This is a genomic window from Rhizobium sp. SVR5-9E (assembly GCF_056755095.1).
Window position 1 is genome coordinate 1 of sequence record NZ_JBNDHS010000001.1, and the last position, 227,139, is coordinate 227,139.

Here is a 227,139-nt window from a genome sequence, read left to right on the forward strand (position 1 = left end):
CGGCGTGTGATCGAAGCCGGCGATCAGGATTGCCGCGGGCTTCCATGACAGCAAGCCTCGGACGATCGTTTCCTCCAAGTCGATGTCATAATCGGTGATGCTGATGACAGGCTGGTAGTCGCTGCCGCGAAGCGCGGCGTGGACGCCCTGCAGAACCTCCGGGAAGACGATGTTCGAAAGTGACGGCACGACCACCCCGACCAGACGGGAATCAAGCGAGGCAAGTGACCCGGCGATCCGGTTGGGCACGTAGCCAATCGCACGCACGGCCTCCATCACCCGCTCACGCGTTTCCTCAGCCACAGGCCCCTTGTTGCGCATGATGCGCGAAACCGTCGATTCGCCGACCCCTGCGCGTAAGGCTACGTCCTTGACGGTCACCTTGCTCTTCCTGGCCGGCAGACGCTGCTTCTGCTGCATCGCTTTTTCGTTCCCCCTGCCCCTTGCAACTCAAAGCCCCAACGTGACGCCAACTGCGGCTTATATCAAGACGCTCAGTTCGACGAGCATGCGTTGAGCTGTCCGTGCGTGGACGGATAGTCTTCATTGAGCGGGGGCACTTTCCAAAGAATGGAGAGCGGTTTGCCGCTCTCCATCTGTCGGGGGGGTCAGTTGATCACGCGGATGACCTTCCGGGAGGAAGGCTCGACGATGACACGCTCGTGGTTGACGACAGCGTAGGCGTATTTCGGGTTCTCCGGGACGGGCGTGACCACCACAGTCTCAGGCAGCGGCTGGCCGACAACGACCTTCTCCCTGACGACGACAGACTCGCTCGGGATCGGCTGCTGCTGGACATAGGTCACAACCTGTTGTGGAGGGGGATCGATCATGGTTCCGACGATGGCGCCCGTGACGCCGCCAACAGCAGCCCCGACCGGCCCACCAACGATGGCGCCGGTGACAGCGCCGCCGGCAGCCCCGTTGACAGTCGACGATTGTGCGTAGGCAGTGCCTGTGAGCAGGCCAAGCGAGGCTGCGGCGAGGGCAATCATTTTGATTTTCATGACATTCTCCTTGTCTTCGTTCTGCCCTGGCCGGCCTCCTTGCGAGGAGCAAGCGGCAGAGCTAGTTCGAAAACGCGAGTTGCATCAAGCTGTTCCGGGATTGGACTTCGGTCCGGCGAGACGTCTGACCTTGGTCCTACGCGAACAAGATCAACGTCTGTTTGGTCCTTGATCTCACCTGTCGACTGCATCGCGCAGGGCCATCGCTGCCTCGGTGCGGTTGGAGGCCTTGAGCTTCGCCAGGACCTGCGTCATGTGATGCTTGATAGTCTTCTCATGAAGGCCAAGGTTCAAAGCGATCTGCTTGTTGGTAAGGCCCTGAGCGACAAACTCAAGCACCTCCCGCTCGCGGCCCGTAAGAAGATCCAGCGCTTTCCGTTTGGGAGCCGAGGATCCGAACTGCCCCAAGATCAGGCGGGCCGACAGCGTCGGTGCAACATAGCACTTTCCGCGCGCCACGCCGCGAACGATGTCAGCCAGTGCTTTCGAGCCGACGCCCTTGAGCGCGTAACCCTTGGCGCCACTGCTGAGCGCCTTTGACACGTCATCGCTTGCTTCGGACACGGTCAGCATGACGATTTTCTGGTTCGGCACGCGATCCAGGATCAAAGGGATCGCATCGATGCCGCCGCCCGGCATGGAGATGTCCATCAGGATCACATCGGGGCGAAGCTCTTCGGAGATCCGGATGGCGTCGTCTTTGCTACCCCCTTCGCCGACGATAATGAAGCCCATCTCCCCAAGGCTTCTGGCTACTCCCGCCCTGAATAGAGGGTGGTCATCGATCACCGCTAGGCTCGTATCTTCCATCGGGCTTTCTCCAGCTCCCATCCGCGGGGCGACGTTTTGGCCGTTGTACCTCTTGCGCATGTCTCCACCTCAACGAGCCCGCAGGCTCCCAATGCGATTTTCCCGACCCGCTAAACCGAGGCGGGTCGGCGACGTTCCTGACATCGAAGCCATCTCCCGAACCCTGCCGCCTGTGATGCGCCTTGTTGAGCGTCTCCTGGACAAAAAAGCACCAACGAGCAGCATCGTGGGGTAGACACGAAGCCGCCTGCGAGCAGAACTGCCTGGCGAGGGAGTGCGATAAGAAGTTCATCGACAATCACATGCTTATTAAAATGTCATCGCAATCCATCAGGCGGCCAGCCATAGAGCCGCATTCGGTTGCGCGACTTACGGCGACGACGGAAGCCTGAATTGTCCTCCCACGGAAAGCTGCATTACAACGCCATGTGGCTTTGATTGTTCCAGACTTTGGACCCTATCTTTCCGGATCAGTTGGAATTTCTTCAGAGGCCGAAGATTATCACGACGCAGTCGTACTGTATGCCCGTGGATTTTGTTGGTCTGTAGTCGTTCAATTGCCGAACGTTACTGCTTGGAATCTTGATATGCGTTCCGGTATCGCCAGTTGCCATTCAACATACAGGCGCCTCGGCTCGTGAAGAGACTAAGCGCCGGACGAATGACAAAAATGGGCTGCGGTTTCATAAGCCGTCGTGACGGCGCCGCCATGAGGCGCCCGGAGGCGGCAGTCTCCAGCTTAATGACGGCCGATGCGACATGCGGCTCAAGTTATTGCTAGTTGCCCGGCTTATCGAGCCCGTTTTGCCGCGCGACGAAATCTGCGAGGTGTGGCACATAGTCTTCCGGTCCGCCACCGCCGCCGGCCACTGCTGCGGCATAGGAATTTTTCACCGCACTCGCGAGCGGCGTGACGATGGTCGCGTTATTCGCCATCGATTCCAGATACTTTAGATCCTTGTAGGCGTTCGACAGCGTGAAGCGATGGGCATTCCGGTTGCCTTCGAGAGCGTAGCCCATGAAGGTCTGGTAAAATCCGCTATCCATGCGGCCGCCTCGAATGACGCTATCGAAGCGCTCGACGGAGATTCCAACCTTTTCGGAAAGGGCGAGCGCCTCGGCGAAGAGAGCGCCCATGCCAAGGGAGATAAAGTTGTTAAGAAGTTTCATACGGTGGCCGTCGGCAATGCCGCCGATGTGCACGATCTTCGCCGCCCAGGTGGAGATAACTGGCTGTATCCGCTGAAAAACCTCATCCCGCGCACCCACCATGCAGTCCAGCGTTCCCTCCCATGCCTCCTTCGGCGTGCGGCTCAGCGGCGCGTCTGCAAAGTGGACATTCTGCGCGGCGAGCATTTCTGCTAGGCGAACGGTGACCGTCGGATCTCCCGTCGAGCAGTCGACAATAGCCGTTTCCGCGACGAGCGCCGGCTTCATCTCCTCGATGACAGCGGAAACTTCCTTCGAGCTTGTGAGGCAGAGAAAGATAATCGTCGAATTCGCCGCCAGCTCTGTCAGCGATTTCGCCTCGGTCGCGCCTCGGGCAATCAAGTCCTCCACCGGTTTGCGATTGCGGTGAGCGATGGCTGTGAGCGGATAGCCCTTTTCGACGATGTTCTTGGCAATGCCGTGCCCCATCAGACCGACGCCGACAAAGCCGATCTTCTCCTGCATTTCAGCCATAGTGCTCTCCCGTAGTTGTGAAGTTCTGCCCGCCCGCAGGGTCCTAGGGAAGGTTGAAGCGCTTCCGCAGGTCATCCACCTGCTCCGGCGTCAGCATCCTTTTGGCGTGATGCTGCAGCATGAGAAAAAGCTTTGCCGTCTCTTCCAGCTCTTCTGCAGCGAACTGCGCACTTGCAAGCGTCGTCCCCGCAACAACCGGCCCGTGATTGGCAAGCAGCATGGCGTGATGGCGCCCGGCCAGCGACTTGACGGCATCCGCGAGCGCCATATCCCCGGGCGCGAAATAGGGAACAAGCGGCAAGCGCCCGACGCGCATGACGTAATAGGCCGTAAGCGGCGGCAGGACATCTTGCGGATCGATGTCGCGCAGAATGCTGACCGCAGTCGCATGGCTCGAATGGAGGTGGACAACCGCACCCGCATCGCCGCGCTCGCCATACATGGAAAAATGCAAGAACGATTCCTTGGTCGGCGCGTCACCGGATACAAGCCGGCCGGAAGCATCGAACAGCGAGAGCCGCGCCGGATCAAGCGACCCCATCGAAGCGTTCGTCGGCGTCATCAGCCATCCGCCATCAGGCAGACGCACTGAAATGTTGCCGGTCGAGCCGGAGGTCAGCCCGCGGTCGAAAAGCGATTGCCCCGTGCGGCATATCTCCTCGCGCAGACGATTGATCTCATGCATCGGAGGTCTCCGTTTCAAGCAGCGTCCAGGCCTTCAGGAAGAAGTCCGGGGCACCGAAATTGCCGGATTTCAGGGCAAGTGCAATGTCCGGACCGCCGATGCTGCGGGTCCATGGCACGCCCGGATCGATTTCAGGGCCGATCGACAGCGCCTTGACCCCGAGCGCATTGATCACGGCACCCGATGTCTCTCCGCCGGCGACGAGGAAGCGGGCAAAGCCATTCCCCAGAAGCCGCTGGGCAACCTCGGCAAGCGTCTGCTCGACAAGCGCCCCGGATTCATGGCGTCCCATGGCTCCCTGGATCCCAAGAAGCTCCTCTGGGCTGGCGCTGGAATAAATGAGCGGCGGCCGGTCGGCGGGCTGCGAAATCGCCCAGTCGGCGATCTTGGCAGCACTCTGGCTCCCGTCCGCAACCGCCGAAATATCGAGCCGGAGAGCCGCAATACCGGCATTGCGGGCCGCCTCTATCTGGCCACGGGTTGCGAGCGAACAGGATCCGGCAAGGATAACCGCTCGCCCGGCCGGCGCGGTCATGCGGGTCACTGCCTGCCTTGCCGGCAGTTTGCCGCTCTTTCTGAAATTCTCGGGCAATCCCATCGCGATGCCGGAGCCACCCGTGACAAGCTTCATGCCGTCGCAGGCAGCGCCGATCATACGCAGATCGGCATCCGACAACGTGTCGACGATAAGGATCCGGTTCCCCTTGGCCCGATGCTGCGCAAACGCCGCCTTGATGGCCGCTTCTCCCTTGGCGATCACCGGCCAATCCACGAGACCGACCGACCGTTTCGTCTGCCGCTGCAGCACGCGGACGAGATCGGGATCACGCATCGGTGTCAGAGGGTGGTCCTTCAGCGGGCTTTCCGACAGAAGACGATCGCCGACGAAAAGATGCCCCTTGTAGACCGTGCGTCCGGTTGCTGGAAAGGAGGGGCAGGCGATCGTCAATTCACCGCCGGTCAGATCCTGAAGAGCCTCTGCGACCGGCCCGATATTGCCTTGATCGGTGGAATCGAATGTCGAGCAATATTTGAAGAGCAACTGCTCGGCACCGGCGGCGAGCAGTTTGCGGGCTGCCGCTACCGAATCCCTGACAGCATCTTCGGCAGGGGCCGTTCTGGATTTCAGCGCGACGACCACCGCGTCGGCGGCCTGAAAATCACTCCCCTCCTCCGGCACGCCGATCAATTGCACGGTTCTCATCCCTTCGCGGGACAGCATGAGGCAAAGATCGGTGGCCCCAGTAATATCGTCGGCTACTGCACCGATGAGCAAATTATTTCTCCTCCTGTCAAGCCGGGTCGGCTGCGCCTTCCCAACGCGGATAAACCTTCCGACCTCGACCAAAATAGGTCTTGCAAACCGTTTTCGGGATAAGCTAACCATAGAGTGGCAGCGCTGTCATTACTTTTCCGCGCGCCGCAGGTCAAGCAATTGCCAGCTGCGCGGCAGTGAACGGAACAAGGGTCTGGAACATGAGCGAACGAGCAAGCTTGAAGGTCTGCGTCATAGGTCTGGGATCGATGGGCTTCGGTGTGGCCTCGTCGCTGCTGAGAAGCAGTTTCGAAACGAGCGGCTACGACATCAGCGCCGAGACGCTGGCGCGCTTTTCCGAGGCAGGCGGGCGGGCGGCCGCAAGCCCCGCCGAAGCAGCCGACGGCGCCGACGTCGTCGTGACGGTCGTGGTCAACGGCGCCCAAACCGAAGCGGTCCTGTTCGGCGATGATGGTGCGGCGGGTAGAATGACGAAGGGCGGCACGATCCTTTCCTTTGCAACGATGCCGCCGCAGACTGCCGAAGATCTGGCGCGACGCGCAGCCGAACTCGGTCTCAGCTATATCGACGGACCGATCAGCGGCGGTGCGAAACGTGCGGCAGCCGGAGAGCTCACGGTGATGGCTTCCGGGCCTGCCGAGGCTTTCAACCATGCACGGCCGGTGCTCGATGCAATCGCTTCAAAGGTTTATGAACTTGGAGATCGGGCCGGGATCGGATCGTCTTTCAAGATCGTGAACCAGCTCCTTGTCGGCGTTCACATTGCCGCGGCCTGCGAGGCGATCACTTTCGCCAAGGCGCTGGGCCTCGATATTGACAAGGTCTATGAGGTGATTACTGCGTCTGCAGGCAATTCCTGGATGTTCGAGAACCGGGTCCCCCACATCCTTGAGGGCAACTACACTCCTCATAGCGCGGTGGATATCTTCACGAAGGATCTCGGAATCGTTTCGGACCTCGGGCGCGGGCTGAAATTTCCGCTGCCGATCACCTCCACGGCGCTTCAGATGTTTGTCATGACGGCTGCGGCCGGCATGGGGAGGGACGACGATGCCTCGGTCGCGAGGCTCATCGCGAAGGTGACCGGCATCGAGCTTCCCGGCGAGCCTAAGGGGAACTGATGCCGAAATTTGCTGCAAATCTCACGATGATGTTCAACGAGGTGGCGTTTCTCGACCGGTTTGCCGCAGCTGCCAAGGCTGGCTTTACGGCTGTCGAATTCCTGTTTCCCTACGACCATCCGCCAGAGGTGGTCGGCTCGCAGCTAAAGGAGAACGGCCTGACGCCAGCGCTTTTCAATCTGCCGCCCGGCAATTGGCAGGCGGGCGAACGCGGCTTGGCGTCGCTTCATGACCGGCGGAGCGAGTTCCGCGCATCGGTGGATATCGCTCTAACGTATGCGCGAAGCACCGGGGTTCGCAGGCTGCATGTCATGGGCGGTCTGGCTTCGCGCAAGGACCCGGCTGTGGTGGAGGCTTATCGCGATGCTGTGGCATTTGCCTGCGACCGGGCCGGACAGGAAGGCATCGATATCGTCATCGAGCCGATCAACCCGCGGGACATGCCGGGATACTTTCTTGACGACTTCGACTTTGCGGCCGATCTGATCGATGCATTGAACAAGCCCAACCTCAAGCTTCAATTCGACATCTACCATCGCCAGATCATTCACGGCGACGTGCTGACAGGACTTCGGCAGCTCATGCCGATCATCGGCCATGTGCAGATCGCCTCCGTGCCGCTGCGCAATGAGCCGGGAACGGGCGAGCTTAACGATTTGCGTGTCCTGAGGGAGCTGGATCTCCTCGGCTATAAAGGCTTTGTCGGATGCGAATACCGCCCCGCAGGCGATACGCCCGCCGGCCTCGGCTGGCGTGACGCATTTCAAAAATAGGCGGGAAGTCGCCCATAAAGGCCTTTGAGCGCTGGCGACCGGAATCCTCTCGCGTATTGATACAATCTCGAAAGCTTCGCGCAGCTTTTAAGCAACAAGCGAAATATACGAGATGCGCTCCTCATCGGCCGCGCGTATGAGCGCCGCTCTGACAGATTCCGGCGGGATTTCATTGTGCAAGGCCCGGAGGCAAGCCCTGACTGCCGTAACATATTCTTCACCATCATCGCTCGGCCAATCGATGATGAGGATCTCTGCCGCGTCTCTAACGGTCCTTACAATCTTGTACTTTGCTCTGCCCCTCATGACGAGCGTCAGAGCTGGAAACTGATCCGATGCGTGCAGTTTCATTACACTTGGCCCCCGTAGCGTAAGCATATTAGTAATTATGCAAATCCCGTTCCAATTGAGGCGACATCATGAATTCCGGCTCTCATCGCCCTTCTTCCACTCCTTTTCCAATCGGCAAAATTTAGCGCTATGGACTGCCTTGCGTATCAAGTTGCACCGGAGCGCGAGGGACGCTCGATCGCAGAGACATCGAGGAAAGAGCTGCTCTTTGGCTGCGGGATTCTGCCAAATATGAGTATTACATACGAAAGATTGCGTATTTCAGCCCCACCGCAATTATAGTAATGCTTCAAAATTGTTGATTTATTATTACAAATGGATAAATCTGAAATTGAACATGATCTTCTCATCTTTCATATCAATTTCGTGCTTACATGATAATCCGCGGACGTACCAATCAGTCTTACAGCTAGGTATCGTGGATCCGCCTCAGCCCGCCATGTCAGGCGGGCTTCTTCTTGATGGGAGATGCGGCGCGTGATGCGCACGGACTTCGATCTGGTCTAATCAATGGGAGCACGGACGGGATGCTTGTTCCCAAACCCATCCCTGCCGCTGCGATGGCTATCTGAACCTGCAAGGGGTGAGAGATGAGAAAGCGAATTAGGAAGTCATCACTCCGGCACAAGAAGACAACCGTCAGACGTCGACCGCGCACACCTATTTCAAAACGCGGCCGAAAACGGCTCGTTCGCCCGAAATGACGAGAGCATCCATCCGACCCTGCCGCGTTCTGGCGACGATTGCATTGCCCGCAAAAATATCCTTGAGAGTCCTGAAACGTACTAATCCTTTTGGGCTAGTTTGCCCGAACTAAGCCTTCTGGCAATGTGGCCTCGGAACAGGGCATAGGTCTGGGGTAATTCCAGTTCCACGCTGAAGGGTTTAGAAGGCAACCCCTGAGGTGCAGCTCGGGCTCGCTTTACTTTGTAAGGCGAGCCCTTGTTGTGTTCCGCCGGTGAAAGCGTTGCGCGATTCAAAGGAATGGCGAACCGAGCGGGAATTGCCATGCGGACGGTGCCCTATCACCCTCGGCCGCAATATTGGCGCGGTACCGACCCGTCGCATTTCCCTTGGAACTTTGACGCCGCCGGAGGGTTGAACCTTGGTCGATAACAGAAGCAAAAAGGAGAATTCGATGCTTCTCAAGATCATAGCAACCACGGCTCTCGCGGTCGGTCTAGCGACCTCGGCTATGGCACAATCGGCGAGCGGCTCCGGCAGTGCCGGAGCTAGCGGCAGCGTTGGGGGCACATCCGGCTCAGCTGGCGCATCTGGCTCAGCAACCGGCGGAGTTGGAACTGGCTCGACCAACAGCGGCTCGATGAACAATAACACCGGCAACCCGGCAGTTATTGATCCCAACATGACCAACAGCACGACCAACAACCCAACCAGGTCGCCCAATTCTTCCGACTGCACCCAAGCCGCAAACCCGAATGCTAACACAAACAGCGGCACCGCTCGGACTATGGACAACCCAAATTGCCCATAAGCTGCCCAGGCTCACGCCACATGAAAGGACCGGTTCTATCCGGTCCTTTTCATAGGGGTACACGGTCCCGACTTTGAAACTCCGCCCACCTGAGCCGACGGAAAAGCTACGGTCGGCTCGCCTGCGGCAATAACGTCACTTACGCTTCACTCTTTGTACGATCGTTGGCCGCCTGCGCAATACGCGCGGCGCGTAGTCGCGCGGTTTTCTCCTCGCGCCTGCGCCGTTCTTCTTCAGCGGCTTCAACAGCGATTTTGTTGGTGTGCTCGAACGCCTCGATACGCTGCTGGACGGTTGGCGTTCTCCTGATTCTACTTACCATGATGCTCACATTCCACGCTTGGACATAGCTCCTACGACCCGGCGCAAAGAGACGGAGCGGCGAAGGTCGCAAAGCTTGGGCGATGGCCGCTAAATGAGGACTGAATTCCTATATTTCAAGGTGTCCAGGCGCATTGTCGTGTGGGCTGAGATCGAAAATCTCCGGCAAACCGTATCTTGCACCGCCGGCCCGTTGTACCCGGTGACTGGCTCGGCTCAATTAGCGCCTTTGCGACTATCCAGAATATCGAGCCCGCGTTGGTATTTGCTGGCGTCGCGACCGATCTGCTCGCACTGCCACCGATTATCTTCAAGATCGGCGCGCTTGACCGGTCTCGCCAATGGGTTGGAAATCGCTCGCCGGACAAAATCCTCGTAGTCCTCATCTGGCCGCCGGGTCAGGGCGTCAACGGCGGAGAGGATTGCGCCGGGAAAGCCATCCTGCTTGAGGCGGTCAAGTGTCCAGCCGCGACCCTTCTCAACAACATCATGAAGGTAAGCGACGGTCTTTTCGTCGTCTCCGCTTACGGTCTCCGCTACACGGCGGGTATGGTCGAAAAACGGATTGCCGATCTTGTCGCTCTGCCCGTCGTGCGCTTCGGCGGCGATCGCAATAGCCTGGTCAAGATGGCGCATTTTGACCGTTGCCCTTTCCGCGCTTCATCGGCGTTTTTCGCGGCTCTTTGGCGTTGGTGGCCGTGTCCGAACGCTGCTTGGATGCCGTGGTTGCCGGGCGGGTGGCGCCGCTCGCGCGAGCGCTCTTTGCTCGTCCGCCAGATTTGCTCGCTTGCTTCTCAGCCTTTACCGTTGTGCGTTCGATCTCCTCGAGCGCCTTTATCCAGTGGGACAAATCCTTTCCGTGCGGGCGCCCCTCCTGCTCCCAGATCTCGTAAGCGCGTTTACGTATCTGTGCCTCTCGCTCATTACCCATAGTTTCCTCCTGCCGCTCTCGTCTGATCGAGGTAGCGTGATTTGGCCGGAAGAAAAGCCGCAGCCCGTAGATTTTATTGTGCCGGCGCCGCGGCCATTTTGCGGCGCTGATCTCAGTAGGTAACGACGAAGTCGAGACTACTGCGGAAGAACCTTTATGAAGACTTCGCCCGCGTTCGGCGTCGTCGTCGCTTTAAAACCGGCGGCTGACCTGCCTCGACGCTCGGCGGTGCGCTGTCTTCGATGGCTGCCGTTGTCTCGTTGTCCGCTATTTCTGGAAGTGCCGACTCCGAAGGCCTTCCCCTTTCGTGCTGAGCGCGATCTTTGAGGAGGGCGAGATAGCGCTCGCGGGCCTCCGGCATTGTCATTTCTCCATTGATCCAGGATTGGATCAATGCCGCAAAGGCGGGGTCGGGGTCGATTTCAAGCCCCAGTCTCCGCGCACGCTCAAAGGCCTTCACTGCAGCCGCCCGGCGCCTTTCAATGGTCATGTGGAGCTCCAATTCTTATCGAACTGAAGATGCCATGATCCGGCGCAACCGCCTATATGCCTAGTTTCGAATATAGGGAAAAAATGGAAGAATGGACGGCCGCGCCCCCCAATTCGATCATCATGCCTGGAAGCCGCGGGCTATTTATCGTGCGGCTGAGTGAGGCCTTTCCCGGCTCGATCAGCTTGCCGGAGTGCTGCGCCAGAACCGCTGCCTTCAGTGTTCGCGCCGCGTTACGCACCTCCTCCTGCACGGCCAAATCGGCATCCAGCTCATCATGCGAGGTCGCGTATGGCTTCCAGTATCCGATGTAGCGGTCAAGCTCGGCGAGCGGTCCGGCGGAGAGCAGGACGCGATGAGCCGATTCCGCCATAAGCTCTGCTAGCGCATCGCCCCGATGAGCCGCTTGAATTCGCGCTCCGGAGCGCCATAGGCGTCACCGGCAAACGCCTCCAGACCGGCCCGGTCGCGGACTGTAACCAGCCCTCTTTCAGCGACGATGAAGCGGTAACCCTCCAGCATGTGGAGTGCTGTCGTAACGCTCGGGCGCCGGACATTGAGCACCTCCGCCAGAAAATCATGCGTAAGCAGAAGACGATCCCCCACCGTGCGGTCATGCACCATCAGTATCCATCGCGCGAGGCGCTCGTCGATCCGATGCGTCGCGTTCGAAAGAGCGGTGTAGGCGGTTTGCACGAACAAGGTTTGCGCATAGCGGCTCAAAAGCTTGCGCATGGAATGGCTCTGTTTAAGCGCCTCGAACAGGTCATCATTTCTGATCCTATGGCCATATCCTGCGATTTGCATGAATACCTTGAAGGGTGCCTGGTTATCCTCAAAAAGGCTATTGGGCGGTGACATTCCCTCGGCTCCGAAAATCCCGACTTCGGCGGTTTGCCCGGAAGGAGACATACTGATGATTGAGCCTATGCCCGCCTCCAGAAAGAAGCTGTATTCTTGAGGTTGGTTGGGCTCGGAGAGGATGAAAAGGCGTGGCAGATCGACGGGCTCCAGCTTTGCCAGCAATGGTTCGCGGTCCTTCTTCTCGAGAAGACTGAGGATCCTGTTGAACATCGCCTTCCCCTCCCTGAGACTGAACAGTAAACAACTCCCTCCCGCAGGATTGAACTGCAGGAAAACCGGAAAGTTCCGCCTTCGCCGACCTGTCGATGGTACCAAAGGTTCGACAGTCCTTTCTGAGGCAGGGCCGTTCCCAGCAACAACCGCGTGAGCCGCCCCACATAAACTCGAGTAAATCCTATCGCTCCGACTACAGATGTCGTATTACTATAGTCTTTTTCACTATAAGAAAGAACGTTCGATGCGTTAAAGGCATTTGTTTCGATCGATCTCTGTGCAAAAATCGAAAACCGGGTAAAGATGCGTCGCATCTCCTTGTCCAAATATTTCTAGGATTAAGAGCGGACGATGAAAATCGGCGTGTTGATTCCGGAGTTTCCGGCGCAGACACATATCTTCTTCCGGCGCGAACTCGACGCGCTGCGCGAATTTGGGATCGATACCGAAACCATCTCCACCCGCCTGCCGCCGGCGGTCCTCATGTCGCATAGCTGGGCGAAAGAGACCGCGGAGCGTACGACATACCTCACGCCGCGCGGCATTCCGGACATCGCATCGGCCATTGCCGAGCTCGCTGCAGCCGGGCCCGTCGGGCTTGCCCGCGCCGCCGCTTCCATCGCGCGCGCGGATGGGCTCGGGCTCATGGGCAAGGCCCGCCTGATGGCGCTCGCGGCCATGGGGGCGCGGCTCAAGCGCGTCGCACACGACCGCGGCATTTCGCACGTACATGTCCACTCCTGTGCCGACTCGGCGCACCTCGCGATGTTCGCGCACCTCCTGGGCGGACCTTCGTACAGCATCACACTGCACGGCTCGCTTAGCGACTACGGTCCCAACCAGCGCGAAAAGTGGCGCCACGCTGCCTTTGCCGTGGTCATCACCGAGCGCCTTCTTGGGGAAGTTCGGCAAGAGCTCGCAGGTAGCCTGCCGCCTACCATCGAGATCGCACCGATGGGTGTAGAAACGGAACGATTCGTACGCTCCACCCCCTATCGCGCATTTTCGGGAGACAGTCCGTTGCGCGTGTTCTCATGCGGCCGGCTCAATCCGTGCAAGGGCCACAGCGATCTTATCCGCGCGATCGCTGAACTGCGCGCGCGCGGTTTCGACGCCCGTCTCGATATCGCGGGCGAAGACGAGCTTGGTGGAGGAGGCTATCACCAGGAACTCGCCGCCGAGATAAAGCGGGCGGGACTGGACCACGCCGTCACGCTGCTTGGCGCCGTGTCGGAGCAGCGCGTGCTGAAGGGGCTTGAGGAGGCGCATGTTTTCGCGCTCGCAAGCCTGGCCGAACCCTTGGGCGTCGCTATCATGGAAGCGATGGCCCTTGGCACACCCGTCGCCGTTACCGGCGCAGGCGGCGTGCCCGAGCTCGTGCGCGACGGTCAAGATGGGCTGCTCGTGCCGCCTGCTGACGCCACAGCCATGGCCGACGCCATCGAACGGATTGCACGGGACGTGAATTTGGCCTCAAGGCTTGCAAACTCGGCGAGAGCGCGCGTCGTTGGCAGCTTCGACAGCAAGCGCAGCGCGTCCCTGATCGCGACGTACGTTCACCGGCGGCCGTCCGCGAATTCTGTTTAAGCCGCTCGATGCCGACATTTGCCGCGAGCCTTATGGCGCCCAGTCCTCTGCCAGAGGTTCAGCGCGTCCTCTGTTGCGGGAGCGCCCTCCCCATCAGCCGCGCCAGCCGCTCGGCAAAAGCGCGAGGATCGATCGGCTTATCGCCGTCCAGTACGCGTGCCTGGTCGAGCAGGAGAAAGGCCGCATCTTCGCGAAGAGATGAATCGATCGTGTTCGCCGCGAGAGCTTTGATCATTGGATGATCAGGATTGATTTCCAGGATCGGCTTCGCAGCGGACTGCAATCGGCCAGCGCCCTGGAGGATTTTCTCAAGCTGGCGGTCGTAACCCTGCTCGGAGGCGACCAGACAGACAGCACTTTCCGTCAAACGATCCGATGCGCGAACATCGGAAATCTCCTGCCCCAGCTTATCCTTGGCAAAAGCGATGAAGTCCCTGATGTCGGACGGCGTTTCCTCGCTCGCAGCTGCTTCTCCATCGACCTTTTTGAATTGGGAGAGATCGGCAGAGCCTTGAGTGATCGACTTGAAGGCCTTCCCCTCGAACTCCGGCGCGTTTGTAACCCAAAAGCTGTCGACGGAGTCCGTCAGGAGCAAAACTTCGATGCCACGAGCCCTGAAGCCTTCGAGCTGCGGCGATGCCTTCAGCTGCTCAGGGCTGCTGCCCGTCCAATAATAGATAACGGTCTGGCCTTCCTTGGCATTCTTCACATAATCCGCAAGCGACCGATAACCCTCGCCGGATGCGGTGGTGCGGAAGCGAGAGAGCGCCATCAGCTGCGTACGCCGTTCGTAATCCTCGTAGATGCCTTCCTTGATAACACTGCCAAAGGCTTCCCAGAGCTTGATGAACGCGTCGCCATTGCTTTCGGCAAGCTTTTCCATGGCGGTGATGACCCGGCTGGTCACGCCCTTTCGGATGGCCGACAGGATCGGGCTTTCCTGGATCATCTCGCGAGAGACGTTGAGCGGCAAATCGGCGCTATCAACCAAGCCGCGGACGAAGCGGAGATATCGTGGCAGAAGCTCGGCCTCATCGGTGATAAAGACGCGCTTGACGTAGAGCTTCATCCGGCCCTTGCGGTCGGGATCGAAGAGATCGAAGGGTGGGGAGCCGGGAACGAAGGCAAGTGCAGTATATTCGTGCCTGCCTTCGGCACGAAAATGCACGTTAAGCGCTGGTTCATCGTATTGACCGGAGATGCCGCGATAGAAGTCCGTATACTCCTCGGGCGTGATATCGGTTTTTGACTTTGCCCAGAGGGCTGTCCCGTCGGTCAGTTGCGCCGGCTCGTCACCCGGCTTCACGACGATGCCGATGGGCACCGGCACATGACCGGACTGCTCCTTGACGATGCGCTCGACGCTCCAGCGGGACGTATAGCTCTTGGCCTCCTCCATCAGATGCAGGGTGATGCGTGTCCCCCGGGCGGGAGCATCGCCCGCATCCACGGGAGCGATCCGATAATTCCCCTTGCCTTCCGACGACCAGAGCCAGGCCTCGTCTGCGCCAGCGCGACGGGAGACGACGTCGACGTGATCAGCCACCATGAAGCAGGAATAAAAACCCACGCCGAACTGCCCGATCAGCTGAGCCCCTTCGCCAGCCCTGTCAGCTTCGATGCGCTCCATGAAGGCACGGGTCCCGGACCGAGCGATGGTGCCGAGTGCTTCGATCAGCTCGTCGCGGCTCATGCCGATGCCGTTGTCTTCGACAGTGAACTTACGGCCTTCCTCATCGAGCGAGATCGTAATCCTGCTGTCGGTATCACCGGCAAGAAGTGCCGGATTTGCAATCGCCTCGTAACGCAGCTTCTCGCAGGCATCGGCGGCGTTTGAGATCAGTTCGCGCAGAAAGACGTCCTTATCCGAATAAACGGAATGAACCATCATGTGCAGAAGGCGAGCGACGTCGGCCTCAAAGATGTGGCTCTCAGCTGGCTTTTCTGCGGTAGTCGTCATGTTTCGGAGCTCTCCTGAAGAGTGTGAAATCGCACGAAAAATGGCAAACGACGGCCCGAAATTCAAGACGACCGTCCCGGCCCTCAACAATCGTGCCCTTCACGATCTTCTGCGGCGAGCGAATGCGCCCTCTCTTCGCTACGAGGCAGAGAGATCCCCAGCGACCTAGACGGTGATGATCGCGACAGACCGCTCCATCTATCGAAGCATACGCAGATCGGCCAATCTCTCCGGCAGTTCATCGACCAAACGGCGATAGCGGCTGCGGCGAGGTACGGCTGTTGCCCGACTAACGAGAAGGGCCACTACCGAGGCGGCTGCGGCCGCAATCAGAAGCGCCGGTACCGGACGGAGTCTAACCGTTGCTTCAGTTTGCTGTGGAATTTCGGCCGCCCGCCTTGTCACCTTCTTTGCAATTTCGACAACCTTAGCCTTCAAGCTGTCGATTTCCTTGCGAAGAGCGCCTATGTCCCCCTCCGAGTCGCTTTCAGGCTGCGGAGCGCTGACAACCTTCTTGTGCTTGTCGATGATCCGCGCTCCCATCGCAGCGGTCTCGCCGGTTTTCCCCTTGCGCACTGGCATGAATTTCTCTCCTTCGCATATCTATCTGCTTCTGCGTTGGGATGCGATCAGGGCAACTGCAGCGGTGGCTATCCCGCTCAGCGAAGCATGGCGAAGCATCCGGGCAACGATCGACGTCACCGCCATCGCGCCAAAGAGCTTCAGCCAAGGATATTGGCCTAGCTGCGCATGTGCACTGTCATCGATCCATTTGGCTTCTGCCCGGACGGCGTTTTGGGACGCTTGAGCCGCCGCAGTGGCGTGCCGCCGCAGGTCTGCTACCCGCTGTCGCAGAAGCGCGACTTCCACCCTCAGATGCTTCCGCGATTGAGCAGCCGCACGACGAGCGGTCTCGAAGTCGTTTGCGCCCGTTTCCTCGACTCCGAAGACAGCCTCCCCGACCAGACCGGAGCTTGCTGCTTCCTCCGCCGACGAACGCTGCGTCCACGATTCAGGTCCGTGTCCCATTTCGTCCTCCCCTTGTATTCCTGCAAGTGTCGCGGTTCTGGCGCGACACACTTCAATTCAAACCGCGATGCCGAAACCACTCACACGGACGAAATCACCCGGCATCGCGTTGGTTGAAACCCCTTTGAAAGATAGTTGTTCCCTGTCTCGGGAAGAGCGAAATGCGATGCAGGTTACGCCAAAACTCTCGTTGTCAGCCCGCTCTGATGCTGAATTCCGACGGCGCCTCGTCAATCGCGATCGGCTGCACCTCGACGTTGGACACTGCGGCGCCGCGGGGGCCTTTCCGAAACTCGCCCAGCATGGCGGAAACCGCAGGGGTCTCGCCCGCAATCAAGGCTCTGACGGAGCCATCAGCCTCGTTGCGAACCCAACCTGTCAATCCGAGACGCCGAGCCTGGTCGCGCGCCCAGAGGCGGAAGCCTACGCCTTGTACCCTTCCGGTTATTCGCACCAACGCTGCCTGGCGATCATCCGTCATAGCCCTCTCCCTCGGCTCGTGTCCGCGTGAGTGCGGAAAGGTCGCTTCCGCCGTCCAAGCTTACGCTATTTTGGGTGGCGGATCAGCCGCCGATGAGCGCTGGCCGCGACGCACGGGCTGCCCTTCGTTGTCAGCAGTGCTCGTTGCTCAGCTCGAAGGCGGCCGAGAGCCGCGTGCCGCTTGAATTGCAGCATGGCCGCAATAGGTGTTGCTTGAGGAGGGATGTTCATGAACATCGTGACATCGGCGCTGCCATCTCGGATGAAGGCTGCGGTGGTTACGGGCGCTGGCCAGATGAGAGTCGACACCCTGCCGCTTCCCGAACCGGCCGCCGGCCAGGTGCGCGTCGCACTCGAAGGCTGCGGTGTCTGCGCTTCGAGCCTCACACCGTGGGCCGGGGCCGAATGGATGAAGTTTCCGACAGAACCTGGCGGCCTGGGACACGAAGGCTGGGGCGTCATCGACGCCGTCGGGGCAGAGGTCGAAGATCTTTTCGTCGGGGATCGCGTTGCAGCGCTGAGCGATCACGCCTATGCGACCCACGACATTGCCGATAAGAATGCCGTCATCCGACTGCCAGACCAACTGGCCGGCCAACCCTTTCCGGGAAAGCCGCTTGGCCGCTCGATGAACATCTTCAAACGCAGCCTGATCCGAACCGGCCACACCGTCGCGGTCGTCGGCATCGGCTTCCTCGGCGCACTGCTGATGCAGCTTGCGGTCTCGGCCGGGGCACGGGTGATCGCCATTTCCCCTCACCAGTTCTCGCTGGCACTGGCAAGGCGCGCGGGTGCATCCGAAACCATCCCCATGCATGACCACTCCCGGATCATCGACGAGGTCAAAGCGCTCACCGATGGCCGCTTCTGCGACTGCGTTATCGAGGCCGACGGCGGGCAGTGGCCGCTCGATCTCGCCGGCGAACTTACGAAAGAACGCGGACAGCTCATTGTTGCCGGCTATCATCAGGGCGATGCACGGCAGGGTAACATGCGGCTTTGGAACCAGCGGGGATTCGATGTCATCAATGCCCATGAACGCGACCCTGCCGTTGGTGTGCAGGACGTTCGCGATGCCGTCGAAGCCGTTCAGGAAGGGCAGCTCGATCCCTCAGGTCTTTATACGCACCACTTTCCACTGGAGCGGCTCGACGAGGCGCTCGACATGACGCGTGACCGGCCTCACGGATTTCTCAAGGCATTGATGATCTACCTCTGAGTGAGGGTTTCAAGCGCGAGAGGCCTAGTAGCCGTATTCCGGCCGCTGCAGATCAGGATCAAGCCGTCAGCTCTTCCACGCGCTTCAGGTTGAGAACCGCCTTGATGGGCAGGTGGTCGGAGGCAACGCGGGCGAGCGGAGTATCGTGTGCCTCGACCGCGGTGAGCACGCCTTTGCGATTTGACATGATGCGATCGAGTGCCAATACAGGCAGGCGTGCCGGAAAACTCGGAACGGCAGCGGGTTGCGAGTGGAAAGCGGATTGAAGCGTGTTCAGCGACGAGCGGTCGCCCAGCCGCCATTCGTTGAGGTCACCGAGCAGAACCGTCGTCACCTCCGTACGATCCGCCATCAGCTCGACCAGCATTTGCGCCTGTCGTGCACGCGAATGGTGCAAAAGCCCGAAGTGCGCGGCAATGATGCGAAGCTCTCCGCCGTTCTCCAAAACCAGTTCCGCGACCAACGCACCACGAGGCTCAAGACCGGGCAGTTTGATCTGGTGCACGTCGCGCACCAAACCTTTCTTGAAAAGCACGACATTTCCGTGCCAGCCGTGCGCCTTTGACATGCCAGAAATCGGAACCGGAATAAGCCCTGTCTCGCGCTCAAGCCGCGCCAGGTCAAGGATACCGGTGCGTTCGCCGAAACGTGTATCGGCCTCCTGGAGAGCGATCACATCCGCGCCGATCTCGTGGATTACGCGGCTTGTCCTCTCAGGATCGCGGCGCCTGTCGGCGCCTACGCATTTATGAACGTTGTACGAGGCGATCAGTGTGCCCTCGGATCGAGGCTTTGCCTCTGCAAGCACGGCATCAAGCCGCTTTTTCCGATTGCGGATCGACGTCAGAATGCTGGCGGGGAGATTGTCTTTTCGGGCATGCATCGGAGATTGCGTGTGCTCCGTTGATCCAAAATGGCTAAGCCGGGGAGTATAGGCCGAACAGAGAAACTTGCCACGGTTTAGGCTGACAAAAAATCAGAGGTAAGGCGATCCCAGCCACAGAATCTTTTCAACAAGGCGCACCGGGAAAGGCCGCGCCCGCAGGCCTTTCAAGGTGACCGGCACCGCCGATTTGAGCATCTCGTCTATATGCTCGTCGATTTCCGTCGCAAAGCCTTCGTTCAGCACTTCGAGATCCACTTCGAAATTCAGCCGAAGCGAGCGAGGGTCGAGATTGGACGAACCGACATAGGCCCAGACGCCGTCAACCGTCAAAAGCTTCGAATGGTTGAAGCTGCCGGTAGCGCGCCAAATGCGGCAGTAATTCTTGAGGATCTGGTCGAATTGCGCCGTCATCGCCCGATCGACCAGCAGGAGATTGTTGACCGCCGGCACGACGATATCGACCTCGACGCCGCGTCTGGCGGCCGTCGTCAGCGCGCTGATCAGTTCGCGGTCCGGCAGGAAATAGGGCGACATGACGCGGATCGATTTCCGCGCAACGGAAAACGCACCCATGAGCATCTTATGGTTGGTCTCCAGGCTGCGGTCCGGTCCGGACGCCACGACGCGCATGAAGACGGGATCACCCGGCCGGCGTTCCGGCGTCTCGACTCGCCACGCCTCCTCGTTCAGAACCTCGCCCGTGGTAAACCGCCAGTCTTCAGCCGCGACGTCGAAGAGATCGGCAACCGCAGAACCCGTAACCGCGAAATGCGTGTCGTGCGCAAAATCGTCACCGACAAACGCCTGAGAGAATCCTTCGCGGATATTCATGCCGCCCGTAAGCGCCAGGCGTCCATCGACGATCAGAATTTTGCGGTGGGTCCGGAGATTCGCATAGGGCAGCCGCAAGCCCATGATGACATTGCCATTGAAGACGGAAACTCTCACGCCGCCGTCGCCGAGATAGCCGAGAATGCTCGGCACGGAATATCGCGCACCGACCGCATCAATCAGCACGCGCACCTCCACTCCCCGTTTCACCGCCGTAATCAGCGCGTCGGCGATTTCGATGCCGACTTTGTCACGGTCGAAGATATAGGTCTCGAGCAGAATGCTGCGCTCGGCTGTGTCGATCGCGGCCTTCATTGCCGCGTAGGCATCGTCCCCGGTTTCCAGGACGTCGATCGTATTGCCAGTCGTCAGCGGATTGTTGGTGATGCGATCGCCGAGCGTTTGCAAGGCCGCAAAGCGCCGCCCGTAGCCGCTGATGACGGTCTCCGGCTCGGCATCGAAACTCTCAAGCTCATCGAGAGTCTCTGAAGGTAGGAGAGCATCGCGGCGCAGGCTGAGCGATTTCCGGCGAATGCGGTTGATACCGGCGATGGCGTAAAGCACCGCTCCAACAATGGGAGACAGGATGATGACGCCGACCCAGCCGATGGCCGCGCGCACCTCCTCCTTCGTCATGGCGGCATGGATCGCCGCGGCGGCGCCCATAGCAAGCGATATGACGAATAGAATATGCGGCCAGTAGGTCGATATGAGATAAAACATTGGAAGAAGATATAACGGCAAAGCGGTGGCGTTCAAATCGCCACGGCTCGACTGAAACGCGAAATTTTTTGCATCGTTATTTCCAGCAGATCAGGATCCAGGTGCCGGCTTGTTCCTGTGCCGGAACAAACCTCTTCCGGATTGGTTCAGGCCAAAGACAAAAGGAGGAAGCCTGATGAATGTCGCGCCGAAGCTCGGGCCGGCTTTCGCACTGGAGAACGCAGACGCCAAAGACCTCGACGAGCTGAAGGCCCAGGCCAAGCACTGTACTCGCTGCGACCTCTACAAGTACGCGACCCAACTCGTCTTCGGCGAAGGTCCGGCCACAGCAGAGATCGTGCTGGTGGGGGAGCAGCCCGGTGACAAGGAAGACCTCGCCGGCAAGCCTTTCGTCGGGCCAGCCGGACTTCTGCTCGACAGGTGCCTCGACGAGGCGGGGGTCGATCGGTCCCGCTGTTACGTCACCAATGCCGTCAAGCACTTCAAGTTCGAGCAGCGCGGCAAGCGGCGCCTGCATTCCAAGCCCAATGCCGGGGAGATCCAGCGATGCGCCTGGTGGCTCGGCGCAGAACTCGAGATCCTGCAGCCAAAACTTGTCGTCGCGTTGGGCGCCACGGCGCTTTATTCGCTCCTCGGTCCCAAAGTGAAGCTCACCCCCGAGCGGGGGCATGTTCTTCGGCTGGCGAACCATCCACCGGTTCTTGTGACCATCCACCCGTCCTATCTCTTGCGTATCCGCGATGAGGACGATGCCCTCGCCAACCGGAAGAAATTCGTGCTCGATTTAGAGCAGGCTGCCGCATTTCAGAGCACCTGACTGCCTATTTATGCTGCAGCGCAAAAATATACCATGCAGCGTGTCAAATTCCTCTTGAATATCACCCTTTCCTCTGGAACCATCGCAACCAGTCTAGCGTTTGATGGCAGGATGGGACTGGAGATCAGCGATGACCGAAACTCGAGAAGAGTGGATTAAAAAGCGCGCATATTCCCTCTGGGAAGAAGAGGGACATCCTACCGGGCGCGATTCAATACATTGGGAAAAAGCGAGGAAAGAGCGTGAAACGCTCGAACGCTCTGCCGCGTCCAAGGATGGGTCAGAAGTCAAGAGCAAGGCAAAGCGCAATCCGACAGCTGGCGCAAAGAACAGCGCGACAGCAGCCGCAAAGGCCAAGAGCGTTGCCACCAAGAGCGGCGAAAAGCCGGCTCCAAAACGGGCCGTCAGCCCTAAATCGGCCTGAACACATTCGATGCTGAATTCTACCCGCGCGGACGCTGCGAAGGCGGCGTCCGAGAGAGTGTCATACATTTGAATTACTTGTACTTTATGGTCGTACAACAGATGACTCAGGGGGATTGGTCAGCTGAATGAAGACGACTGCGTGGGACCTCCCGAAAAATATCGGTACATGGCGGCAAATCGTGGAACCAATTTTTGCCTCGGCGGTTGATGGCAAAAATGGGAGGCATGCCGTGAACAGAGGCTATTTCAACGCCATTCTCCTGTCCCTGATCGTAGCGGGTTGCTACATGTTTATAGCGCCGGTTTAAGAGATGCTGATCCTGTCCTTCGCTGCCTTTCTTTATCTGGCTCTCGCGCTGGGTCTCGTGCTGGCAATCGACAATCTGGTCGGCTTCGTATTTCCTGAAAACTCTGCCAAGCCAGGCCGGCTCGTTGATCTCAGCAAGTCATTCGCTATCCTGCATCGGCGCTCTGGCCGCTAGCCTCTAAGGCAACCCTCCAACGTCTCAAACTCCCTTTTCGGCATACCCGGCATTTGCGGCTGCTTCTGTTCGCCGGAACTTTTCCCGGTTTTGCAGGGTTGATCCTCTTGGCAGCCAAGAGGAGTGAGATCATGCCAAGAGGTGACAAATCAGCCTATTCGGACAAGCAGAAGCGTAAGGCCGAACACATAGAGGAAGGTTACGAGTCGCGCGGAGTTTCCGAAAAGGAAGCGGAGCGTCGAGCCTGGGCCACGGTGAACAAGGAAAGTGGCGGCGGGAACAAGTCCGGTTCGGGCCGCGGCAAGAAGGATACACACGAATCCTCTGAAAAAGGCGGCCGCAAGGGCGGCGCTGCATCCGCGTCCCGCTCGGCAACGGAACGGTCCGCATCCGCGAAAAAGGCTGCGGCAACGCGCAAGCGCCACGAGCAGCATACCCATCACTGAAACGGCATGCCGTTCTTCGATCAAGGAGTTTTTTCCATGACCAAGGCGACGAAAAAGAAATGGTCGCAAGATGTGACCGAACACAGCAACGCCATGGACCTCAAGGAAGGCGTCTTCAAGTCTAGCGATCCCAAGAAGATCGCTCACTCCGTCAAGCAATCGGCGGAAGAGAGCCACCGCCGCAAGTCGAGCCCCTTTCGCTCCGCCATGTCGATGCTGAGTTTCTACATCAATCGCGCCGGCGACCAGTTGACGAAGAAACAAAAGGGCACACTTGAAAAGGCAAAGGACGAATTGCGGAAGGATTTCGGCCGCGAGCCCAGACACTGAGGGGATGGATGGCATTCGAGCTTTATTATTGGAACGGCATCCAGGGCCGCGGCGAATTCGTCCGCCTGGCACTGGAGGAGGTCGGCGCAGCCTATATCGACGTCACGCGCGAATCCGGCCCCGGCCGCGGAACCGGCGCGATGATGCGGCTGATGCGCAGCAGCAGCGAGTCCCACATTCCATTTGCTCCGCCGTTCCTGAAGGACGGCGAGCTGATCATCTCGCATGTCGCCAATATCCTCTTCTATCTCGGCCCGAAGCTGAACCTCGCGCCGAAGGACGAGGGGCTCCGCTACGTGCTGAATGGTTTGCAGCTGACGATCACGGACTTCGTCGCCGAAGTGCATGATACGCACCACCCGATCGCCACCTCGCTCTACTACGAGGATCAGAAAGAGGAGGCAAAAGCCCGTTCTGCCGAGTTCATCAAGGAGCGCATCCCGAAATTCCTCGGCTACTTTGAACGCGTGCTGCAACAGAATCCGAAGGGCGCGAAACACGTCCTCGGTGACGCCCTCACCTATGCCGATCTCTCCCTCTTTCAGATCATCGAAGGCCTGAACTACGCCTTCCCGAAGGCGATGGACGGCTATCAGGAGAAATATCCGGTGCTGTCTGCCTTGCATGATGCCGTGGCCGCGCGCCCGAACATCGCCGCCTATCTGAAATCCGAGCGCCGCATTCCCTTTAACGAAGACGGTATTTTCCGGTACTATCCCGAACTCGACAAGGCGGCTTGAGGAGACTAGTCATGGCGCGGCAAGCATTCTGGAAAGGCTATCTCAAGCTCTCGCTCGTCACCGCGTCGGTCTCGCTGACGCCGGCTACCACGGAGAGCAACAAGGTTCGCTTCCATGTTCTGAACCGCCAGACCAGGAACCGGGTCGAGAGCCGGTATGTGGACAGCGTCACCCATCGCGCAGTCTCCGACAAGGAGCAGGCCAAGGGCTATCCGAAGGGAGAGGATGATTATGTCATCCTCGAAGACAAGGAACTCGACGAGGTCGGGCTTGAAAGCACCCGCACGATCGATATCGACACCTTTGTGCCAAGCGGCTCGATCGACTGGATCTGGTACGACAAGCCGCATTTCCTGGCGCCGGAAGACAAGGTCGGCACGGAAGCCTTCTGTGTCATTCGCGAGGCGATGAAGGCCAACAATGTCGTCGGCATCGCGAGGCTGGTTCTCTACCGTCGCGAGCGAGCCGTGCTGCTTGAGCCTCAGGGCAAGGGTATCATTCTGTGGACGCTGCACTACGGCAATGAAGTCCGGGAGCCGGCTTGGAATGTCGACCTCGACACCAAGGTCGACAGCAAAGTGCTCGCCATGATGAAAAAGCTTGTGAAGGAAGAAACCAAGGAATGGAGCCCTTCCTTGGTCCAGGATCCGATCCAGAAGCAGCTCCAGATGATGATCCGCAACAAGCTGAAGGATATGAAGAAGGTTGCACCGGCGAAGAAGCAGCCCGCCATCAAGTCCACCGGCAATGTCATCAACATCATGGATGCCTTGCAGAAGAGTTTGGCCGCGGAAAACGAAAAACCAAGGTCGCCTAAATCGCACTGAGCGCGGCGGCCGTTTCCAACCCCAAACCGTCGTAAACGGAACGGCGCGCCCTTCATTCTGCACTAATCTGTTCGAGGCAGCTCGCATCGGGAGGATGCCGTGCGCGGCTGGCAACATTTTCAATGGAGGAGATGAAAATGAGCAAGAACCGAGGCGTCGTTTATTTGGGGCCTGGCAAGGTCGATGTCCGCGACATCGACGATCCGAAAATGGAGGCACCGGATGGCCGCCGCATCGAACACGGCGTCATCCTGAAGGTAGTTTCAACGAACATCTGCGGCTCCGACCAGCATATGGTCCGCGGACGCACGACTGCCATGCCGGGCCTTGTTCTCGGCCACGAAATCACCGGCGAAATCATCGAGAAGGGCGTCGACGTCGAGATGCTTGATGTCGGCGATATTGTTTCCGTGCCGTTCAACGTCGCCTGCGGCCGCTGCCGCTGCTGCAAATCGCAGGACACCGGGGTCTGCCTGACGGTCAACCCGTCGCGCGCCGGCGGCGCCTACGGTTATGTGGACATGGGCGGCTGGGTCGGCGGACAGGCGCGCTACGTCATGATCCCTTACGCCGATTTCAATCTGCTGAAACTTCCCGATCGTGACCAGGCGATGGCGAAGATCCGCGATCTCACGATGCTCTCCGATATCCTCCCGACGGGCTTCCATGGCGCGGTGCGCGCCGGCGTCGGCGTCGGCTCGACGGTCTATGTCGCAGGCGCCGGTCCGGTCGGCTTGGCCGCTGCCGCTTCAGCCCGCATCCTCGGTGCTGCTGTCGTGATGATCGGCGATTTCAACAAGGATCGCCTGGCGCATGCCGCCAAGGTGGGCTTCGAGCCCATCGACCTTTCGAAGAGCGACCGCCTCGGCGACATGATCGCCCAGGTCGTCGGCACCAATGAGGTCGACAGCGCGATTGATGCCGTCGGCTTCGAGGCCCGCGGTCATTCCGGCGGCGAGCAGCCGGCGATCGTTCTCAACCAGATGATGGAGATAACCCGCGCCGCCGGCTCGATCGGCATTCCGGGCCTTTACGTCACCGAAGACCCCGGCGCTGTCGACAATGCCGCCAAGCACGGCAACCTGTCGCTCCGTTTCGGCCTCGGCTGGGCAAAGGCGCAGTCCTTCCACACCGGCCAGACGCCTGTCCTGAAGTACAATCGCCAGCTCATGCAGGCAATCCTCCACGACCGCCTGCCGATCGCCGACATCGTCAACGCCAAGGTGATCTCGCTCGAGGATGCCCCGCAGGGTTACGAGAGCTTCGACCACGGAGCCGCCATGAAGTTCGTGCTCGACCCGCATGGCGATGTGGCGAAGGCTGCTTGATGATCGGAGGGGGCGGATCTGATCCGCCCCTCTCTCAGAAAATCACTCAATCGCCAGTTGACCCCCTGCACGTTTGCCGGTAGCTCTAGGGCATGACAATCGCGATGTTTCTCGCAGTGGTGATAGGGCGCATGGGCACGATGGCATAGCTATCTGGCGAAAGCACCCATGCGCGGTAAGCAGGCTCCTGACGGGGCCTTTTTTATTGCCCGGATTTCAGGCCGGCCCCGTTGGAACTTTCACCCTCCTGGCAAACGAGAAACGAAACGATGACCGGCGAAACCGAATCCGAACCGTCGGCTGCACGCGCAAACGAGGCAGCCACACCACCCCGACTGGGCACCCTTATACTGCTCACGGCGCTATCCGTTCTACCCGTGAATATGATTCTGCCGTCCCTGCCCGAGATTGCCTCGGCCTTTGAGGCCGACGCTGCTTTGGTCAACCTGACGGTGGCGGCCTATGCGGCCCTCACCGCGCTGGCGGAAATCGTCGGCGGTACCCTTTCCGACCGGTATGGCCGTAGGCCGGTCGTCTTGGCGGCGTTATCCGCCTTCGTCCTGGCATCGCTCGGCTGCGCCATGGCGAACGACATATACGTCTTTCTGCTTTTTCGGACGCTGCAAGCCTCGATCGCGACATGTTTCTCGATCGCACTGGTCATCATCAAGGAAACGTCCGGCGGGCACAAAGCCGCTAGCAAATTCGGATATCTCGCCATGGGCTGGGCTATTGCGCCGATGATCGGGCCCACGATTGGCGGATCGGTGGAGGAGTTATTCGGATGGCGGGCGAACTTCGTTCTCCTTGCGGTTTTCGGCATCGCGGCACTGGCATTGGCCATCAGCGAGATAAAGGAGAGCACCACCGATCCATCGAGGCGAAGGCCCGCGTATTTCTCCTCGTACCGGCAGCTCCTGAGTTCGCAGCGTTTCTGGCTCTATGCCCTGTGCATGGCGTGCTCGATGGGGACGCTTTATGTCTTTCTGGGCGGCGCGCCACTGGTCGCGGGAGAGGCGCTCGGCGGATCGAGTGCCAGGCTTGGCCTCTGCATGGGCATGGTGCCCGCCGGCTTCATACTGGGCAGCTATCTGGCCGGACGATATGCCTCCCGAATGCGAATCGGCAGCGTTCTCGTCGCCGGGCGCTTCCTGACCTGCGTGGGCCTGTTGGCCGGCGGGGCTCTGTCGGCCGTCGGCGTTACGCCGGTTGTTGCCTTCTTTGGAGCCTGCATATTCATCGGTATAGGCAACGGGCTCATAATGCCCGCCGCCAATGCCGGTGTGCTCTCGGTGCGTCCCGATCTGGCAGGCACCGCGGCAGGGTTGGTAGCGGCGATGAGCGTCGGAGGTGGTGCAGTCATCGCCGCGATTGCCGGTCCGGTTCTTGACGGTTCGGCGAGCTTCAATGTCTTGCTCGGCGTATTGCTGGTCCCCGCGTCACTCGCGCTCGCAGCAGCAATTTGTGCGGCAACGCTCGACAGGCGCGTACCAGCCGCCATCTGACGCTGGCTCAGCGGTGCTGCCTCTCATGACCGTTTCCTCTTCTCCAGCGGCTTTGCCGCATCGAAGAAACCGGCCCACGGATCCTTCGGCACGGCGTCGACACGCGCGGGCGTGTTGGCCACGGTGAAATAGGCCGGGCCTATTTCACCGGTGAGCTCGCTCCAATCCAGCGGCATGGAGACCGGCGCTCCGGGGCGGGCGCGCGTCGAATAGGCGGCAACCGCCGTGCTGCCGCGGCCATTGCGCAGGTAGTCGATGAAGATCTTGCCGTTGCGCTCGGCTTTCGTCGCCTTGGCGATGTAGCGGTCGGGATCTTCCGCCGCCATCGAGTCCGCCAGCCGTTTGGCAAGCGCCTTTACCTCCGCCCAGCCGGCCTTCGGCTTTAGCGGCGTCACCACATGCAGCCCCTTGCCGCCTGTGGTCTTGACGAAGGCGGCAAGCCCTTCGGCTTCGAGACGCGCCTTGATCTCCTGAGCCGCTGCGATGACATTCTCCCAGGGGACCTCCTCGCCTGGATCGAGGTCCATCGTCATCGTGTCCGGCTTCTCCCAGTTGTCGGTCGTCGCACCCCAGGGATGGATCTCCAGGACGGCCGATTGCACCAGCGCCGCCATTCCATCGAAATCGGTGATGCGCAGAAGCTTCTCGCCGCTTCTATCCTTCGGGTCTGTGATCTGTTCGATATTCTGGTTCATGCCCTTCCAGGCATGCTTCTGGAAGAAACGCTGGTGCCCCTCGATGCCGTCCGGCAGGCGCACGAGCGCCAGGGGACGATTGACGACGAACGGCGCGATCGAACGCCAGACCTGCGCGTAATAATCGACGAGCCCCTCTTTGGTGACACCGACGTCCGGCCAGTAGATGCGGTCCGGATGCGTGAGAGTAACGGACGATTTCGGCAGGTCTTTTGCGGCGGTTTTTTCCCCGGTGGTCTTTTCCATCTCGCGCCCTACCTCTTTCGCATGCTTGTCCTCGCGCAACCCGCGGAAAGCGGCGTGGCGCAGGTTACCATCGGCGGACCATGCACGGAACTCCACTTCGGCGACAAGCTCCGGCTTCACATAGACGAGACCGCGCCGCTCCTCTGTTGTCAGCGTATCGTCGAAGGAATTCTCCTCCTGCTCGATCTTCGAGAGCCGCTCATAAAGCTCGTGCGCCATCGCCGCCGTATAACCGGTGCCAACCCGCCCGATGTGCTTCAGTTTGCCATTGTCGTAATAACCCATCGCCAGCGAGCCGATGGCATTCTTCATCGAGGTCGAGGGCACATGGCCGCCGATGACGAATTCCTGCCGTTGCGAGCACTTTGACTTGATCCATTCGCCGCCGCGGCCGGAAGTATAGGTGCTGTCGCGCTGCTTTGAGACGACGCCCTCAAGGCTCAGCCTGCAGGCGTGCTCCAGAACCAGACCGCCTCTCTCATTGAAATGCTGGCTGTAACGCAGTTTGTCGCTTCCGCCAGGCAGCATCTTTTCGAGCAGACGCTTGCGCTCGACAACAGCCACGCCACGCAGATCGTAGCCGTCGAGATACAGCAGATCGAAGGCATAGAAGACGAAGCGGTCGTAACGCCCTTCGCTCAGATCGCTCTGAAGTGCGGAAAAATCCGAGGCGCCGTTATCGCGCTCGACCAGGAGCTCGCCATCGACGATCGCTGATTGGATGGGCAATCCCTTGAACGCCTCGACGATGTCCGTGCCGAACTTCTTCGTCCAATCGAGCCCGGTGCGAGTGAGCATCTTCACGTCGCCGTCTTCGACCCGGATCTGCAGCCGGTAGCCATCGAACTTGATTTCGTGGATCCAGTCGTCGCCGGCGGGCGGCTTTGGCTTCAGCTTGGCAAGCGTCGGTTCCACAAAATCCGGCATGGCCGCCTTCTTGGCACTTTTTGGCCAATCGTGTGCCTGGGGCTCGGCCTTTTTCGGAGCGGCTTTCACCGGCACGGCCCTTCCGCCCTTTGGCTTGGAATTCCAGGTATCCGACGGATTCTTTGCGACCTCTTCAAGCCGCCGCCCGGTCTTTGCCGATTCCGGCCGCTGCTTCAGAATGTCCTTGCGGTCATGGCGTGCCTCGGCGTCCTCCGCCTTGATCAGCAGCCAGTTTTCGCGCTTTTCACCGGGCCGCCCGTGCATCCGCACCAGATGCCAGCGGCCCTTCAGCTTTTCACCATCGAGTTCGAATTCGAGATGGCCCTTTTGATAGCCCTTCTTCGGGTCGCCGACCGGGGTCCAGGTGCCGCGGTCCCAGACGATGACCGTCCCGCCGCCATACTGGCCTCTGGGAATGGTTCCTTCGAAATCTCCGTAGGAAAGCGGATGATCCTCGACATGAACCGCAAGCCGTTTCTCTTCCGGGTTGAGGCTCGGTCCTTTGGTCACCGCCCAGCTCTTCAGGACGCCATCCATCTCCAGGCGGAAATCGTAGTGCAGCCGTGTGGCGTCGTGCTTCTGTATGACGAAGCTGTTTCCCTTGCTCCGGCCTTTGGCACCTCTGGGCTCTGGCGTGAGCTTGAAGTTGCGCTTCGCTTGGTAAGCTTCTAGCGCCATGCTCAGCTCGCCTTCTTGCGGCGGCTAGCGGAAGGAGCAGGCGGCGCCTTCTTCCTTGCCGGCTCTTTCGTTCCGCTCATCTTGGCGCTCTGGCGCAGTGCCTCCATGAGATCGACGACCTTACCTTCCGGCTTGGGTTTCTTCTTCGGCAGCTCCCTGCCCTCGATCTTGGCCTTCACCAATTCGGTCAGCGCCGCCTCGTAGCGGTCCTCGTATTCGCTCGGATTGAACTTGCCCTTCTTCGTGTCGATGATGTGACCGGCAAGCTCGAGCATTTCCTTGTCGAACTTGATGTCGGGAATGTCCTTGAAGACGGACGAGCCGGCGCGAACCTCATAGTCGAAGTGCAGCATCGTCGCGACGATGCAATCTTCCCGGGCGCGGAGCAGCAATTTACGGTTACGCCGAAAGAGCACGGCTTCGGCAAGCGCCGCGACGTTGTTCTCCTGCATGCTTCTGGCTATCAGCCGAAGCGCCTCTTCGTCATGCTCGTCGACCGGAGCGAGATAGTAAGGCTTGTCAAAAAAGAGCTTGTCGATTTCGTCGAGGGGGATGAAGCCCTCGACATCCATCACCTTGTCGCTTTCCGGCATGATGCCGGCAATCTCGTCGCCCTCGATGACGATATACTCGCCGTTTTCCGTGCGGTATCCCTTCACCTGATCGTCGCGCTCCACGGGCTTGCCCGTTTCGCTGTCGACGAACTGGCGCTCGACACGATGGCCGGTCTTGCGGTTGACGATGTTGAATGAGAGCCGGTCTGAAGCAGAGACCGCAGAATAGATGCCGACCGCGCAGCTAAGATCGGCGATCTTCAGGTGACCTTTCCAGCTTGCTCGCGCCGCCATGCTCGTCTCCTCAGGTCAAAGCCGACTGCCGCTCTTGTCTGTCGCAAGGGGCACGAACTTCCAGCCGCCACCCGGCGCCGGGAAAGCCAAGGTCGCGTCGCCACCGCCAATCTTCTGGCGGGATGCGGCACGCTTGGCGTGATCGATCGCCTCTTCCACCGTAGCATATGTTTCCGAAAGCGTGTCGCCAAGCTTGTAAGCCCAGCCTTCGTCATGCGGCACGATCTGATAGGTGATGTCGACCATAATCCACTCCTCTCTCAGTCGTCGTCGCGCGAAGCGCGCTTGCGGCGCTCGTCGAGTGCGATGATCTTTTCGACGGAGGCGAGATCGTCGCTGGTAACGGGTCTCACGGGATCGGAAGCGATCGCTTCGAGAACCTCTTCGGAGAGCCCACCGTTGCGGATGACCCATTCCAGGGTTTCGCGCGTTTCGCGCTCCGCCTTCACCTGCGCATAAAGCGCCACGATCAGCCGATCGCGCGGATCGAGCTTTTTGGCCTTTTGACCAACTTTCCGGACATACGACATTGGAGAGCGCCCTTTGAAGATTCTCCCTGATCCAAGCCCTTTAACTGATAACGGCCCGAAAAGTTCCAATATTTCAGCGCCAAAGCGCGGTCAGTCCGCCGCTGGCCCCGGTCACGGGATCGGTTTCAGGCGCCGGCAGTTCGCGTATCCGCTTCAACTGCTCCGGCGTCGGCGCTTCGCGGCAGAGATCGTAGTCGGCTCCCGGAGGATAAGCGCCGACCACCAGAAAATCGCTGCTGGCCGATATCCGGCAATGTCCCATTCCTGCAGGCAGGATCGCAGCATCGCCAGCGTGGACCTCGACCTCGATACCCGATGGTCCGCCAAGCATCAACTTTGCGCTCCCGGTAGCAAAGCCCAGCGCCTCATGTGTTTTCGAATGGTAATGATGAAACGGATAGACGCCATTCCGCCACATATTGCCCCAGCCGTTTCGTCCGAACAGCGCTTCGAAAGCGGCTGCCCCGTCACCATTCCTCAGCACGCCTCGATAGAGCAGCAGCGAAAATGTGGGATTGTTCGGGACGAATCCGCTCGGCTCAAGCAGGATCGCTTCTGGCTCCATCTACTAGCCTCCTCTTCAGCTGGAACGATAACAGCTTCTGTCCCTGCCAAGTTCCGCCTGTTCCAAAAATGTCGGAACCAACAGCGCCACGAGCGGTTCTGCTTTCTGATCCCCAATTCAACAGACGAGGGAAAGGACATCCGCAATGCCTTCCATCGATTCCGCAAAGATCCTCATTCTGGCCACGGCTACGAGCGTTCCGAGCTGCGCGTCCCGTATGAGGAACCGAAAAAGCGCGGTGCAGCGGTCAAGATCGCCTCCATCAAGGAGGGGAGCATCAGGAGTTGGGACAAGAAAGACTGGGGCGACAGCGTCGACGTCGACCTGCAGGCGAAGGACGTGAATATCGAAGATTTCGATGCCATCGTCTTGCCCGGCGGCCAGATCAATCCGGACAAGCTCAGGATCAATGACGATGCCATGCTCGTCGTCATTGAATTCGTAAGGTCCGGTAAGGTGGTCGCCGCCATATGCCACGCGCCGTGGCTGCTGATCGAAGCTGATGCGTTGCGCGGCCGGGAGGCAACCTCCTACTGGTCGATCAAGACCGATGTGAAGAATGCCGGCGCGACGTGGAAGGATGAAAAAGTCGTAACGAGCGATGGCATCATCACCTCGCGCTCGCCTGACGACTTGGAAGCATTCGTCAATAAAATCATCGAAGAGATCGAGGAAGGCCGCCACGAGAAGCGCGCCGCTTGATGGACCCTCCTGTCAGCTCAAGAGCCCGCGCACCCTCGCGGGCTTTTTTTATGAAGCCTTCCGCTCCGCCGCCTCCCAAAGTCCGGCCTCCCGCAGAAGAAAGTCACGCAACCGGTTTTCCTCGGCCCGCAATCCCCGCAGAGGTTCGCTCACCGGCGGCATCTCGCTTTCGGGCAAAGGACGGTTCTTGTCGGCGAGCGCAATGATCGACGGATGAATATAGCTCGAGCGCGAGATGGCTGGCGTGTTGTGCAACACTTCGGCCGAGGCCTCCGCCATTTCCTTCACGATCGGGCGCTCGCCCATCTCTATCGCCGCCCGTGCCGCGCCGAAGGCGGCTAGGGAACCTGCCCAGGTGCGGAAAGTCTTCGCAGTGATTTGTATGCCGGAGATTTCCGCCAAATAAGCGTTGAGGCGCCCGGATTCGACCGGCTTCAGCGCTCCCGTCTCATCCTTCCAGACGAAGAGCTGGCGGCCGGGCAGGTCGGCAATCTCTTCCAGTATTTTTTGCAGCCGCGGATGCTTGAGGCTGCGCTGCACTCGCTTTCCGCCCTTGGCGCGAAACTTGAGCTCGATCCGCCCGTCCGTCATCTTGATGTGCCGTTTCAGAAGCGTCGTTGCGCCATAGGTGCCGTTTTCCTTGACATAAGCCTGGTTGCCGACCCGAAGATGCGCTTCGTCGAGCAGCGTCGTCAGAGCCGCAAGAATGCCGCGGACATCGTCTGCGCCGGTATCAAGATCACGCAAGACCTGTCGCCGTATCTTGGGCAGCGCCTGGCCGAATTCGACGAGTTGATCGAATTTCGCAACGCTGCGGAAGGATTGCCAGTTCTTGTGATACCGATATTGCTTGCGACCGCGGGCGTCGAAGCCGGTCGCCTGCAGGTGTCCGTTTTCCTGAAGGCAGATCCAGACGTTCTCGTAGGCGGGAGGCAACCCGAGGGAGGCGATGCGGCGCCTCTGATCCTGTTCGCAGACCAGCGATCCATCCGGCAAGCGGTAGCAAAAGCCCTTGCCTTTTCTCTGTCTGCGAATACCCGGCTCGGTATCGCTTACATATATAAGGCCCAATTCGCTTATCGCTTCCGCATTCATCGCTTCGGTCGAACTCGTTACTTTTTCCTGCGGCCGAAGTTAAACCAGTGCCAGCGTTCGGCCTGGGTTGCATTCTTCGGCGGTTCCGTCGCCCCCTTAGGCGCAAAGGCGGCGATGCTTTCCCGGTAAACGATCAGCGGATTTTTCGGCTCGAGTACCTCGAACGGGTCATCGGCTCCGGTGTCCACCACACGCTGCCACTTCTTGATGCCGTTCACGCTCGGCAGCTTTACCTCGCAATCGCCGCCCGCATTGAAGATCATGAAAAGGCCGTCCATCTTTTCCGTGTCCGGCGCATCGACGCTGCGGGATATGTAGACTGTCAGCACGCGCAGTTCGGGGTCGTTCCAGGCGCCGTCGTCCATGAAATTGCCGTCCGGTTTGTACCAGGCAATTTCGATGCGCCCGTCTTCTGCGGTCTTTCCTGTCAGGAACCGCTCCTGCCGAAGCTCCGGATGCGCCTTGCGGAAGGCGACCATCCTTTGACAGAAGGTGAGGAAAGGATCGTCAAGACCGCCCCAGTCGATCCAGCCGATCTCATTATCCTGGCAATAGGCATTGTTGTTACCACCTTGGCTGTTGCCGATCTCATCGCCCGCAAGGATCATCGGCAAGCCCTGGCTGAGCATCAGCGTTGCCATCATATTGCGGCGCCGTCTCAGCCGCGCATCGTTGATGCCGGCTTCATCGGTCGCACCCTCGACTCCCATATTGTCCGAGTGATTGTCGGAATGGCCGTCAGCATTGTCCTCGCCGTTGGCCTCGTTATGCTTATCGTTGTAGGAGACCGTATCGAGCAGCGTAAAGCCGTCATGAGCCGATAGCAGGTTGACCGAGGACGTTACGCCGCGGTCCGAATGGTTGAACTGCATCGCAGAACCGGCGACGCGCTCCGCCAACTCCGAAGCCATTCCGCCGTCACCCTTCCAGAAGCGGCGGACATCATCGCGGAATTTGTCGTTCCATTCGCGGAAGGGATGCGGAAATCCGCCCACCTGATAGCCGCCTTCGCCGACATCCCAGGGTTCGGCGATCAGCTTGACGCCTGCAAGGATCGGGTCCTGCCGGATGGCGCTGAAGAAAATGCCCTGCCGGTCGAACTCCAGTTCCTGACGGCCGAGCGTGCTGGCGAGATCAAAGCGGAAGCCGTCGATATGCATGACGCCAACCCAATAGCGCAGACTGTCCAGCACCATGCGCATGACCATGGGATTGGCGACGTTCAGCGTATTGCCGGTGCCCGTCGTGTCGAAGGTGTGACGGGGATCGTCCGGCGAGAGAATGTAATAGCTGGCATTGTCAAGACCGCGGAACGAGAGCGTGGGGCCCTTTTCGCTGCCTTCGGCCGTGTGGTTGTACACCACATCCATGATGACCTCGATGCCGACCGCATGGAACTTGCGCACCATGGTCTTGATCTCGGTAATCTTGTCGGTCGACATGTAGCGCGACTGCGGCGCGAAAAAGCCAAGCGTCTGATAGCCCCAGTAGTTTGTCAGGCCCTTTTCTTCCAAATAGCGGTCATTCGGGAAAAACTGGATGGGAAGCAGTTCCACCGCCGATACGCCGAGTTTCGTCAGATGATCGATGATCGGATCGCTGCACATGCCGAGGAACGTCCCGCGCAGCCGGTCCGGTACCTTGGGGTGCGTCATGGTCATGCCACGCACATGCGCTTCATAGATGATCGTTTCCGTCCAGGGCCGGCGGATCGCCTGGTCGCCATCCCAATCGAAATCCGGATCCTGCACGACGCCCTTGATGGTGAAGGGCGCGCTATCGCGCTCGTCAAAGGAAAGATCGTCTTCGCCAATTACATAGCCGAAGAGCGCATCGTCCCATTTGAGATCGCCAACAACCTGCTTGGCATAGGGGTCGAGCAAAAGCTTGTTCGGGTTGAAGCGGTGGCCGTTCTGAGGATCATAGGGACCGCTGGCACGATAGCCGTAGACGGTGCCGGGCTTTATGCCGGCTATATAACCCGACCAGATGTCGCCCTCCCGCTTCGGCAGTGGCAGGCGATCCCGTTCCTTCTTGCCGTCCTCGGAAAAGAGGCAGAGGTCCATCTGCTCGGCATGGGCGGAGTAGACGGCGAAATGCGTGCCCGACCCGGTATATTCGGCGCCCAGTTCAGGCTTCAGGAAATCGAGTTCAGAGAAGGAATAGCTCATGTCGATTCCGTCCATCCCTTTTCCCGGTCAATTGATGAGGTCGGGCATAGCGCGAACGCGCATACCAGGCAGGGCGAGTGCGATGAGCTTGGGCTCTAACATAAAGCATCCGTTTCAGACGTTCGAAGGACAACCGGCTTTTGCCCCAAGCCTGAAACGTCAAAGGAACCCGAAGGTTCCTTTGTGCAGTGCAAAATTCCTGTAGTCGGCCGCCCGATCAGGGCATCAGCTGGCCGCCATTCACCTCGATGATCTGGCCCGTGACGTAGCCCGATAGCGTGGGCGACGCGAGGAACAGATAGGCGCCGACGCAATCTTCGGGGGTGCCGACAAAGCCCATCGGGATGGTCTTACGCTGCATCTCCATCTGTTCGTCATTGGTATAGCGCTCGTGGAATGGCGTTGCGATGACGCCGGGAGCCACGGCATTGACGCGGATGCGGTCCGCCACGAACTCCTTCGCATGGCCGTGCGTAATCGTCGAGACGAACCCCTTAGAGGCCGCATAGAGGATCGCGCCGTTGCCGCCGCCGTTTCGAGCGGCGATCGATGTCGTATTGATAATGAAGCCGCCCTGCTTCTTCAGCCAGGGATGGGCGGCGCGCGTTGCGGCGAGAACCGAGCGGGCATTCAGGTTCATCACCCGGTCATAATGCTCGTCGGTATATTCCGAAGTGGGTTTGCGACCGAGCATCCCGCCAGCATTGTTGATGAGGCCGTCCAGATGGCCGAAGGTCTTTGCCGTTTCCTCGACGACACGCTCCGTCTCGCCTTCCCTGGAAACGTCGCCCTGGATCAGATGCACGGTGGCGCCGGTTGCCCTGATCTCAACGGCAAGCTTTTCGGCGGGCTCCCGGCTCGCATTGTAGTGGATACCGACTTTCATGCCCTGCGCTGCAAAGGCGCGCGCAAGGGCCGCGCCGATGCCGGTCGACGCGCCGGTGATCAGCACCGCCTTGCCGTTCAGATCAGGTATCTTGATGGACGCCAGTGATTGAGCAAGATCCGTCATGGCAGCTAGAGCCTCCCGAAAAAGCAAATGAAATGGATAGTGAAGTTGATAGGCGAGAGCCTAGCAGGCGCGATCGCAGGTCGGCAATCCACAAAACCGGAGGAACGGTACTGTTGTGTGCACTGTCAGACTTTTTCGAGAGCGATTGGGTGCGCCAATGCATATCGTCGATCTACATTTTCACGGGGCTAAATCGGAAGCAATACGCTATGGTGCGAATGGGCCATTGGCTACAAGACAGGAAACCGGCGTGAAGATGCTTATGCTCGCAATTGTCATCGGAATGATCGGCGGGGTTCTCAGTCTCGCGTTTTTCGCCACGCCCGGATCCAAGCAAATCGCCAAGGGTCAGCCGCTCCAAACATCGCTATCGCAAGTCATGGGACCGCGCTAGTCTCCTACGCGCGGCACCTCTAAAGAACGGACATCATTTCCGCCTTCTGCGGACATCTCCGTGCACTTGTCTGCCTCAATGATGCCGCGATGTGCTATCCGAACATTTGGCAGAGTCGCAACCCTAGCATTCAATATGCGCGCAACAGGGCGGAAGGGACGTTTTATTTCCTGACATCGATCCGCCGCCAGACGGTCAATTTTCCCTTGCTTTCTAGCTGCTTGCGGACTGCCGGCGGCCGCTATGCCAGGGTCAAACAATCACAACGTGTGCCATATAAGCCAAAAGTACTAGTTCTCGGGTTGTTAAGGATGCTGCAGTGCAGTATGTCTTGGGCGGGCTGAACGTTGATGGTGGAAACATGCAGAAAACATTCGGACACGTCCTGGCGGCGCATAGAGGTCTCGGTCCAGGTTTCGATTTCCTCAGAATTGCTTTGGCTTTTTCAATCGTATTTTCACACTCGTTTTTGCTGACCGGCAACGATGATTTTTTCCGCTCGAGCCCGCTCTGGTTTGCTGAATACGCGCTGGTGCCGATGTTCTTCGCGCTCAGTGGATTTCTGATCGCCGGCAGCGCTCAGCGCCTGAGCCTGAAAAACTTTCTTCTGAACCGCGGATTGCGCATCGTCCCGGCTCTTGCCGTGGATATTGTCGTCTGCGCGTTCATTATCGGCCCGCTGGTAACAACCGTTGCCTTGCACGACTACTTTCTTGGCGCCGATTTCTACAAATACTTCCTCAACATCATGGGCTGGATTCACTACAGCCTGCCAGGCGTGTTCGAAACCAATCCGACCCATCGGGTCAACGGTGCGCTCTGGACGGTTCCCTGGGAAATCTTCTGTTACATGATCATGTCGGCGTTGATGATCACATCGATCATCAAGTCATGGCAGAAGCTGGCATTGCTGACTGTCGGCTTCATTGTTGCCGGCCTCGTCGTCCAGTTCTTCGGGCATCTGCTGCCCTATCGCGTGAACCTGGTTCTCAGCACGCTGTTCGTCAGCCGGGGCGCGCAGCTGGTTTTCGCCTTCCTGCTAGGCATACTGGCCTATCAGCTTCGAGATTTCGTCCCGCACAGCAGATCGTTGTTTGCCGCCAGCCTGGTGATTGCCGTTCTGGCGATGCTGCTGTTGAGCAGCTCTTCCATCGAGAGCGTTCCGAACAGACTGCTGGTGATCCCGGCGCTCGTCTATGTCACCACATTTATCGGCCTGACGCGCATGCCTCTGCCTTCAGTGTTTCACAAGGGGGACTACTCCTATGGCGTCTATCTCTATCACGATCCCTTCCTGCAGATTTTGATCATCCTGGCACCTGGCCTGTTCCTGATCCCCAAAACGGGAGCGATTGCGCTCTATGCCGTCGGCATCTGCGCCGCCATGGGCGTTGCCGTCATTTCCTGGCATATGATCGAGAAGCCCATCCTGGGCGTGAGAAAGAAATTCTCGTTTGTTGCGAAGGCACGCGGCGTCGACGACAATCCGGACGTCAAGATTGGGGCAGTCGAGAGGCCGGCAAAGGCATAGACGGGTAAGGAGCGCCCGCCTTGTGTGGGCGCTCACCCGTTCGTTGCGTCGAAGGCCACATCGTAGGTGACCGTGCCGGAGGGCATGTCGCCATCGAAGCTCAGAGCCTGGAAATACCGCGGCGGAACGCCCGCAAATCGCAGGCGCCCGTCCGCACTGAAGCCGAAGCGACCGTAGTAGCCGGGTTCGCCAACCAGCACGCATCCTTGAGCGCCGAGCTTGCGGATGGCGGCAAGCCCCTCGCGCACCAGCGTGCTGCCAACCCCCTGACCCTGTCTTGCCGGCCTTACTGCAATCGGACCGAGACCATACCAGCCGAAATCCTCGCCATCGATCATCACCGGTGAGAATGCGATGTGGCCGATGATCACGCTCTCCTCTTCGGCGACCAGCGACACGGAGAGCATGCCGTTCCGGCGTAGCGCATCCACGATTGCCGCCTCGGTCTGGCTGCTGTAGGCCATGCCGGCAAAAGCATCGCTCACCAGCGCCCGGATTGCCGGGATATCGGCTTCGGTTTCGTTGCGGATGTGCATGATCGTTTTCCTCGCTCGGGGCCGGAAATAGCAGATTGAAGCGGCTGGCGTCAAAGCCGTGACTTGCATTGATCCGGCAACTCCATTTCAATCGGGTTCAGCAAAGAGGAGCTCCGCTTGTCCTTTCCCCTGTTCGATCTCACCGGCCGCCGCGCGCTCGTGACCGGCTCAAGCCAAGGCATCGGCTATGCGCTGGCGCTCGGCCTTGCCGAACACGGCGCATCCGTTGTCATCAATGGCCGGAATGCCAACAAGGCCTCGGAAGCGGCGGAAACGATCAGAACAAAAGGCTTCCATGCCCTCAGTGCGGCTTTCGATGTTACCGATGCTGCAGCCGCTCGCAGCGGCATTGCCTATATCGAAAGCGAGATCGGCCCGATCGACATCCTCATCAACAATGCCGGCATGCAGTTCCGTGCGCCACTGGAATCCTTTCCGGTTGAAAAGTGGGACGAGCTTTTCAAGACCAATGTCTCGAGCATCTTCTACGTCAGCCAACCGGTGGCGCAGGCGATGATTGCGCGCGGCGCCGGCAAGATCATCAATATAGCCTCCGTGCAGGCGGAGCTCGCCCGGCCCGGCATCGCGCCCTATACGGCGACCAAAGGCGCTGTCAAAAACCTGACGCGCGGCATGGCGACGGATTGGGCAAAGCATGGGTTGCAGGTGAATGCGCTCGCGCCCGGCTATTTCAAGACGCCGCTCAATCAGGCTCTGGTGGACGATGCAAAATTCACATCCTGGCTGGAGAACCGGACGCCCGCAGGTCGCTGGGGCAATGTCGAAGAGCTGGTGGGTGCCGCCGTCTTCCTGTCATCGGACGCCTCGTCCTTCGTCAACGGCCATATGCTGATGGTCGATGGCGGCATCACGGCCAGCCTTTGATCCGCAAGCATCGACCGACGGCCATCTCCGCCGGCGCGCAAGGGACATTAAAACGCGAGGATTTGCATTTTCTGGCCGGAATTGCCACTTAATAGGAATGAAATGTCCGCCACCCTGCAAGACTGCGATACTTCCGTTTACGGAAAGCAAACCATATCCGATTGCGGACCATGCAGGTGCGAGAGCCTTAGGAAAATCTAATCGTTCTCCTCTTAGTCTTGGAAAATACACGGAACAGAGCTCCCCCAATTACGCGCTTCGCATCCGGGTCAAACTATGATTACGATAGAGCCTTGCGGGAGCCCGATTTTGAAGAACCATGAGTAACGATCTTTTCCAGGTAAAATTTTGGGGCGTACGCGGCAGCATCCCGGTTTCGGGTCCCGAATTCGATCACTACGGCGGCAATACCTCCTGCATCGAGATACGCTGCGGCGACCACCGGATGATCTTCGACGCTGGCTCCGGCCTTCGCGAGGCGGGACTCGCCATGATCAATGAAGGCGTCATGGACGTCGACCTGTTCTTTACGCATTGCCACTACGACCACATCATCGGGCTGCCGTTCTTCAAGGCGATCTACTATCCTTCGATCAATGTCGATATCTGGTCCGGCCATCTCGACGGCAAGATGAGCACCAAGGAAATGGTCAATCAGTTCATCAGCCCGCCGTGGTTCCCCGTCAAGACGGATATCTGCCAGGCAACGATGAACTTCCGCGACTTTCACGCGGGTGACGCGCTTTCCCCGCGCGACGGCATCCGGATCAAGACGTACATGCTCAACCACCCCGGTGGCGCCATCGGCTATCGCATCGAGTGGGGCGGCCGCGTCGTGGCATTGGTGTTCGATGTCGAGCACGTTCCGGGCGCTTACGACCCGGTGTGCCTGGAATTGATGAAAGACGCCGATTTCGCGATCTACGATTGCACCTACAACGAAGACGAGATGCAGCGTTTCAAGGGCTTCGGCCACTCGACCTGGCAGCATGGCACTGAACTCGCCAAAATGGCCGGGACGAAGCGTTTTGCTCTCTTCCATCACGCGCCGTCGCGCACTGACGCACAGCTCGGCCAGATGGAAAAGGACGCTCAGGCGGCATTTCCCGGGGCATTCGCTGCTCGCGACAATCAGGTCGTTGAAGTCTAAGACAGGTCCTAAGCCTTCATGAGTTCTGCTGCCGGATGCCACGCGACAGCACTGTGGCGGCTAGTCTCGGCAAGCAGCGCTTCGGTGAATTCCCAGGCCATCGTGTCATGCGCCAGATGATGCGTCAGCAATCCAATCGGCTCGGGGCGTCCTTCGAACCGGTCCTGCAGTTCCGCCACCAGTTCGCTCACAAGTTCCTCATGTGGCCGCCCGATGCGCGGTTTGGTTCGGTCCGCTCCACGTCCCATGACGTCGATATGCGTGTTGAGGACCGGGATTGACGTTTTTCCATCCACACGCCCGAAAGCGGACATGCACTCGAAACCGAGTGCCGGAAGCTTGGGGATGAAGCCTCGATCAATGCGGTTCCACGGCGGCACCAGCATGGGAATGAACCGATCCGGATGCAGGCGCTGCAGTGTCAAGAACCCGTTATAGAGCTCACCCAGCGCCACTTCCGCCAATCGGTGTCCGCCAAGCTCCTGTTTTTTCTCGCCCGGCGGAGCATGGTTCTCATGCGACCATCCATGCACAGCGACGCTGACGCCGCCCGCAGCCGACAGCCGCTCGGCAAGTGCCCCACCGGTCTTTGCCGGAACGACTGCAATCGTCAACGGTGTATCATTGGCGCTGGAAAGGGCGAGCAATCTCTCCAGAGCTGCCGTTGGCTCGATGGCATCGTCATCCCGCCACCAGAACCGAGCCACTTTACCGGCTTCCTGCCAGCGCGCCAGCTCCTCGTGGAGAGGTTGCCATACCGAATTGCCGCTCATGGTCCGACTCCTGCATACACGTTCAATATCCTGCCCAGTTCCCGGGCGGCAATCTCCAGCGATCGTTCCTCCAGCACGAAACGCCGTGCTGCCGCGCCCATCGCCAGCCGCCGCTCTTGATCCTGCAACAACCCGGCAATCGCTGCTGCAAAGCGTTCGGTATCTCCCTCAGCGGTCAAGAGGCCGGTAACGCCGTCTTCGATCACCGCCGGGACTCCTCCGGTCCGCTGCGCCACGACCGGCAGGCCGGCGGCCTGCGCTTCCAGATAGGCAAGACCGTAGGCTTCGCCACAGCCGGGCCACACATAAACGCCCGATGTCCCGAGGAGGCCTGGGACGTCGGCCGGGCTCCGCTCTCCCAGCCAGTCGATGCGGCCGGGTGCGAAATCCGAAAACAGCATCTCGACCTGCGCCCGCATCGGCCCGTCGCCGATAATGGCAAGCGTCCAAGGCTTGTCTTCGATCAGCCGCAACGAGCGGGCAAGCATTGCATAGCTGTCCATCTTGTCGCCGGGCCGCATCATAGCGACTGTCACGAGACGTTGGGAATCCGGCTGCAGCAGGACATTTCCGAAAGGCGCCGTGTCGATGAAGGGCTTGATCGAAGTAAACCGAGCTTCAGGGACAGCCTGCTCGACGCCGGCCCTGTCCCGTTCGGTCAGCGCGATGTTGACTGCTGCCTGCCGTATTGCCGCAACGACCGATGCCTGCGACGCCGCCCAGCCGGTGGCATTGCGTTTCGGGGAATAGGACGTTTCGGCCGTGACATAGGAGATGCCGAATTCCGCAGCCAGAATGGGACCGAAGGGATCCGGCGATTTATAGTAGGGATGATAACAGAACCAGAGATGCGGCCTTGGCTCTTGACGCCATTTGTCTTTCAATCGCGAAAGCTCCGCCTGCCGCTCGCCCTCAAGGGCCATAGCTGCCTCGGGCGTCGGCGCGAAGTTTCGGAAGTCGGATACGATCTCGACAGAATGACCGGAGAGTTCCAGCGCTCTTAAAAGCAGCCGTCCCATAAGGCGGTCGCCCGAGGGGATGGGATGATTGGGAGATTTCAGCGGCGCGTAAAATGCAATCCGCATCAGCGCGCTCCTTCCTGAACGCACTGTATCTGACCGGCCATCCAGCCTATTGCGAAAATTTCCCCTATTGTAGGCTCCTTAAAAGTTACTGATAAACATATAGAATGTGATCATGGATGGTGAAGGCGGCATTCCGCTTTTATCCAAACATCTCTAGAGTATGACGCCGAAAACTGTGAAGCCGTTTTCAGCTGATCGTGCTCCGGCGTTTCGATTGAGAGCGGATCTGGTTTAGGTCGAGTCGATCTAGGATCATCCGGGTTCGGCATCCAAGATTCGAACGTTCAGAACGGGAATGAATGGCGAGCATCGCAGACACAAGGTTTTTTTCGGAGCGCGACATCCGGCGCGCCCGGCTGGGCTCAGGCCTCGTCCTGTTCACTTTCGTGGCCCTCCATCTGTCGAACCACGCGCTCGGCCTCGTTTCCATTGACGCAGCCGATGATGGCCGTCGGCTGTTTCTCGCGATCTGGCGCAATCCGCTGGGCACGCTGATCTTCTACGGCGCCGTTTTCGTTCACATCTCACTCGTGCTTCGCTCGCTTTACATGCGCCGGAGCCTGGTCATGCCAGTCGGGGAGATGGCCCAGATCGTGCTCGGCCTCGCGATCCCGCTGCTCCTGATCGATCATGTCGTCGGAACGCGGATTGTTCACGAACTCTATAGATACATCGACAACTATGAGACGATCGTACGCCTCCTCTGGATCACCTCGTTTGGAACCGGCATCCGGCAGGCGGTTACCCTGGTTGTCGTCTGGGCCCACGGCTGTATCGGTCTGCGTTTCTGGCTGCGTTACCGGGCGTGGTACCCAGGGTTTGCGCCGCTGCTTTTGGCGTTCGCCATTCTCCTGCCGGTACTTGCGCTGCTTGGTTTCATCGAGATGGGCCGCACCATCGCCGAGCCGGACTACGAAGGACTGGTCGATACCGGCCGCTACCAGGAAAACCTGAACAGCCGCTACCAAACCGATCCGGAAGCGCTGCAGCAGATCGCCTTGATCCGGGCCGGGCTCTACGGCAGCTTTTCGCTGGCATTGCTTTCCGTCGTCGCAGCACGTGCGCGCCGCAAGTGGAAAGAGCGCACCGATCAGATCGCCGTGCATTATCCGGGAGGCGAGATAATCAAGGTGCCGCGCGGCTTCACCGTTCTGGAGGCAAGCCGCCTCGGCGGGCTGCCGCACTATTCCGCCTGCGGAGGCAAAGGGCAGTGCTCCACCTGCCGGGTACAGATTCTCGGCAATTACCAACGCCTGCCGCCGCCTGGCGAGTTGGAGCAGAGAACGCTCAAGCGCATCAACGCGGCGCCAGATGTGCGACTGGCCTGTCAGCTTCGGCCGGACCACGACGTCACGGTCGCACCGCTGCTGATCCCAGCGACGGAAACCGCCCTTCCCGCCAATGCGCAGGAGACAAGCCCCGGCCGGGAGCGGGAAATCGCCGTGCTCTTCTGCGATATCCGTAATTTCACGACACTGACGGAAACCCGGCTACCCTTCGACATTGTTTTTCTGCTCAACCGATACTTCGCTGTTGCCGGCAAGGCGGTGGAACAGGCCGGCGGGCGGATCGACAAATTCATCGGCGACGGCGCCATGGCGCTTTTCGGCATCAACACTTCGCCGGAGAATGCCTGCCGGCAGGCGCTGTCGGCCGCGGCAACGATTTCGTCCGAAATCGAAAAGCTGGGCGCCGAGTTCGCAGAGGAGCTGACGATCCCCCTTCAGATTGCAATCGGCATCCATTTCGGCCCAGCGGTCGTCGGGACCATGGGCTATGGCAGGGTGAGAAACCTTACCGCCGTAGGCGACACGGTAAACGTCGCGAGCCGCCTGGAGGGTGCTGCAAAGGAATTCGGCGCGGCGATCGTCATTTCCGAACCGGTCGCAGAACTTTCCGGCGCTGATATGAGCGGCATCGAAAGCCGCGAGATCAGCGTCCGTGGCCGCGCACTGCCCTTGAAAGTCTACGTGATCGGCAAGGAAAAAGCGGGCGAACCGCTCGAAGGAAAAGCCTGATGTCCGGTTTTGGATGGCGCTCAAGGAAATTCTGGCAAAAGCGCCTGCGCAAGATGCGCAATGTCATGGCAAGCCGCTTCTTCAATACCCGCTTCGGCCGCCGCCTGCTGATCGAGAATATCGGCCAGCGCGTTGTTTCCATGACCGTCGATGCCGGTGACCATCTGATGACCTTCTCGCCGTCGGATTATGTCGGCCGCAAGGTCTTCCGCAAGGGTCACTTCGAGCGCGAGAACGTCGACCGGCTGCTGGCGGTGCTTCGCGAACGGGGCTTGCTGCGGAAGGAAGGCACCCTGCTCGAACTCGGCGCCAATATCGGCACGCAAACTGTTTATTTCGCGCTGAGCGACACCTATTCGCACATCATCAGCGTCGAGCCGGATCCTCGCAATTTTCCGCTGCTGGAGATGAACATCCATCAGAACCGGCTCGAGAAGAAAGTAACGCTCGTCAATTGCGCCGCCGGCGAGATTGCAGGCGAGATCGACTTCTTCCTCAACGCGAACAATCACGGAAAGAGCAGCGCCATTCGCCAGAGTCTGTCGGATACGAAGATCAGCGTACCGGTCAGGCCGGTGGCCGATATTCTCAGTGACGCCGGCCTGGACCAAAGCGATGTCGCCCTCGTCTGGATGGATATCGAAGGCTATGAGCCTGTCGCGTGCCGCTCGATGGTGCCGCTGATGACGCGGCGCGTGCCGCTTTACATGGAGTTCACGCCTCTCTTCTATGGGCCTGAACAGACGCGCGAGTTCATAGAATCGCTTTCCGGCTTCTACGAGGATTGCATCGTTTTCTTCGAAGACGGCGAACAGGACATGAAGGTTCGCGACCTGCCGCGCGATATCGATCAATATGACGTGCTCTTTTTGCCCTGATCACGTGCGCCGGTAGAGAAAGTATCGTCCTTCCTTGATCCCCGTCGGCAGCGATAGCGGTTCCAACCCGCGCCAGTCGAGTGGCAGGCCGCTGACAGCGATGCCGTCCCTTGCTAGAACGCCGGCCACCAGCTGCGGCAACCAGGTCAGGGTCACCGCATCGATCTCATCGTGACCGGTCCCAATATCGGCATGGGCAAGTGCCGCACCGATGCCGACAAACGCCTGGCCGCTTACTCGGATATCGCCTGTCACCATGTCTTCCGCTGGCGGAGTCGAGGCGGAGTAGGAGCGCACTTCGCGGTCGAAGGCGATGATGCGACGATTCGGGAATAGCTCGCGCAAATGATCGTAGGTGCGGCCGTTCCCCAGACCGAATTCCAGAACCGGACCTTCCGTATCCTTCACCAGATCGCCGATGGCGTTGAGGATGTCGCGCTGAGCCGTCAAACGGCGGATGAAGCTGTCGAGGCGGCTCATCTATGTCCTTGTCTGTCATTCTTTTTTGCAATCCGGTGCTATCACATGAAACTGCGCGAAGTCGATCACCGTAGATCAAAATGCCGTTGCTGCGGCGATGTGGGTCTGTGATAAGGTCGAATCATGAGTGGCGTTTCAGATCGAGAATTCTTCGCGACCGTCCCGGTCTTCACCGATTTCGAGGGCGTGGCCGATACCGGTAACTATCGGCCGCTGCCGGATGGCTGGATTCTGGCGCTTGCCGATATCGTCGGCTCGACACAGGCGATTGAAGGGGGCCGCTACAAGGACGTCAACATGGCGGGTGCCTCCGTCATCTCCGCCGTGCTGAATGCGGTTGGCAAAGGTGATTATCCTTTCGTCTTCGGCGGTGACGGAGCGCTCATTGCGCTTCCGGGATCACTGGAAAAGGTGGCGCGCGAGGCGCTTGCGGCTGTCCAAGTCTGGGTCGCAGAGGATCTGGGCTTTACGCTGCGCACAGCTGTCGTGCCGCTTGCGGATATTCGCCGCGAAGGTCACGATGTGCTGATCGCCCGATATGCCGCAAGCCCTTACGTCACCTACGCGATGTTCTCGGGAGGCGGCAACAGCTGGGCTGAACGGCAGATGAAGGCCGGCAATTACACCGTTGCGCCCGCAGCGCCGGGCACCCGCCCGGACCTCGCCGGCCTCTCCTGCCGCTGGAGTCCGATCGAATCGCGTCATGGAGAGATTGTTTCGATCATTGCCGTCCCCGGCACAGCCGGCCCAGGCGCGGCGTTTCAGCAACTGGTGACGGCAATCGTCGCGATCTCTGGGGAGCAGGGTCGCAACGGCCATCCGATACCGCCCGAAGGTCCGAAGCTGTCTTTCTCGATGAGAGGCATCGATCGTGAAGCAAAAGTGAAGGCGCCAAAGGGAAAACGCCTCATGATGAAGCTCTTCATCATGCTGCAGCTCGGCCTGCTGGTCGTGCTCTACAAGCTTGGCCTGCCGTTCGGCAAGTTCGACGCCCACCGCTACAAGAAGGACCTTGCCGGAAACTCGGATTTCCGCAAATTCGACGACGGGCTGAAAATGACCATCGATGTCGATGCCGCGCGGCTGAAACGGATCGAAAATCTGCTCGAAGAAGCGCAGGCCGAGGGCATTGCCCGGTATGGCTTGCACCGCCAGCAATCGGCACTCATGACCTGTTTCGTGCCGACGCCTCTCTCACGCGACCATATGCATTTCATCGATGGCGCAAGCGGCGGTTATGCGGTTGCCGCCAGCAAGATCACAGGCAAGACGCTGTCAGCGATAGATGTCACGCCTTGACGACGTGATCCCCCGACAGGCCGAGCCGGTTGAAGACGTTGCGGGTATCGACAATCAGCGGCGCGTTCCGGGCAAGCATGGCATAGTCGATCTGGTCGTGATCGGTTGCGACCAGCACCGCATCGTAATCCGCTACAGCTTCCGGTGACAGTGCCACGGATGTCCTGCCTTTCAGCGCCTGATGTTCGCGGGTAGGCGGAATTTCGCTGACGAACGGGTCGTGATATTCCGCTTTGCCGCCGCGCTCCTCGATGATCTCGATCAGCCGCAGCGAGGGGCTCTCGCGGATATCCGCGACGTTCTTTTTGTAGGCAAGGCCGAGAACCAGAATTTTGCTGCGGCTGAGCGCTTTCCCTGACCGGACATCCAGCGCTTCGGCGAGTTTGCCGACGACATAGCGCGGCATCGCGGAGTTGATCTCACCCGCAAGTTCGATAAAGCGCGTCGGCAACTCGTATTCGCGCGATTTCCACGTCAGATAGAACGGATCGATCGGAATGCAGTGGCCGCCGAGGCCGGGACCCGGATAGAAGGGCATGTAGCCGAAAGGCTTGGTCTTGGCCGCATCGATCACCTCCCAGACGTCGATGCCCATCGCCGCATAGACGGTCTTCAATTCGTTGACGAGCGCGATATTGACCGAGCGGAATATGTTTTCGGTGAGCTTCACGGCCTCGGCCGTCGCGTTGGAAGAGACAGGTACAATGGTTTTCACCACCGCACCATAGAACGCCTTCATCAGCTCCAGCGCGTGTGCGCCGTCTCCGGCGACGATCTTCGGAATGGTTGCCGTATGATAGTGCTGGTTGCCCGGATCCTCGCGCTCCGGCGAAAAGCCGACAAAGAAATCAACGCCGGATTTCAGCCCCGTCGTTTCAAGAATCACCTTCACGACATCGTCGGTGGTGCCGGGATAGGTCGTCGATTCGAGTACGACAAGCTGTCCGGGGCGGAGATGGTCGGCGATCGAACGCGAGGTCGCCTCGACGTAAGAAAGATCCGGATCGCGATGCTTCGTGAGCGGCGTCGGCACGCAAATGACGATCACGTCACAGGCCTTGAGGCCCGCGAAGTCGGTCGTCGCAGAAAAGCGGCCGGCCTCCGCCTCCGCGGTCAACGCCTCCGTCGTGACCGCGTCGATATACGATCTGCGAGCGTCCAGGGCGACGATCTTGTTCGGATCGATATCGAAGCCACTGACAGCAAAGCCGCTCCTTGCAATTGCGATGGCCAGCGGCAGGCCGACATAGCCAAGTCCGATGACGCCAGCGCGGGCGGAGCGGCTTTCGAGTTTTGCGGAAAGCACAGAGAAGGAGGATGGGCTGGCCAAGGCAGATCTCGTGAAAGGAGGAAAGCTAGCCTGTGAGATAATGCAAGATCAAAGGGATTGAAACCCGCCGCCTCGTCCTGACGCCGATGTGAGTGAGGAGTGATCGGCAGGCCTGAGGGGCGCCGCATTCGGCAAGCACCGTCGCCAGTGTGACCGAAAGGACTCGCAACCCATTTGAGTGATCGCGCAGGAGGATAATTTATGTGAATGCCATTGTTTCGCGTTCGCAGCACGCCTATCTGAACAGGATAAGTGAATTGCAGAAAGGATAGCCCGTCCGCGGATTTTTGCGGGTTGGGTGTGTCTGCCGGGCTCCTCGGCAGATCGTTGACAAATAATTCCGCTCGTCCATCCTGAATTTCCGCCTGCGCACCGACGGTGCCGCGGGTCGGGTACTTTATCGTTTCAGGAGCGGACGTGCTTGATGAGATAATACCAGGCATGAGCACGATCGATTCCAGCGTGTCCTCGATTCTTCTGGACCGCGTCGCCGAATGGCTGACCAACTCTTCCCTCGCAGGTGATGATCTCGAAAACATCGTTCGCGGTTTCTGTGAGCGGATTGCGGCTGCCGGCCTGCCGATCGCGCGCGTGCACCTGACTTTTTCGATGCTGCATCCGCTCTATGATGCCCTGGGTTTCACCTGGCGGCGTGGCAGCGGCGTCACGATCGAAGGTTATCGCCATTCCGTGGGTGCAAAGCCGGACCGCTTTCTCCAGAGCCCCTATTACTATTTGCTCGACAACAACCTCCAGCACATCCGCCGTCGCATCTCGCACGATGGCCCGGCCGAATTCCCGATCTTCGAGGACCTGCGCGCCGAGAAGATGACCGACTACCTTGCTTTCGTACAGCCCTTCGGTGACGGCTCCGTACAGGGCATGATGGGCTCATGGTCGACGGACAATCATTCCGGTTTCTCTGACGACATGGTCGATGCGCTGCTTCGCATGCAAAATCATCTGGCGGTTGCCGCCAAGATGGCCGTGCTCGGAAAGCTCGCCAACAACATGCTGACGACCTATCTCGGTGGCGACGCAGGCAAGCGCGTGCTGAACGGCCAGATTCGCCGCGGCGATGGAGAAACGATCCGCGCCGCTTTGGTGATGGGTGACATGCGTCAATCCACTGTCTATGCCGAAAAGGAAGGCCGCCAGGCCTATATCGATACCCTGAACGAATTCTTCGACGCGATTGCGGCGCCGTTCAATCGCAACGGCGGCGAGATCCTGAGCTTCCTGGGCGATGGCTTTCTCGCCGTATATCCCTGTGGCCGCCATAAGGACCCGTCGAAGATTGCTTCGCAGGCAGCCCTTTCGGCCGTCTACCAGGCACAGGCCCGGGTTGCCAAACTCAACAACGACCGGGCTGAGAAGGGTCTCGGCGCGGTCCGTTACGGGATCGGCCTGCATATCGGCAATGTGATGTTCGGCAATGTCGGGCTTAAGGACCGGCTGACATTCTCGGCCTTCGGTTCGGCCGTCAACGAAGTCCAGCGCCTACAGTCGCTGACGAAGAAGTACAATCGCGAAGTCGTGGCCAGCCAGGCTTTTGCCGGCTATTGCGGCGGCGAATGGACGACGCTCGGCGAAGAGAAGCTGCGCGGCATCCGTCAGAAGGTGACGATCCTTCAGCCCCGTGCACCCGCCCCGGCGCTCTCCATTGAAGGCAGTTTCCGCGAGGCCGCTCAGAACCTTCTTTCCGAAGCCGAACAGGTCATCCTGCTTCATCGCGATGCGAAAAAGCAGGCGAACTCGCCGACAGTCGAAAAATTCGTCCAGTAAGGCCGAGCAAAAAGGCCCTTGTTTGCTGGTGGAACTCAGGTAACCAAGCCCAGTCTCTGATCTGTGTCATCAACTGGACACCCCGTTTGCGGTACGATAGTGTGCCTTAACGGGAACACAAAAGAGACTGGGGTATATCATTGGTATGGCGTCTACTTCCGACCTGTTGCGTATCGAGAATCTAGACGTCTCGTTCTCGGTGTTCGGGGACAAGCTACGCGTTGTAAGAAATGCCGAACTACGCATTCTCCCAGGAAAAGTAACCGCCCTTGTTGGAGAGTCCGGCTCCGGCAAATCGGTGATCAGCCAGTCGATCATGGGTATCCTGCCGAACGCAGCGCAGGCGACAGGCAGCATCCTTTTTAACGATCCGCTGAACGGCGAGACCACCGACATTCTTCAGTTCGGCCGCGACAGCGAGGAAATGCGCGATTTGCGCGGCAAGCGCATGGCGACCATCTTCCAGGAGCCGATGACGTCGCTCTCGCCGCTCCACACGGTCGGCAACCAGATCAGCGAGGTGCTGCTGATCCATACGGATATCGACAAGAAGGAGGCGCGCGCTAGAACCGAAGAGATGCTCGGCCTCGTCGGATTTGCCAATCCGAAGCGCACCTATGACATGTATCCGTTCGAGCTTTCAGGTGGCATGCGCCAGCGCGCGATGATCGCCATGGCGCTGATTTGCAAGCCGGCACTCCTGATCGCCGACGAGCCGACAACTGCGCTCGACGTGACAATCCAGGCGCAAATTCTCGAGCTGCTGCGCGACCTTCAGCACAAGCTCGGCATGGCAATGCTGCTCATTACCCACGACCTCGGCGTGGTTGCCAATATGGCGGATGAGGTGGTCGTGATCTATCACGGTGAAATCATGGAAGCTGGCCCGGTGAATGCGATTTTCCGCAACCCGCAGCACCCCTACCTCAAGGGCTTGATGGCCGCCGTGCCGCATTTCGACATGAAGCCGGGCGAACGGTTGAAGGCCGTGCGCGACGTACCGGTCAATCTGGAATCGCTCATCGGCAAAAAGCAAACGGTCGATACGAACGCGCCGAAGGTGCTGCTTTCGGTCAATAATCTGTCCAAGACCTACAAGACGCGCAACCGCGGCCTTTTCGGCAGGGGGGAAGCCGCAGTCGTGCGCGCCGTGGACGATGTCACCTTCGATATCCGGCGCGGCGAATGTCTCGGGCTGGTTGGCGAATCCGGCTGCGGCAAGACCACCGTCAGCAAGATCCTGATGCGCGCCATTACGCCCGACACCGGCTCGGTGGTCTTCAATGACGGAAACGAAGTGATCGACGTGCTTTCCGTCAAGGGCGATGACCTGCAGGAATTGCGCACCAAGATCCAGATGGTGTTCCAGGATCCGGTCTCATCGCTGTCGCCGCGCATGACGGTGCGCAATATCCTGAGTGAGCCACTGGAAATCCACGACCGCGGCGACAGTTCCGAGCGCAAGCACAAGGTCGAGGCGCTGATGGGCGCGATCGGCCTCGACCGGCGATACCTGAACCGCTACCCCCACAGTTTCTCGGGCGGGCAGCGCCAGCGCATCGGTATCGCGCGCGCCCTTGCGCTCAATCCCAAACTCATCATTCTCGATGAGCCGGTTTCGGCGCTCGATGTTTCCGTGCAGGCGCAGATTCTCAATCTGCTGAAGGACTTGCAGAAGGAGCTCGGCCTTACCTACCTGTTTATCTCGCACAACCTTGCGGTCGTCGATTACATGGCTGATCGTATCGCCGTGATGTGCAAAGGGCGCATTGTCGAGATCGCGCCGCGTGAGGTCATTTTGCGTGATCCGGTGCATCCCTATACGAAGTCTCTGCTTGCCGCGGTCCCCTTCCCCGATCTGGATCGTCCGCTCGATTTCGAAGAGCTGCGCAAGAGTGGTGCGGCCGACAAGCAGAATTGGGGCGTGACCTTCACCGCCGAACATGACGACGCATCCGAGCTCGACTACGCCGATCTCGGCAACGGCCATCTCGTGCGGGCGCGAAAGGGTGCCGACGCGAAGGAACTGCGCGCATGGTAACCCGCCGAACATTTCTGGGCGGCCTCATCGGCTCGGCCATCGGACCCTCTCTCGCAAACGCTGTCGGCGAACGCGATATCGAACCAGAATTCCTGAGCGACCTGCTGAGAGCAGATCGTATTCCGCTGATGGCCGATCGGCTGCCGAAACACCCCCGCATCGTCAACATGAAGGAGGCCGGGCTGACGCCAGGCGTCTATGGCGGATCCGTGCGCACGATCATCGGCAGCGCCCGCGACATCCGCTACATGACGGTCTATGGCTACTCGCGCCTTGTCGGCTACGACAAGCACCTGCGTTTCCAGCCGGATATCCTGGGCGGCTACACCTCGGAAAACGACAGCGTCTTCACCTTTCACCTTCGCAAAGGCCACAAGTGGTCCGACGGTCATCCGTTTACAGCCGATGATTTCCGCTACTGGTGGGAAGACGTCATCCTGAACAAGTTTCTGACGCCTGGCGGCGGCGCACTGGAGCTACGACCTCACGGCGAGCTGCCCCGTTTCGAGGTGCTGGACGAACTCGTTGTCCGCTACAGCTGGGATATACCCAATCCGAATTTCCTGCCGTCGCTCGCCGGGCCGCTGCCGCTCGTGATCTTCGGCCCGGCGCATTACCTCAAGCAGTTCCATCAGAAATATCAGGATGACTTCCGGCTTTCAGCCTTGATGCGGGAAAACCGGGTGAAGAAGTGGGCCGACCTGCACATCAAGATGTCGCGAGCCTCGCGCCCGGAAAACCCTGAACTGCCGACGCTTGATCCCTGGCGCAACACGACGGCCCCGCCGGCCGATCAGTTTGTCTTCGTGCGCAACCCGTTCTTCCATCGCGTCGATGAGAACGGCATGCAATTGCCTTATATCGATCGCTTCATCCTGAATGTCAGTTCGTCCTCGATCATCGCGGCGAAGGCCGGCGCTGGCGAGTCCGACCTGCAGGCGACCGGCATCGATTTCAACGACTACACCTTCCTGAAGGAAGCCGAGAAGCGTTTTCCGGTAAAGGTCAACCTCTGGAAGCAGGCGCGCGGTTCGCGTCTGGCGCTCTACCCGAACCTCAATTGCGCAGATGAGACCTGGCGCAACCTCTTCCGCGACGTACGTTTCCGCCGGGCACTCTCGCTTGGCGTCGACCGGCACGAGATCAACATGGTCGCCTTTTATGGCCTCGGGAGGCCTAGCGCCGATACCGTTCTGCCGGATAGCCCGCTATTCAAGCAGGAATATGCCGATGCCTTTGTGCAGTTCGATCCCGATCAGGCGAACAAGCTGCTCGACGAACTCGGTCTCGCAAACCGCGACAGCGACGACATACGCCTGCTGCCGGACGGGCGGCGGGCGGAAATCACTGTCGAGACCGCAGGCGAAAGCACGCTCGATACCGATGTGCTCGAGCTCGTGCGCGATCACTGGAAGAATATCGGGCTGGCGCTTTTCACGCGAACCTCCCAACGCGAAGTTTTCCAGAGCCGCGCCATGAGTGGCACGACCACGATGTCGATATGGTTCGGAATCGAAAATGGCGTACCCACGGCCGACATGGCGCCAAGCCAGCTGGCCCCGACTATGGACGACCAACTACAATGGCCGATCTGGGGCATGCACTTTCTTTCCGCCGGCCAGGAAGGCAGTCCGCCCGACCTACCCGAGGCCGCTGAGCTGGTCGACCTCCTCAACCAGTGGGGCTCCACGTCCAACTTCCACGAGCGCGAAGAGATCTGGCACAAGATGCTGTCGATCTACACTCAGCAGGTGTTCTCGATCGGTCTTATCAACGGCGCACTGCAGCCCATCCTGCGTTCGGCGAAGATGCAGAACGTGCCGGAGAGCGCGCTCTACGGCTTCGATCCGACCTCCTATCTCGGAATCTACATGCCGGATACGTTCTGGCTGAAGGAGGCGTGAGGTGCTGAGATATATCCTCTGGCGGATTGCCGCCATGGTGCCGACGCTGATCGTGATTTCAGCGCTCGTTTTCACGATTATCGAACTTCCGCCTGGCGATTTCTTCGAGAGCCAGATCGCCGAACTGAGGGCGCAGGGCGAGACTGCGAACCTGCAGGAAATCGAAGAGCTCCGAAAGCAATACGGTTTCGACAAGCCCGAGATCGTTCGTTACCTTTATTGGGTCGGCGGCATGCTACAGGGGGATTTTGGCTATTCGTTCGAATACCAGCTGCCTGTTTCCGAAGTCGTCGGCGAGCGCCTGTGGCTGACGATCCTCGTTTCCTTCTCGACGATCCTGGTCACCTGGCTGATCGCCTTCCCGATCGGGATCTATTCCGCTACACATCAATATAGCTGGGGCGACTACGGGCTCACTTTCCTCGGCCTGCTTGGAATTGCCATTCCGAACTTCATGCTGGCATTGATCCTGATGTATTTCGCCAACGTCTGGTTCGGGGTCTCGATCGGCCATCTGATGGATCAGAGATATCTCAATGAGCCCATGAGTTGGGAAAAGGCGCGATCTATCCTCTCGCATCTCTGGATTCCCGTCATCATTGTCGGCACGGCGGGAACGGCAGGCATGATCCGCCGCCTGCGCGCCAATCTGCTGGACGAGATGCAGAAGCAATATGTGACGACGGCGCGCGCCAAAGGTCTTCATCCTACCCGCGCCCTCATCAAATATCCGCTGCGCATGGCACTCAACTTCTTCGTCGCCGACATCGGTTCGATCCTGCCGTCGATCATCTCCGGCGCCGAGATCGTCGCCATCGTGCTGTCGCTCGAAACGACCGGCCCGATGCTCATCAAAGCGCTCCAGAGCCAGGACATGTATCTTGCCGGTTCCTTCCTGATGTTCCTTGCCTTTCTCAACGTCATCGGTGTGCTTATATCGGATATCGCACTGGGCTTCCTTGATCCGCGCATCCGTCTGCAGGGCAGGAGCACCAAATAATGTCCTCTTTGCCGCCGCCTGGCGCTCCATTGCCGCACTACGTTTCGACCGCGCCTTTCGACCCGATCGCTACGGAGACCATGACGGCAGCAAATTCGCGTATTCACCTTGCTTCCCAGAAGCAGCTGATGTGGTGGAAGTTCAAGCAGCACCGATTGGCGCTGGCGTCCGGCATCTTCCTGGTGGCCGTCTATCTGATGATCCTGGTCGTGGAATTCCTTGCGCCCTACGGTCTGCACACGCGCAATGTGGACTACATCCACTCCCCGCCCCAGCGGGTGCACTTCTTCGACAAGGGCCAGTTCGTCGGTCCGTTCGTCTATGGCCGCACGATGCAGCTCGATCTCGACACGCTGCGGCGAATCTATACCGACAACCCGAACGATGTTCAACCGATCCGCTTTTTCTGCCGCGGTGACCCATACAAGTTCTGGGGCATCATCCCGTCCAATCTCCACCTCGTCTGCCCGGCAGAAGGCGGCCAGATGTTCCTGCTCGGTACCGATCGGCTTGGACGCGACGTGCTTTCCCGCATTCTTTACGGCGCGCGGATTTCGCTGACGATCGGCCTGATCGGCATCACGATCAGCTTCGTACTCGGCATCGTCATCGGCGGTCTTGCGGGTTATTGGGGCGGCATTTTCGACCTTGTCGTCCAGCGCCTGATCGAAGTTCTACAGTCGCTGCCGAGCCTGCCACTCTGGATGGCGCTTGCGGCCATCATGCCGGTGACGTGGAGCCCGATCGTCATCTATTTCGGCATCACCGTCATTCTCGGTATCATCGACTGGACCGGACTTGCGCGTGCGGTGCGCTCGAAGCTCCTGGCATTGCGTGAAGAAGACTACGTGCAGGCCGCCCAGTTGATGGGCGCGAGCACCCCCCGCATTATCGGGCGGCACCTGGTTCCCGGCTTCATGTCGCATCTGATTGCCTCTGCGACAATCTCGATCCCGGGCATGATCCTTGGTGAAACCGCGCTGTCATTCCTCGGTCTCGGTCTTCGTCCTCCGATCACGAGCTGGGGCGTCCTGCTTACCGAGGCCAAGAGCGTCAGCGTCATCGCTTTTTATCCATGGCTGCTTTTTCCGATCATACCGGTCGTCCTCGTGATTTTAGCCTTCAACTTTCTGGGAGACGGATTGCGCGATGCGGCTGATCCCTACAAATAGTAGAACGCCCGGCGGAGACATCGCGCTCCGTTGCTTTTCAACCTCCGGTAAACGGAGGGGCTAAGATGTCGTTCACTCCAAAGGAAATATCCATGGCCAGACGCGTGGAAGATGCTCGGATCCTGATGTACAGCCACGACACGTTTGGGCTCGGCCACCTGCGCCGCTGCCGAACAATCGCCCATGCGCTGGTCGAGGATTATCGCGGGCTAAACGTGCTGATCATCTCCGGCGCGACCATCGCCGGCGCCTTCGATTACCGGGCTCGCGTCGATTTCGTGAAGATCCCGAGCGTGATCAAGCTGCACAACGGTGAATACACATCGATGGCGAGCCATATAGACCTGCACGAAACGCTGAAGATGCGGGAATCGAGCATCCGCCATACGGCCGAGACCTTTCAGCCGGACATCTTCATCGTCGACAAGGAGCCGATGGGCCTCAAGGGCGAAGTCGAGGATACGCTTGCCTATCTCAAGGCCCAGGGTACCACGCTGGTCCTCGGCCTCCGCGAAATCATGGACGCGCCGCACCTGCTCGATGCCGAGTGGAAGAGAAACGGCATCATGAAAAAGATCGAACAATACTATGACAGCGTCTGGGTTTACGGGCCGCCGGATTTTTACGATCCCTTGATCGGTCTCGACGTCCCGCAAAGTCTGCGCCGGAAGATGGATTTCGTCGGCTTTCTCCAGCGGAGCGTCTCGAAGGACAAGAAGTCGATCAACGCCCGTAAGGATGATTATATCCTCATCACCACAGGCGGCGGCGGAGATGGTTCCGATCTCGTTCACGACGTGATGAACGCCTACGAGCATGATGCGACGTTGGAGCAAAAAGCGCTGGTCGTCCTCGGACCTTACATGCCGTCAGCCGAACGGGCGAAACTTGTCGAGAAGGGCGAGAAGATTCCCTATATCGAGGTGATCGAGTTCGACAACCACATGGAAGAGCTCATCGCGGGTGCCACGGGCGTCGTCGCCATGGGCGGCTACAATACCTATTGCGAAATCCTCTCCTTCGACAAACCTGCCCTCATCGTGCCGCGGGTCAAGCCTCGCGAGGAGCAGTTGCTGCGTGCCCAGCGTGCCAGCGAACTCGGTCTTGTCGACATGCTACTTCCTGACCAATCGGCTGATCCTGCCGTCATGGCGGAGGCGCTGAAGCGTCTGCGGGAACGACAACCACCATCGAAGGGTGGATGCGATATGCAACTCGAGGGGCTGAACCATATTTCGCAAACTGTCGGGCACTGGCTCGACAATCGACGCAATCGTCTCGCCCTTGTCGGCGCAGAATAAAGAACAAACCCTTGCCAGAACGCCGGAAGATCCTTGTCGTGCTGAAAGGCTATCCACGCCTTTCGGAGACCTTCATTGCACAGGAGCTGCTTGGGCTCGAGAAAGCAGGCTTCGATCTGACGCTGATTTCAATGAGGCGTCCGACCGACAAGAAGCGCCATCCGGTGCATGACGAAATCAAGGCACGTATCGTCTACCTGCCGGAATACTTGCACGAGGAGCCGCTCCGCGTGCTGAAAGGGCTTTTTTCCGGCTTCGGAAGGCCGGGTTTTATAGCGCTGTTGAAACGCTTCCTGATGGATCTGCCGCGTGACATGTCGCGCAACCGCTTCCGCCGCCTTGGTCAGGCGCTCGTCCTGGCGCGTGAATGGCCGGACAACGGGCAGTGGCTGCACGCACATTTCATCCACACGCCCGCATCTGTCACTGAATATGCAAGCATTCTGACCGGCGTGCCCTGGACCGTCTCGGCACATGCCAAGGACATTTGGACTTCGCCCGACTGGGATCTGAGCGTGAAGCTCGACAGCGCGCGCTGGGCCGTCACATGCACCAGGACCGGTTACGAGCATATGCGCGAGCTGAGCAGCCGCCCGGATACAGTGCATCTTAGCTATCACGGACTCGATCTTGCCCGGTTCGCCCCTTTCGAAGGGCTGCGCTCAAAGCGGGATGGCACCGACCCTGCCGACCCCGTTTTTCTCTTGAGTGTCGGCCGTGCGGTCGAAAAGAAGGGCTACGACGTCCTGCTGCGCGCCCTCGCCTTGCTTCCTAAATCCCTGCAATGGCGCCTCGAGCACATCGGCGGCGGCGAGGAGCTTGCGAAACTCAAGGCGCTCGCTTCGGAACTTGGCCTCGCTGGCAAGATCACCTGGAAAGGCGCGCTGGCCCAGGAGGATGTGCTCGACCACTACCGCCGCGCCGATGTCTTCGCACTTGCCTGCCGCATTGCGGCCAACGGTGATCGCGACGGCCTGCCGAACGTCCTCGTCGAGGCATCGAGCCAGCGTCTGGTGTGTATTTCCACCGAGGTGTCAGGCGTTCCGGAACTTCTGACGAATGGCGAGGACGGTTTTACCGTTCCACCGGAGGACCCCCGGGCACTGGCCGACGCGCTTGAAACAGCGATCTGTGATCCTGCGCTCCGAAGCCGCCTCGGCGACGCAGCTGAAAAACGCGTGCGCGAGCGTTTCGACTATCAGTCGAGCATAAAGCAGCTGGCCTACCTCTTTGAAGACGAATGGCAGAAGTCCTGATGACGGCAAAGAACATTTTCTTTTATGTTCAACACCTGCTCGGCATCGGCCATATCGCCCGTGCAAGCCGCATCGCCAGCGCTCTGGCAAGGGACGGCTTCGACGTGACCGTCGTCACCGGGGGCTTGCCTGTTCCGGGTTTTCCGGGCGAAGGGGTGAAAACCCTGGCGCTGCCGCCTGTCGTCGCAAGCAATGCCGGCTTCTCAGGCCTGGCGGACGCCGAGGGCAATGTAGCCGGCGAAGAGTTTCTTTCAGCGCGTCGCGATCTGCTGCTTGCTGCTTTTGAAAAGGCAAGGCCGGATGCTGTCATCGTTGAGGCCTTCCCATTCGGCAGGCGCCAGATGCGCTTCGAACTGCTGCCTTTGCTCGATTTAATCGAAAGGAGCAATCCACGGCCGAAGCTCTTCAGTTCCGTACGCGACATCCTGCAGGAAAACCGCAAGCCAGGGCGCGACGCAGAAACCGCCGGGCTTGTGAAGCGGCACTTCGATGCCGTGCTCGTTCATGGTGATCCCGATTTCGTGCGGCTTGAAGACACCTTTCCGCTGGCGGCCGAGATCGCCGACAAGGTACGCTACACCGGCCTGGTTACGCCGCCGCCGGCCGCCGAGCCGAGCGAGACCTTTGATATTATTGCCTCTGCCGGCGGCGGAGCCGTTGGCCTCGAGCTGATCCGCGCAGCGCGCGATGCGGCCGCAATGCTTCCCGGAGGCCACCGCTGGCTGCTCGTCACCGGGCCCAATCTGCCGGAATCCGACTTCGTTTCATTGGGCCGGGAAGCCCCTGCCAACGTAACGCTTGCGCGCTTCCGAAAGGATTTCCCCTCGCTCTTGCGTGGCGCGAAAGTCTCGATTTCACAGGCGGGCTACAATACGGTCGGCGATCTCCTGCGAACGGATTGCCGCGCGATCCTCATCCCCTTTGTTGCCGGCGGCGAGACGGAACAGACCGTGCGGGCCGAGCGCCTGCTGGCGATGGGCCTTGCTGCCATCCTCCCGGAACAGGGATTGACCGCCGAGCGGGTGGCTGCGGCGGTCACGGAGGCGCTTTCGGCGCCAGCGAGAAAGGAAGCGGAACTCGATCTGACCGGCGCCGAGACAACCGCTTCGATCATTCGCTCGATGCTCGGTTGAATTGCTCGCCTATTACGAAAGTCCTATGATATAAGTGAGCTCTGGGGAGAATCGGCATTCAACAGTAATCCGCTTCGCCTTGATTTCATTTCGACATCGGGGGCCGGTTGCATGAATCTGTTTTCTGCATCTCCTCTTCCGAACGGCCCTACTCTCGGCCTCACTCCTTCCCAACTGGCTGACGGTTAGCAATGGAAAAAAGCCTCGCCCGCTACATCTGGTCGAACACGCGGCTGCAACAACTTTGGATCCTGGCTGTCGTTGCCGTTTCGATGATCCCCTACTTCTTGTCCTTCGATCTGCCGAAACAGATCGTCAACGGACCGATTCAAGGTGATGGCTTCGACAACGCAAACGCGACGCAGACCTTCATGCATATTGCCTATGACATCCCGCTGATCGGGCATGTCGAATTCTTCGAGGGTATCCAGCTCAACCGGCTGCAGATGTTGATGGCGCTCAGCCTGGTCTTCCTGGCGCTCGTGGTTCTGAACGGTCTCTTCAAATTCTATATCAACACTTACAAGGGCCGGCTGGGCGAACGGATGCTGCGGCGTATCCGATTCGAGTTGATCGACAGGGTTCTTAGATTTCCGCCCGCTCATTTCAAGCGCGTGAAATCCGCTGAAGTTGCCACGATGATCAAGGATGAGGTGGAGCCGATGGGCGGCTTCACGGGCGATGCTTTCGTCGCGCCTGCCCTTCTCGGCGGCCAGGCGCTGACGGCACTCGCGTTCATCATTGTCCAGAATTTCTGGCTGGGCATGATCGCGGCAGGGATCGTTGGCGTTCAGGCGGTCATCATTCCCCGGATGAGGAAGCGCCTGCTCGAGCTCGGCCGCCAGCGCCAGCTCACCGCCCGAGAGCTTTCCGGCCGCGTCGGCGAAATTGTCGATGGCATAGGTACGATTCACTCCAACGATACCTCGAACCTTGAACGAGCGGACATCGCCTCCCGCCTCGGCCTGATCTTCTCGATCCGCTACGATCTTTATCAGTGGAAGTTCCTGGTGAAGTTCCTGAACAACTTCCTCGCTCAGGTGACGCCCTTCCTCTTTTACGCGATCGGCGGCTATCTGGCGCTGCAGGGACGCCTCGATATCGGCCAGCTCGTCGCCGTCATCAGCGCCTATAAGGATCTTCCGGGACCACTGAAGGAACTGATCGACTGGGACCAGATGCGCCAGGACGTTCAGGTGAAATACCAGCAGGTTTATGAGCAGTTCAATGTCGAACCGCTTATCGAGAGCCGTATCCAGGAAATCCCGACGGACACGATCGTTCCGCTGACGGCGGCGCTCATCGTCAGCAATCTTGCCATCAGCGACGATAGCGGCGCGCGCCTGGTCGATCACGTCTCGGCCGAGATCAAGCCGAACGAGACGGTAGCGGTCGTCGGCCCGAATGGCAGCGGCGCGGAAGCCTTTGCAGACGCGCTTGGCCGCATCGTCTGGCCGGACGCCGGCCGGATCACCATCGACGGTCGCGACCTGCTGGAGCTGCCGGAGTCGATTACGGGCCGACGGATTTCCTATGCCTCTGCCGATACGTATTTCTTCCACGGCACGCTGCGCGACAATCTTGTCTACGGTCTAAAGCATGCGCCGCTGACCGACCCCGGATACGAGGACCAGGCCGCGCAGGAATTCAAATGGCATGCGGCCGAGGCGCTCAAGGCAGGCAACCCGGTGCTCGATCTCAATAGCGACTGGGTGGACTATAGCGCGGCCGGGGCAACCGGGCCGGAAGACCTGCTCAAGGCGATCCGTCCGGTGCTCGATGCCGTCCTGATCTCGCAGGACATCCTGGACCTTGCACTCCGCTCGACGGTCAACACCGCCGCCCATGTGGCGCTGGCCGACCGCATCGTCGATCTGCGTCGGTCGTTGCGAGAACGCATGAAAGAGGAGAGCCTCGACAACATCGTCGTGCCCTTTGACTTCGACAGCTATAATTCCCAGGCGACAGTCGGCGAGAACCTGCTTTTCGGCACGATGAAGCGGCCGATGATGACGAATCGCAGACTTGCAGCACACCCCTATTTCCAGCAGCTTTTCCGCGAAACCGGGCTCAGCAACGACCTCTATGCGATGGGTCTGGAGATCGCCGAGAACGCCGTCGAACTCTTCCACGATCTGCCGCCGGATCACCCCTTCTTCCAGCAGCTGACCTTCATGACGGCGGATGATATTCCGACCTATCAGGCATTGCTGCAAAAATTGCAGAGCCGCAGGTTCGAGGATGCGACCGCGGACGAGCGCTCGATGATTATCCGGCTGAGCTTTGCCTATATCGAGCCGCGCCACCGCTTCGGCTTGCTGACCGATGAGCTGATGGCAAAGATCGTGGGCGCCCGCAAACAGTTTCACGAGCATATTCCGGCCGATCTCGCTGCACTCATCGAGCGCTATGATCCCGAACGCTTCACGTCGTCAGCGTCGCTGATGGACAATGTGCTGTTCGGCCGCATTGCCTATCAGCAGGCAGACGCCTCCGACCGCATCCGCACCATCATGGCTGATCTCTTCGATGCGCTCGATCTTTTTGACGACGTGCTTTCGATCGGCCTTGAATTCGACGTCGGCTCCGGCGGTAAGCGATTGACGATGGTCCAGCGCCAGAAGCTCAACCTTGCCCGTGCTCTCCTGAAACGTTCGGACTACTTCATCTTCAACCGGCCGCTTCCAGCGCTCGATCAGCGTTTGCAGGACCAGATCATTCGCAATGTCATCCAGGACTTGCACGAGGAGGGCAAGCGCCCAGCGATCGTCTGGGTGCTTTCGAATGCAAGACTTGCGGAAATCTTCGACCGGATTTTTCTATTCGATCGTGGTGACCTGGTGGAGGCCGGAATCTATCCGGAACTTTCCGAGAAAAACGGTATGTTCAAGGAACTGTTATCGTAATATTCTAATGGGGCGGCATAGAACGGCATTCTTGCGAGGGAATGTCCGTAGAGTTTTTGAAAGCGCATTCTCCTACGGCAGGAGAAGCGGTAAGGGGTAAAACACTCATGCTGTTGAGAGATGAAGTCGAAATGCTGCGTCGGGTGCCGATCTTTTCAAGGATTGCCCCGGCCAAACTCAAGCTTTTGGCTTTCACCTCGGACCGGATGACCTACAAGTCCGGCCAAGATCTTTTCCAGCAAGGCGATCCCGGCGACGCCGCCTATGTCGTGCTTTCCGGCACGGCCGACATTCTGGTGCACTCGCCGGCGGGCGACATAAAGGTCGCCGATGTAGAGGTTAATTCCATCGTCGGCGAAATCGCTATTCTCTGCGACGTATCGCGCACCGCAACCGTGCGTGCGACCTCGCCGCTCGAAGTGCTGCGTATCAGCAAGGAACATTTCCTGAAGCTGCTCAGCGATTTTCCCGAGATCGCAGTCGAGATCATGCGCGTCCTTGCCGATCGGCTGAACCATACGACCGCAGAGTTGACGGCAGCCCGTGCCAAACAGCCGCAAGCGGCCTTCCAGTAAATTTCGATAGATTCCAGCCCAAAAACCCACACGGCTTTCGCCGGCAAGCGGGTGCCAGCGCCCAGCTTCTGCGCGCGATCAGCAAGGCCGGCATGAATCGCGGATCATCAGGCGTCCTGCCAGCACGATCTTCCGGCTCGGCGGCTCATTGCGCCCGGCAATTCTTTCAAGGATCAACTGTGCCGCCTGCTCCCCGATGGCATGGACCGGCTGGGCAATCACCGTCAGGTTTGGTTGGAAAACATCTGCCCAGGGGAAGTCGTCGAAGCTCGAGACCGAAATGTCGTCGGGGCAGCGCAGGCCCATGTCGCGGATCGCCCTCATAACGCCGATCACCATGAGGTTGTTGGCGGAGAAGAGCGCGCTTGGCCGCTCGGGCTGTACCAGGAGCTGCATGGCGGCATTATAAGCGTCGCGTTCCCGGAAGTTGCCGAACCGGATCAGTTCATCACTCAACGGGATGCCCGCGGCTTCGAGAGCTGCTTTGTAGCCGGCAAGACGGCTCCGACCGGTCCAGGTGTCGGGCGAGCCGGAAATATATCCGATCCGGCGGTGACCGAGGCCTATGAGATAGTTGATGGCGTCATGCACCGCACGCTGATTGTCGAGCACGACGGCATCGGCATCGATGCCGTTGCAAATCCGGTCGATGAGCACGGTCGGGATGTCGGTTTTTGCGAGCGAACGTTCGAGGGCATGGTCGTCGCCGGCCGGCGCGATTATGAGGCCATCCACCATGCGGTCGAGCAGGAGTGAAATCTGTTCGTCCTGCAAAACGGGATCCTCGTCGGTGCAGCAGAGCATGACCGCATAGCCCGACCGGTGAAGGACATCCTGGATCACCGAAGTCACATCGGTGAAGAAGGGGTTGGTGATGTCGGCGATGACGAGGCCAACCGTCTTGGTCGTGCCTATCTTCAGGCTGCGGGCGATGGCATTGCGCTTGTAGCCGATCGACTGGATTGCGTGCTCAATCCTGCCGCGCAGCTCAGTGCTGACCGGTGCCGTGCCGTTGACGAAGGCGGAGACGGTCGCAACCGAGACTCGCGCTGTCGCCGCGACGTCGAGCATCGTCGGTGCCGATTTTCTTCGCTTTGACGAAACCGGGTCCATTTTCGAAACGTTTAGAATGCCAATTTCGCTAATACTTACGATATTGGCATCTTTTGGGCAATATCGCAAAATCGCCATCCTCGGAATCGCTTGACAGAATCTAAACGTTTAGATTAGCTTTCTTTCTTCGCTTGTAGCCGCCGCGAGACAGAGATGGGGGGAGGCCGTCATTGTCATGCAGGACGACGCGAATGCTTTTCCCGGGGGCGTCGTTGCGCCTCATCTCCCTGGCGCGCCATTGCTGGCTGCTAGGGAGATTTTCAAGACATTTGGCGGCATCACGGCGCTTGGCGGCGTGAGCTTCGACCTTGTGTCCGGCGAGATACACTCGCTGATGGGGGAGAACGGCGCCGGCAAGTCGACACTGATGAAGATCCTGTCCGGCGTTTATTCCGACTATGACGGAACGATCGAGATCGACGGCAGAAGGATCCGCTTTGCCAGCGTGCGAGATGCCGAGGCGGCCGGTGTGGCAATCATCCACCAGGAGCTCAATCTCGTCCCCGAACTGACGATCGCAGAGAACATGTTCCTCGGGCGCGAGCCGCTGATCGGCGGCCTTTTCGTTGACCGCAAGACCTGCCTTCGTGAAGCGCAGACGCTGCTTGCCCGCCTCGGAATCCAACTCGACCCGGAGGCGAGGATCAGCACGCTGAGGGTTGGCGAGCAGCAACTCGTCGAGATCGCGAAAGCGCTCTCGCTCGATGCTCGCGTTCTGATCATGGACGAGCCGACGTCTGCTCTGTCGCCGGGGGAATGCGAGCGATTGTTCGCGATCATGCGGCAGCTCGCCGCCTCAGGGGTCGGCATCATTTATATATCCCACCGCATCGACGAAGTGATGCAGTTGAGCGATCGCGTGACGGTGTTCCGCGACGGCCGTCACGTTTGGACCAGGGCGATGGCTGACATTGACGAGGATCAGATCATCTCCGCCATGGTGGGTCGCAATCTCCACCGGTCCGAACACGCCCGGGACGGCGCCGATGTGGGTCGTGCGGCCGTGCTTTCGGTCCGCGACCTCACGCTCGCGATTTCGGATCGCCGCGGCTGGAAGCAGGTGCTGCGGGGCGTCACCTTCGATGTTGCAGCCGGTGAAATTCTCGGGATCGGCGGCTTGCTCGGCGCAGGCCGGACGGAAATCCTGCAGGCGATTACGGGCGCGACGGAGGGTCAGGTCGGCGGGCAGATTCTCATCGAAGATAGGCCGGTTGCCGTGACCTCGCCGGTCGATGCGCGTCGCCTCGGCATTGCCTATGTCACCGAGGATCGTAAGGTGCAGGGACTGCATCTTCATGACACGATCACCGATAATGTCGCCCTTCCGCGCGTCGGCCGGCTGGCGCGCTTCGGCATCCGCGACCTTTCGGGCGAGGAAGCGCTGGCGGCGAACGCCGTCCGCACCCTCGGCATCCGGGCGTCCGGCACGGATCAGGTGACCGGTACGCTGTCGGGCGGCAATCAGCAGAAAGTGGTGATCGGCAAATGCCTTGCCGCCAATCCTCGGATCCTGCTTCTCGACGAGCCGACCCGCGGCATCGATGTTGGCGCCAAGAGTGAGATCTACGAGCTGATCTTCCGGCTCGCAGGCGAAGGCATGGCAATCGTCGTGGTAAGTTCGGAAATGCCGGAGCTGCTGCATCTGGCGGACCGCATCCTCGTTATGTCGGAGGGCCGGCAGACCGGCATCCTCGACCGGGGCATGGCGAGTGAGGAGCGCATCATGCAGCTCGCAGCGCCGCGTGCGCTGAGAAGGCAGGGAAAGGTGACTGCATGACGGTCATGAAACTCGTTTCACGCACGAAGCTTTACTGGGGGCTGATCGCCATCTTCCTGATCGGCGTGACCTTGTCGCCCGTGACCTCGTCAGGAAGGAACATCTTCCTTTCGAGCGGCAACCTGCTCGATGTGCTTCGGCAGGTTTCCACGACCGGGCTGATCGCCACCGGCATGACGGCCGTCATCATCACCGGCGGTATCGATCTCTCGGTCGGTTCGCTGATGGCAATCTGCAGCGTCATCTGCGCCATGCTGCTTACCGTGCCGGGCGATACGCCCGCCTTCTTCGTCGGCGTTCCTGCCACGCTGCTCGCAGCCCTCGTGATCGGTGCGGCGGTGACGCGCTTCGTCTTCCTGAACATCGAGAAGAGCCGCACCGGCGTCGCCCATGGCCGCGACCTCACGCTCGATGCGACACGCGGCATCTATGTTCCGGCTTTCGTTGGTCTCGGCATCGCAGCACTTCTGCTTTTCTTCCTGCTGCCGCAGAGCGAGAGCAAGTTCGGCGTGCTCGGCGTACTCTTGGTCGTGCCGGCGGTCGGGCTGCTCTTCGGCGCTATCAACGGCGTGATCATCGTGGTGGGTCGGCTGCAGCCCTTCATCGTGACACTGGCGATGATGGTAACGGCGCTCGGCATCGCACGCCTGACGGCGGGACAAAACAATGCGGTACTACCCGTCTATACCGGCTCCAACGCGACGGCTGATTTCGATATCCTGCGCTCGCTTGTCTTCGGCATCATCCCGATGCCCGGCATCTTCTTCATAACCGCAATCGTGCTCTACGGCGTGGTGCTGAAGTTCACGCCCTTCGGCCGCTTTGTCTATGCGATCGGCGGCAACGAGGAGGCGGCGCGGCTATCGGGCATCGACAGCGGCAGGGTCAAGATCGTCACCTATGCCATGTCCGGTCTGCTCGCGGGCATCGCGGCAATCCTCTACGTCGCGCAATATCGGCAGGGAAAACCCGATGCCGGCGCGGGACTGGAACTCGATGCCATCGCCGCAGTGGTCATCGGCGGCACAAGCCTCATGGGTGGCCGCGGCAGCCTCGCCGGCACCTTCTGCGGCGTGCTGATCTTTGGCCTGCTATCCAACATCCTGCAACTCCACAACATCAACTCGAACCTTCAGCTTGTGCTGAAGGGTCTCATCATCATCGGCACAGTGCTCGTTCAGGAGCGCAATGCACGCGATATTCTTGCGCGCTTCCGGCTCACCATGCCGCGGCACGCGAGATCGGAGGCGTCCGGGGAGGAGCGTCCGCCTAAGGAGACAATGTCTCTCAACACTGGAGGAAACGGAAATGAAACGTCGTGACATGTTGAAGATGGCGGTCGTTACAGCCGCGCTTTTCGCCACCACATCGCTTGTCGCCTCGCATGACGCGATGGCGCAGGACAAGAAGTTGCGCATCGGGTTCTCGCAGGCGACCACGATCGAGCCTTGGCGCGCCCAGTTCAACAAGGACATCATCGCTGAGGCCGCCAACCATCCCGAGGTCGAGCTGATCATCACCGATGGCGAGGACAAGACGGAAAAGCAGGTGGCCGATGTCGAGAACCTGATCCGCCAGGAAGTCGATGCCATTCTGATCTCGCCGAAGGAATCCGCCGGACTGACCGGCGTCGTGTTGCAGGCGATCGACGCCAAGATCCCCGTCTTCGTGCTCGACCGCAACGTCGACACCGACAAATACATCCAGTTCGTCGGCGGCGACAACAAGCTGATCGGCCGCGCGGCGGGCGAATATGCGGTGGAACTGCTCGGCGGCAAGGGAAAGGCGACTGGCAACGTCGTGGAGATCTGGGGCGGTATGGGCACGCAGCCGGCGCATGACCGGCACGACGGTTTCCATGAGTTCACCGACAAGGAGCCGGGCATCAAGAACCTGCTTGACCAGCAGTCGGGCGACTGGAAGCAGGATCAGGCCTATAACATCATGGCGACCGCGTTGCGCAACAACGAGAAGATCGATCTCGTTTATGGGCATAACGATCCAATGGCCTATGGCGCCTATCTCGCCGCCAAGGATGCTGGCAGGGAGAAGGAAATCAAGTTCATCGGCATTGATGCGCTGCCGGGCGAAGGCGTGACCTGGGTGAAGAACGGCGAACTGACCGCCACCTTCCTCTACGCTACTCCTGGTGCGGAAGGCCTGCGTCAGGCGATCAAGCATCTTAACGGCGAAAAGGTAGAAAAGACCGTCGTCCTCGATACGATGAAGGTAACCAAGGAGAATGCCGAACAGGTGCTCAAGGAAAAGGGCATGTAAGTCCGGTGCTGGACCAAAACGGACCGGCGTGCAGCGCCGGCCCGGCGCTCTTTAGTAGGCGTGCTTCATCAAGCACCTTGGAAGCGTCTCCGTTCTGTGAAGGGGACTGGACGCCTCACGCGAGCGACCCGAACATCAGTGCTGTTTAGCGCGATGGTGGTCGCTGGCGGCCGCCGCAGGGCATCCTCAGCCGCTCTGCCGCGCCGCATCTTCGAGCTTCGAGCGCAGCCACCGATGAGCTGGGTCATGACCAAAGCGATTGTGCCATACCATTTGAACGGGCGTCGCAGGCGCCGACCAGGGCAACTCCGAGACCGCCACGGAACCCGATCTGAGAAAGACATCCGCCAGCCTGGCGGGGGCGATCGCCGCCGCTGACGTTCCGGCCAGCAGCGTGGGAAGCGCGAGGAAGTGCGGCTGGACGACCTTCAGGTTCGGTGTCGCCCCGATCTTCGCGAATTCTCCCGCAAGCGTCGCGCGATCAAACATCTCCGTCCGCCGGGTCAAGCCGCGCTCGGATATCGGCCCATCCTCAATGCCGCCCGCTGCTACCACAAAGAGAGGAAGGGCGGAAAGCTGATCGACGGTGATGGGGCGACCGGCAAGGGGGTGATCAGGGGCGACCATCGCCACGTCCCGCTCATCAAAGAGCAGCTGGGCACGAAGACGATGGGGAATGTCCGAGAAGGAACCGAGAGCCACGTCAACCCGTCCCACATCTATCTGTGCTGTCAGGTCGATCCTTGTCGCAGGCAGGATCGTCACGCCCGCATGCGGTGCAAGTGACGCCAGGGCCCGAAGGAAATGCGGGACCACCACCGCCGTCATATAATCCGTCGCCGCTATGCAGAATTGGCGAGTAGAGGTTTCAGGTTCGAAGACCGGAGAGCCTATCGCCCGCTCGGCAGCCACCAGCGCATCCCGCACCGGCGGCGCCATTTCGGTCGCGCGCGCTGTCGGCGCCATTCCCGCAGCCGTACGGACGAAAAGCTCGTCGTTCAACAGGGCGCGCAGCCGAGAGAGCGCGTGACTAACCGCCGAGGGGCTGAGCCCGATCGCCTGGCCCGCACGAAGCACGTTTCGTTCCCGCATCACCGCATCGAAAACGACAAGAAGATTAAGGTCGAGGTTGTTCATGCACTCACAAGTTCGGTTGCACAAAGGCGCGCAATAATGCATGCCATGCATTTTCATATTGTCAACATTGCACTTCCTGAAACAAGCCGGCCGGGCGATGCTCGGGGTGTCGAACTACTAACGGACGCCAGCGATGACCAGCGACCCAGATACAGTCTCCGCCGTTGACCACGTCATGCGCGGTCGGTTTGCCAACCGGTTTTACGTGGATCGCACTGTAGACTTTGTGACGGTCACCCAGATCATCGACGTAGCACGTCATGCCGCGACAGGAGGGAATGTGCAGCCCTGGCGGGTACATCTGGTGACGGGCCATGCCAAAGCGGCGCTGGTCGGAGCGATCGGAGTTGCGCATGAGACCGAGGCCGGTGCCCACTCAGCCGAATACAATTATTTCCCGGAAAATCTGCCGGAGCTTTATGCGTCGCGCCGGCGGGAGTTCGGCGCCGTCTTTTATGGGTCGATTGGCATTGACGCCAAGGATCACGTCGCGCGCGCCGCGCAGACCGCGCGCAACTACCGGTTCTTCGGTGCTCCGGTCGGCCTCATCTTCACGATCGACCGACACCTGGAAAAGGGAAGCTGGCTCGACCTTGGCATGTTCATTCAGAACGTGATGCTGGCCGCGCGGGCACGCGGTCTCGACACCTGCGCCCAACAATTCTTCGCCCGCTACCATGCCGTCATCCGCCACCATCTGCCGCTCGCACCCGAGGAGATGGTGGTCTGCGGCATGTCGATGGGATTTGCCAACCCCGAAAGGTCACAGCAACGACCGCCGATGCCGAAAGCGCCGATCGAAGACATCGCTTCATTTCACGGCTTCTAAGCCCTTCCTGGAGGAACTTTCATGACTGAACGTGACGAACTGATCGAGGCAACAATTGCTTTCATCGATGAGATAAAAGACAAGACGCCGGGCGCGGAAATGGAGCGTTGGCTGAACGACAAGCACGGTCCTGGCAGTGCGATCTACGAAGACCTCGCACGCCGTGTGAGGCGCGGCGTCGAGGACGGCTGGGCAGCCGACGTCGAGATCAGCGGGCGGCATTACCGGCGCAGCCGTCTTCTCGAGCCTTCCGCGAGAACGCATTATTTCAGTCTAACGACCGTCTACATGGACAGCCGTCAGGGCCGCCTCCCCGCCGACCAGAAGCCGGATTTGGCTCACGCTTTCCGGGGAGACTATCATCTCCATCCGTATGGCGAGTTCAACCTCGTTGTGCCATTGGAGCCGACCGCCGAACTGATGGGGCCGCTGGGATGGCGGCATGCCGGATGGACGGCGCCCGCCCCCGGCAGCCATCACTATCCCGAGGCCAGGGGCGGCGCGCTGATTGCCTTCTTCCTCCTGCCTTCCGGGCGCATCTCCTATGACATCGAGGCACCGGACAGCTGACTTGGTCAGATGAATCCATCCGCCAGCAGACCGGAACGCAAGCTTGTCGTCGATGGTTGTGTCCATGGCTGTGCGGCAGTCTTCCTTTCCAGCTAGCATTGATGAGGCATCCGTGCCGAACAGCACGGATGCCTTTACTAATGGTAAACGGGAAAGCTTGATGGGCTACCCCGATGGCTTTTCTGAAAACCACCTAAGCACCCTTTGGACGCAGGATTCTAATCGCAATGGACGAGGCTGGCGCTTCTGCTTGCCTGGCTATTCGGCTGATTAGGCCACGGAGATGGATGCGTACGCTCCCTACTCCCGACACGACGGTCAGAGACCCAGGAAACCAATTCCAGATCCGCAAAGCAGGGAGTCCCTGATTGAAAGGAGCGGCCATTCGATATATATGACATAATTGAAAATCTTTGAGGAATTCATGCAAGTCGAGCTTCCGATCGAAACCATCGCAGAAAGCAGTTACCGGCGGATACGTGGCGACATCATTTTTGGCCGTCTGCTTCCGGGCCAGAAGCTGAAACTCGATAATTTGAAGGCCTACTACGAGACCAGCGTCAGCACGTTGCGGGAGATCCTGAACCGCTTGACATCCGAAGGGCTTGTTGTGGCGGAAGGCCAGCGCGGTTTCGAAGTTGCCCCGATATCGGTTGCCGACCTTCGGGAGATTGCGGCACTTCGGCTATTGTTGGAGGAGCACGCGCTTGAGCAGTCGTTTGACCAGGGCGACGTGGAATGGGAGGCCCGGCTCGTGTCCGCCCATTACAAACTGGCGCGAATGGAAAAGATGATGGCTTCGGGCGACACCAGCAGAGCCGAAGACTGGAAACGCTACGACTGGGAATTTCATCAGGCCCTGATATCCGCCTGCGGATCCCGTCTGCTCATGGAGACACATTCCGCCGTCTTCGACAAATATTTGCGGTATCAGATGGTTGCCCTCTCTTATCGTGGAGATGTCGCGGAACAGGAGCATAGGCAGCTTCTGGGCGCCGCGTTGCAGCGTGACAGCAAGACCGCAAAGAAAGTCCTTCAGCGCCACATCCAGGCAGGGGTGGAGCACGCGCTCGGAAAAGGACTGCTATCAGCCCTTCCCTCGCAAGCAGGATAGCGTCTTGCCGCACTCGCATGCTTGCGCGAAGCAGAGGATTACATGCTCAAAAATACTGGTGAACCTTCGGAGACCGTGAGCGACGTCGTGTTCCGGCAGATCCGTCAAGATATCATCTCGGGGGCCCTGGCGCCCGGTGCGAAAATCAAACTGGAGCAAGCCAAGGAACGCTACTCGATCAGCGTTTCGTCGCTGCGCGAAATACTGAGTCGCCTGACCACGGAGAACCTGGTGCTGGCCGAGGGGCAGCGCGGCTTCGAGGTCAGCCCTGCGTCCCGCAAAGAGCTTGAAGAGCTCGCCGACCTGCGCACGGTGCTGGAAACCCATGCGATCGGCCTGTCCTTCGCGGCCGGAAATCTCGAGTGGGAGGGGCGCATCGTTGCAGCCCACCACAAGCTGGCGGCGGCGGAGAGGAAGTTGCTTGCAGGCGATGCGTCACGCACCATCGACTGGGTTCGCTATGACTGGGAATTTCACCAGGCGATCGTCTCGGCCTGCAATTCCGCGACGCTGATGGCGGCGCTTTCTTCCGTGTTCGACCGGTTTTTGCGTTACCACATGCTGGCCCAGAGCTTTCGCGGCAAGGCCGTCGTCGACGACCACAAGCTCCTGTTCGAACTCGCCCTGAGGCGCGACATCGAGGGGGCTCGAGCCGTCATCCGCCGGCACGTCCAGAGCGGCGTGGAACATGTCCTGAAAAGCGGGTGTATTGCCTGACGGCAGGCATCAACCGGCATCCTTGGGAATGCCTTCGGGACGCATCTGCTTTTTGAGGGCGGCAATGCGGAAAATGGCATTGGACGCACCGTAGCCGCGGTAGCCGCGGCGCTCGACGATCTCGAAGAAGAAGCCCTCGCCATATGTGCCGCTATAGAGCTGGAAATATTCGCCATGCTCGTCGCGGTCGTAGAGGATGTTTTCTGCTTTCAGCCGCTCGGTGAGGTCGGGATCCAGACCGAAGCGGGCCTCGACGTCGTCGTAGTAGTTTGGCGAGATATGGAGCGCCTTGAAACCTCTCTCCCGAAGAGCATGGGCGGTGGCGAATATGTCGTTGGTCGAGAAGGCCAAATGCTGGATTCCCGAGCCGAATTTCTCAGCGATGAAATGACCGGCGAGCGTGCGGCGATTTTCCGCCCCGTTCATCGTGATGCGCAGCGTACCGGACTCATTCTCGACAACCTGGCTGCGCACGACGCCGCTCGGATCGATGATATCGACCATCGGCGTCTTCCTGGTCTCGAAGATCGAGGTGTAGAAGAGCAGCCAGGTCAGCATTTCGTCATAGGCAACTGTCTGGGCGATATGATCGATCTGCTGCAGGCCGGCATCAGCAGCACGACCATTCTTCTCCGAAACGGGCTCGAAATCGATCTCCGAGAAGCGGCCGAGCGGGCTCTTGTCATCGATGAGGTAGACGAGGCCGCCGCCAACGCCGCGAATGGCGGGAAACTCCAGTTCCCCATCGGCGACAGGCTGGCGGAAGGGCTCGGCATCGAGCGCCAGCGCGCGCCGATAGGCTTCGGCAGCATCATCCATGACGAGCGCGAGCGCATAGGCAGATGTACCGTGGACCGCATAGGCCGCGTTCGCAAAGCCAGCAGTATCGACATTGACGAGAATGCGGATATCGCCCTGTTCGAACAGCGTCACCTTCTTGGAGCGATGGACAGCAGCCTTGCGGAAGCCGAGGGCCCCGAGCAGGGCGATCAGCTCGACGGCCTCATCTTCATCGGTGGCAAATTCGACGAAACCGACACCTTTGACGGCAGCGCGTTCTGGCATGGGAACGCCGATCGGCGTCTGGACGTTCCGGCGAACCTGATCGGCCAGATAGATTAGCGACCGGTGGCCGTCGGCGGCAATTGCTCGCGTGGAGCCGCCACGGAACTGGTCGTTGAAGATCTCCAGCGAGAAATAACCATCATAGCCTGTCGAGGCCACAGCCTCGGTAAAGGCCGTGACGGGCAGATCGCCTTCGCCCGGCATATTGCGGAAATGACGACTCCAATAGAGCAGATCCATATCGATCAGCGGTGCATCCGCCAATTGGACGATGAATATTTTCTCCTTTGGAATCGAACGGATCGAGTTGATGTCGATCTTTCGTGACAGGGAATGGAAGCTGTCGAGAATAAGTCCGACATTGGGATGATCGGCGCGGCGTACGATCTCCCAGGCGTCGCGATGGTCATTGACATAACGCCCCCAGGCGAGCGCCTCGTAACCTATCTTCAGGCCACGTTTGGCTGCGCGCTCGCCAAGCTCGTGAAAGTCGGCGGCCGCGCGGTCAATGCCGCCGAGGGCCGCCTGCGAGACGTTCGAGCAGACGAGAACCATGTCGGTTCCGAGTTCCTGCATGACGTCGAACTTACGTTCGGCCCGATCGAAGGTGCGGCTTCGCAACGCATCCGGCATGCCTTCGAAATCGCGGAAGGGCTGAAAAAGCGTTATTTTCAGCCCCAAATCATTCGCCATCCTGCCAACATCAGCAGGGCTCCCGTCGAAGGCCAGGAAGTCGTTCTCGAAGATCTCGACGCCATCGAAGCCCGCCTGCGCGATGGCTTCGAGTTTCTCCGGCAGTTCACCGCTCAGCGTTACCGTCGCAATCGAGGTCTTCATGATCAACAACCCTTTCCATCGGCAAGACGAGGGCCAGTTGGCTGACTTGAATACAGCCGCCAACCTCCTCCTCATGGCATTATGTCAAATGTCGTGAGCATTTCAATTCAATTGATCAAATCAAAAGTATCATATGATTTTTAAAAACTATGTTGATTTACGCCCAATCCTCTGGCAAACACGTATCATACAGTCGGGAGAGGATGGCTGTTGGGTCGAAGACGACCGCAAAAGGAGGAGGAATCAATGTTCAAGTCGATGCTGACGCGCCGAAATGCCATGCTGGGGGCCGCCGCTATCGTGGCTGCCATCGGGCTCGCAAAGCCGGCGGCCGCCATCACGCCGGAGGAGATCAAGGCCAAAGGAAAGCTCGTCGTTGGCATCCAGGGCGACAACCCGCCGTGGGGCTTCGTGACGAGCGCAGGCAAGCAGGACGGTCTCGACGCCGATATCGCATCGCTCTATGCCAAGGAACTGGGCGTGTCGGTCGAGTTCGTGCCTCTTGAAGTCAACAACCGTATCCCGGCCCTGACGACGGGTCGCGTCGACGTACTCTTCGCGACAATGGCGATGCTACCGGATCGCGCCAAGGCTGTTCAGTTCAGCAAGCCTTATGTTGCCAACGCCATCGTCCTGATCGCCCCGAAAACGATGTCGATCAAGACCAATGACGATATGGCCAATCTTTCGATCGGCGTCGCCAAGGGCGCGGCCCAGGACACGCAGGTCACCAAGAACGCACCACAAAGCGCAACGATCCGCCGCTTTGATGGTGACGCGCCCAGCGTCCAGGCTCTGGTGTCCGGGCAGGTGCAGGCGCTTGGCGGCAACATCTTCTACATGGACCGTGTCGAAAAAGCGCGTCCGGGCGAATTTGAAAACAAGCTCGAATTCCAGAAGCTCTACAACGGCGCCTGCACGCGCCTTGGCGAGAAGGAAATCAACGCCTCGATCAATGCCTTCATCGATAAGATCAAAGCGAACGGTGAGCTCAAGAAGATCTACGACAAGTGGATGAAGGTGCCGGTTCCGGAATTCCCCGCGAGCCTCGACGGCATTCCGTTCACCGTCAACTGAGCCACTCGCTCCTTCAGCAAAGGCAAAACGGGCGGGCATCGCGATGCCCGTCAACGGAATTGCCCTGCCAAAGGCTAGACCTGGCGCGTTTCGAGGAGCGCGATCATGAACAAGACGATATTTGTGCTCAACGGGCCGAACCTGAATCTTCTTGGCCAGCGGGAGCCAGCCATTTACGGCACGGCGACGCTCGCCGATATCAAGGAAAAATGCCTCGCCAAGGCGAAAACTTTGGGCTTCGACGTCGACTTTCGCCAGACAAATTTCGAGGGTGAGCTCGTGGAGAGCGTGCATCAGGCGCGCAACGAGGCCTGCGGCATCATCATCAATCCTGCCGGCTATACCTTCACATCGATCGCCCTGCTCGACGCGCTGAAGACGTTCGATCCGCCGAAAATCGAGCTGCACATATCGAACGTCCATGCCCGCGAAAGCATCTATCACAATTCGTTGGTCTCACGTGTCGCCACCGCGATCATGATCGGCTTCGGCGCAAACGGATACGAATTGGCGATCCAGGCGATGGCCGGCATGGTCAAACGCGGCTGAGGAGAGGCGATGAACTACACCCTGGATTTCACGCCAGTCATCGACGGCTTGCCTGGCCTGCTGCTTGGCTGTCTCGGCACGTTCCTGCTTGCCATTTGCGGCATGCTGCTGGCAATCGTGATCGGCATCGGCGGCGTCGCGTTGCGGGATTCGCCGTTCAAGCCGCTGCGCTGGCTGATCATCGGTTTCGTCGAACTCATCCGCAACACGCCGTTTTTGGTGCAGATCTTCTTTCTTTACTTCGCGCTGCCGCTTGCCGGTATCCGGCTCGACCCAACGCCGACGGCGATCATCGCGCTCGGCATCAATGGCGGCGCCTATGCCATCGAGATTATCCGCGGTGGCGTCCAGTCCATCCCTAGGGGGCAGATGGAGGCAGGGCTGGCGCTCGGTCTGCACAAGGCGCAGGTCTTCCGGCTGATCATCCTCAAGCCGGCGCTACGGGCGATTTATCCGTCGCTGACGAGCCAATTCGTGCTGCTGACGCTGTCGACCAGCATTGCTTCGGCGATCTCGGCCTATGAATTGACATCCGTCTCGCAACGCATCGAGTCGGAAAGCTTCAGGAGCTTCGAGGTCTATTTCACGGTCCTGATCTTCTACCTCGTCATTTCCTGGCTGATGATGCGCCTCTTTGCGCTCTTTTCGGCCCGCTATTTCACTTATCCGGTCAAGTAGGAGCTACCATCATGGGCAGCGAAGAATTCGTTTTCCTTTTGATCGGCCTGAAATGGACCGTCCTTCTGTCCGCCGTCGGGTTCGTCTGCGGTTGCATAGCTGGGCTTGGCGTCGCCTTGGCGCGCACGTCCGAGATACCGGTGCTGGAACGCGCTACGGCCGGCTACATCGCCTTATTTCAGGGCACGCCGCTGCTGATGCAGCTTTTCGTCGCCTATTACGGTCTGGCTTTAATCGGCCTGAAGCTCGACGCCTGGCTGTCTGTCGCCATAGGATTGACGTTGCACGCCAGCGCCTATCTGGGCGAGATCTGGCGAGGTTCGATTGAGGCCGTGCCGCGCGGCCAGACCGAGGCCGCAAAGGCGCTCAGCCTCAAATATGTCTGGCGGATGAAGGACGTGATCCTGCCTCAGGCGCTGCGCATCTCGCTGCCGGCAACGATTGGCTTCCTCGTGCAGCTCATCAAGGGAACCTCGCTGGCCTCGATCGTTGGCTTCACGGAACTCACCCGCGCCGGCAACATCATCTCCAACCAGATCTTTGAGCCGCTGACGGTCTTCGGGATCGTAGGCGCCTTGTACTTCCTGATGTGCTGCCCGCTGACGATCTTCGGCGCGCGCCTCGAAAAGCGATTTGCCGTGTCGGCCCGCTGATGACGCTCAAGCGAAACCACGAGAGATCGATGGAATTCAGACCATGACCAATGCTTCTGCATCGACCGTAGAGACCATGATCACCATGACTCACGTGGAGAAATGGTATGGCGCCTTCCAGGCCCTTCATGACATCAACATGTCGGTCCGCAAGAGCGAAAGGATCGTGCTGTGCGGACCTTCGGGTAGCGGAAAATCGACGCTCATCCGATGCATCAACCATCTGGAGACTTACCAGAAGGGGGAGATCCGCGTTGGCGGCATCCTGATGGGAAACCAGGCAAAGGCGATCGATGCGATCCGGCGCGAGGTCGGCATGGTCTTCCAGCAGTTCAATCTTTTCCCGCACCTGACGGTCCTTGAGAACTGCATGCTGGCACCAATGCGGGCGCTCGGCGTTGGAAAGGCGGAGGCCGAGGAACGAGCCCGGTCACTGCTCGGCAGGGTCAAGATCCTGGAGCAGGCCGGTAAATACCCTGCGCAACTCTCCGGCGGCCAGCAGCAGCGCGTGGCAATTGCGCGCGCGCTCTGCATGCGGCCGAAAATCATGCTGTTCGACGAGCCCACCTCGGCGCTGGATCCGGAAATGGTCAAGGAAGTCCTCGATACGATGATCAGTCTCGCCGAAGAAGGTATGACGATGATCTGCGTGACGCATGAAATGGGCTTTGCCCGCCAGGTCGCTGATCGGGTGATCTTCATGGCAAGCGGGGCGATTGTCGAGGAAGCGCACCCGGCCGATTTCTTCACCAATCCGCGTCATGAGCGCACGCGCAAGTTCCTTGGCGAAATCCTGCGCAACTAGGCCCTCGAGGAAACTTCCATGTCAGAACAGTCGCAGACGGCTCCTTTGAAGATCGCCGTGATGGGCGCCGGCCTCATCGGCAAGAGCCATGTCGAACGCATTTTGGCCGAGCGGCGCACCGTACTTTGCGCCGTCATCGATCCATCAGACGCCGGGCGCGACTTTGCGGCAAGCAAAGGAGCGACATGGCATACGACCTTTGCCGAAGCTGCCGCAAACGAGCGTCCGGACGGTGTCATCATTGCAACGCCGAACCAGCTTCATGTCGCAAACGCCATGGAGGTCATCAAGGCCGGCATCCCGGTCCTCGTCGAAAAGCCGATCGCGGATGATGCCGGAGCCGCCGCCATGCTCGTTGACGCTAGTGAAAGAGCCGGCGTCCCAATTCTTGTCGGCCATCATCGTCGCCACAACCCAATGATCCAGGCAGCGAAGCGCGTTTTGGAAAGCGGCCGGCTCGGCAAGCTCCTGACCGCTCACGGAAGCTTTTGGGTGGCCAAGCCAGACGACTATTTCGACGTCGCATGGCGACGCCAGGCAGGTGCCGGGCCGACCTTTATCAATCTCATTCATGACGTCGATCTCTTCCGGTATTTCTTCGGCGAAGTTGAAAGCGTCCATGCGATGGAATCGAATTCCCTCAGGAGCCACGCGGTCGAGGATACTGCCGTCGTCCTGCTTCGGTTCAGCAGCGGCGTTCTCGGCACGTTGAATGCCTCCGATGCCGTCGCATCTCCCTGGAGTTGGGAAATGACCACCGGCGAAAATCCGGCTTTTCCACGGCAGGATCAGACTTGCTACCAAATCGGCGGAACCGGCGGTTCGCTCGCAATTCCGCAACTTGCGCTTTGGACCAATGCATCGAGGCCTGATTGGCTGGAACGGTTGGTCGAAGAACACGTGCCATTCACGCCGGCTGACCCTCTGGCCGCGCAGCTCAAGCACTTCTGCGAAGTCATTCGCGGCAGCGCCGAACCGCTGGTCAGCGGCCGGGAGGGGCTTGCGACACTTCGCGTCATCGAGGCGATCAAGTCATCGGCCCGATCGGGTCAGACGATCCGCTTGAGCGACGCTGACATGCGACGAGGTCACTGACATGATCAGTGGAACCACGCAGTTGATCGCTCATCTCGGCTATCCAACGGAGTCATTCAAGGCGCCGCTGATCTACAACCCTTATTTCGAAAAGAGGGGGATCGACGCGGTCGTCGTGCCGATGGGCTGCAGGCATGAAGACTATCCTTCCTTCCTCAAGCTCGTCTTCCGGCTTTCGAATATCCGCGGCGCTCTGATCACCATGCCGCACAAGATCACGACGATGAGCCTGCTCGATGAGGTTTCGACCAACGCCAGAGTGGCAGGCTCCTGCAATGCGGTCAAACTTGGAGCCGACGGCAGACTGGTCGGGGACATGTTCGACGGCGAAGGCTTCGTTCGAGGTCTCCTGCGCAAGGGGCAACAGGTAACGGGAGCGGACGTGCTCGTCGTGGGTGCTGGCGGCGTCGGATCTGCTATCGCCGCCTCGTTGGCCGGTGCAGGCGTGCGCCGGATTGCGCTTCATGACGACAACAAGGCGACATTGAAGGGGCTTCGAAACCGTCTCAACACATACTATCCCGCAACCGACGTGGCGATCGGTTCGACAGATCCCGCCGGCTTCGACATCGTCGTCAACGCGACACCTCTCGGGATGCGGAAAGATGACCCGTTGCCACTGGATGTCGCGCGCCTGTCCTCCACCACGTTCGTGGGCGAAGTGGTCATGAAGGAAGAGATTACGCCGCTCCTTGCTGCGGCGCGCGCTCGAGGCTGCGCGTTCCAGGTTGGAACAGACATGTTGTTCGAACAAATACCAGCGTATCTGGAATTCTTTGGCTTCCCGACGACCACTGCGGACGATCTGCGCTCGATTGCTCTGTTCCCCTGAAGGGCGGTTGGCCGAAACGATCGAAAGATCCATATCTCCCTGACGGGATGTGTCCGGCGCGGGGCCGATCGGCTCGTTCAGTGTCTTGCTATTGAGTGCTTCTGACCGAGGCCATCCGCGGCGGTTGCGGGCCGACATCGGTCTTCATGGACCGAAACCCAATCGCCCCTGCCCGCAACAAGCCCCCACAGTTCCAACACACAGAGTCAGCCGGCGCCTGCCCCGCAAGCCAGCGCACTTGACGTTATATTTCTGGAAATATAACGATGCATTTGTTGCAACACAACGCCAGCCCAGTCATGGGAGAGTTTCGAAGAGAGATGCGCGATGTCCGGTCTTGGTCTGAATGTTCCACGTGCGGTTTCGCTCCGCCAGCAAGTCACCGACAGCCTGCGTGCCTCCATCATTTCGGGGACTCTTCCTCCTGGACAGAAGCTGATCGAAAGGGAAATCTGCGAAGAAATGCGGATTAGCCGGACGGTGCTGCGTGAAGCCCTCCAGCATCTGGAAGCGGAGGGAATGATCGTCAATGTGCCGCCCAGGGGCCGATCGGTGGTGGCCATTACGCCGAAAGAAATCCGTGAGATCCTGTCCGTTCGACGCGCGATCGAAGCCCTACTGATTAGCGATTTTAGAAGAAACGCCAGCGAAAGTCAGGTCGTCGAACTGCGCAGACGGCTTGACGACCTCGAAACGGCTAACGAAGACGAGACAATGGCGATCGAGGATCAGATCTCGACGCTGATCATGGACGTGAGCGGCAACCGGACGGCGTCTGATATGTTAGCGCAGCTCAACAATCGCATCGTCCTATCGCGCCGCCTGTCCCGGTCGGACCCCATGGCGGGCGCCAAGAGACAGGCCGAACTGAGAGCCTTTCTCGCTGCGGTCGACGAAAGCAAGAGTGGTGTTGGAGGTGCCAAGCGGGCATCACGATAGAGGCACTGGGCTCCGGTCCTCCGAAGCCCGTGTCTATTTCCTCAGTCGATATGGACGCCGCCGATGTTTGCCACGGCGCGGCGTGTCATAAGCTCTGCCAGGTGCGCACGATATTCGCCGGATGCATGCATGTCGCCCATCATGTCAGCAGGGTCGAGATGCAGCCCGTCCAGAACGCCCGGCTCCAGCCGCCCGCTCAGTGCCTCCTCGGCTTCGGTCCAACGAAAGACGCCGGAACTGCCAGCTCCGGTAATCGCGACGCGCACAGAACCGTCGCGAAGCTTCGAAACGAACGATGCGGCCAGCGAATAGCGTGACGCAGGATTGCGGAATTTCGCATATCCGGCGATCTCTGGAATCTTGAATTCCAGCCGCACGAGAATTTCACCTTCCTCCAACGCCGTCGTATAAAGGCCGGCAAAATAGTCGTCGGAAGATATCGCCCGGCGATCCGTATGGATTGTCGCATCGAGACTGAGAACAGCCGATGGGTAATCTGCTGCCGGGTCATTGTTGGCGACCGAGCCGCCGATCGTTCCAACATGCCGTACCTGCACGTCGCCGATCGAGCCCGCAAGTCCGCACAACGCTGGTATCGCCGCCGCTATCTCACCGGAGCCCACGACCGTCGCGTGCGTCGTTGCCGCGCCAATGACGATCCTGTCGGCCGCGACAGAGAGACCGGAGAGCTCCGGAATACGACGGACATCGATGAGGTTTGCAGGCGCGGCCAGACGCCCCTTCATGGCTGGGATGAGAGTGTGGCCGCCGGAAAGGTAGGCCGGCTCGTCACTGCTTGCGAAAATCTCCGCAGCCTCGGCCAATGTCTTCGGGCGATGATATTTGGTCTCGTACATGTACATGGAGCGCTCCGTCCTTTGGCTTACTCAGCGGCTATGGCGTGCTCATCACGATATTTTTCGGCAGCCTGCAGGACGGCTTCGACGATGTTGTGATAGCCGGTGCAGCGGCAAAGATTGCCTTCGAGTTCGTGACGGATGGTATGTTCATCAAGAACACCGGCGTGACGGTCGATCATATTGACCGACGCCATGATCATGCCCGGCGTACAGAAACCACACTGGAGGCCGTGACATTCATGAAATGCAGTTTGGACGTCGTGCAGCTTGTCACCTTTCGCAAGGCCTTCCACCGTCGTCAGTGAGCTGCCATCGGCAGCGGCAGCGAGGATGGTGCAGGACTTTACCGCGCGACCATCGAGAATGACGGTGCAGGCGCCGCACTGCGTCGTATCGCAACCTACGTGCGTCCCGGTCAGTCCGAGATGGTCGCGAATGAGGTGAACGAGCAGCGTGCGGTCTTCCACGGTCTTGGTCTGCTCGGTGCCGTTGACGGTCAGGGTAACGGTGGACATGATCTTCTACCTTATTCTTTTAGCGGAGAACGGCCGCTGCGATCACCACCACGGCAACCGCGGCAGCGACGATGATCCATAGTTTCGCCGGGTTCATGGCAGGCGATGCGGCAGCGGATGCCGGACGCGGAGACGGTGCTGCCGTAACTGACGCCACTGAAGGCGCAACCGGCGGCACGGGTGCCGGATCCGACGCGGTGCTTGCGGTTGCTCGCGGCTCGGAGATACGGTCGGCGAGGCTCTTGAAGAACTCATCGGCGAGTTTCTTTGCCGTCGAGTCGATCAGCCGCGCGCCGAGCTGTGCAAGCTTGCCGCCGACCTGGGCATTCGCCACATAGGTCAGGATCGTCTCATTGCCGTCTTCGGCAAGGTTCACATCGGCGCCGCCTTTTGCGAAGCCCGCGACGCCGCCCTTTCCTTCGCCTGAGATCGTGTAGCTTGCCGGCGCCTCGATGTTGCTAAGCTTTACCGCGCCTTCAAACGTCGCCTTGATCGGACCGATCTTCGTCGTCACCCGCGCGATGAAGCCCTCCGCCGGACTGCCCTGCAGGCTTTCGCAGCCCGGGAGGCACGCCTTCAACACCTCCGGATCGTTGATCATCTTCCACACGTTTTCGCGAGAAGCCTTGATCCTGTATTCGCCCTTCAAATCCATCAGAAACCTCCCGGTGAATGCATCGGCCGCTCAGCGGTTGCTGGTCACGGTGTTGTAGTAGGCGAGGTCCAGATACTTGGACGGGTCTGTCAGCGTCGTCCCGCCCTTTCCGAAGCGTGAACGCAGCTCCAGAACCCGCGTCATGCCATCCGCCAGGATCTTGGCATCCGGAGTCAGCCCAGAACGCGGCGAGAGCACGCTCGTCATGACCGATTGCAAGGCCGCCGGTTGAATCTCCGGCATCTTTTCCTGGAGGATACGTTCGGCCTGCGAGCGGTTCAGCGGGTCGAGCGTCCAGGCCAGACCCTTGAGGTACGCGCGGATGAAAGCCTTCACCGTCTCCGGGTTCTGCTCTGCCCAAGGGCGACGTGCGGCGACGGCACCACCCTGGTAGCTGTCGAAAATCTCCGTCGAAAGGCCAAGTACGTTGAAGCCGGACTTCCGCGCAATGCTGGTAAAAGGCTCGATGGTCAAGGTCGCGGCATGCTCGCCTGACTTCACGGACTGCCACCGCTGCGGTGTTGCGCCAACGGGAACGTAGGTGACATCGTCAGGCTTCAAACCACCCCGCGCAAACATCTCATAGAGCACGAAGGCAAAGCCGGTCGACAGCGCATCGAGCGCGATGCTGCGTCCCTTGAGATCCGAATAAGTCGTCACATCCGGAGCGGCAACGATGGCAAGCTCCAGCTGCGTCGCCCCCATGATCGTCACATAGTTGGGATTGACCGCAGCGCCTGCCGGCCCCTGCCCTTCTCCATAGGCGACGATGTTGTCGAATGCCGTGAAGATGATGTCAAACTCGCCAGCGGCAGTCCTTTCGGCCTGAGCAATGGAATTCGGCGTCAGCGTCAGCTCGATCGAAAGACCCTCCGCTTCAAAGAAGCCGTTTTCGCTTGCCGCGAAAACCGGGAGATTGGGAGCGCCGGGGAAAGCAATGACGCGAACCGTTTGCTTATGGGTCATGGACGAAGTTCTCCTGAGTTATCGTGCACCGGCCTGATGAATGGCCTTCCAGACGGTGAAGGGCGTGAGCGGCATCGGCAATTGCGTGACGCCGTAGTCTTTCAGCGCATCGATGACGGCGTTGGTTACGGTAACGAGTGCCGGCGTCGTGCCGCCTTCGCCGCCCGCTTTGACGCCGAGCGGATTTGTTGGCGAGATCACTTCGGCGATCTCGCAGTTGAAAGACGGCAGGTTGTCGAAGCGCGGCATGCCGTAGTCCATCAACGAGCCGGCAAGCGGCTGACCCGTCGTCTCGTCGATGGCGCATAGTTCCCACATGGCCTGGCCGACACCCTGCGCAATACCGCCATGGGTTTGCCCGTGAACGATGAGCGGATTGATGCAGCGCCCCACATCGTCAATGGTCGAATAGGCGGTGATCTGCACGTGCCCTGTCTCGGGATCAACCTCGACCTCGCAGATTGCAGCCCCATTCGGGAACACGGGCGTGTGCATTTCATTGTCACGCGCAACCCGCAGGGGTCCGTCGGCCTCGCGGGTGCGGAGCGAGAGCTCGAAAATATCGATCGCTTCATTGCTGCCCCGCAGCTTGAAGTAACCACTCTCGAAGTCGATCGAGTCAACATCTACGCCATACAGGGAGGCAGTGCGGCGGCGTCCTTCGGCCAGAAGATCGGCAGACGCCATCGCCATCACCGTACCGGCGTGACGCATCGAGCGTCCCGAATGCGAGCCGCCGCCGACACTCACGATGTCGGTATCTCCCAGGACGATCCAGACCTTTTCGACCGGCACCTGGAGCATGTCGGCCACAACCTGGGCAAAGCTGGTTTCATGCCCCTGCCCGCTCGGCTGCGTTCCGATCACAACTTCGATTGTTCCGTCGTCCTTGACCTCGATCTCGGCGCGTTCCTTGGGCGAACCAATCGAGGACTCGACGTAGTTGGCAAATCCGCGGCCTAGCAATTTGCCACGCGTCGCCGCATCCTGCTGACGCTTCTCGAAGCCGTTCCAATCGGCAAGCTCGAGAGCCCTATTCATGTTCTTTTCGTATTCGCCGCTGTCGTAGATGGAGCCCACCGCATTGGTGTAGGGCATCTGCTCCGGCTGAACCAGATTCCTGCGGCGCAGCTCGAGCGGATCGAAACCGAGCTCGCGAGCCGCGATTTCCACGAGACGCTCGATAGCGTAAGTGACTTCCGGGCGCCCGGAACTACGATACGCCTGCGTGCACATCGTATTGGTGAAGACTGCGCGCGCGCGCAGCGCTGCAACTGGTATGTCGTAGGAGCCGGTAATCAGGCCCGAGCCTTTGCTGAGCGGCGAAAGCGAGACGCAGCGCATACCAACATTGCTAAGGTTATCGGCCCGCAGCGCCAGGAATTTTCCTTCCTTGCTCAAAGCAAGCTCGACTTTGGTCACCAGATCGCGGCCCTGATAGTCGGTCAGGAACGCTTCCGAACGTGTTGCCGTGAACTTGACGGGCCGACCGACCTTCTTCGAGGCCCACAGAACGAGGCCGAACTCGACGTAGGCACGGTTGCGGGCGCCGAAGTTGCCGCCGACATCAAAGGACAGCACCCGGAGATTCTTGGGTTCGATGCCTAGAACCTTGGCAAGCTCCCCCTTCTGACGCACTGCTCCGCCGCTTCCGGCATAAAGGGTATAGCGACCCGTCTCGGCGTCGAAGTTGGCAACCGCGGCGCGCGGCTCGATCGTCACCGCGGTCACACGGTCGATATGGAAATCAGCGCGGATCACGTGATCTGCCTTGGCGAAGGCAGCATCGGTTCCGGCCCAGTCACCGAATTTCGACTCGATGAAGACATTGTTCGGGACTTCATCCCAGACAGCCGGAGCTCCCGGTTCAGCAGCCGCAGCCGTGTTTGTCACGTGCGGCAGTTCCTCATAATCGACAAGGACCTTTTCGGCGGCGTCGGCTGCTTGCGCCGCGGTTTCGGCCACCACCATGGCAACGGCCTCGCCGACATGACGCGCCCGGTCAGCCGGCAGTAGGTAATGCGGTCCGATAAACGGTTTGCCGCCATCTGGCGCCGTCAACTTCATATCGAATTTTGTGGACGGCACGGGGCTGTGAGGGAGCGGCTCAAGCTTGTCGTCGAGAACATCCTGCCCCGTCAGCACGGCAAGAACACCAGGACTGGACAGCGCTTCGCTCGGATCAATCGACCTGATACGCGCATGAGGATACGGTGACCGCACCATCGCCGCATAGGTCTGGCCCGGAAAGTTGAAGTCGTCGGAGAACCGGCCCTTGCCGGTGATCAGGCGTCCATCTTCCTTGCGCGGAATGGGCTTGCCCACATGCCGGAAGAAAGCTTCTTCGACAAGCTTCATTTCAGGCGAGAGAGCGGGGTAACTGATCATTTCCCGCGCGGATTGCTCCGGCGTTTCAACGCGTTTTTGAGTTGGGTTGGCCATTCAGAACTCTCATCCTCCGCGACTTGCGGCACGCCGTTGCTATCAGGCAGTACGCTGTTGCTTCTCGTCATAATGTATGACAGTATGGCGATGTTAATGCAATCGAAAAAGACGGGCGTTTTTAAACATCTTGTTTCGCGATCCGGCCTATGTGCGATTGTGAATGATCGAAAATCAGCGGGAGGCGGCCTCTCTTCGGCCGCGGAAACGCATTTGGGAGCACCATTTTTATGAGGATAAAAGAGCAGAATGCTCCGCAGGATCTCCAGGAGCACCTCGCCCGGCTTGAGGCGAATGGATTGTTGACCAAAATCCAGGTGCCGATCGACAAGGATGCGGAGCTTCATCCGCTTGCGCGCTGGCAATTCCAGGGGGGCCTGCCTGACGATCAGCGCCGCGGTTTTCTGTTTACCGATGTTCACGGAGCAAAAGGCGAGAAATACGACATCCCCGTAGCTGTCGGCGTGCTTGCGGCTTCGCCCGCCATCTACGCCGCCGGCCTTGGCGTCGAGGAGGATGAGATCGGCGATGTATGGGTTCGCGCCATGGAGAACCCGATCGACCCAGTGATGGTCAATGAGGCGCCATGCCAAGAAGTCGTCATCACCGGCGATGCATTGAAGGCTGAAGGCGGTGGCCTTGGCAGCTTGCCTGTTCCGGTTTCCACGCCGGGCTTCGACAGTGCCCCCTATTTCACGGCAACGCTCTGCGTAACCCGCGATCCCGAGAACGGCATTCGCAACATGGGAACCTACCGCGCCGCACTTAAGGCTGAAGATCGCCTTGGCGTACGCATGGCAAGCCGCCTCAGCGGCGCCGGCGGATACCAGCATTGGCTCAAATACCAGAAGCGCGGTGAGCCGATGCCCTGCGCGATCGTGATCGGCTGCGCCCCGGCGGTTCTTTTCACCGGCCCACAGAAATTGCCGATCGATCAGGACGAACTTGGCGTCGCAGGCGGATTGACCGGCAAGCCCATCAGGATCGTCAAATGCAAAACGATTGACCTTGAAGTGCCGGCCGATGCCGAGATTGTCATCGAAGGACTGGTCGATACCGAACTGCTGGAACCGGAAGGCCCGTTCGGGGAAAGCCATGGACACGTAGCCCTTGAAGACTTCAACATGTCGATGCGCGTCACGGCAATCACCCGCAAGCGCAAGCCGGTGCTTGTATCGATCGTCAGCCAGGTCACACCGAGCGAGTCGAGCGTACTCAAGCGCGTTGCCTACGAGCCTCTCTTCTACAACCATCTAAAGAAGGTCCTGAACGTCAAGGGAATCAAGCGCGTCGTCATGCACGAACCGCTGACCAATATCCGGAAGGTCATCTTCCTGGAATTCGACCGCTCGGCTCCGCAATCGGAAATCTGGCGTGGCCTCCAGGGTGCCGCGAACCTGCAGGCTCAGTGCGGAAAGATCGTCATCGCAGTTTCTGATGACATCGATGCGCGCAATGCCGACGCCGTATTCTGGTCACTCGCTTATCGCGCCAACATGATCGATGATGTGCATGTCAGTCCCTATCGTTCGGGCGGGCATGGTCCAAAATCGGGCTCGAAACGCGCCGAAGGCACCCTCTTGATCGACGCGACGCTCAAGGCGCCGATGCCGCCGCTTGCCCTGCCGGCAGAGCCCTACATGACACGTGCGCGAAAGATCTGGGAAGATCTGCAGCTCCCGCGTCTTTCGCCGCAGCCGCCATGGCATGGCTATTCGCTTGGCGACTGGAGCGATCTCTGGACCGGGTTTGCTGATTCGGCAGTCACGGGGGACTGGCGGGCGACCGGCGAGAATACGTTTTCACGCCGCCGGCCCGGCATCAAACCGGAAACTCCCGTTCGCGACATAGAGAAAAAGGACTGAGCTGCCACCGCGCAAATAGACCCCCGACGCCGGCACGATTCCGGCGCCGGGGGGCATCCACAGGCTCCCTTGACGAGGACTCGCTAATGCGCGCAATAAAGATCTTTGAACGATGTCTGTCTGTGTGACAGTCATGTAATGTGGCACTATGAAGAGGCCTTAGCGGGGAAATCATGAATAATCGGGAAATCGAGCTCTTTGCACCCCTCAAGCAGGAGTCCGCACCCCTGCGTAACAAGATCATCCAGTCTTTGCGGCGGGCGATCGAAACCGGCCATCTGGAGCCCGGTGCCCGCCTGGTCGAGAAAGATCTTTGCCAGCAACTGAATGTCAGCCGCACGTCTCTTCGCGAAGCGCTGCGCCAGCTGCAAGCCGAAGGAATATTGACCGAACTCAACAATCGCGGGCTCGCGGTCGTCACGGTTACGGCGGAAGATGCCGGAAATATCTACCGCATCCGCGGCGTATTGGAGCCTTTGATCATCGAGCAATTCATTGAAAACGCGCCTGACGCCGAGGTGGCGGCCCTCACACGCCACAGCAAGCGGCTGAAGGAGGCTTACAAGACTGGAACCGCCGAAGAGATCGTTGCCGCGAAGCGCGACTTCTACGATCTCATATGCTCCGGGGCTCGCAATCCGATCGCTTTCGACCTGCTGAAAAAGCTGACTCTTCTGACGTCCCCACTTCGCCGCCTGTCCGTCGTGCGTCCGGAGCGGCGGCTTCAGAGTATCAAGGAAATCGAGCAGATCGTCGACGCAATCGGCAAGCGCGACAAGCAGGCTGCCCATGTGGCCGCCGAAACCCATGTCGCGAATTCGGCGCGCTCGGCTCTCCACCGGAATGAACCTACAGAACTCATCCAAGCTTAAAGAAAGTTCCAGATCGCATGCGACGCCTCATCATAGCAATAACCGGAGCCTCTGGCATCATCTATGGCGTGCGCGCCCTGCAGCTCCTGAAGGACGTTGCCGATGTGGAGACGCATGCGATCATCTCGCCGTCTGCTTTGCGGACGGCTGCTGATGAAATCGACATGCCGGCGGAGGAAATCCGGGGCCTCGCGGACAAGCTCTACAACTACCGGGACATCGGCGCCGCCGTGTCCTCGGGTTCCTTCCGCACTGCAGGCATGCTCGTGGCGCCCTGCTCCATCAAGACGCTCAGCGGAATTGCCAACTGCTATAACGACGAGCTGATCGTGCGGGCCGCCGATGTCTGCCTCAAGGAGCGCCGCCGGGTCGTGCTGCTGTTGCGGGAGACACCGCTGCATGCCGGTCATATTGCATTGATGGACCAGGCGACACGCAACGGTGCGATCATCATGCCGCCTGTTCCAGCCTTCTACAGCAAACCGCAGACGATCGATGACATCGTGACCCAGACAGTCGGTCGCGCACTCGATCTATTCGATATCCACCTTCCCCTCGTCAAACGGTGGAAGGAAGAAACGGACGTTTCCAACTAGGAGCCGTCAGCTGCGGCAATCCTTTGGACTAGGGCCGATGCCCGCTCGCCGATAACTCCATCGCCATGGTGAGCCACGATGGCGATCATGTTGGCCGCCGCGGTCCCTCCAGCGGCTGCAGCCAAATGGCGCCCCTGGCTCTCCAAGAGCGCAAGTTCGATACGTTCGGCTGAGAGCTCCGCGCTCTTGATGGCATTGCGCAGCGCATCGGTCGTCTCGTTAGGAGCCGGCGACGGCCCTTCCTTCAACCGCCTCCTTATGACGCGCAGCGGCGAGACGATCTCTCTTTGCCATCCGCCGATGGCCCCGATGATTTCGGCGATATCCGATGCCGAAAGCGCGATCCCTCGATCTCCGAGCCACGCAGCATAGAGAAGCAGCGGCACGTCGACGTCATCTTCATCCTGCAGCGCAAGACAAGCTTCAGCGACGCCCGGCCTGCCATAGAGGCTGACGGCAAAATCCCACAAAGCCTGCTCGCGCGCCGTATTCATCCAAAAGATCTCCCAATGAAGATCGCCGGAGGCAGAACCCCCGGCGACAAGATGAGCCTTGAAAGCCGAATATCAGGGAGCGTCCTGCCCGGCGATTTCACTTTGCCAGGGTGCAACGTATCGCTCGAGCAAGCCTACCAGCTCCGACAGCACGACCGCAATCACCATGATCAGAACGATCGGCACGAACATCTCAGCCGTCCGGAAGCCGTTGGCCGAGGTGATGATGATGCCGCCAAGACCGGAGATGGCCGTCTGGAATTCGGCGATTACGATACCGATGACGGCCTTGCCGATCCCGAGCCGCAGGCCCGCCATGATATAAGGGATCGTTGCCGGCAGAATGATGCCTCGCATGATCTGCGCCTGAGGAGCACAGAAGGCCGTCCCGACCTCGATCAGCGTCTTTGGCACGGCTTTCACACCGAACCACGTATTCAGGCAGATAGGGAAGAAGGAAAGTAGAAAGACGATAACGGCCTTGACCATGAAGCCAAGACCGAACCAGAGGATCATCAGCGGCACGAGAGCAATCAGCGGCGTCGCATAGCCAGCGGTCACATAGATGCCGAAGCCGGCTTCCAGAACGCGGTACCGGCCAAGCAGCAATCCGACAGGAATACCGATCACGGCGGCCGCGAGGTAGCCTGCGACGAACGGCTTGCTGCTATCGAAGAGTGCGGTAAGAAGCCGGCCGTCGGCGGTCATCTCCTTCGCGGCAACCAGGATAGCGCTCGGATAGGTGCCAAGAAGCGGGTTTGCGCTGCGGCCGAAGTATTCCCAAATAGCCAAGGCGATAATCACGGAAATCGTCGTGATCATCCAGTTCGGCATCGTCCAACGGCTGCTTACGCCTTCGGCCTGTTTCGAGGAAAACACCCTGTCCGTCTGCGTGGTTGTAGACATGATCTTACTCCTCAAGCTGCCTTGCGTTCGTGATCGTGGAGTGCTTCCCAGATCATCGTGCGCTTCTTCGAATATTCTGCTGATGTGCGTACGGCGCGCATGTCCTGACGGTCGCGGCCGATCTCGATCGGGACGATCTCGCCGATCGTTCCCTTCTGCATCACGATGACGCGGTCCGCCAGCATGACGGCCTCATCGAGATCATGCGTGACGATGATAATCGTCTTTCCGGTTTTGCCGTGGATCGACAAAAGCTCTCCATGCAGCGTCTCGCGCGTCTGGGAATCCAGCGCCCCAAACGGCTCGTCCATGAGGAGGACCTCCGGGTCGATCGCAAGCGCGCGGGCAATACCGGCGCGCTGTTTCATACCACCGGAGAGTTGGTGCGGCCTGAGCTTTGCCGCGTGATTGAGACCAACAAGGTCGAGATAGTGGCTGGATTTCTTCGAGAGTTCCGGCTCCTTGACGCCTTTCATCTCGAGACCGTAACCGACATTGCTGAGCGTGTTCCTCCAAGGAAGGAGCTCTGCATGCTGAAAGACCATGCCTCGATCATGACCACAGCCCGCGACCGGGCGCCCGGCCACGCGAACCTGACCGGCCGTGGATGTCTCGAGGCCCATGATGATGCGCAGACAGGTCGTCTTGCCGCAACCGCTGGGGCCAATCAGTGCAATCACCTCGCCTTTCTCGACATCGAACGAAACACCATCCAACGCGCGTGCGAACTGGACACCCGATCGTGTGCCAAAAGACTTGACGATATTCTGCACCTCAAGATGAGCCATGCAGAGTCCTCCTCGAATTGAACAAGCTTATTTCTTCTGAACTGCCGCCAAGGCTTCCTGGCGAACACTTTCGTCAACGAATTTGCTGACATCGGCCTTCTGCTTCAGCGCACCAAGGCGAACCATCTGGTCGTCAGTCCACTGCAGATTTTCCATGGGAATCGCGAGATCGGTGGCGACGGCCTTATATTTGATCGCCTCATCATAGATGAACTCGGCCGTCTTGTCGTCGTCCGGCAGGTGCGCGACCTTGCGCGCTAGGGCGATCATGGCGTCCTTGTTGTTGACGGCATAGGTCAGCCCTTCCATTTCGGCGGCCAGGAAATTCACCATGTCGGCACGGCGCTCGGCAATCTTGGCGCCCGTCGTCATGATGCAGACCTTGACGAATTTCGGCGTCACTTCCGCACCGGCAAGGAGCGGCTTTACCTTGAGTGTATCGGCGCTGACGGCGAACTCGCTCGAGCTTGCGGCAGCGGCAACGACGCCGGAGCTGATGGCGCGCACGCGATCGGCGCTGCCTCCAGCATTGGCGTAGGTCACGTCGGTAACGCCGGCCGCTTCCAGAGCGAGCTGACCGAAGAGCGCAGGCAGCGAACCCGGTGCCGAAACGCCGATCGACTTGCCCTTGAGGTCGGCCGCCGAATTGACATCTTGCGCGGCGAAGACCGTGTAGGTCATTCCCGGCCAGTTGCAGCCGATGATCTTGATGTCGGCATTCTGATGCATGGCCGCGAAAGCAACGACCGGGCTTGCTTCGAAGCTGTCGAGCTCGCCTGCAATCAGCGCCTTCAGCGCCGTCGGACCGCCGGTGAATTCCACCATGTCGATGTTGAGATTATGCTTCTGGCCGAAGCCACCTTCGGCTGCCTGGAACAGGAACCCGGAATCGCCCTTTGCTTCGACGATACCGTGCTTCCAAGCCTCCTGAGCTTGCGCCGGCGTCATGGCAAACACTGCCGCCAAGCTTCCTGCGATCGCCCACAACCGGCTACGCACTGTCATTTTCGAAACCATCATTGACCTCCTCCCGAAAGGTATTGACTGAGTTTACCCCCTTGGGGGCGAGACCACATATGCAAGACTGTCGAATGTAATCTTGTCATAGTGTATGTTTGCCATACAATCATAACTGTGCCATAAGTCAAGTCGTTAAGCGGCCTGCATCGGACGGCGCTGTATTTGCTGGTTATTTGGGAGCGAGTTTATGACTGAGAGAATCTGGGATAAGTTCTTGACCGAGCGGGATAAACGCGTGTTTGAGCTCGCAGGGTACGGCGCCAGGCAGGGCTTCGGAAAACGTCCGGCATTGCTGGTGATTGACGTGAATTATGCGTTCTGCGGCGATCGCCGCGAGCCTGTTTTGGAGTCGATCAAGAAATGGCGGCAGTCCGGTGGCGAAGCCGCTTGGGATGCCCTGCCGATCATCCGCAGGCTCATCGACACCGCGCACGAGCGCGAGATGCCTGTTATCTATACGACCGGCGTCCGGCGCGACGACAATTGGGATGCGGGAGCCTGGGCGTGGAAAAACTCCCGTAGCGGAGAAAAACCCACAGGGACGAACCAGGACGGAAACGAGATCATGCCGCAGATTGCCCCGAGCGCGCGGGACATCGTCATCTACAAGCAGAAGCCAAGCGGCTTCCACGGCACCAACCTTGCTGGCTATCTGACGCAGCTCGGTTGCGACAGCGTCATCGTCACCGGCACCGCCACGAGCGGCTGCGTGCGTGCGACGGTCGTCGATGCCTTCAGCCACAATTACCGCGTCACGATGGTCGAGGACGCCTGTTTCGAACGATCCGAAGCAAGCCACGCGATAGCGCTCTGCGACCTCAATGCCAAGTATGCCGACGTCATAGAAAGCCCGGAAGTTCTTGCCTTCATGGAAAGCCTGCCGCGCGGAATGTTCAGCCTTCCCAAGGGGTCGGCGCAGAAGGCCGCCGGCTGATCATCAAAACCGCCGCTGCCGGCGACCCGGCCGGCAGCGGCATCGACGTGCTACGACGATAAAGGAACCCCACGTGGAAACCCGTAAAACAGAGTCCGATTTCGCAACAGCCCGGGACGGCACCCGCCTCTCCTACCGCCTGGTCCCTGGCGACGGCGCCGCCCGGTTTGTCCTTGTCCACTCGCTTGCCATGGACAAGAGCTTCTGGAACAGCACCGTCGAAGCGCTGAAGGGCGCCGGAGATGTGTTGATTTTCGATTGCCGCGGGCATGGCCAATCCGGAAAGCCGCAAGGCCCCTATCGCGTCGAGCAATTTGCCGACGATATCGCCGACTTGATGGACCATATCGGCTGGCCCGCCGCGATCGTGGCCGGAGCTTCCATGGGCGGTTGCGTCTCGCTGGCCTTTGCAAGCCATCACCCTGAGCGAACGCAGGGTCTCGGACTTTTCGACACGACGGCCTGGTACGGAGAAAATGCACCAGCCGCCTGGGCTGAGCGCGCCGCAAAGGCAAAGAACGAGGGCCTCTCGGCGCTGGTGGGCTTCCAGAAGACGCGCTGGTTCGGCGACGCATTCCGGGAAGCGAACCCCGCTATCCTCGACCAGGCTGTCGGCATCTTCCTCGCCAACGAACTGCCGGCCTATGCGGCGACCTGCGAAATGCTCGGCGCCGCAGATCTGCGCGCGTTTCTACATAAATTCGCTTTCCCCTGCGAGATCCGCGTCGGCTCCGAAGACTACGCCACGCCGCCTGAGATGGCGCAATATCTGGCGGATAACATCAAGGGTTCACACCTGGAGGTGATGGAAGGGGTGCGGCACTTCTCGCCGCTTGAAGTGCCGTCCGAGATTGCCGCTGCTCTGCTGAAGCTCCGCTCGGCTGCATGACGATACCCAGCAGGCAGCCGGAGCAACCGGCTGCCTCGGTCAAATCCCTGGCTCGACGCCGGAAGCAGGAGTTCCGTGGATGAAAGACCCTCATGGTGAATGGGAAGCTTTCGAGGACTACGTTCTCGATTTCGCGATCGAGACGCTGAAGCGCCGCGAGAAGCTGGCTCTCGTCACGCTGGTCAAGATCGAGGGATCGTCACCGCGTTTTTTAGGCGCTCAGATGGCGATATCCGAAACAGGAAACTGGGTCGGATATCTTTCCGGCGGCTGTATCGAGAGAGCTGTCGTCGGCGAGGCGCTTGAAGCCATTGCCGCCGGTGAGAGCCGGTTGGTACGTTACGGCCGCGGCTCGAAGTATTTCGATATCCAGCTTCCCTGCGGCAGTGCGATCGAGCTTTTCTTCGACGTCGATGCCGATCTGAATACCCTTGAGGAGATCGACCAGCGCCTGAAACATCGACAGGTCGCCGAGTTGGTGATCGACGAAGGCAACCGCTTCGGAGCTCATATGCTTCGCGTTTACCGGCCGCGCAAACGGCTGGTTATCGCGGGCGTCGGACCGGCGACGGTTCAACTCGCCCGGATGGCACAGATCGCCGGTTTCGAGGTGCTTGCCTGGTCCTACGACGAGCCGACGCTTCAGCGCCTGTCTTCGTTCAATGTAGCGACGACCCACCTGACAAGCCCCAACCGCACGCCGCCATTCGAAGCCGACGCGCGCACGGCAATCGTCTTTATGTTCCACGACCACGATTGGGATCTGGCGCTGCTCCCGTCGGCATTGGCGACGGATGCCTTCTACATCGGAGCAATGGGAAGCCGGCCGACCCATCGCCTGCGTCTGCAGCGGCTTGAGGAACAGGGGTTCGATCGCGCAAGCCTGAACCGCATCAACGGCCCGGCAGGGCTATTTGCCGGCAGCAAGAGCGCCGGCGACATCGCGCTTTCGATCCTCGCCGAACTGGTTCACGTCGATCAAACACGGGTTAAGACACGCATCGCGGAAAACGACAGGGAGCCATCGCAGACCTCCTTGGCCCACGTATTCGGCTCGGCATAGGGACCGCGAGCGCCGGCCCACTTTGGTCGCACCTCCTTGGCGACAACGCAAAGCATTGGCAGGTCCGCGAGCTATAAAATAAACTCGGCACACCATATAATTTATCTTTGTCATGCAAGATGACCGGGAGCCAATCATGTGCCGAAACATAAGACCCCTGTTCAATTTCGATCCACCGGCGACAGACCAGGAAATCAAGGACGCCGCGCTTCAGTTCGTGCGCAAGCTGAGCGGAACGACCAAACCGTCGAAACGGAATGAAGTGGCTTTCAGTCACGCGGTCAGTTCGATCGCGGCGGCGGCCCAGGAATTGCTCGATTCGCTGGAAACAGCGCAACCCCCGCGCAACCGCGAGGAAGAAGCGGCAAAAGCACGCGCTAGAATGGCGGTCAGGTTCAGCTGACTCGACTAGCCTACTCCTTCCATCGCAGGAAAACCGTCGCAAGCGGCGGGACTGTCAGAAGGATCGAGAACTCCTTGCCATGCGCCGGCCGGCGTTCTGCCCATACCTCGATCTGCCCGAGATCGGCCCCTCCATAGACCGCGGCATCGGTATTAAGCATCACATCCCAGCGGCCCTCCGCCGGCACGCCAACGCGATAACCGTTCCGCGGCACCGGCGTCAGATTGGACATGATCAGGACATGCGAGGAGCGGTCTTGCGCACTGCGAAGCATGCCGTAGATGGAATTTTCCGCATCATCCGCCAACGCCCATTCGAACCCGGCCGGATTCAGGTCACCGAACTGGAATGCCGGCTCTCGTGTGTAAAGATTGTTCAGGTCGCGGATCAGGCGCTGCACACCCGCGTTGCCGGGCTGGTCGAGTAGGTCCCAATGAATGGAGCCGTCATGGCTCCATTCGGCATCCTGTGCAATCTCACCACCCATGAAGAGCAGTTTCTTGCCGGGATGCCCCCACATGAAGCCGTAGTAGGCACGCAGGTTGGCGAGCTTCTGCCAGTGGTCGCCGGGCATCTTGCCGAAGAGCGAGCCTTTGCCGTGCACCACCTCGTCATGGGAGAGTGGCAGAATGAAGCGCTCGGAATAGGCATAGATCATGCCGAAGGTCATCGCCGAGTGGTGGTATTTGCGATAAACGGGGTCGTCCTGCATGTAGTGCAGCGTGTCGTGCATCCATCCCATGTTCCACTTGAAGTCGAAACCAAGGCCGCCCTCGTCGAGCCGCTTCGAGACGCCGGGCCAGGCGGTCGACTCTTCCGCGACTGTGAAGGCATGGGGGCAGCGGTGATGGATGATACTGTTGAGGTGCTTCAGGAATTCGACTGCCTCGAGGTTCTCGCGGCCACCGTATTGGTTGGGGATCCATTCGCCCTCGTTGCGGCTGTAGTCGCGGTAGAGCATGGAGGCGACCGCGTCCACGCGTATCCCATCCACATGGAAATGCTCCAGCCACTCCAATGCGCTGGCAATCAGGAAGCCTTTCACTTCGTTGCGGCCGAGATTGTAGATCAGCGTGTTCCAGTCCTTGTGAAATCCCTCCCGCGGGTCTTCGTGCTCATAAAGTGCGGTCCCGTCGAAGCGGGCGAGGCCCCAGCCATCGGTGGGGAAATGGGCCGGCACCCAATCGAGGATCACGCCGATACCGGCGGCATGGCAGCGATCCACGAAATAGGCGAAATCCTCTGGCGTGCCGTGGCGACCGGTCGGCGCGAAAAGGCCAAGCGGCTGATAGCCCCAGGAGCCACCGAACGGATGTTCCATGATCGGCAGGAGTTCGATGTGCGTGAAACCGAGATCTCGGGCATACGGGACCAGCCTCTGGCTGAGTTCGACCCAATCGAGCGGCCGGTTTTCCTCCTCAGTGATCCTGAGCCAAGATCCGAGATGCACTTCGTAGATCGAGATGGCACCTTCGAGAGCTTGGTCCGCTCGGTGCGCGCGCATCCAATCCTCATCGCTCCAGCGGAAGGGTTTCGAGGAGGCGACGATCGAGCCCGTCGAGGGTGCGGCTTCGCTGGCACGGGCAACCGGATCGGCCTTCTGCGGCAGGAGATTGCCGTGAGCGTCGACCAGCTCGAACTTATAGCGCTCGCCATGCGTGAGGCGGGGAATGAAAAGCTCCCAGACGCCCGCCTGCGGCCTGAGCCGCATCGGATGCCGCCGCCCATCCCAGGAATTGAAGTCGCCGATAACGGACACGCGCCGCGCATTCGGGGCCCATACGGAAAAGCGGACGCCTTGAATGCCATCGACCTCCGTCGGAATGGCACCGAGCGTGCGGCCGAGGTCGTAATGGGTACCTTGAGCGATGAGATGCAGATCAAGGTCGCCGAGCAGCAGGCCGAAAGCGTAAGGGTCTTCCGTCTCCTGCACGGCATCGGGCCAGTTGATGTGAAAGAGGTAGCTGGTCGGGCTGCCGATCGCGCCGGCAAAGAGCCCGCCCGGATGAATCGTCTCCAGCCGCGTCAGCACGCGGTTGGTGCCGACCTCCACCACGTCCACGGAGATCGCGCCAGGCAACAGCGCTCTTATGACGGTAAGGTCGCCATATTGATGAAGTCCGAGAATTGAGAAGGGATCGCCCTGGCGGCCTTCGATGAGATCTTGAAGAGCCTCCTGGGCGGTGCCGATCATCAGGTCTGCGCGCTCGTGTCTCATGCGACGTTCTCCAGGAGTCTCGATGCGATGGCCGACAAGCCCGCAACTGGCAGGGCTAGCCAATTGGGACGGTTATGGGCCTCATAAGCGATCTCGTAAGCCGCCTTCTCCAGCAGGAACAGGTCCAGGATGCGACCGCCAGATTCCGCCGGGATGCTGAGTTCTCTTGCGCTGTCGATTGCGTCGAAATAGGCCTGAAGAAATGCAGGTTCCGCCATTTCGATGAAGCGGGCCACGAGCGCCATATTCCTCTCATTGTCCACTTGGGTTACCAAGTCCCGGTCAACATCTGCCGACGCTGCCAGATAGCTGAGCGATCTCAGTAGTCCTGCGACATCCCGCAGCGGATTGCTCTTGGCGCGACGTTCGGCGAGATCTCGGGCAGGCTCGCCCTCGAAATCGATGATGTAGGCATCACCTTCCGAGACCAGGATCTGGCCCAGATGGAAGTCGCCGTGATTGCGGGTCATGAAGGTGCCAGCCGCGGCCTTGGCCAGGTAGCCAGCCGCCTTCAAAAGGTCCTCGCGTCCATCGATGAGCTGCCCGATCTGTTGAGCGACGGCCGGAGCGAGGCTGTCGCGGGTCTCCTCCAGAATGGCGAGGCTGGCCTTGACCTGCTCTTTGACGGCGTTTGCCAGCGCTAGGGCATCCGCGTTGGACATCCTGACGGGTTTGAAATTCTCGTCCTCGGTCGGCTGCGCCAGCGCCACATGCAATTCGCCGAGCCGTTTGCCGGCCGTCGCGGCAAAATCGACGATTGGCTTGAAGTGCTCGTCCGCTGCCTCCTCGTCGATCCCGGTTACCAGCACCTCATCGATCGAGCGACGGAGATTGCCGAGCATCCAGTCCCAGGCATCGCCCTGGTTACGGATCGCACCCTGCACAATCATGCAGGTGTAGCGACTGCCATCCGGCGCAATGCGCGCGACTTCGCCGAGCAACTGCGCCGTATTCTTGTACCCGACCTTCGTGAGATGGCGGGTCATCTCCACTTCCGGATGGGTGCCCGGCAAGATGTGGCGGATGAGCTTGACCATCGCCATGTCGCCGATGATCAGGGAGCTGTTGGATTGCTCTGCCGAGAGCCACCGCACCGGCATGTCCTCGTTGACGTTCATGCCGTCGAGCTGATCCGTCCCGAGAAATTCCAGCCTGCCGGCGCGGCCGGAGATGACTGCACGTTCGCTGAGCCCGCGGACGACGCCGCGTGCCAAGCCCTCCAGTGCAAAGCCGTCGGTCAGAAATCCCACCCGGCGGCTTTGGCGGAGGCGGGCAAGAGCAAGCTGTTGCACGAGGGCGGTCGGCTGGGTGTCGTCCCACGATACCGCAAGCGGCAGCAGATAGGTGTCCGTACGCTCGTCGAGCTCGACCTCCAGTTCTCCCAACAGGAGGTTGCCGGCAAAGGGAAGCGGCGTCGCGGCAACAAGGGAGGCACGCCTCAACGCCTGGCCCTTGCTGCCGAACCAGCGCCGCTTGGCGAGATAGCCCGGCAGAACCTCGCTCGACAGCGTCCGGGAAAGCCGTGGCTCATCGACCAGTTCCTGCAGATTGCGACGCATCACTACGGTCACCATGTCCTGCAACTGCTCGGGAGGCTCGGTGCGCCAGGCAGGGCCGTCCGCCTCCTGCGCGAGCTGGAACCAGAAGAATCCGTATGGCGGCAGTGTAAGCAGGTAGGTGAGCTGACCGATCGGCGGGAACGGAGACATGCCCGTCAGCTCGATCGGTACGCGGCCCTCGAACTGTGCGAGATCGAGTTCGACGGCCTGCGGCAGGCGGGAGAGGTTGGCGACGCAAAGGATCGTCTCGTTATCGTATTCACGCAAGTACGCGAGAATCTTGCGGTTGCCCGGTGTGAGGAACCTCAAGGGGCCTCGCCCGAAAGCCATATGCCTGTTGCGCAAGGCCAGCATGCGGCGGGTCCAGTTCAGCAGCGAGTGCGCGTCCGCTGCTTGCGCCTCGACGTTCACGGCCTCGTAGCCATAAAGAGCGTCCATGATCGGCGGCAGCACCAGCCGGGCCGGGTCGGCTCTAGAAAAGCCGGCGTTGCGGTCCGGAGACCACTGCATCGGCGTGCGGACGCCATCGCGGTCACCCAAATAGATATTGTCGCCCATTCCGATCTCGTCGCCATAGTAGATCACCGGGGTACCCGGCATCGAGAGCAACAGGGCGTTCATCAGCTCGACGCGGCGGCGGTCGCGCTCCATCAGCGGCGCAAGACGGCGCCGAATGCCGAGATTGATGCGGGCGCGGCGGTCGGCGGCATAAATGTTCCAGAGGTAGTCGCGCTCTTCGTCGGTCACCATTTCAAGCGTCAGCTCGTCGTGATTGCGAAGAAAGATCGCCCATTGGCAATTCTCGGGGATTTCTGGCGTCTGCCGCATGATGTCGGTGATGGGAAAGCGGTCTTCCTTGGCGATCGCCATATACATCCGCGGCATCAGCGGGAAGTGGAATGCCATATGGCACTCGTCGCCGTCGCCGAAGTATTCGCGCGTGTCCTCCGGCCACTGATTGGCCTCGGCAAGGAGCATCTTGCCTGGATGCGTGGCATCGAGCGCCGACCGGATCTTCTTCAGGATCTCATGTGTCTCCGGCAGATTCTCGTTGATCGTGCCTTCTCTCTCGACCAGATAGGGAATCGCGTCGAGGCGGAAGCCGTCGATACCGGTTTCCAGCCACAGCCGCATCACGCCCAAGAGTTCCTCCAAGACCAGCGGATTATCAAAATTGAGGTCCGGTTGGTGGGAATAGAAGCGGTGCCAATAGTAGGCGCCCGCCACGGCATCCCACGTCCAGTTGGACTTTTCCGTATCGAGAAAGATGATGCGGGTTTCCGGGAATTTCTGATCCGTATCCGACCAGACGTAGAAATCCCGCTCCGGCGAGCCGGGTGGCGCTAAGCGGGCACGCTGGAACCACGGATGCTGGTCGGACGTGTGATTGATGACGAGCTCGATGACCACCCGCAGGCCGCGTTGGTGCGCAGCTTCGACAAAGGCCGTGAACTCCTCCATCGTGCCATAGTCCGGGCTGACGCTGGTGTAATCGGCGATATCATATCCGTCGTCCCGACGCGGCGAAGGGAAGAAGGGCAACACCCAGATCGTATTGGCGCCGAGCGCGGCGATGTGGTCGAGCTTCTCGTGCAAGCCCTTGAAGTCCCCGATGCCGTCCCCATTGGCATCGAAGAAGGATTTGATGTGAAGTTGGTAGATGACCGCGTCCTTGTACCACAAGGGATCGGGCTCCTGCGCGGATGTCTGAGCCAGCGCGCCGGGACTTAGGGTCATCGTATCCATGTCGTTCTCCTCCCTTATCTCACGCGCCAGATCGCAAACGGCAGGCCGGCATGCGGATCGAGCCGAATGCGCTGGATCTTACCGGTCAGGGTGAATTTCCGGCCGCTGATCAGGTCCTCGAGGTCAAGCGCGCCGTGGTCTGGGAGGTTCCATGACCAGAGCGGGATTTCCACGTCCGCTTCCTGCGCATTGTACGGATCGAGGTTGACGGCGATCAGCAGAGCGTTCTCACGGCTCGTGGTTGCCCTCTCATAGAACATGATGTTGTCGTTCCAGGCCGTGAGAAGCTGGAGGCCAAGGTGCGAATGCAGCGCCGGGTTCTCCCTTCGGATCCGGTTGAGCATGGCAATCTCGGATTTGATGTTGCCTGGCCTGTCGTAGTCCCAGGCGCGAATCTCGTATTTTTCCGAGTCGGCATATTCCTTGCGTTTGGCGTCGGGCCGGCCCTCGCAAAGCTCAAACCCATTGTAGACGCCCCAGAGTCCCGAGAGTGTGGCGGCAAGCGCAGCACGGATCAGATAGGCCGGGCGCGGCGCGTTCTGCAGGAAATCGGGGTTGATGTCGTGCGTGTTGACGAAAAAGTGAGGCCGGAAGAATTCCTTCGGTTCTTCCGTGGTGATCTCGCGCATGTACTGCTCGAGCTCCCACTTCGCGTTGCGCCATGTGAAATAGGTGTAGGACTGTGAAAAGCCGATCTTGGCGAGGCGGTACATCACCTTCGGCTTCGTGAAGGCCTCCGACAGGAAGACGACCTCCGGATGCCGCGTGCGGATATCGGCGATCAGCCATTCCCAGAAGGGGAAGGGTTTGGTGTGCGGATTGTCGACGCGGAAGAGTTTTACGCCGTTGTCGACCCATTTCTGCACGACATCGCGCAGCTCGGTCCATAATGAAGGAACTGCGTTGCTGGCATAGAAATCGACGTTGACGATATCCTCGTATTTCTTCGGCGGGTTTTCCGCATAGCGGATCGTGCCATCCGGCCGCCAGTCGAACCAGCCCGGATGCTGTTTCAGCCACGGGTGGTCTGGCGAACACTGGATCGCCAGGTCGAGCGCAATTTCCAAGCCGGCTTCCGCGGCCGCATCCACCAGGCGCCGGAAGTCTTCGAACGCGCCGAGTTCGGGATGGATCGCCTCGTGCCCGCCTGCTTCGGAGCCGATCCCATAGGGGCTGCCGGGATCTCCCGGCGCGGCCTTGAGGCTGTTGTTCTTGCCCTTGCGATTCGTCTTGCCGATCGGGTGGATGGGCGTGAAATAGAGCACGTCGAAGCCCATGGCGCGGATTGCTGGCAGGCGCTCGATGACATCGTCAAACGTGCCGTGGCGGTTGGGATCACCGCTCTGGGAGCGTGGAAAAATCTCGTACCAGCTCGCAAATGCGGCGGCCGTACGTTCCGCATCGAGCGGAATGGCCTGCGAGCGAACCCGATGGGGCCGGCGGTCGGCCTCTGCCAACAGTTCGGCAGTCTCGGCGGCAAGCAGGATTTCGATGCGCTGGGAATCTTGCACTTCGGTCAGCTCGTCGAAAAGGCTCTGCAGCCGTTTTTTGATCCGACCGGACGAATTGTCGAGCGCGTCGAGCACGTGGTTGATGCCCTCCTGGATTTCCAGGCGGAGATCGAGCCGTGCCTCGTGCTTCTTGGTGAATTCGTAGCGGAAGATAGCGAAGGGATTGCGCCAGCCTTCGACTATGAATTCGTGCCGCCCCACGCGCTTCGGAGTGAATTCCGCGTGCCAGCGATCGTTTTCGATCAACTGCATGCGGACCTCGTTCCACTTCGTCTCGTCGGCCGGTCGCCAAAGCAGGGCCGCCGACAGCGGGTCATGGCCATCGCCGAAAATATCTGCCTCGACCTTCACCGTCTCGCCGACGATGCGTTTGACGACGAAACGCCCCTCATCCACCGCCGGCGTGATTTTTTCGATAGCCAGCCGCGCAGAGGCCGCGGCCTCGTCGACGCTCGGGACCCGGACCGCATCAATGACCGGAATTGACGATGTTCCTTCGAATATCCGCAGCTCGCCCGGCTTCAGTTTGAGCTCAGCGGTAAAGGTCTCATCCTCCGCGTCGAGAGCCTTTAGCGGCAGAAAGGCGGAGGCGGCTTCGCGGACGGCGTTAAACGGCGCTTGCGCGACGCGCCTGAGATCGCGATTGAGGACGACGATGCGCGCCTTCTGGGACGTGCGGATGTCCTCCAGCTCGGTCTGCATCAGGGCGACCGTCGGCGTCTGGCTGGCGAAGACCAACCTCAGCGGCTGCCGGGCGAAGCCGGCGGTAGTCTTGTTCGTTCCCCGGCTTACAGTACGGATGTCTCCTGAGAGATCGAACGAGCCGATGTCACGAAGTCCCGCCAAGCCGCTTCCGTCGCCATGCAACGGGTCGAGCGGCGTTTCCACTCCGTATTCGAAGCCCATGGGGATCATCAGCCCACTGGCAAACGTGGACGCAAGTTTCAGCGCCCGGACTGCCTTGCGCTGCAGAACTTCGCAACTGTCCGTGCCGTTGGCGATGCGCCTGCCGAACGGCGCTTCCGGGAAGGTGATCTGGTAGCCGATCTGCCGCTGGATCTGGTATTCGTCCATGATCCAGCGGTCCTCAAGGTTCCACCATGCAAACGAGGAGAAGCTGCCGTCGAAGCCGGTATCCGCAAGGGCCTTGCGGTCTTCGAAGGCGCTGCCTGGCGTCCAGGCGAGAAAGGTCGTTTCCGGAGCCGACTGCCGGGTCGAGGCGATAAGTTCGCGCCACGCCTCCGGCGCCAGGCGCCCGATCCCAAGGCAGCGGAAGCCGGCGATGCCGAGACCCGTAAGCCAAATCATGCGGGTGCGCCAATCCTCGATGTGCTTGGCCTCGCCCATGAAATCGATGCGGCGACTGAGATTTTCCTGTGGTGCCACGCGCGGATCGGCAGTCATCGGTTCCGCCGTTTCATCATCGAGGGCAATCCGGTCGACGACAAGGTCGAGCATCAATCGGACGCCGTTCTCTCGAGCCGCCTGAACCAGCGCCTTCAGCCCGTCGCCGACGGATTCACCTAGGCCGAGTTCAGGATCAAGCCGGTCGAAATTCCTGGTGACGAAGACGCTGGCATGATGGCCGCGTTCGAAAAGGGGAGCCGTGAGCACAGTGTCCAGACCAAGGTCCTTGGCATGCGCGAACACCTCTCTCCAGGCTTCCAGCCCCTTCAGCATGAGGGGATGCACGTAATAAATCTGCGGTGGCAGTCGAGAGAGAGATATTCGGGAAGCGAACTGGGGGCGCGTGTCCATGAGCAATGCCTCGCCACAGCGTTTTGCGTTGTAACGGAAGGTCGCCGGAACTTGTTCCTTCAAAACATGCCAAATCGGCTTACTCTTTCGGCCGTTCATTCCGCATCGCCGCAGCTATCCTCGCAACGAGCGGGATCGCGCCAAAATTCTCGATGGCCACCGACAACTTCGGTTTCCAATTGGGATAGCGGTCGCCGGTGCCCGGAACATTGGTCGGCCTTTTCTCGCTTGTCAGGTCGGCAAGGCGGACGGCGGCAAGGAGCGACGGGGTCCTGGCAATGAAGCGGTGCGCGCTGACAGCCAGATCGTGCAACTTCTCTTCGTCCGCTGTTTTAGCGGTCAGCCGCGCCGGTGGATCGAGGCCTGCGTCATTGAGCGCTTCCTTGAGGTCTCGGCGCTCGCTTTTCCGCTCCTTGACGTGTTGCTGCGTTACCTCGGGCGGCACGATGCCATGTTTGGCCCTTGCCTTGATATCGCGACCTCGCCACCAGCCGGCCAACGTCTCATGATCATGGGTAGAGATGCAGGCGAGAGCCAGCGCCGGATAGACCTCCGCCGGTTTGAAGCCGCTTTGTCCCGCTCATAAGAAAGGACGCGATAGGAAAGTATCTGCGCCGCGGAGAGATCGTCCTGCAATCCTTGCGGAAGCGTGCCCAGGTCTTCGCCGATCACCACGCAGCGGTATCGCGCCGAGGCCTTTGCCAGGATCTTCAGCAACCGACGCTGCGGGTAGTCGACATACGCTCCAGCCTCCGGCGGGCTGTCCAGCGGCACCAGAAAGAGGCGCCTCAGCGCCGCCGCGTGGTCAATGCGGATGGCGCCGGCATAGCGCATCGCCGCGCTCACCATCCTACGGTAGGGCGAGCGCTTGCCCGAAGCGATCGCAGAGGGCCGAAATGCGGCCAGATGCCAGTCTTGACCTTGCGTCGCAAAGGGGTCCGGCGGGCTTCCGATCGTTGCCCCGGCGATGTAGATGTCCCGCTTGCTCCAGGTCGCGGAACCGTCGATGGCTTCTCCAACCGCAAGATCGAGGTAGAACCCTATCCGCAGGCCGACCTTGCGCGCATGCTCGGCCGCCTCGGCGAGTTGCCGGTGCGCCAGCCACTGCAGCCACATATGGAAGCGAACTTCGTCCGCATTCTCCCGCTCGAACTCCACTACCGCCGGACTATCCGGGTTTTGATATTCTGCCGGCCAGGTATGCCAACCAGCTCCTGCCGCGGATTTCACCATCGAAAACGAAATTGCTTCAAAGAGCGCATGACGGCGCAGTCCCTTACGGCCCTCACGCAGGAACGCCTCGAAATCAGCAGGATCGTAAACCCGGTGGCGCGGCGCGCCTCTCTGCCAGTTGGCCCAAAGAGACCTCAGGACGGCGAGCTTTGTGCGAGCGACCCCAACATAATCGACGAGATCGGTTTGCCGCAGGTCCTCCAGCTGCCGATCGAGCTCCGGGCGGCCTGCAAAGCCTGGAACCTGATCGACGGCTACGTAGAGGGGGTTAAGTCGCTGGCGGTTCGAAGGCTCGTAAGGGCTGCAGCGGTCGGGATCGGCAAGAAACGGAGCATGCAACGGATTGAGGCCGATGAAGTCACCCCCGAGCGACCGGACAATATCCGCCATAACCGAAAGATCCTCGAAATCTCCTATTCCCCAATTGCGCGAAGAGCGCAGTTCATAAAGCTGCAGGCTGATCCCCCAGACACGGGTCTTGCTGAGTACCTCCGGCAAGTATGCTTTCGGGGTCTTCTTTTTCATCGAGTGGGACTTTGCCGAATGAGCGCCGGCCTTCCCGGATGATTTCGGGGGCGCTTTCTTCGGCCGCGGCTCGATCTTCAAGGCGGCCAGGATTTTTCGCTTGGTCTCGTTGGAGATCGGCACTTCCTGACCATCCGGACTCGGCCTGGTGAGGCTGATGCCGTGTCGCCGAGCCAGTTCGTCGAGTTGCTTGGGCTTCATCGTTCAGTCGCCTTCCGCGCCTCCGGCCTTCGTCCTTCGCGAGGTCAGGTCTTGCTGATGCTCCAGATCACCGACCATGGTGCGAGACGGCTGCGGTTGATCGAGCCGCAGGCGAAAATCTGCTCCATATTCTCATTCTGCAAACTGATGGACGTCTCCTGATCGGTCAGGTTGGCTAGCAGATGCAGCTGGACACCCCCGGCCAGCGTCCAATCGACTGCGACCGCGCTCCCTGCGGTTCGAAAGACACCGGTCTTGCCGCCGAGACCGTTCAGCAAGGGCGCGATCCGGCGGTGTCTGATCTCCAGAAGTGTCTTGTAAAAGCCGAGGATATCCGCCGAAGAGGAATCGGCAAGCTTTGACCAATCGAGCTTGGCTGAAGCGAATGTGGAGTGCGCAGTCGGATCGAGAAGGTCTTCGGCATCGAAGCCTGGCAGCCGGGTCAGCTCCTCGCGGCGACCCTTTCTTACCTTTTCGTTAAGGTCCTCGTTGAAATCACAGAAATAGGGGAAGGGCTCTTCCGCGCCCCATTCCTCACCCATGAACATCATTGGGACCTGCGGTGCCAGAAGGTAAACAGCGGTTATCGCCTTGATCGCGTCCTTCGGGCGTGAGGCAACCATTCGATCCCCCAGTGCCCTGTTGCCGATCTGGTCGTGGTTCTGAATGAAGGAGATGAAGGCTGTGGGTGGAAGCTCCGCACTCGGCTTGCCGCGGGGCCGTCCACGATATGGCATGTGCTCGCCCTGGAATACGAAGCCAGCGGCGAGCGCCCGGCCGAGCTTGGCGACGTCACCGGCATAATCGGCATAGTAGCCGAAAGTCTCTCCAGTCGCTGCAACATGCAGCACGTGGTGAATGTCGTCGTTCCACTGCGCCGCGAAGAGCAGTGCCGTACCTTCGGTGTTCCGCTTCAGAATATCGCTGTCGTTGTCTTCGTTTTCGACAATCAGATGGACATTGCGGCCTGCGGCAGCTGCCCGTACACGATGGGCGAGCTCGTGCAGGAGATGTTCCTGGCTGTCGTCGTTGATCGCGTGGGCGGCATCGAGGCGCAGACCGTCGAGCCTGAATTCGGTAATCCAATATAGGGCATTCTGGATGACAAATTCGCGCACGGGCCCCGAATCCTCGCCATCGTAATTTATGCCACGGCCCCATGGCGTCTTGTGATGCTCGGTGAACAGCGGCGCATAGGCCGGCATGTAATTTCCATCCGGCCCGAAGTGATTGTAGACGACATCGAGGAACACACAGATTCCCCGGTGATGGGCCGCGTCTACCAAGGCCATCAGATCTTCCGGTCGCCCATAGCTACTATCCGGAGCATAGGGGAGCACTCCATCGTAGCCCCAACCGTAGCGACCCGGGAAATCGCTGACGGGCATGATCTGGATTGCCGTAACGCCCAGCTGCCTCAGGTGATCAAGCCTTTCAATCGCCGCTAGAAAGCGACCCTCCTGGGTAAAGGAGCCGATATGCATCTCATAGATGACGATCTCCTCCCATGGCCGGCCCGTCCACCCTTCTCTTCTCCAGCGATAAGAGGCCAGGTCAATAACCTCGCTTGGCCCATGAACGTCCCGCGGTTGGAAGCGGGAAGCGGGATCGGGAACTTCAAGGCCGTCCGGCAGCACGAACTGATAGAGGGCGCCCGGGCCGGCGCCAGAGACTTCGCAATGGTGCCATCCGTCACCAACCGGCCGCATCTCCAGTGGCTTAGCACCTTCTAACTTCACAGATACGCGTCGATGAAAAGGCGCCCAGAGCCGAAAAAGAACGCCGTCATCAGTGAGGATTGGGCCAAACATCATTCTGGTCAAGGCGGTGCCTTCCGGTTGAAACAGAGTGAACCGTTAACTCGACCGCCGTGAAAATGTTTCGAGCCTCTGCTGCTCTAAGAGCGCGAATGCAGCGCCCTTTCCGAGTAACCAGACACTGAGGGAGCTTAAATGACTCCGGCTCGCGGCCGTGCAATGTCGTTGACACCTTCCGCATCAGGCGCTTGCCCATAGCTCATGCGGCGCATTTGCTCAAGGACCCGCGCCATTTCCTCGTCAGGCAGCACCGGCGGTTCGCCGAGCGTCAAGGCCTGCACATAGATGCGTGACAACGTCTCGATTTCGATCGCCAGCCACAGGGCGGACTCGAGCGTCTTGCCGAGCGAGATCTGGCCGTGCTGACCGAGCAGACAGGCGAACCGGTCCGTGAGCGCCACCAGCGCGTTGTCCGACAAGGCCTGTGTCCCGAACGTCGCGTACTCGGCGCAGCGTATCGTGGTGCCGCCGGCGACGCCCGTCATATAATGGAAGCTCGGAATGGTCTTGTGGTGGCAGGCGAGCGTTGTTGCGTAAATCGAATGGCAATGCAGCACGACATTGATATCCGTGCGACTCTTCAGGATGTCGCGATGAAAGCGCCATTCGGACGACGGGCGGCGGCCGACGTAGGTGCCGTCGAAATCCATCTCCACCAAATCCTCCGGCGTCATCGCGTCGTAGGGCAAGGACGACGGCGTGATCAAAAAGCCGCTGCTGGTCCGCACGGACAGGTTTCCGGCAGTGCCTTGATTGATGCCACTCGAATTCATCCGCCGGCAGACATCGACCATTTCGCGGCGCAGCGCCGTCATATCGGTGTGTTCGTTCATGAAGTGAACCTTTCCTGATGGACGTTGAAATCGTTGCGCGCCGCATGCCGCGCCTCGGTTCGCCAGCGTCGGGCATAAGCAGCCAAGTCGGCGGGCGGATGATGGAAGACTGCAGGCTTTTCCAGTGCGATCGAGGCAGGTCCCCGGCGGAGTCCATGGGTTGCCAGGAGCGCTGCGCCGGATGCAACGCCATAGCGTTCGAGGCTGGCGAGCGTCTCGCAATCCGGACGGAGCGCGGCCACGAGCGAGCCATAGAGCGGATCCCGCAGGAAGCTGCCATCGAGAATAAGCGGTCCGCCGTTCGCCAGCGCATCGACGCATTCGATCGTCAGCAGCGCCGTGTAAAGAGCCGCCAAAGCCCGGCGCTCGGCATCGTCGGCGGGTTGAGGGCCCGCAATCCTTCCCCTGCCGGCGCTGCCCGGAAACAGGCCGTCATCTTCCCCGAAGGAGGGCAAGGCCATCGTGCCCTGCCCGATCAGCCGGCTGACAAGCCTCGCGCCGGCCTCGCCATTGGCATTGCCAACCCCTGCGAGGTGGCTGAATTCCCGCCCGCCCATCGTCAAGGCGCCGCCGACGGGGCGGCCAAATACGTCGCTGTTGCAGGTCATTCCCCGATGCTCATCCAGTCGCGTAAGCGGCGTCTCGGCGTTCAGCGCAACGATCCAGGTGCCCGTGGAAACGACGGTCGCATCCTCCAATCCCGCCGCCTGATAGCGGTAGAAGTTGGCGCTGCTGTCGTGAATGCCCGCCAGCACCCTCATATCGGCTGGCAATCCATACCGCTTCGCAAGACCGCGGCGGATGGTGCCGATTGCTTGCCAGGCCGTGGCGAATGGCGGCATCAGCCTGGCCCAGCCTTGCGAGGTCACGATTGGCGACCAGCGTCTTTCCGCAACGTTCCACAAATGGGATTGCGCACCGAGAACTGTCGTTTCCGACACCACCTCACCCGACAGCCGCCATGCCCAGTATTGCGGCACGCCGAGAAACCAGCATGATCCAGCAAAAGCCCCTGGCTGCGCCTGCTGCATCCAGAAAATCTGCCGCGCCTGATGGGTGGCACCGTGCATGATCGCACTGCCACGATCGAGGAAGGAGCCGGAGAGCGGTCGATAGCCTTCGCGGATATCGTCCGGCAAAGCCTGCTCGTAATCGATCATCGGCAGGACGGTTCCATCGCCGTCATCAGGATTAGATCCGACCAGCACGCCGCCGGAACCGTGACCGGTCGCGATGAAGGTGGAAAGCGGGTGGCGTCCGGAAAGAGCGGCCAGATTGTCGAACACCCAATCGCTCAGCCCCTGCAGGTCGTGATGCTTCCAAGGCGGGCCTTCCAGCACCGGGTTGCAGACCGACAGCGTTTCGACAACCTCACCTGTGGCCGTTACCGCATTGAGCTTCACGTTGCTCTTGCCCACATCCAGCACGACGACAGTCGCCGGCTGTCTGTCTTCCCTTCGATCGGTCGCCTGCCCTTCCGTCATTTCGGCTTTCCGGATTGCCGTTCAGATCAGGCCGTATTGCCGCGCCTTGTTGCGCAAGAACGGCAGGCCGTTGCCCATCACTTCGGCCTCATCCTTCGCAACCGGGCGCCAGACCGCGAGTCCGTAAGCGACTTCAGGCGGCATGTTGATGAAGCTTTCCATCGCCAGCCCGCCCTTGAAGCCTATGGCAGCGAGTGCCGCGTAAACCTCATTCCAGGGAATGTTGCCGTAGCCCGGCGTGCCGCGGTCACTTTCCGAAAGATGGATGTATTTCAGGTGATCGCGGGCATCGAGAATACCGTTGGCGGCGCCCTTTTCCTCGATGTTCATATGATAGGTATCGAGATGAACGAAAACGTTGTCGGCACCGACCCGCTCGATCATGTCCACCGCCTGCCGGGCCGTATTGATCAGGTGGTTCTCGTAACGGTTCACTGCCTCGACACCGAGTTCGATACCCTTAGACTTGGCATGCTTGGCCGCCGCCTGCAGGGCTCGCGCAATATTGTCGTATTCCCCTTGCGTCGGCGGAACGCCGGTACGCTCACCGATGCCGCCGAAGATCACGCCGGAAAGCGCTTCCGCGCCCATTTCCGCGGTCTTGTCGATGGCGACCTTCAAGTGCTCGATCGCCGCGTCAGGACGAACGGACGCCCAGGCGCTTTCCGGTAGGCCAAGCGAGCAGACAGAGCGCAGCCTGTGTTTTTCCAGCAGCGCCCTGGTATGTGCCGCATCGACCGCCGGCGCATTCAGGAGCGCGATCTCGATGAAATCCATCTCGTACTTGACGGCGGCGGCAATCGCCTTCTCCGCACCGGCGCGATCCCAGTTCATGGTCCACATGCTGGTGTGAACACCAAAACCTTCCATGGCCTTATCCCTTTTTTCGCTTGAGAAATTTGAGATGCCCGGCCGCATAGCGCAGGATCATCACGGTGATGAGCAGGATGCCCCAGACGGCTGTCGCAAGATGCTGGTTGGCTCCCATGAGGTTGAGGCCGGATGCGAGCAGCTGCAGAACGACGAGCGCCACGAAGACGGGGATGACCCTGCCAAAGCCGCCAAATGGATTGACGCCGCCGAGGAAGCAGGCAAGCACAGTGATCAGCAGATAGGATTCACCGTGGCCGACGCGCACCGAGTTGAAGCGGGCGAGCATGATGATGCCGGCGACCGCGCACATGGCGCCAGACAGCGTATAGACCAGCACCAGGACCTTGCGCGTACTGATGCCCGAATATCGCGTCGCCTCGATGTTCGAGCCGATCATGTAAGTGTTGAAGCCGAGCTTCATCCTTGTCAGCAGCAGATGCCAGATCGCCACGCAGCCTATGAAGACGAGAAGCGGCACCGGAAAACCGAGCACGCTGCCGTGGCCGAGAGGCGCAAGGTAGGCCGGAAAACCCGAGACATCGCCACCGTGAGTCAAGAACTCGCCGAGTCCGCGCAGGAAGATCATCATCGACAGCGACACCAGGATCGGGTGGGCCCGCGTATAGGCAATCACTAACCCCATCACCACGCCGCTCGCCGCCCCGACGCCGATAGCAAGGAGGCTGCCGAGCACGAAAGCAAAGGGTCCCGCATCCACGCCCCCGTGTGCCTTCAGCACCCAGGCCAGTGTCAGGCCGGCGATATTGGCGGTGAAGGTGATCGCGAGATTGAGCCCGCCGGTCAGCACCGGCAAAAGCATGGCGAGCGTGAGAAGCCCGAGTTCCGGTAGCTGGAAGGCCACCGAACCGAAAGTGGCGCGGCTCAGGAATTGTGGTGACGCGAAGCTGAAGAAGAGCAGGACCATGAAGAGCGCAAGTCCGGGCCCGGCCATTTCCGGCCCGATGATCGCCCAACGGCGCTTGAGGAGGGCGGTCATCTGCGGCCTCCTTCCTGACGCATGAACGGCAGCAGCTTTTCGATGCTGGTGTTCGACAGCGTAATGGCGACCAGAATGATGGCGCCGACGATCATCTTGAAAGCATATGGCGAGACGCCTGCGAGATTGAGGCCGTTCTGCGTGATCGAGATCAAGAGAACCCCGAGCACGCAGCCGAGGACGGAGCCTTTACCGCCGCCGAGCCGGGCGCCGCCAAGTACCACGGCGGCAAGCACGTCCAGCTCGCGACCATAAAGCGCGTTTGGAACGACTTCCTGTGCGTAGTGCGCCTGGATCAGACCTGCGATGCCGGCCATCAGTCCAAGCCAGCCAAAGGCGATGAACTGCATTGCCGCGATATTGATGCCGAACCGGCGCGCTCCTTCGGGATTATCGCCGAAGGCATAAAGCTGCCGCCCCGTCGTCGTTCGGGTGATGAAGAGCCAGGTAGCGACGACGCAGATGACCATGACCAGCACCGGCAGCGTGATTTCGATCCAGGTCCCATCCGCCATCTCGTGCTCGAACAGGACAACGCGCGAGGTCAGCCAGTCCGGGAGATTGTAAATCGACACGCCGCGCGTGAAAAACATCAACAGCCCGAAATAGATGTTGAAGGTGGCGATGGTCGCGACGATCGAAATGATCCGGAATCTGTGGATGAGGAAAGCGTTGACGGCGCCGAGCAGGATCCCGAGAACGCCGGCAATCAACAGACCGCTCACCCAACCGCCGCCCCCAATCCAGCCGAGCAGGATGGCAGTGATGTATTGAACGACCGAGGCTGCGACCGCAAAGGAGATATCGATGCCGCCGGCGATCAAGACGACGAGAAGCCCGACGGCGAAAATGATATTGACGGCGCTGGTGTTGAGCAGATCGAACGCGTTTCCGAGCGAGAAGAAGCGGTCGGTGATGATCGACAGGAACAGGCTGATGATCACCATGACGGCAAGCAGCGCAAATTCCGTCGCGTGGGATTGAACGAGTTTATGCATAGACGGCAGCCTCGATGTCCTCAAGCGCGCAGTCGCGCGGCGTGAACCGATTGACGATACGCCCCTTGGCCATGTGCAGCACGCGGTCCGCATGAAAGTAGACCTCCGGCACCTCGTCGGAGATCAGGATGATCGCGAGGCCGCTGGCTGCGAGTTTGGCGACGATATCGAAGATGCCGGCGCGGGCACCGACGTCCACGCCGACGGTGGGAGCGTCGAGAATGAGCAGCTTCGGACCGGTCGCCAGCCACTTGGCGATGGCGACGCGTTGCTGGTTGCCGCCGGAAAGCGTCGAAATCGCATCGTCCTGCTTGCCGATCTTGATGCCCAGATCAGTGATCCATCGGGCAACCAGCTCCTGCTTGCCGGTATCGGACAACAGCCCACCGGAGATGATGCGGTCGAGCGATGCAATGACAAGATTGTCGGCGATCGACTGCGGCTGAATGAGCCCGAGAGACAGCCGATCCTCGGAGAGATACGCGATCCCGGCCGCGATCGCGTCGCGATTGGAGGAGAAACGGACCGGCTTGCCCTCAAGCCTGATGGTACCTGCCTTCGGCTTCAACATGCCGAACAAGGAGAGCGCGAGCTCGGTGCGCCCGGCACCAAGCAGGCCGGTGATGCCGAGGGTCTCGCCGCGTCGGACGGTAAAGGAAATATCCTGAAACTGCCCCGGCCGGGTGAGACCCTCGACCTCCAGCACCACCGGATTGCTGCCGACGTCACGGACATGGATCGTCTGGTCGAAGGTCTTGCCGGTCATCAGTTCGGTGATGCGCGACTGGGGCATTCCGCTCGTCGGGTAGACGCCGACGAGCGCCCCGTCCCTCAGAACCGTCAGCCGGCTCGATATCTCGAGCACCTCGGCCAGCCTGTGGCTGACGAATACCACGGCGACACCGGATGCAGAGAGCGTCCGGACGATGTCGAGCAGATGGTCCGTTTCCGATTGCGTCAGCGAGGCAGTCGGCTCATCCATGAAGACCAGCTTGGCTTCGCCGATCAGCGCACGCGCAATCGCAACGATCTGACGCTTGGCGATCGCGTAGTCCTTCAGCGGCCGGTCGACATCCAGCGTGACGCCGAGCCGAGCCAGCGCTTTCAGCGCGGTTTCGCGCATGCTGTCGTAATTGACAAACCGGGGCCAGCGGCCAAGCACCGTCTGAAATGCGATGTTTTCGGCAACCGTCATTTCCGGAAACAGAGCAAGGTCCTGCCAGATGACCTGGATGCCTGCGGATTGCGCCGTCACCGGCGACATGTGCGTATAGGTCTGGCCGTCGTAATCGATGACGGCGCCGGACTGCGGACGGTAGACGCCGGTGATGATCTTGATCAACGTGCTCTTGCCGGAGCCGTTTTCACCGGCCAGACAGTGCACCTCGCCCGGCAGAACGTCGAAGCTGACATTCTTCAGCGCCTTGACGCCGCCGAAGGTCATATTGATGTTATGCAGGGACAACAGCGGCTCCGGGCGGCCGCTCTCCACAGTTTCAGGTGCGATCATCGTTTCGATCCGAAGAATTCCCGGGCACCACCGAGCCAGCCGAAGCCAGCCCGGCAGCCCGGGAGGAACGCGTTCGGGGAACGTTACAGGCCCATGCCCGCGAGTTCGTCCACCGTGTCCTTGTTGATCGGCAAGAGTTGATCGACGATGATGTCGTTGCCGACCGGCTTGATCACGCCAAGACCGGGAATGTCGTCGCCTTCCTTGACACTCTCACCCTTGATCAGGCGATCGGCCAGCGTCACGAAGACTTCGCCGGCCTGCTTCGGATTCCACATAAAGCCGCCGGAGATCGCATCCGCTTTGATCAGCTTCTGGCCCTGACCGGGTGAGAAGGGCCCGAGAACGAAGATTTCTCCAGTCTTGCGCCGCTCCTCGATGGCGCGGCCGGCACCGATCGGGCCTTGGCTGCCGAAAGCGAGAAAGCCCTTGAGGTCCGGATGAGCCGAGATGAGATCGAGCGCCGTCGAGCGGCTCTTGTCGACATCTTCAGCCACGCCGTACCGTTCGCCGACGAGCTTCATATCAGGATAATTTGCCTTGATGTAAGCGACCGCCGCATCGGCCCAGGCATTGTGCAGCGGAACTGTGAGCGAGCCGACGAACACGGCATATTCGCCCTTGCCACCCATCTTCTCAGCCAGAAGCTTGGCATGAGCTTCGCCGAAACCTTTGGACGAGGCCAGTTCGAAATTCCAGTCGGCGCCCTTCTGGCCGGGAGATTCATGGGTGATGACGATGATACCCGCGGCCTTGGCTTTGGCCAGAACGGGTTCAAGCACCTTGGCATCGTTCGGAACGACGCCGATCACTTTGACCTGCTGGGCGATCAGATCCTCGATGGCGCGCACCTGAAGCGCCGGGTCGGCACTCGTCGGACCCACCATGAAAGCATCGAGACCGAGCTTGGTCCCCTGCTCCTTGATCCCGGCCTCCATGGCATTGAACCACGGAATGCCACCGATCTTGACGACCACGCCAACCTTGTCGGCGGCCTGCGCAGCGAACGAAGCTCCAAGCGACAACGCTGCAGCAAGCGCTGCAATCATAAGCTTTTTCATGCTTCTCCTCCTCCGAACGTTCCGCGCAGGAACACGCCTTCGGCCGCCAATTGGCGTGCCAAGTTTCAGTTCCGATCTATGCGGAAAATCATGTCCTCCAATTCGCCGCCTCCTCAAGCGGACCTCGATGGCGCAAGTCGTTTTCCCTCTTGCACAATCGATGGTGCAAGTAATATCATTTGAATTTAAGCTTTGGTCAAGGGGAAATTGGCAATAGAGGAGATGTCGGGAGGACGGCATGAAGCAGCAGGGCAAAAAGAAGGCTACGATCTATGATCTCTCGGTCCTGTCCGGTTGCTCGGCCTCGACGGTCAGCGCCGTGCTGAACGGCACCTGGCGCAAACGGCGGATCGCGGAAAGCACGGCCGCACTCATTCAAAACCTGGCTGAACAGCACCAATATACGGCGAACCTTCAGGCCCGCGGTCTGCGCCATTCGCGCTCCGGCCTCGTTGGGCTGCTTCTGCCTGTGTACGACAACCGCTACTTCTCATCCATGGCGCAGACCTTCGAGGCGCAGGTGCGCAGCCGCGGCAAATGTCCCATCGTCGTCAGCGCCTCGCGCGATCCGAAGGAGGAACTTGCGACGGTCGAAACGCTGATCTCCTATTCGATCGACGAGCTGTTCATCACCGGTGCGACCGATCCCGATAGCGTTCACACCCTCTGCGAAGCCGCCGGCATCCGCCACATCAACATCGACCTACCGGGAACCAAGGCGCCATCTGTCATCAGCGACAACTACGAAGGCGCCCGGATGCTGACCGAGGCGATCATCCGGCGTTTCGATCCCACCCGCCCTCTGAAGCCCGAGGAGCTATTCTTGTTTGGCGGACGCAACGATCATGCCAGCCGGGAACGCATAAGAGGCTTTCGCGATGTCAAATCAGCTTTGCTGGGAGGCGATACCGACGCCTGCATTCAGCCGACCGGCTATTCGCCAGCGATGACGCAAAGAGCCTTCGAGACCTTCTACGAGCGCCAAGGAAAGTTGCCACGCGGGCTCTTCATCAACTCGTCGATCAACTTCGAGGGCCTGCTCCGCTTCATGGCCCAGCATCCCCACGAGACCTTCGCCGACATCGTCGTTGGCTGCTACGATTATGATCCCTTCGGCTCATTCCTGCCCTTCCCCGTCATCATGATCAGGCAGAACATCGAGAGCATGCTCGAGAAGGCATTCGAGCTTATCGCCGAGCATCGCCCCACGAACAAAATTCACCTCATCCAGCCGGAGCTGGTCCATCCGCGCACGGCGCTGAAAGGCCCCCTGGACGCGATCAAGGATGTCTACGCTTAAGTACGAAGAGTGGGCGCCGGACCATTATTTTTCGCAGAGACGCCGTTCGCCGCGATAGGGCTGGTACGTGCAATCCGAGGCGCGGAAGGAACGATAGCTTCGCGAGCAGGCGCGAATATTGCACGAAGCAGCGGGTTGCTGTTCGCCCGTCAATATCTCCGCCCCGGAGCCATCGAGCGTAGAGGGGCTGGCCATCGCAGCCTGCATGAATTCGCGCCATATCCGAGCAGGCAATGCGCCACCCGTTACCCCTTTCATCGGCGTATCGTCATCATTGCCGACCCAGACGCCCGCGACTAATGAGTCCGTAAAGCCAACAAACCAGGCGTCGCGGTTATTCTGGCTGGTGCCCGTCTTCCCGGCAGCAAAGAAACCCGGCGAAGCTTCGCGTCCGGTACCTCGCTCCACCACCAGTTGAAGAAGCGTAGAGAGGTCATCGCGATAGGCGGAAAGATCGACTGACGGCGTCACCTGCGGACCCACCCGGAAAGCCTGGGGCTCCGTCGCAGCTTGAAAGTCGATCACGCCCCATGGCTCCACGGGAGCGCTCCCCCAGCGAACGGACGCGTAGGCGCCCGTCAGATCGAGCAAGCTGACCTCCGACGCCCCGAGCGCGAGTGCCGGCACCGGGTTGAGAGGCGCGTCGATGCCCAGCTCCCTGGCTGCCGCAGCGACATTCTCCATTCCCACGTGCTGCGCGAGCACGACGGTCGCGGCGTTGAGGGAGCGAGCAAATGCTTCCGCAACGGTGACCACGCCACGGTAGCGACCTCCAGAATTCTCCGGGGCCCAGCCATCGACCTTGATCGGCCTATCGTAGACGCGATCGCTCAAACTGATGCCCTGCTTCAAGGCAGCATAGTAGACGAACAGCTTGAAGGTGGAGCCTGGCTGGCGCATTGCCGTGACAGCCCGGTTGAACTGGCTCGCCCTATAATCGCGGCCCCCGACCATTGCGACAACCGCGCCGTCGGGCGTCATGGCCACCAATGCGGCTTGCGATGCGCCGAGCGCTTTTCCATCTTCATCGAGCGCACGCTTGATCACCTCTTCTGCGGCGCGCTGGAGACGCGGCACCAAAGTGGTGCGTACCGTCACTGAACTGACCGAAGAACCCGCGATCTCGCCGGCCTGGCTCGATATCCAATCGGCGAACCAGCTGCCCAGGCGTGGCGCCGGTGGGGTCGGGTGCAAGGCAGTGAATTCGGCCTTCGCAGCCGCCGCCTCGCCCTCCTTGAGCTTGCCGTTTGCAACCATTGCGTCGAGTACGGTCGCGGTTCGCCGCCGGGCGCCCTCGAAATTGTCGATCGGGTTCAGCTGGCTCGGTGCCTGCAGGAGGCCGGCGAGCATTGCTGACTCGCGAATGTCGAGCGCACCAATATCCTTGTCGAAATAGATCCGCGCTGCCGCCGGCATGCCGGTCGCGCCTGCGCCAAGATAGACCGAGTTCAGGTAGCGTGTAAGAATCTCCCGCTTGCCGAGCTTCCATTCCAACCAGAAGGCAACGACCACTTCCTGGATCTTGCGCTTCAGCGTCCGATCGCTTTCGAGATAGAGGATCTTGATAAGCTGTTGCGTGATAGTGCTGCCGCCCTCGACGATTTCGCCGGCCTGCAGGTTACGGAGCATGGCGCGTGAGATGCCCCTGAGGTCTATTCCGTAATGATCCGGGAACCGCCGGTCCTCGATCGAGAGCACGGCATCGATCAGGTGCGGAGGAAATTCCTCATAACGCGCATACCGGCCTTGAAACCTCCCCTGCCGGACGAGCGGCTGGCCGTCTGCCGTTTCAAGAAAGATCGTGGGCTTCAAGGAGCCGTCTGCGATCTCGCGCCAGGGGACGTCCTTCAACGCCCAGATCAGGACACCGGCCACGAGCAGGATGCAGCCTAGCGAACCCAGGGCAAACAGACCCTTCCAGGAGCGAAGCCGCGGCCGGGAGGCGATCATGCCCGCGAACATCCTCCTTGACCGAGAGGCGACGGAGCGTGAAGCGGCTATGAATCTGGCTCTTGCTTCTGGGACATCGACGTTACCTGCTCTTTCCCTGAGCGTCCTGGCCGCAGTGAGGAACCGTCTGGCACCGCGACGAAATGTCAAACCGAGGTCATGGCGCAATGCATGCGCAAGTTCCCGAACCGCGCGCCTGCTGCGCTCAAAAGGTGACGGCAACGGCTCGGTCGCGTCGTTTCCGGGCGTTGCATCGGCAGCTGGACCAGACTCTGTCTTGATGGCTGTGTCGTTGTCTGTCGGCGTTGCGTCCGTGGTCACAGATTCCACCGGTTTGCGATCCCTGCGGAGGGCTCGTCTTTTTCCAATTCGGTAATATGCAGGACTTCTTACCGAAGATTACATCTCCACGCCATCAACTAGGACTGCACATTTTGGCGGGAAGCCCGGAGCCCTAGAAAAATGGGAGGGTTGTTTCGGCCCTCCCCGAGAGGAGTCCAGGACTGCAACTCTCAACCACCACGCCGAATTGGTCTGAAGCATCGCCAATAAAGCACGGGCTCGTGTCTCCTCCACCATCCGTCCGCATTGTTATCAAGCTCAGCTTTCAGTAAGCTTTCAGCCAAAGGAAACGTGAACGTGCGGCGCGTCTCCGTGACTGGGATGGGTTAACGTAGGAGGATGACATGGACTTAGAAGATCTGCGATCCGAGTACGAACAGAAGATCAAGGAACATGAGGACCATCTGAAGACGATGGACGAAAAGGAGATCCAGCACTTTCAGGCGGAAGGGAGCGGCCCGCTTGCAAATATCACTGAGCGTATCAAGGCGGAGTACCGCCGGAATATCGAAACCTACACGGCGCTGATCGCTCAGATCGATGCGATGCTGGGAGCTTAGGCCAAAACGCAGAATCCTCGCGGATTGAGACCAACGCTGCATCGACGCTGGCCCAGTTAGGCCCCGTGCGGCGACAACCCGATCGGCCCTATCTTTGCCTTCGACTGTCCGCTAAGGAGACCAAATATGACCGCCATCGATCTGAACAGTGATCTCGGAGAAAGCTACAGCGCCTGGACCATGGGCGACGATCAGGCGATGCTTTCGATTGTCTCCAGCGCCAACGTTGCCTGTGGTTTTCATGCCGGCGACCCGATAGGCATCTTGAAGACCGTACGGGCCGCGGCTGAAAAGGGCGTTTCGGTCGGGGCGCATGTCTCCTATCCCGATCGCGTCGGCTTCGGCCGCCGCGACATGGATGTCACCAGCGCCGAACTGATCGCCGATGTCATCTACCAGATCGGCGCACTGAAGGGCCTTGCCGCCGCCGCCGGGGTGGCGGTCGGTTATGTCAAGCCGCACGGCGCACTCTACAACCGCATCGCCTATGACCCGAAACAGGGACAGGCCGTGATCGACGCCATCAAGGCTGTCGACCCATCGCTGGTGCTGATGGGGCTTGCCAACGCGCCGATCCTCGTTCTTGCACGGGAGGCTGGCCTCACGGTCGTCGCCGAGGCTTTCGCCGACCGCGCCTATACTCCGGACGGCCAGCTTCTCTCGCGACGCGAGGCGGGCGCCGTGCTGCACGATGCCCAGCTCATCGCACGCCGCATGCTGCAGCTCGCTCATGAGGGCACGCTGGAAGCGATCGACGGCACCACGATCAAGATCGACGCACAGTCGATCTGCGTGCATGGCGACAACCCCAGCGCAGTCGCCATCGCCCGGGAAATCCGCCGCTCCTTCGAGGCCGACGGCATCACCGTCCGCTCCTTTCTTTCCGCCTGATCAAGGCCACGGCTGAGGTGACGATGCGTTTTCTGCCCGTCAGCCTGACAACCCTGCTTGTCGAACTCGCCGATCTTGACAAGACGCTGGCGCTTTTTGCCTCACTCAAGGGCGATCCAGTGGAGGGCATCGAGGAGATGATACCGGCAGCCCGCACGCTGATGATCCGCTTCCGGCTGGAAAAACTAACGGCGGAAAAGCTGGCAGGCGAGATCGGCAGGCGCGATCTTTCCGCCCGCCTTGCGCCCTCCGACAAGCTGATCGAGATCCCCGTCCGCTATGACGGCGAGGACCTTGAGGATGTTGCAAACCTCACTGGCCTGTCGGTCGAGGACGTCATCCGCCGCCACACGGAAAGCGAGTTCACTGTCGCCTTCTGCGGCTTCGCGCCGGGCTTCGGCTATCTCGTCGGCGGTGATCCGGCGCTCCAGGTGCCACGCCGCCAAAGCCCGCGCACGAGGATTCCGGCGGGCTCGGTGGCCTTGGCCGGCGCCTTCAGCGGCGTCTATCCGCAGGCGAGCCCGGGCGGCTGGCAGATCATCGGCACCACGCCGGAAAAGATGTGGGATCTTTCGCGCGACCCGCCCGCATTGTTCCAGCCCGGCTATCGGGTGCGATTCTTCGATCTTGCGAAGAAACACGCCCCGACGACACCGACGGCCGTGACCCCAAAACCTGCCAAACCGGTGAGCCGGTCGGTCTCAGACGCCTTGACGCTCAAGGTTCTCGCCGCGCCGATGCCGGCGCTGTTCCAGGATCTCGGACGTTTCGGCAAGACCGGCCAGGGCGTTTCGGCATCCGGCGCGCTCGACAAAGGCGCGTTGAAGGCGGCCAATCGCGTGGTCGGCAATCCGATCGATTCCCCCTGTCTCGAAATCACGCTCGGCGGTTTCTCGTTCGAAATTTCGGGACGCGCGGTGGTGGCGGTCACCGGCGCGCCCTGCCCGATCACGATTCGCGACACCGCCGGCCGGACCATTCCGGTTGAGACCTATCAGCCGATCGCGCTGGAGCCCGGCGACGTCGTCACCCTCGGGCATCCGCAGCGAGGCATGCGCAGCTACCTTGCCGTGCGCGGCGGCTTTGCCGTAAGGCCGGTTCTGGGGAGCGCCGCCACGGATACGCTTGCGGTCGTTGGCCCCGAAGCGGTGACAGCCGGTGCGGTGCTGACCGTCGGCACGCAGACCAAAGCTCTTAAAGCGGTTTCCGTGACCGAGGCCCCGGCCTTCGAGCATCCGGCACCGGGCGATACCGTGACGCTCGATGTTGTCATGGGTCCGCGCAGCGACTGGTTCACCGAGGCCGGGATTTCAAACCTTTCCGCGCAACTCTGGCAGGTGACGCCGCAGTCGAACCGCGTCGGAATCCGGCTTTCCGGCGACGTGCCGCTGGAGCGCAGGGACAAGGCGGAACTGCCGAGCGAGGGCACGGCGACGGGAGCGATCCAGGTGCCGCACAGCGGCCAGCCGGTGCTCTTCCTCGCCGACCATCCGCTGACGGGCGGCTACCCGGTGATCGGCACGGTCGCCGAATACCATCTCGATCTCGCGGGACAGATCCCGGTCAATGCAAAGATACGCTTCCGGCCCATAACTGCCTTCGCCGAAATACGGCCTGCCAAGGCGTGAGATCCCGGCCCGATAAAAGACGTGAGGAGCCACCCATGAAGAGAGTCCTGATTGCCAATCGCGGCGAGATCGCGGTGCGCATCATCCGCGCCTGCCGCGACTACGGCTTGCAATCGGTGGCGGTCTATGCCGATCCGGACATGGACGCCCTCTTCGTTCGGCTGGCGGACGAAGCTTACGGGCTCTCCGGCGCGCGACCAATCGAGACCTATCTCGACATCGACAAGTTGATCGATATCGCCAGACGCTCCGGCGCAGATGCGGTGCATCCGGGCTATGGCTTCCTCTCGGAACGGGCGGAGTTCGCCCGCGCGGTCATCGATTCGGGTCTCATCTGGATCGGCCCGGATCCGCATGTCATCGAGGCACTGGGAGACAAGGTCGAGGCCCGGCGGATCGCAACCAGCGTCGGCGCTCCCCTGGTTGCCGGCAGCGACGGCACCGTCGGGACCGCGGCTGAAGTCATTGCTTTTGCCGAAAAGCACGGCTTCCCGGTTGCGATCAAGGCCGCCCACGGCGGCGGCGGGCGCGGCTTGAAGGTCGCATGGAAGATGGACGAGGTGGCCGAACTCTATGAATCGGCGGTGCGCGAAGCAAAGGCCGCCTTCGGCCGCGGCGAATGTTTCCTCGAACGCTTTCTCGACCGGCCGCGCCACATCGAAGCGCAGGTGCTCGCCGACAAGCACGGCAATGTTCTGGTGCTCGGCACCCGCGACTGCTCGCTGCAGCGGCGTAATCAGAAACTTGTCGAGGAGGCCCCCGCCCCCTTCCTCAGCGATGCCCAGCGGCTATCCATTCACGAGGCGGCGAGGAAGATTTGCGCCGCCGCCGGCTATTCGGGTGCCGGTACGGTCGAATTCCTGCTTGGCGTCGACGGCACGATCTCCTTCCTCGAGGTCAACACTCGCCTGCAGGTCGAACATCCGGTTACCGAGGAAACGACGGGCATCGATATCGTCATCGAACAGTTTCGGATTGCCGAGGGCCTGCCGCTCCGCTTCACCGAAACGACTGTGCCGCGCGGCCATTCGATCGAATTCCGCATCAATGCCGAAGATCCCGGCCGCGGCTTCCTACCGACGCCCGGCACGATCTCCATGTTCGAGGCACCGTCCGGGCCAGGCGTACGCCTCGATAGCGGCGTCGTTGCCGGCTCGACCGTTCCCGGCACCTTCGACTCGCTGATGGCGAAGCTGATCGTGACCGGCGCTACTCGCGAGGAGGCGCTGAACCGGGCGCGCCGGGCCTTGCGGGAATTCCGCATCGAAGGGGTCGCGACCGTCCTTCCTTTCCATCGCGCGGCAATCGAATCCATCGACTTCACCGGCGAGAACGGCTTCAACGTCCACACGCGCTGGATCGAGACCGATTTCGCCGCCATGCCCGAAGCCGAGAAGCGCCCGGAGCAGCCAGCCGAGACCTCGCTGATCCGCACCCATGTCGAAATCGACGGAAAGCGCCATGAACTCGGTATTCCAGCCATGCTTCTCGCCGGTCTCGGACAGCCCTCTGTTCAAGGCATGGCGACGACCGTTGCGTCGGAAGGTGCGGGGAGCGTCACCTCGCCGGTTTCCGGTACGCTGCAGGCCTTCAAGGTCGAGGACGGCGCCGCCGTTGAGGCGGGCGACCTGATAGCGGTGATGGAAGCGATGAAGATGGAAACCCAGGTAACCGCTTCGTCCTCCGGAACGATCCGCATCGCCGCCAATGTCGGCGATTATCTGCAGGCCGGGGCAGAAATCGCCCGCATTGAGGTGCACTGACGGGCCACGGCGCGGCAGGGTGCGGCAAACGGCAATGTCTGTTAGTCGTAGAGATAGGCCGGAAGCCAGAGTGTCATGCCCGGCCAGACATACATGATCACCATGCAGAGAATGACGATCAGCATATAGGGCATCATGCCTGCAAAGATCTGGTTGAGCGTGACGTGCGGTGGCGAGACGCCCTTGAGGTAATAGGCCGACATCGCCACCGGCGGCGACAGGAACGCCGCCTGCAAGTTGACGAAGACGAGCACCCCCCAGAGTATCGGATCGATATCGAAGTGCCTGAGCATCGGCAGGAAGATCGGCACGAAGATGATGATGATCTCCGTCCATTCGAGCGGCCAGCCGAGGATGAAGATGATCGCCTGCGAGAGGATCATGAACTGCACGGGCGTCATATTGAGCGACAGCACCCACTGCTCGATGAGCGCCTGGCCGCCGAGAATGGCGAAGACGGCGGAGAAGAGTGCCGAGCCGACGAAGAGCCAGCAGACCATGGCAGTGGTCTTCGCCGTGAGGAACACCGCCTCTTTGGTGCGTTTCCAGTTGAGCGTCCGGGCCTGGAACGCCAGCAAGAAAGCGCCGGCGGCACCGACCGCGGCGGACTCGGTGGCCGTCGTGATGCCGAACAGAATGACTGCGAGCACGACTACGGTCAGGATTCCGAGCGGCATGACCGACGAAGCCAGCAGCTTCACCACCTGCAGCCGCTCAGCATTCATATTCCTGTAGTAGCGCACGAGGACCGCCGCCGCGATGACAGCAATGATCCCGAACGTCAGGTAGAAGCTGGTTGACGGCCCGTTTATCACCGCCGGGCCGGCATCCGCTGCGGGTCCGCCGAGCTCTTCCAGCCCTTCCGGCACTTCCGCCTCCGCCGAGGCCTGCGGGTGGATGACGACATACCACCAGACGAGAGCCAGGGTGAATGCCGTCAGCGACAAAGGCACTAGCGCGGCGAAGGTATTCTTGACCAGCTTCCAATAGGTGAGCCGTCCCTCGTCCGTCTCGATCGCCATCGCCTTTGATGGTGAGACCAATGCACGGAGAAGCCCGACGAGCATGTTGTTTGAATAGAGTCCCTGAAAGCGTCTCATCCAGGCGGCCACCGGAACTCTCGTCTGTTCCTCGGGCAAGGCGGGCGCGATCTTCGGATTGATCATCGCCCAGGCGAGAACGTAGACGAGATAGAGAAACGCCAGGAAGAAGCCGGGAAACATGGTGGCGGCATAGAGTTTGACCACCGATTGTCCCGCAACGGCGGCGTAGACGATGATCATCACCGATGGCGGGATCAGAATGCCCAGCGTGCCACCGGCAGTGATCACCCCGGAAGCAAGCTTGACGTCATAGCCGGCGCGCAGCATCGGGCTCATTGCGATGACGCCCATCAGCACCACCACGGCGCCTACGAGGCCGCTGGCGATGCCCCAGAAGGTGCAGATAATCAGCGTCGCTACGGCAAGCGAGGCGGGCACGCGCCGGAACGAAAGCTGGATGCTGTAGAACATCTTGTCGACCAGCGCGCCGCGCTCCATCACGTAGCCCATCAGCACGAAGAGCGGGATCGAGACCAGGACGTCGTTGGTCATCGCACCATAGGTGCGCTGAACCATCAGGTCGAAGACGCGATTGTCGATCCAATGTTCGGCGGGATTGTAGAACGCGTAGAAGCCGAAGACCATGCCGAGCCCCATCAGCGTGAAGGCTGTCGGGAAGCCCATCACGATAACGACCACGATGAGAGCTAGCATCGTCAGTCCGAGGAACGGATCGCTCACGTTTCGATATCTCCACCCAGTCCCCGCTGCCTGGCGGCCCTGTCGATATCCTGGGCGCGCTCGATCGCGGCCTCGCGGGTCTCGGCATCTATGTGCTCGCTATGGGCAAGTTGCTCGGCGACGACGTCGATCTCCTCCACATCCTTGAGCCGGGCTGGCCATTCGCCGGTCCTCAGGCAGACGACGCAGCGCGCGATCTCGGCGAGCCCCTGCAGCATCACGAGCGCGCCCGCTATCGGAATGATGGTCTTGAAGTAGTAGATCGGCGGGCCTTCGGCGGTAACGGTCGAATGCTCGCCGATCCGCCAGGACAGCGCCGCATAGTCATAACCGGCATAGATGAGCGCCGCGACGCCCGGCAGGAAGAAGAGGATATAAAGGATCAGGTCGAGCGTCGCCTGTATTCGGGGCCTGAGCGAGCTGTACAGAAAGTCGCCCCGTACATGGGCGTTTTGCGCTAGCGCATAGGCTCCGGCGAGCATGAACAGGGTGCCGTAAAGCATGTTGGTGGCGTCGAATATCCACGCCGTCGGCATGTTCATGATGTAGCGCTTGAAGACTTCGACGCAGACGAGCGTCATCAGCCCGATAATCAGCCAGGCCGCGGCTTTGCCGACCCATACGCTGATCGCATCGACCCTGATGAGAAACTGCTGAACCTCCACGGCTGCCCCCGAGATAGCCGACTATCTTCGTCAGAGCATCATCGCTGACCGGCGATGACGTTATAGTTCCTTCGCAACGCCGTCGCGGCCGAAGTAATGATCGAAGGCTAACCGGCGGTTGACAAGGGTATCCTGTTCCCATCGTGTGGCCCGTTCCGCAAAGGCGATCTGGGACTCGATGACTTCCTTGAACAGCGGGTTTTCCGCCGCCTTCTTCTTCACGACCTCGTCGTAGACTTCCAGCTGCCTTTTGAGGATCGCTTCCGGCGTCTTGTAGAACTTGACCTTGTCGACCGTTTGCATCTCCGCGTAGTCTTTCGAATAGCGGTCGATCGCTTTCCAGGCCATATCCTGGGAAGCTGCCTCCGAGGCGTTGGAGATGATCGCCTTCATCTGGTCAGGCAACGCATCGTATTTCGCCTTGTTGAACAGCACCTCGAACTGCTCGGCATTCTGGTGAAAGCTTTGCAGCATGCAGATCTTGGAAACGTCCGGGAAACCGAGAGCCCGGTCGGACGAGGCGTTGTTGAACTCGGCTGCATCAAGCAGCCCGCGGTCCAATGCGGCGACGATCTCGCCACCCGGCAGCGCATTGACTGCGGCACCGAGACCGGTGAACACATCAATGGAAATGCCGACAGTGCGGAATTTCAACCCTTGGAGATCCTCCACCTTGGCCACCGGCTTCTTGAACCAGCCAAGCGGCTGTGTCGGCATCGGGCCGTAGAGGAACGAAACGACATTGGCTCCGATCGATTGATAGAGCTTTTGGAGAAGGTCCCTGCCGCCGCCGTATTTGTGCCAGGCGAGCAGCATGTTGGCATCCATGGCAAAGCCCGGACCCGAGCCCCATAGCGCCAGCGCCGCCTGCTTGCCGTAATGGTAAGCGACGACGCCGTGCCCGCCGTCGAGTGTCCCTTGGGAGACAGCGTCGAGCAGGCCGAAAGCGGGCACCACGGCGCCCGCCGGCAGCACCTCTATCTTGAGATCGCCGCCGGTCATGTCAGTGACCTTTTTTGCGAAATCAAGCGCGAATTCGTGAAAGATATCCTTGGATGGCCAGGTGCTCTGCCAGCGCATGCTGACCGCCCCCTGCGCTTTGACGACGCTGGGTGCCGCGATCATCGCCGCACCGGCCATGGCTGCGCCGCTCAGAAACCTGCGACGCGACGTTCTTCCCCTGATCTGGGTTCTGGATTTCATTTCTTCCTCCCAAAAGCATGAGCCTTTTTCGCCCTATGCCGTTTCTTCTTTTATCCCGCTCCCAACATTGTGTTTTAGCTTAAGATAATACTCCTCACCGGGCACCAAGCAAAGGTTGTCAATATGTTAGAATTTGACGGTGCGGCGGCGTTCGTCCCCGCGGCTGGCCTCAGTCCGCTTTGCGACGATAAGGCTCAGTCATCGCACACACTGTAAATAAGTTATTCATTATATAAATAACGATTATTGATTATTAACCGTATCAAAAGAGGACTGTTACTTTTAACACCTCATTTGTACTTGCTCCGTAACGTCTCGCTTAACCAAAGCGAGGATAATTATGCGCGGTGCCAATGCCAGTTTGACGCGATTCTCCGGAAAAGACTTTACACGACGCATTGTATTTCCCATGGCGGGCGTCCTGCTCGTGGCAATCACGGTCGTTATCGCGTTTGTCGTGGTTTCTGCACGCCAGCAAAACAACTTCGAAGTCGAAGCGTCGACGAAACTCGCAACCACCGCGCTCCAGGTGAAGGCGCGAGAGGTTGGCCGCAATCTCCGCGATTACGCGGTCTGGGAAAACACATACAAGCACCTTCACGAAAACGTCGATCTCAAGTGGGCGGCCAAGGTTGGAAACATCGGCGCCAATATCTATGAAAGCCTCGGCTATGAGATGGCATTCGTAGTGAGCCCTGGCGGCGAGACCGTGTACGCTCTCGTCGATGGCGTGCCACAGCCGGTGGATGCGTTCAAGCTCATGCCCCGCGGCCTTCGCGACCTCCTTCACGTTGCGTCCATTCAGACCGATCCGACGACGAGCCTCATCAAGGCGGGCGATGAGATTTTCATCGTAGCCGCCAGCGCCTTGCTTCCCCAGTCAATTGACCGCAAGACCGTCAAATCCAAAGATCTGACCATGCTGGTCTTCGCCAAGCGTCTCGACCAGAAGTTCCTTGATCGTATGAGCAAGGATTATCTCCTGTCAGGGCTGACGATTTCTCTGCAAAAGCCGGAGAGCGCCGAGGCGTCCATTCCGCTGCTGTCGCAAGATCGGGTCTATCTTGGCTCTATCATGTGGTCGCCGGAAAAGCCGGGATATCAGCTCCTGCGCTTTATCTTGCCGCCGCTCGGCATCGCTCTCGTTATTTTAGCGGCATTTGCCGTGCTGGTCGTACGCAATGCCGGCCGCTCCACCAAGGCGCTTGAAGAATCTGCCAAAACCGTCGAAGCTTACGCTCAAACGCTCAAGGAAAGCGAAGCACGCTTCAAGGACGTGGCGGAAGCCTCCTCGGACTGGATCTGGGAGAGCGACCAGACGCTGCGGCTCGTCTATTTCTCCGCCCGGTTTACCGAGGTGACTGGCCTTTCCGCTGCGAGCGTCCTCGGCAAGACATTCAAACAGTTCTTCTCGAGCGATGCCGATTCCGATGGATGGATAAGGCTTATCGAGGAAACCGATGACCACACGTCTTTCCGTGACCTGCGCTGCTGCTACCGCGACGCCGCTGGCCATACACGGGTTTGCCGGCTGGCGGGCCGTACTATTCTCGGGCCGAGCGGCGAGTTCCTTGGATTCCGCGGGACCGCCACCGACATCACCGAGGAGGTCGAGGCGCAGGACCGCGCAACGCATCTTGCGCATCACGACGCGCTCACCGGCCTTCCCAACCGGGTGCTGTTCCGCGAGCGGTTGAACCTTGCACTGGTTGCCAATACCGAACAGACGTCCCGGATTTCGATCATCTGCCTGGATCTCGATCACTTCAAGGAAGTGAACGACACGCTTGGCCACGGTGCCGGTGACCTCCTCCTGCAACAGCTCTCGAGCCGTCTCATGGGTTGCGTCCGCATGCATGATACCGTCGCTCGGCTTGGAGGTGACGAGTTCGCAATCATCCAGGTTGGCGTCAATCAGCCGCTGGAAGCCGAAGAGCTCAGCCGAAAGCTGATCGAGGTCGTGCGCGCACCGTTTACGATCGAAGGTCAGGATCTGCATATCGGCGTCAGCATCGGTATCGCTATTGCCGATGCCACCGACGGCGATCCCGAACGTCTTCTCAAGAACGCCGACATCGCCCTCTACCGGGCCAAGCAGGGTGGCCGCGCGACCTACAGGATATTCGAAGCCCAGATGGATGCCGAGCTGCAAGCGCGCAAGACATTGGAATACGACCTGCGCCAGGCGGTTCTGAAGAACGAACTCGAGGTGCACTACCAGCCGCTGATCGACCTCGGAAAGCGCAATGTGGCTGCGGTCGAAGCGCTGGTACGCTGGCGTCACCCTGCACGGGGCCTCGTCTCTCCGGCCGAATTCATTCCGCTCGCCGAAGAAACCGGGCTCATCGTTTCAATTGGCGAGTGGGTACTGGAGACGGCCTGCCGCCAGGCGCTCGAATGGGACGAGATGCGCGTCGCCGTCAACCTGTCTCCCGTGCAGTTCCGCAACAGGGAACTCGTTGAAACCGTCCGTCAAGTGCTTGAGAGAACTGGTCTCGAGCCGGGCCGGCTAGAGCTGGAAATCACCGAGAGCGTCCTGATCAACGACACCACGGCTGCCCTTGATATCCTGAACGGACTGAAAGCGCTCGGGGTCAAGATTGCGATGGACGATTTCGGCACGGGGTATTCCTCGCTCGGCTATCTGAACTCGTTCCCGTTCGACAAGATCAAGATCGACAAATCGTTCATCGGCGACATGAGCGGCAAAGATAAATCCGGTGCGATCGTAAAGTCGGTCATCAGCCTCGGCCAGAGCCTGAACATGATTACGACTGCGGAGGGCGTCGAGACTTCGGAGCAGGTGGCGTTCCTCAGAGCGGAAGGCTGTGACCAGCTTCAAGGTTATTTCTTCAGTAAACCGGTCACTGCAACAGAGCTTGCGGCCTTCATTGAACGGTGGAGTTCCGAAAAGACGATCGATGAGATCGCCGCCTAAGACGCAAGAAGACAAATGATCAAACGACGGCTGCTCACGAGCAGCCGTTGCCTCGGCTGCGATGCCGCTCCAAACCCCACCCGAGGCGTTACCGATCTGCCGATTCGCGTCACTGAGGTCGGTGTGTCGACCTTCAGAGCGGAGGAAGTTCAGCTGTGGGGCTAAAGCGAACGCCGCCGCCGCGGCGAACGAGCATGAACCTATTGCACCGTGAGATGAACCGGAAGCACTCGCGTCATGTCGGGCCAGATGCCGAACCTATGCCGCAGTCTCCAAACCGCCTGTTCCAGCGCGAGGACAACGGCGGTCATGCTTTCGATCTCGCCGTGAAGATCGAGTGACTCGCCCTCCTCAAGCAGGCCGCTCGCGATCAGCCAGTGCGCATTTACGATCAACTGTTCGGCTCGCTGCAGGATCGCTAGACTTCCGGCGATAACGTCAAACATGCAAGTTCCCTTACTGTCTCTCGCGTTCTCTTGGAGAGAACGCCTATACTGACCATAGCAATTAGGATCCCGATCTGACTATCGGCCCATGGGAAGGAACGGATACCGACGAGGAAGGGATAACCTATACGCGGGTCTATGTGCCTTTGGGCGAATCAAAGGTCGGACGACGCGACGGAGGACGTTACGACCACGTCAGGCCGGGGTGCTGGAAGCCGAACCGAGCTGTATTCGATCTTTGCAAGGATCAGCGGGGGGTCGGGTTCGGCGGGAGGCAGAAGCCCGCCTTGCGGCCAGACACGCCGTAATTCCTCTTTGGTCATCGCCGCGACGTTCACGTCGATATCGGTCAAGGTGCCCGGCACGCGATACGGACAACGCCGCTGTGAACAATTGCTCGCAGACGAAAACTGCCAGAGAAAATAGTTTGGCCAGCTTCCAAAAGGGAAGACTTTGCGGATATCAGGCTTGTATCGGGCGTACCACAGCGGCAGCCTCGCAAGGACGCCGTAGTCCCGGCGATATGCGGCGATATAGCGTGCGGTGTCATGGTTGGTGTAGAGGATCGGATAGCGCCCCGTTCTCGCCCGGATGTGGCCGACGAAGATCTGCGCGTCCTCAAGCGACATGAACTGATTGGCATCAAGTCCCTCGATATCGAGGATCATCAGGTCGTTCGGCCCCGGGGTCGCATATTCGAGGAAGTGGTTCGCCTGATCGATTGGATTGCCCGGCCTCCCAAGATGGTAGGCGCCCCAGAGCAGGCCGTTTTGGCGGGCAATCATACGACGGCTGTTATAAAGTTCGCGACTCACCGCGTATTTGCGCCACATCGTCTTGCAGTGCGCGAAGGTGTCGCCACCGTGCTCCCCCGCGCAGCTGAAACTCTCCGGCAATCCGTCCGACGCCTTCGAGATAAACGCCGCGATCCGATCGTCCTTGAGCAGTGCCTGCCAATCGACGGCGTTCAGTTCGTAGGCATCGACGACTAACGCATTGGCGGGGTTGTTCCAGGGCGATCCATCGTCCGCCAGCAGGATCCCTGCTCCCATGATGAAAGCAAGTAGAGAAAGGCACGACAGAACCGATGCTCGAAGCCCAACCATCGATCCAAAGTAAGACGCCCTCGGTTTATAACATCTTAATAGTCGAATATTCTTAATCGCCCCGCTTGGTCACCTGGTTGAACCCATGAGCGCCGCTATGGCGCCCAGGGACATATTCTGATTGCAAGCGGCCCTGAGTTTGCCGGCCGCTTGCGCCCGCCTCACGTCTCTCTTGCTTATATGTGCCAGTCGGTCCCCCCAGATTGGCTGCTGATCGCCGTCGGTGTGTGATCGAGCGAATAGGCATGAATGTAGTCTATCTTCATCTCTGCCCCGTCGCTAAACCCGGCGCCCGGCGCTCCTGCCGCCCCGCCCACTGCCAGGTTTGCAAGCATGTACATCGGCTTGTGCATGTCATCAGGGGTGTCGGCGTGCGCGACGGCGACATCGTCGAAGTACCAGACAATCTGATCCTGATCCCACAGGACACCGTATTTGTGGAAGCCGTCGGTGCTCGCAACCTTGACAGGCATCGATTCCATCGTGTGCGTGCCGGTCTCGTTGCTGTGAACCGTCACGTTGACGGTGTTCGGGTCCTGCCCGCGCATCTCGACGACGTCCAGTTCCGGCGGCCACGAACCATCTTCGGGCAGAAGCCAGAACGCCGGCCAGGCACCCTGCTCGGTCGGCATGTCAGCGCGCATTTCGAAGTAGCCGTAGGTCTGAGAGAAAGAAGAATGCGTGTTGATGAGGCCGGACGTATAGTCATAGCCGTTGATCTGCGATTGGATCGCATCGGACGCCGGAGCCGCCTTTATGGTCAGCACGCCGTCCTTCACGGAAAACGGGTTAACGGACGACGTGGGAGCATAGGAGGGGTTGACGTACCACTGGAGTTCGCTGTTGCCGTGCAGCGAACTGCCTTTGTCCGGTGCCCACCAGAACTTGGCGTCCCAAACGCCTTGGTCGCCGTTACGCAGCGACAGGCTGTTGAACTCGTCAGCAAAAGTCTGCGTAAGGGCGGATCGGTCAAGCGTCAGCTGAAATTGATCGGCATGAAGGTCGGCGACCGTCTTGTTGGCAAAGACGAGACTCTCTCCGCCACCGAGATCCAGCCGCAGATTGGAGCCTTCCTGCGTCGTGTGGTTCAGGACCTGATCGAAGGTCGAAAGCCCATAGCTGTTCAATCGGACAGTGTCATCGCTGCCGAAATCGACGATCAAATCACTGCCGTTTCCGCGCGTGAATATGAAGGTGTCGGCACCGCCGCCGCCCTTGAGGACATCGTTTCCCGCGCCGCCGTCTATCGTCTGGCTGCCGGAGGCGCCGGAAATGATATTGTCCGCCCCATTGCCGAAGGCGAAGCGGCCATCACCGGTCACGGTCAGATTCTCGACGTTCTCCGGAAGGGTATAGCTCATCCAGGTGCTGACTGTATCGACGCCAGCGTCTGGAGACTCTATCGCGCGATTGATGCTCGAATACAGATAATAAATGTCATCGCCGGTTCCGCCGTGCATGGTGACGTTTACGGAACTGTCTCCCCAGATCGAGTCGTTGCCGACCGTACCATACAGGTCTGGCCCCGAGCCCGTGGCCGAGTACCAGTGGGTCGATGCACCGCTGTAAAAGAGAGTTTTGCCAACGGCGTTCGTAACCGAGCTTGCCATATAAATCTCCTGGATTTCTGACTGCAATCAATTGACTACGTTTCTAAGAAGTTTGGGTACCTTTCGTTTCGTTTCTCGTTTCAATGTTCGCGGAAAGTCCGCACTAAACCTAACGAATTAGCCTGCCCGGCGGTCGCCTATCTGCCATTTCGGGCTAGAGTGGCCACCTATTGTGGCGATTCTCTGCCAAGCCAGTTCACTCCTCCCGGAAAGCTCGCGCCACCTGATCGGTCAAGGGTTTGGTCAGATAGGCGAGAGCGGTGCGAGCTCCGGTCTGGACGAAAGCTTCCACCGGCATGCCAGGGAGAGGAACCAGATCGGCCAGTCGCTTCCATTCATTTTCAGGAACCGAAATACGGACGACGTAGTAGGCGGCGCCTGTCTGCTTGTCGGTGGTCACGTCGGCCGCAACCTGCTCCACTACTCCATTGATCTCGGGCGTGCTTCTTTGGTTGAAAGCAGAAAATCGCAGGATGACTTGCTGGCCGACCGAAACCTGATCGATGTCTTGAGGTGAGACGCGAACTTGAGGCGTCAGCATATCGCGAGCGGGCACGATCTGCAGGATAGCCTCGCCGGGCGCGACCACGGCGCCCGTCGCGTGCACCGCCAGTTCATGCACGACGCCTGCCTGAGGCGCTCGGATATCAACGCGCTGCACCTCGTCCTTGGCAGCGGCGAGTCGTTCGGCGAATTCACTGATGTCGCTCTGCGTCTTGCGTAACTGCTCCGATACTTCGCTTCGCTGGTCATCGTCGATCTGGATGATCTGCAATTCCGTTTCGGCCACTTTTCCATTCGTTTCCGCAAGACTTGCGACAAGGCTGCCGAGCTCACCGGTCAAGCGCGCGGACTCGCGCTGGAGCTCATAAAGCCGATTGATCTCCACCATGCCCCGAGCCAACAGACGGTTGACGCTCTCGAGTTCCTTGTCGATCAGCGCCATCTCCGCCTTTTTCCCGGTCTGCTGCGCCGTTAACCCGTCCGCCTCCTGCCGCAACTGCTTGATTCGCTCGCGCAACTGGGCCTTTCTGCTTGTGCGGGATGTCCGGCGATCCTCGAACAAGCGCCGTTCGCCTGCGATGGTGTCACTCGCCGCAGCGTCGACACTTCCCTGTAACAGGTTAGCCGGGAATTTGATCTCGTCGTCACCATCCTGCTCGGCACGCAGTCTGGCGGCCGTGGCAGACAGTTCGATCAAGCGCTGGGAGATGATGGCAAGGTTCGAGCGCAATTGCGTATCGTCCAGATGGACGAGTATCTGTCCGGCATCGACGCGGCTGCCGTTCTTTACAAAGATTTTTCCGACAGTCCCGCCTTTTTGATGCTGAACGGGCTTCACATAGCTATCGACAACAAGCGTGCCGGTCGCGATGACCGCGCCAGAAAGATAGGTCGTGGCGCCGAGGCCGCCGACCACGCCGACGAGCAGCAGGACCATCGCCAGTGCGATCGTCGTCAGTCGCTTGATCGCTGCCTCGGATGCAGGCGCCGGGTTAACGCTCAATCTCGCCTCCCGCTGCAATGACTGTCAGAGTGCTGTTTCGCGGAGCTGCCGGAATCGTACCTTTTCTAAGCACATCATCTTTTGGTCCGAAGGCCTGCAACTGTCCGTTTGCGAGCACGAGAACGAGATCGACGGCAGCCAGGGCGCTCGGCCGGTGTGCGATGACAACGGCAATGCCTTTGCGGGCGCGAACACCTGCAATCGCTTGCGTAAGAGCGGCCTCGCCGTCGCTATCGAGGTTCGAGTTCGGTTCATCAAGAACGACCAGGAAAGGATCGCCGTAAAGGGCGCGCGCCAGGCCGATACGCTGACGCTGACCGGCCGAGAGCATCGAACCGCTCTCACCGATCGACGTGTCGAATCCGTCAGGAAATTGCACGATCATCTCGTAAACCCCTGCTGCCTTTGCAGCAGCGATGATCTTTTCAGATGGCGCGTTGCCGTCGAAACGGGCGATGTTGTCGGCAATGGTGCCGTCGAAAAGCGACACTTCCTGGGGCAGATAGCCGATCGACTGACCGAGCGATGATGGATTCCACTGATCAAGTGATGCCCTATCGAGGCACACCGCGCCTCCTGCGGGTTGCCACACGCTGACAAGCGCGCGGGCAAGCGACGACTTCCCCGACGCACTCGGCCCAATAATGCCAACGGCATCTCCGGCCTGCGCCTTGAACGAGACGCCGCGAAGAACCATCGTCCGTGTACCGGGGATGGCAAGATGGAGCCCTTCAACGACTAGGTTCGCCGTGGGTGGGGGTAAGTCGATCTGCCGGTCAGTGGCCGGCATCAGGTCGAGAAGCTTCGTTAGCCGGCTCCAGCTTTGCCGGGCAGCGACAAAACCCTTCCACTGTCCGATTGCAAGTTCCACGGGGGCTAGCGCCCTGCTCAAAAGGATGGAACTTGCGATCATGATGCCGGGCGTTGCCTCCTGCCTGACGACCAGGATAGCACCGACTGCCAAGACGCCGGATTGCAACATCATGCGTAGAATTTTCGAGGTGGTCGCGAGGCTGCTGGTGACGTTTGTCGCCGAAATGTGGTTCGCAAGATATCGATTGTTGACGTCAGTCCATCTGGTGGCCAGGAGCGGCCCAAAACCCATCGACAGCGCGGCCTCCGAGTTTCGGCGCGTCGCCTCTGCAAGGTTCAGCCGGCGCGCCGCCAGTTCCGAGGCAATCCTTGCGGGGCTGCGGGATTTGACCTCGGCGAGAACCGTGAGGCCAACCAGCATGACAGCGCCGGCAAGCGCGGTCACGCCGATCCAGAAATGAAAGAGGAAGCACAGACCGATGTAGAAAAACATCCACGGCATGTCGAACAATGCTGTCGGCCCAGGTCCGGAGAGAAAGCCACGAACCGTATCCAGATCCCGGATCGATTGCAGGCCGTCGCCCGGCATTCGCATGCGGGAAGGCAACAGGATCAAGGAGTTATAAACGTCGTCTCCCAAACGCTCATCGACCGCCGTGCCGACGCGCACTAGGAGCATCGACCGGATGAGATCGAGCAGCCCCTGAAAGACGAAGAGCGTGGCGGCAATAAGCGCGAGCCCGGCGAGTGTGGGCAGGCTTCGGCTTGGAATCACCCGGTCATAGACCTGCAGCATAAAGAGCGAGCCGGTCAGGGCCAGTATGTTAACGACGCAACTCGTTGCTCCTACACCCAGGAAAACGCGCTTGAGGGAGAATAGCATGGCCACAAGGAAGGCCTGCGGTGGGCTGGGTCTCGCATCGGGCATGCATACTCCGCAACTAAGCAGCTGCCACGAAGCAGAAGCTTCGCACCGGCTACTCGACATTTCCTCCCGTCACCATTGTTAGCACCGGATGTGGCGAGCATGCGACCGCCGAAAAGTTTTCCTGTGATCTGCATTAAGGATTGCCTTCCTTCGTGCGTTGCGCACCGCCGGCTGTTCAACAACGGGACCCCGCGTTCTGCGGGCTTCATGGCGAGCGGGCCGACCTATGGCATCCGGCAGGTAACTTTTTGTTAACCATATGGACCTACCGATAGGAGGCTGCTTTTCCGCGATAACAAAAGCAGCACGCCCGGTGCGAGCGTCGCGTTTACGACTAGGAACGCAGCTCACCGCCGCACCCATGTCACCCTTGGGATGGATGTCTCTTCAAGGAGGTTGCGATGCCGCTTGTCGCTTTGCTCGATACATTTAACATGATCGGTCACGATGCTATAATCGTCATGAAAGGCGACCGCACGCATCAAGCCGTATGCGTGACGGAAGATGCACTCGCTGGTGTTCAGGCTGTGCCAGACGCGCGGCGGCTACCGCAGAATCTCGATGTGTTCGAGCACATTGCCAGTCGAAAATTCGAGCATGGCGAAATCGCATTCGACGGCCGCATCTGGATCACGGCAAAGGATGTGCACAACTGGCACAACGAGACGCTGCATTAGACTCCTGCCCCGCGTTGATGCATGCCGTAGTCGCCTGGGGGACCAAAATCCGGGCTGTATCGAGGGGCAAATTTGTCTCATTGCCGTAATGTGACACCCCTACGTTTAGAAAGGCTCCGGGGTAGGGGCCGTTCTCAACTTTGGAGGCAGTACGATGAACGAGCATCTTTCTCAAAAGATATTCCCCACGACTCAGCTCGAAGACGCGGATGGCGAAGGCCACAATTCCAGCACCAACCCAACGATGGGTGAGATCATCAGCAAGCGCTTTTCGCGCCGTAACTTCCTCCAGGGTTCGCTTGCCGTCGCCGCGATTACCGCAACCGTCAGCCCCGTTGCGTTGATGACGGCGGAAAAGGCGCGTGCTGCCGGAAAATCGGCTTTCTCCTTCACCGAGGTCGAAGCCGGCGTCGACGCGGACCATCATGTCGCCGAAGGCTATAACGCCGATATCCTGCTGCGATGGGGCGATGCGCTTTTCCCCGATTCCCCGGCATTCGATCCCAAGAAACAGACGGCCGAGGCACAAAGCCGCCAGTTCGGCTACAACAACGACTATGTGGGCTATATCCCACTCGAAGGCTCTTCCGAACACGGATTGCTGGTGGTCAATCACGAATATACCAACCCGCACCTGATGTTTCCGGGTCTCGTCTCGATCGTTGACGGCAAGATCAAGCAGGCGCCGCTGAGCAAGGAGCAGGTCGACATCGAAATGGCCGCGCACGGCGGCACGATCGTCGAGATCCGCAAGACCGACGGCAAGTGGCAGGTCGTTCCCGAAGGCAAGTACAACCGCCGCATTACCACCATGACCGAAATGCAGCTGACCGGTCCGGCGGCAGGCAGCGAGCGTCTGAAGACCTCCGCCGATGGGACGGGCACGAAGGTGATCGGTACCATGAACAACTGTGCCGGCGGCGTGACCCCCTGGGGCACCTACATCATGGCGGAGGAGAATTTCCACGGTTATTTCTCGGGCGATCTGCCGGAGGGCCACAAGGAAGCCGCCAACTACAAGCGCTACGGCGTTCCGGAAGGCGCTTACGAGTGGGCGAATTTCTACGATCGCTTCGACCTTGCCAAGGAGCCTAACGAGCCCAATCGATTTGGCTGGATCGTGGAGGTCGACGCCATGGACCCGACCTCGACACCGAAAAAGCGTACGGCGCTCGGCCGCACCAAGCACGAGGGCGCTGCCTCGATCGTTTCCAAGAACGGCCGCGTCGTCTTCTATCTCGGCGACGACGAGCGTTTTGACTATGTCTACAAGTTCGTGACCGACGCGCCCTTTAACGCAAGCGAGCGCGCGGCCAACATGGACTTGCTCGACGAGGGAACCCTCTATGTCGCCAAATTTGCCGAGGACGGCTCGCTGCAATGGCTGCCGCTGACCTTCGGCCAAGGACCGCTGTCGTCCGAGAACGGCTTTGCCAGCCAGGCAGATGTGCTCATCGAGACGCGCCGTGCCGCCGATCTGCTCGGCGCGACGAAGATGGACCGGCCGGAGGACGTCGAGCCGAACCCGGTCAACGGCAAGGTCTACCTCATGCTGACCAACAACACGAACCGCAAAGCCGAGCAGGTCGATGCCGCCAACCCGCGCGCCAAGAACGCGTTTGGCCATATCATCGAGATCAGCGAGGACGACGGCGAATTCGCTGCAACCTCCGGCAAGTGGGAAGTGCTGTTGAAATGCGGCGATCCCGCCGTCGCCGATGTAGGTGCATCCTTCTCGACGGACACGACCAAGAACGGCTGGTTCGGCATGCCCGACAACTGTTCCATCGATTCCGCCGGCCGCCTCTGGGTGGCGACGGACGGCAACAACAACAAGGCGACCGGACGGACGGATGGCTTGTGGGCCGTCGACACGGAAGGCGAGGCGCGCGCGACCTCCAAGCTCTTCTACCGTGTCCCAGTGGGCGCAGAGCTTTGCGGTCCGCTGCTGATTCCGGGTGACGAAACAGCCTTCGTCGCCGTGCAGCATCCGGGTGATGGCGGCGACGACTGGAGCGGTCACGGCCGCCCATCCTACTACGAGGATCTCTCCACGCGCTGGCCCGACTTCAAGGATGACATGCCGGTTCGTCCGGCGGTCGTCGCCATCACCAAGATCGGCGGCGGCAAGATTGCCGTCTGAGCGGCGGGTTCTATAGCGGCGCTAAGCCACAGAGAATGCGGCTGGGACAAGCACATCGTCCCAGCCGTTGCATTTTTTCGTCGGAGAGATCAGCCGCCCTCACTGCCTTGGCGGAGCGTGCCATCTTTTCGCCGCCGCCAGTACATTAGTTTGTAATAAAATAGGGCTACATATCCCTCCCATAATGAGGAGGGAGAACCTATGCGCGAGATGACGTTGCCGGAGGTGCTAAGCGATCCGCTGATCCGCCAGCTTATGCGGGCCGACAAGGTATCGCTTCAAGCTTTTAAGACTCTGCTTCGAGAAGCGGCTGCACGCGTTGAAGAGCAGGCTGACGCGAAGGAGGCGGCTGCGCATCAGCATGCAAGCAATCGCGCTTCGCCGAAAATCAATCCCATCCTGCAAGAGGAAGCAGTCTAGTCCACGGCCTCAAGCCACTTGGCAATTCGTCTGGAATGAGGCGGCCGCCGCCCTCGTCACTGCCGGCCGAGTTTGCGGCTGACGAAGACCATTACGCCGCCAATCCCCAGCACGATCAGACCCCATAGGACCCAAACGCTCTGATTGATCATGAAACTGGACGAGGGATACGGGAATAGTCCGCTCCCCTGGCCTATCCAGATCAATCCGAGCAACATCAAAATCGTCCCGAGGACGTAGCCAACTTTCCGCCTCATTTGCGTTCCTCCTCCCGTAAGGCAACGAGGACTTCGATCTAGGCCTCGATGCCAACGGCGCTCTTTCCGATAATTTCCCCAAAGCGTTTCGACACTGGATCGTCAGATGCCGCAGACGACGCCAACACGACTTCCCAGCATGCATCGGCCTCCTTCAGACGGCAGACGCTCAGGATCGACTCCCGGCTTTCGGCCACCGATTCCGGCACGAGCGCGATACCCAATCCATGCCCGACGAGTTCTAATAACGTGCTGAGATCGCTTACCTCGAATGCGATCTTACGATCACTATTGGCCGTCAGAAACAGTTCGTCAATCAGCTTGCGCGTACCCAAATCCTGCTCGAAATCGACGAAGGGATAGGCGGCAATCTCTTCGATCGAAGCAATGTCGGCTGTCGCAAGCGGATGGGTTCGGCTGCAGACCACAACCAGTTCTTCGCAGGCGATCATCGTCGTCGAAATGTCGGCCGGCGGTTCGAAGACCGGCAGAAACGCCAGATCGAGCTTGCCGTTGCGTACCTTCTCGAGAAGGTGGGCCGCACCGCCTTGTATGAGGCGGACCTCGATATGAGGGTGACGCTCATGAAAACGCGCAAGCAATAGCGGCAGGTCGAGAAATGCCGGCAGGCCCTGAACAGTTCCGACATTCAGCTTCCCTGATTTCGCCTCAGTCACTGCGCTCACTGCGTCGCGCGCGTCTTTCGCTGCGGCCAGAACGATCTCCGCCTTTTCGAGCAGAGCCCGACCGGCGGCTGTCAGCCGGACTTTTCGCGTGGAGCGCACGAAGAGCTTGGCATTGAGCTCGAATTCGAGCGCCCGAATAGAACTCGATAGCGCGGACTGGACGATGTTCAAACGCTGCGCGGCCCGCGTAAAATGTTCAGCTTTTGCCGCAGCGACGAAATATTGGAGCTGGCGTAGTTCCATACGCGCCTCATTATGCATCAAAATCGATCAATCTTATCTAAATCTTCCGTTTGAAAGATGGAAGCAGCTGACGCATTCTTTCGTCAACGCCTCATCAGAGCACGTCCTGCTCAGGTAATCCCACCGTATGCTTCGTCAGCAGATCCTAACGAGGATCCTTTCGTTGAACGGCTCGGGTGAAACGGCAGAATCGGCGGAACTCGCCGGTGGGCTGGGTGCTGGAGGCTTCGAGATCGCAGCTGCAGTTGATGACGCGGCTGTTTCAATGGAGGTAAAGAATGGACTATCGCAAACTCGGCCCGAGCGGCACGATCGTGACCGCATACTGTCTCGGTACGATGACTTTCGGTGCAGAGGCGGACGAAGCCGCTTCCCACCGGCTGCTTGATGACTATTTCGCCTGGGGCGGCAATTTCATCGACACGGCCGACGTCTACAGCGCCGGCGTTTCCGAAGAGATCACCGGCCGCTGGCTGAAAGCCCGTCCCACCGAAGCCAAGCAGGCTGTGATCGCCACCAAGGGTCGCTTCCCCATGGGCGACGGGCCGAACGACATTGGCCTCTCTCGCCGCCACCTTCACGACGCGCTGAACGCGTCGCTCAAACGCCTCGGCGTCGATTACATCGATCTCTATCAGATGCATGCCTGGGATGCGCTGACACCGATCGAGGAGACGCTGCGCTTCCTCGACGACGCCGTTTCGGCGGGCAAGATCGGCTATTACGGCTTCTCGAACTATGTCGGCTGGCATATCGCCAAGGCCTCCGAGATCGCCAAGGCGCAGGGCTATACGCGTCCGGTGACGCTACAGCCGCAGTACAATCTGCTCATGCGCGACATCGAGCTCGAGATCGTCGCGGCCTGCCAGGACGCGGGCATGGGCCTGCTTCCCTGGTCGCCGCTCGGCGGCGGCTGGCTGACGGGCAAGTACAAGCGCGACCAGGCGCCGACGGGCGCTACCCGCCTCGGCGAAAACCCAAAGCGGGGTGGCGAAGCCTATGAGGCCCGCAATGCGCAGGACCGCACCTGGGCGATCATCGGTGCTGTCGAGGAAATCGCCAGGGCACGCGGCGTCAGTATGGCCCAAGTGGCGCTTGCCTGGGTCGCCGCCCGTCCCGCCGTCACCTCCGTCATCCTCGGCGCCCGCACGCCGGAACAGCTTTCGGACAACCTCGGTGCTGCCAAGCTGACGCTGTCGGATGAGGAGATGCAGAAGCTCACCGATGTCAGCGCGCCGACGCCCGGCCAGTACCCTTACGGCCAGCATGGTATCAACCAGCGCCACCGTAAGATCGAGGGCGGCCGCTAAGCGATAAAGCGGCGTCAGATCCTGGCGCCGCTTGTCTTATCGAAAAGATGCAGATGGCTCGGATCGACGGCGACCCCGATCGTATCGCCACCACGAACCAAGCCGCGGCCTGTCTCGACAATCGTAAGCTCCGGCGTGGTTGCGGCTGTGACGAAGGTCGACGAGCCGGTCGATTCCACAAAGGCGACCGGTACGTCGAACGTCCCCTGCCCCTGGCCTGATATCCCGAGATGTTCAGGGCGAAGACCGGCCGTGACCTTGCGACCCGGCTGCAACTGGTGGCCGGTTGCGATCGTCTGCTTTACCGGCCCGAGATCGAGCGCCAGGCTTCTGCCGTCCTCACCGACGATGGCCGGAATGAAGTTCATGGCGGGCGAGCCGATGAAACCGGCAACAAACTTGTTGGCCGGGCGGTCATAAAGGTCGAGCGGTTTGCCCTGCTGCTCGATAACACCGTCTCGCATCACGACGACGTGGTCGGCCATGGTCATGGCTTCGATCTGGTCGTGCGTGACGTAGACCGAGGTCGCATGCAGCCGGTCGTGCAGGGCGCGGATTTCCTTACGCATATGGACGCGCAGCGCCGCATCAAGGTTCGACAGCGGTTCATCGAACAAAAATGCCTTCGGATGACGGATGATCGCGCGGCTCATGGCGACACGCTGCCGCTGCCCGCCGGAAAGCTCGCGCGGATAACGCTTCAGGAGGTGCGATAGACCGGTGGTGGCGGCAACTTCCTCCGCTGCCTTTTTGGCGTCAGCCTTCGCCACGCCTCGGATCCGCAGGCTGTAGGTCAGGTTCTTCTCCACCGTCATGTGCGGATAGAGCGCATAGGACTGGAAGACCATGGCGACGTCGCGCTTGCGTGGCGGCACGTTGGTCATCAGCTCACCGGCTATCTTCAGCTCGCCTTCGGAAATCCTCTCAAGCCCTGCAAGCGAGCGAAGGAGCGTGGACTTGCCGCAGCCGGACGGACCGACCAGAGCGACGAACGTGCCCTTTGGAATCGACAGGTTGATGTTTTTCAGGGCATGAAATGCGCCATAGTGCTTGTTGACGCCGCTGAGCTCGATCTGAGGGGTCATTTGAGGGCTCCCGAGGTAAGGCCGGATACGATGCGGCGCTGCAAGAGAACGAAGATGGCAAGGATCGGCGTTACATACATCGTGGCGTAGGCCATGATGTTGTTCCACTCGTTGGTGTTCGGTCCCATGAAGGAGTTGAGACCGACACTCGCCGGCTGAAGCTCGGCCGCTTGGATCATCGACTTGGAATAGACGAACTCGCCGAAGGCCTGCATGAAGATCAGGATGGCGCTGACGAGGATGCCGTTGCGGGCAAGCGGCAGCACGATGTTGAAGAAGGCGCCGACGCGGCTGTTGCCATCGACGAGAGCCGCCTCCTCGAGCTCCTGCGGCACCGCCATGAAGGTTGCCCGGACGAGGACGACGAAGAAGGGCATGCTCTTTGCAGCAATCGCGATCACCACGGCAAGGCGCGGATAGTTCAGCATGCCGAGTTGCGAGAAGCCGACGAAGATCGGCGTCACCATCAGCGAGGCAGGCAGCACCTGCAACATCAGGATCAGGAAGAGGCCGATATCCACCCAGACATTGCGATAGCGCGCCAGGACGTAGGCACAACCGACCCCAAGCACCGTGATCAGCGTCACCGCGCCGAGGGCGATCACCAGCGAGTTCCAGAGATAGCGGCCCATCTGGCGGCTTTCCCAGACATAGCCATAGGTGCCCCATTGCGGCGAGGACGGCCAGAAGCTCGGCGGCGTCGCGAACATCTCCGAGCCGCTCTTCAGCGTCGTGATGTACATCCAATAGAGCGGGAATAGATAGATCGCCGCCATGATGACGGCGGCCGCGAGCATCAGGCGGTTGCGTGCGGTCTCGCTCATCCGCGCACCTCATGGCGTGTCGAGCGGACATAGACGATCGAGGCGAACATGACGAAGACGATCATGATCACGGAGATCGTTGCTCCCTTGGCGAAGTCATACTGGCGGAAGGAAAGATCCCAAGCCCAGTATTGGGTAACGTTGGACGAATTGTTCGGCCCGCCGGAGGTAATGGCGGCAAAAAGGTCGAACTGCTGCAGCGTGAAGATCAGGCCGAGGGCAATGATAGCGCCGATCGTCGAGCGCATCATCGGAAGGGTGATCGTCCAGAAGCGCTGCCAGGCATTGGCACCGTCGAGTTCGGCCGCCTCGTAGAGATCGCCCGGAATGCCGGACAGGCCGACGGAGAGCAGGATCATGTTAAAGGCGGTTCCGAGCCAGATATTGGCGATGATGACGGCGTAGAGCGAATAATGCGGGTCCGAGCGCCAGAAGATATTGCCCGAGATGATGCCGCTTTCCTTCAGGATGAAGTTGAGGACACCGAAGTCACCGGAAAGGATCCAGTTCCAGATGGCGCCGACGACCAGGCCGGGCATGACCCAGGAGACGAGGAAGAGGCCGCGCAGCCATGAGGCGCCGGGGAAATTGACCCAGAAGAATAATGCCAGGCCGAAACCGATCAGGAACTGCCCGGCGATCGAGCCCACGACAAAGATCAGCGTATTGTAGAGGATCGGCAGTGTTTCGGGCTGTGCGAAGAGTTCCACATAATTCCTGAAGCCGACGAAGGGGCGCGAGAAGGTCCCGAGGCTGAACATGTCGACCTCCTGGAAGCTCATCACGACGTTGTAGATGAGCGGCAGGCCTGCCATCAGGAACAGAAAACCGAGCGGAAGGGCGACGAGCACAATATCGAAACCGCGGCCATCCCTAACGCTGGAAAGGATCCTTCTCATGGGTCCTCCGATGCTCCGAACGGAGCCGCCTTGCGCTTGCGCGGAAGACAGCCCCTGCCGGGAGGAAGTGATTGGATGGCGCTGAGGCCAGCCGGTGAAACTCTCCTTCTCCCCGGCGGGGAGAAGATGCCCGTCAGGGCAGATAAGGGTGAGCGACAAAGGAGCGAACGGTCGAACGACAGCGAGATCGAACCGGCCGTGGCCCGTCATCCGGCCCTCCGGGCCACCTTCTCCCCGAGGGGAGAAGGGAAAGCCATCGTCAGCCCAAGACAGCCTTGATCTTGTCGGCCGCCTGGTCGAGGGCATCCTTGGCACTCATCTGGCCGGTGAGAGCCGCCTGGATGGCGTCCTGGATCGCCTTGGAGATCTTCGGCCATTGCGGATGCGGACCACGGGGCTGGGCATACTTCATTTGCTCGAGGAAGACCTTGAGCGCTGCATCCTTGAGCGGCTGGCCGGTTTCCGGAATGGTCAGGTCCGAACGCGCCGGAAGCTGGCCGAAATCCTTGAACATGCGGTCGTCCTGCGAGACGAAATATTCGAGAACCTTGAATGCTTCCTCCGGATGCTGCGTATTGGCGAAAATCGCCCAGTTGAAGTCACCCATGGCCGACGAGCGCTTTGCGCCCTCCTCCGGAACAGGCAGGAGAGCAACGCCCCAGTCGAACTTCGCTTCCTTCAGCATGCGGTCGAGCTCCCAGGGACCCGAGATCGCCATGGCCGCATTGCCGGAGTTGAAGGTTCCCGTCGAATCCCACTGGCTGCGTGTCAGCGTATCCGGCGACGCAAGCTTCTCATCGATGATCTGCTTCCACGCCTCCAGCGCCTTGACCGCGCCGTCGGTATTGATGCTGTCGTAGCTGGCGCCGGCCATCTGCGCCCAGGGAAGAAACTGGAACGTGCCTTCTTCATTGGCCTTGGCGGAGAAGGTGATGCCGTAGACGTTCTTTGAAGGGTCGGTGAGTTTCTTCGCGTCCTCGACAAGCTCGGCCCAGGTCTGCGGCGGCTTGTTCGGGTCGAGCCCGGCGGCCTTGAACATATCCTTGTTGTAGTAGAGGGCGATCGTGTTGGTGGCCTTCGGAATGCCGTAGTATTTGCCGTCCCACATCACGGATTTCAGCGGTCCCGGGAAGTAGTTCTCTGGTTTTACGACCGTCGACTTCGAGATCATGTCGGTGAGATCGAGAAAAGCGCCGCGCGAAGAAAACAGCGCGTGCTCGGGATTGTCGACCGCGATGATATCCGGCGCCTGCCCCGTGGAATAGGCACGCATTGCTTCGCTGACAACATCGTCGAACTGGATCTGGCGATATTCGACCTTGATGCCATTGTTCAGCTTGTTGAAATCTTTGACGAGGTTAGGAGCCGGCTGGATGTCGCGGTCGAGCGACCAGACGGTGATGGTAACGTCGTCAGCCTTGGCGGAAAGGCCGAAGAGCGAGACGCCGGCGAGCGCCAGAGCGCCAAGAACTGCGAATTTGCGGATAGCCATAGTTCTCCTCCTTTGTGGTTATCCTCCAGTGTCCGGCAGTTCCTCCTCGCCGGACACATTCCTATCAAGCGGCGTCAGCGACGAAGTCGCCGCCCCGGGCATGCTTCAGATAATTCAGTGCATGAACCTGGCCGGTCATCTCCAGCTCGTTGCGATAGACCGGGTCGTGCCACCCCTCGATGTCGATCGAGCCCGACCAGCCGGCGAGACGCAGCTCGGAAATGATGTCCGTCCAGTTGCTGTCGCCGAAGCCCGGCGTACGCATCAATACGAATTTCTCCTTGCCGAAGATGCCGTGTTCCTTGATGACATCCCAACGGATCGTCGCGTCCTTGCCGTGGACGTGGAAGATCTTCTTGGCCCATTTGCGGATCTGCCGCAGCGGCTCGATCAGATAGACCATCTGATGGCAGGGCTCCCATTCGAGGCCGATATTGTCGTCCGGCGTCTCGTTGAAGATCAGCTCCCAGGCGTCCGGATTATGGGCGATGTTCCAGTCGCCTGTCGCCCAGTTGCCGTCCATGGCGCAGTTCTCGAAAGCGATCTTGATGCCCTTGTCGGCGGCGCGCTTGGCCAGCTCGCTCCAGATCTCCTTGTAGCGCGGCAGGCTGTCGGTCAGCGGCTTGCCGCGAACGCGGCCGGTAAAGCCGGCTACGCAGGTGGCGCCGAAGTGATGCGCGTTGTCGATGCAGTCCTTCCAGCCCTGCAGTGTCTGCAGGTCGATGTCGGTTTCTTCCAGCGGATTGCCGAACATGCCGAGGGTCGAGATCGTGATGTCGCGGTCACCGATCGCATCCACGCAGCGCTTGCCGAGCTCGGCGAGATCCTGCCCGTTGGTCGTCTGCCAGAAAAAAGGTTCGAAGCTCTCAAAACCCAGATCGGCGATCTGGGCGATGCGCTTGTCGGCGCCGCCCTTCGAGGCGCTCACCATGGTTCCGATACGAATGGATTTTGCAGGGTTGCTCACGTCATCTATCCTTATGCTGAAATTTCAATGCGCTTTCCGGTCTTTGCGCTCTCGATCGCGCCGAAGACCATGGCAAGGCTTCTGATGTTGTCGCTGCTGACCGTCTCCGGCCGCTTGCCGGTACGAATGGCGTCGACGAAGCTCGCGATCACGCTGGTGTGGCCGTGCGTCTCTTCGTCATGCTCGGGGCCGGGAACGTTTACCGGCGCAAAGCCGTGCAGGAGGCCGGGCTCGCCTCCGGAGACGGCCGCGCTGAAATTGTCAGCACCATCCCACGTGAGCATGCCCTTGGAGCCCACGAGCCGCCATTCACTCTCCCAGCTCGTGCGCTTGCCTTCGGCGCACCAGGAGCCGCGATAGGTGAAGACCACGTCGTCGGAGAATTCGAAGGTGGCGTTGGCGGAAGCGCCGTGACGGTACCAGGAGCCCTCAGGGTTCTTCTCGACGCAATAGACGGCGAGCGGCTTCTTGCCGGCAACATAGCGTGCGGCATCGAAGGTATGGATCGCCATGTCGAGCAGAAGGACATTGTCCATCTCCTCGCGGAAGCCGCCGAAATGCGGGGCGATGAAGAAGTCGCAATGGATGCCAGTCAGATCGCCGATCGCACCGCTTTCAACAAGGCGGCGCATGCGCCGGACACCCGAGATGAAGCGCCGGTTTTGAATGATCGCGTGTATCTTGCCCGTTTCGGCCGCAAGATCAATCAGTGCAGCACCTTCCGCGAGCGACGTCGCCATTGGCTTTTCGCTGAGCACATGGCAACCGGCCTTGAGTGCTGTGGAAACCACATCGAAACGGGCAGCCGGGACCACGACGTCGAACACGACATCCGTCTTCGTCTTGGCAAGGACCTCCGAAAGGTCTGTGCTGATGACAGCGGCGCTCAAACCGAACTCCGCAGCGAGCGCTTCGGCGACGGCGGGGTTCAAATCGACGAGGCCGACCACCTCGATCGCTTCGGCCAGCGCCGGCGTTTCGTTGATCGCGCGCAGCCAACCCTTGGACATAGCTCCGCACCCGCACAAAACGGCATTCAATTTCACGATTTCCTCCCGCGGCGCGTTCTCTAGAAACCTCCGAAAACGCGCTCCGTAAACGTTTACGATCCTAAGCGGAAACATTTCCTGCTGTCAAGGGAGGCAAAAAATAGAAGAATTGCTGCGGAAAACACCAGCGAAAGCGTGCCCTTAAGGCGGTTTGCGCCGCAGTGCAGCACAAAAAAATTGTCCCTGTCATCTGGCTGTTAAACAAACATTCTACTAAGCTCCCGATCGGATTGCACAGCCGTGCAATGGGAGGAGACATGATGAGCCAGGACGCGTTTCTGGAACTGAATTCTGTTGCCTGCAGATACGGCAGCACCAAGGTTCTGAACGATATCAACCTCAGCATTGAGCGCGGCGAATTCGTCGCGCTGCTCGGCTCGTCAGGCTGCGGCAAGACGACCCTGCTCAGGGTTCTCGCAGGGTTCATCGCCCCCTCCTCCGGCAAGGTCTCCGTGCGCCACCGCGACGTGACCCATCTGCCGCCCGACAAGCGTGGCATGGCGCTGGTCTTCCAGTCCTACGCGCTTTGGCCGCACATGACGGTGGCGCAGAACATTGGCTACGGCTTGAAGCTCAAGGGCGTCGCAAAGGCGGAAATCGCGAGCCGTGTCGCCGCCATGCAGACCCTTCTTGGCCTCGACGGGCTTGGAGCGCGCAAACCGGCAGCGCTCTCCGGCGGCCAACGCCAGCGCGTCGCCCTCGGGCGCGCGCTAGCGGTCGATCCCGAAATCCTGCTCCTCGACGAGCCGCTTTCCAACCTTGATGCCCGCATCCGCCTGACTGTGCGCCACGAGCTGCGGGCGCTGCAGCGGCGCCTCGGCATCACTGCGATCCATGTAACGCACGACCGCGAGGAAGCCATGGTGATGGCCGACCGCATCGTCATCTTGAATGCCGGGCAGATCGCCCAGCAGGGAACGCCGGAAGAGGTCTATAACCACCCCGCATCCGCCTTCGTTGCAGCCTTCATGGGCGCGGAGAACGTGCTTTCACTGCAAGGCGCGCCGCAGGGCGAAAGCTTTGCGATCTCCGCAGGGCCGGCCAATGCGGCAGGCAGCGTGCCGCTATCCGGCCGAGGGCTGCGCGCCGGCGCCGTCGAGGCGCGCTTCCGGCCGGAAGCCGCCCAGTTGTTGCCGCCCGACATGCCGGTCGCCGTGCCCGGCATGACCTTCGAAGGCGAGGTTGCGGCCGTCAGCTACCCCGGCGGCCACTGGCGCCATTCAGTGAAGCTCGGCGAACGCGAGATCATGGCCGATGCATCGCGCGCCTTCGAGCCGGGCAGCCGCGTCAAGGTGCATGTCGGCGCCGACGCACTCTTCCTCTTCAATTCGCCGGAGTCCAACCCGGCCATTTCCGTTTCCCGGTCCGCGGCCGGGAAAGCGCACGCATGACTTTATCCCTTTGAACCCATGGAGACGTACTCATGAAGAGACTGACCTATGCAGCTTTCGCCGTCGCCCTCGCCGCCCTGCCCGTCAAGGCCGAGGACCTGACCGTCGCAACCGCCGGCGACCAGAACATGGTCGACTACATCAACCAGTATCTCGGGCCGCTCTTTGAAAAGGCCTACCCGGGCAATACCGTCCGCGCCGTCGGCACCGGCCCCGGCGACGCCGGCTCGCAGAAGATCCTCGAGCGCTTCGACGCCCAGCAGGCTGCCAACAGCAGCGCTTGGGACATCGACGTCGCCGTCGTCCACGAGAAGTTTGCCGGCCCGATGGTCCAGAAGGGCTATCTCGAAAAGTACCGCGGCTCGATCGACACCGGCAAGCTCGTCTCGCGCGACAATGCCAAGAACGCACTCGGCTCCGACGTCGACGGCTACGTCATGCCGATGTTCAACAGCCAGACGGCAATCGCCTATAACCCGACGCTCGTTCCGAACCCGCCGAAGAGCTATACCGAGCTTGCCGCATGGGCCAAGGAACATCCGAAGCAGTTCGGCTACAACGGCATCAAGGGCGGCGCTTCCGGCGTCAGCTTCGTCATGGGCTGGATCTACGCCTTCGGCGGCGGCGATGCCAACAACCTGATGACCGGTCCGTTCAAACAGGACGAAACCACCAAGTGGGGCGACGCCTTCAAGAGCCTCGCCGACTTCACCAAGAACGCGACGCTGACCCCCGGCAACGCCGGCACGCTGGATCTGCTCTCCCGCGGCGAAATCGCCATGGGCCCGGTCTGGGTCGACATGTTCTACTCCTGGCAGGCCAACGGCCAGCTTCCGCCGGACCTGAAGCTCATCCTGCCGGCTCCGGGCATGCCGGGCCAGCCGATGCACTACGTCGTTCCGGCAAAGGCGTCGCACAAGGATCTCGCCGAGAAGTTCATCGCGCTCGCTACCAGCCCTGAAGTTCAGGCTGACGGCATCGTGAAGAAGTTCAACTGGTATCCGGGCATCGACGCCCAGTACGTCAAGCCGAAGCTGGACGATGCGACCTGGAACAAGCTGTTCGTCGACATCACGCCGGATGACCTTGCCACCAAGGGCAAGCCCTTCCCGATCGCCCAGTACAACAACGCGATCCTCGAAGCCTACGAACAGTCGGTCAAGTAACGAAAACTGTCTTCTCCCCAGCGGGGAGAAGATGTCCGAAGGACAGATGAGGGGGTGAGCGACGAAGGAGCGAACGGCCGGCGCAGGCAGGCCGCTTCCCAACCGAACCGCCCCCTCATCCAGCCCTCCGGGCCACCTTCTCCCGAGGGGAGAAGGGAACAAGAAACGAGGTCGAACGATGTCCAGACGCCTCCTCGGTCTCCTGCTCGTGCTGCCGGCACTTGCGGTGATCGCCTTCCTCTTCATCTTGCCGCTGGTCATGTCGGCGGTCGGCGCTTTCCGCGTGGAAGACGGAGGCTTCGGCTGGGACAATTTTTACAAGACCTTCGATCTCTACATGAAAGACATCGTCTTTTCGGTGGTGATCATCACCATCTCGGTCATCCTCATCGGCCTCGCCTCAGTCGCGATCGGCGGCTATCTCACCCTCGGCGAACATCCGGCCGCTGTCGCAATACTGCGCTGGCTCTATCGCTGGCCGATGTTCATTCCTTTCATCGTCGTCGGTCAGATCCTGCGCACCTTCCTTGCCAAGAGCGGGCTAATGAACAGCACGCTGATCAGCCTCGGCCTTCTGACGCCGATCGACGCACAGAGCTATCTCGACTGGCGCGGCATCATCATTGCCTTCGTCTGGAAGCAGACACCCTTCGTCGCCCTGCTCGTTGCCGGCGCCATGGCGTCGGTCAACCGCGACACGATCGAAGCCGCCCGCAATCTCGGCGCCTCGCGGCTGCGCATCCTTTTCGAGATCCTCGTCCCGCAGGTTTCGGTGACGCTGACCGTCGGCCTCATTCTTTCTTTTGTGACCATGATGTCGGTTCTTTCCGTGCCACTGATGATCAATGCACAATCGCCGACCATGCTGACGGCCGACATAGCCTTCCGAGTGAACGCCTATGGCGACTATGGCGTCGCCAACGCGCTCGGACTTGTATCGCTGGTGCTCGCCTCGTCGGTCGCCTGGATCTATCTGCGCCAGAGCCTGAAGGAGCGCGCATGACCACCGCCACGCTTTCCGCTTCGCAATCGCGTCCCATGGCTGCGCTCTGGTGGATCCCTCGCGCCATCGTCTTCGGGCTGCTCGCCTTTTTCATCTTCGGCCCGCTGGCGAACCTCCTGCTCTGGACGGTGGCGGAGAAGTGGTACTTTCCGCACAGCCTGCCGCTGCAATACGGCTTCAGCAGCTGGGCTAAGGTCTTTGCGCCCCGTGGCGGCGCGCTGGAGTCGCTCAGCAATTCGCTGATTGTCGCCGTGCTGACCGTCGTCCTGTCACTGCTTCTGGCGATCCCGGCCGGCTATGCGCTGGCGCGGCTGAAGCTACCCTTCCGCGCGCTGATCCTGCTTGCTTTCCTCATACCCCAGGCCTTTCCGAACCTGACGGTCTATGTGAACGTCGCGCGTATCTTCTACGAGATCCGGCTGAACGGCACGATCCTCGGCGTCGTGCTGGTGCATGCGTCTCATGGACTGGTCTATGCGGTGTGGATTGCGACTGCGGCCTTTTCGGCAATCGACGAGGAACTGGAGCAGGCAGCGCGCTCCACCGGCGCCGGTGCTTTCCGCGCCTTTATGGACATCACCCTTCCCCTTGCCGCGCCAGGGCTGATGGCGAGCGCCATCTTCGTCTTCCTCGAAAGCCTCGACGAATTCACCGGCAGCTACTTCGTCGGAGCACCGGATGTGAACATGCTGCCGCTATTGCTCTATACTGCAGGCGCCGGTGGTAATTATCAGATCGCCTCGATCACGGCCCTCTTGCTGCTCATTCCGTCCTTGGCTTTTATGCTGATCGTTGAGAGATTCCTGAAGGCAGACGTCCTGTCCCGTGTGGGGCACTGAGAGATTGCCATGAACGACGGCCCGACGAACGACGCAAAGAGCCAGCGCAAAGAGCGGATGCGCTTTGTGAGTGCCGAGCAGGTTGCGCAACTCGCGGGCGTTTCGCGCTCCGCGGTGTCGCGCACTTTTACGCCGGGCGCCAGCGTCGCGCCCGCGACCCGCGAAAGGGTGCTGAAAGCCGCCCAAGAGCTCGGCTATCACGTCAACGACCTCGCGCGCGGCGTGCTCGCCAACCAGAGCCGGCTTGTCGGCATCGTAGCGACGAAGCCGGAAGTGGGCTTTCGCGCCCATCTGGCAGCAGCGCTCGCCAAGTTCCTGATCCAGCGCGGCAGCATTCCGATCCTCATCAACACCGGTCAAACCGAAGAGGAACTGCTCGCGGCCCAAAAGATGCTGATCGGCCACCGGGCCGAAGCGACGATCATTCTTTCCGGCTCGCCACCCGCCAACTTCGTGGAGCTCGCGCACCGCAACGGCCAGCCGCTGGTGGTGATCGGCCGCACGGAGCCGGATGCAGACCATGTCAGGGCGGGGAACTCCGAAGCTTCCCGCAAGGCGGCGAAGGCATTTTTCGACCAGGGCCGCCGGCGGCTTGCTGTCGCCGCTTCCGATTCGGCGACGTCCAGCATCGCAGAGCGCGAAACCGCCTTCAAGGCGGCAGCCGAGGCCCTCGGGGCGACCGTCTCGATCGGCCGCGGCAAGGATTCCGATTATGACAGCGGCATTGCCGCTGCAAAGCAGCTGTTCTCCGAGGCTGAACGGCCGGACGCGGTTTATTGTGCGAATGACCAGATCGCCTTCGGGCTCATGGACTATGTCCGCACGACGCTCGGGCTGCGCATCCCCGAAGACGTTGCCGTCATCGGCTTCGACGACGTGCCGGAGGCAGCCTGGCTGAGCTACCGGCTCACGACGTTCCGGCAGGACCCTGTCGTGATGGCGCGCCGCGCCGTCGAGCTGGTGGAAAAGCGCCTTGCCAACCCCGACCTGCCCCCCGCCTATGAACGAGTCATCCCAGAGCTGATCGTCCGGGACAGCTTCGTACCCTGACCCAGAAAGACATCCATGCATTGCGAATTCCCCTATGATCCGCGTTTCGTACTCGCACGCCAAGTGATCCTCGACGCCGCCACAAAGGCGCGTTCTTATTTTGCCGATCTCGCCTCGTTGGAGAGCAGCCAGAAGCTCAACGGCCAGGATGTCGTGAGCGAAGCCGACAAGGCAATCGAAGCACTAATCCGCGCAAGGATCGCTGCGAGCTTTCCGGATGACGGCGTGCTCGGCGAGGAGGAAGGTCTCAAAGAAGGACCATCCGGCTATCTTTGGGTGATCGATCCGATCGACGGCACCAGCTGTTTTATCCACGGCATCGACCAATGGTGCATTTCGATTGCCGTCATGAAGGGCCGCGACACGGTGCTGGGGCTGATCTGCCAGCCGTCGGGCGGCGACCTTTTCGTCGCGAAGAAAGATGCCGGGGTACAGCTCAACGGACGGCCGGTGAATGTCAGCCATACGAGCACCATTTCGACCGGCCTGCTCGGCGTCGGTGCCAATTTCCGCATTCCGCTGCGGCAGGTCTCTTGCTTCATCCAACTCCTTCTCGAGGCAGGCGGCATGTTCATCCGCAACGGTTCCGGCGCGCTGATGCTGGCGCAGGTCGCCTGCGGCCGCCTTGCCGGCTACTACGAGCCGCATATCAACGCCTGGGATTGCGCGGCTGGCCTGCTGATGGTCCGGGAAGCCGGCGGGTGGACCGCCGAATTTCCGGGTGAAGGCCGCACCCTTCAAACCGGCGGCCCCGTCATCGCCGCCGGAGCACAGATGCGTGAAGAACTGCTCGCACTCGTCGCGCGCTCACTCGAAGACGCCGGAACCTTTTCATGAAGCTCATCCATGTTTCCGATTTCCATCTCGTTCCAGCAGGTCAGATGCTGCTTGGCCTCGATCCAGCGGCGCGCATGGATGCATGCCTTTCGGACATCGAAAGGTTCCATTCCGATGCAGCGCTGGTCGTGGTCTCGGGCGATCTTTCCGAAACCGGCGGGGAAGAGACCTATCGGATCCTCAAGGAGCGCGTTTCGCGTTCGTCGCTGCCCATCCGGCTGATGCTCGGCAATCACGATGTCCGGGCAAACTTTGCGGCCGTGTTCCCGGATCAGATGAGCGGCAACGGCTTCGCGCAGGCTGCAATCGACCTGCCCCAGGGCCGCGTGATCACGCTCGATACACTCGACGACGGAAAGGTGACGGGCAGGCTCTGCGCCACCCGGATTTCATGGCTCAGGGAAAAGCTCGAAGAAGCGAGGGACCGCCCCGTCTATATTTTCATGCATCACCCTCCGGCGAGGGTGCATATTCCAGCGCTCGACCGCATCGGCCTTGCCGAGCCTGAGGGTTTCTTCGATCTCGTGAGCGGGCACAACAACGTGCGGCATGTTTTCGCCGGCCATCTGCACCGCCTCGTCACCGGCAACTGGCAGGGCGTTCCCTTCACCATCCTGCGCAGCACGAACCACCAGACGGCGCTCGATTTCGTCTCGGAGAAGACCTCCAATGCGTTCGAGGCGCCGCTTTATTCGATCATCTTCGCCGAACCGGATTCGCTCGTCATCCACTTCCACCAGTTTCAGGATTAGCTGGCGAAGCTGCTTTCCGGAAACGTTTTCCTATGGCAATAAGAACGGATTACACGTTTCGATCCGGGAGGAAGATCGCCGCAGATGAAAGGTATCCGCCAGCTTGCCGAGCATCTCGATATCTCCATCGGGACCGTTTCCCGTGCGCTGAACGGAAAGCCAGACGTCAATGAGGAAACGCGCAAGCGCGTGCTCGCTGCGGCCGAAGAGCTCGGCTACGTAGCGAACCAGTCCGGCCGCAGCCTCCGGCAAGGGACCACCAATGCCATCGGCCTGATGATCGAATCCAACAAGGAAACGGTCGAAAACAGTGACAACTTCTTTCTTGGCCTGACGGGCGGTCTGCAGAGCGTGTTTTCGCGACACAAGCTCGACCTAGTGATGCTCCCCTGCCCCAGCGACGAAGACCCGTATGAGTATCTGAAGCGCATGGTGGCGCGGCGTGTCGTCGACGCGATGATCATTTCGGCAACGCAGAGAATCGACCGGCGTATCGACCTCTTGGTGAAGGCGAAGATACCCTTCGTGGCGCTCGGACGCAGTTCGTCAGGCGGAAGCCATCCGTGGATCGACCTTGATTTCGAGGGTGTCGCGGCATCAGCGGTCGCGCGGCTAGTCGCCAAGGGACATCGCAAGATCGCGGTCGCCGCACCGTCGAGCGATATCAACCTCGGCTATATTTTCGTCGACGCCTATCGGCAGGCGCTCGAGCGGCACGGCATAAAATACGACCCCAAGCTCGTCATCCGCGTCAAGTCGAGCGAGCAAGGCGGCTACCAGGCCGGGCACGAATTGCTGCTGCTGGAAAGCAAACCGACGGCCATCATCCTGATTTACGAGTTGATGGCGATCGGCCTCTACAGGCGGCTCATGGAGGCTGGTGTCGTCCCAGGCCGGGATCTGGCCGTGATCGGCTTCCGCGAAGAGCCGCGTGCAAAATTTCTGCAGCCGGCGCTCACCTGCTTCCGCATGTCGCTGCGCGATCTCGGCGTCGAACTTGCAGAGACGCTGCTTGCAGCCATGCCCGTCTATGCAAACTTCTATCCAAAAGGGGCGCACAACACGATCTGGCCGCTGGAACTGGTTCCCGGCGAAAGCGATGCCTTTTCCCTCGGGTCGTGAGAAAGGCCGCGCTCAATTCAAGCGCGGCTCTGATTGTCATTCGGCCGGTGCTGCGGTAGCACGGCGGCCGAGGGCTACTTGGGTTACGATGAAGGCGAACAAAGCGCAGACCGCGATACCCGCCGCCATCGGAAGCGCCGTGCCGTCGGCAAAGAGGCTCGACACGACCATCGCGACGGCCGCGATGACGAAATGCAGTGTGCCCATCAGCGACGAGGCAGTGCCGGCGATCTCGCCGTGATCTTCCAGGGCAAGAACCGCGCTCGTCGGGATGACGAGACCGAGGAAACCGTAGCCGGCAAAGAGGAATGCGGCCATCACTGGAAGCTGGTTGAGGCCGGTCGCCATCACCACCGCCATGACCACCATGACAAGGGAGAAAGCGGTGACTGCGGTACGCATGACGCGAACGAGGCCGAAACGTTCGCCGAGCCATCCGGTCGCCTGCGACACTGCGAAGAACGATACCGCATTGATCGAGAAGGCGAAGCTGTATTGCGTCGGCGTCAGGCCGTAATGCTGGATGAGCACGAAAGGCGAGTTCGCCAGATAGACGAGGAAGCTCGAAATCCCGAGCCCGCCGATGAAGGTCAGCGTCAGAAAGTTCTTGTCACGCAGCAAGAAACGATAGGCTGACATCGCGCTGCCGAGGCTGCTGCCCTTGCGGTCCTTTTCCGGGCGGGTTTCAACGAGCTGCGTCGCAAGCAGGAGAAGCCCGATGAAGGCGGCGACCATGACCGCCCAGAAGACGCCGCGCCAGCCATAGAACTCGATGACGGCGCTGCCGGCAAGCGGAGCGAGAATGGGCGAGATCGAGAAGACGAGCATTAGGAGCGACATCAGGCGGGCAGCCTGCACGCCGGTATGCATATCCCGGACGACAGCACGCGGAATGACCATGCCCGCCGCGCCTCCGATGCCCTGGATGAAACGGAAGGCAATCAAAGTCTCGATGTTCTGCGCCAGCGCGCAGCCAACGCTGGCGATAGTGAAGATGCCGATACCCAGGTAGAGCGGCAACTTGCGGCCCCACATATCTGACAGCGGCCCGTAGAGCAGCTGCGCAAGTGCAAAGGAAATGAAGAAGGAAAGCAGGCTCAGCTGGGTTACGCTGTTATCCGAGCCCAGATCGGCGCCGATGGACGGCAGCGCCGGCAGATACATGTCGATGGCAAACGGACCTATGGCCGACAAAAGGCCAAGGACGAGCGCCATGCGAAAGAATGAAGCAGTCATTTTGGTGATCTTTCATAAAAGCGCAGCGGTTCAATGATGATTGATCGCTGTCGCGACGCGCTTGGGAGATGCGTCAGCAAATACAAACCGATGTGTCAACTATTTTGGACATGCGTGTAAAATTAGACAGCATTGTCTAAAACGTCAAGACGCCTTATCTTTGACGAATGAAAAATCTCGCGACACCCGAAAAGAGATCAGACGGTCCAACCCAGCGCGGCCAGTTCAAGAAGCGCACCTCTATCCTGGAAGCGGCCGCGGATGTTTTCTGCCGCCAGGGCTTTGCGGGGGCCAGCCTCGATGAGATCGCGGTGGAGGCCCATGTCTCCCGTCAAACGATCTACAATCATTATTGCGAGAAGGAGACCTTGTTCGTCGCCGTCGTTGATGACGTTCTGAAGCGCGCCAATTCGATGCTTTTTTCGATGCTCGCTACATTCCCGGCCAATGCGGACAATCTGGAAGAGGACCTCGTCGCCTTTTTGATCCGCATCAACAAGAACTGCGTCTGCAACCACGATGGAAAATTTCTCCGTCGCCTCGTTCAAACCGAGGGCGAGCGCTACCCGCATCTGTTCGAGACCTGGCGCCAGCAGGGCCCCGACCGGATCATCTCCGCGCTCGGCGCTCTTTTTGCGCGGCTGAGCGCAAGCGGTGCGCTGAAGATAGACGATTTCGACGTCGCGGCGCGGCAATTCCTTGCTCTCGGAAATGCTGACCTGCAGATCATGATGCTGTTCGGCCAGGCGCCGACAGACGAACAACTCGAAAGTGCCGCCCGCAACGCGGTGCGGACGTTCCTTCGGGCCTACGGCGCTGACAGGCTCGCGGCCGGGGCACAACTTGCCGCCGTCAGTGGCTAACTTTCAGGCGAACGCCAGCATTTGCGCCGGCACCGCGGCCAACATACCGTTGCGGCGCGCGACAGCATATTTCAGGGACTGTTCGACGACCGATGGCATGACCGGCTTGCTGACGACGCCGAGCGTACCTTCTACTCCTCCCGCGACCATCTCGGGATTAGCTGTCATGAAGACAACGGCGATGCCATAATCTTCCGCTAGCCTGCGGCCGATTTCCGGCCCGGTTGCACCGTCCGACAAATTGACATCCACAAAGGCAATCTCCGCCGTGGGGGCAAACCGCAGAGCCTGTTCCGTGTTTGCCGCAAAACCCGTCACTTCCATACCCATGGAGTGAACGGTCGCTTCGAGATCGAGGGCGATCAGGAACTCGTCCTCCACTATCAATACTCGCTGATTCATCAGGTTATCCCGTAGCCAGCTACGCAAGACATTCGTGGCCATCACCCCATCCCCCGTTGACCCAGGCACGCGAAAGATGTCGTCCCGGCCGGATTAACGTCGCCGGAACTTGAGTCGATAACGACGTCGAGCGAGAAATGTTCCGTGCCGATACGCTTAATTTTTACGTTAACTATTTGGTAAGGTTGATAAATTCTTAAAGGACCCACAGAGCACTTGTCCGCAAGAGCTGCCGCGAAGGATATTCTTAGCAGCTCTTTATGGCCGGTGCTTGAGGTCGTGTTGACAAGTTTTTGCGCTGGCTGGAGAGTACCACAATCCAGCGCCAGGGATCCGGGGGTAACCATGTCTGCACGCTCGCTCTTTGCAGTCGTCGCAATAGCTGTTTCGGCCATCATGACGAGTGTTCCCGCAATAGCTGCGGAAACGAAGCGCGATATCCAGACGATCAAGGACGCCGATTTCTTCGGCTTCGACCTGAGAACGGAACAGAATGTCTCGCTCGATCAGTGCAAGGCATCGTGCATAGGCGACAAGAGCTGCAAGGCCTTCACCTACAATCCGAAGGTGAAGTGGTGCTTCCTGAAATCCGACTTCAAGACGATGAACGCTTTCCCCGGCGCCATAGCGGGCCGGATCGTCGAAACCGCAGCCGGGCCGCAGGAAGCCGATATCGGCGCAGCCCCTCGCCTCAGCTTCCTTTCCGCCGACCTGATCCAACAGGCACGCGACGTCAAGACCAATCTGGCGCTTAGCGAAGCGCAACAAGGCCAGACCGTCGATAGCCTGACCGCCACGGCGCGGCTCGATCTCACCGGCAACAATCTCGCAAGCGCGATCGAAGCCTTTCACGGAGCGCTGGCGTTGACGCCTGATGACGCCGATCTCTGGCTGGAGACGGCCCGCGCAGCAAATTCCCTTGGCGGCACCGACAGTCAGGCTTTCGGCCAGGCGGTTCTCGATGCGCTGAACGGGTATGAACTGACCCGCACGGCCTCAAAACGCGCCGATGCGCTCGCCGTCCTTGCTGTATCGCTGGAGAAGAGCTCGAACTTCCGCGCGGCCCTCAACGCTTACAAGGCGAGCCTTGCGCTGGCGAACTCCAGGGAAGTGCAGGCCGCCTACCTGAAGCTCAAGTCGGAACAGGGCTTCCGCATCACCGAACACACCGTCGATGCCGACAGCGCAACGCCACGCGCCTGCGTGACCTTCTCGGAATCGCTCGTGAAGACGGTGGACTACACGCCCTTCGTGACGCTGAACGGACAGGCGCCGAAGGCGCTCGAAGCCAAGGACAAGCAGATCTGCGTGGAAGGGCTGGTCCACGGAGAGACCTACAAGATCGCCTTCCGCACCGGCCTGCCCTCATCCGTCGATGAGGTACTGGAAGCAGCTGTCAGCCTCGACATCTATGTCAAGGACCGCAGCCGGATGGTGCGGTTTACCGGCGACAGCTTCGTGCTGCCTTCGACCGCGCGCCGCGGCATTCCACTCGTTTCCGTCAATCTCGATGCCGCAGATCTGAAGCTCTATCGCATCGGCGATCGCGGTATCGCACCGCTTCTCGTGAGCTCGCAGTTCCTGACGCAGCTCGACGGTTACAGCGCGCAGAATATCGAGGAGCAAAGCGGCGAACTCGTCTGGAAGGGTTCGATCGAGATCGCCGACGACCTCAACAAGGATGTCGTGACCAGCTTCCCTGTCGACCAAGCGTTGCCCGAGCGCAAGCCTGGCGTCTACGTATTGATCGCTTCGCCCGCCAACGCGCCTGACAACGAATGGGATTCGAAGGCGACGCAGTGGTTCGTCGTTTCCGATATCGGCGTCACCACCTATGCCGGGACGGATGGGCTCAACGTCTTCACGCGTTCGCTCGCCTCGGCCAAGCCGATCGCCGGCATCGAGCTGCAGTTGCTTGCCAAGAACAACGAAGTCCTCGGCACCGCGAAGACGGATGAAAACGGCCGCGCCACCTTCACAGCCGGCCTGATGCGCGGCACAGCCGCACTGTCGCCTGCGGTGATCACTGCGAAGAACGGCGCATCCGACTACGTCTTCCTCGACATGACGCGCGCCGGCTTCGATCTGTCCGACCGCGGCGTGACGGGCCGCGCATCGCCCGGTGCGATCGATGTCATGACGTGGACCGAGCGCGGAATCTATCGCGCCGGCGAGACGGTGCACGCATCGGCCCTAGCCCGCGATGTCGATGGCAAGGCGATCGAAAACCTGCCGCTGACCTTCATCTTCATGCGCCCGGATGGGGTCGAGGACCGTCGCGTCGTCAAGCAAAACAGCGATCTCGGCGGCTATGTGATCGATCTGCCGATTCCGGAAAACGCCATGCGCGGCACCTGGACGATGAACGTCCATACGGATCCCAAGGGATCGCCGATCGGCACGAAGAGCTTCCTCGTCGACGATTTCGTGCCGGATCACACGGACATGGAGTTGAAGACGGAAGCCAAGGAGATCGGTCCTGACACTCCCGCAACGATCGATATCAACGGCAAATATCTCTATGGCGCCCCGGCCGCGGGGCTGACGCTCGAGGGTGATGTCGTTATCAAGCCGACGCGCGAGAACAAGGCTTTCCCGGGCTACATCTTCGGCCTTGCCGACGAAGAAGCGACAGAGGAAACCCGCCAGCCGATCGACGGCCTGCCCGAGCTTGACGAGAACGGCGAAGCCTCGACCAAGCTCACCGTCGGCGACCTGCCTGCAACCACCCAGCTGCTGAATGCCACGGTCTATATCCGCATGCAGGAAGCGGGCGGCCGGGCGTTGGAGCGCTCGTTAGTGATTCCGGTCAAGAACCAGGGACCGATGATCGGTATCAAGCCGGAATTTTCGGGCGATGCAGCCGAGAACTCAATCGCCAACTTCAACGTGATCGGCGTCTCCGCCGATGGCCAGAAACAGGAGGCGAAGGGGCTTCGCTGGAAATTCTACAATCTCGATCGTGAATACCAGTGGTATCGCGAGGGCACGGCCTGGAAATATGAACCGATCTACAATGCCCGGCAGGTCGCGAACGGCGCGATCGACGCGAGCCTCGACGGCGGCAAGATTTCCGTCCCCGTAGGCTGGGGCCGCTATCGGCTCGAAATTGAAAGCCCTGACGCGGACGGCCCAACCTCCAGCGTCGAGTTCGATGCCGGATGGATGGTGGAGTCCGTCTCGACCGAAACGCCGGATGGCCTGGAGATCGCACTCGACAAGGAGAGCTACAAGATCGGCGAGACGGCGAAGCTGAAGGTTACGTCGCGCTATGGCGGCGAACTCATGGTGACAGCAGGCACGGAAAACCTCGTTGCTGTCAAGAACGCCACGATGGGCGATACCGGCGGCGAGGTCGATATCCCCGTCACCGCTGAATGGGGCGCCGGCGCCTACGTCACCGCCACGCTTTTCCGTCCGGGTGACAGCCAGGACAGCCATATGCCAATGCGCTCGATCGGCGTCAAATGGCTGAAGGTCGATCCGGAGCAGCGAGCGCTGCAGGTGAAGGTCGATGCGCCAGAAAAGATGCTGCCACGGGGCCCGCTGAACATCAGCCTCGCGGTTGCAGGAGCCGGAGCAAATGAGGACGCCTATGTGACGGTCGCCGCCGTTGATGTCGGCATTCTCAATCTGACACGCTACGAGGCGCCCAATCCGGAAGACTGGTATTTCGGTCAGCGCCAGCTCGGCCTCGAAATCCGCGACCTCTACGGCCGCCTCATCGACGGCTCGCTGGGAGCAACCGGCAAGCTGCGCACCGGCGGCGATGGCGGCGCGGTGGCGCTGCAGGGCAGCCCTCCGACGCAGAAGCTCGTCGCCTTCTTCTCGGGTCCGGTAAAGCTCGATGCCGAGGGCAAAGCCAATGTCAGCTTCGACATTCCGCAGTTCAACGGCACGGCCCGCGTCATGGCGGTCGCTTGGTCGAAGGACGGCGTCGGCCACGGCGTCAAGGATGTCATCATCCGCGATCCGGTGGTGGTGACGGCCAGCCTGCCGAAATTCCTGGCACCGGGAGACAAGACGGAGCTGCGGCTCGACATCGCCAATACCGATGCGCCAGCCGGAGACTTCAAGATCGCCGTTACGGGTAATGATGCCGTCGGCATTGAGGAAGCCGCTGCCTCCCGGACGATCCATCTCGATGTGGGCGCCAAGTCCGACCTGACGCTATCCCTGATCGGCAAGCAGCCCGGCAACGGCACCGTTTCGATCAATCTCTCGGATGCCTCAGGCCTGTCGCTGGACCAAACGCTCGATGTACCGGTTCGCCCGTCGTCGCTGCCCGTCACCGAGCGACGGGTGATCGCGCTCAAGCCCGGGGCCAAGCTGACGATCGACAAGGAACTTTTGGCTAACAGCGTTCTGCCAGGCGCCTCGGTCAGCGTGAATGTGACGCGCTCCGCGGCTTTCGACATTCCGGCGCTGCTGATGGCGCTCGACCGCTACCCCTTCGGCTGCGCCGAGCAGACGACGAGCCGGGCGTTGCCGCTTCTTTATCTCAGCGAGCTTTCCAAGCAGAACGGGCTCGAAGGCGATGCGGAAATCGGGAAGCGCGTGCAGGATGCGATCTACCGAGTGCTCTCTTATCAGGCATCCGGCGGCAGCTTCGGTCTTTGGGGACCGGATTCCGGCGACCTGTGGCTCGATTCCTATGTCACTGATTTCCTCACGCGTGCCCGCGAGGAGAAATACGATGTTCCGGACCGCGCGCTGGTCCAGGCGCTTGAGAACCTGCAGAATGCGCTGAGCTACGACGTCAACGTCAAGACGCAGGGCGATGAGATTGCCTATGCGCTCTATGTCCTCGCGCGCAACAGGAAAGCTTCGATCAGCGATCTGCGCTATTACGCCGACACGATGATCAACGACTTCCCGACGCCGCTCGCAAAGGCGCATATCGCTGCAGCCCTTGCGCTCTATGGCGATGCGACGCGTTCCAAGAACATCTTCGTCGACGCCTTGCAGATGACCAATGATTCCATGGTTCATCGCGTCAACCTTTCCCGTACCGACTATGGCTCCATCCTCCGCGACGGAGCCGCGATCCTGGCGCTTGCCGCCGAAAGCCGGCCGGTGCCGCCGGTCATTCCGGAACTGGCAAAGGCCGTTGCCGGGGAATGGGACCGCAGCAAGTGGAAGAGCACGCAGGAAGAGGCCTGGATGCTGCTTGCTGCCCGGGCGATCCAGAGCGGTGACGACGCACTGAGGGTCGACGTCAACGGCGCGCTGCATACCGGCGCTTACATGGCCAAGATGAGCGGCGATGCGCTCATGAGCAATCCGCTGACCTTGACAAGCGCCATGACGGAGCCCGTATCGGCGGTCGTGACGACGGTCGCAGCGCCCACTGTCCCGCTCCCTGCCGGTGGCGACGGCTTTACCATCGAGCGCAGCTACTACACGCTCGATGGCGAACCGGCGAATGTCAGCGAGGCGAAGCAGAATGAGCGCTATGTCGTCGTGCTGCATGTGACGGAAAGCAATGATTGGCCGTCACGCATCATCATGACCGACCTGCTGCCCGCCGGCTTCCAGATCGACAATCAGAGCCTGGTCGACAGCGCCCAGCTCACCAATTTCGACTGGATCGGCGAACAGACGGCGGCGTATACCGAATTCCGCAACGACCGCTTCGTCGCGGCCTTCAACCGGACCTCGGACGACAATCGCGAGATCAATGTCGCCTACGTCGTGCGCGCCGTGACGCCCGGCACCTATGATCACCCGGCGGCAACCGTCGAGGACATGTATCGCCCCGAGCTTTCGGCGCGGACGGCAACCGGCAAGATGGAGGTCATTGCAGCACCATAATGCGGCTCTGGCACAAGCTTTCGATCGGAACTGCTGCCGGTACTATCCTGGCGGGTACAGCTTTGTTTGCGCTCGACGCCGCCGACAGGGCCTATCCGCCACCGCTCGACAAAACGGATGCCGTATCGGTGGAAGTGCTGGATGCCGACGGACAATTGCTTCGCGCCTTTGCGACGCCGGAGGGCCGATGGCGATTGAAAACGACCGTCGCGGACGTCGACCCTCAATTCATTCGGATGCTGGTCGCCTATGAGGACCGGCGGTTCTACGATCATCCCGGCATCGATCCGCTGGCGATCGGGCGCGCGGCGCTGCAGCTCATCACCAACGGCCGCATCGTTTCCGGTGCCTCGACGCTTTCCATGCAGGTTGCGCGGCTGATCGAGCCCCGAGCGGGACGCTCGCTCTCGGCGAAATTCCTGCAGGTCGTACGTGCCATTCAGATCGAGCGACGGCTTTCGAAGGAACAGATCCTTAATCTCTATCTGACGCACGCGCCCTATGGCGGCAATCTGGAAGGGGTGCGCGCCGCAAGCCTTGCCTATTTTGGCAAGGAGCCGAAGCGATTGACAGTAGCTCAGGCTGCCCTCCTCGTTGCCCTGCCGCAGCTTCCCGAAAGGCGAAGGCCAGACCGCAATCTCGCGGCTGCCGAAGCGGCGCGCAAACGCGTGTTGGAGCGTGTCGCGGTGGTCGATGCTATCGGCGACGGCGAGGCCGAACGGGCGGAGGCGACACTGGTGCCCGCAAAGCGCATGCAGCTGCCGGCCCTTGCCGCACACGTTGCCGAAGCGGCCTTGCGCAAGGCGCCGCAGGAACGCGAGCACAAGACCACGCTCAAGAAGCGGGTACAGGAAGGCCTGGAGCTCGCCGCAAAAAATGCGGCCGTGCGGCTTGGCCCGAAGCTCTCGGTCTCCATGGTTATGGCCGATGCGCGAACCGGCGAAATCGTCGGCGAGGTCGGCTCGGCCGATTATTTCGACGCCAGCCGCTCCGGCTGGATCGACATGACCCGTGTCAACCGCTCGCCCGGCTCCACGCTGAAGCCGTTCATCTACGGGCTCGCCTTCGAGCAAGGGCTGGTGAGCCAGGAAACGATCATCGAAGACCGGCCGGCCGATTTCTTCGGCTACCGGCCGCGCAATTTCGACATGAGCTATCAGGGCGACGTGACGGTGCGCGAGGCGTTGCAGCTTTCGCTGAATGTACCGGCCGTGAGGCTTCTCGATGCCGTCAATCCGGCGCGGCTCCTAGTGCGCTTCCGACGCGCCGAGGTCCACCCTGTCCTGCCGCCGAACGAGACGCCCGGTTTGGCGATCGGTCTCGGCGGCGTCGGCATCACGCTGAGGGACCTCGTGCAGCTCTATACGGCGCTCGCCAACAAGGGCGAGCCGGTGCGGATCGGCGATGGCGTGACGGGAAAGCCCGGTAAGATTGAGGGCGAACCACTGCTGGAGCCGGTGGCCGTCTGGAACGTCACCGACATTCTTTCCGGCGTCATTCCGCCCGCGGGCGCCGCGCAGCGCGGCATCGCCTACAAGACGGGCACCAGCTACGGCTACCGCGACGCCTGGTCGGTCGGCTACAACGGGCGCTATGTCCTCGGCGTCTGGGTCGGAAGGCCGGACAATGGCGCAGTGCCGGGATTGACCGGTTACGGCACGGCGGCACCGATCCTGTTCGAGGCTTTTGCGAAGTCGGGCATTGCGACGACACCGCTCTCCCGCCCGCCGTCCGGTGCGATGCGCATCGCCCAGGCCGATCTGCCGGTCAGCCAAAGGCGCTTCTCGCTGAATGCCAGCGGGCTGCTTTCCAATTCCAGCCGCGAGCCGGCGCCACAGATCGTCTATCCACCCGAAGGGGCGCATGTCGACCTCGGAGCAAATAACGGCGACCTTTCGCCCTTGATGCTGAAACTGCAGGGCGGCCGCGCACCGTTCCGGTGGCTTGCGAACGGCAAACCCCTTCCCGATCTTTCGCGCCGCCGCACCAATCAGTGGATGCCTGACGGAGCCGGCTATTCGAAACTCACGGTGATCGATGCGATGGGCCGCGCAGCGAGCGTCGGCATTTTTGTCGACTAGTAACTGCGGGCCCGCCAATCATGTAATTTTTGCGTTTGAAGAATGCGGATTGTCGGCATCGGCTGGTTCAGCACGTCCTTGGGTCGACCAGTGCGAGGAGGAAGCGATGAGAGAGTTGATCCTGACAATGGCCATGTCGCTCGACGGTTTCGTCAGCGGCCCCGACGGCGAAATCGAATGGATATTTTCCGGTGATGAAGAGGCCATCGCCTGGAAGGTGGATAACGCGTGGAATGCCAGCCTGCACATCATGGGCAGCCGCACTTTCAAGGGCATGGCCGCCTTCTGGCCCAACTCGACAAGCGTATTCTCGCCGCCGATGAACCAGATTCCGAAGGCCGTCTTTTCAAAACAAGGGCCGGCGATCCTAACGGCCGCGGCAAGCGCCCAGACGGGGCAATTGCAGCCCGGTGCGGAAAGCTGGGGCGAAGCCTATGTGGCGAGCGGCGATCTGGCCGAGGAAATCGCCAGCCTGAAGGCTGGGGATGGCAAGCCGATTATCGCTCATGGCGGCGCCACCTTTGCACGCAGTCTCATCGCCCATGACCTAGTCGATCAATATATGCTGATGCTGTATCCTGTTGTCCTCGGCAAGGGCCTGCCGATCTTCTCCGATGTCGCCTCGCCAAGGAACCTCAAGCTGGTCAGCTCGAAGGCCTTTCCCAAAGGCTCGGTGGCGCAGATTTACCGGCCGGCGTGAGTTGGCTTGAGAGTGGATGTGTTCAGATGCGGTGGTGTACATAACTAAAAGAAAATAGCGGGAACAAAAGGCCAGTTGTCGTCGTTCCGGGCGGTCTCCTCTAACAGCAGGCGGATATGGCGCTTCCGACTTCGACATATCGCATTCAATTCCGCAACGGCGTGACCTTCGATCGCGCGGTCGAATGCGTGCCCTATCTCAAGGCGCTCGGCATCAGCCATCTTTACGCCTCACCGGTTTTCACCGCGACGACGGGTTCGACGCATGGCTATGACGTGACCGATGCCAACGAGATTGATCCTGCGATCGGCGGGCGCGAGGGCTTCGAGCGGCTGAGCGATGCGTTGAAAGAGGCAGGGCTCGGCCTGATCCTCGATATCGTGCCAAATCATATGGCCGCTTCGACGGAGAATTCATGGTGGCGAAGCGTGCTGCAGCTTGGGCCGGAAAGCCCTTACGCGACGTATTTCGATATAGACTGGAGCGAAAGGCTGACACTGCCGATCCTGGGTAAGCGCTTCGAAGAAGCAGTCTCTGACGGTGAATTGCGGCTGGCGCGTGATGCCGAAAGCGGCGACCTGGCTCTTGCCTATTTCGAGACCCTTCTGCCGCTCAGACCCGGCACTACCGATCTACCTGCAGCAAACCCCGACGATCTGGTGTTGGACGAGCTCTCAAAAGACAAAAAGCTGATTGCCCGCCTCCACGAAGCCCAGCATTGGCAGCTGATATACTGGAAGGACGCCCAGAAACATCTGAGCTACAGGCGCTTCTTCGAGGTGACGGGACTGGTGGGGCTGCGCGTCGAAGACGAGAAGGTTTTCGCAGCAACGCACCGGCTCACTCTTGAACTCCTGCGGTCAGGCCGGGTGCAGGGATTGCGGGTTGATCACGTTGACGGACTGGCAGACCCGAAGCAGTACCTGGCGAGGCTTCGCTCTGCAGCCGGACTGGAAACCTACATCGTCGTCGAGAAGATCCTCGGCCATGACGAGACCTTGCCCGCAAGCTGGCCGGTTGCCGGGACCACGGGCTACGAGTTCATTTCGGCACTCAGCCACCTCTTCATCGATGGTGAAGGTCTGCGGCAGCTTGGCGCCACCTATGCAACGCTCGTGCCCGAAATGTCGGACTGTAGCGCCGACCTTCGCACGACCAAGCGGCTGATGGTGGAGCGGAATTTCGAAGGCGAGACGGCGCGGCTGGTGAGTATCGTGCGCTCCGCCCATCCAGACCTCGACCGGACTGCAATTGCCGCGGCCATCCGGGAGTTGCTGATCGCTTTTCCGGTTTACCGCACATACGGCAGCAACGGCCCGCTCGACGTGCCGGACGCGGTGGTGCTCGACAATGCCGCCTCTATCGCGGCTGAAAAGCTTGCAAACCACGACGCGCTCGATCCGGTCGTGCAGCTTTTGCGAGGGGAGAAGGCCGAAGCAACGGCAGAGGAATTCCGGAGCCGGTTCCAGCAATTGAGCGGGCCCATCATGGCAAAGGCCGTCGAGGATACGCTCTTCTACCGATATGACCGATTGCTTGCCGCAAACGAAGTCGGCGGTGAAGCGGACATGAAGGCCGGTGGCATCGAGACTTTCCATGGCCTGATGCAGGAGCGGGCGCAGGTGCAGCCGCACGGGCTTTCCGCGACGTCGACCCATGACACCAAACGCGGCGAGGATACCCGGGCAAGGCTCTATACCTTGAGCGAAGGAGCGGATGTCTGGGCGCAGGCCGTGGAGCGCTGGCGCGAGATGAACCGCGAGCATCTGATCGAGCTGCCTGGCGGCCTGACGCCGGAGCCGAATATCGAATGGATGCTTTACCAGGCACTCGCCGGCATCTGGCCGGAAGATTTTTCGAATGGGCAGGCAGAAGCACTGACCGGGCGCTTCACCGCTTACGCGGAAAAGGCGATCCGCGAGGCAAAGCTGCATACAAGCTGGGACGAACCGCATGCCGCCTACGAGGCAGCCGTGAAGGCTTATGCGGCGTCATTGCTCGCCTCTACCAACCTCGCCTTTCACGAGGATTTCGCCGACGTGGTGCGGCCATTCATGGAAGCCGGCTATTTGAACAGTCTGTCACAGACGCTGATCAAGCTGACCGCGCCCGGAATACCTGACATCTATCAAGGCGCCGAAATTTTCGATTACAGCCTCGTCGATCCGGATAACCGCAGGTCCGTCAACATGACCGAGTTGTCTGCCAGCCTCTCCGAGGGAGCGCCGGTTGCAAGGCTGACGGTCCCGGCCCTGAAGCAACGGATCGTGGAAATCGGCCTTCATCTTCGCCAGCGGCGGCCGGAGCTGTTTGCGAAAGGTGCCCATGTGCCGCTTGAGGTGTCCGGCAGCCGGAAGGATCATGTCGTCGCCTTTGCGCGGCACTTGAACGGAACCTATGCGATCACCGTCGTACCGCGACTGATGTTCGGCTGGCTCGATCCGGGCGTGCTGTTCGCCGGGCCGGAATTCTGGAACAACACGGCGATCAAGGTGCCTGCCTCTCTTCAAGGCCTCAAGTGCGATCTTCTGACCGGCAGAATGCTCGATCCCGGCGGCGAACTATTGCTCTCGGCGTTGCTCGGCAGCCAACCCGTGGCTCTCATAGAGCCTAATTGACGGCGTTTGGAAATTATTCCCTTGACCTTCCAGTTGCTGGAAGGTTCATAAGCCTATCCACTGCCCCATGGGGCAACGGAGAAGCCTATGAATACGCATGATCACCACCATCCCGGCGCTGGCAGTTGCTGCGCTCACGACCATGCCGGTCCCAGCGAAGCCGTTTTTGCGCGCGATCCCGTCTGCGGCATGATAGTGGATCCGGACGCTGGCAAGCCCAGCCTCGACTACCAGGACCACACCTATCATTTCTGCTGCGACGGCTGCCGGAAGAAATTCGAAGCAAGCCCGCAGGACTATCTGACGGCCACGGACCCTGTCTGCGGCATGTCCGTCGATCGCGGGACAGCACGGCATTTCCTGAAGCATGAAGGCGAGAAGTTCTATTTCTGCTCGGCGGGCTGCAAGGCAAAGTTCGAGGCCGATCCGCAAGCCTATCGCGATGGGAGTCGGCCTGAGCCGAAGCCCATGCCGAAGGGCACCCAATATACCTGCCCGATGCATCCGGAAGTCATCAGCGATCACCCCGGCGACTGCCCGAAATGCGGCATGGCACTGGAGCCGATGGGCATTCCGCCCGAAGACGAAGGCCCGAACCCGGAACTCGTCGATTTTACGCGGCGGCTCTGGATCAGCGCGGCATTGGCCATTCCGCTTCTTCCGCTCGGCATGGGGCCGATGCTCGGGCTGCCGCTGCGCGAAGCGATCGGCGAACCGCTTTCGAGTTGGATCGAGCTTGTGCTCGCAACGCCGGTCGTGCTTTGGGCGGCGCTGCCCTTCTTCCGGCGCACCTTTGCCTCGCTCCGCAACCGCAGCCCGAACATGTGGACGCTGATCGGCCTCGGCGTCGGCACGGCCTATGTCTACAGTGTGGTGGCAACGCTTGCGCCGGGGCTCTTTCCCATGAGTTTTCGGGGACATGGCGAGACAGTGCCCGTCTATTTCGAGGCTGCGGCCGTCATCGTGACGCTGGTCTTCGTCGGCCAGGTGCTGGAACTGAAGGCTCGCGAGCGAACCGGCTCAGCCATCCGGGCACTGCTCGACCTCGCGCCAAAGACGGCGCGCCGCATCAATGCCGATAGCAGCGAGACGGATGTCGACGTGGACGATATCGCCGCGGGCGATCGGCTGCGGGTGCGGCCGGGTGAGCGTGTGCCCGTCGACGGATCGGTCAGCGAAGGGCAATCGACCGTCGATGAATCGATGATTACCGGCGAGCCGATTCCCGTCGAGAAGACCGCGGGTGACCTCGTCACCGGTGGCACGATCAACCGGAACGGCAGTCTCGTGATGACCGCCGAACGGGTCGGCGCGGAGACGACCCTGTCGCGCATCGTCGATATGGTCGCGAAGGCGCAGCGCTCCCGGGCGCCGATTCAAAATGCAGTCGATCGGGTTTCGGCCGTTTTCGTGCCTGCCGTCGTTCTGACGGCGATCGTCGCCTTCGCCGGCTGGGCCGTCTTCGGACCTGAACCGCAAATGGCGCATGGGCTGCTGGCCGCAGTCGCCGTGCTCATCATCGCCTGCCCCTGTGCGCTGGGCCTGGCGACGCCGATGTCGATCATGATCGCAACCGGCCGCGGCGCTCAGGAAGGCGTGCTGATCAAGGACGCCGAAGCGCTGGAGCGCTTTTCCAAGGTCGACACGCTGATCGTCGACAAGACTGGCACGCTGACCGAAGGCAAGCCGCACCTGACGGATGTGGTTCCGGTCGGCGACATGGATGAGCAGCGACTTCTCCTGTTAGCCGCGAGCCTGGAGCGCGGCTCTGAGCATCCGCTGGCCGAGGCGATCGTTTCCGGTGCTGAGGAGCGAGGCCTCAAGCCAATCGATGTCACCGGCTTTGAAGCCGTCACCGGCAAGGGCGTGAAAGGTCATGCAGACAACGCGGCCGTGGCACTCGGCAACGCAGCGATGATGAGCGATCTGGGCATCGATACTGCACCCCTTGCCGGAAAGGCGGGCGCTCTCCGCGACGAAGGCAGGACCGTCATGTTCATCGCAATCGACGGCCGTCTTGCCGGCCTCGTCGCGGTTGCCGATCGCATCAAGCCGACGACCGCGCAGGCGATCCGCGCACTGCACGAGAGCGGGCTGCGTATCATCATGGCGACCGGGGATAGCGAGCGCACCGCAAAAGCCGTTGCAAGAAGCCTGGGCATCGATGAGGTGCGCGCCGACGTGCTGCCGGAAGGCAAGAAGGCGTTGATCGATAAACTGCATGCCAAGGGCGCCGTCGTCGCCATGGCTGGCGACGGTGTCAACGACGCTCCGGCGCTTGCGGCTGCGGATGTCGGGATCGCCATGGGAACGGGTGCCGATGTTGCGATGGAAAGCGCAGGCATTACCTTGGTGAAGGGCGACCTCAACGGGATCGTACGTGCGCGGCGGCTGGCCGAAGCGACAATGCGCAACATCCGGCAGAATCTCGGCTTCGCCTTCGGCTACAACGCCCTCGGCGTCCCGGTCGCGGCGGGGGTCCTCTACCCCATCTTTGGCCTACTGCTTTCGCCGATGATTGCGGCAGCGGCCATGAGCCTGTCGTCGGTTTCGGTGATCGGCAATGCGCTGAGACTGCGATTCGAAAGGCTGTGAAAGGACAGGACCATGAACATCGGTGAAGCATCGGAACGCTCCGGCCTGCCATCGAAGACCATCCGCTATTACGAGGAGATCGGCCTGATCCGCCCCAGCCGGGGCGGAAATGGCTATCGCGACTATGCAGCCTCCGACGTTCACAAGCTGCGCTTCCTCCAGCGCTCCCGCGGCCTCGGCTTCTCCGTCGAGGAATGCCGGCAGCTTCTGGCACTCTACGAGGACAAAAGCCGGGCAAGCGCGGACGTGAAGGACATCGCCCAAGCAAAACTCACCGAGATCGACCAAAAAATCCGTGAGATGATGGAACTCAGGCGAGCGCTAGAGCACCTGGTCCACGCCTGCCATGGCGATGACCGGCCGGATTGTCCGATTTTGGAGGAGTTGTCGGAAGCGAAGCCCGCCTAGAAATCAGGCCCAAGCGTTTTAATATCCGTCAGCGAAAAGCCAACATCTTTTGTGAGTATCGACAGGTTTCGTGACTTTGATACCGCGTAGTGAAAGCAATCGGCAAGATTAAGCGCGCTATTGCGGGTTTCGTCAGGATGGCGGTGACGGCCATGCAGGTCGAAGGCCTTCAAGGCCAAATGGTTGTCTTCCGGCGTCACGGGCAATAGCGAAATTCCGGCTATGCGCGTGAATTCTTCGAGCTGCGCTTGAGCGTCGGCCATCGAAGTACTCTTCTTGCGATATATCGCTACCGTGGCTTCCCACAAAGCTATGACCGATGTGTATAGCGAGCCCGGCGCAGCATCTTCGAGAATTTTCACGAATCGGTCGGACTGAGGCTCTTGCAACAGAATGGCGATCATCGCCGATGCATCGACGAACATCAGTAGCCGCCACTCAATTCATCGAAAAAGGCCTTGTCCAGCACAACATCGCTGTTAGGCAAGGATGCTATTCTAGCCTGAAGGGGTTTAAGGCGGGTGGAAAGTGGCAATGTCTCTTCGAGACGGCGCAGTTCGCCTTCAAGCGCGAGCCGTACCGCTTCCGTTTTGTTTACATGCTTTTTCGCCGCCAGTTCTTCGGCAAGCTGATTGACGCGCTCATTTCTTATGTTTAGCGGCATTCCCCGCGCTCCTGTGTAGACAAACCAATATAGCGTCTACACATTTCCTCGCCAACTGCTAATAAAATTCGATGCCGGGATGGAATAAATCCTGAGCGGCATCCGTATACTCAACCATGGAACGGAAAGAACGCCCATTCGATGTCATTGGACAGCTCGCAGCGCTGAGGCGCTATGCGCGTGCGCTGGTGCGCAATTCGGATGATGCCGAAGACCTTGTGCATGATGCGCTGGTGCGCGCCTTCGAGAAGCGTCAGAGCTTCCGGCGGGGCGGCAACCTGCGGACGTGGCTGCTTTCCATTTTGCACAACGCGCATATCGATCGCGTTCGCCAGAACCGGTCGATCGCGCGCAGGCACGATGAGGCAGTCCTTGAAGCCGAACAGTCGCTGCCTGCCGGACAGGAGCATGCGGTGCGCCTGCAGCAGGTGCGCGATGCATTCTTCAACCTGCCGGAAGAGCAGCGCGAGGCACTCCATCTCGTCGCGATAGAGGATCTTTCCTATCAGGAAGCTGCAGCCTCGCTCGGCATCCCGGTCGGAACGCTGATGTCACGCATTTCCCGCGCCCGGGCGCAGCTTCGCGAGTTCGAAGCAAGTACGCCGCGCGTCTCGTATCTGAAGCTAATCGGAGGGGACGGCAATGAAAGCAGTTGATCCGATCATCGATACAGATCTTGACTCCTATGTGGACGGCGAACTCGACGTGGCGCGCCGCATCCAGGTGGAAACCTATCTTTCCGAGAATCCCGCTATAGCCGCAAAGGTGATGGCCGACCTCAGCCTGAAGGGCGAGTTGCGCCTCGCGCTTGCCGGTGAAAGTGCTTTCGGCCGGATGGAGACCCGCGACGCCGCCCGGCGCCTCGAGCGTGGCCTGTCGCATGGCCGTATTCTACACACTGTGCAGCGGATTGCGGCAGTCGGCGTGCTCGTAACGGTTGGCTGGGTGGCGCATACGTCCTTTGGCGCCTTTACGGCAACCGAGGTTGCAGCCTCCGTTCCAGCGCCAGCCTATGTTGAAGAAGCGGTGCGGGCCTACCACGCGGCCAAGCTTCGCGAGACGCTGCCTTCTCAGTCGGCAGCGAAATACAATGCCGACGACATTCGAGCCGCGACCGCAATCACGATGCCGGAGTTGCCGAAGGACTGGAAGGTTTCCGATGTGCAGATCTTTCCGTCCGCGTTCGGCCCGAGTGTCGAAATGGCGATCCAGGAATCCGATGGGAAGCGTCTTTCGCTTTTCGCCGTCCGGCCAGGCGCGTTTGCCGTTCAGCCGGTCGCCCATCTTGTGCTCGACAATACCAATGCCGCCTACTGGCAGATTGGTGATGTCGCCTATGCGCTGATTGCCGGTGACAAGGACCTTGACCTCGACCGGACCGCCGAAGGTCTCGCCCGTTCGCTCTACTAGTTCAACCCGAGGGAGATCAAAATGAACCCGACCAATTCGCGTTACGGCTACGGTTCTGCCGCAGGCTCGCAGGCTCTCTTCGACGAGGGTCTCCGTCAGCATATGCTGCGCGTGTACAATTACATGGGTCTCGGTCTCGTCATCACCGGGATCGTGGCCTTTATCGTCGGCACCACGCCGGCCCTTTACGTGCCGATCTTCCAGTCGCCGCTGAAGTGGGTGGTCATGCTTGCGCCGCTCGCCTTCGTCTTCTTCTTCTCGTTCCGTATCCAGACGATGTCCGCGAGCGCTGCGCAAATGACCTTCTGGGCATTCTGTGCGGTGATGGGACTGTCGCTGGCGTCGGTGTTCCTCGTCTTCACCGGCACGAGCATCGCGCGCACCTTCTTCATCGCCGCGACCATGTTCGGCGCAACGAGCCTCTATGGCTACGTGACCAAGCGTGATCTTGCCCGCTTCGGCTCGTTCCTCATGATGGGCCTGATCGGCGTCATCATCGCCAGCATCGTCAATATCTTCCTGGGCTCGACCGCGCTGCAGTTCGCCGTCTCGGTGATCGGTATCCTCGTCTTCGTCGGCCTGACCGCCTGGGACACGCAGAACATCAAGGAACAGTATTCGGAAAACCACGATCAGGAATCGAACCAGAAGCTTGCCGTCTTCGGCGCGCTGTCGCTCTACCTGAATTTCGTGAACATCTTCCAGCTCCTGCTCAGCTTTACCGGCGAGCGGGAATAGAGACCGCGCTTCTGGGGGCAATGGAAGCGCAGAACGCCCGGTTTGCAGTCTGTGACAGGATGGCGGCCGGGCGTTCACCCAAGGGACGGCCGGGCTCAATGCCCGGCCGTTTTTCTATTTCAGATGATACCCCAGGCGCGGTAACGGCCGCGTCCCGTGATTTCCCGAATGCCGATTTCGTTCAACAGGTTGAGCGCACCGCGGCTCGTCACCCGCAAGTGCCGGGCGACCATCGCCGAAGATACCATCGGCCGCGAAAGGACGAAGTCGGCGAGCTGCGGCAGGCTGCTGTTCGAGCGACGATCCCTGAAGCGCAATTCCATCTGCGTGCGGGCAAGCGACAGACGATCCATCTCCTTCAGCCCGGCGGCTGCGCTGTCGCTCATAGCCTCTAGATAGGCAAGCAAACGCGTCAGGCGATCGCGCGAACGCCGCCGCTCATGGCGGACGGACTTCAGCCCGGTATAGAAGGAAAAGAGGTGTGAGGCGACCTTACCCCGTGAGCGTAGATAGGCTGAGATCAGGAGGCCGCCCAGCCAATGCTGGCGCCTTAGCGGCTCGGCTCTCTCCCAAGCCTCAAAGAGCACGGCAGCGGCGAGCGTCGGAATGAGTTCATCGGCCAGCAAAATGAGGTTGCGCCAATCTGCCAGCCGCTGCGCCTCGTCCCATTCGTCGTCGCCGAAGAGACCCAGAGGATCGTCGGTCCGCGTGTGTTTGGGTTTTTCATCTGGCTCGGCAGGCTTGCCGAGATGCGTGTCCAGCAGTCGCTGGGAGCGGGCGAGCACAGCATCGATCTCGGCGAGTTCCGCCGACAGTAGCGCCTCGGGTTCGTCCTCCGCCTCTTCAAGCGGCCTGCTTGTGCCCTTGACCTCGGGAGCCCGCGCGACGTCATCAAGGCCGGCGCCGGCAAGCGTGTTCAATCCGGCTGCGCTAAGTGCCCAGCCTGGCTCGGCCGTCCAGATGCGCCGTCTTGCGCGCAGCACGGAATGCGCGATTGTAAGCTCGTGGCTCGGCGTGCGGCTGTCCATATGCGCATCGTGCAGCACCAGGTCTTCCACATGCACAAGCTCCCCCGCAACCCACAGCGCGCCCGCCGCATCGAAAAAGTGGCCGCGTTCGGCAAATCCATCGCCGACCGGCGAACGGGCCGCTCTCTCATCCAGCCGCGCCAGCATGTCCTCCGCCTGGACGACCGCTGGCAGCAAGCTTTTCAGCATGGCATTGTCGATTTCGTAGCGCATTTCGTCATCCGGAAGTCATCTGGACGTTTACTTCCGCTATTTGCGGCGTGATTCGCAATAGAAGCGCTCGGAATTCTGCGAACACTGGCGCGTAGGCGGAAAACCTAAGCGGCCAGCAGTTCGCGCATTGCGGCGAGGAACCGCCGATTGATCGCTTCCCGCTGCCGATGACGACCGGCTAAGACCTGCTTGCGGCCATGCGCCCAGACACAGTCGACAGCGACACTGCCAGCGAAAATCCAGTTATCGAGGATCTGGTCGTTAGCGAGGTGAGGCACGGCGTTACAGTCTAGCGCGACGATATCCGCGTAATTGCCTTCCGCCAGACCCGCCGCAACGCCGAGTGCGGCGCCACCGCCAGCAAGCGCATTGTCGAACAACGAGCGGCCCGTGGAATCGCCGCTTTTTGCGATCACGTTCCGGGAACGAAGCGCCAGGCGCTCGGAATATTCGAGCTGGCGGAGTTCGCTGGGAAGCGAGATCAGCACATTCGAGTCCGACCCAATGCCAAATCGTCCGCCCTCTTCGAGAAAGAGCGGTGCCTGGAAAACGCCATCGCCCAGATTGGCTTCGGTGATCGGGCAAAGGCCGGCAACCGCGCCGCTTTTGGCCATGCGCCTGGTTTCATCCTCGGTCATATGGGTCGCATGGATGAAGCACCAGTTGTGATCAACCGGCGCATGGTCGAGAAGCCACTCGACGGGGCGCTGTCCTGACCAGGCGATGCTGTCCTCAACTTCCTTCACTTGTTCGGCGACGTGGATATGGACAGGTGCGCCTTCTGCAAGCGGCAGGATGCTGGCAAGTTCATCCGGCGTGACGGCACGCAGACTATGCGGGGCGATACCGAGCCTTGCGCCTTCCAGCTTGCCGACAATGTCGCGGGTATTCCCAAGCAGCTTGCCGAAGTTCTCCAGCGAGTTGATGAAGCGCCGCTGCCCTTCGGCGGGTGCTGCGCCGCCGAAGCCGGAATGAGCGTAAAAAACCGGCAGAAGGGTCAGACCGATCCCGGCCGCCTCGCTTGCAGCGCCGATGCGCTCCGCAAGCTCAGCGATGTTGGCATAAGCGGAGCCATCCTTGTCATGATGCAGGTAATGAAATTCGCCCACGCGCGCGAACCCGGCTTCGAGCATTTCCATGTAAAGCTGCGCGGCGACCGCCTCGACATGCTCCGGCGTCATCGCGAGCGCGAACTTGTACATCACCGTCCGCCAGCTCCAGAAGCTGTCATTTGCAGGACCGCGAACTTCGGCAAGACCGGCCATGGCGCGCTGGAAGGCATGGCTGTGCAGGTTGGGCATCGCGGGAACAAGAAGCTGATGGCGCTCGTCACCCGCGTCAGCCTTCACGCCAACTTCGATCCTTCCGATGCAGCCGTCCTCGAGCGTCAGGCGGACGTCGCTTCGCCAACCGTCGGGTAAGAGTGCGGTCGTCGCGTGAAGTGTGGTCATCAGCTTTTCCCCTTCTCCAGCTCTTCCATCTTTCTTTTCCATGGAAGCGCCCAAATTTCTACTTGTCACCCGATTATTATGTATATACATTTTGTGACAAAGGGGAAGGCTAAAGCCGATGACTGGGAACAATCTTTTCGCGCAGGAGCAGAGAACGCGCCTCTGGCGCAATGGCCGCATGGCGACGCTCGATCCGGCCAAGCCAGATTTGGGCATTGTCGAAAAGGGCGCGATCGTTATCGAGAACGGACGCATCAGCTATGCCGGCCCGGAAAGTGAGCTGCCGGTCTCCATCATCGGGCGGGCCGAGATTACCGACCTGGAGGGCCGCTGGGTGACGCCCGGGCTCGTCGATTGCCACACGCACATCGTCCATGGCGGCAACCGCGCTCAAGAATTCGAAATGCGGCTAGAAGGTGCGACCTATGAAGAGATCGCCCGCGCCGGCGGCGGCATCGTCTCCTCGGTCAAGGCGACGAATGCGCTATCCGTCGAGGGCCTCGTGCAAGCCTCGCTCCCCCGCCTCGATACGCTGCTTTCCGAAGGTGTGACGACGATCGAGGTCAAGTCCGGTTACGGTCTCAGTATCGCCGGCGAATTGAAGATGCTCGAGGCTGCCCGGGGGCTCGGCTCTGCGCGTCCAGTGCGCGTCAAGACCAGCTATCTCGGCGCTCATGCGACGCCTCTCGAGTATAAAGGCCGCAATAACGACTACATAACGGACATCGTGCTGCCCGCCCTCGATGAGGCGCATGAAAAAGGCCTTGTCGATGCCGTCGACGGCTTCTGCGAAGGCATCGCTTTCTCCACGGAAGAGATCGGATATGTTTTCGATCGCGCCGAGGCGCTTGGCCTGCCGGTCAAGCTGCACGCCGAGCAACTGTCCAATCTGGGCGGAGCCGAACTTGCCGCCGATTATGGCGCGCTTTCGGCCGATCATCTCGAATATCTCGATGAGACCGGTGTTGCCGCCATAGCAGCCGCCGGAACGGTCGCGGTGCTGCTGCCCGGCGCATTCTACGCCATCAACGAAACGCAGAAGCCGCCCGTCAAGGCGCTGCGTGCTGCCGGCGTTCCGATCGCCATCGCGACGGACTGCAACCCAGGCACCTCGCCCCTCACCTCACTGCTTCTGACGATGAACATGTCGGCAACACTCTTCGGCCTGACGGTCGAGGAATGCATCGCCGGCGCCACCCGCGAAGGCGCCCGCGCCCTCGGCCTCCTTCAGGAAACCGGTACGATCGAGGCCGGAAAGTCCGCCGATCTTGCCATCTGGGATATCGAGAGCCCGGCGGAGCTCGTCTACCGCATCGGCTTCAATCCACTCTTTGCGCGTGTCTTCAAGGGCGAAAGGATCGACCGTTGACCATCATCCTCCATCCCGGCGCCGTTTCGCTGAAACAGCTGGAAACAATCTATTGGACCGGCGAGCCGGCTCGGCTCGATGCCTCCTTCGATGCCGGCATCGAAAAGGCCGCTGCGCGCATCGCCGAGATCGCCGCCGGCAATGCGCCGGTCTACGGCATCAATACCGGCTTCGGTAAGCTTGCCTCCATCAAGATCGACAGCGCCGATGTGGCGACGCTGCAGCGGAACCTGATCCTCTCGCATTGCTGCGGTGTCGGCGCTCCGCTGCCGGAAAATGTCGTACGGCTCATCATGTCGCTGAAGCTCGTTTCGCTCGGACGCGGCGCGTCCGGCGTGCGGCTGGAACTCGTCCGGCTGATCGAAGGAATGCTCGAAAGGGGTGTCATCCCTGTTATCCCGGAAAAGGGCTCCGTCGGCGCTTCGGGGGATCTTGCACCGCTGGCGCATCTCGCGGCGGTAATGATGGGAGAAGCTGAAGCTTTCTATAAAGGCGAGCGCCTTTCCGGCGCTGAGGCTCTGGAACGGGCCGGCTTGCGGCCCGTCATACTCGCTGCAAAGGAAGGCCTCGCGCTGATCAACGGGACGCAGACGTCGACGGCGCTGGCACTTGCCGGTCTCTTCCGTGCGCATCGCGCCGCCCAGACGGCCCTGATCACCGGCGCCATGTCCACTGACGCGGCGATGGGTTCTTCCGCCCCGTTCCATCCCGATATCCATACGCTTCGCGGTCATCGCGGCCAGATCGATACGGCAACGGCACTTCGGACACTCCTCGAAAGCTCCGTCATCCGCGAAAGCCACATCGAGGGCGACGAGCGCGTCCAGGATCCCTATTGCATTCGTTGCCAGCCACAGGTGGACGGCGCCTGCCTCGATCTCCTGCGTTCCGTTGCCCGCACCCTCGAGATCGAAGCTAATGCGGTGACCGACAATCCGTTGGTTCTTTCGGACAACTCCGTCGTTTCAGGCGGCAATTTCCATGCAGAACCGGTTGCCTTCGCCGCCGACCAGATCGCGCTTGCGGTCTGCGAAATCGGTGCGATCTCGCAGCGGCGCATCGCGCTGCTCGTCGATCCGGCTCTCTCCTACGGCCTGCCGGCCTTCCTCGCCAAGAAGCCGGGGCTCAATTCCGGCCTAATGATCGCGGAGGTCACCTCCGCGGCGCTGATGTCGGAAAACAAGCAGATGTCGCATCCGGCATCGATCGATTCGACGCCGACATCGGCAAACCAGGAAGACCATGTCTCCATGGCCTGCCACGGCGCGCGGCGTCTGCTGCAGATGACCGAAAACCTCTTTGGCATCATTGGCATCGAGGCACTGACGGCAGCGCAAGGTGTCGAGCTGCGTGCACCGCTGACGACCAGTCCCGAATTGCAGAAGGCGATCGCCGCGATCCGTGGCGTCGTCCCCACGCTTGAGGTGGACCGCTATATGGCTGATGACCTCGAGGCCATCAGCAAACTTGTCGCGACCGGCGCGCTGAACGCGTCTGTCTCCGAAAATATCCTCCCGTCACTGGAGATCTGAGATGAGCAATCCCCGTCACAACATCCGCGAAATCCGGGCGCCGCGCGGACCCGAGCTCAACACCAAGAGCTGGATGACCGAGGCGCCGCTGCGCATGCTGATGAACAATCTCGATCCGGACGTCGCGGAAAATCCGAACGAACTGGTGGTCTATGGGGGCATCGGCCGCGCTGCCCGCACCTGGGAGGATTTCGACCGCATCGTTGCGACCTTGAAGACGCTCACGGAAGAGGAGACGCTGCTCGTTCAATCCGGCAAGCCGGTCGGAGTTTTCCGCACGCATAAGGATGCACCCCGCGTTCTGATCGCCAATTCCAACCTCGTGCCCCACTGGGCGACATGGGATCATTTTAACGAACTCGATAAGAAGGGCCTTGCGATGTACGGCCAGATGACGGCCGGTTCGTGGATCTATATCGGCACCCAGGGAATCGTTCAGGGCACCTACGAGACCTTCGTCGAGGCGGGACGCCAGCACTTTGGCGGCAACCTCAAAGGTAAGTGGATACTAACCGGTGGCCTTGGCGGCATGGGCGGCGCGCAGCCGCTCGCAGCCGTCATGGCAGGCGCCTGCTGCCTCGCCGTTGAATGCGACGAAACCCGCATCGATTTCCGTATCCGCACCCGCTATGTCGATGAAAAGGCAAAGACGCTGGATGAGGCGCTGGCGCTGATCGACAAGTGGACCAAGGCCGGTGAAGCCAAGTCCGTCGGCCTGCTCGGCAATGCTGCGGAGATCTTCCCCGAACTGGTCCGGCGCATGAAGGCCGGCGGCCCGCGCCCGGATATCGTCACCGACCAGACCTCCGCGCATGATCCTCGCAATGGCTACCTGCCGGCCGGCTGGACCGTCGAAGAGGCCAAGGCCAAGCGCGAGAGCGATCCGAAGGCCGTCGAAGCCGCCGCCCGCGCATCGATGAAACAGCATGTCGAGGCCATGGTCGCCTTCTGGGATGCAGGTGTTCCGACGCTCGATTACGGCAACAACATCCGCCAGGTTGCCAAGGACGAAGGCCTCGAGAACGCCTTTGCCTTCCCCGGTTTCGTGCCGGCCTATATCCGCCCGCTCTTCTGCCGCGGCATCGGCCCGTTCCGCTGGGCCGCGCTCTCCGGCGATCCGGAGGATATCTACAAGACCGACGCCAAGGTGAAGGAACTGCTTCCTGATAACAAGCACCTCCACAACTGGCTCGACATGGCGCGCGAGCGCATTTCCTTCCAGGGCCTGCCGGCGCGCATCTGCTGGGTCGGTCTCGGCGACCGCCACCGTCTCGGCCTCGCCTTCAACGAGATGGTGAAGAACGGCGAGTTGACGGCGCCGATCGTCATCGGCCGCGATCACCTCGATTCCGGCTCCGTCGCTTCGCCGAACCGCGAGACGGAAGCCATGAAGGACGGCTCGGACGCCGTCTCCGACTGGCCGCTGCTGAACGCTCTTCTCAACACGGCGTCGGGCGCGACCTGGGTGTCGCTGCATCACGGCGGCGGCGTCGGCATGGGCTTCTCCCAGCATTCGGGCATGGTCATTTGCTGCGACGGCACGGATGATGCCGCGCGCCGCGTCGAACGTGTCCTCTGGAACGATCCGGCAACCGGCGTCATGCGCCATGCCGACGCGGGCTACGACATCGCGATCGATTGCGCCAGGGAAAAGGGCCTGCGATTGCCAGGGATTCTCGGGAATTGAACGCATGAAGATCTTGCGCGCCGCCGATCACAAGCGCATGCCTTGGAAGAACGGCGGCGGCGAGACGGTAGAAATCGCCGTTGCTCCGCAGGATGCGGCCCTTGCTGATTTCGACTGGCGGATCAGCATGGCGACCGTTGCCGCGGACGGCCCTTTTTCGATCTTTCCCGGCATCGACCGTACCCTCTCGATCCTCTCCGGCAACGGCATGTCGCTTGCAATCACAGGCCAGAAGCCTGTCTCCCTGACCCAGTCGAGCCAGCCCCTCGCCTTTGCTGCCGATGTGCCGGTCATGGCAACGCTTGCCAACGGCCCGATCACCGATCTCAATGTCATGACGCGGCGCGGCCGCCTTGTGCATGATGTCGAACGACACATGATCGACGGTGACTGGGGCGGGACGGCCGCCAGCGGAACGACGCTATTGCTCTGCCGGGGTGGGACGGTCACCTGCACATATGGCGGTGAAACGGGAATACTGAGCGAAAACGATGCTCTGAAAATCGAAGCCCGCCACCCTGTGACGCTGGCACTTCAAGGCCATGCCATTTGCTATTTGATCCACATCCGGCAGACGTAGCCCCGGCCTGAAATTCCCTCGATATTTGTATAGACAAAAGAAAATGGGCGTGCCTATATGGTTCAATAAAAAGGCAGAACCGCCACATGCCCAAACTAAGAGCAGGGAACATCGGACATGAAAAAAAGATCGATTATTGCTGCGGCTATCGCCGCTCTCATCGCAGGCAGCGCCGCACAGGCGGCTGAGACCAAGGTCTCCATCGGCATTTCCGGCTGGACGGGCTTTGCGCCGCTGACGCTTGCCAAGGAAGCCGGAATTTTCAAGAAGCACGGCCTTGACGTGAACATCGTCAAGGTTCCACAGGCGAGCCGTCACCTGGCGCTGGCATCCGGCGATATACAATGCGCGGCGACCACCGTCGAAACCTGGATTGTCTGGAATGCGGCCGGCGTGGCGACCACGCAGATCTTCCAGCTCGATGTTTCGCACGGGGCCGATGGCATCGCCGCAAAGCCGGGCATCGAGAAGATTTCCGATCTCAAGGGCAAGTCCGTGGCTGCTTCCGCGCCCGGCACCTCGCCCTATTTCCTGCTCGCCTTCATCCTTGCCAAGAACGGGCTGAGCATGAAGGACGTGAAGGTCGTGAACATGGAGCCCGGCCCGGCCGCGCAGGCGCTGCTTGCCGGCCAGAACGATGCGGCCGTCACCTATGAGCCGTACCTTTCCAGCGTCCGCAGCGCTCCGGACAAAGGCAAGATCATCGCGACCACGCTCGATTATCCTGCCGTCATGGACACCTTCGGCTGCACCAAGGCGTTCCTGAAGGACAATCCGGAAGCCGCCAAGGCACTCGCCGCCAGCTATTACGACGCGCTTGAGATGATCAAGACGGACAAGGACAAGTCCTATGAGATCATGGGCAAGGACGTGAAGCAGTCGGGCAAGGAATTCGGCGAATCCGCCGCCTATCTCGAATGGCAGGACAAGGCCGCAGCGCAGCAATTCTTCGATACGACCTTCAAGAGCTTCAACGAGGAAGCTGCCGATCTGCTGCTGCAGGCAGGCGTCATCAAGGCGAAGCCGGACCTCTCGACGCTCGCCGACCCGTCATTCATCAAGTAATTCGCACACATTTGACGGAGCGCCATGGACCATCCAGGCGCTCCTCCTTTTTCTAGCAAGGGCGCGGCATGCATCCTCTTCAACCCATCGGTGCCCGCAGCCGGTTACTTTTCGGCCTGCTGTTCTTCGTCATTTTCTTCCTCGCCTGGGGCTATGCGACGCTTGGGGGCTATGTCTCCGAGACCTTCCTCGCCGATCCGATCACCATGGTGCAGGACGGCTACGATCTGCTCGTCAACCAGGGCTTCCTTTTCGACATCGGCATGACGATCTGGCGTGTGGTCGGCGGTTTCATTCTCTCCGCGCTCGTCGCCGTACCGCTCGGCATCATCATGGGCGCGTATAAGCCGGTCGAAGCGCTGCTCGAGCCCTTCGTCTCTTTTGCGCGGTATCTCCCCGCCTCCGCCTTCGTGCCATTGCTGATCCTTTGGGCGGGGATCGGTGAGACGCAGAAGCTTCTCGTTATCTTCATCGGCGCTGTTTTCCAGATCGTGCTGATGGTCGCCGTCTCCGTTTCCAACACCCGCCGCGACCTCGTCGAGGCAGCCTATACACTCGGCGCCAAGGATAGCGGCGTTGTCCGCCGCGTGCTCATTCCTGCGAGCGCTCCTGACATCGCCGAAACGCTGCGTCTCGTCCTCGGCTGGGCCTGGACCTATGTGATCGTCGCCGAGCTCATCGGCGCCTCGTCCGGGATTGGCTATATGATCATCAACAGCCAGGCGCTGCTCGCGACGGGGCAGATCATCTTCGGAATCATCGTCATCGGCCTCATCGGCCTCGTCTCGGATTTTGCCTTCAAATGGGTGAATCGACGGCTCTTCGCCTGGAGGCTCGCATGAGTGAACTCGTCATCAAAGGCGTGAGCCGCACCTTTCCCGGCGTGCGCGGCGGCAAGCCGACGCTCGCGTTGCAGCCGACCGATCTCGATATTCCGCGCAACGACTTCGTCACCATTCTCGGTCCGTCCGGCTGCGGAAAATCGACGCTCCTGCGCATCATTGCCGGGCTCGACAGGCCGACGACCGGAACTGTGACCTTGGAAGGCCGCGAGGTCAAAGGACCAGGCGCGGACCGCGGCATGGTCTTCCAGTCCTATACGCTTTTCCCCTGGCTGACGGTGCGCGACAATGTTGGTTTCGGCCTGCGCGAGAAGGGCGTCCCGGAAAAGGAAAAGAAGGAGATCGTCGATAGCTACATCGACAAAGTCGGCCTTCGCGGTTTCGAGAACCATTGGCCGAAGCAGCTTTCCGGCGGAATGCAGCAACGCACGGCGATTGCCCGAGCGCTTGCCAACAACCCGAAAATATTGCTGCTCGACGAGCCCTTCGGTGCGCTCGACAACCAGACGCGCGGCCTGATGCAGGAACTCTTGCTCGGCATCTGGGAGCGAGAGCAGAAGACCGTCATCTTCGTTACGCACGATATCGAGGAAGCGGTCTTCATGGCCTCGCGGGTCGTGACGATGACGGCGCGGCCGGGGCGCATCAAATCGATCACGCCGGTCGATCTGCCGCATCCGCGCCATTACACCGTCAAGGCCAGCCCGGAATTCTCCGCGCTCCGTCTGAAGCTGACCGAAGAGATCAGAAGCGAAGCGATCGCCGCGGCGGCACATGGATAGGAAGGAGCCGGCTATGGGAGATATGCCGCTGCACCTGCGCATCTTGAACGATGTCGAAAAGCGGATTCTCTCGGGCGAATGGCCGCCGGGCCACCGGATTCCGTTCGAACACGAACTGACCGTCGTGTACAGCTGCTCGCGCATGACGGTGAACAAGGCGCTGACCGATCTCGTCAAGAAAGGCCTGATCGAGAGGCGACGGAAGGCCGGCAGCTATGTGAGTTTCCCCCATGTCCAGTCCGCCGTCATGGAAATTCACGACCTCAGGCGCGAAGTTCAGGCGCTCGGACTGCCTTATCGCTATCGCATCGTCAGCCGCAAGAAACGCCGGTTTAGACGCGAGGACCATGGGCGCCTCGCGCTGCCCCCATCCGCTTCGGTTCTGGAAGTCATCTGCGACCATTTCGCCGGCGACCGGCCATTCTGCCATGAGGAAAGACTGATCAACCTCGCGGCCGTTCCGGAAGCTGTCGATGAGAGTTTCAAAGAGGCTTCCCCGGGAAGCTGGTTGCTTGGCAAGGTGCCGTGGAGCGCTGCGGAGCATCGCATCCGCGCCGAGTCCGCCAAGACCAGTATTGCCGCGGCACTTGCGATCCCGGCAGGCAGCGCCTGCCTCGTCATCGAGCGCACCACCCATAGCGGCAGCCTCCAGATCACGCATGTGAAGCTCACCTATCCCGGCGATAGACACGAGCTGGTGGCGCAATTCGCCCATAGCTGAGCCAATCCGGGCGAGAAGGCACCATGCCAGCGGCGAGCAAGATTGCCCTTGCGAATCGCTCCGATTTGAGTCCTCCGGTGTTTACCGCCGTAAATCCGCGACGAAACGACCAGTGTCTTGCCGTCGCAAAAAACCCCAAACGAATCGTTATTGCCTGCCCCGGAACCGGCGCTGATAGGCCGGATCGTAAAGCGAGCTTTCGCGGAAATCGCTGGCGGCGAGCGATGGGCCAACGAAGATGATCGCTGTGCGCTCGATCGGCTCTGCCATGACCTTCGTTTCGATGTCGCCGAGCGTGCCGCGCAGGATGCGTTCATCCGGCCAAGACGCCTTGACGACGATCGCGACAGGGCAATCCGCACCGTAAAGCGGCGTCAGCTCGTCGACGACCTGCTTCAACGCGTGAATCGCGAGATGGATTGCGAGCGTCGAGCCTGTCGCCCCGAATTTCGAGAGCGTTTCCTCGTTCGGCATCGGCGAGGCGCGGCCGGAGACGCGGGTGAGCACCAGGCTTTGCGCGACGGCCGGTATCGTCAGTTCGCGTCCGAGCGCGGCGGCGGCGGCGGCAAAGGCCGGAACGCCCGGCGTCATCGTATAGGCAATGCCGTGCCTTTCCAGTCGCCGCACCTGTTCGGCAACCGCGCTCCAGACCGAAAGATCGCCGGAATGCAGGCGTGCCACGTCCTCGCCGGCGCTTGCGGCACGCAGATATTCCGCCTCGATCTCATCAAGCGACATTGGCGCGGTGTCGACGATGCGGGCGCCGGGCGGGCAATATTGCAGCAGTTCAGGCGATACGATCGATCCGGCATAGAGGCAGACCGGACATCTGCCGATGAGGTCGCGTCCGCGAACAGTGATGAGATCGGCCGCGCCGGGCCCTGCTCCAATGAAATGAACCGTCATCCTTCAATCCTTGATCCAGCGCCATTGCGTTACCGGCATCGCCGGGCGCCAGCCGCTCATTTCGCCGAGCGGGGCGGCGCGTGATATTTCGAAGCGTGTCAGGGAGCCGCCGCGTTTCGCCTGCTCCGCCAGCAGCGCGGCCTCCATCTCCAGCGTCACCGCATTGGCGACCAGCCGACCGCCGCTTTTGAGCGACGCGATCGCCGCTTCCATGACGCCTGGCTCGCTGCCGCCTCCGCCAACGAATATTGCATCCGGCTCCGGCAGTCCGTTCAGAGCGGCGGGCGCAATTCCCTCGACAACCGCAAGCGCCGGCACACCGAATGCTGAAGCGTTGCGGGCGATCCGCGCAGCGCGTTCGGGCGATTGCTCGATGGCGATTGCCTTCAGTGAAGGGTCGCAGAGCATCCATTCAATGGCAACCGACCCCGAGCCCGCGCCGATATCCCACAACAGTTCGCCATGGCGCGGCGCAAGCGCCGACAGCGTCACAGCGCGGATTTCGCGCTTGGTGATCTGTCCATCGTGCTCGAAGAGCTCGTCGTCCAACCCGGGCGCGAAAGGCAGAACGCGGGCGCCTTCCCCCGCGATGGCCTCGACGGCGCAAACATTGAGCGGATTGATGTCCGTCAGCCGGAAATCCTGTGCCGACGTGTGCCGGATGCGCTCGCGCTCGCCGCCAAGCGCTTCCAGAACGGTGATGCGGGACTGGCCGAAGCCAAGATTTGTGAGAAGCGCCGCCAGTTCACACGGTCCGTTTCCGTCAGAAGTGAGTGCGATGATGCGTCGCCCGGAATGCAGATGCGGCCGGATGAGATCGAGCGGACGCCCGTGCAGCGAGATGCATGCGGTCTCCTGCAAGGGCCAGCCGAGACGCGATGCAGCCATGCTGAAGGCGGAAGGTGCCGGAATGGTGTGCACCTCGTTCGCATCCATATGCCGCGAGAGTGTCGCGCCAACGCCGTAAAGAAACGGATCGCCGGATGCCAGCACGACGACCGGCGTCCCGCGTCGGGCGAGGATCGCTTCAACCGATCTCTCGAACGGGCTTTGCCAGGCAAGCCGCTCGCCTTTGATCAGATTGTCCATTAGCGCGTGATGCCGCGCGCCTCCGAAGACGGCGGGCGCGGCGACTATCAGCCGCTTCGCCTCATCGCCAAGACCGTCTGGACCGTCCTCGCCGATGCCGATAATGGTCAACCATGGTTTCATGGAATGGCTGGGCATATCAGACATGGCAAACATCCGCGTACTGATATTGGGTGGAACGAGCGAAGCGCGCGGTTTGGCGCAGGCGCTGTCCGAAAAGCCTGGTTTCACCATCCTGCTGTCGCTCGCAGGTCGCACCGAAAAACCGTCCAGTCAGCCTGTTCCTGTTCACATCGGAGGATTCGGTGGCGCGGAAGGCCTCGCATCCTTTCTGCGCGACGGCAAATTTCACCTTCTTGTCGATGCGACGCATCCCTTCGCCACTCGCATCTCTTCCAACGCCGAAGAGGCCGCGCGCCTTTCCGGCATAGCCGCCTTTGCGCTCCGCCGCCCCGAATGGGCTCAGCAGTCGGGCGACAACTGGGTCGTGACCAACAGCATTCCCCAGGCGATCACCGCGCTTGGTGCTGCCGCCCGCCGCGTCCTTCTGGCGACCGGACGTCAGGAGGCGCATTGCGCGGAAGCGGCGCCGCAGCACTCCTACCTCGTTCGCAGCGTCGATCCGGTCACCCCGCCGCTTGATGTCCCGAACGTGGAGTACATTCTCGAGCGCGGCCCCTTCGATCTCGACAGCGAGATTGCACTTCTCAAGCGACACCGCATCGATGCGATCGTCGCAAAGAATAGCGGCGGAGCGGCGACCTATGCGAAGATCGAGGCAGCCCGGGATCTCGGCATCGAGGTGTTTATCGTCGCCCGCGCAGCCGCGCCTGCCGTCATGACGGTTGAGACTGTCGACGAAGCGCTCGGCGCGATCGATCACCTCTTTCCTCCGGCGATGGAACGCGGTGTGTAGACAATTGCGGGCTTGCCGCCACCGGAAATGATCCGCGTTTCCGGTGAGCCGACGATGATGCAGGTGGCCATGTCCGCAAGGTCTGCCCGCGCATCGCCGAGCGGCTTGACTGCTATCTGCTCGTCCGGACGTCCGACCGCGCGGCCGAAGATCACCGGCGTCTGCAGCGGCAGCTGCGTGCGAAGCAGCTCAAGAGCCTTGCCGAGCTGCCAGGGCCGCGCCTTGCTGATCGGGTTATACAGGGCGATGACAAAGCTGGCCTTCGCAGCCAAGGCCAGGCGCTTTTCGATGATATCCCAGGGCTTCAGATTGTCCGACAGCGAGATCGCGCAGAAATCGTGACCGAGCGGCGCACCGACGCGCGCAGCGACCGCAAGCATCGCCGTGATCCCCGGCACGACGACGAGCTCGACGGAGCGCCATTCCGCCGGGCCTGTGTCGATTGCCTCGCAGACGGCGGCCGCCATAGCGAAAACGCCCGGATCGCCGCCGGAGACAACGCAGACCTTGCGCCCGCCTGCCGCCATCGTCAGTGCCGCGCTCGCCCGATCCAACTCCTCGCGATTATCGGAGGCATGGCGCTGCTGATGAGCGCCAAGATGCAGCCGATCGAGATAGGGACCGTAACCGAAGAAATCGGTGGATGCAGAAATGGCGGAATGTGCTTCCGGAGTCATCTGCTCCGGATTGCCCGGGCCGGTGCCGATCACAAACAGGATGCCGCTCATCGGTTCGCCTCCCAGCCGGGCACAAGTACCAGCGAGAAATACGGCGCCTCGCCGTCCGGTCGTTCCGCGAGCTTCAGCATCGCCGAGTTCGCCATCGTGCCGCGCTCGACATAGACGGCTTCGCCGAGGCGCCCGGCCGCCTCCAGCGCACGGCGGATCTTCGGAAGATTCCGGCCGACCTTCATGATGACGGCTGCCTGGGTATCCCCGAGCCGCCGCGTCAATTCCGCCTCAGCCATCGTGCCCGGCAGCACGGAAAGCACGTCGTCGCCCTGAACGATCGGCATGCCGGCGAGAGACCAGCAGCCGGACATGGCGCTGATGCCGGGGATCACCTCGGCCGCATAGCGATCGGCAAGCCGCACATGCAGATGCATGTAGGAACCGTAAAACATCGGATCGCCCTCGCTCAGGATCACGACCGTTTTTCCCGCGTCGAGACACGCTGCCACCGCAACAGCCGACGCATCGTAAAAGGCGGTGATCTGGCTCTGGTAGAGCGCGTCACCCTTATCGATCTCGGTGGTCACCGGATAATAGAGCGGCAACAGCTCGGCGCTGGGCTGGATCAGGTGCTGCACGATCGCCCGGCCGTTGCCTCCCCTGCCCTGCTTGGCGAAATAGGCAATGACGTCCGCGGCTTCGATTGCCTTGGCGGCCTTGATTGTCAGCAGATCCGGGTCGCCTGGACCGGTGCCGACGCCGATGAGACGGCCCGGTCCTGTCATAGTCCGGGCCTCGCCAGCGCGTTGATTGCGGCGGCCGTCATCGCGCTGCCGCCGAGACGGCCGCGAACGATGGCAAACGGCACGCCATAGGAATTCTCCGCTAGCGCATCCTTGGATTCGGCGGCGCCGACGAAGCCGACCGGCATGCCAATGATCGCAGCCGGTTTTGGCGCACCGTCGCGCAGCCGTTCGAGCAGGTAGAAAAGTGCCGTCGGGGCATTGCCGATGGCAACAACGCTGCCCGCCAGCCGATCGAGCCAGAGATCGATGGCGGCCGCCGAACGCGTGTTGCCGCTCGCCTGGGCCAATTCCGGCGTGCGCGGATCGCGCAGCGTGCAGACCACGTCATTCTTCGCCGGCAGCCGGGCGCGCGTGACGCCATGGGCCACCATCTCCGCATCGCAGAAAATCGGGGCGCCTTTCTGCAAGGCGCCGCGCGCGGCATTCACGAAATCCGGGGAGAACTCGAAGTGTGCAGCCGCTTCCACCATCCCGCAGGCGTGAATCATGCGCACGGCGACCTCGGCCTCGTCCGGCGAAAAGCGCGAAAGATCGGCTTCGCTGCGAATGATCGCGAAAGAGCGCTCATAGATCGCGTCGCCGCTGCGGATATAATCGTAGTCTGGCATTCCTATTCCTGTCTGAGCGCCGCCGCAATTGCCGGGGCGCCAAGCCGTGCGAGGCAGGCAGCCGCCGATTCGCCAGCGCTCTTGTTCTTCCCGATAAGCCGGGCGAGCTTCTCTATAGCCAAATTAATCTCGCCGCCAGCAATCGTTACGTCCGGCCTGTCATTCGCACGCCCATTGAGGACAATACCATAACCGCCAGGCATTCCGGTGAGCGTCAGCGCTGGCCGCGGATGAGCGCACCCCTTCGCACAGCCTGAAAGATGAACCGTCAGCGATCCGTCGAGGAGGACCGCCGCCCGCTGCGACAGATCCTGCGCCAGTCCCCGCGTTTCATAGAGACCCGAGGCGCAGGCTCCTACGCCGGCACAGGCGGCAATATTTGAAGATGCCTCGCTGGGATCGGAGCTGAAACCGTGCCTCGTTGAGGCCACCTGCAGCTTCTTTGCATTCTCGGCTTCCAAGCCCGTGACAAATAACAACCGGCGGGGCGCCAGCCGAATCTCGGCGCCCCCCAATCTCTCCGCCTCTTGCAGAAGGGCTGAAAGGTCAACTGCCTGCATCTGACCAAAGCGTGGCCTGAGGCCGAGCGTAAAGCTGCCATCGGCGAGCTCATGCGTTCCGGGCCACGGCATTTCTGCCTGCGGCGGGGCCGCGAAATGCGCTGCCCTTGCCGGGAACGCCTCTTGCAAGACAGCCGTTCTTATATCGCGCGCTCGCGCGTGCAGACCGGCTTCCGCCAGCGTCTCCAGTAATTGTCCTATCGCACGGACGGCGTCATTCGCCGAGCCGACGGAAACGGGCTGTGCCATCATCGCATCGCCGTCGATCGCAACCAGCCAGCGGCCGTCGTCCATAGCTACAGCGCGGATATCCGCCGCAAGACCGGACAGGCCGAAACGCCCTCCGCCGTCAACGACGATGGAAAGTTTCGGCGCAAGGCGCGGGGAAGAGAGTGCGGCGCTAAGCTCACCCCGCAACTGCGCTTCCATGGCGGCGGCATTGCCGGCCTCACTTGGATCGATGCCATGCAGCGGTGAGAGCTCGATAGCCGGACCGGCCGGGACGATGATCCCGGCAGCATCGATATCGGCTGCAAGTTGCTCGACGCTCTCGGTCCGCAGCCCGCGGATCTGCAGATTCCCGCGAGCGGTGATTTCCAGAAGGCCATTGCCGTTTGCCGCGGCGGAAGCCGCCAGCGCCTTGAATTGTGCCAGCGACAGCGCACCGCCGGCGGGTCGCAGCCTGACGAGCAGACCGTCGCCGGTCACCATCGGAGCAGCCAGCGTCGGACAGGCGCCTCGCCGCAAGCCCGACGGTGCGGCGGTGCGCTCATCCATTTCGATCTGTCTTTCGCCGGCAAAGCCCATGGCTCATCCTTTCATCCCATGTCCTTACAGGATGGGGGACGCGGCAAAGCGCCGGCCCTATCACTCGAAGTCGCGGCCTTTGCGGAGCAGGTAAATGTCCATGATCCAGCCGTGCCGCTCGCGCGCTTCCGCCCGCGTTCGTACGATATCGTCGGCGACATCGCCAAGCCGCCCGGCACGGATGATTTCATCCTTGGTGCCGAGGTAGGCTCCCCAGAAAATCTCCGCATCCGCATCGTCGATCTTCGCGAAGGCCTGTATGCCGTCGAGCATCACGACCGTACTTTCCGCCTTCAGCCCCTCTTCGGCAAGTCTTCGGCCGGTCGTGATCTCCACCGGCTTGCCGACGAGATTGACCGGAATGCGGTGGCTCGCTGCAAGCGCCTGAATGCTGGTAATGCCCGGGATGACGGTGATCGCGAATTCTACCTTGGCCCGCACGCGTTCCAGGATGCGCAACGTGCTGTCATAAAGGCTCGGGTCGCCCCACACGAGAAAGGCCGCCGATCCGTTTTCCGGCAGGCGGCCGATCAGGCCGAGATACGTCGCAGCGATCGCGGCATGCCAGTCATCGACGCTTTGCACATAGCTGCGATCCTTCGTCTCGCGCACCGGTACGGCGAACTCGACCGTCTTTCCGGCAGCCCGCTGGACATATCGCTCGCAGATTTCGCGCCGGACTTCTGCAAGCTCCTCCTTCTTCGCACCCTTCGTGGGAATGAAAATAAGATCGGCGGCATTCATCGCGTTGATCGCCTGAATGGTCACATGCTCCGGGTTTCCGGTTCCAATGCCGATAACGTAGATATGTCTCACGTAGTCTCCTTGCGGTCTCGCGCTGCTCTCAGCGGATCATGAGAGCCGTGCCGTAGAGCCCGATCGCGAAGACCGTGTGCGCAATCAGGTTGAGCGCGCGCACCTTGTTCGGGTTCGGCCTCTTCGACGCGGCCCGGCCGAGACCAAGGCCCGGCTGCAGCAGGAACCAACCGGCGCCCACGGTGACAATGCCGAGAATCCAGGCAGGGATGAAGGTCGGCGCCGCCAGCCACGATGGACCCATGATAACCGCAAGAACAAGGCCGTAGATGATGCCGATCGCATAGTGGCCGATCCATCCCAGCGCCAGTTCATGTTCATAGGGCTTCGCATCTGCAATTGCGTCGTGAAACACCTTGCCGCGACCGAGATGCCAAAACCAGCGCCCGACAGGCGCCCAGTTGGAAGCGGGCTGGCCGAAAACGCCGGAAAGGATGATTGCCCAGATATCCATGAGGATCGTCGCGCCGATCCCCATTGCGATGCCGCGCCATAAAATCTCGAACATGAAGAAAATCCAGATGGGTGAACTCGCATTTGTCTTAGACGCGGGTGGCGGAGCCTGCAACATCGCCCCTCGTGTCGGATGCCAAATCGCTGTGCAAACGGTGCATTTCAATTTGATCGGAAGTACGAGTCCGCCTAAGTTTCGGCCGAACGAGGGAGGTGCACATGAGACTCGATCACACAGCCACGGGCGTCTATGCCATTGCCGCGACGCCCTTTCATCCGGATGGGCGGCTGGATACGGTATCGGTCGATCGGCTCACCGATTTCTATCTTGGCTGCGGCGTCACCGGGCTTACGATTCTCGGCATCATGGGCGAAGCGCCGAAGCTCGAGCCGGAGGAATCGCTTGCGATCACCCGGCAGGTCGTCAAGCGCGCAGGCGTTCCGGTGATCGTCGGCGTGTCTGCGCCAGGCTTCGCGGCAATGCGCTCACTGGCCCGCGGCGCGATGGATCTCGGCGCTGCAGGGGTGATGATCGCCCCGCCGCCATCGCTGCGGACCGACGACCAAATTATCGGCTATTATGCTCAGGCGGTCGAGGCGATCGGCGAAGACATTCCCTTCGTCATCCAGGATTACCCGCTGACACTCACCGTCGTCATGACGCCCGGCGTTATCCAGAAGATCGTCAACAATCACACATCCTGCGTCATGCTCAAGCACGAGGACTGGCCGGGACTTGAGAAGATTTCGCGGTTGCGCACGGCGCAAAAGGCTGGCGACATGCGGGATATCTCGATCCTTTGCGGCAATGGTGGGCTGTTTCTCGATTTCGAGATGGAACGCGGCGCCGATGGCGCGATGACGGGCTATGCCTTCCCGGACATGCTGGTCGACGTCGTCAATCTCCAGCAGGCTGGCAAGCGCGATGCGGCGCACGATCTCTTTGATGCCCACCTGCCGCTTGTTCGCTACGAGCAGCAACAGGGCGTCGGTCTTGCCGTACGCAAATATGTCCTGCAGCGGCGCGGGGCGATCGCCAGCGACGCGCAGCGTAAACCCACCGGCGGCATTTCAGAGAAAGCAAAGGCGGAAGTTGATTTTCTGCTTTCCCGAGTCGCCCGATTCGACAAGCGTGCGGCGCTTTGATCCGTCACCGCACTTGCTAGGTACTGCATCGTCAATCTGGCACAAGGATTGCGTTGAGCCCCTGGTACATCTATCGCTGCTTCGACACGGAGGGCTATCATGGTATCGGTCACAGAGATGATTGGCGCAACCTGGCGTCTCGAAGATGCGATTCGCGAAGTGATCGCTGACCCATCGCAGTTCCCTGATGAAAGCAAACCCATGAAGGAAAAGGCCAAAGCGCTGCCGCACCTTCTGGTTCAGAAATATCCTCATCTTTCCGATATTGAGCACGAACTGCGGGGTATTTTCGAGACCTGCCGCCTGGCAATTGATCATAATTCGATCAGTCCGGTGGTTGCGAAAGCAGCCGTCGCCATTGCCGATGAGTACCGCGAGATCATCATCAGGCTGAAGCACTGACATCTTCTTGGACCCCTGGGGACAGTGAGCGCCTCGGGTGCCGCATTTATCCCAGCTCGTGTCATTCGTGGGTTGACGCGACGTGCCGAGGACACTAGCACGGCTTCTCGAAAGCATCGGGGGACGTTTTCTATGGAAATTTTTACTGCCGCGGGTTTGGCTGCGCTCCTGCAAGTCATCGCGATCGATCTTGTTCTTGCCGGCGATAACGCCGTCGTCATCGGCCTTGCTGCGGCCGGCCTGCCGGCCGAACAGCGCAAGAAGGCCATTCTGGTCGGCATTCTGGCAGCCACCGTACTGCGTGTTGCTTTTGCATCGGTCACGGTTCAACTCCTGAATATCGTCGGCCTATTGCTGGCCGGTGGCCTGCTCCTGCTCTGGGTCTGCTGGAAGATGTGGCGCGAGCTTCGCTCGCAGCATGGAAGCGTCGACGAGACCCTCGATGAAGGAGCGGCCCCGAAATACAAGAAAACCTTCATGCAGGCCGCGAGCCAGATCGTCATCGCCGACGTGTCGATGTCTCTGGACAATGTATTGGCCGTTGCCGGCGCCGCTCGCGAGCATCCGACCGTTCTGATCGTTGGACTTGTACTTTCGATCGCCCTGATGGGCATCGCGGCAAATCTCGTCGCGCGCTTGCTCAACCGCCACCGCTGGATCGCCTATATTGGCCTGCTGATCATCCTCTATGTCGCGCTCGACATGATGTATCGCGGCACCCTGGAAGTCTGGCCTTACATGCAGGGCTAGAAGCGAAGCGCATCGCCTTACAAGGCGGGTCGGCGAAAGCCGGTCCGCCTTTTTGCTTTTTTTGCTGCACCTGCTCGACTCAGGGACTGTTGACAAGCCGTGTGCAGCAAAATCAATCTCGTTGAAAGACGTCTATTCGGGAGGGCTTGAGGTGGCAGACCTGCTGGTGAGCTTGTATTCCAACAAGCTCGATGAGCTAAAGCAGAAGGCCGAAGCGGCTGGCGTGACCATTCGGCCGGCTCTTCCTCCGGAGCTGCATATCGTCGTCGACTGGGTGCGGCTGAACTTCAGCGAGGACTGGGCGAGCGAATGCAATGTTGCCTTTTCGCGTCAGCCCATCGCCTGCCTGATCGCGGTTGAAAACGGTAAATTGCTCGGCTTTGCCTGCTACGACGCCACCGCCCGTGGTTTCTTTGGTCCGACCGGCGTCGATAGCGCCGCCCGCGGCAAGGGCATCGGCCTCGCGCTCTTTTCCGCCTGCCTCCAGACCATGAAAACCCTTGGGTATGCCTATGCCATCATCGGCGACGCCGGCCCCGTCGATTTCTATGCGAAGACAGCCGGCGCCATCGAAATTCCCGCGCCCGACAAGGGCATCTACGAGGGTATGCTGAGAAAGACGTCGAACTAGCCCGAATTCCTTTCAGGCGGCTCAGAGCCCGTAGAAGCGTTCGCCGTTCGATGCCCAGATCTTCTGCTGGTCGGCAGCACTCAGGTTCTTCATGGCATTGCCGAGGGTCTCGATCCAGCGGCTGTAGTCCGCAACGAGATTGACAACGGGCCAGTCGCTTCCGAAGACGAGCCGATCTGAACCGAAGATATCGAAGACAGCCTCCAGATAGGGCTGAAGCCGCTCCGGTGTCCAGTCCGGACCATCCTCGGTGACGATCCCGGAGATCTTGCAATGGACGTGGCGAAGATCACGGAAACGTTCCATGTCGCGCCGCCACGGCTCGAAGTTGCCGCTTCCGATTTCAGGCTTGGCCATGTGATCGACGATGACAGGCAGATCGGGATAACGCTCGATGAACCTGATCGTGTTGAGGATATGCCGCGGCTTGATCAGCGCGTCGAACCGCAGGCCGAGGTCGAGCATGGCGCGGAACGCGGGATCGAGCTCCTTCTTGAGGATCCAGTCGTCTTCCGGCAGGTCCTGAAGGTAGGGACGGATGCTCTTCAGCTTCGGAAAGCGCGCCCAGCCGGCGAGGTCGGCTGCGGCCGTCGGCGCCAAGAGATCGAGCCAGGCAACGACCCCCCTGACGAAATCGCGCCCATCGGCAAGACCAAGAAGGTAGCCGGTTTCATGAACAGAGGACGCGGCGGAGACGAGGACGACGCCCTCGACATTGTTCTTCTCCATCAGCGGAAGGGCATCGCGCGGCCCGTAATCGCGGTACAGCACTTTGTCATCCGGCGACATCCAGAGCGAATAGTAGGGCTCCATCGCCAATGTCCAGAAATGCATATGACAATCGATGCGCCGCATGGCTTCCTCCCTCAAACGTCTGCTCCGCCCGACAAGAGGTTCAGAAAACCAGCCCGATCGCAAGTGCGCCCGGCTCGAAATCGGGTTGAAATATCTTGATTGCGAGTCGCTTTCCTGGGGGTTCAAATCCTGCCCTTCCTGGTTTAGCATCGGTCCATGAGCTTCGAATCCGTCCGCGCCTTTTTCGGCGCACATGCACCCGACATTGAGATCATCGAAACCACCGGCAGCTCTTCGACGGTCGCGCTAGCGGCCGAAGCGCATGGCGTCGAACCTGCGCAGATCGCCAAGACGATCTGCCTGCGGGTCGGCGAAGAGACGATGCTGGTCGTCGCAAGCGGTACGGCACGTCTCGACAACCGGAAATTCAAGGATGCCTTCGGCGGCAAAGGCCGGATGCTGGGACCGGAGGAAGTCCTGGCAGCGACCAGTCATCCGGTCGGCGGTGTCTGCCCCTTCGGGCTACCCGCGCCGATCCCAGTCTATTGCGATATTTCGCTGAAACGCTACGACGAAGTGGTGCCAGCCGCCGGTTCGACAAACTCGGCTGTTCGCATTTCGACGGAGCGGCTGGCCGAACTCACCCGGGCCAAATGGGTCGATGTCTGCCAATAAGTCCGGTCGCAGAACTTCAAATCGCCTAACCAGCGCCTATATGAGTTTCACCGTATGAATTGCACCATGCCGTGGTTGGGCATGAGAGGAGATGAGATGCCGAGTACCGTTTCGCGTCTTGCCAAGTTCGTGGCTATCGCCGCTTTGACGAGCGCTACCATTTTTGCTGCCTATGGCGACGCCGAGGCGCGCCGCGCCGGAGGTTTCGGTGGATTCGGCAGCCGCGGGACGCGCACTTTCCAAGCGCCGCCGGTCACGCGCACCGCGCCGGCTCCGGCCGCGCCGATGGAACGCTCGATGACGCCGCGTCCGCAGACACCCGCCACTGCGCAACAGCCTTTTAACACACAGCGCCCGGGTGGCCTGTTCGGCGGTTTCGGCCGTTCGATGATCGGAGGCCTCATTGCCGGTGGCCTGCTCGGCATGCTGCTCGGCCATGGATTCGGCGGCGGCTTCGGTTTCCTCGGCATGCTGCTGCAGATCGCGCTGATCTTTGGCGCCGTGACGCTTGCCATGCGCTTCTTCGCCAATCGCCGCCAGCCGTCCTACGGTGGAGCCAGTGGCCGGGGCGGTCCGTCTTATAGCAACATGTCGTCGAACAACAATTCGTCGTTTCGCATTCCCACGATCGGTTCCGGCGCCGGCGGCTACCAGCAGCAGCGCAATAATCGGCCGAACGATGAAATCGGGCTCACACAAGCCGATCTCGACCAGTTCGAAGAGCTGCTGACCAAGGTGCAGACTGCCTACGGCGCCGAGGACTACGGCATGCTCCGCAAGCTGACGACGCCCGAAGCCATGTCCTATCTCGCAGAAGAGCTTGGCGAGAACGCCACCAATGGCGTGCGCAACAGCGTCTCCGACGTCAAGCTGCTGCAGGGCGATATTGCCGAAGCCTGGCGCGAAGGCGATCAGGACTATGCGACGCTTGCCATGCGCTATTCGTCGGTCGACGCGATGGTCGACCGCAACACCGGCCGCGTCGTCTCCGGTGACGACAGCCACCCGAGCGAGAGCACCGAAGTCTGGACGTTCACTCGGAGGAATGGCGGCGACTGGAAGCTCGCCGCTATTCAGGGCACCGGTCAGCGCGCAGCCTGAACTATCACCCCTTGAAGGTGTAGTCGGTGATCGACTGCGCCTTCATTTCAATTGAAAAACCGGGATTGGAAGGCGGCATATAGGCGGCGTCCCTGATCACGCACGGATCGAGGAAATGTTCGTGCAAATGGTCGACATATTCGATCACGCGGCCTTCCTTGGTGCCGGACACAGCGACATAGTCGATCATCGACAGGTGCTGCACATATTCGCAAAGGCCGACGCCGCCCGCATGCGGCCAGACCGGTAGGCCGTATTTGGCGGCGATGAGCAGCACCGCCAGCACCTCGTTCAGCCCGCCCATACGGCAGGAGTCGATCTGCACGATGTCGATTGCGCCCTCGGCGATGAACTGCTTGAACATGATGCGGTTCTGGCACATCTCGCCGGTCGCGACCTTGACCGGGCCGATCGCCTCGCGGATCTTCCGATGCCCGGCTACATCATCGGGACTGGTTGGTTCCTCGATGAAGTAGGGTTTGGCGAACGCTAGTTCCTTCACCCAGTCGATCGCTTGGCTGACCTCCCAGACCTGATTGGCGTCGATCATCAGGTAGCGATCCGGTCCAATGACCTCGCGGGCGATGCGCAGGCGGCGGATATCGTCTGCAAGATCGCGGCCGACCTTCATCTTCACGTGGTTGAAACCGGCGTCGATCGCTTCCTGGCAGAGCCGGCGCAGTTTCGCGTCGTCATAGCCGAGCCAGCCGGCGGATGTCGTGTAGGAGGCGTAGCCTTCCTTTTCGAGCGTCGCAATCCGCTCCGCCTTGCCGGCCTCGGCACGTTTCAGGATCGCGACAGCCTCGTCACGCGTCAGAACGTCGGTCAGGTAACGATAGTCGACGATGTCGGCGATTTCTTCCGGACTCATCTCCGCAACGAGCCGCCACACCGGTTTTCCGGCCTGCTTGGCAAGAAGATCCCAGACCGCGTTGACCACCGCCCCGGTCGCAAGATGGATGGCGCCCTTTTCCGGCCCGATCCAGCGGAGCTGGCTGTCGCTTGTCAGATGGCGCCAGAATCTGCCCGGATGGGCGAGAATTTCAGCGAGGTCCGCGCCGAGAACCAGATGCTTCATCGCCTCGATCGCCATGCAGCAGATATCGTTGCCGCGGCCGATGGTGAAGGTCAGACCGTGCCCTGAAAGCTGCGGCTCGTCGGTATCCAGAATGACGTAAGCCGCCGAATAGTCGGGATCCGGGTTCATCGCGTCGGATCCGTCGAGGCTCTGCGAGGTCGGAAAGCGAAGATCAAAGACACGAAGGCCGGTAATGCGGGTCATGGGCTCCTCCCCCGGAGGCTCGGACGATCAGATCGTCCAGCCGCCGTCAATGCAATAGGCCTGGCCGCTGGTATAGGTGGCACCGGCGAGGTAGACGGCAAGATCGGCGATCTCTTCGGGCGTGCCGAGACGGCCCATCGGCTGGCGCGAAATGAAGGCGGCACGCGCTGTCTCATAGTCACCCTGCGCGCGCATGCGGTCCTGCAGGGACGGGCTTTCGACGGTACCAGGGCAGATGGCGTTGCAGCGGATGCCGTTCGCCACGTAATCGGCGGCAACCGATTTCGTGAGACCGAGCACGGCGGCCTTGGTGACGCCGTAGGCAAAGCGGTTCGGCACGCCTTTGATGCTGGAGGCGACGGAAGCCATGTTGATGATCGACCCGTCTTTCCGCTCCAACATGCCGGGCAGCACGGCGCGGATCGTGCGGATCATCGCCTTGACGTTGAGATCGAAGGCGAATTCCAGATCCGAATCCTTCATTTCGAGAATGGACCCGGCGTGCACGAAGCCAGCGCAATTGAAGAGCACGTCGACGGCGCCGATTTCAGCGACCAGCGCCTTCACCGCCTCCTCGTCCAGCACATTGAGCTTGTGCGTCGATATGCCGGTCTCTTCGGCAAGCGCTGCCAGCGCATCCGTATTGATATCCGTTGCGTGGACCTTTGCTCCGGCCTGATGGAACGCAATCGCGCTGGCGCGGCCGATGCCCTGCGCTGCGGCCGTGATCAGGACTGTCTTGCCGGAAAGAGTGATGCTCATGTCTTGGCCTCTTCAGGATCAACAATGCGGGAGGAAGCGCAATCAGCGTTGCGAAGATTCGCAGCAAAGGAAGTGCGACATCCCTACTCCTCCTCCTTGAGCGGTCGGTCGTCTGCATGCGTATCGCACTATCGATAGGAAGCTTGGACGGAAAAGGCAACGATCATCTTTTCCACACCACGGCGTGCCCCGCGGGGGCTACCTTCTTGACGCAGAAAAACGAAAATCCCGAATCTCGGACTTGCGCAACCGGTCGATCTTCTGAATGGTGCTGGCTGAGGAGTACCGGCGCACACGGCTGTCCGGCGATGTAGATTCGGAAGATTTCTTGTGACTGTTTCATCCCCCCGCACCTTCTTGTCGTCCCTGTTCCATGAGGCCGTACGGGCGGCCGACCCGCTGACCGGTATCAAGGCGCATTTGCCCGCAAAGCCAAAAGGCCGCACCGTAGTCATCGGCGCCGGCAAGGGTGCCGCACAGATGGCACGCGCGCTTGAGAGCGTCTGGGACGGGTCGCTCGATGGCGTCGTGGTTACACGTTACGGCTATGGCTGCGAAACGCAGTCGATCGAGATCATCGAGGCTGCTCATCCGGTGCCGGATGCCGCTGGCCTTGCCGCATCCAAGCGGCTGGTGGAAGCGGCGAAGGACCTGACGCCGGACGATCTGGTGATCGCGCTGATCTGCGGCGGCGGCTCCGCCTTGCTGCCGGCGCCGCCCGAAGGCTTGACCCTCGACGACGAGATTGCGCTGAACGAGATGCTGCTTGCCTCGGGGGCGCCGATTTCGGCGATGAACGTTGTGCGCAAGCATCTGTCCACGATCAAGGGCGGACGGCTGGCCGCTGCCACAAAGGCGCGCGTTGTCAGCCTGATCGTTTCGGACATCCCGGGCGACAATCCTGCGCATGTCGCCTCCGGCCCGACCGTTCCTGACAGCTCGACCCGGCAGGACGCTTTGGAAATAGTCCGCCAATACGGACTGAAATTACCGCAGGCGGCCCTTAACCATCTTGCCTCGCCGCAAGCCGATGCGCCTGGCGCGGACGATCCGATCTTTGCCGGGCATACGCACCATATCATCGCCTCGGCCGGCGTTTCGCTCGAGGCGGCCGCGGCGCTCGCGGGGTCACAGGGCATTACGCCGGTGATCCTCTCGGATTCGATCGAAGGCGAGTCCCGTGACGTCGCGCTGGTGCATGCGGCGATCGCCCGCGAGGTGCTTGGCCATAACCGGCCCTTCGAGAAGCCGGTGGTCATCCTGTCCGGCGGCGAGACGACCGTTACGCTGAGGGCCAAAGGCGGCAAGGGCGGACGCAACGGCGAATTCGCGCTCGCCGCAGCGCTGGCGATCGACGGCCATGACATCCATCTGCTGGCCGCCGATACCGACGGCATCGACGGCTCGGAAGACAATGCAGGCGCGTTCGCCGACGGTTCCACGGTCAAACGCCTGCGTGCCCAAGGCCTCGATCCCCGCCGGCTGCTTGACGCCAACGACAGCTATTCAGGCTTTCAAGCAATCGGCGATCTCTTTGAGACCGGACCGACGGGCACCAACGTCAATGACTTCAGGGCGATTCTGATTCGCTAGGTCCCGGCGGAAGGTGTTCAGCCGCTAACCGCAACTCTACTCTCCCGGCGGAAGGCGTCCGGGCTCTTGAACATCCATTTGCGGAATGCGCGATAGAAGGCGCTGGGTTCGGAGTAGCCGAGCTGTGTTGCGATATCGCCGACCGTCTTCGACGTGTTGAGCAGCATGTCGACGGCAAGGTCGCGGCGTATGTCGTCCTTGATGGCGGCATAGCTCTGGCCTTCCTCGTCGAGTCTGTGGCGCAGCGTGGACGGCGGCATCCGCATTTCGGCCGCGAGGTCCACGAAACTCGACCAGGCAGTCGGAGGCACGCGGCCGAGCCTGCGGCGCACGCTGGCAGCGAGCCCGGCATCGTAGCGGTAGCGCACGAGAATGTTCGCCGGCGCACCGCGCAGGAATTGCTTCAGTGCCTGCTCGGAGCGTGAGACCGGCAGGTCAAGCATGGCGATGTCGAAGCCAAGCCGACTGATCGGCTGGGAGAAACGAACCGGCGCGCCGAAGAAGAGCCGGTAATCGGCCCCTTGTTGAGGTTCGTCGCACCGGAAATCGACCAGCCGGATCGGAATGCGGCGGCCAACCAGCCAACAGGTGATCCCGTGGAGAATGATCCAGTACGTGCGATAGGCGAAAGCCGAGCGCGGCGGACCGGCATCCCTGAGTTCGATCTGTGCCATCCCGTCGCGGATGACGAGTTCGCCCCGTGGATCCTCCAGCACGATATTGAGGAAACGCAGCGCCCGGCGCAAGGCGTGGCCGAGCGTCGGCGCATGCAGCACGCAGTGGCAGAGCAAGGTGAAGCTTCCTCTGCGCATTGGACGTCCGCCCATCCCGAAGAATTCGTCGTCGAGTTCGGCCGCGATCGCGAGCCACAGTGCGCCATAGACTTCGGCCGAGACGGGCTCGTCGACATTCTCCGGCAGGCCGATTGCGGCGAGCATAGCCTCCGCCGGCTTTCCCATCCGGCGGAGGCTTTCGAGCGCTTCCTCGACAAATCCTGGCGCGATCATGCGCCTCTCGATTTCCGCCATTGCCGCCTCCCGGTGTGGCAAAACTGTCCGAAATTATGGAGCAGTTTAGTCATCGCTTGCAATAGTGGGACGACATAGACTCCGTGCTATTCTGGAGGAGCCAATTTGCAGCGCCAAGCGTCTGCAGCTGGCCTAGGCGCTGCATGAGAGGAGCATGTTAGGGCTGTGGGAGGAAATCCATGTTGATCCGTGGCGCAAGCTTTATCGTCACCGGCGGCGGCTCCGGCCTGGGCGCGGCGACGGCGAGGATGCTGGTCGCAGACGGCTCCCGCGTCGTCATTGCCGACCTCAACGACGAAGCCGGTGAAAAGATCGCGGCGGAACTCGGTACGGATGTTCGTTACGTTCATGCCGACGTCACAAGCGCGGAGGATGGCGCAAATGTCGTCGCTGCCGCGCTCGAGGCATTTGGCGGTCTGCGCGGGCTTATCAATTGCGCCGGCATAGCGCCGGCTGAAAAGGTGATCGGGCGCGACGGTCCCCATCGGCTCGAGAGCTTTGCGCAGACGATCGGCATCAATCTCGTCGGCACCTTCAACATGATCCGGCTGGCCGCATCCGCCATCCAGCAAGAGGAACCGGACGCGGAGGGCGAGCGTGGCGTGATCGTCAATACGGCCTCGGTTGCAGCCTTCGATGGACAGGTCGGGCAGGCCGCCTATTCCGCCTCCAAGGGCGGGATCGCGGCGATGACGCTGCCGATTGCCCGCGAACTCGCCCGCCACGGCATACGCGTCGTATCGATCGCTCCCGGCATCTTCGAGACGCCGATGATGGCAGGTATGCCACACGAGGTTCAGGAGGCGCTTGGCAAGAGCGTCCCCTTCCCGTCTCGTCTCGGCCGGCCCGCTGAATTTGCCGCCCTGGTGCGCCATATATGTGAGAACAGCATGCTGAACGGCGAGGTCATCCGCCTCGACGGCGCATTGCGAATGAGCGCCCGCTGAGCGGTCCCTCGGGAGGAAAAGACATGGCATTGCAGGACCCAGTCGTGATCGTCGGCTCGGCGCGCACGCCGATCGGCGGATTTCAGGGTGAACTCCGCGACGCGGCAGCGCCCGAACTTGGGGCAGCAGCGATCCGCGCTGCCCTTCAGCGCAGCCAGGTCGGGCCCGAAACCGTCGACGAAGTCGTCTTCGGCTGCGTGCTTCCTGCCGGCCAAGGGCAGGCGCCGGCAAGGCAGGCGGCGATCGGCGCCGGGCTGCCCTTCTCGACCGCCGCCAGTACCGTCAACAAGATGTGCGGCTCCGGCATGAAAGCCGCGATGATCGCTCACGACCTGATTGCCGCCGGGAGTACCTCCATCGCCGTCGCGGGCGGCATGGAAAGCATGACGAATGCGCCCTATCTCCTCGATCGGGCACGGGGCGGCTACCGCCTCGGCCACGGGCGCGTCATCGACCACATGTTCCTCGACGGGCTGGAGGATGCTTACGACAAGGGGCGGTTGATGGGCACCTTCGCGGAAGACTGTGCAGAGGCCTACCAGTTTACGCGCGCGGCGCAGGACACCTACGCCATCGCTTCGCTGACCCGAGCGCAAAAAGCAATCGAAGCCGGCTATTTCGACGCCGAGGTAACTCCTGTTACCGTCAAAGGCGGCAAAGGTGAGCATGCGGTCGACCGCGACGAGCAGCCGGGCAAGGCGAAGCTCGACAAGATCCCGACCCTCAAGCCGGCATTCCGCGATGGCGGCACCGTGACCGCCGCCAATTCCAGCTCGATTTCCGACGGTGCCGCCGCGCTGGTGCTCATGCGCCGCTCGGAAGCCGACCGCAGGGGATTGCAGCCTCTCGCGACCATCACCGGCCACGCCACCCATTCGCAGGCGCCGAACCTGTTTGCGACTGCGCCGATCGGCGCTCTTGGGAAGCTTGCCGATCGAACCGGCTGGGCGCTTGAGGACGTCGATCTCTTCGAGATCAACGAGGCCTTCGCCGTCGTCGCCATGGCGGCGATGCGTGACCTTGACCTGCCGCACGACAAGGTCAACGTGCACGGCGGCGCCTGCGCGCTTGGCCATCCGATCGGCGCTTCCGGAGCGCGCATCATCGTCACGCTGCTCGCGGCACTCGAGCGCTATGATCTCAAGCGCGGCATGGCGGCCCTTTGCATCGGCGGCGGCGAGGCGACCGCCGTCGCCATCGAGCGGCACTAACGAGAATGGGGAGGAAACGCTTATGATCCTTTCCGATGTGCAGCAGCAAATCCGCGATCTCGCCCGCGACTTCGCCCGCGAGCGCCTCGCGCCGGGTGCGGCTGCCCGCGATCGCGATCACGCCTTTCCCCGCGAGGAACTCAAGGAGATGGGCGAGCTCGGCCTTCTCGGCATGCTCGTTCCGGAAGCCTATGGCGGCTCCGACACCGGCACCGTAGCCTATGCCGCGGCCGTCGAGGAAATCGCCGCAGGCGATGGGCCGTGCTCAACCATCATGAGCGTCCACAGCTCGGTCGGCTGCGTGCCGATCCTGAAATTCGGCAGCGAGGAGCAGAAGCAGCGCTTCCTGCCGAAGCTCGCGAGCGGCGAATGGATCGGCGGCTTCGCGCTGACCGAGCCGCAGGCGGGCTCCGACGCATCCAACCTGCGCAGCCGCGCGCGACGCGACGGCGATCACTATGTCATCGACGGCGCCAAGCAGTTCATCACGTCAGGCAAAAACGGCCAGATGATCATCGTCTTCGCCGTCACCGATCCCGAGGCCGGCAAGAAGGGCATCACTGCCTTCATCGTGCCGACCGACACGCCCGGCTATGAGGTCATCCGCGTCGAGGAAAAGCTTGGCCTGCATTCCACCGACACTTGCCAGATCGCCTTCAACGGCATGCGCATCCCCGTGGAGCTCAGGCTCGGCGAGGAGGGCGAAGGGTACCGTATCGCGCTCGCAAACCTCGAGGGCGGACGGATTGGCATCGCCGCGCAAGCGGTCGGCATGGCGCGCGCGGCCTTCGAGGCGGCGCGTGACTATGCCCGGGAGAGAATAGCCTTCGGCAAGCCTGTCATCGAACATCAGGCGGTCGCCTTCCGCCTGGCCGACATGGCGACGCAGATCGAGGCAGCACGCAACCTCGTTTTCCATGCGGCCGAGCTGCGTGAAAACGGGCTCCCCTGCCTTTCGGAAGCATCTATGGCGAAGCTCTTCGCCTCCGAAATGGCCGAGCGCGTCTGCTCCGACGCGATCCAGATCCACGGAGGCTACGGCTACATGGCCGACTATCCGGTCGAGCGTATCTACCGGGATGTCCGCATCTGCCAGATTTACGAGGGAACCAGTGACGTGCAGCGCATGGTGATTGCACGCAATCTATAGCAAACACGGGCCGTCCTGTTTCCGGGAGGAGCGGAACGGGGCGGCAAAGGGAGGAACGAGACCATATGACGCAAGCCGCTCAACTGAGCCTGCATGTCCCAGAACCCGCCGTCCGTCCGGGCGGCCAGCCTGATTTTTCAAACGTCAAGATCGCCAAAGCGGGCGCGGTGCCGCGCCCCGAGGTCGATGTCGCGCCCGAGGATATCCGCGATCTCGCCTACTCGATCATTCGCGTCCTCAATCGCGAGGGAGAGGCGGTGGGTCCGTGGGCCGGCATGCTTTCCGACGAGGAACTGCTCACCGGTCTCCGCAACATGATGAAGCTTCGCGCCTTCGACGCCCGCATGCTGATGGCGCAGCGCCAGGGCAAGACGTCCTTCTACATGCAGCATCTCGGCGAAGAGGCCGTGAGCTGCGCCTTTCGAAAGGCGCTTAGCAAGGGGGACATGAACTTTCCGACTTATCGGCAGGCGGGTCTTTTGATCGCCGACGACTATCCGATGGTCGAGATGATGAACCAGATCTACTCCAACGAGGCTGATCCGCTGCACGGCCGGCAATTGCCGATCATGTACTCCTCGAAGGAGCACGGCTTCTTCACCATTTCCGGCAATCTGGCGACGCAATACGTTCAGGCGGTCGGCTGGGCAATGGCCTCCGCCATCAAGAAAGACACACGCATTGCCGCCGCCTGGATCGGCGATGGATCGACCGCTGAATCCGACTTCCATTCGGCGCTCGTCTTCGCCTCCACCTACAAACCGCCGGTCATCCTCAATATCGTCAACAATCAGTGGGCGATCTCGACCTTCCAGGGCATCGCACGCGGCGGTTCTGGAACCTTCGCCGCCCGCGGCCTTGGCTTTGGCATCCCGGCACTCCGCGTCGACGGCAACGACTATCTCGCGGTCTATGCCGTTGCCCAGTGGGCGGTCGAGCGCGCCCGGCGCAATCTCGGTCCGACGCTGATCGAGTATGTCACCTACCGCGTCGGCGCCCATTCGACCTCGGACGATCCGAGCGCCTACCGCCCGAAGACCGAGTCCGAGGCCTGGCCGCTCGGAGATCCTGTGCTTCGGTTGAAGAAGCATCTCATCGTCAGGGGCGCCTGGTCCGAAGAGCGCCATCTCCAGGCGGAGGCCGAGATCATGGACGAGGTGATCGAGGCGCAGAAGCAGGCGGAACATCACGGCACGCTGCATGCGGGCGGCAAGCCCTCCGTGCGCGACATCTTCGAGGGTGTCTACGCCGAGATGCCCCCGCATATTCGCCGCCAGCGGCAGAAGGCCGGGTACTGACATGGCAAGAATGACAATGATCGAAGCCGTGCGCAGCGCCATGGACGTTTCGATGGCACGCGACGACGACGTCGTGGTCTTCGGCGAGGACGTCGGCTATTTCGGCGGCGTGTTCCGCTGCACACAGGGGCTTCAGGCAAAATACGGCAAGACTCGTTGTTTCGACGCGCCAATCAGCGAGTCCGGGATCGTCGGCACCGCAATCGGCATGGCAGCCTACGGGCTGAAGCCCTGCGTCGAGATCCAGTTCGCTGACTACATGTACCCGGCCTACGACCAGATCACGCAGGAGGCGGCCCGCATCCGCTACCGCTCGAACGGCGATTTCACCTGCCCGATCGTGCTGCGCATGCCGACGGGCGGCGGAATCTTCGGCGGGCAGACGCATAGCCAGAGCCCGGAGGCACTGTTTACCCATGTTTGTGGACTGAAGGTCGTGGTGCCCTCCAATCCTTATGACGCCAAGGGCCTGCTCATCTCTTCGATCGAGGATCCGGATCCGGTGATGTTCCTGGAGCCGAAGCGGCTCTACAACGGCCCATTCGATGGCCACCATGAACGCCCGGTCACGCCATGGTCGAAACACGAACTTGGCGACGTTCCCGAGGGGCACTACACGATCCCGATCGGCAAGGCAGAGGTGCGCCGGACCGGATCGGCGGTAACGGTGATCGCATATGGCACCATGGTGCATGTGGCTCTGGCAGCTGCCGAAGATACCGGCATCGATGCCGAGGTGATCGACCTGCGCAGCCTGCTGCCGCTCGACCTCGATACCATCGTCCAGTCCGTGTCGAAGACCGGGCGCTGCGTCGTCGTCCACGAGGCAACGCTCACCTCCGGCTTCGGCGCCGAAGTGACAGCGCTCGTGCAGGAGCATTGCTTCTACCATCTGGAGGCGCCCGTTGTTCGGGTTGCCGGTTGGGACACGCCTTACCCGCATGCGCAGGAATGGGACTATTTCCCCGGGCCCGGCCGCGTCGGACGGGCGCTTACCGAAGTCTTGGAGGCCTGAGCCATGGGCGAATTCGTGATCAAGATGCCTGACGTCGGCGAAGGCGTGGCCGAGGCAGAGCTCGTGGAATGGCACGTCAAGGCCGGCGATCCGGTGCGCGAGGATATGGTGATCGCCGCCGTGATGACCGACAAGGCTACGGTCGAGATCCCCTCGCCAGTGACCGGCACTGTCGTCTGGCTCGGAGCCGAGATCGGCGACAAGATCGCTGTGAAGGCGCCACTGGTTCGCATCGAGACTGCGGGGGAAGGCGGCGAGGACAAGGCGGCGGCACCCGCTCCAGCGCCTCCGAAGCCTGTCCAGCCGCTGCGGCTTGTCGAACCGGCAATGCCAGTGGCAGAAAAGCAGCCGGCGGCTCCTCGCGAAGCGACCGCAACGCTGGCGGAAAAACCCCTGGCGTCCCCGGCGGTACGGCTATTTGCCCGGGAGCATGGCGTCGACCTGAGGCAGGTGGCGGGAAGCGGCCCCGTAGGCCGGATTCTGCGCGAAGACATCGACCAGTTCGTCGCCCGCGGCGCTGCCTCCTCTCCGGCGCCGGTAGCACCTGCAAGGAAGACCGCAACCGAAGAGATCAAGCTCACGGGTCTTCGGCGCCGCATCGCTGAGAAAATGTCTGTCGCGGCCTCCCGCATTCCGCACATCACTTATGTCGAGGAAATCGACGTGACGGCGCTGGAAGAGCTCAGGGCCACCATGAACAGCAATCGCAAGCCGGAGCAACCGAAACTGACTGTTCTGCCTTTCCTGATGCGAGCAATCGTGAAGGCGGTAGCCGAGCAGCCAAATTTCAACGCCACGTTCGACGACCATGCAGGCATTCTCACGCGTCACAGTGCCGTCCATATGGGTATTGCGACGCAGACACCGGCAGGACTCATGGTTCCCGTTGTCCGCCATGCCGAGGCGCGCAGCGTCTGGGATTGCGCCGGTGAGATGAGCCGGCTAGCGGAAGCCGCACGCGCCGGCACGGCGACGCGCGACGAGCTCAGCGGCTCGACCATAACCATCAGCTCGCTCGGCGCTCTCGGCGGCGTCGTCTCGACGCCGGTGATCAATCACCCCGAGGTTGCCATCGTCGGTGTCAACAAGATCGCCGTCCGCCCGATCTTCGACGGCACGCAGTTCGTGCCGAGAAAAATCATGAATCTCTCCTCGAGTTTCGACCACCGTATCATCGACGGATGGGATGCCGCGACCTTCGTCCAGCGCATCCGCACGCTGCTCGAGACGCCAGCACTGATTTTCATTGAAGGCTGAGACATGAAAGAGATCGTCTGCAAGCTGCTCGTCATCGGCGCCGGCCCGGGCGGCTATGTCTGCGCCATCCGCGCAGGACAACTCGGCATCGACACGGTGATCGTCGAGGAAAGCAAGCCGGGCGGCACCTGCCTGAATGTCGGATGCATCCCCTCGAAGGCGCTTATCCATGCGGCGGACGAATTTGCCGCCGTGCGCAGCATGACGAATGGCAAGAGCCCGATCGGCATCCGGGTCGCGGATCCTGCCATCGACCTTGCGAAGACCATCGCGTGGAAGGACGGCATCGTCGGCCGCCTGAACGGCGGCGTTTCGGCGCTGCTGCAAAAGGCCAAGGTAAAGGTGGTTCATGGGCGGGCGACCTTTCGCGACGGCAAGACCGTCGAGGTTGGAACGGAGACCGGCGCGCAGATCATCCGCGCCGAAACCGTCGTCATCGCCACCGGATCGGCGCCGGTGGAACTCAGTGCCCTTCCCTTCGGTGGCCGCGTCATTTCCTCCACCGAAGCGCTGTCGCTGACCGAACTGCCGAAAAAGCTCGTGGTTGTCGGCGCCGGCTATATCGGCCTCGAGCTCGGCACTGCTTTTGCCAAGCTGGGTTCCGAAGTGACCGTCGTCGAAGCCATGCCGCAGATCCTGCCGCAATATGACGCTGATCTCGTACGCCCCGTCCAGCGAAAGTTGGGGGAACTCGGCATCCGCATACTGACAGGGGCGAAGGCAAAAGGGCTCTCCGGCGACGGCGGCGCGCTGGCGGTCGAGACAGCGGATGGCCAGGAACAACAGCTGCCCGCCGATCGTATTCTGGTCACCGTCGGACGAAGGCCCAGAACTTCGGGATCGGGACTGGAGGAACTGGACCTCGATCGTTCGGGACCCTACCTGCGCATCGACGATCACTGCCGAACTTCAATGCGGGGCGTCTATGCGATCGGCGATATCACCGGGGAGCCGATGCTTGCCCATCGCGCCATGGCGCAGGGCGAAATGGTGGCCGAGATCGTCGCCGGGCGTAAACGCGCCTGGGACAAGCGCTGCATCCCCGCAGTCTGCTTCACCGACCCGGAGATCGTGACGGCGGGCCTTTCTCCCGGCGAGGCGCGCGCGCAGGGCTATGACGTCCGCGTCGGCCAGTTTCCCTTCAATGCCAATGGCCGCGCCATGACGATGCATTCGGAAGACGGCTTCGTGCGCGTCGTGGCACGAACCGATACCAATCTCGTGCTCGGTTTGCAGGCTGTCGGCGTCGGCGTCTCCGAGCTTTCAGCCATGTTCGCGCACACCATGGAAATGGGCGCGCGGCTCGAGGATATCGCAGGAACGATCCACGCCCACCCGACGCGCAGCGAAGGCGTGCAGGAGGCCGCCCTCAAGGCGCTTGGCCACGCGTTGCACATCTAGACGCGGCTAAGCCGCGTACCTTGCTGCGGTCACGAGGGCAATGCGGCTCTCCATCTGGCCGTGGCTTCCAGCCACTGCCGGGTACGTGCCTCCGGATCAGTATGCAGCGTGATGTCCGTCACCACGGCCGCACTGTCTGCGCCATGCGCAAAGACGCCGTCGATGCGATCGATATTGAGACCGCCGATGGCGACGAGCGGCAGGCTGCCGATCCGCGCCTTCCATTCACGCAGCCGTTCCAGGCCTTGCGGCGCCCATTTCATCTGCTTCAGGATCGTCGGATAGACGGGGCCGAGGGCGACATAGTCTGGCTCCGCCGCCAGCGCCGCCTCCAGTTCAGCCTCGTCATGGGTCGAGAGGCCGAGCTTCAGGCCAGCCGCACGGATCGCGTTGAGATCGGCCTCAGCAAGGTCTTCCTGGCCAAGATGGAGGAAATCGCATCCCTCGTCGATTGCCAGTTTCCAATAGTCGTTGACGATCAGCTGGCAGCCATATGCGGAGCAGATCGCCTTTGCGGTACGGATCTCAACGCGGATCTCCGCCTCCGTACGGTCCTTGATGCGCAGTTGAACAAGCTTAACGCCCAGCGGCACGAGACGAGCGATCAACTCGGCGCTGTCAACGATCAGGTAGAAGGGGTCGAGCCTCATGCGAACACCGCCTTCCCGATAACCGGGGTCGAGGGCACGGCCATGTCGCGCGGTTCCAGCATGCCGGCGCCGAATGCCAGTCTTCCGGCCTCAATCGCCTTGGCGAAGGAATCGGCCATCTCGACGGGGTTGCCGGCACCGGCGACCGCGGTGTTCAGAAGCACGGCATCGAAACCGAGTTCCATGACCATTGCGGCATGCGACGGCCGGCCGATGCCTGCATCGACGATGAGCGGTATATCGGGGAAGTGCGCTCTGATCGCACGAAGCGCGGAGGGGTTGAGCGGCCCGGCGGCGCTCCCGATCGGCGCGCACCAGGGCATCAGGACCTTGCAGCCCGCTTCGATCAGCCGTTCCGCAACGACGAGGTCGTCAGTCGTATAGGGAAAGACTTCGAAGCCTTCACTCGAGAGAATGCGCGCAGCCTCCACGAGCCCAAACACATCGGGTTGCAGCGTATCGTGATTGCCGATCACCTCGAGCTTTATCCAGTTGGTTCCAAACACCTCGCGCGCCATCTTGGCCGTCAGCACCGCTTCCGAGACGCCATGACAGCCTGCGGTATTGGGCAGCACGCGCACGTCCAGCGCCCTGATCATCTCGAAAAACGCGCCGCCGTTTCGGCCGCCGGCGGCTTCCCGGCGCAGCGAGACCGTCACGATCTCCGTTCCCGATCGCTTCACCGCCTCGGAAAGGATAGCCGGCGAAGGATAGCGGGCAGTGCCGAGGAGTAGGCGGGACGTAACATCGGTTCCGTATAGGTTCAGCATCGGTCAGCCTCCCTGCATCGGCGTCAGGACTTCTATCCTGTCGTTCTCATTGAGGCTGTGGGCCAAGCGGTCCTCCCGGTGAACGAGCTCGCCATTGACGGCGGTCGCCAGCCAATCGCCCTCGTATTCCATCAGCGTCAGCACTTCGGAGAGCGTCGTTGCGGCGATATCCTGAGGCTCACCATTGACGATCAGTCTCATGGGGCATTCCTTCCAGTTGGGTTGAAGACAAGATCCGCGGCTTTGGCGGCCATCGCCGGTGCGAGCAGAAAGCCGTGGCGATAGAGACCGTTGACAACGACTGCCTTTCCTTCGCGGGTCGCGCGGGGGAAGTTGTCGGGAAAGGCGGGCCGGATGCCGACGCCGGTTTCGACAACCGTTGCGTCGGCAAACGCGGGGTGCAGCGCATAGGCGGCGTTCAGCAATTCCATCAACGAGCGCGCCGAGACCGGACCATCGAACTCGGTCTCGATCATCGTGGCACCGATCATGAAAAGCCCGCCGCCACGGGGGACGACATAGACCGGAATGCGAGGGTGCAGGAGACGAACCGGACGGTCGAGCGTCACCTCATGGGTTTGGAGGTAGAGCATTTCGCCGCGGACGCCTCGCAGGCCCTCCGTCTTTCCGATTTGCCCAGCGCCGGTGCAGTCGACACAGTCGTCGAAGCCGCGCTCGTCAGCGCACTCGCCGACGAACGACACACCCTGCATCGTCAGTTTCTCTCGCAGCATCGTCAGCGCTCGGCGCGGGTCGAGGTGCGCTTCGCGGGAAAAGAACAAACCTTGCCTGAAGCGCCCGGCAAGCGCCGGTTCCAGCGAGGCAATATCCTCTTCACGAAGCCACTCGTAACCTGAAGTGCGGCTAGCGAAGCGTTGCAACTCGCTTTGGTCGCGCGCGGGCGCCACCACGAGCGTGCCGTTCCTTCGAACTTCCGTCGGCAGTATCGCATCCCACCGGTCGGCTGCGTCGAGGCCGTGCACGAGCACAGCTTCCTCCGCACTTTCCCGCTCGCACCAGGGCGCCAGCATTCCGCCGGCCAGCCACGATGCGGCACGGCGGAATCCCGGAGACTGGTCGAACACGGTAACCTCGGCTCCGCGGGTGCGAAGCTCATGGGCCACCGTGAGGCCGGCAACGCCGGCCCCTTTGACAAGCATGCGCATGTCAGCCGTCCGAAGGCTTGATGCCATCGACCGGCATGTAGAGATCGCCGCCGTCCCGGTAGCGAGCCGCCATAGCGTCCAAGCCCTCCTTCTGCGCTTCGGCGCGGATGTCATGCGAGATCCGCATCGAGCAGAATTTCGGGCCGCACATCGAGCAGAAGTGCGCGACCTTGTGCGCCTCCTTCGGCAGCGTCTCATCGTGGAAGGAACGTGCCGTTTCGGGATCGAGCGAGAGGTTGAACTGGTCCTCCCAGCGGAATTCGAAACGGGCGCGCGACAGCGCGTCGTCGCGCACCTGAGCGGCCGGGTGCCCCTTGGCGAGATCGGCTGCATGGGCGGCGATCTTATAGGTGATGACGCCGGTCTTGACGTCGTTGCGATCCGGCAGGCCAAGGTGCTCCTTCGGCGTAACGTAGCAGAGCATCGCCGTGCCGAACCAGCCGATCATCGCCGCCCCAATGCCGGAGGTGATGTGGTCGTAGCCGGGCGCGATGTCGGTTGTCAGCGGCCCCAGCGTATAGAAGGGCGCTTCGCCGCAGACGGCGAGCTGCTTGTCCATGTTCTCCTTGATCTTGTGCATCGGCACGTGGCCGGGCCCTTCGATCATGACCTGGCAGTCCTTCGCCCAGGCTATCTTCGTGAGTTCGCCAAGGGTCTCGAGCTCGGCGAACTGCGCGGCATCGTTGGCGTCGGCAATCGAACCCGGGCGCAGGCCGTCGCCCAGCGAGAAGGAGACGTCATAGGCGCGGCAGATATCGCAGATCTCTTCGAAATGTTCGTAGAGGAAGCTCTCGCGGTGGTGATGCAGACACCACTTCGCCATGATCGAGCCGCCGCGCGAGACGATGCCGGTCACGCGGTTGACGGTGAGCGGAATGTAGTGGAGCCGGACGCCGGCATGGATGGTGAAGTAGTCGACCCCCTGCTCCGCCTGCTCGATCAGCGTGTCGCGGTAGATTTCCCAGGTCAGGTCCTCGGCAATGCCTTCGACCTTCTCCAGCGCTTGGTAGAGCGGCACGGTGCCGATCGGCAGAGGCGAGTTGCGGATAATCCATTCGCGAATGTTGTGAATGTTGCGGCCGGTCGAAAGGTCCATGACGGTATCGGCGCCCCAGCGCGCGGCCCAGACCATCTTTTCTACCTCTTCCGCCATCGACGAGGTGACGGCGGAGTTGCCGATATTGGCATTGATCTTCACCAGGAAGTTCCGGCCGATGATCATCGGCTCGGATTCCGGATGGTTGATGTTGGCGGGAATGATCGCCCTGCCTGCCGCCACTTCCTGGCGGACGAACTCCGGCGTGACGTGATCCGGAATATGGGCTCCGAAGCTCTCGCCATCACGCACCATGGCCTCTTTCTGTGCCTTGCGGCCGAGGTTCTCGCGGATGGCGATGAATTCCATCTCCGGCGTGATGATGCCGGCGCGCGCATAGGCGAGCTGGGTGACCGCTTTGCCATTCGTTGCGCGCAGCGGCTGGCGCTTGGCGGGAAACTCGGGCGTCAAACGTTCGCCTTTGGCAAAGCCGTTGTCTTCGGGGCGCACATCGCGGCCCTGATAGGCCTCGACGTCGCCGCGGGCGAGGACCCAGTCCCGCCGAAGCTGTGGCAGGCCTTCCTCGATGCGAATATCGGCGCCCTCGACCGTATAGGCGCCGGAGGAATCGTAGACGGTGACCGGTGGCTCGCCCGAGGTCGGGTGAACGCTGATCTCGCGCATCGGCACCCGGATATCGGGGTGAATCTCCCCCGGAACGTAAATCTTGCGCGATGCCGGCAGCGGGCCGGTTGTGACGGTCGGGGTGGGAATTTTTGCGGCAATATTCATGGTTTGAGGCTCCAAGTTGCGATTTGGAGACCCAGTCCTCAGCCGGAATGATGGAAAGACGCCGGCACGGATTCCTTGGCGGAATCCAAAGCCTTTCGAGCGCTCGCACCGTCCCTACGCCAGTATGAACTGGATCAGGTTCAACGGGTCACTGCGCACGTCAGCAGTATCTCAGCCCCTTGCCGGGACCCCCCTGGTGAATGCGTGAAGGTTAGGATCGGGCGCCGCTGGTGTCAAGACGAATGGAACATCTTGCCTGCCTCGACAACAAAACCATGAGTCGTGTTCTCGCTGCCCTTGACAAGCCGAACTGCCGGTATTTTATTCACGCCTGTGGATTAGGCACTGCCTCCGCGCTTACATGACTTCGATAGTCGCTGGGCAGTTTCGCCTCATGACGCCCCATCAACCGATGGGACCGCGTCGTGGGGTTTTTTGTTTTTTGGATTCCGCATGGATAAAACGTTGAAGATCGGCATCCTCTTCTCCACGACCGGCCCTTACGGGTCGATGGGCCGCGATGCGCGCGACGGCGCGGAATTTGCGATGGAGGAGCTCGCCGCGGCAGGCAGGCAAACGATCGAGCCGGTCTTCTTCGATCCGCACGCCGATCTTTCTGCCTATCTCGAAGGCGCCCGCCACCTGCTGCGTGCCGGATGCCGCCACATCGTCGGTACGATCACGTCTGCCGCCCGCAAGGAAGTCATTCCGCTTGTGGAAAAACACGATGGCCTCCTTTGGTACATGTGCCCCTATGAGGGCTTCGAGGCCAACGAGAATGTCATCTATGTCGGCGGTTGTCCGAACCAGCATCTGATCCCGCTTTTCGACCATCTCATCCCGCGATTCGGCGCCCGCCCCTACCTCGTTGGAGCGAACTACGTCTGGGGCTGGGAGATGAACCGTCTCGCCCGCGAACTTATCAGCAATGCCGACGGCGAGGTTCTCGGCGAGCGCTACCTGCCACTCGAGGAAACGGCTGTCGAGCGCATCGTCGCGGACATCGAGCAGCGCCGCCCGAGCTTCATTCTCAACAATTTGATCGGCCCCTCTAGTTACGCCTTCCTGGAGGCCATCAAACAGCTTGGGGTTCGCGACCCGGCATTCCGTGCTGAAAATTGCCCGGTCGTCAGCTGCGACCTGATGGAATGCGAGCTGGATGAAATCGCGGCCGGCGCGGCAGTCGGGCAGCTTTGCGCCGCTTCCTATTTCGACAATCTTGGTACGCCGGAGAACGCCGCGTTCAAAGTCCGAGTCGCTCAGCGATATGGCCGTGTACGGCGCGTCTCGAGCGTCTTTGCCAGTGCCTATACAGCCGTCAAGCTCTGCACCGAAGCTATCCTCGCCGCAGGCAGCGACGATCCCCCGTCGGTACGCCGAGAACTCTACGCCAATACTTGGCCGACGCTATTCGGCGCGCTGTCGATCGATCCCGAAACCAATCATGCGGCGCTGCCCTTCCATCTCGGCCGCATCAATCCCAACAACGGCTTCGATGTCATCGCCTCGCGCCCGCCGCTCGCCGCCGACCCCTATCTCACCAGGCGCGACAAGCAGGCGCCGCCGAAGCTGCGGGTGGTGTCATGAGAGAGACCCCTAATTTTACAGGCTGGCATGCCGCGATTATCCACCGCGAAGATGGCAACACCGAAAGGCTGATCCGGCAACTGCGCCTGCTTGGCATTCGCGCGACGCTGCAGTGGGCTCCGCTTTCCGCCGCCGAACTCCCTCAGATCGTGATTGTCGATGCCGATCAGGGTTGGGACGACCTCCTGCCATGGACGGGCGCCAATCCGGCCTGCCCGGTCGTCGCATTGCTCGGTTCCGAAGCACCGGGCCGCATTGCCTGGGCACTCGAAAAAGGTGCTGGAGCAATCATCGCCAAGCCGATCGCAACATCGGCCGTCTATCCCGCGCTCGTCATGGCCGTCTCCATCTATCAGGAGCGCAAGAACAATGCCGAACGGCTGCAATATCTGGAAGAGCGCGTGCGGCTTCGTCCGCTGGTCCATGCCGCCGTTGAGAAACTCATGACGGCCCGCGGGCTCGACGAGGAACGCGCCTATGCGATCCTGCGCGATTGCGCCATGCGCCGGCGCCTGCCGATGGAGCAGATCGCCGCGTTCATTCTCGGCGGCGCCGAACCATTGCCGGAGGTTGGCTGATGCGAGTACTCAAAGCCATGCTGCGCCAGCCTGCAGCCCTGATCGGCCTCGTGGTCGTCGTCGTCGTGGTGACGATGGCAATCGCCGCGCCGCTGATAGCACCTTTCAGCCCGGAAGAGCAGATGTTCGACGGCCTGTCGCTGGAGGGCGCGCCGCTGCCGCCGGGCGGACAGTTCCTGCTCGGCACGGATACGCTCGGCCGCGACCTCTTTTCCCGCCTGCTTTTTGGTGCCCGAACCTCGCTGGTCATCGGCCTCGTGGCAAATGGCATTGCCGTCACGATCGGCCTCTTCATCGGCATCGTCGCAGGCTATGTCCGCGGCTTCGCAAGCAGCGTGCTGATGCGCTTCACCGACCTGATGATGGCGTTTCCCGCATTGCTGCTGGCGATCGTGCTCGCAGCCCTCCTGAAGCCCAGTTTATGGATCGTCGCGATGGTGATTGCGCTCGTTAACTGGGTGCAGGTCGCGCGTATCGTCTATACCGAGACACGCGGCCTTGCCGAGCGCGACTTCATCATGGCTGAACGCTCACTCGGCGCCGGTCATCTGCGCGTGCTCTTCATGCATATCCTGCCCCACCTGATACCCACGGCCATCGTCTGGGGAACGCTCGGCATTGCGACGACCGTGCTTCTGGAGGCGACACTCTCCTTCCTCGGCATCGGCGTTCAGCCGCCGCAGCCGTCCTGGGGCAACATCATCTTCGAAAGCCAGAGCTATTTCCAGGACGCGCCCTGGCTGGTGTTCATCCCCGGCGCCGTCATTCTGGCGACGGCGCTGTCCTTCAATCTCGTCGGCGATGCACTCCGCGACATCCTCGATCCGACGCAGCGCGGGAGAGGTTGAGATGGCGTTCCTGATGCTTCGCCGGCTGGTGCAGGCCGTTCTCATTCTTCTTGGCGTCGCCGTCATCACCTTCCTGCTGCTCTACGCGCTGCCGGCCGATCCCGCCGTGCTGATCGCGGGCCGCAGTGCGACGCCGCAGACGGTCGCAGCCATCCGCCATGAACTGGGCCTCGACCAGCCGCTCGTCGTCCAGTTCCTCCACTATCTCGGCGGGCTCATCAACGGCGATCTCGGGCGCTCCTATACACAGAAGACCGCGGTACTGCCGTTGATCGTCGCGCGCCTGCCCGCCACGCTCATCCTGATGGCGGCCGGCATTCTCGTCGAAGTTGCGCTCGGTCTTACCTTCGGCGTCATCGCCGCAGTCAAGCGAGGCGGCTTTGTCGACCGCACGGTGATGATGCTGTCCTTCGTCGGCGTCTCGTCGCCGCAGTTCGTCGTCGCCCTGCTCCTGCTCTACGTCTTTGCCGCCACGCTCGGCTGGTTCCCGATGTCGGGCTTCGGTACGGTCAACCATGTCGTCCTGCCGGCCGTGACCCTCGGCGTTCTCGGCGCCGGCTGGTACGCCCGCATGGTGCGCTCCGCCATGATCGACGTTCTCAATCAGGACTATGTCCGCACCGCCCGTGCGAAAGGCCTTTCCTCGCGGCGCATTCTCTTCCGGCACGCGCTGCCGAATGCCATCCTGCCGATCATCGCCATGATCGGCATCGATATCGGCCAGTTCATGAGCGGCGTGGTGGTGGTGGAAGCCGTCTATGGCTGGCCGGGCATCGGTCAGCTCGCCTGGCAAGCCATCCAGCAGGTCGACGTGCCGATCATCATGGGCGTGACGCTGGTCTCGGCGCTGGCGATCGTGCTCGGCAACCTGCTTGCCGACGTCGTCGCGCCCTTCATCGATCCGCGCATCCGCGCGCAATAACCGAGCAAAAAACCAACAGAGGAGTTCCCTGATGAAAAAGACATTCCTACGCCAGGCGGCATTCGCCGCAATGCTCGCCACGACCGCGCTGGCGCCGGCCGTCTCGGCCCACGCCGCCGAAACCCCGGCCAAAGGCGGCAACATCGTCGTCACCTACAAGGACGATATCGCCACGCTCGATCCCGCGATCGGCTACGACTGGCAGAACTGGTCGATGATCAACGCCATGTTCTCCCGCCTGGTCGACTACACGCCGGGCACCACCGAGCTGAAGCCGTCGCTCGCCGAGAGCTATGAGGTCAGCTCGGACGGCAAGACCTACACCTTCAAGCTCCACAAGGGCGTCAAGTTCACCAACGGCCGCGAGCTCACCGCCGCCGACGTCAAGTATTCCATCGAGCGCGCCGTCAATCCGAAGACGCAAGGCCCCGGCGCCGGCTTCTTCCATTCGATCGTCGGCGCAGATGCCATGACATCAGGCAAGGCCGAGACGATGGAAGGCATCGTGGTCGTCGACGACCACACGATCCAGTTCAACCTCGTCCAGCCGGACGCGACCTTCCTCAACGTGCTTGCGCTCAATTTCTCCTCCGTCGTGCCTAAGGAAGCGGTCGAAGCGGCTGGCGGCGATTTCGGCAAGAAGCCGGTCGGTTCCGGCGCCTTCATCCTGAAGGACTGGACGGTCGGCCAGAGTCTCACCTTCGAGCGCAATCCGGACTACTTCATCAAGGAGCGTCCACTGATCGACGGCTACAAGGTCGAGATCGGCCAGGAGCCGCTGGTAGCGTTGCTGCGCCTGCAGAAGGGTGAAGTCGATATCGCCGGCGACGGCATCCCGCCGGCAAAGTTCCTGGAAATGAAGAAGTCTCCGGAATTCGCGGGCATGATCGTCGACCGCCAGCAGATGCAGACGGGCTATGTGACGCTCAATACGCAGGTCAAGCCGCTCGACGACGCCCGCGTCCGTCAGGCCGTCAACATGGCGATCAACAAGGACCGCATCGTCCGCATCATCAACGGCCGTGCGGAACCCGCGAGCCAGGTTCTGCCGCCGCTGATGCCGGGCTACGACAAGGACTACAAGGGCTATCCCTTCGATCAGGCCGGGGCGAAAAAGCTGCTCGCCGAGGCCGGCCTCAAGGACGGCTTCAGCACCACGCTCTACACCTCCAACACGGATCCGCAGCCGCGTATCGCCCAAGCGATCCAGCAGGATCTGGCCGCGATCGGCGTCAAGGTCGAGATCAAGGCGCTCGCCAACCCGAACGTGATCGCCGCCGGCGGCACCAAGGGCGAGGCGCCGATGATCTGGTCGGGCGGCATGGGCTGGATTGCCGACTTCCCGGATCCTTCCGACTTCTACGGACCGATCCTTGCCTGCGGCAGCGCCGTGCCCGGCGGCTGGAACTGGTCGTGGTACTGCAACCAGGACATGGAAAAGCGCGCTCAGGCCGCGGACGCCATGCCGCTGCCGGCCAAGGAGAAGGAGCGCCTGGAAACCTGGAGCAAGATCTTCACGGAGATCCAGGAAAAGGACGCACCGTGGATCCCGGTCTTCAACGAGCGCCGCGTCGTCGCCAAGTCGAAGCGCATGGGCGGCCCGGACGAGATCTACATCGATCCGACCCGCGTCATCGACTACGAGGCGATCTACGTGAACCAATAGGTCCTCAAAAGGATCGAACCCTCTCCCGGTACGCCGGGAGAGGGCCATGAATCTAGGGAGACACAAGCATGTGCATCGTCTGCACCCACACCATTCACCGCGCCCAGCATAATTTCGGCTGGAACAAGGATTTCGCGCCCGCCGTCGTTGCCAAGCCAGGCGAGACGATCCACTTCGAGTGCCTCGATTCCTCGGGCGGCCAGCTCGGTCGCGACGCGACGCTCGACACGCTGAACAATCTCGATTTCGGCAAGATCAACCCAGTTTCTGGCCCAGTCTATGTCGAGGGCGCCAAGCCCGGCGATGCGCTGAAGGTGACGCTGCGCAAATTCATCCCGTCGGGGACTGGCTGGACGGCCAATATCCCGGGCTTCGGCCTGCTTGCCGACCAGTTCAAGGACCCGGCATTG

The 227,139-nt window shown here is 60.7% G+C and carries 203 protein-coding genes, 3 pseudogenes and 1 riboswitch (1 of these 207 only partly in view); of the genes and pseudogenes, 110 read left to right on the forward strand and 96 right to left on the reverse strand.

Annotated features, from left to right (window positions below):
* From ACPYOJ_RS00005 to otnK, 6 genes are all read right to left on the reverse strand, one after another.
* Positions 1–420: LacI family DNA-binding transcriptional regulator (locus ACPYOJ_RS00005; RefSeq protein WP_481414399.1), on the reverse strand; the 420-nt coding region annotated here is incomplete at its 3' end.
* Positions 421–608: 188 nt separating this feature from the next.
* Positions 609–1,007 (reverse strand): DUF1236 domain-containing protein, encoded by a 399-nt coding sequence (locus ACPYOJ_RS00010; RefSeq protein ID WP_481414400.1) that lies wholly within the window; start codon positions 1,005–1,007, stop codon positions 609–611.
* 174 nt (positions 1,008–1,181) lie between these two features.
* Positions 1,182–1,817 (reverse strand): response regulator, encoded by a 636-nt coding sequence (locus ACPYOJ_RS00015; protein WP_481414401.1) that lies wholly within the window; start codon positions 1,815–1,817, stop codon positions 1,182–1,184.
* Positions 1,818–2,594: 777 nt separating this feature from the next.
* Entirely contained in the window at positions 2,595–3,500 is a 906-nt protein-coding gene (locus ACPYOJ_RS00020) for an NAD(P)-dependent oxidoreductase (RefSeq protein ID WP_481414402.1), read from the reverse strand.
* A gap of 43 nt (positions 3,501–3,543) precedes the next feature.
* Positions 3,544–4,185, reverse strand: coding sequence for a 3-oxo-tetronate 4-phosphate decarboxylase (gene otnC, locus ACPYOJ_RS00025; RefSeq protein WP_481414403.1), 642 nt, complete (start codon positions 4,183–4,185; stop codon positions 3,544–3,546).
* Entirely contained in the window at positions 4,178–5,461 is a 1,284-nt protein-coding gene (otnK, locus tag ACPYOJ_RS00030) for a 3-oxo-tetronate kinase (protein ID WP_481414404.1), read from the reverse strand. Before otnK ends, otnC begins: the two co-directional genes overlap by 8 nt.
* 200 nt (positions 5,462–5,661) lie before the next feature.
* Here otnK and ltnD point away from each other — a divergent pair, with 200 nt between their 5' ends.
* Both ltnD and otnI read left to right on the forward strand, forming a co-directional pair.
* Positions 5,662–6,582 (forward strand): L-threonate dehydrogenase, encoded by a 921-nt coding sequence (gene ltnD, locus ACPYOJ_RS00035; RefSeq protein ID WP_481414405.1) that lies wholly within the window; start codon positions 5,662–5,664, stop codon positions 6,580–6,582.
* Positions 6,582–7,355 (forward strand): 2-oxo-tetronate isomerase, encoded by a 774-nt coding sequence (otnI, locus tag ACPYOJ_RS00040; RefSeq protein WP_481414406.1) that lies wholly within the window; start codon positions 6,582–6,584, stop codon positions 7,353–7,355. The genes ltnD and otnI overlap by 1 nt, the downstream gene beginning before the upstream one ends.
* A gap of 87 nt (positions 7,356–7,442) precedes the next feature.
* Here otnI and ACPYOJ_RS00045 read toward each other — a convergent pair whose 3' ends face one another.
* The 7 genes and pseudogenes from ACPYOJ_RS00045 to ACPYOJ_RS00075 all read right to left on the reverse strand — a co-directional run bounded on the left by ACPYOJ_RS00045 (position 7,443) and on the right by ACPYOJ_RS00075 (position 12,017).
* Entirely contained in the window at positions 7,443–7,733 is a 291-nt protein-coding gene (locus tag ACPYOJ_RS00045; protein WP_168830018.1) for a DUF982 domain-containing protein, read from the reverse strand.
* A gap of 1,607 nt (positions 7,734–9,340) precedes the next feature.
* On the reverse strand, positions 9,341–9,523 hold the full coding sequence (locus ACPYOJ_RS00050) for a hypothetical protein (protein WP_168830300.1): 183 nt from the start codon (positions 9,521–9,523) through the stop codon (positions 9,341–9,343).
* Between the two features lie 215 nt (positions 9,524–9,738).
* A complete protein-coding gene (locus ACPYOJ_RS00055) occupies positions 9,739–10,158 on the reverse strand; it encodes an HD domain-containing protein (protein ID WP_481414407.1) in 420 nt (139 codons plus the stop codon).
* Complete coding sequence (locus ACPYOJ_RS00060; RefSeq protein WP_481414408.1) at positions 10,145–10,453, reverse strand: DUF2934 domain-containing protein; 309 nt, start codon at positions 10,451–10,453, stop codon at positions 10,145–10,147. The genes ACPYOJ_RS00055 and ACPYOJ_RS00060 overlap by 14 nt, the downstream gene beginning before the upstream one ends.
* A 154-nt stretch (positions 10,454–10,607) precedes the next feature.
* Complete coding sequence (locus ACPYOJ_RS00065; RefSeq protein ID WP_481414409.1) at positions 10,608–10,913, reverse strand: hypothetical protein; 306 nt, start codon at positions 10,911–10,913, stop codon at positions 10,608–10,610.
* Between the two features lie 196 nt (positions 10,914–11,109).
* Positions 11,110–11,283: pseudogene (locus ACPYOJ_RS00070) on the reverse strand (NADPH-dependent FMN reductase); the annotation flags it as partial.
* Positions 11,284–11,324: 41 nt separating this feature from the next.
* A complete protein-coding gene (locus tag ACPYOJ_RS00075; protein WP_481414410.1) occupies positions 11,325–12,017 on the reverse strand; it encodes a Crp/Fnr family transcriptional regulator in 693 nt (230 codons plus the stop codon).
* A gap of 354 nt (positions 12,018–12,371) precedes the next feature.
* Between ACPYOJ_RS00075 and epsE the strand changes: the two genes are divergently transcribed.
* Positions 12,372–13,607 carry an exopolysaccharide biosynthesis GT4 family glycosyltransferase EpsE gene (gene epsE, locus ACPYOJ_RS00080; protein ID WP_481414411.1) on the forward strand — a complete coding sequence of 412 codons (1,236 nt, stop codon included), beginning with the start codon at positions 12,372–12,374 and terminating at the stop codon, positions 13,605–13,607.
* A gap of 58 nt (positions 13,608–13,665) precedes the next feature.
* Here the strand turns inward: epsE and htpG are convergent, their stop codons facing one another.
* The 4 genes from htpG to ACPYOJ_RS00100 form a co-directional block, all read right to left on the reverse strand.
* On the reverse strand, positions 13,666–15,567 hold the full coding sequence (gene htpG / locus ACPYOJ_RS00085) for a molecular chaperone HtpG (RefSeq protein ID WP_481414412.1): 1,902 nt from the start codon (positions 15,565–15,567) through the stop codon (positions 13,666–13,668).
* A 198-nt stretch (positions 15,568–15,765) separates the two neighbouring features.
* The gene (locus ACPYOJ_RS00090; protein WP_481414413.1) at positions 15,766–16,149 is read right to left on the reverse strand and encodes a hypothetical protein; all 384 of its coding nucleotides are present in this window, start codon (positions 16,147–16,149) and stop codon (positions 15,766–15,768) included.
* Positions 16,150–16,170: 21 nt separating this feature from the next.
* A complete protein-coding gene (locus ACPYOJ_RS00095; RefSeq protein WP_481414414.1) occupies positions 16,171–16,596 on the reverse strand; it encodes a hypothetical protein in 426 nt (141 codons plus the stop codon).
* Positions 16,597–16,789: 193 nt separating this feature from the next.
* The gene (locus ACPYOJ_RS00100) at positions 16,790–17,077 is read right to left on the reverse strand and encodes an acylphosphatase (protein WP_481414415.1); all 288 of its coding nucleotides are present in this window, start codon (positions 17,075–17,077) and stop codon (positions 16,790–16,792) included.
* A 228-nt stretch (positions 17,078–17,305) separates the two neighbouring features.
* Here ACPYOJ_RS00100 and ACPYOJ_RS00105 point away from each other — a divergent pair, with 228 nt between their 5' ends.
* Positions 17,306–18,295, forward strand: a complete 990-nt coding sequence (locus ACPYOJ_RS00105) for an MDR/zinc-dependent alcohol dehydrogenase-like family protein (RefSeq protein ID WP_481414416.1) — start codon at positions 17,306–17,308, stop codon at positions 18,293–18,295.
* 58 nt (positions 18,296–18,353) lie between these two features.
* Here the strand turns inward: ACPYOJ_RS00105 and ACPYOJ_RS00110 are convergent, their stop codons facing one another.
* Positions 18,354–19,178: an endonuclease/exonuclease/phosphatase family protein gene (locus ACPYOJ_RS00110; protein ID WP_481414417.1), complete on the reverse strand. Its 825-nt coding sequence runs from the start codon at positions 19,176–19,178 to the stop codon at positions 18,354–18,356.
* Between the two features lie 93 nt (positions 19,179–19,271).
* On the reverse strand, positions 19,272–20,735 hold the full coding sequence (locus ACPYOJ_RS00115) for a phospholipase D-like domain-containing protein (protein ID WP_481414418.1): 1,464 nt from the start codon (positions 20,733–20,735) through the stop codon (positions 19,272–19,274).
* A gap of 175 nt (positions 20,736–20,910) precedes the next feature.
* On the opposite strand from ACPYOJ_RS00115, the gene ACPYOJ_RS00120 reads away from it, so the two are divergent.
* The 9 genes from ACPYOJ_RS00120 (at position 20,911) to ACPYOJ_RS00160 (ending at position 27,636) form a co-directional block, all read left to right on the forward strand.
* Positions 20,911–21,552: a UdgX family uracil-DNA binding protein gene (locus tag ACPYOJ_RS00120; protein ID WP_481414419.1), complete on the forward strand. Its 642-nt coding sequence runs from the start codon at positions 20,911–20,913 to the stop codon at positions 21,550–21,552.
* 130 nt (positions 21,553–21,682) lie between these two features.
* On the forward strand, positions 21,683–21,976 hold the full coding sequence (locus ACPYOJ_RS00125; protein ID WP_481414621.1) for a DUF2934 domain-containing protein: 294 nt from the start codon (positions 21,683–21,685) through the stop codon (positions 21,974–21,976).
* Positions 21,977–22,289: 313 nt separating this feature from the next.
* Positions 22,290–22,460, forward strand: a complete 171-nt coding sequence (locus tag ACPYOJ_RS00130) for a hypothetical protein (RefSeq protein WP_481414420.1) — start codon at positions 22,290–22,292, stop codon at positions 22,458–22,460.
* A gap of 131 nt (positions 22,461–22,591) precedes the next feature.
* On the forward strand, positions 22,592–22,906 hold the full coding sequence (locus ACPYOJ_RS00135) for a plasmid stabilization protein (RefSeq protein WP_481414421.1): 315 nt from the start codon (positions 22,592–22,594) through the stop codon (positions 22,904–22,906).
* Positions 22,907–22,942: 36 nt separating this feature from the next.
* Positions 22,943–23,236, forward strand: coding sequence for a DUF3175 domain-containing protein (locus ACPYOJ_RS00140; RefSeq protein ID WP_481414422.1), 294 nt, complete (start codon positions 22,943–22,945; stop codon positions 23,234–23,236).
* 8 nt (positions 23,237–23,244) lie between these two features.
* Positions 23,245–23,976, forward strand: a complete 732-nt coding sequence (locus ACPYOJ_RS00145; protein WP_481414423.1) for a glutathione S-transferase — start codon at positions 23,245–23,247, stop codon at positions 23,974–23,976.
* A gap of 11 nt (positions 23,977–23,987) precedes the next feature.
* Positions 23,988–24,803, forward strand: coding sequence for a non-homologous end joining protein Ku (ku, locus tag ACPYOJ_RS00150; RefSeq protein ID WP_168830002.1), 816 nt, complete (start codon positions 23,988–23,990; stop codon positions 24,801–24,803).
* A gap of 137 nt (positions 24,804–24,940) precedes the next feature.
* Positions 24,941–26,131 (forward strand): formaldehyde dehydrogenase, glutathione-independent, encoded by a 1,191-nt coding sequence (fdhA, locus tag ACPYOJ_RS00155; RefSeq protein ID WP_168830001.1) that lies wholly within the window; start codon positions 24,941–24,943, stop codon positions 26,129–26,131.
* A 269-nt stretch (positions 26,132–26,400) separates the two neighbouring features.
* A complete protein-coding gene (locus ACPYOJ_RS00160) occupies positions 26,401–27,636 on the forward strand; it encodes a multidrug effflux MFS transporter (RefSeq protein WP_481414424.1) in 1,236 nt (411 codons plus the stop codon).
* A gap of 23 nt (positions 27,637–27,659) precedes the next feature.
* Here the strand turns inward: ACPYOJ_RS00160 and ligD are convergent, their stop codons facing one another.
* The 5 genes from ligD to ACPYOJ_RS00185 form a co-directional block, all read right to left on the reverse strand.
* The gene (ligD, locus tag ACPYOJ_RS00165) at positions 27,660–30,182 is read right to left on the reverse strand and encodes a DNA ligase D (RefSeq protein ID WP_481414425.1); all 2,523 of its coding nucleotides are present in this window, start codon (positions 30,180–30,182) and stop codon (positions 27,660–27,662) included.
* A 2-nt stretch (positions 30,183–30,184) separates the two neighbouring features.
* Positions 30,185–31,030 (reverse strand): non-homologous end joining protein Ku, encoded by an 846-nt coding sequence (gene ku, locus ACPYOJ_RS00170; protein WP_481414426.1) that lies wholly within the window; start codon positions 31,028–31,030, stop codon positions 30,185–30,187.
* A 15-nt stretch (positions 31,031–31,045) separates the two neighbouring features.
* Entirely contained in the window at positions 31,046–31,276 is a 231-nt protein-coding gene (locus ACPYOJ_RS00175) for a DUF2188 domain-containing protein (protein ID WP_168829997.1), read from the reverse strand.
* Between the two features lie 14 nt (positions 31,277–31,290).
* Complete coding sequence (locus ACPYOJ_RS00180; RefSeq protein WP_481414427.1) at positions 31,291–31,560, reverse strand: hypothetical protein; 270 nt, start codon at positions 31,558–31,560, stop codon at positions 31,291–31,293.
* A gap of 73 nt (positions 31,561–31,633) precedes the next feature.
* Positions 31,634–32,125 carry a cupin gene (locus ACPYOJ_RS00185; protein ID WP_481414428.1) on the reverse strand — a complete coding sequence of 164 codons (492 nt, stop codon included), beginning with the start codon at positions 32,123–32,125 and terminating at the stop codon, positions 31,634–31,636.
* 145 nt (positions 32,126–32,270) lie between these two features.
* On the opposite strand from ACPYOJ_RS00185, the pseudogene ACPYOJ_RS00190 reads away from it, so the two are divergent.
* Positions 32,271–32,827, forward strand: a pseudogene (locus tag ACPYOJ_RS00190) (type 1 glutamine amidotransferase domain-containing protein).
* A gap of 48 nt (positions 32,828–32,875) precedes the next feature.
* Here ACPYOJ_RS00190 and ACPYOJ_RS00195 read toward each other — a convergent pair.
* The 3 genes from ACPYOJ_RS00195 to ACPYOJ_RS00205 all read right to left on the reverse strand — a co-directional run bounded on the left by ACPYOJ_RS00195 (position 32,876) and on the right by ACPYOJ_RS00205 (position 37,105).
* Entirely contained in the window at positions 32,876–33,922 is a 1,047-nt protein-coding gene (locus ACPYOJ_RS00195; protein WP_481414429.1) for a DNA topoisomerase IB, read from the reverse strand.
* A 17-nt stretch (positions 33,923–33,939) separates the two neighbouring features.
* Complete coding sequence (gene glgX, locus ACPYOJ_RS00200) at positions 33,940–36,093, reverse strand: glycogen debranching protein GlgX (protein ID WP_481414622.1); 2,154 nt, start codon at positions 36,091–36,093, stop codon at positions 33,940–33,942.
* A 217-nt stretch (positions 36,094–36,310) separates the two neighbouring features.
* A complete protein-coding gene (locus ACPYOJ_RS00205) occupies positions 36,311–37,105 on the reverse strand; it encodes an SDR family NAD(P)-dependent oxidoreductase (RefSeq protein WP_481414430.1) in 795 nt (264 codons plus the stop codon).
* A 250-nt stretch (positions 37,106–37,355) separates the two neighbouring features.
* Here ACPYOJ_RS00205 and ACPYOJ_RS00210 point away from each other — a divergent pair, with 250 nt between their 5' ends.
* Positions 37,356–37,499, forward strand: a complete 144-nt coding sequence (locus tag ACPYOJ_RS00210) for a hypothetical protein (RefSeq protein ID WP_481414633.1) — start codon at positions 37,356–37,358, stop codon at positions 37,497–37,499.
* 361 nt (positions 37,500–37,860) lie between these two features.
* The gene (locus ACPYOJ_RS00215) at positions 37,861–39,030 is read left to right on the forward strand and encodes an acyltransferase family protein (RefSeq protein WP_481414623.1); all 1,170 of its coding nucleotides are present in this window, start codon (positions 37,861–37,863) and stop codon (positions 39,028–39,030) included.
* A 32-nt stretch (positions 39,031–39,062) separates the two neighbouring features.
* Here ACPYOJ_RS00215 and ACPYOJ_RS00220 read toward each other — a convergent pair whose 3' ends face one another.
* On the reverse strand, positions 39,063–39,566 hold the full coding sequence (locus ACPYOJ_RS00220; protein WP_481414431.1) for a GNAT family N-acetyltransferase: 504 nt from the start codon (positions 39,564–39,566) through the stop codon (positions 39,063–39,065).
* A 117-nt stretch (positions 39,567–39,683) separates the two neighbouring features.
* Between ACPYOJ_RS00220 and ACPYOJ_RS00225 the strand changes: the two genes are divergently transcribed.
* Together ACPYOJ_RS00225 and ACPYOJ_RS00230 are read left to right on the forward strand one after the other, a co-directional pair.
* Positions 39,684–40,451 carry an SDR family oxidoreductase gene (locus ACPYOJ_RS00225; RefSeq protein ID WP_481414432.1) on the forward strand — a complete coding sequence of 256 codons (768 nt, stop codon included), beginning with the start codon at positions 39,684–39,686 and terminating at the stop codon, positions 40,449–40,451.
* A gap of 319 nt (positions 40,452–40,770) precedes the next feature.
* Positions 40,771–41,601, forward strand: a complete 831-nt coding sequence (locus ACPYOJ_RS00230) for an MBL fold metallo-hydrolase (protein WP_481414433.1) — start codon at positions 40,771–40,773, stop codon at positions 41,599–41,601.
* 8 nt (positions 41,602–41,609) lie between these two features.
* On the opposite strand, the gene ACPYOJ_RS00235 is transcribed toward ACPYOJ_RS00230, so the two are convergent.
* Together ACPYOJ_RS00235 and ACPYOJ_RS00240 are read right to left on the reverse strand one after the other, a co-directional pair.
* Positions 41,610–42,374, reverse strand: a complete 765-nt coding sequence (locus ACPYOJ_RS00235; protein WP_481414434.1) for a polysaccharide deacetylase family protein — start codon at positions 42,372–42,374, stop codon at positions 41,610–41,612.
* Positions 42,371–43,459 carry a glycosyltransferase family 4 protein gene (locus ACPYOJ_RS00240; RefSeq protein ID WP_481414435.1) on the reverse strand — a complete coding sequence of 363 codons (1,089 nt, stop codon included), beginning with the start codon at positions 43,457–43,459 and terminating at the stop codon, positions 42,371–42,373. Before ACPYOJ_RS00240 ends, ACPYOJ_RS00235 begins: the two co-directional genes overlap by 4 nt.
* Positions 43,460–43,758: 299 nt before the next feature.
* On the opposite strand from ACPYOJ_RS00240, the gene ACPYOJ_RS00245 reads away from it, so the two are divergent.
* Positions 43,759–45,477, forward strand: coding sequence for an adenylate/guanylate cyclase domain-containing protein (locus ACPYOJ_RS00245; protein ID WP_481414436.1), 1,719 nt, complete (start codon positions 43,759–43,761; stop codon positions 45,475–45,477).
* Entirely contained in the window at positions 45,477–46,355 is an 879-nt protein-coding gene (locus tag ACPYOJ_RS00250) for an FkbM family methyltransferase (protein ID WP_481414437.1), read from the forward strand. Before ACPYOJ_RS00245 ends, ACPYOJ_RS00250 begins: the two co-directional genes overlap by 1 nt.
* Here the strand turns inward: ACPYOJ_RS00250 and ACPYOJ_RS00255 are convergent, their stop codons facing one another.
* Positions 46,356–46,835, reverse strand: a complete 480-nt coding sequence (locus tag ACPYOJ_RS00255; protein ID WP_481414438.1) for a class I SAM-dependent methyltransferase — start codon at positions 46,833–46,835, stop codon at positions 46,356–46,358.
* A gap of 123 nt (positions 46,836–46,958) precedes the next feature.
* Here ACPYOJ_RS00255 and ACPYOJ_RS00260 point away from each other — a divergent pair, with 123 nt between their 5' ends.
* Positions 46,959–48,134 carry a DUF3095 domain-containing protein gene (locus tag ACPYOJ_RS00260; RefSeq protein WP_481414439.1) on the forward strand — a complete coding sequence of 392 codons (1,176 nt, stop codon included), beginning with the start codon at positions 46,959–46,961 and terminating at the stop codon, positions 48,132–48,134.
* Here ACPYOJ_RS00260 and ACPYOJ_RS00265 read toward each other — a convergent pair.
* A complete protein-coding gene (locus ACPYOJ_RS00265; RefSeq protein ID WP_481414440.1) occupies positions 48,124–49,464 on the reverse strand; it encodes a nucleotide sugar dehydrogenase in 1,341 nt (446 codons plus the stop codon). The genes ACPYOJ_RS00260 and ACPYOJ_RS00265 overlap by 11 nt on opposite strands.
* Before the next feature lie 441 nt (positions 49,465–49,905).
* Between ACPYOJ_RS00265 and ACPYOJ_RS00270 the strand changes: the two genes are divergently transcribed.
* The 10 genes from ACPYOJ_RS00270 (at position 49,906) to ACPYOJ_RS00315 (ending at position 64,537) form a co-directional block, all read left to right on the forward strand.
* Positions 49,906–51,249 carry an adenylate/guanylate cyclase domain-containing protein gene (locus ACPYOJ_RS00270; RefSeq protein WP_481414624.1) on the forward strand — a complete coding sequence of 448 codons (1,344 nt, stop codon included), beginning with the start codon at positions 49,906–49,908 and terminating at the stop codon, positions 51,247–51,249.
* A gap of 145 nt (positions 51,250–51,394) precedes the next feature.
* Complete coding sequence (locus tag ACPYOJ_RS00275; protein WP_481414441.1) at positions 51,395–53,290, forward strand: ABC transporter ATP-binding protein; 1,896 nt, start codon at positions 51,395–51,397, stop codon at positions 53,288–53,290.
* Entirely contained in the window at positions 53,284–55,194 is a 1,911-nt protein-coding gene (locus tag ACPYOJ_RS00280; protein WP_481414442.1) for an ABC transporter substrate-binding protein, read from the forward strand. The genes ACPYOJ_RS00275 and ACPYOJ_RS00280 overlap by 7 nt, the downstream gene beginning before the upstream one ends.
* A gap of 1 nt (position 55,195) precedes the next feature.
* Positions 55,196–56,194, forward strand: coding sequence for an ABC transporter permease (locus tag ACPYOJ_RS00285; RefSeq protein WP_168829978.1), 999 nt, complete (start codon positions 55,196–55,198; stop codon positions 56,192–56,194).
* Positions 56,194–57,366, forward strand: a complete 1,173-nt coding sequence (locus ACPYOJ_RS00290) for an ABC transporter permease (RefSeq protein ID WP_481414443.1) — start codon at positions 56,194–56,196, stop codon at positions 57,364–57,366. The genes ACPYOJ_RS00285 and ACPYOJ_RS00290 overlap by 1 nt, the downstream gene beginning before the upstream one ends.
* A gap of 92 nt (positions 57,367–57,458) precedes the next feature.
* On the forward strand, positions 57,459–58,667 hold the full coding sequence (locus tag ACPYOJ_RS00295; RefSeq protein WP_168829976.1) for a glycosyltransferase family protein: 1,209 nt from the start codon (positions 57,459–57,461) through the stop codon (positions 58,665–58,667).
* Between the two features lie 11 nt (positions 58,668–58,678).
* A complete protein-coding gene (locus tag ACPYOJ_RS00300; RefSeq protein ID WP_481414444.1) occupies positions 58,679–59,923 on the forward strand; it encodes a glycosyltransferase in 1,245 nt (414 codons plus the stop codon).
* Positions 59,923–61,056 (forward strand): glycosyltransferase family protein, encoded by a 1,134-nt coding sequence (locus tag ACPYOJ_RS00305; protein WP_481414445.1) that lies wholly within the window; start codon positions 59,923–59,925, stop codon positions 61,054–61,056. Before ACPYOJ_RS00300 ends, ACPYOJ_RS00305 begins: the two co-directional genes overlap by 1 nt.
* A 191-nt stretch (positions 61,057–61,247) precedes the next feature.
* Positions 61,248–63,962 (forward strand): ABC transporter transmembrane domain-containing protein, encoded by a 2,715-nt coding sequence (locus ACPYOJ_RS00310; protein ID WP_481414446.1) that lies wholly within the window; start codon positions 61,248–61,250, stop codon positions 63,960–63,962.
* Between the two features lie 107 nt (positions 63,963–64,069).
* Positions 64,070–64,537 carry a Crp/Fnr family transcriptional regulator gene (locus ACPYOJ_RS00315; RefSeq protein WP_481414447.1) on the forward strand — a complete coding sequence of 156 codons (468 nt, stop codon included), beginning with the start codon at positions 64,070–64,072 and terminating at the stop codon, positions 64,535–64,537.
* A gap of 78 nt (positions 64,538–64,615) precedes the next feature.
* Here ACPYOJ_RS00315 and ACPYOJ_RS00320 read toward each other — a convergent pair whose 3' ends face one another.
* Positions 64,616–65,608: a LacI family DNA-binding transcriptional regulator gene (locus tag ACPYOJ_RS00320; protein ID WP_481414448.1), complete on the reverse strand. Its 993-nt coding sequence runs from the start codon at positions 65,606–65,608 to the stop codon at positions 64,616–64,618.
* 217 nt (positions 65,609–65,825) lie between these two features.
* On the opposite strand from ACPYOJ_RS00320, the gene ACPYOJ_RS00325 reads away from it, so the two are divergent.
* The 3 genes from ACPYOJ_RS00325 to ACPYOJ_RS00335 are packed head-to-tail and all read left to right on the forward strand — an operon-like array spanning position 65,826 to position 69,704.
* Positions 65,826–67,427, forward strand: a complete 1,602-nt coding sequence (locus ACPYOJ_RS00325) for a sugar ABC transporter ATP-binding protein (protein ID WP_481414449.1) — start codon at positions 65,826–65,828, stop codon at positions 67,425–67,427.
* Positions 67,424–68,749, forward strand: coding sequence for an ABC transporter permease (locus ACPYOJ_RS00330; RefSeq protein WP_481414450.1), 1,326 nt, complete (start codon positions 67,424–67,426; stop codon positions 68,747–68,749). The genes ACPYOJ_RS00325 and ACPYOJ_RS00330 overlap by 4 nt, the downstream gene beginning before the upstream one ends.
* Positions 68,736–69,704, forward strand: coding sequence for a substrate-binding domain-containing protein (locus tag ACPYOJ_RS00335; RefSeq protein ID WP_481414451.1), 969 nt, complete (start codon positions 68,736–68,738; stop codon positions 69,702–69,704). The genes ACPYOJ_RS00330 and ACPYOJ_RS00335 overlap by 14 nt, the downstream gene beginning before the upstream one ends.
* A gap of 186 nt (positions 69,705–69,890) precedes the next feature.
* Here the strand turns inward: ACPYOJ_RS00335 and ACPYOJ_RS00340 are convergent, their stop codons facing one another.
* The gene (locus ACPYOJ_RS00340) at positions 69,891–70,841 is read right to left on the reverse strand and encodes a LysR family transcriptional regulator (protein ID WP_481414452.1); all 951 of its coding nucleotides are present in this window, start codon (positions 70,839–70,841) and stop codon (positions 69,891–69,893) included.
* A gap of 133 nt (positions 70,842–70,974) precedes the next feature.
* Here ACPYOJ_RS00340 and ACPYOJ_RS00345 point away from each other — a divergent pair, with 133 nt between their 5' ends.
* The 4 genes from ACPYOJ_RS00345 to ACPYOJ_RS00360 all read left to right on the forward strand — a co-directional run bounded on the left by ACPYOJ_RS00345 (position 70,975) and on the right by ACPYOJ_RS00360 (position 74,071).
* Entirely contained in the window at positions 70,975–71,670 is a 696-nt protein-coding gene (locus ACPYOJ_RS00345; RefSeq protein WP_481414453.1) for a nitroreductase, read from the forward strand.
* A 21-nt stretch (positions 71,671–71,691) separates the two neighbouring features.
* On the forward strand, positions 71,692–72,240 hold the full coding sequence (locus ACPYOJ_RS00350; protein WP_481414454.1) for a 4-hydroxylaminobenzoate lyase: 549 nt from the start codon (positions 71,692–71,694) through the stop codon (positions 72,238–72,240).
* A 424-nt stretch (positions 72,241–72,664) separates the two neighbouring features.
* The gene (locus ACPYOJ_RS00355; protein WP_481414455.1) at positions 72,665–73,354 is read left to right on the forward strand and encodes a GntR family transcriptional regulator; all 690 of its coding nucleotides are present in this window, start codon (positions 72,665–72,667) and stop codon (positions 73,352–73,354) included.
* Positions 73,355–73,396: 42 nt separating this feature from the next.
* The gene (locus ACPYOJ_RS00360) at positions 73,397–74,071 is read left to right on the forward strand and encodes a GntR family transcriptional regulator (protein WP_481414456.1); all 675 of its coding nucleotides are present in this window, start codon (positions 73,397–73,399) and stop codon (positions 74,069–74,071) included.
* Positions 74,072–74,080: 9 nt separating this feature from the next.
* On the opposite strand, the gene ACPYOJ_RS00365 is transcribed toward ACPYOJ_RS00360, so the two are convergent.
* Positions 74,081–75,973 (reverse strand): bifunctional sugar phosphate isomerase/epimerase/4-hydroxyphenylpyruvate dioxygenase family protein, encoded by a 1,893-nt coding sequence (locus tag ACPYOJ_RS00365; RefSeq protein WP_481414457.1) that lies wholly within the window; start codon positions 75,971–75,973, stop codon positions 74,081–74,083.
* 246 nt (positions 75,974–76,219) lie between these two features.
* Between ACPYOJ_RS00365 and ACPYOJ_RS00370 the strand changes: the two genes are divergently transcribed.
* The 8 genes from ACPYOJ_RS00370 (at position 76,220) to ACPYOJ_RS00405 (ending at position 82,601) form a co-directional block, all read left to right on the forward strand.
* Positions 76,220–77,050, forward strand: coding sequence for a transporter substrate-binding domain-containing protein (locus tag ACPYOJ_RS00370; RefSeq protein WP_481414458.1), 831 nt, complete (start codon positions 76,220–76,222; stop codon positions 77,048–77,050).
* A gap of 105 nt (positions 77,051–77,155) precedes the next feature.
* Positions 77,156–77,599, forward strand: a complete 444-nt coding sequence (locus ACPYOJ_RS00375; protein ID WP_481414459.1) for a type II 3-dehydroquinate dehydratase — start codon at positions 77,156–77,158, stop codon at positions 77,597–77,599.
* A gap of 9 nt (positions 77,600–77,608) precedes the next feature.
* Positions 77,609–78,277: an amino acid ABC transporter permease gene (locus ACPYOJ_RS00380; protein ID WP_481414460.1), complete on the forward strand. Its 669-nt coding sequence runs from the start codon at positions 77,609–77,611 to the stop codon at positions 78,275–78,277.
* Between the two features lie 11 nt (positions 78,278–78,288).
* Positions 78,289–78,930 (forward strand): amino acid ABC transporter permease, encoded by a 642-nt coding sequence (locus ACPYOJ_RS00385; protein WP_481414461.1) that lies wholly within the window; start codon positions 78,289–78,291, stop codon positions 78,928–78,930.
* A 76-nt stretch (positions 78,931–79,006) separates the two neighbouring features.
* Entirely contained in the window at positions 79,007–79,735 is a 729-nt protein-coding gene (locus ACPYOJ_RS00390) for an amino acid ABC transporter ATP-binding protein (RefSeq protein WP_481414625.1), read from the forward strand.
* A gap of 18 nt (positions 79,736–79,753) precedes the next feature.
* Positions 79,754–80,830, forward strand: coding sequence for a Gfo/Idh/MocA family protein (locus ACPYOJ_RS00395; protein ID WP_481414462.1), 1,077 nt, complete (start codon positions 79,754–79,756; stop codon positions 80,828–80,830).
* 1 nt (position 80,831) lies between these two features.
* Positions 80,832–81,662 carry a shikimate dehydrogenase family protein gene (locus ACPYOJ_RS00400; RefSeq protein ID WP_481414463.1) on the forward strand — a complete coding sequence of 277 codons (831 nt, stop codon included), beginning with the start codon at positions 80,832–80,834 and terminating at the stop codon, positions 81,660–81,662.
* Between the two features lie 327 nt (positions 81,663–81,989).
* Positions 81,990–82,601 carry a GntR family transcriptional regulator gene (locus tag ACPYOJ_RS00405; protein ID WP_481414464.1) on the forward strand — a complete coding sequence of 204 codons (612 nt, stop codon included), beginning with the start codon at positions 81,990–81,992 and terminating at the stop codon, positions 82,599–82,601.
* Between the two features lie 41 nt (positions 82,602–82,642).
* Here the strand turns inward: ACPYOJ_RS00405 and ACPYOJ_RS00410 are convergent, their stop codons facing one another.
* The 5 genes from ACPYOJ_RS00410 to ACPYOJ_RS00430 are packed head-to-tail and all read right to left on the reverse strand — an operon-like array spanning position 82,643 to position 88,039.
* Positions 82,643–83,458 carry an FAD binding domain-containing protein gene (locus ACPYOJ_RS00410; protein ID WP_481414626.1) on the reverse strand — a complete coding sequence of 272 codons (816 nt, stop codon included), beginning with the start codon at positions 83,456–83,458 and terminating at the stop codon, positions 82,643–82,645.
* A 26-nt stretch (positions 83,459–83,484) separates the two neighbouring features.
* Positions 83,485–83,976, reverse strand: a complete 492-nt coding sequence (locus ACPYOJ_RS00415; RefSeq protein WP_168829954.1) for a (2Fe-2S)-binding protein — start codon at positions 83,974–83,976, stop codon at positions 83,485–83,487.
* 19 nt (positions 83,977–83,995) lie between these two features.
* Positions 83,996–84,631: an SRPBCC family protein gene (locus ACPYOJ_RS00420; RefSeq protein ID WP_481414465.1), complete on the reverse strand. Its 636-nt coding sequence runs from the start codon at positions 84,629–84,631 to the stop codon at positions 83,996–83,998.
* A gap of 30 nt (positions 84,632–84,661) precedes the next feature.
* Entirely contained in the window at positions 84,662–85,597 is a 936-nt protein-coding gene (locus ACPYOJ_RS00425; RefSeq protein ID WP_481414466.1) for an ABC transporter substrate-binding protein, read from the reverse strand.
* Between the two features lie 18 nt (positions 85,598–85,615).
* Positions 85,616–88,039 (reverse strand): xanthine dehydrogenase family protein molybdopterin-binding subunit, encoded by a 2,424-nt coding sequence (locus ACPYOJ_RS00430; RefSeq protein ID WP_481414467.1) that lies wholly within the window; start codon positions 88,037–88,039, stop codon positions 85,616–85,618.
* Positions 88,040–88,269: 230 nt separating this feature from the next.
* On the opposite strand from ACPYOJ_RS00430, the gene ACPYOJ_RS00435 reads away from it, so the two are divergent.
* From ACPYOJ_RS00435 to ACPYOJ_RS00445, 3 genes are all read left to right on the forward strand, one after another.
* Entirely contained in the window at positions 88,270–89,904 is a 1,635-nt protein-coding gene (locus tag ACPYOJ_RS00435) for a UbiD family decarboxylase (protein ID WP_481414468.1), read from the forward strand.
* Positions 89,905–90,077: 173 nt separating this feature from the next.
* Complete coding sequence (locus tag ACPYOJ_RS00440) at positions 90,078–90,776, forward strand: GntR family transcriptional regulator (protein ID WP_481414469.1); 699 nt, start codon at positions 90,078–90,080, stop codon at positions 90,774–90,776.
* 17 nt (positions 90,777–90,793) lie between these two features.
* Positions 90,794–91,372 (forward strand): UbiX family flavin prenyltransferase, encoded by a 579-nt coding sequence (locus tag ACPYOJ_RS00445; RefSeq protein WP_168829948.1) that lies wholly within the window; start codon positions 90,794–90,796, stop codon positions 91,370–91,372.
* On the opposite strand, the gene ACPYOJ_RS00450 is transcribed toward ACPYOJ_RS00445, so the two are convergent.
* The 4 genes from ACPYOJ_RS00450 to ACPYOJ_RS00465 all read right to left on the reverse strand — a co-directional run bounded on the left by ACPYOJ_RS00450 (position 91,369) and on the right by ACPYOJ_RS00465 (position 94,580).
* Positions 91,369–91,866 carry a TIGR02444 family protein gene (locus ACPYOJ_RS00450; protein ID WP_481414470.1) on the reverse strand — a complete coding sequence of 166 codons (498 nt, stop codon included), beginning with the start codon at positions 91,864–91,866 and terminating at the stop codon, positions 91,369–91,371. The two genes, ACPYOJ_RS00445 and ACPYOJ_RS00450, sit on opposite strands and share 4 nt — an antisense overlap.
* A 72-nt stretch (positions 91,867–91,938) precedes the next feature.
* Positions 91,939–92,772 (reverse strand): ABC transporter permease, encoded by an 834-nt coding sequence (locus ACPYOJ_RS00455; RefSeq protein WP_168829946.1) that lies wholly within the window; start codon positions 92,770–92,772, stop codon positions 91,939–91,941.
* Between the two features lie 11 nt (positions 92,773–92,783).
* Positions 92,784–93,560, reverse strand: coding sequence for an ABC transporter ATP-binding protein (locus ACPYOJ_RS00460; protein WP_168829945.1), 777 nt, complete (start codon positions 93,558–93,560; stop codon positions 92,784–92,786).
* A 27-nt stretch (positions 93,561–93,587) separates the two neighbouring features.
* Positions 93,588–94,580 carry an ABC transporter substrate-binding protein gene (locus ACPYOJ_RS00465; RefSeq protein WP_481414471.1) on the reverse strand — a complete coding sequence of 331 codons (993 nt, stop codon included), beginning with the start codon at positions 94,578–94,580 and terminating at the stop codon, positions 93,588–93,590.
* A gap of 187 nt (positions 94,581–94,767) precedes the next feature.
* On the opposite strand from ACPYOJ_RS00465, the gene ACPYOJ_RS00470 reads away from it, so the two are divergent.
* The 4 genes from ACPYOJ_RS00470 (at position 94,768) to ACPYOJ_RS00485 (ending at position 97,869) form a co-directional block, all read left to right on the forward strand.
* Positions 94,768–95,514 (forward strand): isochorismatase family protein, encoded by a 747-nt coding sequence (locus ACPYOJ_RS00470; protein ID WP_481414472.1) that lies wholly within the window; start codon positions 94,768–94,770, stop codon positions 95,512–95,514.
* 73 nt (positions 95,515–95,587) lie between these two features.
* Positions 95,588–96,403, forward strand: a complete 816-nt coding sequence (locus tag ACPYOJ_RS00475) for an alpha/beta fold hydrolase (protein WP_481414473.1) — start codon at positions 95,588–95,590, stop codon at positions 96,401–96,403.
* 79 nt (positions 96,404–96,482) lie between these two features.
* Positions 96,483–97,466, forward strand: coding sequence for an XdhC family protein (locus ACPYOJ_RS00480; protein WP_481414474.1), 984 nt, complete (start codon positions 96,483–96,485; stop codon positions 97,464–97,466).
* A gap of 136 nt (positions 97,467–97,602) precedes the next feature.
* Positions 97,603–97,869: a DUF2277 domain-containing protein gene (locus tag ACPYOJ_RS00485; RefSeq protein ID WP_168829940.1), complete on the forward strand. Its 267-nt coding sequence runs from the start codon at positions 97,603–97,605 to the stop codon at positions 97,867–97,869.
* A gap of 10 nt (positions 97,870–97,879) precedes the next feature.
* Here ACPYOJ_RS00485 and glgB read toward each other — a convergent pair whose 3' ends face one another.
* The 12 genes and pseudogenes from glgB to ACPYOJ_RS00545 form a co-directional block, all read right to left on the reverse strand.
* Positions 97,880–100,087 carry a 1,4-alpha-glucan branching protein GlgB gene (gene glgB / locus ACPYOJ_RS00490; protein ID WP_481414475.1) on the reverse strand — a complete coding sequence of 736 codons (2,208 nt, stop codon included), beginning with the start codon at positions 100,085–100,087 and terminating at the stop codon, positions 97,880–97,882.
* Positions 100,084–103,383 carry a maltose alpha-D-glucosyltransferase gene (gene treS, locus ACPYOJ_RS00495; protein ID WP_481414627.1) on the reverse strand — a complete coding sequence of 1,100 codons (3,300 nt, stop codon included), beginning with the start codon at positions 103,381–103,383 and terminating at the stop codon, positions 100,084–100,086. Before treS ends, glgB begins: the two co-directional genes overlap by 4 nt.
* A gap of 23 nt (positions 103,384–103,406) precedes the next feature.
* Complete coding sequence (locus ACPYOJ_RS00500; RefSeq protein WP_481414476.1) at positions 103,407–106,661, reverse strand: alpha-1,4-glucan--maltose-1-phosphate maltosyltransferase; 3,255 nt, start codon at positions 106,659–106,661, stop codon at positions 103,407–103,409.
* Positions 106,662–106,740: 79 nt separating this feature from the next.
* Positions 106,741–108,620: pseudogene (gene malQ, locus ACPYOJ_RS00505) on the reverse strand (4-alpha-glucanotransferase).
* A gap of 44 nt (positions 108,621–108,664) precedes the next feature.
* Positions 108,665–110,443 carry a malto-oligosyltrehalose trehalohydrolase gene (gene treZ, locus ACPYOJ_RS00510; RefSeq protein ID WP_481414477.1) on the reverse strand — a complete coding sequence of 593 codons (1,779 nt, stop codon included), beginning with the start codon at positions 110,441–110,443 and terminating at the stop codon, positions 108,665–108,667.
* Positions 110,444–110,568: 125 nt separating this feature from the next.
* Positions 110,569–111,270, reverse strand: a complete 702-nt coding sequence (locus tag ACPYOJ_RS00515) for a class II aldolase/adducin family protein (RefSeq protein WP_481414478.1) — start codon at positions 111,268–111,270, stop codon at positions 110,569–110,571.
* Complete coding sequence (locus ACPYOJ_RS00520; protein WP_481414479.1) at positions 111,267–112,754, reverse strand: FGGY-family carbohydrate kinase; 1,488 nt, start codon at positions 112,752–112,754, stop codon at positions 111,267–111,269. The genes ACPYOJ_RS00515 and ACPYOJ_RS00520 overlap by 4 nt, the downstream gene beginning before the upstream one ends.
* Before the next feature lie 21 nt (positions 112,755–112,775).
* The gene (locus tag ACPYOJ_RS00525; RefSeq protein WP_481414480.1) at positions 112,776–113,624 is read right to left on the reverse strand and encodes a sugar phosphate isomerase/epimerase family protein; all 849 of its coding nucleotides are present in this window, start codon (positions 113,622–113,624) and stop codon (positions 112,776–112,778) included.
* A gap of 4 nt (positions 113,625–113,628) precedes the next feature.
* A complete protein-coding gene (locus ACPYOJ_RS00530) occupies positions 113,629–114,624 on the reverse strand; it encodes an ABC transporter permease (RefSeq protein ID WP_168829934.1) in 996 nt (331 codons plus the stop codon).
* Positions 114,621–115,622, reverse strand: a complete 1,002-nt coding sequence (locus ACPYOJ_RS00535; protein WP_481414481.1) for an ABC transporter permease — start codon at positions 115,620–115,622, stop codon at positions 114,621–114,623. The genes ACPYOJ_RS00530 and ACPYOJ_RS00535 overlap by 4 nt, the downstream gene beginning before the upstream one ends.
* Positions 115,615–117,132 carry a sugar ABC transporter ATP-binding protein gene (locus tag ACPYOJ_RS00540; protein ID WP_481414482.1) on the reverse strand — a complete coding sequence of 506 codons (1,518 nt, stop codon included), beginning with the start codon at positions 117,130–117,132 and terminating at the stop codon, positions 115,615–115,617. The genes ACPYOJ_RS00535 and ACPYOJ_RS00540 overlap by 8 nt, the downstream gene beginning before the upstream one ends.
* A gap of 83 nt (positions 117,133–117,215) precedes the next feature.
* Positions 117,216–118,193: an autoinducer 2 ABC transporter substrate-binding protein gene (locus tag ACPYOJ_RS00545; RefSeq protein WP_168829931.1), complete on the reverse strand. Its 978-nt coding sequence runs from the start codon at positions 118,191–118,193 to the stop codon at positions 117,216–117,218.
* Positions 118,194–118,431: 238 nt separating this feature from the next.
* Here ACPYOJ_RS00545 and ACPYOJ_RS00550 point away from each other — a divergent pair, with 238 nt between their 5' ends.
* Complete coding sequence (locus ACPYOJ_RS00550) at positions 118,432–119,493, forward strand: LacI family DNA-binding transcriptional regulator (protein ID WP_481414483.1); 1,062 nt, start codon at positions 118,432–118,434, stop codon at positions 119,491–119,493.
* A 24-nt stretch (positions 119,494–119,517) separates the two neighbouring features.
* Here ACPYOJ_RS00550 and ACPYOJ_RS00555 read toward each other — a convergent pair whose 3' ends face one another.
* A complete protein-coding gene (locus ACPYOJ_RS00555) occupies positions 119,518–121,443 on the reverse strand; it encodes a PBP1A family penicillin-binding protein (RefSeq protein WP_481414484.1) in 1,926 nt (641 codons plus the stop codon).
* A 686-nt stretch (positions 121,444–122,129) separates the two neighbouring features.
* Here ACPYOJ_RS00555 and ACPYOJ_RS00560 point away from each other — a divergent pair.
* From ACPYOJ_RS00560 to ACPYOJ_RS00575, 4 genes are all read left to right on the forward strand, one after another.
* The gene (locus tag ACPYOJ_RS00560) at positions 122,130–122,345 is read left to right on the forward strand and encodes a hypothetical protein (protein WP_481414485.1); all 216 of its coding nucleotides are present in this window, start codon (positions 122,130–122,132) and stop codon (positions 122,343–122,345) included.
* Positions 122,346–122,471: 126 nt separating this feature from the next.
* Positions 122,472–123,236 (forward strand): LamB/YcsF family protein, encoded by a 765-nt coding sequence (locus tag ACPYOJ_RS00565; RefSeq protein WP_481414486.1) that lies wholly within the window; start codon positions 122,472–122,474, stop codon positions 123,234–123,236.
* A 23-nt stretch (positions 123,237–123,259) separates the two neighbouring features.
* Complete coding sequence (locus ACPYOJ_RS00570) at positions 123,260–124,864, forward strand: 5-oxoprolinase subunit B/C family protein (RefSeq protein WP_481414487.1); 1,605 nt, start codon at positions 123,260–123,262, stop codon at positions 124,862–124,864.
* Between the two features lie 35 nt (positions 124,865–124,899).
* Complete coding sequence (locus ACPYOJ_RS00575) at positions 124,900–126,627, forward strand: acetyl/propionyl/methylcrotonyl-CoA carboxylase subunit alpha (RefSeq protein WP_481414488.1); 1,728 nt, start codon at positions 124,900–124,902, stop codon at positions 126,625–126,627.
* A gap of 41 nt (positions 126,628–126,668) precedes the next feature.
* Here the strand turns inward: ACPYOJ_RS00575 and ACPYOJ_RS00580 are convergent, their stop codons facing one another.
* Genes ACPYOJ_RS00580 through ACPYOJ_RS00590 form a run of 3 tightly spaced genes read right to left on the reverse strand, consistent with a single transcriptional unit; the run spans position 126,669 to position 130,279 of the window.
* A complete protein-coding gene (locus tag ACPYOJ_RS00580; protein WP_481414489.1) occupies positions 126,669–128,411 on the reverse strand; it encodes a TRAP transporter large permease in 1,743 nt (580 codons plus the stop codon).
* Complete coding sequence (locus ACPYOJ_RS00585; protein ID WP_481414490.1) at positions 128,408–129,076, reverse strand: TRAP transporter small permease subunit; 669 nt, start codon at positions 129,074–129,076, stop codon at positions 128,408–128,410. The genes ACPYOJ_RS00580 and ACPYOJ_RS00585 overlap by 4 nt, the downstream gene beginning before the upstream one ends.
* Before the next feature lie 60 nt (positions 129,077–129,136).
* The gene (locus tag ACPYOJ_RS00590) at positions 129,137–130,279 is read right to left on the reverse strand and encodes a TRAP transporter substrate-binding protein (RefSeq protein ID WP_481414491.1); all 1,143 of its coding nucleotides are present in this window, start codon (positions 130,277–130,279) and stop codon (positions 129,137–129,139) included.
* A 340-nt stretch (positions 130,280–130,619) separates the two neighbouring features.
* On the opposite strand from ACPYOJ_RS00590, the gene ACPYOJ_RS00595 reads away from it, so the two are divergent.
* Positions 130,620–133,217 carry a bifunctional diguanylate cyclase/phosphodiesterase gene (locus ACPYOJ_RS00595; protein ID WP_481414492.1) on the forward strand — a complete coding sequence of 866 codons (2,598 nt, stop codon included), beginning with the start codon at positions 130,620–130,622 and terminating at the stop codon, positions 133,215–133,217.
* Positions 133,218–133,417: 200 nt separating this feature from the next.
* Here ACPYOJ_RS00595 and ACPYOJ_RS00600 read toward each other — a convergent pair whose 3' ends face one another.
* The 5 genes from ACPYOJ_RS00600 to ACPYOJ_RS00620 all read right to left on the reverse strand — a co-directional run bounded on the left by ACPYOJ_RS00600 (position 133,418) and on the right by ACPYOJ_RS00620 (position 139,627).
* Positions 133,418–133,663 carry a hypothetical protein gene (locus ACPYOJ_RS00600; protein ID WP_481414493.1) on the reverse strand — a complete coding sequence of 82 codons (246 nt, stop codon included), beginning with the start codon at positions 133,661–133,663 and terminating at the stop codon, positions 133,418–133,420.
* Positions 133,664–133,818: 155 nt separating this feature from the next.
* Positions 133,819–134,715 (reverse strand): glycoside hydrolase family 25 protein, encoded by an 897-nt coding sequence (locus ACPYOJ_RS00605; RefSeq protein WP_481414494.1) that lies wholly within the window; start codon positions 134,713–134,715, stop codon positions 133,819–133,821.
* Between the two features lie 230 nt (positions 134,716–134,945).
* The gene (eglC, locus tag ACPYOJ_RS00610; protein ID WP_481414495.1) at positions 134,946–136,379 is read right to left on the reverse strand and encodes an endo-1,3-1,4-beta-glycanase EglC; all 1,434 of its coding nucleotides are present in this window, start codon (positions 136,377–136,379) and stop codon (positions 134,946–134,948) included.
* Positions 136,380–136,575: 196 nt separating this feature from the next.
* Positions 136,576–137,886 carry an HlyD family type I secretion periplasmic adaptor subunit gene (locus tag ACPYOJ_RS00615; protein WP_481414496.1) on the reverse strand — a complete coding sequence of 437 codons (1,311 nt, stop codon included), beginning with the start codon at positions 137,884–137,886 and terminating at the stop codon, positions 136,576–136,578.
* Entirely contained in the window at positions 137,876–139,627 is a 1,752-nt protein-coding gene (locus ACPYOJ_RS00620) for a type I secretion system permease/ATPase (RefSeq protein ID WP_481414497.1), read from the reverse strand. The genes ACPYOJ_RS00615 and ACPYOJ_RS00620 overlap by 11 nt, the downstream gene beginning before the upstream one ends.
* A gap of 401 nt (positions 139,628–140,028) precedes the next feature.
* Here ACPYOJ_RS00620 and ACPYOJ_RS00625 point away from each other — a divergent pair, with 401 nt between their 5' ends.
* From ACPYOJ_RS00625 to ACPYOJ_RS00635, 3 genes are all read left to right on the forward strand, one after another.
* Entirely contained in the window at positions 140,029–140,304 is a 276-nt protein-coding gene (locus ACPYOJ_RS00625; protein WP_481414498.1) for a hypothetical protein, read from the forward strand.
* A 154-nt stretch (positions 140,305–140,458) separates the two neighbouring features.
* Entirely contained in the window at positions 140,459–142,447 is a 1,989-nt protein-coding gene (locus tag ACPYOJ_RS00630) for a PhoX family protein (RefSeq protein WP_481414499.1), read from the forward strand.
* A gap of 201 nt (positions 142,448–142,648) precedes the next feature.
* Positions 142,649–142,867 carry a hypothetical protein gene (locus tag ACPYOJ_RS00635; protein ID WP_481414500.1) on the forward strand — a complete coding sequence of 73 codons (219 nt, stop codon included), beginning with the start codon at positions 142,649–142,651 and terminating at the stop codon, positions 142,865–142,867.
* Positions 142,868–142,923: 56 nt separating this feature from the next.
* Here ACPYOJ_RS00635 and ACPYOJ_RS00640 read toward each other — a convergent pair whose 3' ends face one another.
* Positions 142,924–143,124, reverse strand: a complete 201-nt coding sequence (locus tag ACPYOJ_RS00640) for a hypothetical protein (RefSeq protein ID WP_481414501.1) — start codon at positions 143,122–143,124, stop codon at positions 142,924–142,926.
* A gap of 38 nt (positions 143,125–143,162) precedes the next feature.
* Positions 143,163–144,053 carry a LysR family transcriptional regulator gene (locus ACPYOJ_RS00645; protein WP_481414502.1) on the reverse strand — a complete coding sequence of 297 codons (891 nt, stop codon included), beginning with the start codon at positions 144,051–144,053 and terminating at the stop codon, positions 143,163–143,165.
* 278 nt (positions 144,054–144,331) lie between these two features.
* On the opposite strand from ACPYOJ_RS00645, the gene ACPYOJ_RS00650 reads away from it, so the two are divergent.
* A complete protein-coding gene (locus ACPYOJ_RS00650; protein ID WP_481414503.1) occupies positions 144,332–145,363 on the forward strand; it encodes an aldo/keto reductase in 1,032 nt (343 codons plus the stop codon).
* Positions 145,364–145,377: 14 nt separating this feature from the next.
* Here the strand turns inward: ACPYOJ_RS00650 and ACPYOJ_RS00655 are convergent, their stop codons facing one another.
* From ACPYOJ_RS00655 to ACPYOJ_RS00680, 6 genes are all read right to left on the reverse strand, one after another.
* Positions 145,378–146,448 (reverse strand): ABC transporter ATP-binding protein, encoded by a 1,071-nt coding sequence (locus ACPYOJ_RS00655; protein WP_481414504.1) that lies wholly within the window; start codon positions 146,446–146,448, stop codon positions 145,378–145,380.
* Positions 146,445–147,272 carry a carbohydrate ABC transporter permease gene (locus ACPYOJ_RS00660; protein ID WP_481414505.1) on the reverse strand — a complete coding sequence of 276 codons (828 nt, stop codon included), beginning with the start codon at positions 147,270–147,272 and terminating at the stop codon, positions 146,445–146,447. Before ACPYOJ_RS00660 ends, ACPYOJ_RS00655 begins: the two co-directional genes overlap by 4 nt.
* Positions 147,269–148,171 carry a carbohydrate ABC transporter permease gene (locus ACPYOJ_RS00665; protein WP_481414506.1) on the reverse strand — a complete coding sequence of 301 codons (903 nt, stop codon included), beginning with the start codon at positions 148,169–148,171 and terminating at the stop codon, positions 147,269–147,271. The genes ACPYOJ_RS00660 and ACPYOJ_RS00665 overlap by 4 nt, the downstream gene beginning before the upstream one ends.
* A 259-nt stretch (positions 148,172–148,430) precedes the next feature.
* The gene (locus tag ACPYOJ_RS00670) at positions 148,431–149,663 is read right to left on the reverse strand and encodes an ABC transporter substrate-binding protein (protein WP_481414507.1); all 1,233 of its coding nucleotides are present in this window, start codon (positions 149,661–149,663) and stop codon (positions 148,431–148,433) included.
* 64 nt (positions 149,664–149,727) lie between these two features.
* Positions 149,728–150,630: a sugar phosphate isomerase/epimerase family protein gene (locus tag ACPYOJ_RS00675; RefSeq protein WP_481414508.1), complete on the reverse strand. Its 903-nt coding sequence runs from the start codon at positions 150,628–150,630 to the stop codon at positions 149,728–149,730.
* An 11-nt stretch (positions 150,631–150,641) separates the two neighbouring features.
* Positions 150,642–151,676, reverse strand: coding sequence for a Gfo/Idh/MocA family protein (locus ACPYOJ_RS00680; protein WP_481414509.1), 1,035 nt, complete (start codon positions 151,674–151,676; stop codon positions 150,642–150,644).
* Positions 151,677–151,939: 263 nt separating this feature from the next.
* Between ACPYOJ_RS00680 and ACPYOJ_RS00685 the strand changes: the two genes are divergently transcribed.
* The 8 genes from ACPYOJ_RS00685 to ACPYOJ_RS00720 all read left to right on the forward strand — a co-directional run bounded on the left by ACPYOJ_RS00685 (position 151,940) and on the right by ACPYOJ_RS00720 (position 159,839).
* Entirely contained in the window at positions 151,940–153,070 is a 1,131-nt protein-coding gene (locus ACPYOJ_RS00685) for an ABC transporter ATP-binding protein (RefSeq protein ID WP_481414510.1), read from the forward strand.
* A gap of 32 nt (positions 153,071–153,102) precedes the next feature.
* Positions 153,103–154,236 (forward strand): ABC transporter substrate-binding protein, encoded by a 1,134-nt coding sequence (locus ACPYOJ_RS00690; protein WP_481414511.1) that lies wholly within the window; start codon positions 153,103–153,105, stop codon positions 154,234–154,236.
* Between the two features lie 178 nt (positions 154,237–154,414).
* Positions 154,415–155,239, forward strand: coding sequence for an ABC transporter permease (locus ACPYOJ_RS00695; protein WP_481414512.1), 825 nt, complete (start codon positions 154,415–154,417; stop codon positions 155,237–155,239).
* Positions 155,240–155,274: 35 nt separating this feature from the next.
* Positions 155,275–156,078, forward strand: a complete 804-nt coding sequence (locus ACPYOJ_RS00700) for an ABC transporter permease (protein ID WP_481414628.1) — start codon at positions 155,275–155,277, stop codon at positions 156,076–156,078.
* A 9-nt stretch (positions 156,079–156,087) separates the two neighbouring features.
* On the forward strand, positions 156,088–157,128 hold the full coding sequence (locus ACPYOJ_RS00705; protein WP_481414513.1) for a LacI family DNA-binding transcriptional regulator: 1,041 nt from the start codon (positions 156,088–156,090) through the stop codon (positions 157,126–157,128).
* 15 nt (positions 157,129–157,143) lie between these two features.
* Positions 157,144–157,965, forward strand: coding sequence for an inositol monophosphatase family protein (locus ACPYOJ_RS00710; protein ID WP_481414514.1), 822 nt, complete (start codon positions 157,144–157,146; stop codon positions 157,963–157,965).
* Positions 157,962–158,717 (forward strand): phosphodiesterase, encoded by a 756-nt coding sequence (locus ACPYOJ_RS00715; RefSeq protein WP_481414515.1) that lies wholly within the window; start codon positions 157,962–157,964, stop codon positions 158,715–158,717. The genes ACPYOJ_RS00710 and ACPYOJ_RS00715 overlap by 4 nt, the downstream gene beginning before the upstream one ends.
* Positions 158,718–158,801: 84 nt before the next feature.
* On the forward strand, positions 158,802–159,839 hold the full coding sequence (locus tag ACPYOJ_RS00720; protein WP_481414516.1) for a substrate-binding domain-containing protein: 1,038 nt from the start codon (positions 158,802–158,804) through the stop codon (positions 159,837–159,839).
* Positions 159,840–159,875: 36 nt separating this feature from the next.
* On the opposite strand, the gene ACPYOJ_RS00725 is transcribed toward ACPYOJ_RS00720, so the two are convergent.
* Positions 159,876–161,075, reverse strand: coding sequence for a multidrug effflux MFS transporter (locus tag ACPYOJ_RS00725; RefSeq protein ID WP_481414517.1), 1,200 nt, complete (start codon positions 161,073–161,075; stop codon positions 159,876–159,878).
* A gap of 167 nt (positions 161,076–161,242) precedes the next feature.
* Between ACPYOJ_RS00725 and ACPYOJ_RS00730 the strand changes: the two genes are divergently transcribed.
* Complete coding sequence (locus ACPYOJ_RS00730) at positions 161,243–161,938, forward strand: TetR/AcrR family transcriptional regulator (RefSeq protein WP_481414518.1); 696 nt, start codon at positions 161,243–161,245, stop codon at positions 161,936–161,938.
* 3 nt (positions 161,939–161,941) lie between these two features.
* On the opposite strand, the gene ACPYOJ_RS00735 is transcribed toward ACPYOJ_RS00730, so the two are convergent.
* Positions 161,942–162,382, reverse strand: a complete 441-nt coding sequence (locus tag ACPYOJ_RS00735; protein WP_481414519.1) for a response regulator — start codon at positions 162,380–162,382, stop codon at positions 161,942–161,944.
* Between the two features lie 303 nt (positions 162,383–162,685).
* On the opposite strand from ACPYOJ_RS00735, the gene ACPYOJ_RS00740 reads away from it, so the two are divergent.
* From ACPYOJ_RS00740 to cueR, 6 genes are all read left to right on the forward strand, one after another.
* Complete coding sequence (locus ACPYOJ_RS00740; protein WP_481414520.1) at positions 162,686–168,154, forward strand: alpha-2-macroglobulin family protein; 5,469 nt, start codon at positions 162,686–162,688, stop codon at positions 168,152–168,154.
* The gene (pbpC, locus tag ACPYOJ_RS00745) at positions 168,154–170,235 is read left to right on the forward strand and encodes a penicillin-binding protein 1C (protein ID WP_481414521.1); all 2,082 of its coding nucleotides are present in this window, start codon (positions 168,154–168,156) and stop codon (positions 170,233–170,235) included. Before ACPYOJ_RS00740 ends, pbpC begins: the two co-directional genes overlap by 1 nt.
* A 106-nt stretch (positions 170,236–170,341) precedes the next feature.
* The gene (locus ACPYOJ_RS00750; protein WP_481414522.1) at positions 170,342–170,935 is read left to right on the forward strand and encodes a dihydrofolate reductase family protein; all 594 of its coding nucleotides are present in this window, start codon (positions 170,342–170,344) and stop codon (positions 170,933–170,935) included.
* Positions 170,936–171,051: 116 nt separating this feature from the next.
* Positions 171,052–173,553, forward strand: coding sequence for a malto-oligosyltrehalose synthase (treY, locus tag ACPYOJ_RS00755; protein WP_481414523.1), 2,502 nt, complete (start codon positions 171,052–171,054; stop codon positions 173,551–173,553).
* 87 nt (positions 173,554–173,640) lie between these two features.
* Complete coding sequence (locus ACPYOJ_RS00760) at positions 173,641–176,148, forward strand: heavy metal translocating P-type ATPase (RefSeq protein WP_481414524.1); 2,508 nt, start codon at positions 173,641–173,643, stop codon at positions 176,146–176,148.
* A 12-nt stretch (positions 176,149–176,160) separates the two neighbouring features.
* The gene (gene cueR, locus ACPYOJ_RS00765) at positions 176,161–176,556 is read left to right on the forward strand and encodes a Cu(I)-responsive transcriptional regulator (RefSeq protein ID WP_481414525.1); all 396 of its coding nucleotides are present in this window, start codon (positions 176,161–176,163) and stop codon (positions 176,554–176,556) included.
* Here the strand turns inward: cueR and ACPYOJ_RS00770 are convergent.
* Both ACPYOJ_RS00770 and ACPYOJ_RS00775 read right to left on the reverse strand, forming a co-directional pair.
* The gene (locus ACPYOJ_RS00770; protein WP_481414526.1) at positions 176,553–176,981 is read right to left on the reverse strand and encodes a type II toxin-antitoxin system VapC family toxin; all 429 of its coding nucleotides are present in this window, start codon (positions 176,979–176,981) and stop codon (positions 176,553–176,555) included. The genes cueR and ACPYOJ_RS00770 overlap by 4 nt on opposite strands.
* Positions 176,981–177,220: a type II toxin-antitoxin system VapB family antitoxin gene (locus tag ACPYOJ_RS00775; RefSeq protein ID WP_481414527.1), complete on the reverse strand. Its 240-nt coding sequence runs from the start codon at positions 177,218–177,220 to the stop codon at positions 176,981–176,983. The genes ACPYOJ_RS00770 and ACPYOJ_RS00775 overlap by 1 nt, the downstream gene beginning before the upstream one ends.
* A 116-nt stretch (positions 177,221–177,336) precedes the next feature.
* Between ACPYOJ_RS00775 and ACPYOJ_RS00780 the strand changes: the two genes are divergently transcribed.
* The 3 genes from ACPYOJ_RS00780 to ACPYOJ_RS00790 are packed head-to-tail and all read left to right on the forward strand — an operon-like array spanning position 177,337 to position 179,368.
* Positions 177,337–177,876, forward strand: a complete 540-nt coding sequence (locus tag ACPYOJ_RS00780; protein WP_168829882.1) for a sigma-70 family RNA polymerase sigma factor — start codon at positions 177,337–177,339, stop codon at positions 177,874–177,876.
* A complete protein-coding gene (locus ACPYOJ_RS00785) occupies positions 177,863–178,630 on the forward strand; it encodes an anti-sigma factor family protein (RefSeq protein WP_481414528.1) in 768 nt (255 codons plus the stop codon). Before ACPYOJ_RS00780 ends, ACPYOJ_RS00785 begins: the two co-directional genes overlap by 14 nt.
* Positions 178,631–178,651: 21 nt before the next feature.
* On the forward strand, positions 178,652–179,368 hold the full coding sequence (locus ACPYOJ_RS00790) for a Bax inhibitor-1/YccA family protein (RefSeq protein ID WP_481414529.1): 717 nt from the start codon (positions 178,652–178,654) through the stop codon (positions 179,366–179,368).
* Positions 179,369–179,487: 119 nt separating this feature from the next.
* Here ACPYOJ_RS00790 and ACPYOJ_RS00795 read toward each other — a convergent pair whose 3' ends face one another.
* Entirely contained in the window at positions 179,488–180,609 is a 1,122-nt protein-coding gene (locus ACPYOJ_RS00795; RefSeq protein ID WP_481414530.1) for an RHE_PE00001 family protein, read from the reverse strand.
* Between the two features lie 104 nt (positions 180,610–180,713).
* On the reverse strand, positions 180,714–182,060 hold the full coding sequence (locus tag ACPYOJ_RS00800) for a formimidoylglutamate deiminase (RefSeq protein ID WP_481414531.1): 1,347 nt from the start codon (positions 182,058–182,060) through the stop codon (positions 180,714–180,716).
* Positions 182,061–182,178: 118 nt separating this feature from the next.
* Between ACPYOJ_RS00800 and hutI the strand changes: the two genes are divergently transcribed.
* The 8 genes from hutI to hutC all read left to right on the forward strand — a co-directional run bounded on the left by hutI (position 182,179) and on the right by hutC (position 190,638).
* Complete coding sequence (hutI, locus tag ACPYOJ_RS00805) at positions 182,179–183,429, forward strand: imidazolonepropionase (protein WP_481414532.1); 1,251 nt, start codon at positions 182,179–182,181, stop codon at positions 183,427–183,429.
* Positions 183,426–184,961: a histidine ammonia-lyase gene (gene hutH / locus ACPYOJ_RS00810; protein WP_481414533.1), complete on the forward strand. Its 1,536-nt coding sequence runs from the start codon at positions 183,426–183,428 to the stop codon at positions 184,959–184,961. The genes hutI and hutH overlap by 4 nt, the downstream gene beginning before the upstream one ends.
* Position 184,962: 1 nt before the next feature.
* Positions 184,963–186,648: a urocanate hydratase gene (hutU, locus tag ACPYOJ_RS00815; protein WP_481414534.1), complete on the forward strand. Its 1,686-nt coding sequence runs from the start codon at positions 184,963–184,965 to the stop codon at positions 186,646–186,648.
* A gap of 4 nt (positions 186,649–186,652) precedes the next feature.
* On the forward strand, positions 186,653–187,228 hold the full coding sequence (locus ACPYOJ_RS00820; RefSeq protein WP_481414535.1) for a HutD/Ves family protein: 576 nt from the start codon (positions 186,653–186,655) through the stop codon (positions 187,226–187,228).
* Between the two features lie 117 nt (positions 187,229–187,345).
* Positions 187,346–188,293, forward strand: coding sequence for an ABC transporter substrate-binding protein (locus ACPYOJ_RS00825; protein ID WP_481414536.1), 948 nt, complete (start codon positions 187,346–187,348; stop codon positions 188,291–188,293).
* A gap of 68 nt (positions 188,294–188,361) precedes the next feature.
* A complete protein-coding gene (locus ACPYOJ_RS00830; protein ID WP_481414537.1) occupies positions 188,362–189,135 on the forward strand; it encodes an ABC transporter permease in 774 nt (257 codons plus the stop codon).
* Positions 189,132–189,917, forward strand: a complete 786-nt coding sequence (locus tag ACPYOJ_RS00835) for an ABC transporter ATP-binding protein (protein ID WP_481414538.1) — start codon at positions 189,132–189,134, stop codon at positions 189,915–189,917. The genes ACPYOJ_RS00830 and ACPYOJ_RS00835 overlap by 4 nt, the downstream gene beginning before the upstream one ends.
* A 22-nt stretch (positions 189,918–189,939) precedes the next feature.
* Positions 189,940–190,638 (forward strand): histidine utilization repressor, encoded by a 699-nt coding sequence (hutC, locus tag ACPYOJ_RS00840; RefSeq protein ID WP_481414629.1) that lies wholly within the window; start codon positions 189,940–189,942, stop codon positions 190,636–190,638.
* Between the two features lie 147 nt (positions 190,639–190,785).
* On the opposite strand, the gene cobM is transcribed toward hutC, so the two are convergent.
* Both cobM and cbiE read right to left on the reverse strand, forming a co-directional pair.
* The gene (cobM, locus tag ACPYOJ_RS00845) at positions 190,786–191,544 is read right to left on the reverse strand and encodes a precorrin-4 C(11)-methyltransferase (RefSeq protein ID WP_481414539.1); all 759 of its coding nucleotides are present in this window, start codon (positions 191,542–191,544) and stop codon (positions 190,786–190,788) included.
* A 3-nt stretch (positions 191,545–191,547) separates the two neighbouring features.
* Complete coding sequence (gene cbiE, locus ACPYOJ_RS00850; protein WP_481414540.1) at positions 191,548–192,780, reverse strand: precorrin-6y C5,15-methyltransferase (decarboxylating) subunit CbiE; 1,233 nt, start codon at positions 192,778–192,780, stop codon at positions 191,548–191,550.
* Here cbiE and ACPYOJ_RS00855 point away from each other — a divergent pair.
* Entirely contained in the window at positions 192,779–193,549 is a 771-nt protein-coding gene (locus ACPYOJ_RS00855) for a cobalt-precorrin-6A reductase (RefSeq protein ID WP_481414541.1), read from the forward strand. The two genes, cbiE and ACPYOJ_RS00855, sit on opposite strands and share 2 nt — an antisense overlap.
* Here ACPYOJ_RS00855 and ACPYOJ_RS00860 read toward each other — a convergent pair.
* The 6 genes from ACPYOJ_RS00860 to ACPYOJ_RS00885 form a co-directional block, all read right to left on the reverse strand.
* A complete protein-coding gene (locus ACPYOJ_RS00860; RefSeq protein WP_481414542.1) occupies positions 193,513–194,277 on the reverse strand; it encodes a precorrin-3B C(17)-methyltransferase in 765 nt (254 codons plus the stop codon). The genes ACPYOJ_RS00855 and ACPYOJ_RS00860 overlap by 37 nt on opposite strands.
* Positions 194,274–195,005 (reverse strand): precorrin-2 C(20)-methyltransferase, encoded by a 732-nt coding sequence (locus ACPYOJ_RS00865; RefSeq protein ID WP_481414543.1) that lies wholly within the window; start codon positions 195,003–195,005, stop codon positions 194,274–194,276. Before ACPYOJ_RS00865 ends, ACPYOJ_RS00860 begins: the two co-directional genes overlap by 4 nt.
* The gene (locus tag ACPYOJ_RS00870) at positions 195,002–195,634 is read right to left on the reverse strand and encodes a precorrin-8X methylmutase (RefSeq protein WP_481414544.1); all 633 of its coding nucleotides are present in this window, start codon (positions 195,632–195,634) and stop codon (positions 195,002–195,004) included. The genes ACPYOJ_RS00865 and ACPYOJ_RS00870 overlap by 4 nt, the downstream gene beginning before the upstream one ends.
* A 2-nt stretch (positions 195,635–195,636) precedes the next feature.
* On the reverse strand, positions 195,637–196,971 hold the full coding sequence (gene cobG, locus ACPYOJ_RS00875) for a precorrin-3B synthase (protein WP_481414630.1): 1,335 nt from the start codon (positions 196,969–196,971) through the stop codon (positions 195,637–195,639).
* Between the two features lie 90 nt (positions 196,972–197,061).
* Positions 197,062–197,817: a precorrin-6A synthase (deacetylating) gene (gene cobF / locus ACPYOJ_RS00880; protein ID WP_481414545.1), complete on the reverse strand. Its 756-nt coding sequence runs from the start codon at positions 197,815–197,817 to the stop codon at positions 197,062–197,064.
* Positions 197,818–197,845: 28 nt separating this feature from the next.
* Positions 197,846–198,325: a DUF2938 domain-containing protein gene (locus ACPYOJ_RS00885; RefSeq protein ID WP_481414546.1), complete on the reverse strand. Its 480-nt coding sequence runs from the start codon at positions 198,323–198,325 to the stop codon at positions 197,846–197,848.
* Between the two features lie 164 nt (positions 198,326–198,489).
* Here ACPYOJ_RS00885 and ACPYOJ_RS00890 point away from each other — a divergent pair, with 164 nt between their 5' ends.
* From ACPYOJ_RS00890 to ACPYOJ_RS00905, 4 genes are all read left to right on the forward strand, one after another.
* A complete protein-coding gene (locus tag ACPYOJ_RS00890; RefSeq protein ID WP_481414547.1) occupies positions 198,490–199,416 on the forward strand; it encodes a dihydrodipicolinate synthase family protein in 927 nt (308 codons plus the stop codon).
* 117 nt (positions 199,417–199,533) lie between these two features.
* Positions 199,534–199,818: a hypothetical protein gene (locus tag ACPYOJ_RS00895; RefSeq protein ID WP_481414548.1), complete on the forward strand. Its 285-nt coding sequence runs from the start codon at positions 199,534–199,536 to the stop codon at positions 199,816–199,818.
* A gap of 132 nt (positions 199,819–199,950) precedes the next feature.
* Positions 199,951–200,568, forward strand: coding sequence for a TerC family protein (locus ACPYOJ_RS00900; protein WP_481414549.1), 618 nt, complete (start codon positions 199,951–199,953; stop codon positions 200,566–200,568).
* A 151-nt stretch (positions 200,569–200,719) separates the two neighbouring features.
* Complete coding sequence (locus ACPYOJ_RS00905; RefSeq protein WP_481414550.1) at positions 200,720–201,199, forward strand: GNAT family N-acetyltransferase; 480 nt, start codon at positions 200,720–200,722, stop codon at positions 201,197–201,199.
* A gap of 21 nt (positions 201,200–201,220) precedes the next feature.
* Here the strand turns inward: ACPYOJ_RS00905 and ACPYOJ_RS00910 are convergent, their stop codons facing one another.
* Positions 201,221–202,054: an amidohydrolase family protein gene (locus tag ACPYOJ_RS00910; RefSeq protein ID WP_481414551.1), complete on the reverse strand. Its 834-nt coding sequence runs from the start codon at positions 202,052–202,054 to the stop codon at positions 201,221–201,223.
* Positions 202,055–202,210: 156 nt separating this feature from the next.
* Between ACPYOJ_RS00910 and ACPYOJ_RS00915 the strand changes: the two genes are divergently transcribed.
* Positions 202,211–202,669 (forward strand): YbaK/EbsC family protein, encoded by a 459-nt coding sequence (locus ACPYOJ_RS00915; RefSeq protein ID WP_168829857.1) that lies wholly within the window; start codon positions 202,211–202,213, stop codon positions 202,667–202,669.
* A gap of 96 nt (positions 202,670–202,765) precedes the next feature.
* Positions 202,766–203,770, forward strand: coding sequence for a Tim44 domain-containing protein (locus tag ACPYOJ_RS00920; protein WP_481414552.1), 1,005 nt, complete (start codon positions 202,766–202,768; stop codon positions 203,768–203,770).
* A gap of 4 nt (positions 203,771–203,774) precedes the next feature.
* On the opposite strand, the gene ACPYOJ_RS00925 is transcribed toward ACPYOJ_RS00920, so the two are convergent.
* Together ACPYOJ_RS00925 and ACPYOJ_RS00930 are read right to left on the reverse strand one after the other, a co-directional pair.
* Positions 203,775–205,052, reverse strand: coding sequence for an L-fuconate dehydratase (locus ACPYOJ_RS00925; protein WP_481414553.1), 1,278 nt, complete (start codon positions 205,050–205,052; stop codon positions 203,775–203,777).
* A gap of 27 nt (positions 205,053–205,079) precedes the next feature.
* Positions 205,080–205,814, reverse strand: coding sequence for an SDR family oxidoreductase (locus tag ACPYOJ_RS00930; protein WP_481414554.1), 735 nt, complete (start codon positions 205,812–205,814; stop codon positions 205,080–205,082).
* Positions 205,815–206,144: 330 nt separating this feature from the next.
* Here ACPYOJ_RS00930 and ACPYOJ_RS00935 point away from each other — a divergent pair, with 330 nt between their 5' ends.
* The gene (locus ACPYOJ_RS00935) at positions 206,145–207,407 is read left to right on the forward strand and encodes a glycerate kinase type-2 family protein (RefSeq protein WP_481414555.1); all 1,263 of its coding nucleotides are present in this window, start codon (positions 206,145–206,147) and stop codon (positions 207,405–207,407) included.
* 17 nt (positions 207,408–207,424) lie between these two features.
* Here ACPYOJ_RS00935 and ACPYOJ_RS00940 read toward each other — a convergent pair whose 3' ends face one another.
* Positions 207,425–208,435 (reverse strand): AraC family transcriptional regulator, encoded by a 1,011-nt coding sequence (locus ACPYOJ_RS00940; protein ID WP_481414556.1) that lies wholly within the window; start codon positions 208,433–208,435, stop codon positions 207,425–207,427.
* A gap of 179 nt (positions 208,436–208,614) precedes the next feature.
* On the opposite strand from ACPYOJ_RS00940, the gene ACPYOJ_RS00945 reads away from it, so the two are divergent.
* The 7 genes from ACPYOJ_RS00945 to lpdA all read left to right on the forward strand — a co-directional run bounded on the left by ACPYOJ_RS00945 (position 208,615) and on the right by lpdA (position 216,714).
* Positions 208,615–209,382: a 3-hydroxyacyl-CoA dehydrogenase gene (locus ACPYOJ_RS00945; RefSeq protein ID WP_481414557.1), complete on the forward strand. Its 768-nt coding sequence runs from the start codon at positions 208,615–208,617 to the stop codon at positions 209,380–209,382.
* A 23-nt stretch (positions 209,383–209,405) separates the two neighbouring features.
* Positions 209,406–210,593 carry an acetyl-CoA C-acyltransferase gene (locus tag ACPYOJ_RS00950; RefSeq protein ID WP_481414558.1) on the forward strand — a complete coding sequence of 396 codons (1,188 nt, stop codon included), beginning with the start codon at positions 209,406–209,408 and terminating at the stop codon, positions 210,591–210,593.
* Positions 210,594–210,615: 22 nt separating this feature from the next.
* Positions 210,616–211,743: an acyl-CoA dehydrogenase family protein gene (locus tag ACPYOJ_RS00955; protein WP_481414559.1), complete on the forward strand. Its 1,128-nt coding sequence runs from the start codon at positions 210,616–210,618 to the stop codon at positions 211,741–211,743.
* A gap of 65 nt (positions 211,744–211,808) precedes the next feature.
* Positions 211,809–213,041 carry a thiamine pyrophosphate-dependent enzyme gene (locus ACPYOJ_RS00960; protein WP_481414560.1) on the forward strand — a complete coding sequence of 411 codons (1,233 nt, stop codon included), beginning with the start codon at positions 211,809–211,811 and terminating at the stop codon, positions 213,039–213,041.
* A 1-nt stretch (position 213,042) separates the two neighbouring features.
* Positions 213,043–214,056, forward strand: coding sequence for an alpha-ketoacid dehydrogenase subunit beta (locus tag ACPYOJ_RS00965; RefSeq protein WP_481414561.1), 1,014 nt, complete (start codon positions 213,043–213,045; stop codon positions 214,054–214,056).
* A gap of 3 nt (positions 214,057–214,059) precedes the next feature.
* Positions 214,060–215,313 carry a dihydrolipoamide acetyltransferase family protein gene (locus tag ACPYOJ_RS00970; RefSeq protein ID WP_481414562.1) on the forward strand — a complete coding sequence of 418 codons (1,254 nt, stop codon included), beginning with the start codon at positions 214,060–214,062 and terminating at the stop codon, positions 215,311–215,313.
* A gap of 3 nt (positions 215,314–215,316) precedes the next feature.
* On the forward strand, positions 215,317–216,714 hold the full coding sequence (gene lpdA, locus ACPYOJ_RS00975; protein WP_481414563.1) for a dihydrolipoyl dehydrogenase: 1,398 nt from the start codon (positions 215,317–215,319) through the stop codon (positions 216,712–216,714).
* 29 nt (positions 216,715–216,743) lie between these two features.
* Here the strand turns inward: lpdA and ACPYOJ_RS00980 are convergent, their stop codons facing one another.
* From ACPYOJ_RS00980 to thiC, 5 genes are read right to left on the reverse strand one after another with little or no spacing between them, the layout of a single operon-like run.
* Positions 216,744–217,364 carry a thiamine phosphate synthase gene (locus ACPYOJ_RS00980; RefSeq protein ID WP_481414564.1) on the reverse strand — a complete coding sequence of 207 codons (621 nt, stop codon included), beginning with the start codon at positions 217,362–217,364 and terminating at the stop codon, positions 216,744–216,746.
* Positions 217,361–218,134 carry a thiazole synthase gene (locus tag ACPYOJ_RS00985; protein ID WP_481414565.1) on the reverse strand — a complete coding sequence of 258 codons (774 nt, stop codon included), beginning with the start codon at positions 218,132–218,134 and terminating at the stop codon, positions 217,361–217,363. The genes ACPYOJ_RS00980 and ACPYOJ_RS00985 overlap by 4 nt, the downstream gene beginning before the upstream one ends.
* A 3-nt stretch (positions 218,135–218,137) precedes the next feature.
* Entirely contained in the window at positions 218,138–218,335 is a 198-nt protein-coding gene (gene thiS / locus ACPYOJ_RS00990) for a sulfur carrier protein ThiS (protein WP_481414566.1), read from the reverse strand.
* Positions 218,332–219,300 (reverse strand): glycine oxidase ThiO, encoded by a 969-nt coding sequence (gene thiO / locus ACPYOJ_RS00995; protein WP_481414567.1) that lies wholly within the window; start codon positions 219,298–219,300, stop codon positions 218,332–218,334. The genes thiS and thiO overlap by 4 nt, the downstream gene beginning before the upstream one ends.
* Position 219,301: 1 nt before the next feature.
* Positions 219,302–221,128, reverse strand: a complete 1,827-nt coding sequence (gene thiC / locus ACPYOJ_RS01000) for a phosphomethylpyrimidine synthase ThiC (protein WP_481414568.1) — start codon at positions 221,126–221,128, stop codon at positions 219,302–219,304.
* A 93-nt stretch (positions 221,129–221,221) separates the two neighbouring features.
* A riboswitch (TPP riboswitch) is annotated at positions 221,222–221,333 on the reverse strand.
* A gap of 248 nt (positions 221,334–221,581) precedes the next feature.
* Between thiC and ACPYOJ_RS01005 the strand changes: the two genes are divergently transcribed.
* From ACPYOJ_RS01005 to ACPYOJ_RS01030, 6 genes are all read left to right on the forward strand, one after another.
* Complete coding sequence (locus ACPYOJ_RS01005; RefSeq protein ID WP_481414569.1) at positions 221,582–222,715, forward strand: transporter substrate-binding protein; 1,134 nt, start codon at positions 221,582–221,584, stop codon at positions 222,713–222,715.
* Positions 222,712–223,293: an ANTAR domain-containing response regulator gene (locus ACPYOJ_RS01010; RefSeq protein WP_481414570.1), complete on the forward strand. Its 582-nt coding sequence runs from the start codon at positions 222,712–222,714 to the stop codon at positions 223,291–223,293. The genes ACPYOJ_RS01005 and ACPYOJ_RS01010 overlap by 4 nt, the downstream gene beginning before the upstream one ends.
* Positions 223,293–224,141, forward strand: a complete 849-nt coding sequence (locus ACPYOJ_RS01015; RefSeq protein ID WP_481414571.1) for an ABC transporter permease — start codon at positions 223,293–223,295, stop codon at positions 224,139–224,141. Before ACPYOJ_RS01010 ends, ACPYOJ_RS01015 begins: the two co-directional genes overlap by 1 nt.
* 1 nt (position 224,142) lies before the next feature.
* Positions 224,143–225,063 carry an ABC transporter permease gene (locus tag ACPYOJ_RS01020; protein WP_481414572.1) on the forward strand — a complete coding sequence of 307 codons (921 nt, stop codon included), beginning with the start codon at positions 224,143–224,145 and terminating at the stop codon, positions 225,061–225,063.
* 31 nt (positions 225,064–225,094) lie between these two features.
* Complete coding sequence (locus ACPYOJ_RS01025; RefSeq protein ID WP_481414573.1) at positions 225,095–226,729, forward strand: ABC transporter substrate-binding protein; 1,635 nt, start codon at positions 225,095–225,097, stop codon at positions 226,727–226,729.
* A gap of 68 nt (positions 226,730–226,797) precedes the next feature.
* Positions 226,798–227,139: the beginning of an acetamidase/formamidase family protein gene (locus ACPYOJ_RS01030; protein ID WP_481414574.1), read on the forward strand. The gene runs 603 nt beyond the window's last position; 342 of the gene's 945 nt are visible here — the first part of the coding sequence; its start codon is at positions 226,798–226,800; the stop codon falls past the right edge of the window.

Excerpts from the sequence above, each read along its gene's own strand:
- ACPYOJ_RS00175 (WP_168829997.1), bottom strand. The coding sequence starts at position 31,276 with ATGGTCGACATCACCTATCAGATCGTGCCGCATGACGAAGGCTGGGCT.
- cobG (WP_481414630.1), bottom strand. The coding sequence starts at position 196,971 with ATGGATGAGCGCACCGCCGCACCGTCGGGCTTGCGGCGAGGCGCCTGT.
- ACPYOJ_RS00885 (WP_481414546.1), bottom strand. The coding sequence starts at position 198,325 with ATGTTCGAGATTTTATGGCGCGGCATCGCAATGGGGATCGGCGCGACG.
- ACPYOJ_RS00315 (WP_481414447.1), top strand. The coding sequence starts at position 64,070 with ATGCTGTTGAGAGATGAAGTCGAAATGCTGCGTCGGGTGCCGATCTTT.
- ACPYOJ_RS00135 (WP_481414421.1), top strand. The coding sequence starts at position 22,592 with ATGCCAAGAGGTGACAAATCAGCCTATTCGGACAAGCAGAAGCGTAAG.
- ACPYOJ_RS01005 (WP_481414569.1), top strand. The coding sequence starts at position 221,582 with ATGGATAAAACGTTGAAGATCGGCATCCTCTTCTCCACGACCGGCCCT.
- ACPYOJ_RS00630 (WP_481414499.1), top strand. The coding sequence starts at position 140,459 with ATGAACGAGCATCTTTCTCAAAAGATATTCCCCACGACTCAGCTCGAA.
- ACPYOJ_RS00270 (WP_481414624.1), top strand. The coding sequence starts at position 49,906 with ATGAGCACGATCGATTCCAGCGTGTCCTCGATTCTTCTGGACCGCGTC.
- ACPYOJ_RS00530 (WP_168829934.1), bottom strand. The coding sequence starts at position 114,624 with ATGACCGCCCTCCTCAAGCGCCGTTGGGCGATCATCGGGCCGGAAATG.
- ACPYOJ_RS00385 (WP_481414461.1), top strand. The coding sequence starts at position 78,289 with ATGGGCAGCGAAGAATTCGTTTTCCTTTTGATCGGCCTGAAATGGACC.
- ACPYOJ_RS00390 (WP_481414625.1), top strand. The coding sequence starts at position 79,007 with ATGATCACCATGACTCACGTGGAGAAATGGTATGGCGCCTTCCAGGCC.
- ACPYOJ_RS00365 (WP_481414457.1), bottom strand. The coding sequence starts at position 75,973 with ATGAAGACCTCGATTGCGACGGTAACGCTGAGCGGTGAACTGCCGGAG.
- ACPYOJ_RS00500 (WP_481414476.1), bottom strand. The coding sequence starts at position 106,661 with ATGGACACGCGCCCCCAGTTCGCTTCCCGAATATCTCTCTCTCGACTG.
- lpdA (WP_481414563.1), top strand. The coding sequence starts at position 215,317 with ATGAAAGAGATCGTCTGCAAGCTGCTCGTCATCGGCGCCGGCCCGGGC.
- ACPYOJ_RS00710 (WP_481414514.1), top strand. The coding sequence starts at position 157,144 with ATGCATTGCGAATTCCCCTATGATCCGCGTTTCGTACTCGCACGCCAA.
- ACPYOJ_RS00960 (WP_481414560.1), top strand. The coding sequence starts at position 211,809 with ATGACGCAAGCCGCTCAACTGAGCCTGCATGTCCCAGAACCCGCCGTC.
- ACPYOJ_RS00345 (WP_481414453.1), top strand. The coding sequence starts at position 70,975 with ATGACCAGCGACCCAGATACAGTCTCCGCCGTTGACCACGTCATGCGC.
- cobM (WP_481414539.1), bottom strand. The coding sequence starts at position 191,544 with ATGACGGTTCATTTCATTGGAGCAGGGCCCGGCGCGGCCGATCTCATC.
- ACPYOJ_RS00235 (WP_481414434.1), bottom strand. The coding sequence starts at position 42,374 with ATGAGCGGCAATTCGGTATGGCAACCTCTCCACGAGGAGCTGGCGCGC.
- ACPYOJ_RS00830 (WP_481414537.1), top strand. The coding sequence starts at position 188,362 with ATGCATCCTCTTCAACCCATCGGTGCCCGCAGCCGGTTACTTTTCGGC.
- ACPYOJ_RS00405 (WP_481414464.1), top strand. The coding sequence starts at position 81,990 with ATGTCCGGTCTTGGTCTGAATGTTCCACGTGCGGTTTCGCTCCGCCAG.
- ACPYOJ_RS00455 (WP_168829946.1), bottom strand. The coding sequence starts at position 92,772 with ATGTCTACAACCACGCAGACGGACAGGGTGTTTTCCTCGAAACAGGCC.
- ACPYOJ_RS00895 (WP_481414548.1), top strand. The coding sequence starts at position 199,534 with ATGATTGGCGCAACCTGGCGTCTCGAAGATGCGATTCGCGAAGTGATC.
- ACPYOJ_RS00335 (WP_481414451.1), top strand. The coding sequence starts at position 68,736 with ATGAAACGTCGTGACATGTTGAAGATGGCGGTCGTTACAGCCGCGCTT.
- hutC (WP_481414629.1), top strand. The coding sequence starts at position 189,940 with ATGCCGCTGCACCTGCGCATCTTGAACGATGTCGAAAAGCGGATTCTC.
- ACPYOJ_RS00105 (WP_481414416.1), top strand. The coding sequence starts at position 17,306 with ATGAACATCGTGACATCGGCGCTGCCATCTCGGATGAAGGCTGCGGTG.
- ACPYOJ_RS00440 (WP_481414469.1), top strand. The coding sequence starts at position 90,078 with ATGAATAATCGGGAAATCGAGCTCTTTGCACCCCTCAAGCAGGAGTCC.
- ACPYOJ_RS00215 (WP_481414623.1), top strand. The coding sequence starts at position 37,861 with ATGCAGAAAACATTCGGACACGTCCTGGCGGCGCATAGAGGTCTCGGT.
- ACPYOJ_RS00060 (WP_481414408.1), bottom strand. The coding sequence starts at position 10,453 with ATGGGTAATGAGCGAGAGGCACAGATACGTAAACGCGCTTACGAGATC.
- ACPYOJ_RS01010 (WP_481414570.1), top strand. The coding sequence starts at position 222,712 with ATGAGAGAGACCCCTAATTTTACAGGCTGGCATGCCGCGATTATCCAC.
- ACPYOJ_RS00055 (WP_481414407.1), bottom strand. The coding sequence starts at position 10,158 with ATGCGCCATCTTGACCAGGCTATTGCGATCGCCGCCGAAGCGCACGAC.
- ACPYOJ_RS00045 (WP_168830018.1), bottom strand. The coding sequence starts at position 7,733 with ATGCTTACGCTACGGGGGCCAAGTGTAATGAAACTGCACGCATCGGAT.
- ACPYOJ_RS00280 (WP_481414442.1), top strand. The coding sequence starts at position 53,284 with ATGGTAACCCGCCGAACATTTCTGGGCGGCCTCATCGGCTCGGCCATC.
- ACPYOJ_RS00925 (WP_481414553.1), bottom strand. The coding sequence starts at position 205,052 with ATGACCCGCATTACCGGCCTTCGTGTCTTTGATCTTCGCTTTCCGACC.
- ACPYOJ_RS00685 (WP_481414510.1), top strand. The coding sequence starts at position 151,940 with ATGAGCCAGGACGCGTTTCTGGAACTGAATTCTGTTGCCTGCAGATAC.
- ku (WP_481414426.1), bottom strand. The coding sequence starts at position 31,030 with ATGGCGGCGCGAGCAAGCTGGAAAGGTCACCTGAAGATCGCCGATCTT.
- ACPYOJ_RS00450 (WP_481414470.1), bottom strand. The coding sequence starts at position 91,866 with ATGAATACGGCGCGCGAGCAGGCTTTGTGGGATTTTGCCGTCAGCCTC.
- ACPYOJ_RS00985 (WP_481414565.1), bottom strand. The coding sequence starts at position 218,134 with ATGCTGAACCTATACGGAACCGATGTTACGTCCCGCCTACTCCTCGGC.
- ACPYOJ_RS00640 (WP_481414501.1), bottom strand. The coding sequence starts at position 143,124 with ATGAGGCGGAAAGTTGGCTACGTCCTCGGGACGATTTTGATGTTGCTC.
- ACPYOJ_RS00020 (WP_481414402.1), bottom strand. The coding sequence starts at position 3,500 with ATGGCTGAAATGCAGGAGAAGATCGGCTTTGTCGGCGTCGGTCTGATG.
- ligD (WP_481414425.1), bottom strand. The coding sequence starts at position 30,182 with ATGGCGCTAGAAGCTTACCAAGCGAAGCGCAACTTCAAGCTCACGCCA.
- hutU (WP_481414534.1), top strand. The coding sequence starts at position 184,963 with ATGAGCAATCCCCGTCACAACATCCGCGAAATCCGGGCGCCGCGCGGA.
- ACPYOJ_RS00010 (WP_481414400.1), bottom strand. The coding sequence starts at position 1,007 with ATGAAAATCAAAATGATTGCCCTCGCCGCAGCCTCGCTTGGCCTGCTC.
- epsE (WP_481414411.1), top strand. The coding sequence starts at position 12,372 with ATGAAAATCGGCGTGTTGATTCCGGAGTTTCCGGCGCAGACACATATC.
- ACPYOJ_RS00945 (WP_481414557.1), top strand. The coding sequence starts at position 208,615 with ATGTTGATCCGTGGCGCAAGCTTTATCGTCACCGGCGGCGGCTCCGGC.
- ACPYOJ_RS00650 (WP_481414503.1), top strand. The coding sequence starts at position 144,332 with ATGGACTATCGCAAACTCGGCCCGAGCGGCACGATCGTGACCGCATAC.
- ACPYOJ_RS00145 (WP_481414423.1), top strand. The coding sequence starts at position 23,245 with ATGGCATTCGAGCTTTATTATTGGAACGGCATCCAGGGCCGCGGCGAA.
- ACPYOJ_RS00930 (WP_481414554.1), bottom strand. The coding sequence starts at position 205,814 with ATGAGCATCACTCTTTCCGGCAAGACAGTCCTGATCACGGCCGCAGCG.
- ACPYOJ_RS00625 (WP_481414498.1), top strand. The coding sequence starts at position 140,029 with ATGCCGCTTGTCGCTTTGCTCGATACATTTAACATGATCGGTCACGAT.
- ACPYOJ_RS00635 (WP_481414500.1), top strand. The coding sequence starts at position 142,649 with ATGCGCGAGATGACGTTGCCGGAGGTGCTAAGCGATCCGCTGATCCGC.
- ACPYOJ_RS00075 (WP_481414410.1), bottom strand. The coding sequence starts at position 12,017 with ATGTTCAACAGGATCCTCAGTCTTCTCGAGAAGAAGGACCGCGAACCA.
- ACPYOJ_RS00470 (WP_481414472.1), top strand. The coding sequence starts at position 94,768 with ATGACTGAGAGAATCTGGGATAAGTTCTTGACCGAGCGGGATAAACGC.
- ACPYOJ_RS00465 (WP_481414471.1), bottom strand. The coding sequence starts at position 94,580 with ATGATGGTTTCGAAAATGACAGTGCGTAGCCGGTTGTGGGCGATCGCA.
- ACPYOJ_RS00185 (WP_481414428.1), bottom strand. The coding sequence starts at position 32,125 with ATGGAGCCAGAAGCGATCCTGCTTGAGCCGAGCGGATTCGTCCCGAAC.
- ltnD (WP_481414405.1), top strand. The coding sequence starts at position 5,662 with ATGAGCGAACGAGCAAGCTTGAAGGTCTGCGTCATAGGTCTGGGATCG.
- ACPYOJ_RS00525 (WP_481414480.1), bottom strand. The coding sequence starts at position 113,624 with ATGGAAGGTTTTGGTGTTCACACCAGCATGTGGACCATGAACTGGGAT.
- ACPYOJ_RS00915 (WP_168829857.1), top strand. The coding sequence starts at position 202,211 with ATGAGCTTCGAATCCGTCCGCGCCTTTTTCGGCGCACATGCACCCGAC.
- ACPYOJ_RS00950 (WP_481414558.1), top strand. The coding sequence starts at position 209,406 with ATGGCATTGCAGGACCCAGTCGTGATCGTCGGCTCGGCGCGCACGCCG.
- ACPYOJ_RS00380 (WP_481414460.1), top strand. The coding sequence starts at position 77,609 with ATGAACTACACCCTGGATTTCACGCCAGTCATCGACGGCTTGCCTGGC.
- ACPYOJ_RS00260 (WP_481414439.1), top strand. The coding sequence starts at position 46,959 with ATGAGTGGCGTTTCAGATCGAGAATTCTTCGCGACCGTCCCGGTCTTC.
- ACPYOJ_RS00425 (WP_481414466.1), bottom strand. The coding sequence starts at position 85,597 with ATGACCCATAAGCAAACGGTTCGCGTCATTGCTTTCCCCGGCGCTCCC.
- cbiE (WP_481414540.1), bottom strand. The coding sequence starts at position 192,780 with ATGTCTGATATGCCCAGCCATTCCATGAAACCATGGTTGACCATTATC.
- hutI (WP_481414532.1), top strand. The coding sequence starts at position 182,179 with ATGACTGGGAACAATCTTTTCGCGCAGGAGCAGAGAACGCGCCTCTGG.
- ACPYOJ_RS00240 (WP_481414435.1), bottom strand. The coding sequence starts at position 43,459 with ATGCGGATTGCATTTTACGCGCCGCTGAAATCTCCCAATCATCCCATC.
- ACPYOJ_RS00870 (WP_481414544.1), bottom strand. The coding sequence starts at position 195,634 with ATGCCAGACTACGATTATATCCGCAGCGGCGACGCGATCTATGAGCGC.
- ACPYOJ_RS00130 (WP_481414420.1), top strand. The coding sequence starts at position 22,290 with ATGCTGATCCTGTCCTTCGCTGCCTTTCTTTATCTGGCTCTCGCGCTG.
- ACPYOJ_RS00760 (WP_481414524.1), top strand. The coding sequence starts at position 173,641 with ATGAATACGCATGATCACCACCATCCCGGCGCTGGCAGTTGCTGCGCT.
- ACPYOJ_RS00220 (WP_481414431.1), bottom strand. The coding sequence starts at position 39,566 with ATGCACATCCGCAACGAAACCGAAGCCGATATCCCGGCAATCCGGGCG.
- ACPYOJ_RS00160 (WP_481414424.1), top strand. The coding sequence starts at position 26,401 with ATGACCGGCGAAACCGAATCCGAACCGTCGGCTGCACGCGCAAACGAG.
- ACPYOJ_RS00655 (WP_481414504.1), bottom strand. The coding sequence starts at position 146,448 with ATGACCCCTCAGATCGAGCTCAGCGGCGTCAACAAGCACTATGGCGCA.
- ACPYOJ_RS00305 (WP_481414445.1), top strand. The coding sequence starts at position 59,923 with ATGACGGCAAAGAACATTTTCTTTTATGTTCAACACCTGCTCGGCATC.
- ACPYOJ_RS00955 (WP_481414559.1), top strand. The coding sequence starts at position 210,616 with ATGATCCTTTCCGATGTGCAGCAGCAAATCCGCGATCTCGCCCGCGAC.
- ACPYOJ_RS00410 (WP_481414626.1), bottom strand. The coding sequence starts at position 83,458 with ATGTACGAGACCAAATATCATCGCCCGAAGACATTGGCCGAGGCTGCG.
- ACPYOJ_RS00340 (WP_481414452.1), bottom strand. The coding sequence starts at position 70,841 with ATGAACAACCTCGACCTTAATCTTCTTGTCGTTTTCGATGCGGTGATG.
- ACPYOJ_RS00090 (WP_481414413.1), bottom strand. The coding sequence starts at position 16,149 with ATGCCAGTGCGCAAGGGGAAAACCGGCGAGACCGCTGCGATGGGAGCG.
- ACPYOJ_RS01020 (WP_481414572.1), top strand. The coding sequence starts at position 224,143 with ATGGCGTTCCTGATGCTTCGCCGGCTGGTGCAGGCCGTTCTCATTCTT.
- ACPYOJ_RS00740 (WP_481414520.1), top strand. The coding sequence starts at position 162,686 with ATGTCTGCACGCTCGCTCTTTGCAGTCGTCGCAATAGCTGTTTCGGCC.
- ACPYOJ_RS00545 (WP_168829931.1), bottom strand. The coding sequence starts at position 118,193 with ATGAAAAAGCTTATGATTGCAGCGCTTGCTGCAGCGTTGTCGCTTGGA.
- ACPYOJ_RS00770 (WP_481414526.1), bottom strand. The coding sequence starts at position 176,981 with ATGTTCGTCGATGCATCGGCGATGATCGCCATTCTGTTGCAAGAGCCT.
- eglC (WP_481414495.1), bottom strand. The coding sequence starts at position 136,379 with ATGGCAAGCTCGGTTACGAACGCCGTTGGCAAAACTCTCTTTTACAGC.
- ACPYOJ_RS00535 (WP_481414481.1), bottom strand. The coding sequence starts at position 115,622 with ATGCATAAACTCGTTCAATCCCACGCGACGGAATTTGCGCTGCTTGCC.
- ACPYOJ_RS00900 (WP_481414549.1), top strand. The coding sequence starts at position 199,951 with ATGGAAATTTTTACTGCCGCGGGTTTGGCTGCGCTCCTGCAAGTCATC.
- thiS (WP_481414566.1), bottom strand. The coding sequence starts at position 218,335 with ATGAGACTGATCGTCAATGGTGAGCCTCAGGATATCGCCGCAACGACG.
- ACPYOJ_RS00125 (WP_481414621.1), top strand. The coding sequence starts at position 21,683 with ATGACCGAAACTCGAGAAGAGTGGATTAAAAAGCGCGCATATTCCCTC.
- ACPYOJ_RS00540 (WP_481414482.1), bottom strand. The coding sequence starts at position 117,132 with ATGATCGCACCTGAAACTGTGGAGAGCGGCCGCCCGGAGCCGCTGTTG.
- ACPYOJ_RS00245 (WP_481414436.1), top strand. The coding sequence starts at position 43,759 with ATGGCGAGCATCGCAGACACAAGGTTTTTTTCGGAGCGCGACATCCGG.
- ACPYOJ_RS00195 (WP_481414429.1), bottom strand. The coding sequence starts at position 33,922 with ATGAATGCGGAAGCGATAAGCGAATTGGGCCTTATATATGTAAGCGAT.
- ACPYOJ_RS00100 (WP_481414415.1), bottom strand. The coding sequence starts at position 17,077 with ATGACGGATGATCGCCAGGCAGCGTTGGTGCGAATAACCGGAAGGGTA.
- ACPYOJ_RS00890 (WP_481414547.1), top strand. The coding sequence starts at position 198,490 with ATGAGACTCGATCACACAGCCACGGGCGTCTATGCCATTGCCGCGACG.
- ACPYOJ_RS00715 (WP_481414515.1), top strand. The coding sequence starts at position 157,962 with ATGAAGCTCATCCATGTTTCCGATTTCCATCTCGTTCCAGCAGGTCAG.
- ACPYOJ_RS00720 (WP_481414516.1), top strand. The coding sequence starts at position 158,802 with ATGAAAGGTATCCGCCAGCTTGCCGAGCATCTCGATATCTCCATCGGG.
- ACPYOJ_RS00120 (WP_481414419.1), top strand. The coding sequence starts at position 20,911 with ATGAATGTCGCGCCGAAGCTCGGGCCGGCTTTCGCACTGGAGAACGCA.
- ACPYOJ_RS00110 (WP_481414417.1), bottom strand. The coding sequence starts at position 19,178 with ATGCATGCCCGAAAAGACAATCTCCCCGCCAGCATTCTGACGTCGATC.
- ACPYOJ_RS00205 (WP_481414430.1), bottom strand. The coding sequence starts at position 37,105 with ATGACGGATCTTGCTCAATCACTGGCGTCCATCAAGATACCTGATCTG.
- ACPYOJ_RS00700 (WP_481414628.1), top strand. The coding sequence starts at position 155,275 with ATGGCTGCGCTCTGGTGGATCCCTCGCGCCATCGTCTTCGGGCTGCTC.
- ACPYOJ_RS00015 (WP_481414401.1), bottom strand. The coding sequence starts at position 1,817 with ATGGAAGATACGAGCCTAGCGGTGATCGATGACCACCCTCTATTCAGG.
- ACPYOJ_RS00275 (WP_481414441.1), top strand. The coding sequence starts at position 51,395 with ATGGCGTCTACTTCCGACCTGTTGCGTATCGAGAATCTAGACGTCTCG.
- ACPYOJ_RS00250 (WP_481414437.1), top strand. The coding sequence starts at position 45,477 with ATGTCCGGTTTTGGATGGCGCTCAAGGAAATTCTGGCAAAAGCGCCTG.
- ku (WP_168830002.1), top strand. The coding sequence starts at position 23,988 with ATGGCGCGGCAAGCATTCTGGAAAGGCTATCTCAAGCTCTCGCTCGTC.
- ACPYOJ_RS00445 (WP_168829948.1), top strand. The coding sequence starts at position 90,794 with ATGCGACGCCTCATCATAGCAATAACCGGAGCCTCTGGCATCATCTAT.
- ACPYOJ_RS00855 (WP_481414541.1), top strand. The coding sequence starts at position 192,779 with ATGGCAAACATCCGCGTACTGATATTGGGTGGAACGAGCGAAGCGCGC.
- ACPYOJ_RS00375 (WP_481414459.1), top strand. The coding sequence starts at position 77,156 with ATGAACAAGACGATATTTGTGCTCAACGGGCCGAACCTGAATCTTCTT.
- ACPYOJ_RS00415 (WP_168829954.1), bottom strand. The coding sequence starts at position 83,976 with ATGTCCACCGTTACCCTGACCGTCAACGGCACCGAGCAGACCAAGACC.
- pbpC (WP_481414521.1), top strand. The coding sequence starts at position 168,154 with ATGCGGCTCTGGCACAAGCTTTCGATCGGAACTGCTGCCGGTACTATC.
- ACPYOJ_RS00670 (WP_481414507.1), bottom strand. The coding sequence starts at position 149,663 with ATGGCTATCCGCAAATTCGCAGTTCTTGGCGCTCTGGCGCTCGCCGGC.
- ACPYOJ_RS00725 (WP_481414517.1), bottom strand. The coding sequence starts at position 161,075 with ATGACTGCTTCATTCTTTCGCATGGCGCTCGTCCTTGGCCTTTTGTCG.
- ACPYOJ_RS00550 (WP_481414483.1), top strand. The coding sequence starts at position 118,432 with ATGAAGCAGCAGGGCAAAAAGAAGGCTACGATCTATGATCTCTCGGTC.
- fdhA (WP_168830001.1), top strand. The coding sequence starts at position 24,941 with ATGAGCAAGAACCGAGGCGTCGTTTATTTGGGGCCTGGCAAGGTCGAT.
- ACPYOJ_RS00790 (WP_481414529.1), top strand. The coding sequence starts at position 178,652 with ATGAACCCGACCAATTCGCGTTACGGCTACGGTTCTGCCGCAGGCTCG.
- ACPYOJ_RS00355 (WP_481414455.1), top strand. The coding sequence starts at position 72,665 with ATGCAAGTCGAGCTTCCGATCGAAACCATCGCAGAAAGCAGTTACCGG.
- ACPYOJ_RS00660 (WP_481414505.1), bottom strand. The coding sequence starts at position 147,272 with ATGAGCGAGACCGCACGCAACCGCCTGATGCTCGCGGCCGCCGTCATC.
- ACPYOJ_RS00780 (WP_168829882.1), top strand. The coding sequence starts at position 177,337 with ATGGAACGGAAAGAACGCCCATTCGATGTCATTGGACAGCTCGCAGCG.
- ACPYOJ_RS00370 (WP_481414458.1), top strand. The coding sequence starts at position 76,220 with ATGTTCAAGTCGATGCTGACGCGCCGAAATGCCATGCTGGGGGCCGCC.
- ACPYOJ_RS00325 (WP_481414449.1), top strand. The coding sequence starts at position 65,826 with ATGCAGGACGACGCGAATGCTTTTCCCGGGGGCGTCGTTGCGCCTCAT.
- ACPYOJ_RS00595 (WP_481414492.1), top strand. The coding sequence starts at position 130,620 with ATGCGCGGTGCCAATGCCAGTTTGACGCGATTCTCCGGAAAAGACTTT.
- ACPYOJ_RS00395 (WP_481414462.1), top strand. The coding sequence starts at position 79,754 with ATGTCAGAACAGTCGCAGACGGCTCCTTTGAAGATCGCCGTGATGGGC.
- thiO (WP_481414567.1), bottom strand. The coding sequence starts at position 219,300 with ATGCGCATGCTTGTCAAAGGGGCCGGCGTTGCCGGCCTCACGGTGGCC.
- ACPYOJ_RS00570 (WP_481414487.1), top strand. The coding sequence starts at position 123,260 with ATGCGTTTTCTGCCCGTCAGCCTGACAACCCTGCTTGTCGAACTCGCC.
- ACPYOJ_RS00920 (WP_481414552.1), top strand. The coding sequence starts at position 202,766 with ATGCCGAGTACCGTTTCGCGTCTTGCCAAGTTCGTGGCTATCGCCGCT.
- ACPYOJ_RS00295 (WP_168829976.1), top strand. The coding sequence starts at position 57,459 with ATGGCCAGACGCGTGGAAGATGCTCGGATCCTGATGTACAGCCACGAC.
- ACPYOJ_RS00400 (WP_481414463.1), top strand. The coding sequence starts at position 80,832 with ATGATCAGTGGAACCACGCAGTTGATCGCTCATCTCGGCTATCCAACG.
- ACPYOJ_RS00560 (WP_481414485.1), top strand. The coding sequence starts at position 122,130 with ATGGACTTAGAAGATCTGCGATCCGAGTACGAACAGAAGATCAAGGAA.
- ACPYOJ_RS00330 (WP_481414450.1), top strand. The coding sequence starts at position 67,424 with ATGACGGTCATGAAACTCGTTTCACGCACGAAGCTTTACTGGGGGCTG.
- ACPYOJ_RS00910 (WP_481414551.1), bottom strand. The coding sequence starts at position 202,054 with ATGCGGCGCATCGATTGTCATATGCATTTCTGGACATTGGCGATGGAG.
- treS (WP_481414627.1), bottom strand. The coding sequence starts at position 103,383 with ATGACCCTAAGTCCCGGCGCGCTGGCTCAGACATCCGCGCAGGAGCCC.
- ACPYOJ_RS00795 (WP_481414530.1), bottom strand. The coding sequence starts at position 180,609 with ATGCGCTACGAAATCGACAATGCCATGCTGAAAAGCTTGCTGCCAGCG.
- ACPYOJ_RS00750 (WP_481414522.1), top strand. The coding sequence starts at position 170,342 with ATGAGAGAGTTGATCCTGACAATGGCCATGTCGCTCGACGGTTTCGTC.
- ACPYOJ_RS00095 (WP_481414414.1), bottom strand. The coding sequence starts at position 16,596 with ATGGGACACGGACCTGAATCGTGGACGCAGCGTTCGTCGGCGGAGGAA.
- ACPYOJ_RS00320 (WP_481414448.1), bottom strand. The coding sequence starts at position 65,608 with ATGCTCGACGTCGCGGCGACAGCGCGAGTCTCGGTTGCGACCGTCTCC.
- ACPYOJ_RS00460 (WP_168829945.1), bottom strand. The coding sequence starts at position 93,560 with ATGGCTCATCTTGAGGTGCAGAATATCGTCAAGTCTTTTGGCACACGA.
- ACPYOJ_RS00050 (WP_168830300.1), bottom strand. The coding sequence starts at position 9,523 with ATGGTAAGTAGAATCAGGAGAACGCCAACCGTCCAGCAGCGTATCGAG.
- ACPYOJ_RS00605 (WP_481414494.1), bottom strand. The coding sequence starts at position 134,715 with ATGGGAGCAGGGATCCTGCTGGCGGACGATGGATCGCCCTGGAACAAC.
- ACPYOJ_RS00645 (WP_481414502.1), bottom strand. The coding sequence starts at position 144,053 with ATGGAACTACGCCAGCTCCAATATTTCGTCGCTGCGGCAAAAGCTGAA.
- ACPYOJ_RS00980 (WP_481414564.1), bottom strand. The coding sequence starts at position 217,364 with ATGAGGCTCGACCCCTTCTACCTGATCGTTGACAGCGCCGAGTTGATC.
- ACPYOJ_RS00860 (WP_481414542.1), bottom strand. The coding sequence starts at position 194,277 with ATGAGCGGCATCCTGTTTGTGATCGGCACCGGCCCGGGCAATCCGGAG.
- ACPYOJ_RS00940 (WP_481414556.1), bottom strand. The coding sequence starts at position 208,435 with ATGGCGGAAATCGAGAGGCGCATGATCGCGCCAGGATTTGTCGAGGAA.
- ACPYOJ_RS00435 (WP_481414468.1), top strand. The coding sequence starts at position 88,270 with ATGAGGATAAAAGAGCAGAATGCTCCGCAGGATCTCCAGGAGCACCTC.
- ACPYOJ_RS00290 (WP_481414443.1), top strand. The coding sequence starts at position 56,194 with ATGTCCTCTTTGCCGCCGCCTGGCGCTCCATTGCCGCACTACGTTTCG.
- ACPYOJ_RS00515 (WP_481414478.1), bottom strand. The coding sequence starts at position 111,270 with ATGAACGAACACACCGATATGACGGCGCTGCGCCGCGAAATGGTCGAT.
- ACPYOJ_RS00180 (WP_481414427.1), bottom strand. The coding sequence starts at position 31,560 with ATGTCGTATGTCCGGAAAGTTGGTCAAAAGGCCAAAAAGCTCGATCCG.
- ACPYOJ_RS00735 (WP_481414519.1), bottom strand. The coding sequence starts at position 162,382 with ATGGCCACGAATGTCTTGCGTAGCTGGCTACGGGATAACCTGATGAAT.
- ACPYOJ_RS00690 (WP_481414511.1), top strand. The coding sequence starts at position 153,103 with ATGAAGAGACTGACCTATGCAGCTTTCGCCGTCGCCCTCGCCGCCCTG.
- ACPYOJ_RS00865 (WP_481414543.1), bottom strand. The coding sequence starts at position 195,005 with ATGACAGGACCGGGCCGTCTCATCGGCGTCGGCACCGGTCCAGGCGAC.
- otnC (WP_481414403.1), bottom strand. The coding sequence starts at position 4,185 with ATGCATGAGATCAATCGTCTGCGCGAGGAGATATGCCGCACGGGGCAA.
- ACPYOJ_RS00430 (WP_481414467.1), bottom strand. The coding sequence starts at position 88,039 with ATGGCCAACCCAACTCAAAAACGCGTTGAAACGCCGGAGCAATCCGCG.
- ACPYOJ_RS00705 (WP_481414513.1), top strand. The coding sequence starts at position 156,088 with ATGAACGACGGCCCGACGAACGACGCAAAGAGCCAGCGCAAAGAGCGG.
- ACPYOJ_RS00480 (WP_481414474.1), top strand. The coding sequence starts at position 96,483 with ATGAAAGACCCTCATGGTGAATGGGAAGCTTTCGAGGACTACGTTCTC.
- ACPYOJ_RS01015 (WP_481414571.1), top strand. The coding sequence starts at position 223,293 with ATGCGAGTACTCAAAGCCATGCTGCGCCAGCCTGCAGCCCTGATCGGC.
- thiC (WP_481414568.1), bottom strand. The coding sequence starts at position 221,128 with ATGAATATTGCCGCAAAAATTCCCACCCCGACCGTCACAACCGGCCCG.
- ACPYOJ_RS00695 (WP_481414512.1), top strand. The coding sequence starts at position 154,415 with ATGTCCAGACGCCTCCTCGGTCTCCTGCTCGTGCTGCCGGCACTTGCG.
- glgB (WP_481414475.1), bottom strand. The coding sequence starts at position 100,087 with ATGAGACACGAGCGCGCAGACCTGATGATCGGCACCGCCCAGGAGGCT.
- ACPYOJ_RS00590 (WP_481414491.1), bottom strand. The coding sequence starts at position 130,279 with ATGAAATCCAGAACCCAGATCAGGGGAAGAACGTCGCGTCGCAGGTTT.
- ACPYOJ_RS00665 (WP_481414506.1), bottom strand. The coding sequence starts at position 148,171 with ATGAGAAGGATCCTTTCCAGCGTTAGGGATGGCCGCGGTTTCGATATT.
- ACPYOJ_RS00730 (WP_481414518.1), top strand. The coding sequence starts at position 161,243 with ATGAAAAATCTCGCGACACCCGAAAAGAGATCAGACGGTCCAACCCAG.
- ACPYOJ_RS00310 (WP_481414446.1), top strand. The coding sequence starts at position 61,248 with ATGGAAAAAAGCCTCGCCCGCTACATCTGGTCGAACACGCGGCTGCAA.
- ACPYOJ_RS00965 (WP_481414561.1), top strand. The coding sequence starts at position 213,043 with ATGGCAAGAATGACAATGATCGAAGCCGTGCGCAGCGCCATGGACGTT.
- ACPYOJ_RS00775 (WP_481414527.1), bottom strand. The coding sequence starts at position 177,220 with ATGCCGCTAAACATAAGAAATGAGCGCGTCAATCAGCTTGCCGAAGAA.
- treY (WP_481414523.1), top strand. The coding sequence starts at position 171,052 with ATGGCGCTTCCGACTTCGACATATCGCATTCAATTCCGCAACGGCGTG.
- ACPYOJ_RS00600 (WP_481414493.1), bottom strand. The coding sequence starts at position 133,663 with ATGTTTGACGTTATCGCCGGAAGTCTAGCGATCCTGCAGCGAGCCGAA.
- otnI (WP_481414406.1), top strand. The coding sequence starts at position 6,582 with ATGCCGAAATTTGCTGCAAATCTCACGATGATGTTCAACGAGGTGGCG.
- ACPYOJ_RS00565 (WP_481414486.1), top strand. The coding sequence starts at position 122,472 with ATGACCGCCATCGATCTGAACAGTGATCTCGGAGAAAGCTACAGCGCC.
- ACPYOJ_RS00800 (WP_481414531.1), bottom strand. The coding sequence starts at position 182,060 with ATGACCACACTTCACGCGACGACCGCACTCTTACCCGACGGTTGGCGA.
- ACPYOJ_RS00420 (WP_481414465.1), bottom strand. The coding sequence starts at position 84,631 with ATGGATTTGAAGGGCGAATACAGGATCAAGGCTTCTCGCGAAAACGTG.
- ACPYOJ_RS00350 (WP_481414454.1), top strand. The coding sequence starts at position 71,692 with ATGACTGAACGTGACGAACTGATCGAGGCAACAATTGCTTTCATCGAT.
- ACPYOJ_RS00115 (WP_481414418.1), bottom strand. The coding sequence starts at position 20,735 with ATGTTTTATCTCATATCGACCTACTGGCCGCATATTCTATTCGTCATA.
- ACPYOJ_RS00785 (WP_481414528.1), top strand. The coding sequence starts at position 177,863 with ATGAAAGCAGTTGATCCGATCATCGATACAGATCTTGACTCCTATGTG.
- ACPYOJ_RS00970 (WP_481414562.1), top strand. The coding sequence starts at position 214,060 with ATGGGCGAATTCGTGATCAAGATGCCTGACGTCGGCGAAGGCGTGGCC.
- ACPYOJ_RS00835 (WP_481414538.1), top strand. The coding sequence starts at position 189,132 with ATGAGTGAACTCGTCATCAAAGGCGTGAGCCGCACCTTTCCCGGCGTG.
- ACPYOJ_RS00360 (WP_481414456.1), top strand. The coding sequence starts at position 73,397 with ATGCTCAAAAATACTGGTGAACCTTCGGAGACCGTGAGCGACGTCGTG.
- cueR (WP_481414525.1), top strand. The coding sequence starts at position 176,161 with ATGAACATCGGTGAAGCATCGGAACGCTCCGGCCTGCCATCGAAGACC.
- ACPYOJ_RS00575 (WP_481414488.1), top strand. The coding sequence starts at position 124,900 with ATGAAGAGAGTCCTGATTGCCAATCGCGGCGAGATCGCGGTGCGCATC.
- ACPYOJ_RS00140 (WP_481414422.1), top strand. The coding sequence starts at position 22,943 with ATGACCAAGGCGACGAAAAAGAAATGGTCGCAAGATGTGACCGAACAC.
- ACPYOJ_RS00485 (WP_168829940.1), top strand. The coding sequence starts at position 97,603 with ATGTGCCGAAACATAAGACCCCTGTTCAATTTCGATCCACCGGCGACA.
- ACPYOJ_RS00520 (WP_481414479.1), bottom strand. The coding sequence starts at position 112,754 with ATGACGGAAGGGCAGGCGACCGATCGAAGGGAAGACAGACAGCCGGCG.
- ACPYOJ_RS00820 (WP_481414535.1), top strand. The coding sequence starts at position 186,653 with ATGAAGATCTTGCGCGCCGCCGATCACAAGCGCATGCCTTGGAAGAAC.
- ACPYOJ_RS00230 (WP_481414433.1), top strand. The coding sequence starts at position 40,771 with ATGAGTAACGATCTTTTCCAGGTAAAATTTTGGGGCGTACGCGGCAGC.
- ACPYOJ_RS00620 (WP_481414497.1), bottom strand. The coding sequence starts at position 139,627 with ATGCCCGATGCGAGACCCAGCCCACCGCAGGCCTTCCTTGTGGCCATG.
- ACPYOJ_RS00825 (WP_481414536.1), top strand. The coding sequence starts at position 187,346 with ATGAAAAAAAGATCGATTATTGCTGCGGCTATCGCCGCTCTCATCGCA.
- glgX (WP_481414622.1), bottom strand. The coding sequence starts at position 36,093 with ATGAGCTATTCCTTCTCTGAACTCGATTTCCTGAAGCCTGAACTGGGC.
- ACPYOJ_RS00255 (WP_481414438.1), bottom strand. The coding sequence starts at position 46,835 with ATGAGCCGCCTCGACAGCTTCATCCGCCGTTTGACGGCTCAGCGCGAC.
- ACPYOJ_RS01025 (WP_481414573.1), top strand. The coding sequence starts at position 225,095 with ATGAAAAAGACATTCCTACGCCAGGCGGCATTCGCCGCAATGCTCGCC.
- htpG (WP_481414412.1), bottom strand. The coding sequence starts at position 15,567 with ATGACGACTACCGCAGAAAAGCCAGCTGAGAGCCACATCTTTGAGGCC.
- ACPYOJ_RS00555 (WP_481414484.1), bottom strand. The coding sequence starts at position 121,443 with ATGATCGCCTCCCGGCCGCGGCTTCGCTCCTGGAAGGGTCTGTTTGCC.